Source organism: Mesorhizobium sp. P2_F5 (assembly GCF_056403715.1).
In genome coordinates this window covers 1-194,537 of record NZ_JBFUEY010000008.1, presented here as the reverse complement: position 1 = coordinate 194,537, position 194,537 = coordinate 1, and the positions used below count along the sequence as shown (strand labels likewise).

174 protein-coding genes, 2 tRNA genes, 1 other RNA gene, 4 pseudogenes and 1 riboswitch are annotated in these 194,537 nt (G+C 63.2%); of the genes and pseudogenes, 72 read left to right on the top strand and 109 right to left on the bottom strand.

What is annotated here, in order from left to right; all coding sequences use genetic code 11:
- A partial coding sequence (locus tag AC1DYO_RS14300) for an aminotransferase class I/II-fold pyridoxal phosphate-dependent enzyme (protein WP_477264166.1) occupies positions 1 to 506 on the top strand: 506 nt, incomplete at its 5' end.
- Between the two features lie 49 nt (positions 507 to 555).
- Entirely contained in the window at positions 556 to 1,506 is a 951-nt protein-coding gene (locus AC1DYO_RS14295; RefSeq protein ID WP_477264164.1) for an IS481 family transposase, read from the top strand.
- 246 nt (positions 1,507 to 1,752) lie between these two features.
- On the opposite strand, the gene AC1DYO_RS14290 is transcribed toward AC1DYO_RS14295, so the two are convergent.
- Both AC1DYO_RS14290 and mscL read right to left on the bottom strand, forming a co-directional pair.
- Positions 1,753 to 2,919: a pyridoxal phosphate-dependent aminotransferase gene (locus AC1DYO_RS14290; RefSeq protein WP_477264162.1), complete on the bottom strand. Its 1,167-nt coding sequence runs from the start codon at positions 2,917 to 2,919 to the stop codon at positions 1,753 to 1,755.
- 104 nt (positions 2,920 to 3,023) lie between these two features.
- Positions 3,024 to 3,443 (bottom strand): large conductance mechanosensitive channel protein MscL, encoded by a 420-nt coding sequence (mscL, locus tag AC1DYO_RS14285; protein WP_477264160.1) that lies wholly within the window; start codon positions 3,441 to 3,443, stop codon positions 3,024 to 3,026.
- Between the two features lie 252 nt (positions 3,444 to 3,695).
- On the opposite strand from mscL, the gene AC1DYO_RS14280 reads away from it, so the two are divergent.
- Positions 3,696 to 7,178, top strand: coding sequence for a PAS domain-containing hybrid sensor histidine kinase/response regulator (locus tag AC1DYO_RS14280; RefSeq protein WP_477264158.1), 3,483 nt, complete (start codon positions 3,696 to 3,698; stop codon positions 7,176 to 7,178).
- A gap of 19 nt (positions 7,179 to 7,197) precedes the next feature.
- Here the strand turns inward: AC1DYO_RS14280 and AC1DYO_RS14275 are convergent, their stop codons facing one another.
- Positions 7,198 to 7,830: a TetR/AcrR family transcriptional regulator gene (locus AC1DYO_RS14275; RefSeq protein WP_477264156.1), complete on the bottom strand. Its 633-nt coding sequence runs from the start codon at positions 7,828 to 7,830 to the stop codon at positions 7,198 to 7,200.
- A 95-nt stretch (positions 7,831 to 7,925) separates the two neighbouring features.
- Here AC1DYO_RS14275 and AC1DYO_RS14270 point away from each other — a divergent pair, with 95 nt between their 5' ends.
- Positions 7,926 to 8,576: an O-methyltransferase gene (locus AC1DYO_RS14270; protein WP_477264154.1), complete on the top strand. Its 651-nt coding sequence runs from the start codon at positions 7,926 to 7,928 to the stop codon at positions 8,574 to 8,576.
- Positions 8,577 to 8,632: 56 nt separating this feature from the next.
- On the opposite strand, the gene AC1DYO_RS14265 is transcribed toward AC1DYO_RS14270, so the two are convergent.
- A complete protein-coding gene (locus AC1DYO_RS14265; protein ID WP_477264152.1) occupies positions 8,633 to 9,292 on the bottom strand; it encodes a response regulator in 660 nt (219 codons plus the stop codon).
- Between the two features lie 102 nt (positions 9,293 to 9,394).
- Entirely contained in the window at positions 9,395 to 9,829 is a 435-nt protein-coding gene (locus AC1DYO_RS14260) for a hypothetical protein (RefSeq protein WP_477264150.1), read from the bottom strand.
- A gap of 106 nt (positions 9,830 to 9,935) precedes the next feature.
- On the opposite strand from AC1DYO_RS14260, the gene AC1DYO_RS14255 reads away from it, so the two are divergent.
- Both AC1DYO_RS14255 and AC1DYO_RS14250 read left to right on the top strand, forming a co-directional pair.
- Entirely contained in the window at positions 9,936 to 10,286 is a 351-nt protein-coding gene (locus AC1DYO_RS14255; RefSeq protein ID WP_477264148.1) for a DUF952 domain-containing protein, read from the top strand.
- Positions 10,283 to 11,353: a quinone-dependent dihydroorotate dehydrogenase gene (locus AC1DYO_RS14250; protein WP_477264146.1), complete on the top strand. Its 1,071-nt coding sequence runs from the start codon at positions 10,283 to 10,285 to the stop codon at positions 11,351 to 11,353. The genes AC1DYO_RS14255 and AC1DYO_RS14250 overlap by 4 nt, the downstream gene beginning before the upstream one ends.
- 21 nt (positions 11,354 to 11,374) lie before the next feature.
- On the opposite strand, the gene AC1DYO_RS14245 is transcribed toward AC1DYO_RS14250, so the two are convergent.
- Complete coding sequence (locus AC1DYO_RS14245; RefSeq protein WP_477264144.1) at positions 11,375 to 11,539, bottom strand: hypothetical protein; 165 nt, start codon at positions 11,537 to 11,539, stop codon at positions 11,375 to 11,377.
- 88 nt (positions 11,540 to 11,627) lie between these two features.
- On the bottom strand, positions 11,628 to 12,965 hold the full coding sequence (locus AC1DYO_RS14240; RefSeq protein WP_477264182.1) for an MATE family efflux transporter: 1,338 nt from the start codon (positions 12,963 to 12,965) through the stop codon (positions 11,628 to 11,630).
- 130 nt (positions 12,966 to 13,095) lie between these two features.
- On the opposite strand from AC1DYO_RS14240, the gene AC1DYO_RS14235 reads away from it, so the two are divergent.
- Entirely contained in the window at positions 13,096 to 13,998 is a 903-nt protein-coding gene (locus AC1DYO_RS14235) for a histone deacetylase family protein (RefSeq protein ID WP_477264142.1), read from the top strand.
- A 10-nt stretch (positions 13,999 to 14,008) separates the two neighbouring features.
- Here the strand turns inward: AC1DYO_RS14235 and AC1DYO_RS14230 are convergent, their stop codons facing one another.
- Positions 14,009 to 14,272: a DUF6460 domain-containing protein gene (locus tag AC1DYO_RS14230; protein WP_181056239.1), complete on the bottom strand. Its 264-nt coding sequence runs from the start codon at positions 14,270 to 14,272 to the stop codon at positions 14,009 to 14,011.
- A 185-nt stretch (positions 14,273 to 14,457) separates the two neighbouring features.
- On the bottom strand, positions 14,458 to 15,387 hold the full coding sequence (locus AC1DYO_RS14225; RefSeq protein WP_477264140.1) for a hypothetical protein: 930 nt from the start codon (positions 15,385 to 15,387) through the stop codon (positions 14,458 to 14,460).
- Between the two features lie 363 nt (positions 15,388 to 15,750).
- Here AC1DYO_RS14225 and AC1DYO_RS14220 point away from each other — a divergent pair.
- Positions 15,751 to 15,824: transfer RNA gene (locus AC1DYO_RS14220), tRNA-Gly, on the top strand.
- Positions 15,825 to 15,895: 71 nt separating this feature from the next.
- Here the strand turns inward: AC1DYO_RS14220 and AC1DYO_RS14215 are convergent.
- Both AC1DYO_RS14215 and AC1DYO_RS14210 read right to left on the bottom strand, forming a co-directional pair.
- Positions 15,896 to 16,348 (bottom strand): hypothetical protein, encoded by a 453-nt coding sequence (locus AC1DYO_RS14215; protein WP_477264138.1) that lies wholly within the window; start codon positions 16,346 to 16,348, stop codon positions 15,896 to 15,898.
- A 404-nt stretch (positions 16,349 to 16,752) separates the two neighbouring features.
- Entirely contained in the window at positions 16,753 to 17,742 is a 990-nt protein-coding gene (locus AC1DYO_RS14210; protein ID WP_477264136.1) for a LysR family transcriptional regulator, read from the bottom strand.
- 296 nt (positions 17,743 to 18,038) lie between these two features.
- On the opposite strand from AC1DYO_RS14210, the gene chvE reads away from it, so the two are divergent.
- The 4 genes from chvE (at position 18,039) to araD1 (ending at position 23,255) form a co-directional block, all read left to right on the top strand.
- Entirely contained in the window at positions 18,039 to 19,109 is a 1,071-nt protein-coding gene (chvE, locus tag AC1DYO_RS14205) for a multiple monosaccharide ABC transporter substrate-binding protein (protein ID WP_142868326.1), read from the top strand.
- 122 nt (positions 19,110 to 19,231) lie between these two features.
- Entirely contained in the window at positions 19,232 to 20,764 is a 1,533-nt protein-coding gene (gene mmsA, locus AC1DYO_RS14200; protein ID WP_477264134.1) for a multiple monosaccharide ABC transporter ATP-binding protein, read from the top strand.
- Positions 20,761 to 22,047, top strand: a complete 1,287-nt coding sequence (gene mmsB / locus AC1DYO_RS14195) for a multiple monosaccharide ABC transporter permease (protein ID WP_477264132.1) — start codon at positions 20,761 to 20,763, stop codon at positions 22,045 to 22,047. Before mmsA ends, mmsB begins: the two co-directional genes overlap by 4 nt.
- Positions 22,048 to 22,259: 212 nt before the next feature.
- Entirely contained in the window at positions 22,260 to 23,255 is a 996-nt protein-coding gene (gene araD1 / locus AC1DYO_RS14190) for an AraD1 family protein (RefSeq protein ID WP_477264130.1), read from the top strand.
- A gap of 176 nt (positions 23,256 to 23,431) precedes the next feature.
- Here araD1 and AC1DYO_RS14185 read toward each other — a convergent pair whose 3' ends face one another.
- Both AC1DYO_RS14185 and AC1DYO_RS14180 read right to left on the bottom strand, forming a co-directional pair.
- Entirely contained in the window at positions 23,432 to 24,202 is a 771-nt protein-coding gene (locus AC1DYO_RS14185; protein WP_477264128.1) for an ABC transporter substrate-binding protein, read from the bottom strand.
- A 95-nt stretch (positions 24,203 to 24,297) separates the two neighbouring features.
- Positions 24,298 to 25,392 carry a 2'-deoxycytidine 5'-triphosphate deaminase gene (locus AC1DYO_RS14180; protein ID WP_477264126.1) on the bottom strand — a complete coding sequence of 365 codons (1,095 nt, stop codon included), beginning with the start codon at positions 25,390 to 25,392 and terminating at the stop codon, positions 24,298 to 24,300.
- Positions 25,393 to 25,531: 139 nt separating this feature from the next.
- Positions 25,532 to 25,609: riboswitch (SAM riboswitch) on the top strand.
- A gap of 57 nt (positions 25,610 to 25,666) precedes the next feature.
- Between AC1DYO_RS14180 and AC1DYO_RS14175 the strand changes: the two genes are divergently transcribed.
- The gene (locus tag AC1DYO_RS14175; protein ID WP_477264124.1) at positions 25,667 to 26,857 is read left to right on the top strand and encodes an O-succinylhomoserine sulfhydrylase; all 1,191 of its coding nucleotides are present in this window, start codon (positions 25,667 to 25,669) and stop codon (positions 26,855 to 26,857) included.
- A gap of 21 nt (positions 26,858 to 26,878) precedes the next feature.
- Here the strand turns inward: AC1DYO_RS14175 and AC1DYO_RS14170 are convergent, their stop codons facing one another.
- The 3 genes from AC1DYO_RS14170 to AC1DYO_RS14160 all read right to left on the bottom strand — a co-directional run bounded on the left by AC1DYO_RS14170 (position 26,879) and on the right by AC1DYO_RS14160 (position 28,719).
- A complete protein-coding gene (locus AC1DYO_RS14170; RefSeq protein WP_477264122.1) occupies positions 26,879 to 27,205 on the bottom strand; it encodes a BrnA antitoxin family protein in 327 nt (108 codons plus the stop codon).
- Positions 27,189 to 27,458 (bottom strand): BrnT family toxin, encoded by a 270-nt coding sequence (locus tag AC1DYO_RS14165; RefSeq protein ID WP_477264180.1) that lies wholly within the window; start codon positions 27,456 to 27,458, stop codon positions 27,189 to 27,191. Before AC1DYO_RS14165 ends, AC1DYO_RS14170 begins: the two co-directional genes overlap by 17 nt.
- Before the next feature lie 106 nt (positions 27,459 to 27,564).
- A complete protein-coding gene (locus tag AC1DYO_RS14160) occupies positions 27,565 to 28,719 on the bottom strand; it encodes a ceramide glucosyltransferase (protein ID WP_477264120.1) in 1,155 nt (384 codons plus the stop codon).
- 222 nt (positions 28,720 to 28,941) lie between these two features.
- Between AC1DYO_RS14160 and apaG the strand changes: the two genes are divergently transcribed.
- Complete coding sequence (gene apaG, locus AC1DYO_RS14155) at positions 28,942 to 29,334, top strand: Co2+/Mg2+ efflux protein ApaG (RefSeq protein ID WP_142868334.1); 393 nt, start codon at positions 28,942 to 28,944, stop codon at positions 29,332 to 29,334.
- Positions 29,335 to 29,579: 245 nt separating this feature from the next.
- On the opposite strand, the gene AC1DYO_RS14150 is transcribed toward apaG, so the two are convergent.
- The 3 genes from AC1DYO_RS14150 to AC1DYO_RS14140 form a co-directional block, all read right to left on the bottom strand.
- Positions 29,580 to 30,611, bottom strand: coding sequence for an Hsp33 family molecular chaperone (locus AC1DYO_RS14150; RefSeq protein WP_477264117.1), 1,032 nt, complete (start codon positions 30,609 to 30,611; stop codon positions 29,580 to 29,582).
- A 95-nt stretch (positions 30,612 to 30,706) separates the two neighbouring features.
- Entirely contained in the window at positions 30,707 to 31,618 is a 912-nt protein-coding gene (argF, locus tag AC1DYO_RS14145) for an ornithine carbamoyltransferase (RefSeq protein ID WP_477264115.1), read from the bottom strand.
- Between the two features lie 17 nt (positions 31,619 to 31,635).
- A complete protein-coding gene (locus AC1DYO_RS14140; protein WP_477264113.1) occupies positions 31,636 to 32,835 on the bottom strand; it encodes an acetylornithine transaminase in 1,200 nt (399 codons plus the stop codon).
- 357 nt (positions 32,836 to 33,192) lie between these two features.
- Between AC1DYO_RS14140 and AC1DYO_RS14135 the strand changes: the two genes are divergently transcribed.
- Positions 33,193 to 33,711: a GcrA family cell cycle regulator gene (locus tag AC1DYO_RS14135; protein WP_477264111.1), complete on the top strand. Its 519-nt coding sequence runs from the start codon at positions 33,193 to 33,195 to the stop codon at positions 33,709 to 33,711.
- 160 nt (positions 33,712 to 33,871) lie between these two features.
- On the opposite strand, the gene AC1DYO_RS14130 is transcribed toward AC1DYO_RS14135, so the two are convergent.
- The 3 genes from AC1DYO_RS14130 to AC1DYO_RS14120 all read right to left on the bottom strand — a co-directional run bounded on the left by AC1DYO_RS14130 (position 33,872) and on the right by AC1DYO_RS14120 (position 37,094).
- On the bottom strand, positions 33,872 to 34,879 hold the full coding sequence (locus AC1DYO_RS14130; protein ID WP_181056252.1) for a magnesium and cobalt transport protein CorA: 1,008 nt from the start codon (positions 34,877 to 34,879) through the stop codon (positions 33,872 to 33,874).
- A 94-nt stretch (positions 34,880 to 34,973) separates the two neighbouring features.
- Positions 34,974 to 35,699, bottom strand: a complete 726-nt coding sequence (gene phoU, locus AC1DYO_RS14125) for a phosphate signaling complex protein PhoU (protein ID WP_477264109.1) — start codon at positions 35,697 to 35,699, stop codon at positions 34,974 to 34,976.
- A 129-nt stretch (positions 35,700 to 35,828) separates the two neighbouring features.
- A complete protein-coding gene (locus AC1DYO_RS14120; protein WP_477264107.1) occupies positions 35,829 to 37,094 on the bottom strand; it encodes an ATP-binding protein in 1,266 nt (421 codons plus the stop codon).
- Between the two features lie 205 nt (positions 37,095 to 37,299).
- On the opposite strand from AC1DYO_RS14120, the gene ppk2 reads away from it, so the two are divergent.
- Positions 37,300 to 38,205 (top strand): polyphosphate kinase 2, encoded by a 906-nt coding sequence (ppk2, locus tag AC1DYO_RS14115; RefSeq protein WP_477264105.1) that lies wholly within the window; start codon positions 37,300 to 37,302, stop codon positions 38,203 to 38,205.
- A 74-nt stretch (positions 38,206 to 38,279) separates the two neighbouring features.
- Here the strand turns inward: ppk2 and AC1DYO_RS14110 are convergent, their stop codons facing one another.
- The 3 genes from AC1DYO_RS14110 to AC1DYO_RS14100 form a co-directional block, all read right to left on the bottom strand.
- Complete coding sequence (locus AC1DYO_RS14110) at positions 38,280 to 39,029, bottom strand: enoyl-CoA hydratase-related protein (RefSeq protein ID WP_477264103.1); 750 nt, start codon at positions 39,027 to 39,029, stop codon at positions 38,280 to 38,282.
- A gap of 15 nt (positions 39,030 to 39,044) precedes the next feature.
- Positions 39,045 to 39,683 (bottom strand): acyl-homoserine-lactone synthase, encoded by a 639-nt coding sequence (locus tag AC1DYO_RS14105; RefSeq protein ID WP_477264101.1) that lies wholly within the window; start codon positions 39,681 to 39,683, stop codon positions 39,045 to 39,047.
- A 96-nt stretch (positions 39,684 to 39,779) separates the two neighbouring features.
- The gene (locus AC1DYO_RS14100; RefSeq protein ID WP_477264099.1) at positions 39,780 to 40,511 is read right to left on the bottom strand and encodes a helix-turn-helix transcriptional regulator; all 732 of its coding nucleotides are present in this window, start codon (positions 40,509 to 40,511) and stop codon (positions 39,780 to 39,782) included.
- 291 nt (positions 40,512 to 40,802) lie between these two features.
- On the opposite strand from AC1DYO_RS14100, the gene AC1DYO_RS14095 reads away from it, so the two are divergent.
- On the top strand, positions 40,803 to 41,615 hold the full coding sequence (locus AC1DYO_RS14095; RefSeq protein WP_477264178.1) for a transporter substrate-binding domain-containing protein: 813 nt from the start codon (positions 40,803 to 40,805) through the stop codon (positions 41,613 to 41,615).
- Between the two features lie 36 nt (positions 41,616 to 41,651).
- On the opposite strand, the gene AC1DYO_RS14090 is transcribed toward AC1DYO_RS14095, so the two are convergent.
- Positions 41,652 to 42,065, bottom strand: coding sequence for a tellurite resistance TerB family protein (locus tag AC1DYO_RS14090; RefSeq protein ID WP_477264097.1), 414 nt, complete (start codon positions 42,063 to 42,065; stop codon positions 41,652 to 41,654).
- A 157-nt stretch (positions 42,066 to 42,222) separates the two neighbouring features.
- Between AC1DYO_RS14090 and AC1DYO_RS14085 the strand changes: the two genes are divergently transcribed.
- On the top strand, positions 42,223 to 43,872 hold the full coding sequence (locus AC1DYO_RS14085) for a lysine--tRNA ligase (protein WP_477264095.1): 1,650 nt from the start codon (positions 42,223 to 42,225) through the stop codon (positions 43,870 to 43,872).
- Here AC1DYO_RS14085 and AC1DYO_RS14080 read toward each other — a convergent pair.
- From AC1DYO_RS14080 to AC1DYO_RS14045, 8 genes are all read right to left on the bottom strand, one after another.
- A complete protein-coding gene (locus AC1DYO_RS14080) occupies positions 43,835 to 44,707 on the bottom strand; it encodes a thermonuclease family protein (protein WP_477264093.1) in 873 nt (290 codons plus the stop codon). The genes AC1DYO_RS14085 and AC1DYO_RS14080 overlap by 38 nt on opposite strands.
- 9 nt (positions 44,708 to 44,716) lie before the next feature.
- Positions 44,717 to 45,367, bottom strand: coding sequence for a S24 family peptidase (locus AC1DYO_RS14075; RefSeq protein WP_477264092.1), 651 nt, complete (start codon positions 45,365 to 45,367; stop codon positions 44,717 to 44,719).
- A 125-nt stretch (positions 45,368 to 45,492) separates the two neighbouring features.
- Positions 45,493 to 46,038, bottom strand: a complete 546-nt coding sequence (locus AC1DYO_RS14070) for a thioesterase family protein (RefSeq protein ID WP_477264090.1) — start codon at positions 46,036 to 46,038, stop codon at positions 45,493 to 45,495.
- A gap of 11 nt (positions 46,039 to 46,049) precedes the next feature.
- Positions 46,050 to 48,269: a 3-hydroxyacyl-CoA dehydrogenase NAD-binding domain-containing protein gene (locus tag AC1DYO_RS14065; protein WP_477264088.1), complete on the bottom strand. Its 2,220-nt coding sequence runs from the start codon at positions 48,267 to 48,269 to the stop codon at positions 46,050 to 46,052.
- Between the two features lie 23 nt (positions 48,270 to 48,292).
- Positions 48,293 to 49,501, bottom strand: a complete 1,209-nt coding sequence (locus tag AC1DYO_RS14060; protein ID WP_477264086.1) for an acetyl-CoA C-acetyltransferase — start codon at positions 49,499 to 49,501, stop codon at positions 48,293 to 48,295.
- Positions 49,502 to 49,533: 32 nt separating this feature from the next.
- On the bottom strand, positions 49,534 to 50,706 hold the full coding sequence (locus AC1DYO_RS14055) for an acyl-CoA dehydrogenase family protein (RefSeq protein WP_477264084.1): 1,173 nt from the start codon (positions 50,704 to 50,706) through the stop codon (positions 49,534 to 49,536).
- A gap of 51 nt (positions 50,707 to 50,757) precedes the next feature.
- Positions 50,758 to 52,548: an acyl-CoA dehydrogenase gene (locus tag AC1DYO_RS14050; protein ID WP_477264082.1), complete on the bottom strand. Its 1,791-nt coding sequence runs from the start codon at positions 52,546 to 52,548 to the stop codon at positions 50,758 to 50,760.
- Between the two features lie 283 nt (positions 52,549 to 52,831).
- Positions 52,832 to 53,290, bottom strand: a complete 459-nt coding sequence (locus tag AC1DYO_RS14045; protein ID WP_181056840.1) for a MerR family transcriptional regulator — start codon at positions 53,288 to 53,290, stop codon at positions 52,832 to 52,834.
- 483 nt (positions 53,291 to 53,773) lie between these two features.
- Here AC1DYO_RS14045 and AC1DYO_RS14040 point away from each other — a divergent pair, with 483 nt between their 5' ends.
- The 4 genes from AC1DYO_RS14040 to AC1DYO_RS14025 all read left to right on the top strand — a co-directional run bounded on the left by AC1DYO_RS14040 (position 53,774) and on the right by AC1DYO_RS14025 (position 61,080).
- Positions 53,774 to 57,739 carry a peptidoglycan-binding protein gene (locus AC1DYO_RS14040; RefSeq protein WP_477264080.1) on the top strand — a complete coding sequence of 1,322 codons (3,966 nt, stop codon included), beginning with the start codon at positions 53,774 to 53,776 and terminating at the stop codon, positions 57,737 to 57,739.
- 193 nt (positions 57,740 to 57,932) lie between these two features.
- A complete protein-coding gene (locus AC1DYO_RS14035; RefSeq protein ID WP_023669608.1) occupies positions 57,933 to 58,856 on the top strand; it encodes a sulfite exporter TauE/SafE family protein in 924 nt (307 codons plus the stop codon).
- Positions 58,856 to 59,647 (top strand): TIGR02186 family protein, encoded by a 792-nt coding sequence (locus AC1DYO_RS14030; RefSeq protein ID WP_477264078.1) that lies wholly within the window; start codon positions 58,856 to 58,858, stop codon positions 59,645 to 59,647. Before AC1DYO_RS14035 ends, AC1DYO_RS14030 begins: the two co-directional genes overlap by 1 nt.
- 176 nt (positions 59,648 to 59,823) lie before the next feature.
- Entirely contained in the window at positions 59,824 to 61,080 is a 1,257-nt protein-coding gene (locus AC1DYO_RS14025; RefSeq protein ID WP_477264076.1) for an Hsp70 family protein, read from the top strand.
- Positions 61,081 to 61,084: 4 nt separating this feature from the next.
- Here the strand turns inward: AC1DYO_RS14025 and AC1DYO_RS14020 are convergent, their stop codons facing one another.
- Positions 61,085 to 61,978 carry a LysR substrate-binding domain-containing protein gene (locus tag AC1DYO_RS14020; protein WP_477264074.1) on the bottom strand — a complete coding sequence of 298 codons (894 nt, stop codon included), beginning with the start codon at positions 61,976 to 61,978 and terminating at the stop codon, positions 61,085 to 61,087.
- Between AC1DYO_RS14020 and AC1DYO_RS14015 the strand changes: the two genes are divergently transcribed.
- The 4 genes from AC1DYO_RS14015 to AC1DYO_RS14000 are packed head-to-tail and all read left to right on the top strand — an operon-like array spanning position 61,928 to position 66,853.
- Positions 61,928 to 62,260 (top strand): hypothetical protein, encoded by a 333-nt coding sequence (locus tag AC1DYO_RS14015; RefSeq protein WP_477264185.1) that lies wholly within the window; start codon positions 61,928 to 61,930, stop codon positions 62,258 to 62,260. The genes AC1DYO_RS14020 and AC1DYO_RS14015 overlap by 51 nt on opposite strands.
- A complete protein-coding gene (locus tag AC1DYO_RS14010; protein WP_477264072.1) occupies positions 62,257 to 65,187 on the top strand; it encodes a molybdopterin oxidoreductase family protein in 2,931 nt (976 codons plus the stop codon). The genes AC1DYO_RS14015 and AC1DYO_RS14010 overlap by 4 nt, the downstream gene beginning before the upstream one ends.
- Complete coding sequence (locus tag AC1DYO_RS14005) at positions 65,184 to 65,912, top strand: 4Fe-4S dicluster domain-containing protein (protein ID WP_477264070.1); 729 nt, start codon at positions 65,184 to 65,186, stop codon at positions 65,910 to 65,912. The genes AC1DYO_RS14010 and AC1DYO_RS14005 overlap by 4 nt, the downstream gene beginning before the upstream one ends.
- Positions 65,913 to 65,917: 5 nt before the next feature.
- Positions 65,918 to 66,853 carry a dimethyl sulfoxide reductase anchor subunit family protein gene (locus AC1DYO_RS14000; RefSeq protein WP_477264068.1) on the top strand — a complete coding sequence of 312 codons (936 nt, stop codon included), beginning with the start codon at positions 65,918 to 65,920 and terminating at the stop codon, positions 66,851 to 66,853.
- A gap of 5 nt (positions 66,854 to 66,858) precedes the next feature.
- Here AC1DYO_RS14000 and AC1DYO_RS13995 read toward each other — a convergent pair whose 3' ends face one another.
- Entirely contained in the window at positions 66,859 to 67,737 is an 879-nt protein-coding gene (locus tag AC1DYO_RS13995) for a LysR substrate-binding domain-containing protein (RefSeq protein WP_477264066.1), read from the bottom strand.
- Positions 67,738 to 67,831: 94 nt separating this feature from the next.
- On the opposite strand from AC1DYO_RS13995, the gene AC1DYO_RS13990 reads away from it, so the two are divergent.
- Positions 67,832 to 68,803 carry a quinone oxidoreductase family protein gene (locus tag AC1DYO_RS13990; protein ID WP_477264064.1) on the top strand — a complete coding sequence of 324 codons (972 nt, stop codon included), beginning with the start codon at positions 67,832 to 67,834 and terminating at the stop codon, positions 68,801 to 68,803.
- Positions 68,804 to 68,805: 2 nt separating this feature from the next.
- Here the strand turns inward: AC1DYO_RS13990 and pdeM are convergent, their stop codons facing one another.
- The 5 genes from pdeM to AC1DYO_RS13965 all read right to left on the bottom strand — a co-directional run bounded on the left by pdeM (position 68,806) and on the right by AC1DYO_RS13965 (position 74,942).
- A complete protein-coding gene (gene pdeM / locus AC1DYO_RS13985) occupies positions 68,806 to 69,522 on the bottom strand; it encodes a ligase-associated DNA damage response endonuclease PdeM (RefSeq protein ID WP_477264062.1) in 717 nt (238 codons plus the stop codon).
- The gene (locus AC1DYO_RS13980) at positions 69,519 to 72,044 is read right to left on the bottom strand and encodes a ligase-associated DNA damage response DEXH box helicase (RefSeq protein ID WP_477264060.1); all 2,526 of its coding nucleotides are present in this window, start codon (positions 72,042 to 72,044) and stop codon (positions 69,519 to 69,521) included. Before AC1DYO_RS13980 ends, pdeM begins: the two co-directional genes overlap by 4 nt.
- 227 nt (positions 72,045 to 72,271) lie before the next feature.
- Positions 72,272 to 73,132, bottom strand: coding sequence for a C40 family peptidase (locus tag AC1DYO_RS13975; RefSeq protein WP_477264058.1), 861 nt, complete (start codon positions 73,130 to 73,132; stop codon positions 72,272 to 72,274).
- Positions 73,133 to 73,159: 27 nt separating this feature from the next.
- Entirely contained in the window at positions 73,160 to 73,510 is a 351-nt protein-coding gene (locus AC1DYO_RS13970) for a MarR family winged helix-turn-helix transcriptional regulator (RefSeq protein ID WP_112393125.1), read from the bottom strand.
- A gap of 70 nt (positions 73,511 to 73,580) precedes the next feature.
- A complete protein-coding gene (locus AC1DYO_RS13965; RefSeq protein ID WP_477264055.1) occupies positions 73,581 to 74,942 on the bottom strand; it encodes a leucyl aminopeptidase family protein in 1,362 nt (453 codons plus the stop codon).
- Between the two features lie 242 nt (positions 74,943 to 75,184).
- Here AC1DYO_RS13965 and AC1DYO_RS13960 point away from each other — a divergent pair, with 242 nt between their 5' ends.
- On the top strand, positions 75,185 to 76,006 hold the full coding sequence (locus AC1DYO_RS13960) for a tetratricopeptide repeat protein (RefSeq protein WP_181056841.1): 822 nt from the start codon (positions 75,185 to 75,187) through the stop codon (positions 76,004 to 76,006).
- 108 nt (positions 76,007 to 76,114) lie between these two features.
- Here the strand turns inward: AC1DYO_RS13960 and AC1DYO_RS13955 are convergent, their stop codons facing one another.
- From AC1DYO_RS13955 to AC1DYO_RS13915, 9 genes are all read right to left on the bottom strand, one after another.
- A complete protein-coding gene (locus tag AC1DYO_RS13955) occupies positions 76,115 to 77,131 on the bottom strand; it encodes a type II secretion system F family protein (RefSeq protein WP_477264053.1) in 1,017 nt (338 codons plus the stop codon).
- 40 nt (positions 77,132 to 77,171) lie between these two features.
- Positions 77,172 to 78,185, bottom strand: coding sequence for a type II secretion system F family protein (locus AC1DYO_RS13950; RefSeq protein WP_477264051.1), 1,014 nt, complete (start codon positions 78,183 to 78,185; stop codon positions 77,172 to 77,174).
- 29 nt (positions 78,186 to 78,214) lie between these two features.
- Positions 78,215 to 79,726, bottom strand: a complete 1,512-nt coding sequence (locus AC1DYO_RS13945) for a CpaF family protein (protein ID WP_477264049.1) — start codon at positions 79,724 to 79,726, stop codon at positions 78,215 to 78,217.
- A 29-nt stretch (positions 79,727 to 79,755) separates the two neighbouring features.
- Entirely contained in the window at positions 79,756 to 81,039 is a 1,284-nt protein-coding gene (locus AC1DYO_RS13940) for a CpaE/TadZ family protein (RefSeq protein ID WP_477264175.1), read from the bottom strand.
- A 54-nt stretch (positions 81,040 to 81,093) separates the two neighbouring features.
- Entirely contained in the window at positions 81,094 to 81,831 is a 738-nt protein-coding gene (locus tag AC1DYO_RS13935; RefSeq protein WP_477264047.1) for a CpaD family pilus assembly protein, read from the bottom strand.
- A gap of 13 nt (positions 81,832 to 81,844) precedes the next feature.
- The gene (locus tag AC1DYO_RS13930; RefSeq protein WP_477264045.1) at positions 81,845 to 83,389 is read right to left on the bottom strand and encodes a type II and III secretion system protein family protein; all 1,545 of its coding nucleotides are present in this window, start codon (positions 83,387 to 83,389) and stop codon (positions 81,845 to 81,847) included.
- Positions 83,386 to 84,201 carry a Flp pilus assembly protein CpaB gene (cpaB, locus tag AC1DYO_RS13925; RefSeq protein WP_477264043.1) on the bottom strand — a complete coding sequence of 272 codons (816 nt, stop codon included), beginning with the start codon at positions 84,199 to 84,201 and terminating at the stop codon, positions 83,386 to 83,388. Before cpaB ends, AC1DYO_RS13930 begins: the two co-directional genes overlap by 4 nt.
- Positions 84,202 to 84,407: 206 nt before the next feature.
- On the bottom strand, positions 84,408 to 84,926 hold the full coding sequence (locus tag AC1DYO_RS13920; protein WP_181056287.1) for an A24 family peptidase: 519 nt from the start codon (positions 84,924 to 84,926) through the stop codon (positions 84,408 to 84,410).
- Between the two features lie 191 nt (positions 84,927 to 85,117).
- Positions 85,118 to 85,297 (bottom strand): Flp family type IVb pilin, encoded by a 180-nt coding sequence (locus AC1DYO_RS13915; RefSeq protein ID WP_454576564.1) that lies wholly within the window; start codon positions 85,295 to 85,297, stop codon positions 85,118 to 85,120.
- Between the two features lie 352 nt (positions 85,298 to 85,649).
- On the opposite strand from AC1DYO_RS13915, the gene AC1DYO_RS13910 reads away from it, so the two are divergent.
- From AC1DYO_RS13910 to AC1DYO_RS13900, 3 genes are all read left to right on the top strand, one after another.
- On the top strand, positions 85,650 to 86,072 hold the full coding sequence (locus AC1DYO_RS13910) for a pilus assembly protein N-terminal domain-containing protein (RefSeq protein WP_181056288.1): 423 nt from the start codon (positions 85,650 to 85,652) through the stop codon (positions 86,070 to 86,072).
- Positions 86,073 to 86,227: 155 nt separating this feature from the next.
- Positions 86,228 to 86,818 carry a TadE/TadG family type IV pilus assembly protein gene (locus AC1DYO_RS13905; RefSeq protein WP_477264040.1) on the top strand — a complete coding sequence of 197 codons (591 nt, stop codon included), beginning with the start codon at positions 86,228 to 86,230 and terminating at the stop codon, positions 86,816 to 86,818.
- A 36-nt stretch (positions 86,819 to 86,854) separates the two neighbouring features.
- The gene (locus AC1DYO_RS13900; RefSeq protein WP_477264038.1) at positions 86,855 to 87,475 is read left to right on the top strand and encodes a TadE/TadG family type IV pilus assembly protein; all 621 of its coding nucleotides are present in this window, start codon (positions 86,855 to 86,857) and stop codon (positions 87,473 to 87,475) included.
- A gap of 10 nt (positions 87,476 to 87,485) precedes the next feature.
- Here AC1DYO_RS13900 and AC1DYO_RS13895 read toward each other — a convergent pair whose 3' ends face one another.
- Positions 87,486 to 88,421: a phosphate/phosphite/phosphonate ABC transporter substrate-binding protein gene (locus AC1DYO_RS13895; protein ID WP_477264173.1), complete on the bottom strand. Its 936-nt coding sequence runs from the start codon at positions 88,419 to 88,421 to the stop codon at positions 87,486 to 87,488.
- A 169-nt stretch (positions 88,422 to 88,590) separates the two neighbouring features.
- Between AC1DYO_RS13895 and AC1DYO_RS13890 the strand changes: the two genes are divergently transcribed.
- From AC1DYO_RS13890 to AC1DYO_RS13835, 12 genes are all read left to right on the top strand, one after another.
- Positions 88,591 to 89,832, top strand: a complete 1,242-nt coding sequence (locus tag AC1DYO_RS13890) for a phosphopentomutase (RefSeq protein WP_477264036.1) — start codon at positions 88,591 to 88,593, stop codon at positions 89,830 to 89,832.
- The gene (gene mutM / locus AC1DYO_RS13885) at positions 89,825 to 90,715 is read left to right on the top strand and encodes a bifunctional DNA-formamidopyrimidine glycosylase/DNA-(apurinic or apyrimidinic site) lyase (RefSeq protein ID WP_477264034.1); all 891 of its coding nucleotides are present in this window, start codon (positions 89,825 to 89,827) and stop codon (positions 90,713 to 90,715) included. The genes AC1DYO_RS13890 and mutM overlap by 8 nt, the downstream gene beginning before the upstream one ends.
- Before the next feature lie 42 nt (positions 90,716 to 90,757).
- Positions 90,758 to 91,531, top strand: coding sequence for an enoyl-CoA hydratase (locus AC1DYO_RS13880; RefSeq protein ID WP_477264032.1), 774 nt, complete (start codon positions 90,758 to 90,760; stop codon positions 91,529 to 91,531).
- 217 nt (positions 91,532 to 91,748) lie between these two features.
- A complete protein-coding gene (gene rpsT, locus AC1DYO_RS13875) occupies positions 91,749 to 92,015 on the top strand; it encodes a 30S ribosomal protein S20 (RefSeq protein WP_023681995.1) in 267 nt (88 codons plus the stop codon).
- An 848-nt stretch (positions 92,016 to 92,863) separates the two neighbouring features.
- Positions 92,864 to 94,408: a chromosomal replication initiator protein DnaA gene (dnaA, locus tag AC1DYO_RS13870; RefSeq protein WP_142868389.1), complete on the top strand. Its 1,545-nt coding sequence runs from the start codon at positions 92,864 to 92,866 to the stop codon at positions 94,406 to 94,408.
- A gap of 301 nt (positions 94,409 to 94,709) precedes the next feature.
- Positions 94,710 to 95,828 (top strand): DNA polymerase III subunit beta, encoded by a 1,119-nt coding sequence (dnaN, locus tag AC1DYO_RS13865; RefSeq protein ID WP_023669575.1) that lies wholly within the window; start codon positions 94,710 to 94,712, stop codon positions 95,826 to 95,828.
- A 59-nt stretch (positions 95,829 to 95,887) separates the two neighbouring features.
- Entirely contained in the window at positions 95,888 to 97,033 is a 1,146-nt protein-coding gene (gene recF / locus AC1DYO_RS13860) for a DNA replication/repair protein RecF (protein WP_477264029.1), read from the top strand.
- Between the two features lie 31 nt (positions 97,034 to 97,064).
- A complete protein-coding gene (locus tag AC1DYO_RS13855) occupies positions 97,065 to 97,820 on the top strand; it encodes a molybdopterin-synthase adenylyltransferase MoeB (protein ID WP_477264027.1) in 756 nt (251 codons plus the stop codon).
- Positions 97,821 to 97,824: 4 nt separating this feature from the next.
- On the top strand, positions 97,825 to 98,313 hold the full coding sequence (locus tag AC1DYO_RS13850) for a GNAT family N-acetyltransferase (protein WP_477264025.1): 489 nt from the start codon (positions 97,825 to 97,827) through the stop codon (positions 98,311 to 98,313).
- Positions 98,310 to 99,563: an aconitase X gene (locus AC1DYO_RS13845; protein ID WP_477264023.1), complete on the top strand. Its 1,254-nt coding sequence runs from the start codon at positions 98,310 to 98,312 to the stop codon at positions 99,561 to 99,563. Before AC1DYO_RS13850 ends, AC1DYO_RS13845 begins: the two co-directional genes overlap by 4 nt.
- Positions 99,560 to 100,000 (top strand): aconitase X swivel domain-containing protein, encoded by a 441-nt coding sequence (locus AC1DYO_RS13840; RefSeq protein WP_477264021.1) that lies wholly within the window; start codon positions 99,560 to 99,562, stop codon positions 99,998 to 100,000. Before AC1DYO_RS13845 ends, AC1DYO_RS13840 begins: the two co-directional genes overlap by 4 nt.
- Positions 99,997 to 100,575 carry an N-acetyltransferase family protein gene (locus tag AC1DYO_RS13835; RefSeq protein ID WP_477264019.1) on the top strand — a complete coding sequence of 193 codons (579 nt, stop codon included), beginning with the start codon at positions 99,997 to 99,999 and terminating at the stop codon, positions 100,573 to 100,575. Before AC1DYO_RS13840 ends, AC1DYO_RS13835 begins: the two co-directional genes overlap by 4 nt.
- A gap of 15 nt (positions 100,576 to 100,590) precedes the next feature.
- On the opposite strand, the gene AC1DYO_RS13830 is transcribed toward AC1DYO_RS13835, so the two are convergent.
- A complete protein-coding gene (locus AC1DYO_RS13830) occupies positions 100,591 to 101,592 on the bottom strand; it encodes a 2-hydroxyacid dehydrogenase (RefSeq protein WP_477264017.1) in 1,002 nt (333 codons plus the stop codon).
- A 157-nt stretch (positions 101,593 to 101,749) separates the two neighbouring features.
- On the opposite strand from AC1DYO_RS13830, the gene AC1DYO_RS13825 reads away from it, so the two are divergent.
- Positions 101,750 to 102,307, top strand: coding sequence for an SH3 domain-containing protein (locus tag AC1DYO_RS13825; protein WP_477264015.1), 558 nt, complete (start codon positions 101,750 to 101,752; stop codon positions 102,305 to 102,307).
- A 28-nt stretch (positions 102,308 to 102,335) separates the two neighbouring features.
- On the opposite strand, the gene AC1DYO_RS13820 is transcribed toward AC1DYO_RS13825, so the two are convergent.
- Positions 102,336 to 102,695 (bottom strand): DUF4260 domain-containing protein, encoded by a 360-nt coding sequence (locus AC1DYO_RS13820; RefSeq protein ID WP_477264013.1) that lies wholly within the window; start codon positions 102,693 to 102,695, stop codon positions 102,336 to 102,338.
- Positions 102,696 to 102,706: 11 nt separating this feature from the next.
- Positions 102,707 to 103,138 (bottom strand): iron response transcriptional regulator IrrA, encoded by a 432-nt coding sequence (irrA, locus tag AC1DYO_RS13815; protein WP_477264011.1) that lies wholly within the window; start codon positions 103,136 to 103,138, stop codon positions 102,707 to 102,709.
- Between the two features lie 347 nt (positions 103,139 to 103,485).
- Between irrA and fabA the strand changes: the two genes are divergently transcribed.
- The 4 genes from fabA to AC1DYO_RS13795 all read left to right on the top strand — a co-directional run bounded on the left by fabA (position 103,486) and on the right by AC1DYO_RS13795 (position 108,038).
- Positions 103,486 to 104,001, top strand: a complete 516-nt coding sequence (gene fabA, locus AC1DYO_RS13810) for a 3-hydroxyacyl-[acyl-carrier-protein] dehydratase FabA (RefSeq protein ID WP_023669566.1) — start codon at positions 103,486 to 103,488, stop codon at positions 103,999 to 104,001.
- 126 nt (positions 104,002 to 104,127) lie between these two features.
- Complete coding sequence (gene fabB, locus AC1DYO_RS13805) at positions 104,128 to 105,348, top strand: beta-ketoacyl-ACP synthase I (RefSeq protein ID WP_181056306.1); 1,221 nt, start codon at positions 104,128 to 104,130, stop codon at positions 105,346 to 105,348.
- Positions 105,349 to 105,361: 13 nt separating this feature from the next.
- Positions 105,362 to 106,174, top strand: a complete 813-nt coding sequence (gene fabI, locus AC1DYO_RS13800) for an enoyl-ACP reductase FabI (RefSeq protein WP_181056307.1) — start codon at positions 105,362 to 105,364, stop codon at positions 106,172 to 106,174.
- A gap of 310 nt (positions 106,175 to 106,484) precedes the next feature.
- Positions 106,485 to 108,038, top strand: a complete 1,554-nt coding sequence (locus AC1DYO_RS13795) for a putative bifunctional diguanylate cyclase/phosphodiesterase (protein WP_477264008.1) — start codon at positions 106,485 to 106,487, stop codon at positions 108,036 to 108,038.
- A gap of 13 nt (positions 108,039 to 108,051) precedes the next feature.
- On the opposite strand, the gene AC1DYO_RS13790 is transcribed toward AC1DYO_RS13795, so the two are convergent.
- The 12 genes from AC1DYO_RS13790 to AC1DYO_RS13735 all read right to left on the bottom strand — a co-directional run bounded on the left by AC1DYO_RS13790 (position 108,052) and on the right by AC1DYO_RS13735 (position 121,156).
- A complete protein-coding gene (locus AC1DYO_RS13790; RefSeq protein ID WP_477264006.1) occupies positions 108,052 to 109,065 on the bottom strand; it encodes a class I SAM-dependent methyltransferase in 1,014 nt (337 codons plus the stop codon).
- A gap of 92 nt (positions 109,066 to 109,157) precedes the next feature.
- A complete protein-coding gene (gene pnp / locus AC1DYO_RS13785; protein ID WP_181056310.1) occupies positions 109,158 to 111,305 on the bottom strand; it encodes a polyribonucleotide nucleotidyltransferase in 2,148 nt (715 codons plus the stop codon).
- A 279-nt stretch (positions 111,306 to 111,584) separates the two neighbouring features.
- On the bottom strand, positions 111,585 to 111,959 hold the full coding sequence (gene rpsO / locus AC1DYO_RS13780; RefSeq protein ID WP_280790898.1) for a 30S ribosomal protein S15: 375 nt from the start codon (positions 111,957 to 111,959) through the stop codon (positions 111,585 to 111,587).
- Between the two features lie 180 nt (positions 111,960 to 112,139).
- Entirely contained in the window at positions 112,140 to 113,234 is a 1,095-nt protein-coding gene (gene corA, locus AC1DYO_RS13775) for a magnesium/cobalt transporter CorA (RefSeq protein WP_477264004.1), read from the bottom strand.
- A 44-nt stretch (positions 113,235 to 113,278) separates the two neighbouring features.
- Entirely contained in the window at positions 113,279 to 114,250 is a 972-nt protein-coding gene (gene truB / locus AC1DYO_RS13770) for a tRNA pseudouridine(55) synthase TruB (RefSeq protein WP_477264002.1), read from the bottom strand.
- Positions 114,250 to 114,669 (bottom strand): 30S ribosome-binding factor RbfA, encoded by a 420-nt coding sequence (gene rbfA / locus AC1DYO_RS13765; RefSeq protein ID WP_112623870.1) that lies wholly within the window; start codon positions 114,667 to 114,669, stop codon positions 114,250 to 114,252. Before rbfA ends, truB begins: the two co-directional genes overlap by 1 nt.
- 170 nt (positions 114,670 to 114,839) lie before the next feature.
- Positions 114,840 to 117,404, bottom strand: coding sequence for a translation initiation factor IF-2 (infB, locus tag AC1DYO_RS13760; protein WP_181056313.1), 2,565 nt, complete (start codon positions 117,402 to 117,404; stop codon positions 114,840 to 114,842).
- Positions 117,401 to 118,051 (bottom strand): RNA-binding protein, encoded by a 651-nt coding sequence (locus AC1DYO_RS13755; RefSeq protein WP_477263999.1) that lies wholly within the window; start codon positions 118,049 to 118,051, stop codon positions 117,401 to 117,403. Before AC1DYO_RS13755 ends, infB begins: the two co-directional genes overlap by 4 nt.
- A 38-nt stretch (positions 118,052 to 118,089) precedes the next feature.
- On the bottom strand, positions 118,090 to 119,685 hold the full coding sequence (gene nusA, locus AC1DYO_RS13750) for a transcription termination factor NusA (protein WP_181056315.1): 1,596 nt from the start codon (positions 119,683 to 119,685) through the stop codon (positions 118,090 to 118,092).
- 51 nt (positions 119,686 to 119,736) lie between these two features.
- The gene (gene rimP / locus AC1DYO_RS13745) at positions 119,737 to 120,369 is read right to left on the bottom strand and encodes a ribosome maturation factor RimP (RefSeq protein WP_477263997.1); all 633 of its coding nucleotides are present in this window, start codon (positions 120,367 to 120,369) and stop codon (positions 119,737 to 119,739) included.
- Positions 120,370 to 120,626: 257 nt separating this feature from the next.
- The gene (locus AC1DYO_RS13740; protein ID WP_477263995.1) at positions 120,627 to 120,914 is read right to left on the bottom strand and encodes a type II toxin-antitoxin system RelE/ParE family toxin; all 288 of its coding nucleotides are present in this window, start codon (positions 120,912 to 120,914) and stop codon (positions 120,627 to 120,629) included.
- On the bottom strand, positions 120,911 to 121,156 hold the full coding sequence (locus AC1DYO_RS13735; RefSeq protein ID WP_477263993.1) for a CopG family ribbon-helix-helix protein: 246 nt from the start codon (positions 121,154 to 121,156) through the stop codon (positions 120,911 to 120,913). Before AC1DYO_RS13735 ends, AC1DYO_RS13740 begins: the two co-directional genes overlap by 4 nt.
- Before the next feature lie 209 nt (positions 121,157 to 121,365).
- Here AC1DYO_RS13735 and AC1DYO_RS13730 point away from each other — a divergent pair, with 209 nt between their 5' ends.
- Positions 121,366 to 121,530 carry a hypothetical protein gene (locus tag AC1DYO_RS13730; protein WP_477263991.1) on the top strand — a complete coding sequence of 55 codons (165 nt, stop codon included), beginning with the start codon at positions 121,366 to 121,368 and terminating at the stop codon, positions 121,528 to 121,530.
- Positions 121,531 to 121,575: 45 nt separating this feature from the next.
- Here the strand turns inward: AC1DYO_RS13730 and trmB are convergent, their stop codons facing one another.
- The 18 genes and pseudogenes from trmB to AC1DYO_RS13640 form a co-directional block, all read right to left on the bottom strand.
- The gene (gene trmB, locus AC1DYO_RS13725; protein WP_477263989.1) at positions 121,576 to 122,277 is read right to left on the bottom strand and encodes a tRNA (guanine(46)-N(7))-methyltransferase TrmB; all 702 of its coding nucleotides are present in this window, start codon (positions 122,275 to 122,277) and stop codon (positions 121,576 to 121,578) included.
- Positions 122,278 to 122,300: 23 nt separating this feature from the next.
- Positions 122,301 to 123,563 (bottom strand): annotated as a pseudogene (gene metK, locus AC1DYO_RS13720) (methionine adenosyltransferase); the annotation flags it as partial.
- A 207-nt stretch (positions 123,564 to 123,770) separates the two neighbouring features.
- Positions 123,771 to 124,190, bottom strand: coding sequence for a helix-turn-helix domain-containing protein (locus AC1DYO_RS13715; RefSeq protein WP_181056322.1), 420 nt, complete (start codon positions 124,188 to 124,190; stop codon positions 123,771 to 123,773).
- 137 nt (positions 124,191 to 124,327) lie between these two features.
- Positions 124,328 to 125,920 carry an apolipoprotein N-acyltransferase gene (gene lnt, locus AC1DYO_RS13710; protein ID WP_477263987.1) on the bottom strand — a complete coding sequence of 531 codons (1,593 nt, stop codon included), beginning with the start codon at positions 125,918 to 125,920 and terminating at the stop codon, positions 124,328 to 124,330.
- 86 nt (positions 125,921 to 126,006) lie between these two features.
- Positions 126,007 to 126,477 (bottom strand): annotated as a pseudogene (locus AC1DYO_RS13705) (VOC family protein).
- 11 nt (positions 126,478 to 126,488) lie between these two features.
- Positions 126,489 to 127,565, bottom strand: a complete 1,077-nt coding sequence (locus AC1DYO_RS13700; RefSeq protein WP_477263985.1) for a hemolysin family protein — start codon at positions 127,563 to 127,565, stop codon at positions 126,489 to 126,491.
- Between the two features lie 28 nt (positions 127,566 to 127,593).
- Positions 127,594 to 128,100 carry an rRNA maturation RNase YbeY gene (gene ybeY / locus AC1DYO_RS13695; RefSeq protein ID WP_477263983.1) on the bottom strand — a complete coding sequence of 169 codons (507 nt, stop codon included), beginning with the start codon at positions 128,098 to 128,100 and terminating at the stop codon, positions 127,594 to 127,596.
- A gap of 17 nt (positions 128,101 to 128,117) precedes the next feature.
- On the bottom strand, positions 128,118 to 129,110 hold the full coding sequence (locus AC1DYO_RS13690) for a PhoH family protein (RefSeq protein WP_235984004.1): 993 nt from the start codon (positions 129,108 to 129,110) through the stop codon (positions 128,118 to 128,120).
- Positions 129,111 to 129,246: 136 nt separating this feature from the next.
- Positions 129,247 to 130,656, bottom strand: a complete 1,410-nt coding sequence (gene miaB, locus AC1DYO_RS13685; RefSeq protein WP_477263981.1) for a tRNA (N6-isopentenyl adenosine(37)-C2)-methylthiotransferase MiaB — start codon at positions 130,654 to 130,656, stop codon at positions 129,247 to 129,249.
- A 54-nt stretch (positions 130,657 to 130,710) separates the two neighbouring features.
- A complete protein-coding gene (olsA, locus tag AC1DYO_RS13680; protein WP_477263979.1) occupies positions 130,711 to 131,511 on the bottom strand; it encodes a lyso-ornithine lipid O-acyltransferase in 801 nt (266 codons plus the stop codon).
- Between the two features lie 28 nt (positions 131,512 to 131,539).
- A complete protein-coding gene (gene rimI, locus AC1DYO_RS13675) occupies positions 131,540 to 132,034 on the bottom strand; it encodes a ribosomal protein S18-alanine N-acetyltransferase (RefSeq protein ID WP_181056329.1) in 495 nt (164 codons plus the stop codon).
- Positions 132,034 to 132,711, bottom strand: a complete 678-nt coding sequence (tsaB, locus tag AC1DYO_RS13670; protein WP_477263977.1) for a tRNA (adenosine(37)-N6)-threonylcarbamoyltransferase complex dimerization subunit type 1 TsaB — start codon at positions 132,709 to 132,711, stop codon at positions 132,034 to 132,036. The genes rimI and tsaB overlap by 1 nt, the downstream gene beginning before the upstream one ends.
- 94 nt (positions 132,712 to 132,805) lie before the next feature.
- Entirely contained in the window at positions 132,806 to 133,912 is a 1,107-nt protein-coding gene (locus AC1DYO_RS13665; RefSeq protein ID WP_477263975.1) for a DUF1513 domain-containing protein, read from the bottom strand.
- A gap of 2 nt (positions 133,913 to 133,914) precedes the next feature.
- Positions 133,915 to 134,988: an imelysin family protein gene (locus AC1DYO_RS13660; protein WP_477263973.1), complete on the bottom strand. Its 1,074-nt coding sequence runs from the start codon at positions 134,986 to 134,988 to the stop codon at positions 133,915 to 133,917.
- A complete protein-coding gene (locus AC1DYO_RS13655) occupies positions 134,988 to 136,589 on the bottom strand; it encodes a di-heme oxidoreductase family protein (protein WP_477263971.1) in 1,602 nt (533 codons plus the stop codon). Before AC1DYO_RS13655 ends, AC1DYO_RS13660 begins: the two co-directional genes overlap by 1 nt.
- 12 nt (positions 136,590 to 136,601) lie before the next feature.
- Complete coding sequence (bfr, locus tag AC1DYO_RS13650) at positions 136,602 to 137,087, bottom strand: bacterioferritin (protein WP_142868533.1); 486 nt, start codon at positions 137,085 to 137,087, stop codon at positions 136,602 to 136,604.
- Positions 137,053 to 137,364 carry a (2Fe-2S)-binding protein gene (locus tag AC1DYO_RS13645; RefSeq protein WP_477263969.1) on the bottom strand — a complete coding sequence of 104 codons (312 nt, stop codon included), beginning with the start codon at positions 137,362 to 137,364 and terminating at the stop codon, positions 137,053 to 137,055. Before AC1DYO_RS13645 ends, bfr begins: the two co-directional genes overlap by 35 nt.
- Positions 137,365 to 137,424: 60 nt before the next feature.
- Complete coding sequence (locus AC1DYO_RS13640; protein ID WP_477263967.1) at positions 137,425 to 138,717, bottom strand: imelysin family protein; 1,293 nt, start codon at positions 138,715 to 138,717, stop codon at positions 137,425 to 137,427.
- 513 nt (positions 138,718 to 139,230) lie between these two features.
- On the opposite strand from AC1DYO_RS13640, the gene AC1DYO_RS13635 reads away from it, so the two are divergent.
- A complete protein-coding gene (locus AC1DYO_RS13635; RefSeq protein WP_477263965.1) occupies positions 139,231 to 140,481 on the top strand; it encodes an NAD(P)/FAD-dependent oxidoreductase in 1,251 nt (416 codons plus the stop codon).
- A gap of 114 nt (positions 140,482 to 140,595) precedes the next feature.
- Here AC1DYO_RS13635 and AC1DYO_RS13630 read toward each other — a convergent pair whose 3' ends face one another.
- On the bottom strand, positions 140,596 to 141,873 hold the full coding sequence (locus AC1DYO_RS13630) for a 4-aminobutyrate--2-oxoglutarate transaminase (protein ID WP_477263963.1): 1,278 nt from the start codon (positions 141,871 to 141,873) through the stop codon (positions 140,596 to 140,598).
- Positions 141,874 to 142,087: 214 nt separating this feature from the next.
- On the bottom strand, positions 142,088 to 142,267 hold the full coding sequence (locus AC1DYO_RS13625) for a hypothetical protein (RefSeq protein WP_477264184.1): 180 nt from the start codon (positions 142,265 to 142,267) through the stop codon (positions 142,088 to 142,090).
- Between AC1DYO_RS13625 and AC1DYO_RS13620 the strand changes: the two are divergent.
- The 3 genes and pseudogenes from AC1DYO_RS13620 to AC1DYO_RS13610 all read left to right on the top strand — a co-directional run bounded on the left by AC1DYO_RS13620 (position 142,203) and on the right by AC1DYO_RS13610 (position 147,410).
- Positions 142,203 to 143,247, top strand: a pseudogene (locus AC1DYO_RS13620) (efflux RND transporter periplasmic adaptor subunit). The gene AC1DYO_RS13625 and the pseudogene AC1DYO_RS13620 sit on opposite strands and share 65 nt — an antisense overlap.
- Complete coding sequence (locus tag AC1DYO_RS13615) at positions 143,244 to 144,329, top strand: efflux RND transporter periplasmic adaptor subunit (RefSeq protein WP_477263961.1); 1,086 nt, start codon at positions 143,244 to 143,246, stop codon at positions 144,327 to 144,329. The pseudogene AC1DYO_RS13620 and the gene AC1DYO_RS13615 overlap by 4 nt, the downstream one beginning before the upstream one ends.
- Positions 144,326 to 147,410, top strand: a pseudogene (locus tag AC1DYO_RS13610) (efflux RND transporter permease subunit). Before AC1DYO_RS13615 ends, AC1DYO_RS13610 begins: the two are co-directional and overlap by 4 nt.
- Positions 147,411 to 147,625: 215 nt before the next feature.
- Here AC1DYO_RS13610 and AC1DYO_RS13605 read toward each other — a convergent pair.
- The 12 genes from AC1DYO_RS13605 to ffs form a co-directional block, all read right to left on the bottom strand.
- Positions 147,626 to 147,949 carry a hypothetical protein gene (locus tag AC1DYO_RS13605; protein ID WP_477263959.1) on the bottom strand — a complete coding sequence of 108 codons (324 nt, stop codon included), beginning with the start codon at positions 147,947 to 147,949 and terminating at the stop codon, positions 147,626 to 147,628.
- Between the two features lie 30 nt (positions 147,950 to 147,979).
- Positions 147,980 to 148,729, bottom strand: a complete 750-nt coding sequence (locus tag AC1DYO_RS13600) for an ABC transporter ATP-binding protein (RefSeq protein ID WP_477263957.1) — start codon at positions 148,727 to 148,729, stop codon at positions 147,980 to 147,982.
- A complete protein-coding gene (locus tag AC1DYO_RS13595) occupies positions 148,726 to 149,562 on the bottom strand; it encodes an ABC transporter ATP-binding protein (protein WP_477263955.1) in 837 nt (278 codons plus the stop codon). The genes AC1DYO_RS13600 and AC1DYO_RS13595 overlap by 4 nt, the downstream gene beginning before the upstream one ends.
- Positions 149,559 to 150,485, bottom strand: a complete 927-nt coding sequence (gene nikC / locus AC1DYO_RS13590; RefSeq protein ID WP_477263953.1) for a nickel transporter permease — start codon at positions 150,483 to 150,485, stop codon at positions 149,559 to 149,561. The genes AC1DYO_RS13595 and nikC overlap by 4 nt, the downstream gene beginning before the upstream one ends.
- 196 nt (positions 150,486 to 150,681) lie before the next feature.
- Complete coding sequence (locus tag AC1DYO_RS13585) at positions 150,682 to 151,749, bottom strand: ABC transporter permease (RefSeq protein WP_477263951.1); 1,068 nt, start codon at positions 151,747 to 151,749, stop codon at positions 150,682 to 150,684.
- A gap of 18 nt (positions 151,750 to 151,767) precedes the next feature.
- The gene (locus tag AC1DYO_RS13580; protein WP_477263949.1) at positions 151,768 to 153,405 is read right to left on the bottom strand and encodes an ABC transporter substrate-binding protein; all 1,638 of its coding nucleotides are present in this window, start codon (positions 153,403 to 153,405) and stop codon (positions 151,768 to 151,770) included.
- Positions 153,406 to 153,666: 261 nt separating this feature from the next.
- The gene (locus AC1DYO_RS13575) at positions 153,667 to 154,944 is read right to left on the bottom strand and encodes a lytic murein transglycosylase (protein WP_477263947.1); all 1,278 of its coding nucleotides are present in this window, start codon (positions 154,942 to 154,944) and stop codon (positions 153,667 to 153,669) included.
- Positions 154,945 to 155,119: 175 nt separating this feature from the next.
- Positions 155,120 to 155,725, bottom strand: a complete 606-nt coding sequence (gene recR / locus AC1DYO_RS13570) for a recombination mediator RecR (RefSeq protein WP_477263945.1) — start codon at positions 155,723 to 155,725, stop codon at positions 155,120 to 155,122.
- Positions 155,726 to 155,822: 97 nt separating this feature from the next.
- Positions 155,823 to 156,803 carry a cell wall hydrolase gene (locus AC1DYO_RS13565; RefSeq protein WP_477263943.1) on the bottom strand — a complete coding sequence of 327 codons (981 nt, stop codon included), beginning with the start codon at positions 156,801 to 156,803 and terminating at the stop codon, positions 155,823 to 155,825.
- Between the two features lie 217 nt (positions 156,804 to 157,020).
- Complete coding sequence (locus AC1DYO_RS13560) at positions 157,021 to 157,344, bottom strand: YbaB/EbfC family nucleoid-associated protein (protein ID WP_454588116.1); 324 nt, start codon at positions 157,342 to 157,344, stop codon at positions 157,021 to 157,023.
- A gap of 30 nt (positions 157,345 to 157,374) precedes the next feature.
- On the bottom strand, positions 157,375 to 159,192 hold the full coding sequence (locus AC1DYO_RS13555; protein WP_477263941.1) for a DNA polymerase III subunit gamma/tau: 1,818 nt from the start codon (positions 159,190 to 159,192) through the stop codon (positions 157,375 to 157,377).
- Between the two features lie 105 nt (positions 159,193 to 159,297).
- Positions 159,298 to 159,394: signal recognition particle sRNA small type (gene ffs, locus AC1DYO_RS13550), an RNA gene on the bottom strand.
- Positions 159,395 to 159,552: 158 nt separating this feature from the next.
- Here ffs and AC1DYO_RS13545 point away from each other — a divergent pair.
- The 3 genes from AC1DYO_RS13545 to AC1DYO_RS13535 all read left to right on the top strand — a co-directional run bounded on the left by AC1DYO_RS13545 (position 159,553) and on the right by AC1DYO_RS13535 (position 161,388).
- A complete protein-coding gene (locus tag AC1DYO_RS13545) occupies positions 159,553 to 159,972 on the top strand; it encodes an HIT domain-containing protein (protein ID WP_477263939.1) in 420 nt (139 codons plus the stop codon).
- 146 nt (positions 159,973 to 160,118) lie between these two features.
- Positions 160,119 to 161,060: an NAD(+) diphosphatase gene (gene nudC / locus AC1DYO_RS13540; RefSeq protein WP_477263937.1), complete on the top strand. Its 942-nt coding sequence runs from the start codon at positions 160,119 to 160,121 to the stop codon at positions 161,058 to 161,060.
- Between the two features lie 22 nt (positions 161,061 to 161,082).
- A complete protein-coding gene (locus AC1DYO_RS13535) occupies positions 161,083 to 161,388 on the top strand; it encodes a Dabb family protein (protein WP_477263935.1) in 306 nt (101 codons plus the stop codon).
- Here AC1DYO_RS13535 and AC1DYO_RS13530 read toward each other — a convergent pair.
- Complete coding sequence (locus tag AC1DYO_RS13530) at positions 161,385 to 162,248, bottom strand: prephenate dehydratase (protein ID WP_477263933.1); 864 nt, start codon at positions 162,246 to 162,248, stop codon at positions 161,385 to 161,387. The two genes, AC1DYO_RS13535 and AC1DYO_RS13530, sit on opposite strands and share 4 nt — an antisense overlap.
- Before the next feature lie 25 nt (positions 162,249 to 162,273).
- Positions 162,274 to 162,999 (bottom strand): 3-deoxy-manno-octulosonate cytidylyltransferase, encoded by a 726-nt coding sequence (locus AC1DYO_RS13525; RefSeq protein ID WP_477263931.1) that lies wholly within the window; start codon positions 162,997 to 162,999, stop codon positions 162,274 to 162,276.
- 191 nt (positions 163,000 to 163,190) lie between these two features.
- Between AC1DYO_RS13525 and AC1DYO_RS13520 the strand changes: the two genes are divergently transcribed.
- The 7 genes from AC1DYO_RS13520 (at position 163,191) to AC1DYO_RS13490 (ending at position 172,598) form a co-directional block, all read left to right on the top strand.
- Entirely contained in the window at positions 163,191 to 163,847 is a 657-nt protein-coding gene (locus AC1DYO_RS13520) for a c-type cytochrome (protein ID WP_477263929.1), read from the top strand.
- Positions 163,848 to 163,999: 152 nt separating this feature from the next.
- Complete coding sequence (locus tag AC1DYO_RS13515) at positions 164,000 to 165,877, top strand: extracellular solute-binding protein (RefSeq protein ID WP_477263927.1); 1,878 nt, start codon at positions 164,000 to 164,002, stop codon at positions 165,875 to 165,877.
- The gene (locus AC1DYO_RS13510) at positions 165,877 to 167,745 is read left to right on the top strand and encodes an extracellular solute-binding protein (RefSeq protein WP_477263925.1); all 1,869 of its coding nucleotides are present in this window, start codon (positions 165,877 to 165,879) and stop codon (positions 167,743 to 167,745) included. Before AC1DYO_RS13515 ends, AC1DYO_RS13510 begins: the two co-directional genes overlap by 1 nt.
- 30 nt (positions 167,746 to 167,775) lie before the next feature.
- Positions 167,776 to 168,873 (top strand): microcin C ABC transporter permease YejB, encoded by a 1,098-nt coding sequence (locus tag AC1DYO_RS13505; RefSeq protein ID WP_477263923.1) that lies wholly within the window; start codon positions 167,776 to 167,778, stop codon positions 168,871 to 168,873.
- Positions 168,873 to 170,012, top strand: coding sequence for an ABC transporter permease (locus tag AC1DYO_RS13500; RefSeq protein ID WP_477263921.1), 1,140 nt, complete (start codon positions 168,873 to 168,875; stop codon positions 170,010 to 170,012). Before AC1DYO_RS13505 ends, AC1DYO_RS13500 begins: the two co-directional genes overlap by 1 nt.
- A complete protein-coding gene (locus tag AC1DYO_RS13495; protein ID WP_477263919.1) occupies positions 170,009 to 171,637 on the top strand; it encodes an ABC transporter ATP-binding protein in 1,629 nt (542 codons plus the stop codon). Before AC1DYO_RS13500 ends, AC1DYO_RS13495 begins: the two co-directional genes overlap by 4 nt.
- A 19-nt stretch (positions 171,638 to 171,656) precedes the next feature.
- A complete protein-coding gene (locus tag AC1DYO_RS13490; protein ID WP_477263917.1) occupies positions 171,657 to 172,598 on the top strand; it encodes a 2-hydroxyacid dehydrogenase in 942 nt (313 codons plus the stop codon).
- Between the two features lie 15 nt (positions 172,599 to 172,613).
- Here the strand turns inward: AC1DYO_RS13490 and AC1DYO_RS13485 are convergent, their stop codons facing one another.
- Positions 172,614 to 172,973 (bottom strand): hypothetical protein, encoded by a 360-nt coding sequence (locus AC1DYO_RS13485; RefSeq protein ID WP_477263915.1) that lies wholly within the window; start codon positions 172,971 to 172,973, stop codon positions 172,614 to 172,616.
- 108 nt (positions 172,974 to 173,081) lie between these two features.
- Positions 173,082 to 174,005: a class I SAM-dependent DNA methyltransferase gene (locus tag AC1DYO_RS13480; RefSeq protein ID WP_477263913.1), complete on the bottom strand. Its 924-nt coding sequence runs from the start codon at positions 174,003 to 174,005 to the stop codon at positions 173,082 to 173,084.
- A gap of 105 nt (positions 174,006 to 174,110) precedes the next feature.
- On the opposite strand from AC1DYO_RS13480, the gene AC1DYO_RS13475 reads away from it, so the two are divergent.
- Both AC1DYO_RS13475 and AC1DYO_RS13470 read left to right on the top strand, forming a co-directional pair.
- Positions 174,111 to 175,121: a ligase-associated DNA damage response exonuclease gene (locus AC1DYO_RS13475; RefSeq protein ID WP_477264172.1), complete on the top strand. Its 1,011-nt coding sequence runs from the start codon at positions 174,111 to 174,113 to the stop codon at positions 175,119 to 175,121.
- 1 nt (position 175,122) lies between these two features.
- A complete protein-coding gene (locus tag AC1DYO_RS13470; RefSeq protein ID WP_477263911.1) occupies positions 175,123 to 176,721 on the top strand; it encodes a cisplatin damage response ATP-dependent DNA ligase in 1,599 nt (532 codons plus the stop codon).
- Positions 176,722 to 176,759: 38 nt separating this feature from the next.
- Here AC1DYO_RS13470 and AC1DYO_RS13465 read toward each other — a convergent pair whose 3' ends face one another.
- Positions 176,760 to 177,953 carry a hypothetical protein gene (locus AC1DYO_RS13465; RefSeq protein ID WP_477263909.1) on the bottom strand — a complete coding sequence of 398 codons (1,194 nt, stop codon included), beginning with the start codon at positions 177,951 to 177,953 and terminating at the stop codon, positions 176,760 to 176,762.
- Positions 177,954 to 178,307: 354 nt separating this feature from the next.
- Here AC1DYO_RS13465 and AC1DYO_RS13460 point away from each other — a divergent pair.
- The 5 genes from AC1DYO_RS13460 (at position 178,308) to AC1DYO_RS13440 (ending at position 184,262) form a co-directional block, all read left to right on the top strand.
- Positions 178,308 to 178,383, top strand: a tRNA-Thr gene (locus AC1DYO_RS13460).
- A gap of 749 nt (positions 178,384 to 179,132) precedes the next feature.
- Entirely contained in the window at positions 179,133 to 180,314 is a 1,182-nt protein-coding gene (locus tag AC1DYO_RS13455; RefSeq protein ID WP_477263907.1) for an acyltransferase family protein, read from the top strand.
- On the top strand, positions 180,311 to 181,423 hold the full coding sequence (locus AC1DYO_RS13450) for a glycosyltransferase family 2 protein (protein WP_477263905.1): 1,113 nt from the start codon (positions 180,311 to 180,313) through the stop codon (positions 181,421 to 181,423). The genes AC1DYO_RS13455 and AC1DYO_RS13450 overlap by 4 nt, the downstream gene beginning before the upstream one ends.
- Positions 181,420 to 182,466 (top strand): glycosyltransferase family 2 protein, encoded by a 1,047-nt coding sequence (locus AC1DYO_RS13445; RefSeq protein WP_477263903.1) that lies wholly within the window; start codon positions 181,420 to 181,422, stop codon positions 182,464 to 182,466. Before AC1DYO_RS13450 ends, AC1DYO_RS13445 begins: the two co-directional genes overlap by 4 nt.
- The gene (locus tag AC1DYO_RS13440; RefSeq protein ID WP_477263901.1) at positions 182,466 to 184,262 is read left to right on the top strand and encodes an ABC transporter ATP-binding protein; all 1,797 of its coding nucleotides are present in this window, start codon (positions 182,466 to 182,468) and stop codon (positions 184,260 to 184,262) included. The genes AC1DYO_RS13445 and AC1DYO_RS13440 overlap by 1 nt, the downstream gene beginning before the upstream one ends.
- 123 nt (positions 184,263 to 184,385) lie before the next feature.
- On the opposite strand, the gene AC1DYO_RS13435 is transcribed toward AC1DYO_RS13440, so the two are convergent.
- The 5 genes from AC1DYO_RS13435 to AC1DYO_RS13415 are packed head-to-tail and all read right to left on the bottom strand — an operon-like array spanning position 184,386 to position 189,625.
- Positions 184,386 to 185,216, bottom strand: a complete 831-nt coding sequence (locus tag AC1DYO_RS13435) for a dipeptide ABC transporter ATP-binding protein (RefSeq protein ID WP_454576648.1) — start codon at positions 185,214 to 185,216, stop codon at positions 184,386 to 184,388.
- Entirely contained in the window at positions 185,216 to 186,061 is an 846-nt protein-coding gene (locus tag AC1DYO_RS13430) for an ABC transporter ATP-binding protein (RefSeq protein WP_477263898.1), read from the bottom strand. Before AC1DYO_RS13430 ends, AC1DYO_RS13435 begins: the two co-directional genes overlap by 1 nt.
- Positions 186,061 to 186,945, bottom strand: coding sequence for an ABC transporter permease subunit (locus tag AC1DYO_RS13425; protein ID WP_477264170.1), 885 nt, complete (start codon positions 186,943 to 186,945; stop codon positions 186,061 to 186,063). The genes AC1DYO_RS13430 and AC1DYO_RS13425 overlap by 1 nt, the downstream gene beginning before the upstream one ends.
- Before the next feature lie 26 nt (positions 186,946 to 186,971).
- Positions 186,972 to 187,979, bottom strand: coding sequence for an ABC transporter permease subunit (locus AC1DYO_RS13420; protein ID WP_477263896.1), 1,008 nt, complete (start codon positions 187,977 to 187,979; stop codon positions 186,972 to 186,974).
- A gap of 47 nt (positions 187,980 to 188,026) precedes the next feature.
- Positions 188,027 to 189,625: an ABC transporter substrate-binding protein gene (locus AC1DYO_RS13415; protein ID WP_477263894.1), complete on the bottom strand. Its 1,599-nt coding sequence runs from the start codon at positions 189,623 to 189,625 to the stop codon at positions 188,027 to 188,029.
- Positions 189,626 to 190,104: 479 nt separating this feature from the next.
- On the opposite strand from AC1DYO_RS13415, the gene AC1DYO_RS13410 reads away from it, so the two are divergent.
- Both AC1DYO_RS13410 and AC1DYO_RS13405 read left to right on the top strand, forming a co-directional pair.
- On the top strand, positions 190,105 to 192,111 hold the full coding sequence (locus tag AC1DYO_RS13410; protein ID WP_477263892.1) for a long-chain-fatty-acid--CoA ligase: 2,007 nt from the start codon (positions 190,105 to 190,107) through the stop codon (positions 192,109 to 192,111).
- Positions 192,112 to 192,185: 74 nt separating this feature from the next.
- Positions 192,186 to 192,854, top strand: coding sequence for a class I SAM-dependent methyltransferase (locus tag AC1DYO_RS13405; protein ID WP_477264168.1), 669 nt, complete (start codon positions 192,186 to 192,188; stop codon positions 192,852 to 192,854).
- Positions 192,855 to 192,974: 120 nt separating this feature from the next.
- Here AC1DYO_RS13405 and AC1DYO_RS13400 read toward each other — a convergent pair.
- Positions 192,975 to 194,537, bottom strand: a 1,563-nt coding sequence (locus AC1DYO_RS13400; protein WP_477263891.1) for a TPR end-of-group domain-containing protein, incomplete at its 5' end; no start/stop codon positions are given.

Below are 194,537 nucleotides of genomic sequence, written 5' to 3'. Positions count from 1 at the left end.
GCATCGACATCATCGAGGGCACGCTGGCCAAGGCATTCGGCACGCTGGGCGGCTATATCGCCGGCAACAGCGCCGTCATCGACGCCGTGCGCTCCTATGCGCCGGGCTTCATCTTCACCACGGCGCTGCCGCCGGCGATCGCCGCTGCCGCCACCACCTCGATCCGCCACCTGAAGCGCTCGCAGGCCGAACGCGATGCGCAGCAGCGCCAGGCGTCGCGGACCAAAGAGGTTCTCAGCGCCGCCGGCCTGCCGGTAATGGAGTCGCCGACGCATATCGTGCCGGTGCTGGTCGGTGACCCCGAACTTTGCAAGATGGCCAGCGACCGCCTGCTCGGCGTGCACGGCATCTACATCCAGCCGATCAACTATCCGACCGTGCCGCGCGGCACCGAGCGGCTGCGCATCACGCCGACGCCATTCCATACCGACGCGCTGATCGCAGGACTGCAGGACGCACTGGTCGAGACATGGGATGCGGTCACGGCATGGATCCTAGGTGTTTGATCCCGAGCTTTAATGGTGCGATATTTTCTTCCGAATGGAAGGATGCGCTATGGGACAGGTTCTACACGGCCGCGCCACAACGACAGAGGCAATCCGTCGAGCAATACAAAATAGTCAAGAGAGCCTGAGGACGCTGGCCAAGCGCTACGGGATCAATCAGAAGACAGTTCTCAAGTGGAAGGGTCGGACCTCGACTGCCGATCTTCCGACCGGGCCCAGAGATCCGCGTTCGACGGTGCTGTCGCTCGAAGAGGAAGCAGCCATCGTCGCCTTTCGCAAGCATACGCAACTGCCGCTCGATGATTGCCTCTATGCCCTACAGCCGACGATCCCACACCTGACGCGCTCGTCATTGCATCGTTGCCTTCAACGCCATGGCATTTCGCAGTTACCGCAGACGGGTATCGGCAAGCCGGCCAAGAAGAAGTTCAAGGCCTACCCGATCGGGTATTTCCACATCGATATCGCCGAGGTGCAGACTGCCCAGGGTAAGCTGCGCCTCTTCGTTGCTATCGATCGGACGTCCAAATTTGCCTATGTGCAATTGCACGCAACGGCGGACAAGATGACGATGATCCAGTTCCTTCGGGATCTGATCGCGGCCGTGCCCTACGCCATCCAAACCATTTTGACCGACAACGGTATCCAGTTCGCCAACCGAACCAGCGATCGCCATGCTCCCCGGCATATCTTCGATGAAGTCTGCGCCGACCATGGCATCGAGCACCGGCTCACAAAGATCAACCATCCTTGGACCAATGGCCAGGTCGAGCGGATGAACCGAACCATCAAGGAGGCGACCGTCGCACGTTTCCACTATGAGGATCACGATCAGCTACGCCGACACCTCGTCGACTTCATCACCGCGTACAATTTCGCCCGCCGGCTTAAGAGCCTCAAGGGCCTCACGCCTTATGAGTTCATCTGCAAAACATGGGAAAAACAGCCCGAACGGTTCCGACTCAACCCAACCCATCAAACGCCGGGACTAAACACCTAGGGTCTGCGCCGCGTCGCTTCGCTCCTTGCTTCGCCCTAGGATGACGAAGGCATAGGGTCTGTGCCCAATCACATACCTTGGCGATTGGCTGAAACGATCCTCACTTCGTCATCCTAGGGCGGAGCAGGAGCGAAGCGACGTCGCGGAGACCGTAGGATACATGCCATTACAGCGGCCGAGGAATGCAGCGGTCCAGAATCTGCACACGCGCCGGAGATCCTGTCCAGCGTGTGGCGAACGGTTGCCTCAAACAGTCTTCATCCATTTCGCCAGCCGGTGCGCGGCTTCCTCGAGCTGATCGAGGCGGCGGTGGAAGCACAGCCGCAAAAACGCTTCGCCGCCGGGGCCGAACGCGGTGCCGGGAGCCAGGCCGACATTGGCCTTGTCGACGATGTCGAAGGCGGCCCGGCGTGGATCGGTAATGCCGTCTACGGTGAAGAACAGGTAGAACGCGCCTTGCGGCACGGTGAAGCGCGCCTTGCCGGTGGCGCCGATTATATCGCAGACCAAGTTGCGCGCCTTCCTGGCCCGCTCCACCTGTTCGACGATGAAGCCATCGCCATGGTCGAGGGCGGCGACGGCGCCACGCTGCATGAACTGGGCGACACCCGAGGTCGAATACTGGATCAGGTTTTCGAACACCTGCTGCAGCTCGGGATGGGTCTTGATCCAGCCGACGCGCCAGCCGGTCATCGCCCAGTTCTTGGAAAAGGAGTTGACGAACAGGATGCGGTCTTCCGCGGTCGCTATGTCGAGGAAGGACGGCGCGCGGCCGTGGCCGTAGTGGAACAGCGCATAAATCTCGTCGGCGATGATCCACAGGCCCTTTTCGCGGGCGAGGTTCAGGATCGCCTGCAGCGTTTCCCGGTCGGCGGTCCAGCCGGTTGGGTTGGAGGGCGTGTTGACGAACAGCGCCTTGGTGCGCGGCGTGACCGCGGCAGCGATCTTGTCGACATCGCAGGACCAGCCATTGCCCGACTGATCTAGCGTGACCGCCACAGGAGTAGCGCCAGAAACACCGGCGGCGGCGGCGAAATTCGGCCAGGCCGGCGACAAATAGACGACCTCGTCGCCGCTGCCGGCGACGGCGGCCAGCGCCAGCTGGATGGCATGCATGCCGGATCCGGTGGCGATGAATTCTTCCTCGGCGAAATTCTTGCCGAAATGCCTGGCATAGTAGCGGGAGAGCGCTTGCCGCAGCTCTGGAATGCCCTTCTGCCAGGTGTAGAAGGTCTCGCCATTAGCGAGCCCCTTGGTGGCGGCTTCCGAGATGAAGGCAGGCGTCGGCAGATCGCCTTCACCGGCCCAAAGCGGGATCATGCCCTCGCGTGTGCGGCCGTAATTGACGACAGCGACAATGCCGCTTTCGGGTGCGGCCACGGCTTCGGGGCGCAAGCTATCGATCAGGGTCATGGACAGGTCCGTTTTGGTGTCGAGCGGATGCTCTTAGCAGATACGACAACAGAAAACCCCGGCCGCGAACGACCGGGGTTTTAGTCCAAGAACCTGCCTCGTAGCTATTTCTTGGCGAGGAGATCGCGAATTTGCGTCAACAGCGCAATGTCGGCCGGTGGCGGCGCGGCCGCCGGTGCCGGCTTCTCGGCCTCCAGCCGCTTGCGCAGATTGTTCACGGCCTTGACCATCAGGAAGATGATGAAGGCGAGGATGATGAAATTCAGCGCCACGGTGATGAAATTTCCGTAGGCGAACACCGCGCCTTCCTTGCGCGCATCGGCAAGATTGGTCGAATGGACTGTAGACGACAGGCCGATGAAGTAGTTCGAGAAGTCGACGCCACCAAGCGCCCCGATGAAAGGCATGATGATGTCATTGACAAGAGAATCGACGATCTTGCCGAAGGCAGCGCCGATAATGACGCCGACCGCGAGGTCCATCACATTGCCCTTGGAAATGAATTCCTGGAACTCTTTCAGCATTCGACCCTCCTTGTCATGGCTGGCCGCGCTGCCGCCGTCCTTCGGCGCCGGCCCGCACATACCATAACAAAAACCTGAGGTTGCAACAGAAGCAATCGCTGGAAAACACCGCTTTCTCCTTACCTTAGGTCACAGCTCGACAGGGCGACATGCAGCCGCCATGCGCCGAAAGCCGCGATGGACTCGACCCCAAAGCTGTGATTGCGTCTGGGGCGCGCCGGGCGAATACCGGCCAGGGAGGACTTTCGGGCCGTGCAGGGCTGGTTCATCGTCATCATTGCCATCGCCTATGTGACGCTGCTGTTCGCTATCGCCAGCCTCGGCGACCGGCGTTCGGCGGTATCGGGCCCCGGCCGTGCCCGACCTTTCATCTACGCGCTCAGCCTCGCCATCTATTGCACCTCCTGGACCTTCTTCGGTTCGGTCGGGCTTTCCTCCGAGCGCGGCCTCGAATTTTTGGGCATCTATACCGGCCCGGTGCTGGTGTTCGTGTTCGGCTTTCCGCTGCTCAACCGCATCGTGCGGCTGGCCAAGAGCGAGAAGATCACCTCGATTGCCGATTTCCTTGGCGCCCGCTACGGCAAGAGCTTTGCCGTCTCGGCGATCGCCACGCTGATCGCCACCATCGGCGCGGTGCCCTATATCGCCCTGCAGTTGAAGGCGATTTCCGGTTCGGTCGGCCTGATGGTCGAGCACTATACGGGATCGCCGCCGTCCTTCGATCCGTTCGTCAGCGACATCTCGCTGGTCGTGGCCATGCTGCTCGCGCTGTTTGCGGTGCTGTTCGGCACCCGCCACGCCGATGCCACCGAGCACCAGGACGGGCTGGTGCTGGCGGTGGCGGTCGAAACCGTGGTCAAGCTCGCCGCTTTCCTGGCGATCGGCCTGATGGTCACCTTCCTGATCTTCGGCGGCCCGGGCGACATGATCGCAAAGCTCGCCGAAAACAACCAGGTGCGGCAGGCGATGGGGTATAACACCTCGCTCGCCACCTGGCTGGTGCTGACCTGCTTGAGCGGCTTTGCCATCATCATGCTGCCGCGCCAGTTCTACGTCACCATCGTCGAGAACCGCGGCGAGGCCGAGCTGCGCACCGCGACCTGGGTGTTTCCGCTCTATCTGGTAGCGATCAACCTGTTCGTGCTGCCAATTGCCTTCGCCGGCCTGTCGCTGGTCGGCGCCAGGACCAGCAGCGACCTCTACGTGCTGTCGCTGCCACTGTTCAGCGGCCATGACGTGCTCGCCATGGCGGCCTTCATCGGCGGCCTGTCGGCGGCGACCGCCATGGTGATCGTCGAAAGCGTGGCGCTGTCGATCATGATCTCGAACGATCTCGTCATCCCGCTTTTCGTGCGCCGGTTGCTCAAGACCACGACTTCGGAAAATGAGGACTGGTCGACGCTGATCCTCAATGTGCGGCGCGGCGCGATCTTCATCCTCTTGTTCATCGCCTTCCTCTACTACCGCGAAAGCACCAACGCGGTGCGGCTGTCGTCGATCGGCCTGATGTCGTTCGCGGCCATCGCCCAGTTCGCGCCGGCACTGATCGGCGGCCTGATCTGGCGCGGCGCCAATGGCAGGGGTGCAGCACTTGGCATGGTCGCCGGCATCCTCGTGTGGGGCTATACGCTGCTTTTGCCGTCGCTTTCCGCGCCCGACGCTGCCATCGTCGTGCAGGGCCTGTTCGGCTTCGAGGCGCTGCGGCCGCAGGCTTTGTTCGGCACCATCGCCGAGCCGTTGAACCACGGCGTGCTGTGGAGCCTGTCAGTCAACACGCTGTTTTTTGTCCTCGGCTCACTGTCGCGCGCGTCGGTACCACTGGAGCGCATCCAGGCCTCGATCTTCGTGCCGCGCGAGGCCAGCCCGATGCCCAGCCTGCGCCGCTTCCGCACGGCCATCACCGTCAACGTGCTAAAGGACACCATTTCGCGCTATCTCGGCGTCGAGCGTACCGAGCGTTCCTTCCAGTCCTTCGAAAAGAGCACCGGCGTCTCGCTGCACGGCAATGAACAAGCCAGCATGGATGTCATCCGCTTTTCCGAGCAGCTGCTGGCGAGCGCGGTCGGTTCGTCTTCGGCGCGGCTGATCCTGTCGCTTTTGTTTCGCCGCAACGACCGCGAATCCAAGGACGCCTTCCGCCTGCTCGACGATGCCACCGAGGCGCTGCAGCACAATCGTGACCTGTTGCAGATCGCGCTCGACCAGATGGAACAGGGCATCACCGTTTTCGACCGGGATTTCCGCCTGATCTGCTGGAACAGACAATATCGCGCGCTGTTCGACCTGCCCGACGAGATGGGCCAGGTCGGCGTCTCCCTCGACCTTATCCTGCGTCACCTCGCCGAGCGCGGCGATATTCCGGCCGACCAGCGCGTGGCGATGCTCAACCGGCTGACCAGCTTCGTCAGCCCGTGGCAGATGGAGCTGAAGACCAGCGGCCGCATCCTTGAATTGCGCTCCAACCCGATGCCGGACGGTGGCATCGTCGCCACCTATGCCGACATTTCGGGACGCGTCGAACAGGATCTGGCGCTGAAACGGGCCAATGAATCGCTGGAGCAGCGGGTCAAGACGCGCACCATCGAACTGACGCGTGTCAATGAGGAGCTGGCGCAGGCGCAGATGCTGGCCGAGGAGGCCAATCTCGGCAAGACGCGCTTCCTCGCCGCCGCCGGCCACGACATCCTGCAACCGCTCAACGCCGCCCGGCTCTACTGCTCGTCGCTGATCGAAAAGGCCGGCAAGGGTCCGGCCGGCAAGGCCGCGGTCAACATCGAATCCTCGCTGGAATCGGTCGAGACCATTCTGGGCGCCGTGCTCGACATTTCCCGCCTCGACGCCGGCGCGATGAAACCCGACGACAGCGCCTTCCGGCTGGACGGGCTGCTGCGCCAGATCGGTAACGACTTTCAGCCGCTCGCCGCCGAAAAGAAACTCGAGCTAACGATCATGGCCTCGTCGCTCAGCGTGATGACGGACCGCAATCTGCTGCGCCGGCTGATCCAGAACCTAGTCTCCAACGCTATCAAATACACACGCAATGGCCGCATCCTCGTCGGCGTGCGGCGGCGCGGCGAGCTCGCCGAAATCCAGGTGATCGACACCGGCATCGGCATTGCCGGCGACAAGCTGAACACGGTCTTCAACGAGTTCGCCCGGCTCGACGAAGGCATGCGCGAGGCTGAAGGTCTCGGCCTCGGCCTCTCCATCGTCGACCGCATCGCCCGCGTCCTGCGGCTCGAAATCCGGATCTTTTCCAACCCCGGTAAAGGCACGCGCTTTTCCGTCATCCTGCCGGTTGCGGCGATTGAAGCGCCGCGGCGCGAGGTCGAGCCGAAGGCGCCTTCGCGCACCGCGAACTCGCTGGCCGGCTTGCGTGTCATGTGCATCGACAATGACGCCCGCATCCTCGACGGCATGCGGCTTTTGCTCGAAGGCTGGGGCTGCAGCGTCGGCACGTTTTCCGGCTCAGAGGATTTCGCCAGGGCCGATCGTCCCGACATCGTGCTTGCCGACTATCATCTCGACGGCAGGAGCGGCCTCGATGTGATTGCGCGGCTGCGTGACATCCACGGCCGAGATCTGCCGGCCGTGCTGGTTACCGCCGACCGCTCCACGGAGGTCCGTGCCGCCGCCGCCGCCCTCGACGTGCCGGTGATCAACAAGCCGCTGAAGCCGGCGGTGCTGCGTTCGATGATGGCCAGGGTCAGGCCGCTGGCTTCGGCGGCGGAGTAACGCACTCTGCTATCGCGCTTCAGCGGTGGCCGAGGCTTATGAGGTAGGCACAGAACATGTCGGCCATGGCGTCGGCATAGGCTTCGATCTCCGTGTCGGTGCGCGGGCTGCCTGAAAAATCCTTGCCCACCGAACTTAGCGCAGTCGTGATCAGATCGGCGGCGAGGTCCCGGACCGCATCCGAGGCCTCGGGCAACGCCTCGCGCATGAAAGCCTCGACCGTGCAGTCCGCCATGGCCCTTGCTTCTTGCGTCTCTGGCGCATCCCGGTAGAGGGGCGCAGCGTCGTTCAGCGCCACGCGCAGCCCTGCCTCTTCGCATTCCGAGCGGATGAAGGCGTGGACCAGGATGCGTATCCGTTCGAGCGGCGGCTTTTCGACGTCCTGAAGAATGGCGCACAAAAGGTCGGTCGTCTGCTGCCATTCGTCGCTCTGCAGCCGGAACAGCAGTGCGGCCTTGTTGGGGAAATACTGGTAGAGCGAACCGACGCTGACGCCAGCCCTTTCGGCCACGCGCGTGGTGGTGAAACGCTGCGCGCCTTCGCTCGCCAAAACCTGAACAGCAGCTTCCAAAATCGCCGAAATGAGTTCGACCGCACGCGCCTGCTTGGGCTGTTTTCGCGAGGAAATAGAAGGACTTGGACGTTCGGCCATGGTGCTGTCCGGCAATGCGAATTGGAAACCTGAAGGATTATTCGTATTTTTTGCACGACACAAGAACGCAATGATTTTTCGACTGGAGACTTTTCATGACCACTCTCACCCCGCTGGCACCGCTGCTTGCCCGCCTGTTCAAGGAGGCCGAAGCAGCGAGGAGCCCGGCAGCGGCCGGGCTCTCTCAGGACGAGCGGGCACGCCTGCTCAGCAGCAAGACCGAGTATGTCGACTTCTACGGGCGGCTGAAGGACCTCTGGCTCGCGGTTTCGCCGGAAACCGGCACGCTGCTCTACATGCTGGCGCGCAGCTCAGGCGCCCGTGTCATCATCGAATTCGGCACCTCGTTCGGCATCTCGACGCTCTATCTTGCGGCAGCGCTTAGAGACAATGGCGGCGGCCGCCTGATCACCACCGAGTTCGAGCCGTCCAAGGTGATGCGGGCCAAGGCCAATCTGACAGAGGGCGGCCTTATCGATCTGGTGGAAGTCCGCGAGGGCGATGCGCTGCAGACACTGAGCGATGATCTTCCTGAAACGATCGATCTCTTGCTGCTCAACGGCGCCAAGGCGATCTACCCTGAGATATTGAGCCTGGTCGAAAGCCGGCTCAGGCCCGGCGCGCTGGTGATCGCCGACAACGCCGATTTCAGCCCAGAATATCTGGAGCGCGTGCGCTCCCCGGCATCGGGCTACATGTCGACGCCCTTCGGCGACGACGTCGAACTGTCGGTGCGGCTGAGTTAAAGCCGCCGGCGGATTGGTTGGCGGCAGCCGAACAGAACTGAGCGCGCCCGGGGCGCTCAGTTCACCGGCTGCAGCGGGTCGCTGCCGATCTTGGACAGCTGGATCACCGCCTGGGTGCGGCTGTCGACGCCGAGCTTTTGCAGGATGGCCGAGACATGCGCCTTGATCGTCGCTTCGGAGACGCTGAGCTCGTAGGCGATCTGCTTGTTGAGCAGCCCTTCAGCCAGCATGCCGAGCACACGCGTCTGCTGCGGCGTCAGCGCCTGCAGCCGCTTGATCAGGTCGGATATTTCGGGGTCGCGTTCGACGCCGAGGTCGATGCCGACGGGTGCTGCGATATCGCCGGCCAGCACCGTCTGCACGGCGCGGCGGATCTCCTCCATGCTGGCCGATTTGGAGATGAAGCCGGACGCGCCGAGATCGAGTGCGCGCCTTATCGTCACCGGGTCATCATGCGCCGACACCACCACCAGCGGCACCGCCGGGTGGATGCCGCGCAGCGAGATCAGGCCGGACAGGCCGCTGGCGCCCGGCATCGACAGGTCGAGCAGCACCAGATCGACATCCTCATTGGCCACGACCAGCGCCTTGGCGCTTTCGAAATCGCCGGCCTCGTGAATGGCGGCGACATCGCCGACGCCGGCAAGCGCCTCTTTCAGCGCACCGCGGAAAAGCGGATGGTCGTCGGCGATGACGAAGGTGTAGCCCGACGGCAAATGTTCCTCCCCAAATCCCGTTGTTGGTTAGCGGCTTTTTTCGGGACCGGACGATTATGCGGCGAAGCGTTCTGTTTTCAAGCGGCAATGGCCGGATGCGGCTCAGGTCTTTTGCGAATTGAGCTTGGCGCCGTCGCCATTATCCTTGTCCATCTCCTTGACGATGCCCATGAAGCCGCGCATGAAGCGCTCCATGTAGTTCATCGTCTTGTCGAAATCCTCCTCGCTCGGCAATTTCGATTCGAGGCGGGCGGACAGCGAATTCTCCAGCTTGGTGACGCGTTCGTCCATGGCCTTCATCGAGGCCTGCAAACGATCGACTTCATCCTGGAAGGCGGCGCGTTCGTCGGCCGCCATCTTGCAGACGAGCTGGCCTGAACGCTCCTCGCAGATCGACATGGCGCCGCTCTGGGTGTCCATGCGGACATAGCCATTGGCCGATTTTTCCAGCCGGTAGTGATCGGTCTCCTCCGACCAGGCCGATGCCGCGACCAGCGAGACCAGTGCGGCGGGGATCAGTATGTGCTGCAGACGCATGTTCCATCCTCCACGAGCCAGTATGCGAGAACCTATCACAGCTTTGCGCCGTAAATGCGGAAGAGTTGCCCTTCCCCGCATGAGCCATCCGGATTATAGCGCAACAATGTCTCAGATTATCTACAAGATCGCGCCCGAAGCGCTTTGGCGCGAGGCCGAGAAAAACGGCCGCTTCACCGGCGCTCCGATCGACATCGCCGATGGCTTCATCCATTTCTCCACCGCAGGACAAGCCAGGGAAACGGCGGCAAAGCATTTCGCCGGCCAGACGGATCTGGTGCTGGTGGCTATCGACGGAGCCCGGCTGGGCGAAGCGCTGAAATACGAGGTCTCACGCGGCGGCGCGCTGTTCCCGCATCTCTATGGCGTGCTCGACATGAACGCCGTGCTGTGGGTGCGGCCATTGCCGCTCGGCACTGATGGCGCACATCAATTCCCGGCGCTGGAGGCCGAATGAGCATGCTCGACCGCATCGGCCAGAAGCTGCTGTTCACCTTCGATCCGGAAACGGCGCATGGCCTATCGATCGCCGCGCTGCGATGCGGCCTGCCTGTCGGCGCGCGGACGGTGCGCGATGACAGGCTGAAGGTCAGCCTCTGTGGCATCGCCTTCCCCAATCCGCTGGGCATGGCCGCCGGCTACGACAAGAACGCCGAGGTGCCGGATGCGCTGCTTGGCCTCGGTTTCGGCTTCGCCGAGGTGGGCACGGTGACGCCGCTGCCGCAGGCCGGCAATCCGAAGCCGCGCATTTTCCGGCTGACTGAGGATGATGCGGTGATCAACCGGCTGGGTTTCAACAATGAGGGCCACGAGGCGGCTGAGAAACGGCTTGCCGCGCGCAAGGGGCGCGACGGCATAGTCGGCGTCAACATCGGCGCCAACAAGGACAGCGCCGACCGTGTCGGTGACTATGAATTGGGCGTCTCGCGCTTGGCGAAATACGCCAGCTATCTCACCGTCAATATCTCGTCGCCCAACACGCCCGGCCTGCGCACCATGCAGGCGCGCGAACAGCTCGGTGAGCTTTTGGCGCGCGTCGTCGCCGCGCGTGCGACAGCTTCGGCAAAACCGCCGATCTTCCTCAAGATTGCGCCTGACCTGGTCGAGGCCGAGCTGGAGGACATCGCTGCCGAGGTGACCGAGAAGCAGATCGACGGCGTCATCGTCTCCAACACGACGCTGGCGCGGACCGGATTGCACAGTACGACCGGCGAGACCGGCGGTCTGTCGGGAAAACCGCTGTTCGAGCGCTCTACCATCGTGCTGGCCAAGATGCGCAAGCTGCTTGGTCCCGAGCGCGCCATTATCGGCGTCGGTGGCGTCGATTCTGCCGAGACAGCGCTGGAAAAGATCCGCGCCGGCGCGGATCTCGTTCAGCTCTACACCGGCATGATCTATGCCGGGCCGGCGCTGCCGGGCCGCATTCTGACCGAGATGGTGCGCTTCGTCGAACGAGAACGGCTTAAATCCATTCGCGATCTGCGTGGGAGCAGGCTCGACCTTTGGGCGTCGAAGCAGCTCTGAGTTGCTGTGAAGCGTCTCGGTTCAACCACGATTGGTGGTCCGCTCAAAGATGGCGCCGCCGAGGGCAGGCAACACCCCGAAAAGAAGCAACTGCGGAGTTCCGCCGATGCCGAAAATTGCCGCGAGAATGAACGCCGCGACCAGCCCCAGCGCCGCACCCAAAATATATGGCAAGTAACCTCGCACAAGCTTCTCCCGAACAATTGGTGTGTCCGCAAGACGTAGGGCAATCGGCTGGGAGTGCAAGCGCGTCGACGTTGACCCGGGACTCGCGCTAAAAAGCCGTGCGCAGCCTGAGCCGCAGGATCGCTAGCAGGCTGAAGCCGCGCACCAGCAGGAAGACGTGCAGCGCCGCCCACAGGCCGTGATTGCCGAGGGACGGCGCCAAGGTGAACAATGCGGCGCTGAAGGCCAGGAAAGACACCAGCATCATGTTGCGCATATCGCGCGACCAGGTTGCGCCGATGAAGACGCCGTCCATCTGGAAGGCCAGCACGCCACTGAGCGGCGTCAGCGCCGCCCAAGGCAGGTAGATGTCGGCAACAGCGCGAACGTCCTGCGACGTGGTGATCAAAGAAACCAGGCCGGCGCCGCCGAGCCAGAAGATGAGTGTCGCGGTGCCTGCGAGGCCGAACCCCCAGAACAGGGTCAGGCGCACCGCCCGACGAAACGAGGTTTCGGCGCGCGCGCCAATGGCGCGTCCCGCCAACTGTTCGGCCGCAGTGGCGAAACCGTCGAGGAAATAGCCGGCGATGAGGAAGAAGTTCATCAGCACGGCATTGGCGGCCAGCGTCAGCGTGCCGAACTGCGCGCCCTGGCGGGTAAACAGCGCGAAGGCGGTAAGTAGCGAGAAGGAGCGGATCATGATGTCGCGGTTGAGCGACAGCATGCGCAGGAAGGCGGCCATGTCGAGCAGGCAATGCCGCGGCAGGCGGGGTGCGGCCCGGAACCGCCAGACAATGATGGCGAGCCCCAGCAGCATGGCCAGCAATTCGCCGGTGACGGTCGCCCAGGCGACGCCGGCAACGCCCCAACCGAGCTTCAGGCCGAGCAGGATGCAGAGCACAATGTTGATGCCGTTGAGCACTGCCTGCAGCATCAGCCCAAGCCCGCCCTCGCCGCGCCCCAGGACATAGCCGAGGATGGCGTAGTTGATCAGCGCGAAGGGGGCGGCGAGCATTCTGATGCGGATGTAGACGCCCATCGCCTCGCTGACGCGCGGTTCGCCGCCGATGAATTTCTGGCCGGCGATGGCTATCAGCGGCGCAAGGGCGACAAGCGCGATGCCGGCGGCGACCGCGATCAGCACGGCGCGCCAGAACACCGCCTGCTCCTCGGTTTCGTCGCCGCGCCCGAATGCCTGGGCGACGAGACCGGTGGTGCCGGAGCGCAGGAAATTGAAAGTGTTGAAGACGACGTCGAAGACCAGCGCGCCGGCTGCAAGGCCGCCGAGCAGGGCCGCATCGCCGAACTGCCCGACCACCGCCGTGTCGACGATGCCGAGCAGCGGCGTCGTCAGATAGGCGAGCGTCATCGGCACGGCGATGGCAAGCACCGAACGGTTGGTGACGGCGAAGGGCTTCGCGTCGGCTGGGGTTGCACCCGTGTCCAGGGGATTGCTGCCTTGCTGATTGCGGCTTGATCGAACAGCCGATGTGCCCCATTTTCCGGCCACCGCGCAATCACCCTTGCCGTGACGGCCAACCGAATCTTCGGTCTGGCAAGTTCGCCGGATCCAGCCCATGCCCCTGCAGATCGTTCACCACCCCGACTACGATGCCGGCTTCGCCGTCAATCATCGCTTTCCTATGAGCAAATATCCGCTGCTGATGCAGGCCTTGCACATCAGGGGTCTGATCCACGCCGAGGCGCTGTCGATGCCCGAGCCGACGCCGGCCTCCTGGCTTAAGCTCGCCCATGCGGCTGATTATGTCGATCAGGTCATCACTTGCTTGGTGCCGGAAAAGATCGAGCGAGAGATCGGCTTTCCCGTGGGCCCACGCGTTTCGCTCAGGGCGCAACTCGCCGCCGGCGGCACGGTGCTGGCGGCGAGACTGGCGCTTATCGATGGCATTGCCTGCAACACCGCCGGCGGCAGCCACCATGCGCGACGCGCGCAAGGCGCGGGCTTCTGCACCTTCAACGATGTCGCCGTCGCTTCGCTGGTGCTGCTCGCCGAAGGTGCTGCCCAAAACATCCTGGTGGTCGATCTCGACGTGCATCAGGGTGACGGCACCGCGAACATTCTTAAAGACGAACCACGCGCGTTCACCTTCTCCATGCATGGCGAGCGGAATTATCCCGTGCGCAAGATCGCCTCCGATCTCGACGTCGCGCTGCCGGACGGCACCGGCGATGCCGCCTATCTCGAACGGCTGGGCGTCCTCCTGCCGGAGCTCTCGGCCAAGGCGCGCTGGGACATCGTCTTCTACAATGCCGGCGTCGACGTCCATGTCGAGGACCGGCTTGGCCGGCTGTCGCTCAGCGATGACGGCTTGCGCGCGCGCGACGCTATGGTGATCAGCCATTTCCGCGCGCTGGGCATTCCGGTCTGCGGCGTCATCGGTGGCGGCTATTCGACCGACGTGGCGGCGCTGGCGGCGCGCCACGCCATCCTGTTCGAGGTGGCGGCGACCTTCGCCTGAGGAACGAAAGTTACTTCCGGTAGTTGGCAATCCTCAAGAAGATGAAGACCGGCACGACAATCGCGGCCCCGAGCAGGATATAGCCGAGGAAGCGGTCGATGGCGTGGAAGCCGAGATTCCACAGATCGATGAAGAACTTTTGGACGCCATAGAAGACGTCCATCGGCGTCCAGCCGAACGCATTCATCACCAGGCCGACGAGGAACGACACGACCAGGAGCTTGACGATCACCCTGACGGGCGAGTCGCCGAGAAAGCGCGTCAATGCGGACAAAGGCCTGCCTCCAGTTGGATGCCCGGATTCGGACACAGGCCCAGAGATACGCACTTGGCCGCCCGGCATCAAGCCGGGGCGGCTCCGCAGTCGCCCGAGCACCGTGCAGCGGGGTATCCCTCCGACATATTGCGGACAGGGCTGTGAGGTCAGCCGTTGGGGTTAGACCTTCTCCAAATGCCACCCTAGCTCGCGCCGCCGAAGGGCAAGATGAAATTGGACCTATAGGTGTCCATCGTCGCGCCATTGCGATCTTCGTCGAACAGCGTCCTGCTGCCAAAGCTGGCGCGCAGACCGATCGTGTACTTGTTGGAGGTGTTGAAAGTTTCGGATTCGGCCGAGATTCGCTCGTATTGGTAGCGGCCGAACAGCGACCATGGCGTGCCTTCGAACCTATACGTGGCCTGGGCCGCAAGACTGACCGTATCGAAATCGGCAAAATCGAAGCCGACCCTGTTGAAGGCAACTTCGCCGTCGAACCTCAGGTTCGGCTGCACGAAATAGCGCGCAACACCGCGAACGCCCCACTCCGTCGGATTGTCGAAATCCACATCGGTCTTGCCACAATAGGCCTGGCCATAGAGCGTCAGATTGCCGAAATAGACCTGTGCCTCAGGCCCGACTGTGTAGTCGTTCGCATCCGCAAAGCCGGTTCCGTAGCGCTTGTAGGTCGCGAACAGACCGACCGCGAAACGTTGCGGATCGCGGTAGTAGGCATGAACAGCGCCGCCGAGCCCATCGATAAAGTCGCCATCCTTCCAGATCCGGTCGTAGGTGCCGTCAAGCTGGACATTCCACTTCTCGGCGAACGGAATATTCACGCGCCCCGCACCGCCGCCGGCGTGGACGTCGGTGTCTTCCCCGAAAGTAGAAAGCTGCAGGCCACCGAGATAAATCTCGCCATAACCGGAAATGTGTGGCGCCGCCGGTTCCACGGCGATCGGCAGCACCGCATCAGCGGCGAAAGCGGCAGAGGTTGCGAACAGTGAAGCAGCAAGAGTGGGCAGACGAAGCATGAAGTCCCCTCGGTGGCGGCATCGTCTTCGACGCCTTGGTTTGAACTCTGCGTTGGCGTTGCCAACGACAGGGTCGAGCGCCGGCGCAAACGTCCCCAACGGACCTGTCGAATCGGATCTCGGTTTCCGCTGTAGAGGCGCCGGATGCACCGCGCATCCCCCGCGCGGGGGAAGCGCGGCTGGCTTGTCTGCCAGGGGACACGGTTGTCGGAGGCAGCGTTACATTCCGGCAACAGGCCTTTCGGTCGGCGGCGCGCCGGCCTCGGCCTCAACCTCGCCCGCCAGATTGCCGGCCTGCGTGACGGGACGATCCGGATTCTGAACGGTTCATGGCGCGGGTACGCATGGAACTGCCCGTGCGGCAGTGATGTTCCCGCCGGCGGGGTTTCCAACAGCCGTTTCCGAAGAGCTGTCCAAGGGCGATTGCCCGAAGCAGGCCCATCATGATATCGAGAGGCCGACGCGGGTATGATGTAATGGTAGCTTGTCAGCTTCCCAAGCTGAACGCGAGGGTTCGATTCCCTCTACCCGCTCCAGCAAAAATCGATGATTTAGACGGAGTTGGCCGGCGACCGCCCTGCCGCACGCCTGCGCATTGCGACCCTGTTCATGCCAGCACCTCGGCGCATATGGGAAGGTGCATTGCCACCTCATCGGCTTCCATCCGCATCAGGGTGTGCGACAGGCCGCCGTGCTCGTCGATCCACTGCCGCACCCAATCGGGGTATTGCGAGAGCAGGTAGTTGGCAGCGACCGCGTTCTGACGGGCACCGACGCCGTACGGCAGATGGAAGCCGAAGGATGCACGCGGGGTAACGCAAAGCTGCTCGACGGGCAGGGACAGATAGAGCGTGCAGGCGCTGTCGCACGCCCCGTCAAAGTGCACTGGCTCGTCGGCGGCGCGCAGTTTGGCGACGTGCAACGCGAAGGTTACGATCTGGCCACCGGGATTGCCGCTCACCGTCTCCGCCTTCGCGGGCAGCATCGTCAGGACGGTGAAGAACCCAATCGCCATGGCCACCGTCCATCCAACCCATGCAGGCGGCAGATTGGTGGGCATTGCTGTTAACCTCGCGCTCGTCACATGACATCCACGCTACCATCAAGATGGTTAACAACAGGCTGCCTTTGAATTGTAGCCAGCGCTAATATAGATCGAGAGCGGTCTCTTCAACCGACGCAATCGCGACATTTGAGCACGTGAAGAAAGCTATTTTCGGAGGCAACGGCCCAGGAATTGGCGAAGCTCGCTTCGAGAGGTACCCATCGGCCGCATAGCTGTGAGGGCCGGCGCACCAGTTGCCGGTTTCTCAGAGCCAGACGCGCAACCAGACGCGTCTGCGCCAGCAGCGGACGTGACGCCGGCCGTGGCGCCAATAGCGGTGGCAGACCCTTCTCCAGCCGTGCCTGCGATGATGGTGGTGGCGATGCCGGCGATGGGAGACCTGCTCCACTACGCCGCCATCATCCCACTTCCCGCAAAATGAAATCGTGCAGCATCTTGGCGGCCGGCGACAGCGCGCGGTTCTTCACCGTGATCAGGCTGTAGGGCCTGACCTCGATGTCGAACTCGGTCTGGACGACGTCGATGGCGCCAGCGAGACCGTCGGGGTTCTGGATGAATTTTGCCACCTGGATCGACACCGGGGCGATGGCGTCGGACTGGGCGACCATGACCAAGGTCAGAAGCAGCGAGGAGGTGTTGAGGATGCGGTCCGGCAGCGCGATGTTGCGGTTCAAAAAATTGCTTTCCATCGCCTGGCGCAGCGGCGAGCCGCCGGACTGGAAGACCCAGTCATAGGCGGCCGTATCCTCCAGCCGCACCGCTTTGCCATTGCTCAGCGGATGACCGCGGCGCACGATCAAACAAGCTTTCTCGACGCCGATGACGCGCGATTCGAACAGCCGAGGATTGAGGTCGTCGGGGATGCGGGCGATGATGAAATCATGGCGCGTGGCGATCAGTTCGCGCGCCAGCACATTCGAGGTTTCGACCTGCATGGTGATCTCGATGCGCGGGTAGAGGCGGCGGATTTCGCGGATCGCCGGCACCGCGAGTTCGATCGCCGGCGCGGTGACCGCGCCGAGGAACACCGATCCGCCCTTGCCGGCCTTGAGCTCCGATATTTCGCGGTCGGCTTCGCGCATTTCGAGCAGGATCGAACGCGCGCGCCTTGCCAACGCCTTGCCGTAAGGTGTGAGCGTGATGCCGCGCGGCAGCCTTTCGCAGAGCTTCACTTCGAGCACCGCTTCCATCTCGGAAATCATGCGCGAGGCCGCCGGCTGCGAGATGTTCATCACCTGCGCCGCCGCGCTCACCCGACCGTGATCGTCCAGCGCCGCTATCATGCGCATGTGGCGCAGGCTCAGGCCGCTGCGCAGAAGTGTTTCGCCAGCGCCCGGCAGTTCATCGTAACTGTCTGAAATTCCGCGAGGATTGCCCAACGCCGCCATGATGTCTCCCACTCCAGCTACTGCTCCGACCCAGCTCTGTCATATACCGGTTTCGGTATAGCAACCACCGAAGATCGCATTTGACAGTTATGGCAAAGGGACACACCCTTCGCGCGTCCTCAAGACTTGACGGTCGATGACGAGCAAAATCGTATCGATTGAAATCAGGCGACTGAGGGCCGATTGGGAGGATACCGGAGATCGATATGACGGCGGCGGCGCTTTGGCGCATCCGCCCGACTGCGCGGCCCGCGAAGCCCCGAGGTGTCGCGTCCATCAACCAGGGAGAGTTTTACGTGAAAATCATCAAGACACTGGCCGCCGTCGCGGCCCTTGGCATTGCTGCCATGACCTACTCGGCGCACGCAGCCGACAAGGGTCTTGTCGGCGTGCTGATGCCGACCAAGACCTCGCAGCGCTGGATCAATGACGGCGACGCCGTCAAGTCCCAGCTCGAAGCTCTCGGCTACACCGTCGACCTGCAGTACGCGCAGGACGACATCCCCAACCAGCTCAGCCAGCTGGAAAACGAAATCACCAAGGGCCCGAAGGCGCTGATCATCGCCTCGATCGACGGCACGACCCTGTCGGACGCGCTGCAGAAGGCCGCTGACGCCGGCGTCGTCGTCGTCGCCTATGACCGCCTGATCAAGAAGACCGCCAATGTCGACTACTACACCACCTTCGACAATTTCGGCGTCGGCGTGATCCAGGCGAACTCGCTGGTCAAGGGCCTCAAGGAGCGCTTCCCGAACACCAAGCCGTGGAACGTCGAGCTGTTCGGCGGCTCGCCGGACGACAACAACGCCTTCTTCTTCTACAACGGCGCCATCTCCGTCCTGCAGCCGCTGATCGACGACGGCTCGATCAAGATCAAGTCCGGCCAGACCGGCATGGACAAGGTCGGCACGCTGCGCTGGCTCGCCGCCACCGCCCAGGCGCGCATGGACAACCTGCTGTCGGCCAACTACTCGGACGGCAGCCGCGTCGATGGCGTTCTGTCGCCCTATGACGGCCTGTCGCGCGGCATCACCGCCTCGCTGCGCGCTGTCGGCTACGGCACCGACGCTCAGCCTTGGCCGATCGTGACCGGCCAGGATGCCGAGACCGCCTCGGTCAAGCTGATCATCTCGGGCGAGCAGTACTCGACCGTGTTCAAGGACACCCGCGAACTGGCCAAGGCCACCGTCGAACTCGTCGACAAGGTGCTCTCGGGCGGCAAGCCGGACGGCCTCGATGAAAAGACCTACAACAACGACGTCAAGGTCGTTCCTTCGATCCTCTTGACGCCGCATGATGTCGACAAGTCGAACTACCAGGCGCTGGTCGTCGACTCCGGCTACATCAAGGCCGACGAACTGAAGTAAATTCGGTTGTAAAATCAGGGGTCCTGCGCAACGCAGGGCCCCTTTTCGTTCACCAGCGGGCCCGGTATTGTTACCGACCTCGCCGGCAGTGTTTGCCGACCTCTCAAGGAGCGGTAGTTCCCATGGCCTCGACGATTTTGGAGATGCGCGACATCACCAAGACGTTCCCCGGCGTGAAGGCGCTGTCGAACGTCAACCTCAGTGTCGAGGAAGGCGAAATCCATGCCGTGGTCGGCGAAAACGGCGCCGGCAAATCGACGCTGATGAAGGTTCTGTCCGGCGTCTATCCCGCCGGCACCTATGACGGCCAGATCATTTTCCAGGGCCAGGAATGCCAGTTCAAAGGCATCCATGACAGCGAACACAAGGGCATCGTCATCATCCACCAGGAGCTTGCGCTGGTGCCGATGCTGTCGATCACCGAAAACATTTTTCTCGGTAACGAAAACGCCAAATACGGCGTCATCGACTGGGACGCCAATGAGAAGCGCACCGGCGCCCTGTTGAAGAAGGTGGGCCTCAAGGAGGACCCCAATGCGCTGATCACCAATATCGGCGTCGGCAAGCAGCAATTGGTCGAAATCGCCAAGGCGCTGAGCAAGGACGTCAAGCTGTTGATCCTCGACGAGCCGACGGCGTCGCTGAGCGAAAAGGACAGCCAGGCGCTGCTCGACCTTTTGCTCGAATTCAAGAAGCAAGGCATGACCTCGATCCTGATCTCGCACAAACTCAACGAGATCAACCGGGTCGCCGACAAGGTCACCGTCATCCGCGACGGGCGCACCATCGAGACGCTGGCCAAAAAGGACATCAGCGAGGATCGCATCATCACCTCGATGGTCGGCCGTTCGCTCGACGACCGCTATCCGCCGCGCGAGCCGAAGATCGGCGAAGTCGTGTTCGAGGTGAAGAACTGGTCGGTCTATCACCCGCTCCATGCCGAGCGGCAGGTGATCAAGGGCATCGACATCAATGTGCGCAAGGGCGAGGTGGTGGGCATTGCCGGGCTGATGGGCGCCGGCCGCACCGAATTCGCCATGAGCCTGTTCGGCCGCTCCTACGGCCGCCGCATCACCGGCGAGGTGCTGCTCAAGGGCAAGCCGGTCGATGTCTCCACGGTGAGCAAGGCGGTCCAGCACGGCATCGCCTACGTTACCGAGGATCGCAAGACCTACGGTCTCAACCTCATCGACCATATCAAGCACAACATCACGCTGGCCAATCTCGGCGGCGTCTCGCGCCACAGCGTGATCGACGACATGCGCGAACTCGCGGTTGCCAACGACTACCGCAAGAAGACCAATATCCGCGCGTCCAGCGTCTATCAGATGACCGGCAATCTTTCGGGCGGCAACCAGCAGAAGGTGGTGCTGTCGAAATGGCTGTTCGCCGACCCGGACGTGCTGATCCTCGACGAGCCGACACGCGGCATCGATGTCGGCGCCAAATATGAAATCTATACGATCATTGCCCGTCTTGCCTCGGAAGGTAAGTCGATCGTGGTCATCTCGTCGGAAATGCCGGAATTGTTGGGGATTACCGACCGCATCTACGTCATGAACGAAGGGCGCATCGTCGGCGAAATGCCGGCGTCTGAAGCAAGCCAGGAAAAAATAATGCGCGCCATCGTTCGGGGAGAAGGAAAAGCAGCATGAGCACCGAAATCGCCCCGGCCCCGCAGGGCAACGTCGCCGAAGAACAGCGCCCGCGCATCGCCGTCTCGGCGCTGACGACGAATCTGCGCGAATACGGCCTGATCATCGCGCTGATCGTCATCATGCTGTTCTTCCAGTTCACCACGTCCGGGACGCTGTTCAAGCCGGTCAACCTCAGCAATCTGGTGCAGCAGAACTCGTTCATCATCGTCATGGCGCTGGGCATGCTGCTGGTGATCGTCTCTGGCTACATCGACCTCAGCGTCGGATCGGTCGCCGGTTTCATCGGTGCGCTGGCGGCAAACATGATGGTCATCTGGCAGCTCGGGCCACTCAGCAATCCGCTGGTGGTTTCGATCGTCTGCCTGATCGTCGGCGGCCTGATCGGCGCCGCGCAAGGCTACTGGATCGCCTATCACCGGATACCGAGCTTCATCGTGACGCTGGCGGGCATGCTGATCTTCCGCGGCATCTGCCAGGCGCTGCTGGGCGGCGGATCCTCGGTCGGTCCGCTTCCGGACGACTTCAAAATGCTCAGCTCCGGCTTCATCCCCGACATTATCGGCCCGTTGACGCTCGTCCCGCCGGTAGTGAACGCAGCCGGCAAGACCATACTGGGCAGCGGCGTGACCCTGCACATGACGACGGTCGTGCTCGGCCTGATCGCCGTGCTGGCCTATGCCTATTTCGGGGTCCGCACCCGGCGCAAACGCGAGCGCCATGGCTATGAGGCCGAGCCCTTCCCCCTGTTCATCGTCAAGACGCTGGTCGCCAGCGCGCTGGCGCTGTTCCTGGTTTATGAGTTCGCCAGCTACCGGGGCCTGCCGGTGGTGCTGCTGGTCATGGGCGTGCTGATCACGCTGTTCGTCTTCGTCACCAAGCGCATGACCATCGGCCGCCGCATCTATGCCATGGGCGGCAACCCCAAGGCGGCGCAGCTGTCGGGCATCAACACCGAGCGGCTGACGCTGATGGTGTTCATCAATATGGGCGTGCTGTCGGCGCTCGGCGGCCTGATCATTGCGGCGCGTCTCGGCCAGGCCGTGCCGGCCGCTGGCCTCGGCTCCGAGCTCGACGTCATCGCCGCCGTCTTCATCGGCGGCGCCTCGGCGATGGGCGGCGTCGGCCAAGTCATCGGCGCGGTGGTCGGCGGTTTCATCATGGGCGTGATGAACAACGGCATGTCGATCATGGGCGTCAATGTCGACTGGCAGCAGGTGGTCAAAGGCCTGGTGCTGCTCGGCGCCGTGATCTTCGACGTCTACAACAAGAACAAGGCCTGACAGGCTTTAGGCGAGGCAACGAAGAAGGCATACGGGTCAAGATCGCGATGTTGCCGGCAACCTGCCGGCATCAGCAAGTCCCCTCAGGGGATCAAGCCCGCGAGCGCAATCCGGACGAAGAGTTCAACCCGTGGCGCGGCGAGGTCCGAGCCGCGCAGGTCAAGGTTTGCGAGATGGCAACCGGGCCAAGGCACATGAGAGAGGGTTTCATCATGCTGATCTCCCAGATTCTCGACGACGCCGAGACGATCCGCGTCGTCGCCCGCAATGGCGGCGGCAAGACCAGGGTCATCAACGGCGCCCGCAGCGTCTATTCGCTGGCCATGGAAGCCGCGCGCACCGGCACTGGGCTCGCCGCGCTGATCGAGCGCAAGGGATACGGTGAAGCCGTCGACCTCGACGCCGTCTACAAGAAAGGCCGGCTGGTGTCCCCGATCAACCATCCCGATCCGGCGCATCTGCACCTGACCGGCACCGGGCTGACCCATCTCGGATCGGCGGCAACGCGCGATTCCATGCACAAGAAGCTCAGCGACGGCGGCGAGGAGCAGCTCACCGATTCCATGAAGATGTTCCGTATGGGGCTCGAGGGCGGCAAGCCGGCCAAGGGCCAGACCGGCGTGCAGCCGGAATGGTTCTACAAGGGCAATGGCACCATGGCGGTGGCGCCAGGCGCGGCGCTGATGTCGCCGGCCTTTGCGCAGGACGCCGGCGAGGAGCCGGAGATCGCCGGCATCTATGTCATCGGCGACGACGGCGCGCCGTTCCGGGTCGGCTTTACGCTGTCGAACGAGTTTTCCGACCACGTCACCGAGCGGGTGAACTATCTGTTCCTGGCGCACTCCAAGCTGCGCAACGCCTCGTTCGGACCGGAGATCCTGATCGGCGACCTGCCGGCCGACATCAGGGGCTCATCACGAATCTATCGCGACAGCAATCTGCTTTGGGAAAAGCCGTTCCTGTCGGGCGAAGCGAATATGTCGCACACCATCGCCAATCTCGAGCACCACCATTTCAAATACTCGGCCTTCCGCCAGCCGGGCGACGTGCATGTGCACATGTTCGGCACGGCGACGCTGTCGTTTGCCGATGGGATCAGGACGCAGGCCGGCGATGTCTTCGAGATCGAAGCTGGAGATTTTGGATTGCCGCTGCGCAACCCGCTGGAGATCGAGCAGCCGGTGAAGGTGGCGGTGAAGGCGCTGTGAGAGCATGATCTCCCCCCTTGAGGGGGAGATGTCGCCGAAGGCGACAGAGGGGGTCGTTGCGCGCGGAGCGCCGACGTCTTCCGCGGCACCAGATGGCGCTGACGTTCGACGCGCAGCGACCCCCTCTGGCCTGCCGGCCATCTCCCCCTCAAGGGGGGAGATTGGCAGCTTCAACCTCAATAAATATCAAAATCGAAATACTTCGCCTGGATCTTCTTGTAGGTGCCGTCGGCGACGATGGCGTCGATCGCCGCGTTGAGCTTGTCGCGCAGGGCGGTGTCTTCCAGGCGCACGGCAATGCCGGCTTGCGTCTCGGTGCCCTTGACGTCGCCGACGAGCTTGCAGCAGCCTTCGCTCGCCTTCTTCAGCCAGTCCATCAGCACGAACTTGTCCGAGATCACCGCGTCAAGACGACCGTTCTGCAGGTCGGTGATCGCCTCTTCCTGGGTTGGGTAGAGTTTGGCTTCCGCGCCGGCCTTGCCATAGGCGTTCTGCGCGTAGTCGGCCTGGGTGGTCGAGGCCTGCGCGCCGACCGTCTTGCCGGCAAGGGCGGCCGGTTCGGTGGAGGTGAGATCGCTGTCCTTCGGCGCCACCAGCGCCAGCGGCGTGGTGTAGTATTTGTTGGTGAAGGCGACCTGCTTCTTGCGCTCCTCGGTGATGCTCATCGAGGCGATGATGGCGTCGAACTTTTTCGCCTGCAGCGCCGGAATGATGCCGTCCCAATCCTGGGTGACGATCTCGCACTCGACCTTCATCTGCGCGCACAGAGCATTGGCGATGTCGATGTCGAAGCCTTCGACCTTGCCGTCCGCTGTGATGGTGTTGAAGGGCGGATAGGCGCCCTCGGTGCCGATCTTCAATTTCTCCTGCGCTTGCGCCAGCGAGCCAGCCGCAATCACCAGCATGGCAGCGCCTGCTGCCGATATGATCCATTTCGAAATTTGCATTTTTGTTCCCCTAGGCCGTTGTTTTCCGGCAGCAGGGACAGCCAAGCATGGCGAGCCGGCACAGGCAAGTATTTTGCCCGACGGTGATTGAGGGTTCAGCCGGCGGTGCGGAAATGCTTGGAAAGCTTCAGGCCCTGAGCCTGGTAATTCGAGCCGAGATCGGTGCCGTAGAGCGCCTGCGGCCGTTTCAGCATGTGCTCGTAGACCAGCCGGCCGACGATCTGGCCATGGTCTAGGATGAACGGGACTTCGTGGCTGCGCACTTCGAGCACCGCCCGGCTGCCGGTGCCGCCGGACGCCGAATGGCCAAAGCCCGGATCGAAGAAGCCGGCATAGTGGACGCGAAATTCGCCTACGAGCGGATCGAAGGGCGTCATCTCGGCGGCGTAGAGCGGCGGCACGTGCACGGCCTCACGCGAGACCAGAATGTAGAATTCGTCGGGATCGAGCACCAGTTCACCGGCGCCGCTCTTGTAGAGCGGTTCCCAGAAGTCGACGGCATCCTGGGCGGCGCGCTTGTCGACATCGACCAGGCCGGTGTGATGCTTGCCGCGGTAGCCGACCAGCCCATTGTGATCGCCGTCCAGATCGATCGACAGCGCGATGCCGCCGCCGGAAATGTTGGGCGGCTCGGTCGCCACCAGCATTTCGGAGCGATGCAATTCGCTCAGCTCCGCCTCCGACAGCAAAGCATTGCCGGTGCGGAACCTGATCTGCGACAGCCGCGAGCCGGCGCGCACGACGATCGGGAAGGTGCGCGGGCTGACTTCGAGATAGAGCGGACCGTGATAGCCGGCGGCGATCTTGTCGAACTCATGGCCGCGATCGGTCATCACCCGGGTGAAGATGTCGAGCCGTCCGGTCGAGCTCTTGGGATTGGCCGAAGCCGAAATGTTGTCCGGCAGAGCGAGGCTTTCGAGCAGCGGCACGATGTAGACGCAGCCGGTTTCCAGTACGGCGCCTTCGGTCAGGCTGATCTCGTGCAACTTCAGCCGCTCGAGCTTCTCCGACACCTTGTGGTTGGGGCCTGGCAGGAAGGAGGCGCGGACGCGAAAAGCCTTGTCGCCGAGCCTGAGATCGAGGCTCGCCGGCTGCACCTGATCGGAATCGAGTGCGCGCGGCGACTTCAACGCGCCGGACTGAAACAGCGCGGAAATATCCTGATCGGGAAGAATGCCTGTCTGCCGCAATGGCTGGCTCCGTTCCAAGGCCGGTCTCTTTGTGGCAGGTTCTTGCCGCAAAACCGCTGGACACTTTTGCGGAACCTGCCTGGTACAAACCTCTTAATGAAGCCGGCAATTGACGCAAGCATGGCTGAGGTCTAAAGGGTCGTTATCCCGTGGTGATTTGGCCGGTCGGCTTGCAGCCACGTTAAACAAGTCGCTAAAGGACCGTCGGGCCGCAAGGCCGTATGGACCGGTTGCGACTTTCGCGGCCGGTTTTTTTGTGTCTGGAACAAAAGCGATGAGCACCAAGAAGCGTAACTGGAAGCCTCAAACCGCCCTCGTGCACGGGGGAACCCTGCGTTCGCAATTCGGCGAGACGTCCGAAGCGATGTACCTGACCCAGGGCTATGTCTACGAGACGGCGCAGGCCGCCGAAGCCCGTTTCAAGGGCGAAGAGCCTGGTTTCATCTATTCGCGCTACGCCAACCCGACCGTCGATATGTTCGAAAAGCGCATGTGCGCGCTGGAAGGCGCCGAAGATGCCCGCGCTACGGCATCGGGCATGGCGGCGGTGACGGCAGCCCTTCTGTGCAGCGCCAAGGCCGGCGACCACATCGTGGCGGCACGCGCGCTGTTCGGCTCCTGCCGCTGGGTGGTCGAGACGCTGGCGCCGAAATATGGCATCGAGGCGACGCTGGTCGACGGCACTGACATCGCCAACTGGGAAAAGGCGGTCAAGCCCAACACCAAACTGTTCTTCCTGGAAAGCCCGACCAACCCGACGCTGGAAGTGGTCGACATTGCCGCTGTCGCATCGCTCGCGACCTCGATCGGCGCCAGGCTGATCGTCGACAACGTCTTTGCCACGCCCTTGCAGCAGAAGCCCTTGCTACTCGGCGCCCACATCGTCGTCTACTCCGCGACCAAGCATATTGACGGCCAAGGGCGCTGTCTTGGCGGCATCATCCTGTCGGACAAGAAGTGGATCGACGAGAATCTGCACGACTATTTCCGCCATACCGGTCCGAGCCTGTCGCCGTTCAACGCCTGGACGCTGCTGAAGGGGCTGGAGACGCTGCCGGTGCGTGTGCGCCAGCAGACGGAAAGTGCCGGCAAGATCGCCGACTTCCTGGCGGAACGGCCGGAGATCGTGCGCGTCATCTATCCCGGCCGCGCCGACCATCCGCAGGCCGACATCGTCAAAAAGCAGATGACGGGCGGCTCGACGCTGATCTGCCTCGACGTCAAGGGCGGCAAGCAGGCAGCCTTCGCCTTGCAGAACGCGCTCGACATCGTGCTGATCTCCAACAATCTCGGCGACGCCAAGAGCCTGATCACCCATCCGGCGACGACGACGCACAAGAACCTCAGCGATGAGGCGCGCGCCGAGCTCGGCATCGGGCCGGGAACGCTGAGGCTGTCGGTTGGTCTTGAGGATACGGACGATCTGCTTGAGGATATCGAGCAGGCGCTGAAGGCGGCCAAATAGCGGAAAGAGGCAGACCGGGGATTACAGACCCACGGCCTTGCGCAGCGCTTCGTTCATCCGCGTCTGCCAACCGTCACCGTCGGCCCTGAAGCGGTCGAGAACATCGGCGTCGAGGCGCAATTGTACGGCACGTTTGGGTCGCGCGAGCGGCGGCCGGCCGGCCTTGCGGCGAGAAACCGTATCTGTCGGCAACGCATCAGGATCGGCTTCAGCGGCAGCCGTGATCGCAGCATCTTCTTTGTCGGTCATCGCGGCCAGCGCCTTGCTGGCAAGCGCCAAGGCATCAGCACGTGACTGCTTTGGCGGAGTAGCCTCGCGGTGCACGATGGTCTTAGAGGTTTTCGACATAGTCCTTAATTTCCTGCCTTGTGGCCTTGCGTAGTGAAATAACGCGGATGGCGTGGCGTCGTTCGACATAAACCATCACATAGACGCCAGCCGCGATCAGACCGATCGCAACGAGACGATCCTCGCCAAAGTCCTCACTGTCATCGAGCCTGATAAGAGCATTGGCGAAATCGAAGGACGGAGCGATCGCAAAGTCCACGCCATGCTTGGCCCTGTTTGTCTTTGCCTTGTTTTCATCCCACTCGAACAGCATCGCCAACGGCGCATTCCATAAATTATGTGTACACAAAAATAGAGGGAAATTCAATAATTTTGTATATACGATAATTGAATCGCGAAATCAAGCTGAGCTGCCGGAATCACGCCCCTGACGAGGCCTCTTCCAGTTCCGTCATCGCCTTGGTGCGGATGGTCATGGCGTTGCCGCGCCATTCGACCGCGCCGCCGAGCCAGCCGCGCGTCCAGATGGCCGGAAGCATCACATCGCGCACGATCATGGCAGTGACGATGCGCGGTGACAAATACCAGCCCTTGGCCCAAGCGAGCAGGCATTCCGGCGCATAGGCGAAGGCCAGGACGCACAAAGCCGTGGTGGGCAGGCCGACGCCGGCGCTTGCCGCCGCGACCAGCGCGAGCAGCAGCGGCACCGCCACACCGGTCAGGATTTCGGGCGTGTAGAACAGCGGGAAGGTGACGCGGCGCAGCCGCGCCCAGCGCGTCTGTCGCGACCAGATCTCGGCAAAGGTGCGCTGGCCGAGCGGCTGCTCGAACGGCGAGGCGACGAGATTGACGCGCAGGCCGAGCCCGTTGACCAGCTTGGTCGCGGCAGCATCTTCGGCGATCTCGGCGGCAAGCGCCTCGATGCCGCCATTGGCGTCGAGCATCGGCTTGTTCCACAGCATGCTCTTGCCCTGGGCAAAGCCGAGGCCCAGCGCCTCGCCGGTATATTGCCAGCGCGCTTGCAGCGTGTTGAGGAAGGCGCATTCGACCTCGGCCCAAAAACCATCCGGCCGCGAGCCGATCGGGGTCGAGCAGACAAGCCCGGTGTCCGGCCGCCAGGCCGCCATTAGATGCTGGACATAGTCGACAGGCATCAGCACGTTGGAATCGGCCAGGATGACCCAATTGTGCTGCGCCGCTTGCCAGCCCTTCACACAGTTATTGAGCTTCGGGTTGGCGCTAACCCGGTCATCGCCGATCAGCAGTTGTGCCGGAATCTCGGGATGGCCGGCGATTGCGGCGTTGATGAGCTTGACCACAGGGTCTTCGGCATGGGCGACGCAGAAGATCAGCTCGTAGCGCGGCCAGTCGAGCGAAAAGGCGCGCTGAAGCGTCTCCTGCGTGAACGGCTCCACGCCGCGCGACGGCACGACGATCGAGACCGGCGGCTGGTTGCCGGATGGCGGAGGGATGAGGCACCGCGCTTTCAGTTTCGACGATGCAAGCAGGATGCTGGCGAGATCGGAAAGAAGCAAAGCGGAGGAAGCGAAGGCGGCTATGAGAGCTAGTTCCATCGAGATCTGGTCACTCCGGAAAGGCCGCTCGCGGCCGCTTCGTCAGTCGACAGATGGGGCCTTGAGTCGCCCGGCAAAGTTTGTGCACACCAACATTGTCATGTGTCACTTAAATGACATTGTTTGTCGGCACCTGCGCTTTGAGGCTGGCAGGACATGCCGCTCTGCGCGTATCAACCGCGCAACGCGACAAATATTCCTGCCGCGCAACTGGAGCAGCCCATGTACCGCGCCGTCACGCGCAACATCGAAGTGCAGGTCAGACCGTTCTACCTGGAGGATCGCTCCGATCCCCAGGAGAACCGTTATGTCTGGGGCTACCAGGTGACGATCGACAACCAGTCGGACGAGTTCGTGCAGCTGATGTCGCGCTACTGGCACATCACCGACGGCAGCGGCCGGGTCGAGGAGGTGCGCGGCGCCGGCGTGGTCGGCGACCAGCCGGAGCTCAATCCCGGCGACAGCTATCAATATACTTCAGGCTGCCCACTCTCGACACCGTCCGGCTTCATGGTCGGGCACTACACCATGCGCAACAAAAGGGGCGAGACGTTCGACATCGCTATTCCGGCGTTTTCGCTGGATTTGCCGGGGACGAGGCGGACGGTGAATTAGCGTCTTTCTCCCCGTTCTACGGGGAGTTGAGGAATGGTCCGCGAAGCGGACGAAAAGCCAATTGCTTGGCTTTTCGAGTGACGAACGCACGGCAGGGCAACGAGGGGCGGCGCCGGACTGGTGAGACTATCTTCCGCCCACAACGGCGCCTGAGTGAGATACGCGGCGGCTATTCGCCCACGTCGCGCTGCCCCTCATCCGCCTGCCGGCACCTTCTCCCCGTGAAACGGGGAGAAGGAAGCGTTTCACTGAGCCGCGAATTCGGCCGGGTCGAAGTCGTACTGTGTCGAGCAGAACTCGCAGGCGACGTGGATGCCGCCATCCTGAGTGCTCTCCTTGATCTCTTCGGCGGAGAAGCCTTCGAGGATGCCGCGGATCTTGTCGCGCGAGCAGGAGCACTGGTCGGCGACCGGCACGCCGCCGAAGACGCGCACGCCATGTTCGTGGAACAGCCGGTAGAGCAGCCGCTCGGCGCCGATGGTCGGGTCGATCAGTTCGGTCGGCTCGATGGTGCCGAGCAGCGCCACCAACTCACGCCATGAATTGTCGGCCGGTTCATGCGTCACGTCGCGCGGATCGCCGTCGCCGCCCGAAATGTCGGGCACGCGCATGCGCTCGGGCGACTGCGGCAGGAACTGCGCCAGTATGCCGCCGGCGCGCCACTGTTCGCGCGCACCGCCGGGGCCTGGCGTCAGAAGCTTGGCCACCGAAAGCCTGAGATCGGTCGGGATCTGCTCCGACTGGCGGAAATAGGTGCGCGCGGCGTCTTCCAGCGTCTCGCCGTCAAGCTGGACGATGCCCTGATAGCGCTGAGTGTGCGCGCCCTGGTCGATGGTCAGCGCCAGCACGCCGCTGCCCAGCAGCGTCTGCTGCGAGGTCTCGCCGGCGGCCACCAAAGCTTCCAGCCGGTCGGCATCGAAGCGCGCATAGGCGCGCAATGCCGAGGGCGTGGAAAAATCCGCGACCAGCATGTCGACCGGCCCGTCGGTGCGGGTCTGGAGGATGAACTTGCCCTCGAACTTCAGCGAAGTACCAAGCAGAACCGTCAGCACACAGGCTTCGGCCAGCAGGCGGGCAACCGGCTCGGGATAGTCGTGGCGGCTGAGAATGGCGTCGAGCATCGGCCCGAGCTGCACGGTGCGGCCGCGCACGTCGAGCGGGCCGACCTCGAAGGGCACGACGTGATCGTCGCCGGCATAGCCGAACTCGCCGAGTTTGGGGTGATGTTCAGTCACTTGATACGTTTCCAACATGACAAAGCTCCAGGGCGCGGCCATGCGGCCCGGAGGGGCACATGCGTCCAAACGCGCTTGATTTGCGTGATGCGGCGCAAATAGGCATCGCGCCCCCGCAGATCAAGCGCCCAGACACTTCACGCGCCCAAGCACCAGGCCAAAACCGCCTTCTGGGCGTGGAGCCGGTTCTCGGCTTCGTCGAAGACCACCGAATGCGGGCCGTCGATGACCTCGTCGGTGACTTCCTCACCGCGATGCGCCGGCAGGCAGTGCATGAACAGAGCGTCGGGCTTGGCCCTTGCCATCAGCGCCGCATTGACCTGATAGGGCGAGAAGACATTGTGGCCGCGGGCGCGGTGTTCCTGACCCATCGACACCCAGCAGTCGGTGACGATGCAATCGACCTGATCGACGGCTTCCTCGGGCGAGCGGGTGAAATGCAGCTTGCCGCCATTGGTCTTCGACCAGTCGATGTGCTTCTGCGCCGGCTCGCTGCCTTCCGGCACGGCGACATTGAGGTTGAAGCGGAAGCGCGCCGAGGCTTCGAGCAGCGAATGCAGCACATTGTTGCCGTCGCCGGTCCAGGCGATGGTCTTGCCGGCAACCGGACCACGATGTTCCTCGAAGGTCATGATGTCGGCCATCAGCTGGCAGGGGTGGGTATCGTCGGTCAGCCCGTTGATGACCGGAATGGTGGCGTTCTCGGTCAGCTCGAGCAGCCGCTCATGCGACGTGGTGCGGATCATGATGGCGTCGACATAACGCGACAGCACCTTGGCGGTGTCGGCGATGGTCTCGGAGCGGCCGAGCTGCATTTCGGTGCCGGTCAGCATGATGGTCTCGCCGCCGAGCTGGCGCATGCCGACGTCGAAGGAGACGCGCGTGCGCGTCGACGGCTTATCGAAGATCATGGCCAGCACCTTGCCTTCGAGCGGTTTGGTGCGCTCGCCGGCCTTGAGGCGCGCCTTGCGCACCACCGCGTCGTCCAGCATGAACCGCAGATCGCCTTCGGAAACGGCGGAAAGATCGGTGAAATGGCGAAGTGACATCAGGAATGGTTCCGGGGTTACTTCGCGGCGGCCGCGGTGATGGCGTCGGCCAGGCCCTTGGCGCCAGCGCGGATGCGGTCGAGCGCCTCGCTGATTTCGGCGTCGGTGACGGTGAGCGGCGGCAGCAGCCGAATGACGTTGTCGCCGGCCGGCACCGCCAGCAGATGCTGGTCGCGCAGCGCCATGTTGACCTTGGTGTTGGGCATGGCGCATTTAAGGCCAAGCATCAGGCCTACGCCCCTGATGCCTTCGATGACATCGGGAAATTCGTCGGCGACACTTGCCAGGCCTTGCTTCATCAGCAATGCCTTGCGCTGGACGTCTTCGAGGAAGCCGTCTTCGAGCACCACGTCGAGCACGGCATTGCCGACCGCCATCGCCAGCGGATTGCCGCCGAAGGTGGTGCCGTGCACGCCTGCCGTCATGCCGACGACGGCATCGTCGGTGGCGAGGCACGCGCCCATCGGGAAGCCGCCACCAATGCCCTTGGCGATCGCCATGATGTCGGGCGTCACGCCCGTCCATTCATGCGCGAACAGCCTGCCGGTGCGGCCGATGCCGCACTGGACCTCGTCGAAGATCAACAACAGGCCGTGCTGGTCGCAGAGCTGCCGCAGCCGCTTCAGAGATTGCGTCGGCACCGGGCGGATGCCGCCCTCACCCTGCACCGGTTCGATCAGGATCGCCGCGGTCTCGGGTGTAATGGCCTTCTCGGCGGCATCGATGTCGTCGAAGCCAACCTGGTCGAAACCCTCGACCTTGGGGCCGAAGCCTTCGAGATATTTGTACTGGCCACCGGCGGCGATGGTCGCCAGCGTACGGCCATGGAAGGCGCCTTCAAAGGTGATGACGCGGAAGCGCTCGGGATGGCCCTTGACGAACTGGTAGCGCCGCGCCGTCTTGATCGCGCATTCCAGCGCCTCGGCGCCGGAATTGGTGAAGAACACCTTGTCGGCGAAGGTGGCCTCGGCCAGCCGCTCGCCCAGCCGGGTCTGCCCCGGAATCTCGTAGAGATTGGAGACGTGCCAGAGCTTGGCCGCCTGCTCGGTCAGCGCCGAGACCAGATGCGGATGGCTGTGGCCCAACGAATTGACCGCGATGCCGCCAGCGAAATCGAGATATCGCTCGCCCTTGTCGGTAACCAGCCAGGTGCCTTCACCATGGTCGAAGGCCAGGGGTGCGCGAGCAAAGGTCTCGTAAAGCGCCGAACCGCTCATTATATGCGTCTCCGGTACCGGAAAATCAAAAAAGCCGCCAAAGCGGCGGCCTTTGCGGCTTATCGTGTTTTTCGGCCATGAAGTCAACGAAAACGTCGTGCAAAGGCGCGCGGCAAGCTCCCGACGAGACGCCGGCTCATAAGCGACCGGGCAAGTTGGGGAAAACCGAAAAAACCGATTCGTGTTGCACCTGGGACTCTTGTCACCGAGTCAACACATGAGGTAATTGTAGTCGGGAAATAACTAGATTTCGTGCGGCGGACCTAATCACCTAATATATGTGGTGTCTGCCCCGGCAAAGGTTGCCGGGTCGGGAATGGATTCCGGCTGCCGCACGCTTAGCAGGAGCGCGGTCTCATGAACTGGACTGACGAGCGGGTCGAACTTCTCAGAAAACTGTGGTCGGAGGGCTTGAGCGCAAGCCAGATCGCCGCCCAACTTGGCGGGGTCAGCCGCAACGCCGTCATCGGCAAGGTGCATCGGCTGAAGCTGTCGGGCCGCGGACGCTCTACCGCAACGCCGGCGCGCCAGAAGAAGACGGCGCAGGGATCTTCGATCCAGAAGTCTGTGTCGCGCGCCGCAACCACGCAGCGCCACGTCACCACGTCGATCGGGGCCACCGCGCTGCAGACACAGTTCGACGCCGAGCCGGTGGCGCGCCACTACATCCGCCCGGTCGAAAACGTTGTCGTCCCGATCTCCAGGCATCTGCAGCTCACCGAGCTCACCGAGCGCACCTGCAAATGGCCGAATGGCGATCCGCTGTCGGAAGACTTCAACTTCTGCGGCAACGAGGCCGCCGAAACTGGACCTTACTGCAAGTACCACGCAAGGGTTGCGTTCCAGCCGGCTTCGGAGCGGCGGCGGAGTAGGTGAGCGAATAGCGAATAGCGAATAGCGAATAGCGAATAGCGAATAGCGAATAGCGAATAGCGAATAGCGAATAGCGAATAGCGAATAGAAACGGTTTGGCTTCTGTGACAGGGAGCAAGCCGTTTTTGCTATTCGCTACTCCCTGTTCGCTACTCGCTCTCTTTCAAAGCCATCCGTTCTTGCGAAACCGCCAGTACAGGAACGAGCAGATCAAGGCGATCGCGGTCAGAACCACCGGGTAGCCATATTCCATCTTCAGTTCCGGCATGTCATCGAAATTCATGCCGTAAATGCCGGCGAGCGCCGTCGGCACCGCCAGTATGGCGGCCCATGACGCCAGCTTCTTGGTATTCGCCGTTTCCTGGCTCTGGCCAACCAGCAGACTGGCCTCGAAGGCGAAGGCCAGAACCTCGCGCAGGCTGTCGATCTTTTCCTGCACGGTACGGATATGGTCGGTGACATCGCGAAACAACGGATGCATGGCGCTATGGATCTGCGGCAGGTCGGCGCTGGTCAGCCGGCGGCAGACCTCGACCAGCGGCAGTGCCGCATTGCGCAGACGCAACAGATCGCGGCGCAGCATGTAGAGCCGCTCGATGTCCGGACCGGTCATCGGCTTCAGCAGGACCCTGTCCTCGATCGCCTCGACCTCGTCCTCGATCTGCTCGAGCACCGGCATGTAATTGTCGACGATGAAGTCGAGAATGGCGTAGAGGACGAAGTCCTCGCCCTTGGCCAGCGAATGCGGGCAGCTCTCCCAGTGCTGACGGACGGCGGCATAGGAGGTCGAGGGACCATGCCTGACGCTGACGATATAGCCTGAGCCGACGAACAGGTGGGTTTCGCCGAAGGTAACGCGGCCGTCGATCAGCTGGGCGGTGCGGGCGACGATGAACAGGGCATCGCCATATTGCTCGATCTTGGGCCGCTGGTGCGGATGCTCGGCATCTTCGATCGCCAGTTCGTGCAGATGGAACTGCGCCTTGACGCGCAGCAACAGCTCGCGGTCGGGTTCGAGCAGGCCGATCCAGACGACATGGCCCGATTTCTTCGCCCATTCGCCGGCCTCTTCGATCGGGATGTCGGCTATGCGCTTGCCGGCGGTGTAGACGCTCGACGCGATGATGCCGGACGATGCCGGCGCCGGCTTGAACTCTCGGACATATTCCATCGCAGCCTCCGAACGCAGAACCTTCAATAGGCCTGAGAAGCTTAACGCTACGATAGTTTAGCGCAATATGATTAAGCGTTCGAGAGGGGCGCGATCACTTCACCGGCAGCGCCGCCGGAAGCGCCACCTTGTCGGTCTTGTCGCCTTTGGGACGCTCGGCCGGCATCTGGTCGCCGGTGACGATGTAATAGATGGTCTCGGCGATGTTGGTGGCGTGGTCGCCGATGCGCTCGATGTTCTTGGCGCAGAACAGGAGATGCGTGCAAGGCGTGATGTTGCGCGGATCTTCCATCATATAGGTCAGGAGCTCGCGAAACAGCGATGTATACATGGCGTCGATCTGGTCGTCGCGGTCGCGCACGAAGCCTATCCTGTCGACCGAACGCGATGCGTAGACGTCGAGCACTTCCTTCAGTTGGGTCAGCGCCAGATCGGCCAGCGCCTCGAGGCCGCGAAACAGGCTGGTCGGCTGGCGGCCGTCGATTACGCTCACCACTCGCTTGGCGACATTCTTGCCGAGGTCACCGACTCGTTCGAGGTCGGCGGAAATACGGATCGCGCCGACAATCTCGCGCAGATCCGTCGCCATCGGCTGGCGCTTGGCGATGATCACAATGGCCTTGTCGTCGATTTCGCGCTGGCCCTCGTCGAGGACAATGTCATCGCGGATGACCTTCTGGGCGAGGCCCGGGTCGGCATTGACCAGTGCCTGGATCGCCTGCTCGACCATACGCTCGGCGTGCCCGCCCATCGCAGCGATGCGCTTCGACAGGTATTTCAGCTCTTCGTCATAGGCGCTGACAATGTGTACGGACTGCATGGACGAAATGCCTTCCTGGAATCCTTGGCCTGGAATCTTTGGCCTTTTGAGTCGTTTCCTCGAATCCTGTGCTGATACGCTAGCCGGATGACAGAAAGAAGAAACAGGCAGTTAGCAAATAGTACTGCTTCAGCGCGCCGGCAAATGGACCGTGAACGCCGCGCCCTTGCCAACTTCCGACTTGATCGAAAGTCTGGCGTTGTGACGCGTCAGTATGTGCTTGACGATGGACAGGCCAAGGCCGGTGCCTTTCTGGGTGCGGCTGCTCTCGACATCGACGCGGTAGAAGCGCTCGGTGATGCGCGGAATGTGCTCTTCGGGAATGCCGGGGCCATAGTCCCTGATGGTGACGTCGATGCCCGGTTCGGGACCGGCCTCGCCCCCGGCGATCGACACCGTGACGCGCCCACCCGGCTGGCCGTATTTGCAGGCGTTTTCCAACAGGTTCTCGAACACCTGGAAGAGCTCGTCACGGTCTCCGGGCACGTCGAGTGGCCCTTCGGCATAGTCGCGCTCGATGACTACGCCGTTCTCCCTGGCGAGCGGGCCGAGCGAGTCGATGACGCTGTCGATGGTCTGGCGCAGATCGACCTCGGTTCCCGGTCTCAGATAGGGCTTCATTTCCAGCCGCGACAGCGAAAGGAGATCGTCGATCAGGCGCGCCATGCGGCCGGTCTGGTTCTGCATGATCTGCAGGAACTGTTCGCGCGCCGCCGGATCATTGCGGGCCGGGCCGCGCAACGTCTCGATGAAGCCGGAAATCGAGGCTAGCGGCGTGCGCAGCTCATGGCTGGCATTGGCGATGAAGTCGGCGCGCATGCGGTCGATGCGGCGCGTCTCGCTCTGGTCCTTGAACACCAGCACAAAGAGATCGGTGGCGTGTCCGACCGAGGACGCACTGACCCGGTAGGCGCGTTCGACCGGCAGTTTCTCGGTGTAGTCGACGGCATCCGAGGCGACGCTTCCCGACAGCACGCCGTCCAGCAAGGCCTGCATTTCGGGAGCGCGGAATTTCAGCGACAGCGACAGGCCGGGCGCGATCCCGCCAAAGGCGGCAAAGGCGGCGGCGTTGGCGTGGACGATGGTGGCGGTGCGGTCGAAGATGATCAGCGGATCGGCAACGGCAGCCGCGAGATATTCGCCGGAAAGCCGCTGCAGCCCACTGGCCTCGATCGCGTCAATGCTCTCGGGGGACCGGCCGGCGCCGCCGGTCGGCAGCATCGCGGCAGCAAGCAGCACCGCACAGGCGAGCAGAACGACATAGACGGACATGCCGGCATAGCCATAAACGGCCGCGACCGCGACGATGCCGGCGGCGAGCAGCCAACGGCCGTTCCACAGCCGGGCGGCTACGGCTTGCACTGTCGTTTTCCGCTCTGTGCCAACGTCGGCCATTCGCGCGTCCCGAGCCCTTGCGCCGGCCGGCCGAAACTTCCGCTGGACCGGGTTGCCGCATGACCCCGAAAATCGGAATCGATTTTCGGAAAGGATCATGCGCAAAATCAAAGTGCTACAGCGTCCTTTGCGCGTCCAAACGGGACGCGCGGCGCTGTAGTGCCTCCCCATAGCATGAGTCCGCAAGCTGGAAAGGTGCGTCTCGATGAAAAAAGCCAAGGAAAGTCCCGCCACGGAGCCGGCAAAAGGTCCGCTGAAGATCAGGATCGACGGCAAGGAGCGGGAGTTCGATATCGAGAATCCCGAGCTTCCGGACTGGATCGAGGACAACAAACTGACTGCCGGCGACTACCCCTACGACAAAAAGATGAAGAGCGAGGAATACGACGAGACACTGGAGCGGCTGCAGATCGAGCTGGTCAAGGCGCAGGCCTGGCTGCAGGCGACCGGCAAGCGGGTGATATCGCTGTTCGAGGGACGCGACGCCGCCGGCAAGGGCGGAACCATCTTCGTGCTGCGCCAGTATCTCAACCCTCGAACTGCACGCAATGTGGCGCTGACCAAGCCGACGCCGACGGAAGTCGGGCAGTGGTACTTCCAGCGCTATGTCGACCATTTCCCGACATCGGGCGAATTCGTCACCCTCGACCGCTCCTGGTACAATCGCGGCGGCGTCGAGCCGGTGATGGGCTTCTGTACGCCGGAGCAGCACGAGAAATTCCTCGACGAGACGCCACATTTCGAGCGGATGATCTCCAATGAGGGCATCTATTTCTTCAAATTCTGGCTGAACATCGGCCGCGAAACCCAGCTCGAACGATTTCACGACCGCCGCTGGTCTCCGCTGAAGAACTGGAAGTTCTCGCCGATCGACATTGCAGGCATCACCAAATGGGACGATTACACCAAGGCCCGCGACCAGATGGTCGAGCGCACGCACAAGCAGTTCGCGCCATGGATCATCGTGCGGGCCAACGACAAACGACGCTCGCGGCTGGCCGTCATGCGGCGCATCCTGTTGTCGTTGCCCTATGATGGGCGCGATCTCGACGCCATCGGCAAGGAAGACAAGAAGATCATCGGCGAAGGGCCATCATTCCTGGAGAAGTAGACGCTGAAGGGCACAGAGCCCATCCCTGATGCGGGACGGGCTCAGTTGTCTTCATCGCGACTATGCGGCTGGCGTCATGCGGCCAGGCGGGCGATCCGCTGCAGCCGCTTCAGCGTGGTGTCGTCCTGAAGCGCCTGCTGGAACAGCGTGATCTCCTGATCGATACGGTCGCAGAGCACGCCCGTATCGCCCTTGAGCAGGCCGCGCGTCTGCAAAAGGGCTGCAACCGGCTTCTTGGCCAGTTGCCTTGCCCTGCCGAGCGCTGCCCCCTCGGCACTGCCATCGGCCACGATCTCGGCGACGAGGCCAAGTGCCCTTGCGTCCTCGGCACCGAGTGTGTCGCCCAGGCAAAAGAAGCGGAAGGCGCCGGCATAGCCGAGCTTCTGTGGCGCCAGGATGGAGGTTGCCGCATCCGGCACCAGACCGAAATCGACAAACGGCACCCGGAAGGTGCTGTTGCTCGAGGCGATCACCATGTCGCAGTGGAACAGGATGGTGCAGCCGACACCGACGGCATCGCCGTCGACACAGGCCAGCACTGGTTTGGGAAACGTCGCCAGCGTGCGGAACATGTCGGTGACGGCGGCGATCAGCTGCTGGTGCTTGGTGGAATCGAGGAACTCGGAGAAATCGCCACCGAGGCAAAAGCAGCCGGCGAGGCCACGCAGCACCACGACACGGACATTGTCGTCGACGGCGGCTTCATGGAAGGTCCTGGCCAGGCTTGCATAGGCGCGCCCGTCCAGCACCGGCCGGCCGTCATGCGACGACACGGTGACGACCAGCGTGTGGCCACGCAATTCGGGTTGGGGGTCAAAGCTCATTTGTCGTCTCCGATCTCACGACGCCTGCCGCATGCCGAGCATGTCGGGAGTGCCCCTGGCCAGCACGGGGGCGTGATGGTTGCGGCGCGAACGCACGACATCGAGCGTGTGCGTGTTGAAGGTCAGCAAGGTGGCGACGACCTGCTGGTTGCCATAGGTGCGCTGATATCCGAGTGGCGTTGCCAGGAAATGCAGCTGCAGGGCCCGCAGCACCCACATCGGCTCGAACTCGATGATCACCTGGTTGACGTCGCGCTTCAGTCCCCACTCGACGAAGCCGGCGATCAGCTCGGTACCGACCGTCGACACGCCGCGCTTGCCGTCACGATAGCCGGGCGCCACCGCATAACGGGTCAGCTCCCAGACCCTCGGTCCGGATGGTGGCGTGCCTTCATAGAGATCGACCAGCACCTCGGTCAGCAGATGTGGCCGCGTCGTCGGCAACATGCGCTGGTAGCCGGCGAGTTCGCCGCCGCGAATGACCAGCTGGTGGACCGCCTCGTCATGATCGAACTGGTCGATCTCGAGACCGTCGGGACGCTTCAGATCTGTCCAGCCCATCTCTTCGACGAAGATCTTGTAGCGCAGACGATGGACAGCCTCCCAAAGGTCGGGGCGTTCCATCAATTCCTGTGTTGTAAGGGCAAAAAGCATTGGCCGTCTCCTGGGCTCAGAGGAAGATACGGCCGGACTGTCCAGATAAAAATTGCGTGAAAACGCAGGCAGATAAGCTAGGCCGGCACGGCCGACCTAGCTAATATAGCCACGCCGTATCGCTTCCGCGACGGCTTGCACCCGGTTGACGGCGCCCAGTTTGCTTTTAGCGTTAAGGAGATGTTTTTCGGAGGTGTGCTCCGAGATGCCGAGTATCTGCGAAATCTCCCATTCGGACTTGCCGACGGCTGCCCATTTCAGGCATTCGCGCTCACGCGGGGTCAATTCGATGTGATCGATGGTGTTGGCCGCCATCGTGTGCAGCTGCATGGCGCGGCCGACCGCATAGGTCGACACCAGCGATACCAGTCCGAACTCGGCGCCCGACAATTCGACGGCCTCGCCACCCAGCGAGACCATCACGATCTGGCCTTCGAGCGTCACCAGCGGAAAGGCCAGGCCGTCGCGCAGCTTGAACTCTCTGGCGTCGCCCATCACCTCGCCGCTGCTCCTGTCGACGCGGATGCCACGCGATGCCTCGCGCCATTGGAACGGCGCCTGCAATTCCTTCATGTGGCTGACAACGGGATCATGGTCGACATAGTTGCGCGCCACATAGCGCTCCAGCCATTCCACCGGCCAGTCGCACAAAAGCACGTGGTCCTTTTGCTGGCCACGCGGCGTGCCGGGCTGCGGAACCGTTCCCGCCATCAGCGCCGTCAGGCCAAAATGCGAGGTGACGCCAAGCAATGTTTCACATACCGCGGCCGCCGTGTCGGCATGCTGCAGTTGATCTATATATTCCAGTGTGCGATCGAACTGTCCCATCGCAACATCAACCCCATGTTGCCTACCGCTCTTGAGACCGATGCTACGCGCCTGATCCGCACTTCGCCATCAACCCCGGATTGCAAGCCACATGCTTGTTTTTCTCGCAGCGACCGCTTGCCCACGGACCGAATCTGCGCGGCTATTTGCAACCTCACCAAAGCATAACCCGAAATTGACCCTTTGAAATCAAAAACAATTGTACGCGCGCCGTTTTCGTATCAAAAGCCAACGGCCAAACGGGCGGAGTTTTTCGTGACATCTCGCTGGATTGCCATCGCCCTACTCTCGATGCTGGTTGGAGCGCCGTTTGCCGGCGCAGCGCGGGCGGCGGAACCGCAGGTGCCGGTGCTTTGGGATGCCAAGGAGCGGCTGCCGAAACCGGACCTTTCGGCGCTACCGAGGCTCCGATTCCTCACCACGACCGATTTCCCGCCCTTCAACTTTCTCGACGGCGCTGGCCGGCTGTCCGGCTTCCACATAGACTTGGCGCGGGCGATTTGCGCCGAACTCGACGTCGCCGACAAATGCCAGATCCAGGCGCTGCCCTGGGCCGAGCTCGACGACGCGCTGCAGAAGGGCGAAGGCGAGGCGATCATCGCCGGCATCGCCGCGACGCCGGAAACGCGGGCGAAATACAGTTTTTCGCGCTCCTATCTGCAGTTTCCGGCGCGCTTCATCATGCCGAAGGGCAAGGCCATTGCCGAGCCGGTTCTCGACAAATTGCGCAGCAAACGGGTCGGCGTGCTGGCCGGTTCGGCGCATGAAAAGATGCTGCGCGATTATTTCGGCACGGTGCAGATCGTCCCCTTCAACAGCCCTGAAGACCTCTACAGCGATTTGAAAAGCAGCAAGATCGACGCTGCCTTCGGCGACGGGATGCGCTTTTCCTTCTGGCTGGGCGGCACGGACGCGGCCGGCTGTTGCCGCTTCGCCGGCGGCCCTTATCTGGCGCCGGAATATCTGGGATCCGGCATGACGATTGCCACCCGGGCCGGCGATCCGGCGCTCGCCGCGGCGATGGACTACGCGCTGCAGGAAATCTCGGTGAAGGGCACCTTCGCCGAATTCTATCTTCGCTATTTCCCGGTCAGCTTTTTCTGATTCGGGCCGGTCAGCTTCTTCTGAGGCCTGCTGATATCAGGTGAGCGTGCGCAGGCGGGCCTTCGCGCCGCGCGCGATGGCCGCGACGGTCAGCGTATCGAGATCGAGCTGGCGGCGGATGAGCTGCAGCACCCGAATCTCCTCCATGCGCATTTCGAGATCGACGGCGGCAACCTCGAAGGCGGCGGCATAGGCGGTGTCGTGCAGCCGCTCGGGCAAGGCCTCGGCGACACGCTCGAGAACGCCTTCCAACCCATCCTTTTCATGCAGCATCTTCTGGCAGTCTTGCGCGACGGCAATCAGCCTGTCCTGCTTGAAATCTTCGAACACCGGCCAGCTGCGGACGACGTCGCCGATGCGCGCCAGTTCGACATCGGTCATGTCGCGATCGGAAGCCGACGTGATGACCATCAGGTAGATCAGGGCTTCATGGGTGGACGGCAATGGCATTCAAAACTCCTTGATAGTGAGGCTGGAACGTAGGGACGCCACGAAGGCGCCGCAAGGAAAACCGCCTGATATCGTTGACGCTCCGGCCTGTCGCGCCTAGAGACCCGGTTGAAAAATCTTACCAGCCGCGAAGCCGGCCCATGACTGGAACCTTGACATGACGGGATCAAACACCATCGATCTCAGCCCCGAAATGCTTGCGGCAGCGGCCGAAAGCAAGGCCTGGCCGTTCGAGGAAGCCAAAAAGATCATCGAGCGCTACAAGGGCGCCGACTTTCCCGAGACCGTCCTGTTCGAGACCGGCTACGGCCCGTCCGGCCTGCCGCATATCGGCACGTTCGGCGAGGTGGCGCGCACCTCGATGGTGCGGCATGCCTTCCACGTACTGACCGGAAACAAGGTCAAGACCAAGCTTCTGTGTTTCTCCGACGACATGGACGGCATGCGCAAGATCCCCGACAATGTGCCGGATCGCGCAGCACTCGAGCCCTATCTGCACATGCCGCTATCGTCGGTGCCCAATCCGTTCGGCGGCGACTATGCGAGCTTTGGCGACCACAACAACGCGATGCTGTGCCGCTTCCTCGACACGTTCGGCTTCGACTACGAATTCGCCAGCGCGACGCAGTACTACAAGGCCGGCCGCTTTGACGCGATGCTGCTGCGCGCCGCCGAGCGCTATGACCAGATCATGGCGGTGATGCTGCCGACGCTCGGGCCGGAGCGCCAGGCGACCTACAGCCCGTTCCTGCCGATTTCGCCGAAGAGTGGCCGGGTGCTCTACGTGCCGATGAAGCATGTCGACGCCAAGGCGGGCACCATCACCTTCGACGATGACGGCATCGAGACCACGCTTTCGGTGACCGGTGGCAAGGTCAAGCTGCAGTGGAAGCCGGATTTCGGCATGCGCTGGGCCGCGCTCGGCGTCGATTTCGAGATGTTCGGCAAGGACCACCAGACCAATGCTGTGGTCTACGACCGCATCTGCAACATCCTCGGCGGGCGCGCGCCGGAGCATTTCGTCTACGAGCTGTTCCTCGACGAGAACGGCCAGAAGATCTCGAAGTCGAAGGGCAACGGGCTGACCATCGACGAATGGCTGCGCTATGCGCCGACCGAGAGCCTCGGCCTTTACATGTACCAGCGGCCAAGGCAGGCGAAAAAGCTCTATTTCGACGTCATCCCGCGCGCCGTCGACGAATACTACACCTTCCTCGGCGCCTATCCGCGCCAGGACTGGAAGGAACGGCTGGGCAATCCGGTCTGGCACATGCATGACGGCAAGCCGCCGGCGATCGACCTGCCGGTGCCGTTCTCGCTGCTGCTCAATTTGGTCAGCGCCTCCAACGCGCAAAACAAGGATGTGCTGTGGGGCTTCATCTCGCGCCATGCGTCAGGCGTGACGCCAGCAACGCATCCCGAACTCGACCAGCTGGTTGGCTTCGCGATCCGCTATTTCGACGATTTCGTAAAGCCGACGAAGACGTTCCGGCCGGCCGACGACGTCGAACGCACAGCGCTCGAAGCTCTCAGTAACGCGCTTGGCGGCCTGCCGGCCGGCGCTGACGGCGAAGCGATCCAGAACGCTTCGCTCAACGTCGCGCGCAAGATCGAACGCTATCAGGACCATTCCAAGCAGAGCCCGGACGGCGGCCCCGGCGTTTCCGGCGCTTTCTTCCAGATGATCTACCAGGTGCTGATCGGCCAGGAACGCGGCCCGCGCTTCGGCTCATTCGCGGCGCTTTACGGCATCGCCGAGACGCGCGCCCTCATTGAGCGGGCGCTGGCTGGTCAGCTGGCGGCGTAGCATCCGCCCCAACCGGCGGCGTGTCTGTCGCCGGGGCATCGAGGATCGGTTGCGACGCCGTCGGTGCGGCAACCGGCGTGGGCGCCGGTGGCAGGCCGCCAAGATCGGGCGCGGCGCCGAAGATGCCCTTCTTGGCGGTGCGCGCCTTGTCGCCCGCTTCGACATAGGGACCGCCAGCTGTCGCGCGCGCCCAGCCGTTTTCGACCAGCCACTGGCCGACATCCTGCTTGCCGATGCGGCATTCGGCTGCAATCAGATCGTGGTCGGCCTCCGGCGGCACCTTGCACGCCACGGCCCGGCCGCGCAGGAAAGACCTGAATGCGGTGCGCGCGCGAACGCCGCAAGCCCAGGACTTGCCGTCATCGGTGCAGGTCTCGTCCTCCTTGACGATGTCGATGCCGGAGACCGCCACGGAATAACCATTGGCTTCGATCAGGCCGGCGGCGGATGCGACCGGCTGGAACAGTTTTGTCCCGCCCCAGTCGTCGACCGCTCTCGGCCTGCGCGGCTTGGGCGGTCCGGCCAGCGCCAGGTCGCTCAGCGGTGCGCGCGGTTCGACCCGTTCGAGCTCCTCTGCCGGCAGCGGCGGCGGTGCGATGGCCTCGGGATCGATCGCTCTCGAATGCACCGGAGGCAAAGGCACCGCAGGCTTGGCGGGCTGTATCTCGGGAATGGCCGAGGTCGCCGGCTCCTCGGGCACGGCGTCAGCGCCCGGGTCGATCTGGTCGATGGTGACGGCGGGCTCGTCGTGATGCAGCGCGCGACCGCCAACGACGACAATGGCGACCATCACCGGGATCGCCAGGATGGCCAGGAGGGCTTGAAGCAGACGCACCGGCCGGACCTACTGGCTTGCCCAGACGATGCGCGCCACCCATTCGACATCGCGCATCGCGATGTCACGGTCTGGGTGGTCGGGATTGAGCGAGATCAGCACGATCGATTTCGTCGTCTGGCGGTCGAGCACCTTGGCCATGACCTCGCCGGCATTGGTCTTGACGACGACGCGATCGCCCTTGCGGGTGGCCGCGCCCGGCTCGACGATCAGCACATCGCCATTGCGGTAGAGCGGCAGCATGGAATCGCCCTGCACCTTCAGCGCATAGGAGGTTTCCGTCGCCCGCGCCGGAAGCTCCACGAGATCCCAACCCTGGCCGGAGGGATAGCCGGCATCGTCGAAAAAGCCGCCGGCGCCGGCCTGGGCAAAGCCGAGCAAAGGCACCGCTGAACGCTGCGCGGCTGCCGAGCCTGAAGCAACCTTGGCGCGGCCTTCGACCAGCCCGGTAAATTCATCAAGCGAGGCGCCCGTCGCCTCGATGATCTTGGCCAGCGATTCGGTCGAAGGCCAGCGCGGCCGCCCGTCCGAGGACAGTCGCTTCGACTTGTTGAACGCGGTCGAATCAAGACCGGCACGTCGGGCCAGGCCCGAGGCCGACAGCGAATACCGCTCGGCGAGAGCGTCGATGGCGGCCCAAACGCGATCATGCGAGAGCAATTCGCTCTCCTCAAAAACAGGAAAAAATACCTTTTCCTTCTAGCGCGCGGCCACCCGATTGTCCACCGACGCGCAGGCCGATCGCCTACAAAGCTGTGTGAGGCGAAGTCGACAAGGCGAACTCGTCAGGCAGCCTCCTTGGCCAGGCTGCGCAATCCCTGGTGGGAGGTCATGAAAGTCCGCTCGGCCTCTGTCGGCGGCCGCGGTTGAACGGAACGGCCAAGTGCCGCCACAACCTCGTCGATGTCGACAAAGCGACGGCCGGGACGGTCGTAGACACCGCCCGTCGTCATGATCAACGCGGCCGTCTCGCCATTGTCGAGGACAAACCGGTGCCTGCCGATGACCTGTGTGCCTTCCCAGGTCTCGATCGAGGACACCACCTCAAAGCGACGCCACAGCCTGATCTCGCGCACATAGACCGACTGCAAACCGCCGATCATCGGCGCCCAGCCGTTCTTGCGCGCCAGCGCGATGAGGCCGACGCGCAGAAAAATGTCGATGCGGCCGAGGTCGGCCAGCATCATGTAGCGGGCATTGTTGAGATGGAGGTTGAAGTCGATGTCGGTCGGCAGGCAACGAAAAGCCAGCCGGCTTTCGCTGCCGACCGCGTAGGGGCCACGGCGTCGCGCCGTGGCCATCATGCGCGCGAGGCGCCCCCAGACGTACATGGGGCGCTAGATCAAGCGGCTTTCTTGACCTCGCCCTTCGCATAGGGATCGAAGCGCTGGTAGAAGGTCTCGCCCTTCTCGGCCAGGTCGAGCAACAGCTTGGGCGCCTTGAATTCGGCGCCGTATTTCTTCTGCAGGGCCTTGGCGATCTTGACGAACTCCTTGGCGCCGATGCCGTCGATATAGGACAGCGCGCCACCGGTGAACGGTGCAAAGCCGAAGGCGAGGATCGAGCCGACATCGGCCTCGCGCGGATCGGTGACGATGCCCTCTTCCATCACCCGCGCCGCTTCCAGCGCGATGGTGACCAGCAGGCGCTGCTGCAGCTCCTCATAGTCGACCTTCTCGGCCTTCAGCTGCGGATAGAGGTCCTTGAGGCCGGGCCACAGCTTCTTCTTGGCGGGCTTCGCCGGATAGTCGTAGAAGCCCTTGCCGTTCTTGCGGCCGAAGCGGCCATGGGTGTCGACCAGCGTGTTGATCAGCGCCATCTGCCTGGGGTCGACGGCCTTGTCGCCGAGATCCCTGATGGTCTGCTTCATGATCTTCTGCGCAAGGTCGATCGCCGTCTCGTCGGTCAGCGCCAACGGACCGACCGGCATGCCGGCGGCCTTGGCCGCGTTCTCGATCATCGGCGCCGGAACGCCCTCGATCAGCATCTTGTAGGCTTCCGACATATAGCGCAGCACGCAGCGGTTGACGTAGAAGCCGCGCGTGTCGTTGACCACAATCGGCGTCTTCTTGATGGCGCGCACGAAGTCGATCGCGGTGGCCAGCGCCTTGTCACCAGTCTTCTTGCCCAGGATGATCTCGACCAGCATCATCTTGTCGACCGGCGAGAAGAAATGGATGCCGACGAAATTCTTTGGCCGCGCCGAATTCTTGGCCAGCGCGGTGATCGGGATGGTCGAGGTGTTGGAGGCAAAGATCGCCGACGATTTCAGCACGGCTTCCGCCTGTTCGGTGGCAGCCTTCTTGACGGCCGAATCCTCGAATACCGCCTCGACGACGAGGTCGCAGCCGGCGAGATCGGCATAGTCCGCCGTCGGCGTGATCAGCGACAGCAGCTTGTCCTTCTCCTCGGGCTTGGCGCGGCCCTTCTTGACCTGATCCGAGATCAGGCTGTCGGAATGTGCCTTGCCCTTTTCGGCCGACGCCATGTCGCGGTCGAGCAGCACGACCGGGATACCGGCCTTGGCGGTGACAAAGGCGATGCCGGCGCCCATGAAGCCGGCGCCGAGAATACCGATCTTCTTGAACTTGGTTTCCGGCACGCCGGCCGGGCGGCGGGCGCCCTTGTTGAGCTCCTGCAGCGACACGAACAGCGAGCGGATCATGGCCGCTGCTTCCTTCGACTGCATGATCTCGGTGAAATAGCGCTGTTCGATCCGCAGGCCGGTGTCGAACGGCACCAGCAGGCCCTCATAGACGCATTTCAGGATGGCAGTGGCGGCCGGATAATTGCCGTAGGTCTCGCGGCGCAGGATGGCGATGGCCGGCGGCCACAGATTGAATCCGGCGGGCGAATAGATCTGGCCACCGGGCAGCTTGAAGCCCTTTTCGTCCCATGGCTGCACGGCTTTCAGGCCGTTCTTGATCATTGCCTTGGCGGTTTCGATCAACTTGCTCGGTTCGGCGACCTCGTGGATCAGGCCCATGGCCTTCGCCTTCTGCGGCGACAGGTTCTGGCCCGTGGTCAGCATCTGCAGCGCCTGCTGCTGGTCGGTCAACCGCGGCACGCGCTGGGTGCCGCCGGCGCCGGGGAAGATGCCGACCTTGACTTCCGGCAGGGCCATCTTGACCTTGTCCGTGTCAGCGGCCACGCGACCATGGCAGGCCAGCGACAATTCGAAAGCGCCGCCCATGCAGGTGCCGTTGATCGCCGAAACCCACGGCTTGCCCGAGGTTTCGAGCTTGCGCCACAGGCCGCCCATGCGGCCGGCATTGTCGAAAAGCAGCTTTGCCGCCTTCTGCGGGTCCTTGCCTTTCTCCTTGGCGAAGACCGCCAGCATCTTCTGCAGCATGGTCAGGTCAGCGCCGCCGGAGAAGCTGTCTTTGCCCGAGGTGATCACCGCGCCCTTGATGCCGGCGTCGGCCACCACCTGGTCGATGATCTTGTCGAGCTCGTTCATCACCTCTTCGGTGAAGACGTTCATCGAGCGGTCCGGCATGTTCCAGGTAACCAGCGCAATGCCGTCGGCGTCGGTTTCGACCGTGAAGTTTGTGTAAGTCATGTCTTTCTCCTTCCGGCCGAAAATCAGACGCGTTCGATGATCGTTGCGGTGCCCATGCCGGCGCCGATGCAGAGCGTCACCAGCGCGGTGTTCAGGTCGCGACGCTCGAGCTCGTCGAGCACCGTGCCCAGGATCATCGCGCCGGTGGCACCAAGCGGATGGCCCATGGCAATGGCGCCGCCATTGACGTTGATCTTGTCGTGCGGGATGTCGAAGGCCTGCATGTAGCGCAGCACCACCGAGGCGAAGGCTTCGTTGAGCTCGAACAGGTCGATGTCCGACAGCTTCATCTTGGCGCGCTTCAACAGCTTCTCGGTGACGTCGACCGGACCGGTCAGCATCAGCACCGGCTCGGAGCCGATGTTGGCGAAGGCGCGGATACGCGCGCGTGGCTTGAGGCCCATCGTCTTGCCGGCCTTCCTGGAGCCGAGCAGCACGGCGGCCGCACCATCAACGATGCCGGACGAGTTGCCGGCATGGTGGACGTGGTTGACCTCTTCGACTTCCGGGTGCTTCTGCGCGGCAACCGCGTCGAAGCCGCCCATTTCGCCAGGCATGACGAAGGACGGGTTGAGCGAAGCCAGCGACTGCATGTCGGTCGAGGGCCGCATGTGCTCGTCATGGTCGAGGATGGTCAGGCCGTTCTGGTCCTTGATCGGTATCACCGAGTTCTTGAAACGGCCGTCGGCCCAGGCCTTGCCGGCGCGCTTCTGGCTTTCCACCGCATAGGCGTCGACGTCGTCGCGCGAAAAACCATATTTGGTGGCGATAAGGTCGGCCGAAATGCCTTGCGGCACGAACCAGCCGGGCAGACCGACGGACGGGTCCATGAACCAGGCGCCGCCGGAGGCGCCCATGCCGACGCGCGACATCGATTCGACGCCGCCGGCAATGACGATCTCGTCGGCGCCTTGAGCGATCTTGGCGGCGCCGAAATTGATGGCGTCGAGACCCGAAGCGCAGAAGCGCGAGATCTGCATGCCCGGAGCCTTGTTGTCGTAACCGGCCTCGAAGGCGGCAGCACGCGGAATGACCGAGCCGGCCTCTCCGACCGGATCGACGCAGCCGAAGATGATGTCGTCGACATTGCCGGTGTCGAGCCCGTTGCGGTCGCGCAGCGCCTCGAGCGTCCTTGCGGCAAGCCGCACCGCCGGCACTTCGTGCAGCGAGCCATCTTTCTTGCCCTTGCCGCGCGGCGTGCGCACGGCGTCATAGACATAAGCTTCGGCCATTTTCTTGCTCCTTGGTTTGCCGGTCGTGGCTCTCAGAGAGAGCGGCCAATCAGCAATTTCATGATCTCGTTGGTGCCGCCGTAGATGCGCTGGACGCGGGCGTCGCGGAACATGCGGGCGATCGGATATTCATTCATGTAGCCATAGCCACCATGCAATTGAAGGCATTCGTCGACGACTTTTCCCTGCAGGTCCGAGAGCCAGTATTTCGCCATTGAGGCCGTCACCGGATCGAGGCCGCCATTGACGTGGCGGGTGACGCAATCATTGTAGAAGACGCGGCCGATGGTGGCCTCGGTCTTGAGTTCGGCGAGCTTGAACTGGGTGTTCTGGAACTCGATGATCGCCTTGCCGAAGGCCTTGCGATCCTTGACGTAGTCGATGGTCAGGGCCAGCGCGCGCTCGATCATGGCAATGGCGCCGGTGCCGATCTGCAGCCGTTCCTGCGGCAATTGTTGCATCAGCTGGATGAAGCCTTGTCCTTCCTCATGGCCAAGCAGGTTCGAGGTCGGCACGCGCACGTCGTTGAAGAACAGTTCCGAGGTATCGTTGGCCTTCAAGCCGATCTTGTCGAGGTTGCGGCCGCGCTCGAAGCCATCGACCTCGTCGGTCTCGACGACGATCAGCGAGGTGCCCTTGGCGCCCTTGGCCGGATCGGTCTTGGTGACGACGATGATGAAATTTGCCAGCTGGCCGTTAGTGATGAAGGTCTTGGAACCGTTGATCTTGTACTGGTTGCCGTCCTTCTCGGCCCGCGTCTTGACGCCCTGCAGGTCGGACCCGGCGCCCGGCTCGGTCATGGCGATGGCGCCGATCAGTTCGCCGGTCGCCAGCTTCGGCAGCCACTTCTTCTTCTGCTCTTCGGAGCCGTAATGCAGAATGTAAGGGGCGACGATCGCATTGTGCAGGCCGATGCCGAAACCGTCGACGCCGACATGGCCGATCGCCTCGATGATGGCGCTCTCGTGCGCGAAGGTGCCGCCGGAGCCGCCATATTCCTCCGGCATCGAGGCGCAGAGCAGGCCCGCAGCACCGGCCTTGCGCCAGCTCTCGCGGTCGACCATCTCGTTCTTCTCGAACTCGTCGTAGCGCGGTGCGATCTCTTCCGACATGAAGCGATGCGCCATGTCGTAGAGCATGCCGACCTCGTCCGCCGCCCAGGCGGGCTTCGGCAAAGAGAGCACTTCGGCTGGATTTGTCGCCACGATTTCCTCCGCGTTCCGACAATGTGGGCCGGCTGAGCCGGCCCGACAAACCTAGAACGCTTCCGCAGGCAGCGCCATTAGCGTGTCCGCACCACTGGAAATGCGGGCGAGATGTGCCGACGTCTCGGGCATTATCCGCTCCATGAAGAAGCGCGCCGTCACCACCTTGTTGTCATAGAACGACTGCGAGCCGTTGGCACCGGTCTTGGCCTGAGCCGCCTTGGCCATCTGCGCCCACATGTAGCCCAGCGCCACTAGGCCGAAGAGATGCATGTAGTCGGTCGAGGCGGCACCGGCATTGTCGGGCTTGGCCATGCCGTTCTGCAGCAGCCACATGGTCGCCGCCTGCAGATCGTTGAGGCCCTTCTTCAGCGCCTTGGTGAAGGGCGCCAGCTTCTCGTCGGCACGGTTCTCCTCGCAGAACTCGCCGACATCCCTAAAGAAGGCCTGCACGGCGCGACCGCCATTGAGACCGAGCTTGCGGCCGACGAGGTCGAGCGCCTGGATGCCGTTGGCGCCTTCATAGATCATGGCGATGCGGGCATCGCGCACGAACTGGCTCATGCCGTGCTCTTCGATATAGCCGTGGCCACCGAACACCTGCTGCGCCATGACGGCGTGGTCGAAACCCTTGTCGGTCAGCACGCCCTTGATCACCGGCGTCAGCAGGCCGGTGTAGTCGTCGGCGGCCTGGCGGTCCTTGTCATCAGCGGAGCGGTGGGCGATGTCGGACTTGATCGCCGTCCACAACGCCAGCGCCCGGCCGGCCTCGTTGAAGGCCTTCATGGTCATCAGCGAGCGGCGGATGTCGGGATGGACGATGATCGGATCGGCCTTCTTGTCCGGCGCCTTGGCGCCCGACAGCGAGCGGCCCTGCAGCCGGTCCTTGGCGTAGGACGCCGCGTTCTGGTAGGCGATTTCCGACAGCGACAGCCCCTGCAGGCCGACGCCGAGGCGGGCTTCGTTCATCATCGTGAACATCGCCTTCAGGCCGCCATTTGCCTCGCCGAGCAGCGTGCCTTCGGCCTCGTCATAGTTCATGACGCAGGTCGAGTTGCCGTGGATGCCCATCTTCTCCTCGATCGAGCCGCAGGAGAGCGTGTTCTTCTCGCCCGGACTGCCCGAGGCATCGAGCTTGAGCTTCGGCACAATGAACAGCGAGATGCCCTTCACGCCTGCCGGCGCACCTTCGATGCGGGCCAGCACGAGATGGACGATGTTTTCCGACATGTCGTGCTCACCGGCCGAGATGAAGATCTTCTGGCCGGAAATCTTGTAGGTGCCATTGCCGTTCGGCACCGCCTTGGTGCGCAGCAGGCCGAGATCGGTGCCGCAATGCGGCTCGGTCAGGTTCATGGTTCCGGTCCAGGAACCCTCAACCAGCTTCGGCAGCCACGTCGCCTTCTGCTCGTCGGTGCCGTGGGTGATGAGCGCCGCGATCGCGCCTTGCGTCAGACCGGGATACATCATCAGCGCCATGTTGGCCGAGACCATATATTCGGCAACCGCCGTGTGCACGGCATAGGGCAGGCCCTGGCCGCCGAATTCGACCGGTGCGGCCAGCCCCATCCAGCCGCCTTCGCGATACTGGTCGTAGGCCTCCTTGAAGCCTTTCGGGGTCGTCACCGAGCCGTCCTCATGGCGCACGCAACCTTCCATGTCGCCGACGCGGTTGAGCGGATGCATGACGTTTTCGGCGAGCTTGGCGCCCTCGGCGAGGATCGCTTCGACCACATCGGGCGTCGCGTCGGCAAATCCGGGAAGGTTGGAATAGCGCTGGTAACCCAGCACCTCGTTGAGCACGAACAGCGTGTCCTGGACCGGCGCCCTGTAGATCGGCATGTGTTCCTCCACCATGCGGGTCTTGGCCGCAAGATCGGGCCCGAAAATGAGGTCGGGGCAGCGTGCGGGCCAATGTTGAAAGCGGGATAGCAAAAATTGACGTTTGCGTAAACGTCAATTTTATCGCCGCGACAAAATTTCCTTGTGCCAGCCTATCGGCACGAGGTGGCGGACACCAGCGGTCCATGGCTTGAGCAGGCGAAGATGGGCGGCAAACGAAAAGAGCCGCGCGGGCAGCCCGCGCGGCTCTTTTCAAATTATGGCCGGAACTGGCGGAGCGAGATCAGCTGGCGGCGCTGGCCGGGGCTGAACGCTCGGACAGCATCTGGCGCACGGCCGACATTGAGCCGCTGAGCTCGTTGATGGCGTCGTCGATCAGTGCGCGCTGCTTCTGCAGGCGGGCAAGCTGTTTCTCCGACTTGTCGAGAGCCAGCCGCAGCTGCTTGGTGTTGGATCCCGTGGGATCATAAAGATCCATCATCTGCTTGACGTCGCGCAGCGAAAACCCGACCTTGCGGCCGAGCAGGATCAGCTTCAGCCGCGCCTTGTCACGGCGCGTGTAGAGGCGCGTTGCCCCGTCGCGCTTCGGATTGAGCAGGCCCTTGTCTTCATAGAAACGCAGCGTGCGCAGCGTCACGCCGTATTTCTTGGCCATCTCGCCGATGCGCACGAGTTCCTCGCCGGCTTCGACAGACATATTGTTGGTGTTGGCCGCGGCTTCGCCGGGCGAATAAAGTTTCATGGTCACTGGCTTTCCCCTGTAGTGGCGTCGCGGTCTTCAGACCTTGCAACACCTGAGTGGAAGCGGGGGCATGCTTCCAGTCGTGGGTTTCAACTAATTCATCGCAAAAGGCACGAACAGCGCCCCTCTTACGTTTACGTCAATTCTATATCGATAGCCGCCTCATGACGCAAGGGCGTTCTGGGATTGCGAAACCTTATGCCGCACCCTCGGTTTCCGGTCCGAGATGGCACTCCTTGTAATTCAGCAATGCCGCAACTTCTTAAGCTTGGTTAACGCCTTGTTTACCACGATGGGTGAAATGTGCGCATGTCGGTCACCCGTGTTTATCCTGTAGCGAATTTTTCACGGTTTTCGGAGAGCGGGCCTAGCCCGGGAAGTTCGTCTTCCGCCGCAGCATAGCCGCGCGGCCGCCTTCGTTCCCGACAGGGACCTTGGGGAAAACTGGCAGCAAGCCGGCCATTCTGAAAAACGGACGCACCTATGAACAGCAAGCGGTCCTATCTCGATACACTCAACGCCGGCAGGCCACGCAGGCCGAACACCACGCTTGATGAATTGAACCGCTCGCTGGAAACGCTGGAGCAGCGGCTGGAGCGCAAGCGCGAGGACGCGGGAGAGCGCCTCGATCCGCGCCGGCCACCGGTCGAGCCGCGCTACGCCAGCGCCCAACCCTACGCCCCGCCGCGCTGGTATGAGGACCCGCAGCCCGCGCCGCGTCCGAAAAGCCCGGCGCCAGCCGGCTTCGACCAGAATTATCAGGGACTTGCGCGCGACATCGACCGCGTGCGTGGCCAGGAAGACAGCGTCGCCGTGGTCGGCAAGATCGCCGGCGAATTGCGCGGCCTGCGCGAGGAATTGCGCCATCAGATGACCGCCGGCCTGCAGCGCGAATTCGCCGCGCTGCGCAAGGACATCGAACGGGCGTTCCAGGCGAGCAACCAATCAGGTGGCCAATCAGGTGGCTTGCCCGGCAAGGGCAGCGCCGAACTCGGCCTCGAGTTCGAGCGGCTTTCCGGCGCCATCCAGACGCTGGCTGAGAAGAGCGACGACAGAAGCGTCAACATGCTGCGGCTCGAGCTGGAGCAGGTAAAGACCGCACTCGACACGCTGGCGCGCGAGGAGAGCGTGCTCAAGGTCGACCGCCGCTGGGACGATTTCGACCGCCGCTGGAGCGCGTTCGAGGACCGCGTCGACGCCGACCAGCGCAACCGCGCGGACGGCCCCGGATTCTCGGCCCTGACCGATCGGCTCGAACAGATCAGCAATGCCGTCCACAATCTGCCGGAATCGCTGTCGCTGCGCTCGATGGAGGAAAAGGTCCGCATGCTTGCCGGCGCCGTCGATCACTTCGTCAGCCAGCAGAACAACCGTGGCGGCGACACGCTCGGCCTGATCGACGAACGGCTGGACGAGATTTCGCGCGCCATCGTCGCATCGACCGTCGCCGCGCAGGCCAATTCCTTCGACCCCGAACCTTTCGAGCGCATCGAGAAGCGGATCGCTTCGCTGGCGCAGCAGATCGAGGAAGTCGTGCAGGCTCGTCCGAGCGGCGAGGTTCTCGACCGTCTCAGCATGCTGTCGAACCGGGTCGACGACCTCGCCGGCCGCGCCAATCTGCCGGAACAGGCGATGGAGCGCCTTGGCAAGCAGATCGCGATGATTGCCGACAAGATCGACCGCGCCCCGGCCATGCCCGATGCGGACTATATCTTCCAGGGCCTGGAACAGCGCTTCGATGCGTTGTCGGGCATGATGGAACGCCGGCAGGGCGACGCCATCGAACAGGGCAACATGCTGTTTCGCGACCTCGAACGGCGGCTGGAAGAGGTCGCCGAACGTTTGGACCAGCGTCAGCCGCAAGCCGACAGCGCCGGCATCATGGATGCCATCGACGCCCGCTTCACCGCGCTTGCCAAGCGTATGGAGACGCGTGTTCCCGATCCTGCCAACGAGGCGGCGATCCGCGGCCTGGAAAGCCGGCTCGAAGACATTTCAAGCCGGCTGGAATCGTCGGCCGCGCAGGTCGCCGGCATCGACCCGGCGCTGATCCGCAGCCTGGAGGCGCAAGTCTCCGGCCTGTCGGCGCATCTGTCGAAGCCCGGCACGCCGCTGCCGGAATTCGAGGACATCAGCCCGCGCCTCAACGAAATCGAGAAGTCGCTGGCCGGAACCCGCGAATCCATCATGGGCGCGGCGCGCGAAGCGGCCGAGAGCGCCGTGCGCTCGCTGGCCGATTCCAATGCCAACACCGCGGCGGTCACCGGCCTTGCCCAGGATCTGAAGACGCTGGAAGCGCTGACGCGCCGTTCGGACGAGCGCAATTCACGGACATTCGAGGCCATTCACGACACGCTGCTCAAGATCGTCGATCGCCTGGGCTCGCTGGAAACCAGCGAACCGGTCGATGCGGTGAGCGAACTTCTGGACACGCCGGCCGAGCCGGCGCGGCGGGCCCGCGCTGCCCGCGCCTCCAAGATCGCGGTGCAGGACGCGCCGTCGATGGACATCGACCAACCGCTGCCGCTGACCGGAGATATGGCCGACCTCGACGGCCGCGCCGCCGCCATCATGCGCAACGAGCCCGACATGCGCGCCGAACCAGACATGCGCAGCGAGCCGGTGCGGCGCTCGCCGGCCGAGGCCGCCGCGGCCGCTGCCCAGGCAGCGCTCGGTTCCGGCACGATTGCCGAGAAGGGCGAAGGCGCGGCCAAGAAGTCGCTGTTCGGCGGATTGGCGCGCGCCTTCAGGGGCAAGAAGCAGGTGGACATGCCGCCGCTTGCCGGCTCGGCGCCCAATGTCGACATGCCGAGCGTCGATCTCGACGAGCCGCTCGATCCGAAGCTCGCCAACCGGCCGCTAGAGCCAGGCTCCGGCGCGCCCGACCTCAACGCCATCATGAAGCGTGTGCGCGACGAGCGCGGCCCGCCGGCGCGCCAAAGCACCGGCGATGCCTCGAAATCCGACTTCATCGCCGCCGCCCGGCGCGCTGCCCAGGCGGCGGCCGCCGAGGCTGACGCCCTGAAACGCCAGTCCACCATGAAGGGCCCGGTGAAAGCGCTTCGGATTGGCGACCTGCTCAAGGCGCGGCGCAAGCCAATCCTGATGGGAGCGATCGCGATCATGCTGGCGCTTGCCGGCCTGCAGTTGGGCAAGGCCTTCTTCGCCGACCCGGTCGAGGTCGCCAGCAACGATACACCGCCGATTGTCGCCTCGCAGCCGGTCGAGATCGCCTCGGTCAACGCTGCCAGCCAGCCCAAGGCAGACGCGCAGGCCGCCGTGCAGGACGCGCCGGCCCGCATCGTCAGGCAGGCGGAGCCCTCGCCGGCGGCAGTTGGCAACGACGCGCCGATGAATGCGGCCTCGGTCACCGCTCCCGAAGTGCCGGCCGTCGAACCCGCGCCAGTGCCAGAGCCGGTGGCTTTGGCCGATCCGGCCCCGACGCCAGACGCAACATTGCCGACGAACGCCACGGCGGAACCGGCGGCGGCTGAGGCGCAGCCTGCGGCTGCTGTCATGGCACCCTCGCCGTCGGATACGACCGGCGCCGTTCCGCCCACTGCTGATGCCACGGCAACGCCTGTCGTCGCCAAGATCGATGTACCGGCCGATGCCGGCCCGCAGGCCTTGCGTGACGCGGCCGCCGGCGGCGACGCCAAGGCGCTGTTCGAGCTCGGTTCGCGCTATGCCGAATCGCGCGGTGTGAAAGAAGACATGGCGGCAGCCGCCAAATGGTACGAAAAGTCGGCCGAACTCGGCTTCGCGCCGGCCGAATACCGCATCGGCAATTTCTACGAAAAGGGCATCGGCGTGACGCGCGACATCAAGAAGGCAGAGACCTTCTACCAGCTCGCCGCCGCGCAAGGTAACGCCAGCGCCATGCACAATCTGGCCGTGCTCTTCGCCATGGCCGCGGACGGCGTGACCGACAATGAATCGGCCGCGCACTGGTTCCAGGCGGCGGCCGATGTCGGCGTCAAGGACAGCCAGTTCAATCTCGGCATCCTGGCGGCCAAGGGCGTCGGCATGAAGCAGAGCCTGGAAGAATCCTACAAATGGTTCGCGCTCGTCGCCAAGACCGGCGACAAGGATGCGGCGGCCAAGCGCGACGAGGTCGCCACTGCGCTGCGGCCCGAACAGCTCGAGCGTGCGCGCGCCGCCACCGAACTGTGGAAGCCGAAGCCGCTCGACCCGGCCTCCAACTCGGCCGACATCCCTGAATCCTGGCAGGAAGGCACGCCGCAGACGACCGCCAGCGTCGACATGAAGAAGGCGGTCAAGAACATCCAGCTTATCCTCAACAAGAACGGCTACGATGCCGGTGGCGCCGATGGCGTGATGGGCGGCAAGACCAAGACCGCGATCATGGCTTTCCAGACCGACAACAAGATGCAGGCGACCGGCGAAATCGATGAAAAGCTGGTGAAGGCGCTGCTGGCGCACAAATAACGGCAGATGCGTCGCTAACGCGACGCCCCTGCCACACATTTGCCTGTTAACTGATTGAGATGTTTTTTGTTTCGGCGGAACGGCGGGGTTTGATCCCTCCGTTCTGGCGGCGCAAGAAAAAATTGGCTTTTCGGTGCGACAATGCCCGCGAATGGCTGCAATCGCCGACAGGCAAACTGATCGAGACTGACGGGTGGGCATCTATCTCCCGATCGCGGAAATTTCCGTCAACGTCTTCGTCCTGCTGGCGATGGGCGCGGCGGTGGGTTTCCTGTCGGGTATGTTCGGGGTCGGCGGCGGCTTCCTGATCACGCCGCTCCTGATCTTCTACAACATCCCGCCGGCGATCGCGGTCGCCACCGGCGCCAACCAGGTCATCGCCTCCTCCTTCTCCGGCGCTCTCTCGCACATGAAGCGCGGCACGCTCGACTTCAAGCTCGGCGGGGTGCTTTTGGCCGGCGGCATTGTCGGCTCGACCGGCGGTATTTTCGTCTTTGCCTTCCTGCGCCGGCTCGGCCAGCTCGATCTGTTCATCTCGCTGCTCTACGTCGTGCTGCTCGGCACCGTCGGCGGGCTGATGCTGGTCGAGAGCGTCAATGCGTTGCGCGCCACGCGCAGCGGTGCTGCCCCGGTCTTGAAGAAGTCCGGCCAGCACAACTGGATCCACCGGCTGCCGCTGAAGATGCGCTTCAGGGCCTCGAAACTCTTCGTCAGCGTCATCCCGGTGCTGGGGCTCGGCGCCGGTATCGGCTTCCTGTCGTCGATCATGGGTGTCGGCGGCGGCTTCATCATGGTTCCGGCGCTGATCTACCTGCTGAAAGTGCCGACCAACGTCGTTATCGGCACCTCGCTGTTCCAGATCATCTTCACCTCGGCCTACACCACGCTGGTGCACGCCACCACCAACCAGACGGTCGACGTCATGCTTGCCTTCCTGTTGATGGCGGGTGGCGTCGCCGGCGCGCAATATGGCGCCAAGGCAGGCCAGAAGCTGCGCGGCGAGCAGCTCAGGGCGCTGCTGGCGCTGCTGGTGCTGGCGGTTGCCATCCGGCTTGCCATCGATCTCTTCGTCACGCCGCCAAACCTCTATTCGCTGACCGCGGCAGGCCTGAACTGATGCCGGGGCGGAGGACGTTCGCGGCCGCCGCTTTGCTGTTCGCCCTCGCTCTGCCGGCGGCAGCACAGTCGCCGAACCCGCTGCCGGAAGGCATCCAGATCGGTCTCTCCACCGACGCCGTGTCGATCACCGCCGGTTTTTCCGGCGCCGACCTGACCATTTTCGGTTCGCTGGAAAACCCCGATCCGCTGGTCGCGCGCCAGGGGCGCTATGACGTCATCGTCGTGCTCGAAGGGCCGCCGCGTCCGGTGGTGGTACGCCGCAAGGACCGCGTGCTCGGCGTCTGGGTCAATCTGGAATCCGAGACCTTCGAGAACGTGCCGGTGTCCTATTCGGTCGCCACGACGCGACCGCTGCAGGACATCACCGAGCCGAACAGCTACAAGCAGCTGTCGCTCGGCGCCTCCAACCTTTACATGCAGCCGGCCGACGCCACCGACAGCCCGGCGACGATCGAGGAATTCACCGTGGCGCTGCGCGAGCGCAAGGCGGCGACCGGCCTCTACAGCGAGAATGTCGGCGGCGTGCAGTTCCTGTCGCAGAACCTGTTCCGCGCCACGGTGCGGCTGGCGCCCAATGTCCCGGTCGGCACCCACAAGGCGCGCGCGTTCCTGTTCAAGAGCGGCCTGTTCCTCAAGGAAAGCTCGGCCCAGCTCGAAATCCGCAAATCGGGTTTCGAACAATCGATCTTCCGCGTCGCCCACGATTATTCCTTTCTCTACGGCGTCTTCGCCGTGTCGCTGGCCATGATCACCGGCTGGCTGGGCAGGCTGATCTTCCGCAAGGACTGACGCGCAGGACTCATTTCCCGGGAAAAAGGGTTCCCCTTTCCGCAATCTTGCGATAGACCGCCGCCTCCCAACCCTCGGGTAACACGCACAATCATTCAGCAGAACGGTCAGGCCTCTGGACGGCGCGCGCCTTGCGACGCCTGCCACCGCGACGACCCAATGACAGGGAGGCTGCAATGCACCAGGCATTTGGCGGCATCGATTTCGGCACGTCCAATTCGACGGTGGGTGTGATCCGCAATGGCCAGGCACGACTCGTGGCGCTGGAAGGTGAACAGCCGACATTGCCAAGTGCCGTGTTCTTCAACTTCGAGGACGGCCACACCTATTTCGGCCGCCGCGCGATTGCCGACTACACCGACGCCATCGAAGGCCGGCTGATGCGGTCGCTGAAGAGTGTGCTCGGCAGTTCGCTGGCGCATGAGAAGACGCGCATCAAGGCGCGCCAGATCGGTTTCATCGACATTGTCGGCATGTTTGTCGGCCATCTGAAGAAGCGGCTTGAAGAAGATGCCGGCGCTCCGGTGGAGAGCATCGTGCTCGGTCGCCCGGTGCAGTTTGTCGATGACGATGCGGAAGCCGACGCAAAGGCGCAAGGCGAGCTCGAAAGGGCGGCGCGCGCACAAGGCTTCAAACACATCGCCTTCCAGTTCGAACCGATCGCGGCGGCGCTCGATTACGAACAGGGTGTGGCGCGCGAGGAACTGGCGCTGATCGTCGACATGGGCGGCGGCACGTCCGACTTCTCGATCGTGCGGGTTTCGCCGCAACGCGCCCGCTCAAGCGACCGCAAGGACGACATCCTCGCCAACCGCGGCATCCATATTGGCGGCACCGATTTCGACCGGCTGCTCAGCATCGCCCATGTCATGCCCAAGCTCGGCTATCTGACGCCGACGAAAGACGGCAAGCGCAATCTACCGGCGAGCTATTTCATCGACCTGGCGACGTGGCAGCGCATCAACCTGGTCTACACCGCCAAGGCAATGACGCATCTGAGGCAGATCCGCTTCGAGGCCGTGCGCGCCGATCTGGTCGACCGCTTCATCCACATTGTCGAGCATCGCTATGGCCACGCGCTGGCCGGACTGGTCGAACGGGCCAAGATCGCGCTGACGGAGCAGGCCTCGGCCGATGTGACCGTGGCGCTGCCCGGCGCGCATTTCGCCGCCGAGATCACACGCGTCGGCTTGGAGGAAACGATAGCTGCCGACATCGAGCGGGTGTCGGCGACGGTGCGGCAGACGATCACTGACGCAGGCGTGAGAGCGTCCGACATCACCGCCGTGTTCCTGACCGGCGGTTCGACCGCCATTCCGCTGGCGCGCCGAGAAATCCTGTCACTGGTGACGCAGGCAGCTGTCATCGAGGGCGACATGTTCGGCTCGGTCGGCCTTGGCCTGGCGCTGGATGCGCAGCGCAAGTTCAGCTAATCCCTCAGCCGTGATCTGCGGAGGCGCCGAGATGCGCCTTGAGTGCCATCTGGGCCAGGCTTGCCTGGCGGTCGCGATGGGTGATCATGGCGAAGTCGCGCTTCGGCAGTTCGATTGGCACTGACCGCAAGCTGCCCTCGGCCACGGCCCGTCCGACGACGAGGTCCGAAATGATAGTGGCGCCGGCGCCGGCTTCTACCGCCTGGCGAACCGCCTCATTGCTCGGCAGCACCAAAAATATCTGCAGGTCGGCGAGCGATATCCCCTCGCGGCGCGCCAAGTCCTCCAGCACTTCGCGGGTGCCCGAGCCGCCCTCGCGAATTATCCAGCGCAGCCCCCTTATGTCGGGGCGGCCCGGCGCGATTTCGACGATCTCGGGATGCGAGGCGGCGACAACCAGCATCAACCTGTCGACGTCGACCTTGGTGCGGCGAAGGATATCGGATTCGGTGCGCCCCTCGACCAGGCCGAGATCGGCGGTGCCGTCCAGAACGTTGGCTTCCACCTGCCTGGTGTTGCCGATGGTGACGCTCAGCCGCACCGCCGGGTAGGCCTCGTGGAAAGAAGCCAGCCGGCGCGGCAGCCAGTAGCTGGCAATGGTCAGGCTGGCGGCGATCGAGAGACTGCCGGCGACCGTCTGCGAGACATGTTCCAGCACATTGCGGGCTGCGGCCGCGCGCTCGAGCACGGCCTTGGCCTCGGGCAGGAAGCGGTGGCCGGTTTGTGCCAGTTCGATGTTGCGGCCGACCCGGTTGAAAAGGTGAACGCCGTGCTGCTCTTCGAGAGCCCGGATGGCGGCCGAGGCAGCCGACTGGGAAATGCCCAAAAGCTCCGCCGCCTTGGTCATATGGCCGCGCTCGGCAACGGCGACGAAAATGCGCAGCTGGTCCAGGGTCATGCGGCCATTAAGAACCAATTTCGATCGAATTTACAAGAACAACTGATTAGACAGATCGATAGCTTTATTCTACTTTTTCAGCCGAAGTTAGAAAAAATTCGCCAACAGATCGCAGCCAACAAAATGATCGGGCGGTTCAAATCCCTGCTTGCGCATTGGACCCGTGGCCTCAGGCGGCGGCTGGCCGGCGACCGCTATCACCCTGAAGAGCATTATATGCGCGGCCCCGGACCGAAGACGCGGGCCAAATTCGCGGACCGCAAAAGCACGCCGGGCCTATGAACCACGGAGCGCCGCGCGGGGCCAATTCCGCACCGTCGCAACGGCCGCTTGCCGATACACGCGCGCCGGACGAAGGCGACGGCGTCGACACCTCGCCCAATGTCTCCGACAGCATCGCCAAGACCACCTGCTATATGTGCGCCTGTCGCTGCGGCATCGACGTGCACATCAAGGATGGCAAGGTCCGCTACATCAACGGCAACAAGGACCATCCGGTCAATCGCGGCGTGATCTGCGGCAAGGGCAGCTCCGGCATCATGCAGCACTACAGCCCGGCGCGGCTGAAGAAGCCGCTGCTGCGCAGCGGCCCGCGCGGCTCGGGCGACTTCCGCGAGATCGAGTGGGAGGAAGCGTTTTCGATTGCGACCGAACGGCTGTCGAATATCCGCCGGACCGATCCGAAGAAGCTCGCCTTTTTCACCGGACGCGACCAGTCGCAGTCGCTGACAGGCTGGTGGGCGAGCCAGTTCGGCACGCCGAACTTCGCCGCCCATGGCGGCTTCTGCTCGGTCAACATGGCGGCCGGAGGCCTCTATACGATCGGCGGCTCGTTCTGGGAGTTCGGCGAACCCGACTGGGACAACACGAAGTACTTCATGCTGTTCGGCGTCGCCGAGGACCATGATTCCAACCCGATCAAGATCGGCCTGGGCAAGCTCAAGGCGCGTGGGGCCAAGGTGGTGTCGATCAATCCCTGCCGCACCGGCTACAATGCGATTGCCGACGACTGGATCGGGATCAGGCCGGGCACGGACGGCCTGTTTGTCTTCGCCCTCATCCACGAACTGCTGAAGGCGGGTCGCGTCGATCTCGATTATTTGCTCCGCTACACCAACGCGCATGTTCTGGTTATCCAGGAGCCGAGCGCGGCTGATGACGGGCTTTTCCTGCGCGACGGCGACAACAACCTTCTCGCCTGGGACAGGGTGGCGAAGACCGCTGTCAACGCAGCCGATCCAGAGGCAAAGCCGGCGCTGACCGGCAGCTACACCGTCGCCGGCCGCCGCTGCGTGCCGGTGTTCCAGCTCATCGCCGACCGCTATATGGGCGACAGCTACGCACCCGACGCAGTCGCGGCTCAGTGCGGCGTCCCGGCCGATACGATCCGCAGGATCGCCGCAGAACTCGCGCATGTCGCCTTCGAACAGACGATCGAACTGCCGGTGGCGTGGACCGACTGGGCAGGCAGACGTCACGAGACCATCAAGGGGCGGCCGGTGTCGATGCACGCCATGCGCGGCATCTCGGCCCATTCCAACGGTTTTCACTCCTGCCGCGCCATCCATCTGCTGCAGGTGCTGCTGGGTACCGTCGACGTGCCCGGCGGTTTTCGTTTCAAGCCGCCCTACCCGCGTTCGGCGCCGCCAGAACCGAAGCCGGCCGGCAAGACCGTCAAGCCGATGACGCCGCTGGACGGCATGCCGCTCGGCTTCGTCTGCGGGCCGGACGATCTGCTGGTCGATGAGGCCGGCACGCCTTTGCGTATCGACAAGGCCTATTCCTGGGACGCGCCGCTCGCCGCGCACGGGCTGATGCATACGGTCATCCGCAATGCCTGGGCCGGCGACCCGTACCCGATCGACACGCTGATTATGTACATGTCGAACATGGCGTGGAATTCCTCGATGAACACCGTCGAGACCATTGCGATGCTGACCGACCATGACGAAGCGGGCAACTACAAGATCCCCTTCATCATCTATTCCGACGCCTATTACTCCGAGACGGTGCCGTTCGCCGACCTGGTGCTGCCCGACACCACCTATCTCGAACGGCACGACTGCATCAGCCTGCTCGACCGGCCGATCAGCCATGCCGATGGACCGGGCGACGCCATCCGCCATCCCGTGGTCGAGCCCGACCGCGATGTCAGGCCGTTCCAATCGGTGCTGATCGAGCTCGGCGCCCGGCTCGCCCTGCCCTGCTTCACCAGAGATGACGGGTCCGCGAAATATCGCGACTATGCCGACTACATCGTCAATCACGAGCGCACGCCGGGCATCGGCCCACTCGCCGGCTGGCGCGGCAAGGACGGCACTTCCGTCGGCAAGGGCGAGGTCAATCCGGACCAGCTGCAGCGCTACATCGACAATGGCGGCTTCTGGCACCAGGATTTTGCCGCCGACCAGCGCTATTACAAGATGGCCAACCGCTCCTATCTCGACTTCGCGGAGCAGATGGGGTTCATCCCCAAGGCCGAGCCAATCGTGTTCCAGCTCTATTCGGAACCGATGCAGCGCTTTCGCCTCGCCGCGCGCGGCCATGGTCGCGTCCAGCCGCCCGACAGCGAACGCCACCGCATCGAGACCTATATGGACCCGCTGCCGTTCTGGTTTACGCCGTTCGAAGAGGCCACCGTCGATCTCGAAAAATACCCGCTGCATGCGCTGACGCAGCGGCCGATGCACATGTATCATTCCTGGGGTTCGCAGAATGCGTGGCTGCGGCAGATCACCAGCCAGAACCGCCTGTTCGTGCACCACAAGACCGCGGCAGACCTCGGCCTTGTCGATGACGACTGGGTGTGGATCGAAAGCATCAACGGCCGGGTGAAGGGGCAGATCAAGCTGATCGACGGGGTCAATGCGGATACGGTGTGGACCTGGAACGCCATCGGCAAAAGGCGCGGCAGCTGGGGGCTGAAGGACGATGCGGCCGAGAGCAATCGCGGCTTCCTGCTCAACCACATTATCGGCGACCAGACATCCGCCGATGCGAACGGCAAACGCTATTCGAATTCGGATCCGGTCACCGGACAGGCGGCGTGGTTCGATTTGCGCGTGCGCATCGTCAAATGCGCGGCCGAGGAAGCCGGCTTCACCGAGCCGCAATTCGAGCGTTTCAGCCAACCGCCGCATTTCGAGCCTTCGCCCGACATTCTTCGCTTTGGCGCTGAATTCCGCGTCAACAGGGAAGCCGTGGAATGACCTGCCTTCCCGCCCGTACCGACAAGAAGCTTGGCCTGGTCATCGACCTCGACACCTGCGTCGGCTGCCAGGCCTGCGTCACCGCCTGCAAGGAATGGAACACTGGCGGCCACATGGCGCCGCTGACCGACATCGACCCCTATGGCGGCGATGTCGACGGCGTCTGGTTCAACCGCGTGCACAGCTACGAGCACACGACCGAAGCGGGCGGGCGCACAGTCAACTTCCCGCGCTCCTGCCTGCATTGCGAGACGCCGGCCTGCGTCACCGTCTGCCCGACCGGCGCCTCCTACAAACGGGCATCGGACGGCATCGTGCTGATCGACGAAAGCAAATGCATTGGCTGCAAACTGTGCAGCTGGGCCTGCCCCTATGGCGCGCGCGAGTTCGACACCGATGTCGGCGTGATGAAGAAATGCACGCTGTGCGTCGACCGCATCTACAACGACAATCTGGCCGAGGAAGACCGTGTGCCGGCCTGTGTTGCCGCCTGCCCGACCAGCGCCCGGCATTTCGGCGATCTCGGCGACCCCGCCTCGGCGGTGTCGCAACTGGTGGCCAGCCGTGGCGGCGTCGACCTGATGCCGGAGTTGGGCTACAAGCCGACCAACAAATATCTGCCGCCACGCGCCCAGCGTGCCGCATCGGTGGCGGCGCCAAGGCTCGAGCCGGTCAAGGCCGAAGGCGGCTTCCTCGGCTGGGTCGACCGCATGCTTTCGAACTGACATCCATGCATCCTGCCGCCTCGGTCGTTTTCTTCACCACCGCCACCGGCGCCGGCTACGGCCTGCTGGCGCTGCTTGGCGTGCTTGGCGGACTGGGGTCCATCCCCACCGATTTCTGGCTCGGTCTCATCGGCATGGGGCTGGCGCTCGGCCTGATCGCCGCCGGCCTATTGTCCTCGACTGCCCATCTCGGCCGCCCCGAACGCGCCTGGCGCGCCTTCTCGCAATGGCGCAGTTCCTGGCTGTCGCGCGAGGGCGTGTCGTCGGTCGCGACCTTCATTCCGGCCGGGCTGTTCGGCCTTGGCTGGGTGGTCTTCGGCCGCAGCGGCGGCTGGGTGACTGTTGCCGGGCTGCTCGCGGCCGTCGGCGCGGTCGTCACCGTCTGCACCACAGGGATGATCTATGCCTCGCTGAAGCCGATCGCGCAGTGGCACAGCAACTATACGCTGCCCGGCTATCTCATCTTTTCGGCGATGACCGGCAGCGTGCTGCTCAACGCGCTGCTGCAGGCTTTCGCCATTGGCTCAACCACCATTGCCGTCATCGCCCTGTTGCTAACCCTGCTCGGCTGGGGCTGGAAGCTGGCGACGTGGCGCTACAATGACGCGCTGGAGATCGCGACCACCGCCAACACGGCGACAGGGCTCGCAGGAGGGACGGTGCGCTCGCTGGAATGGCCGCACACCGAGGAGAACTATCTCCTCAAGGAAATGGGCTTTCGCATCGCCCGCAAGCATGGCGCCAAGCTACGCCTGATTGCGCAGGTGCTGGCCTTTGCCCTGCCTGTCCTGCTGCTTGCTGTTCTATTCGCCCTGCCTTGGCCGTTCACGGCGATCCTGTCGGTGCTTGCGGCAATCGCCCAGTTCGCCGGCATGCTGGTCGAACGCTGGCTGTTCTTCGCGGAGGCCAAACACACCGTCACTCTTTATTACGGCCGGTAGCGCGGTCAGGCGGCTCGCACTTCTGGCGCCACGGGCAAATCCTTAAGCAAGATATCGAGCGCGGCATTGACGACCGCAGTCCGGCGGTCGTGCGCGTAGAGACCGTATTGAACGATCAGCGGCTCCGGCAGGCCGGCCGATGTCTTCAGTACCCGCATCGAGCCGGTGCGAATGGACTCGGGCGGAAGCAGTCCGATGCCCAGCCCATTCTCGATTGCCGCCTGCAAGCCGGTGACGCTCTGGCACGACAAAGCGATCCTGTGCTGCCGGCCGGCGGCAACCAGCGCCTCAATCATGCGCCTGCGCCAAGGGCAGGTTGCACCAAAGGCGACGAGATCGAGCGGCCGCTCCGGATCCAGCACATAGTCCTGGGCGCAGACCCACTGCAGTTCGACGTTCCACGTCGTCAAGGCATCAGCTGTTACGACCGATGTCGGGGCGATCATGACATCCAGCGCATCCTCGCTCCAGAGCCGCCCCAGCGCGACGCTGTGCTCAACCACCGCGTCGAGGCTGATGTCGGGATAGGTGCGATGAAGCCGCCCGAGTGCACCAGAGAGCGCGTCGGTGGTGACCTCCTCGGCGAGGCCGATGCGCACGCCGCCACCGATGGCGGCCTGCTGCAGGCGCGCCACCGCTTCATCGCCAAGCGCCAGGATGCGCGTCGCATAGCCCAGAAACAGCTCCCCCTCCGCGGTCGCTACAACACCGCGGCCGGTGCGCTGGAACAGATGCCGTTGGAGCAGACCTTCCAGCCGGCGCATCTGCATGCTCAGTGACGATTGGGTCCTGCCGGTCTGTGCGGCGACCCTGCTCAGGCTGCCTTGCCGGCAGACCGCCACATAGGTGCGAAGAAGGTCGAGGCCGATCTGTTCAGATATCATTTTGTTTGAACTCTGATGTCATCGATATCAGCCTACAACGATATCACGCCGCGCGCTATCTCCCACTCAAGAGAACAGCGCGAGGAAGAAAACCATGAAAGCGATCCGTGTTCACCACCATGGCGGGCCAGACGTGCTTGCCTATGAGGATGTCGACATCGGCCAGCCCGGCCCCGGCGAAGTGCGCGTCCGCAACCGGGCGGTCGGCCTCAACTTCGTCGACGTCTATTTCCGTACCGGCGAATATGCACCGCCCGCTTTGCCGTTCACTCCGGGCAATGAAGGCGCCGGCGAAATCATCGCGGTCGGCGAGGGGGTGAGCGATTTCGCCCCGGGCGACCGTGTCGCCTACGTCGAGACGCTCGGCGCCTATGCGCAGGAGCGCATCGTGCCGGCGCATTTCGTCGTGTATCTGCCCGACGCCATCGATTTCGAGGCGGGTGCGGCGATGATGCTGAAAGGGCTCACGGCGCAATATCTGCTGCGCCGCACCTTTCGCGTCGAGGCGGACCACACCATCCTCGTGCATGCCGCGGCAGGCGGCGTCGGCCTCATCCTGACGCAATGGGCAAAGCATCTTGGCGCCATCGTCATCGGCACGGTCGGCTCGCCGGAGAAGGCCGAGCTCGCACTGGCCAATGGCTGCGACCATGTCATCGACTACAGCAAAGAGGATTTTGCCGCGCGGGTGAAGGAGATCACCAACGGCGACGGCTGCCATGTCGTTTATGACGGCGTCGGCAAGGCCACCTTCCCGGCCTCGCTCGATTGCCTGCGGCCCTTCGGCACCTTCGTCAGCTTCGGTACGGCGTCGGGATCGATCCCGCCATTCGACATCATGCTGCTGATGCAGAAAGGCTCGCTGTTCGCCACCTGGCAGTTGCTGTTCCATCATCTCGCCAAACGCGAGGACGTTGTCGCCATGAGCGAAGAGCTGTTCAGCGTCGTGCTCAGCGGTGCGGTGAAAATCCCGGTGCACACCCGCATGCCGCTCGCAGAGGTGGCCGAGGCGCACCGCCGGCTCGAAGCGCGGCAGACCACCGGCGCTACGGTGCTCCTGCCTTAATCTCAGCCCGGCCGCAGCATGGCGTGGGAAATGGCGAAAATGCGCTCGGCGCCCAGCATGTAGGCCATCAGCGTCTCGCGACGGAACAGGCCGGCATAGGCGCGGTCGAGCACGTTGAGCGAACCGGTATAGGCGCCGAAGGCCGGCATGATCATGCGGCCGCCATCGCCGGCAAAGCAACGCCGCCGCACCGAGCGGCCGCGCTGGACGATGCGGGCGCAAGGGTGGAGATGGCCTGCGACTTCGCCCTCGGTTCTCACTTTCGAAGGTTCGTGCCGGAACAGCAGCGAGCCGATGGCAAGTTCGCGCACCGTTTCGCCCGGCAAGTCGGCCGGCGCCTCAGGGTCATGGTTGCCGGCGACCCAGAACCAGTCACGGCCGGCCATCAGCGCTTCCAGCCGCTCGCGGAAGGATTGATGCATACGCTCGGCGCCGCCGCCATCGTGGAAGGAATCGCCCAGGCTGATGACGATCGAAGGCTGGTAGTCCGAAATCACCGCCTGCAGCCGGAGCAAGGTCGCGCCGGTGTCATAGGGAGGGATCAGCGCGCCACGCCGGGCAAAGGACGAGCCTTTTTCGAGATGCAGGTCGGAGACCGCGAGCAGCCGCAGATCGGGGAAATAGAGCACGCCGCGGGGATCGCAGACCGCGCGCTCGCCGGCGATGCCGACCATGTCGGCCTCGGCGATCAGTGTTGCGCGCGCCAGCGAAAAATTCATCCCTCACCTCGGCCCATGGCCTCTTCGACCAGATCGGCGGCTTCCATGAGCAGGGACTCGTTGGCGCCGCCATTGACCGATTCCCTGCCGATCTCCAGCATCACCGGCAGAGCCAGCGGCGAAATCTGGTCGAGATGCTTATGCATGATTCGACCGCGCACACGCGAGAGCATCTCGGCAAGTCTGCTGACATCGAGCAAGCCGGCCGATGCATCGGTGCGCGTTGCCTGCAGCAGGATATGGTCGGGTTCGTGGCTGCGCAACACGTCGTAGATCAGGTCAGCCGACACGGTCACCTGGCGGCCGCTCTTCTCCTGTCCGGGAAAGCGCTTCTCGATCAGTCCGGCAATGACGGCGCAGGTACGGAAGGTGCGCTTCAGCATCCAGCTGTCGTTGAGCCAGGCTTCGAGATCGTCGCCCAGCATGTCCTCGTCGAACAAAGCGGCCAGCGACGGCTTCTTGGCTTTGAACAGGGCCGCCATATCGTCGAGCGCCCACACCGCCAGCGAATAGTCGGTGGCGACAAAGCCCAGCGGCCTCGCATTGGCCCGCTCCAGCCGTCGTGTCAGCAGCATGCCGAGCGTCTGGTGCGCCAGCCTGCCCTCGAACGGATAGGCGACCATGTAGTGGCGATTGCCGCGTGGAAAGGTCTCGACCAGCAGGTCGCCGCGCTTCGGCAGCACCGATTTTTCCTTCTGCAGCCTGAGCCAATCGGCGACCTGCTCGGGCAATGCCTGCCATTTGTGGGGATCGGCCAGCATGCCGCGCACCTGGTCGGCGAGATAGGTCGACAGCGGAAACTTGCCGCCGGCATAGGACGGCACGATGATGTTGGCGCCGGCGCCGTTGGAGACCACGCACTCGTTCTCGCGAATGCCCTCGAAGCGCAGCACCTTGCCGGCAAACAGGAAGTTGTCGCCGGGCCGCAGCGTCTCGGCGAAATACTCCTCGATCTTGCCGAGCACCGGCCCGCCGCGTCCGGCCATTCCGCGTCCCTGGCGGACATAGCGCACGTTGAGCTCGGGCATTTCGACGATGGTGCCGACATTCAGCCGGTATTGTTGAGCGATGCGGGGGTTGGAGACGCGCCACAGCCCATCCTTGGTCTGGCGAATGCGGGCGTAGCGCTCATAGTTCTTCAGCGCGTAGCCGCCGGTGGCGACGAAGTCGACGACACGGTCGAAGGTCTCGCGCGCCAGTGCGGCATAAGGCGCGGCGCTGCGCACCTCCTCGAACAGTTGGTCAGCGTCGAAAGGCGCGCCGCAGGCGACGCCCAGCACATGCTGCGACAGCACGTCGAGCGCGCCATTGATCAGCGGCGGCGTGTCCTGCGCGCCGAGATAATTGGCGTCCAGCGCCGCCCGGCATTCCAGCACTTCGAAGCGGTTGGCCGGGATCAGGATCGCCTTTGACGGCTCGTCCATGCGGTGGTTGGCGCGGCCGATGCGTTGCGCCAGCCGGCTGGCGCCCTTGGGCGCGCCGACATGGACGACCAGGTCAACGTCGCCCCAGTCGATGCCAAGGTCGAGCGTCGAGGTGGCGACGATGGCACGCAGCGCGTTGTCGGCCATCGCCTTCTCGACGCGACGACGCTGGCCGACATCGAGCGAGCCATGATGCAGCGCGATCGGCAGCGAGTCCTCGTTCGCCCGCCACAGTTCCTGGAACAGCATTTCGGCCTGGCTGCGTGTGTTGACGAACAGCAGCGTCATGCGGTGCTTCTGGATCGCCTCGTAGATCTCGGGAGTGGCATAGCGCGCCGAATGGCCCGACCACGGCACGCGCTCGCGCGAGTCGAGGATGGAGATGTCGGGTTTGGCTCCACCGGAGACGGTGATCAGCCCAGCCATTTCGCCCGGTGGATTCTGCCCGACCAGCCAGCGCCGTAATTCATCGGGCTCAGCCACGGTTGCCGACAGGCCGATCGTCTGCAGTTCGGGCACGTAAGTGCGCAGCCGCGCCAGGCCGAGCGCCAGAAGGTGGCCGCGTTTCGAAATTACCAGCGAGTGCAGCTCGTCGAGCACGACATAGCGCAGATCCTCGAAGAAGCGCCTGGCATCGGGCGCAGCAATCAGCAGCGCCAGTTGCTCGGGCGTCGTCAGCAGGATGTCGGGCGGCGCCAGCTTCTGCCGCTGGCGTTTATGCGAGGGCGTGTCGCCGGTGCGCGTCTCGATGGTGACGGGCAGGCCTATCTCTTCCACCGGCTTGCCGAGATTACGCTCAATGTCGACGGCCAGCGCCTTCAGCGGCGAGATGTAAAGAGTATGAATGCCGCGATGCGCCTGGCCTGGCTTTCGCCTCGGACGGTTGGCCAATTCGGTCAGCGACGGCATGAAGCCGGCCAGCGTCTTGCCGGCGCCGGTCGGCGCGATCAGCAGCACCGATTGCCCGGTCTGAGCTCTCGCTAAAAGCTCGATCTGATGGGCGCGCGGCGACCAGCCTTTCTCGCCGAACCATCTTACGAATGGTTCGGGCAGGGCGACGCTGGCATTGTGTTCGGCAAGGCGCGGCTGCTCGGTCACGCGAAAGGGGTAGCGCGAGCGCGCGCAATCGCCAAGGAAAATCGGAACAAAAGGTGATCGGAGAGACTCTTCCCTTCTCCCCCTGTGGGAGAAGGTGGATCGGCGCGCAGCGCCGAGACGGATGAGGGGTGCTCCAGCGGAATGAGACGTTGGCGTTCCCTGGAACACCCCTCATCCGCCGCCTTCGGCGACACCTTCTCCCACAGGGGGAGAAGGGGAAGCTGGCGTTACGGCCTTCTGAACCCCGTTGGCCCGCCATAAAGATACCCGATGCGATCAACCGCGTCCTTCAGCCCCTCGCGCGACACCAGCATGGTGTGGCCATTGGCGTGGATCATCGTTTCGGCGTCGGTCATGATCGCGACGTGGCCCTTCCAGAACACCAGGTCGCCGCGCTTCAGCCCGGCGAAATCCGGGCCCGGATCGAGCGGCTCGCCGAGGCCTGCCGCCTGCATGTCGGAATCGCGCAGCACATTTTGGCCAGCCATGCGCATGGCCAGCTGCACCAGGCCCGAACAGTCGATGCCGAAGCCAGAGGTGCCGCCCCAGAGATAGGGCGTGCCGAGAAACATCTCAGCCACCGCGACGTAGTCGGCAGCCACGTCACCGAGCGGCTGCAGATGGCCGGCGATCAGCGCTTCGCCGGAGGACAGCAGCGCATAGTGCGTGCCGCGCGTCTCGGCAGCACCCGTCACCGTCACTGTCGAGCCCATCGACAACTGGCCGCTGATCGGGAAGCGCAGATCCGGGCCGGGATAGAGGAAGGTGCGCGGAGCCGCGACAATATGGGTTGGCGCATGCTCGCGTGCGCCCAGCATAGTGCCGCCGACGTAGCCGACATAGCCGTCGCGTTCGGCCTGGACCCATGCCCAGCCCTCGGCTTCCTCGAAGACAAGCACATCGTCGCCGAACAGAACCTGCGTGTTGACGCCAGCGTCGCCGCGCGGCGCCTTGCGGATATCGGCCACGGAGGCAGTGATGCGCGCCGGACGGCCGGTGACAAAGCGATCAGCCGAAACCTCGCCTTTCAGCCTGGCGTCGGCGAGGTCGGAACGGAAGGCGTGAAGGCGGGCATCCCTGGCGGTCAAATCAGCAATCCAGCTATTGGGTAATGGTCAGATGGGCAGTTCGTGGGCCCGGGCAACAATACCATCGCCGAAGCGCTCGACAAAGAGCGCGCCTTCGACCGTGCGCCGGATCAGCACGTTGCGCTTGTCGAGCTCATCGCGATGGCGCGACACCAGCTTCAGCGCGCCCATCGTATCGAGCGCGCGGGTGATGACCGGCTTGGTGACATTGAGGCGGGCTGCCAGGCCGCGCACCGTATGCGGCGGCGGGTCGAGATAGATCGTGAACAGGATCGCCGTCTGGCGCATGGTGAGATCGGGCGCATCATCGCGCACCTGTGACAGCATCACCTGCTGCCACAGTCGCATCGCCTGGCTCGGACGCATCGAAATCGACATCGCCCGAGCATGACGGCAAATTGTTTCGGTTCCGTTTCAGTTTGGAAGCCGTACGCCAGGCCTTACGACCTCAGGCATAACGCCTCGAAATGATCCGCTCCAGCGCACGGATGCCTTGCGCCTCGCCGCCGGCAGGGCCGTAGGGGCGGTCGGACGGGTTCCAGGCGAAGATGTCGAAATGCGCCCAACCCGCTGTTCGTTCGACAAAGCGTTTGAGGAACAGCGCCGCGGTGACCGAGCCGGCAAAACCGTCCGTGGTGACATTGTTGATGTCGGCGATCTTCGACGCCAGCCTGGTGTCGTAGGGCCGCCACAGCGGCATGCGCCACAACGGATCCTCTACGGCCACCGAGGCCGCCGCCAGTTCGGACGCCAGCGCTTCATCGCCGGTGTAGAAAGGCGGCAGGTCTGGCCCGAGCGCGACACGCGCGGCCCCGGTCAGCGTTGCCATGTCGATCAACAGTTCAGGCTCCTCGTCGTCGGCCAGCGCCAGTGCATCCGCCAACACCAGCCGCCCTTCGGCGTCGGTGTTGCCGATCTCGACGGTGATGCCCTTGCGGCTGGTCAGCACATCGCCGGGCCGGAAAGCATTGCCGGCAATCGAATTCTCGACCGCCGGGATCAGGACGCGCAGCCGGACCTTCAGTCCGGCGGCCATGATCATCGAGGCAAGGCCCAACACATTGGCGGCGCCGCCCATGTCCTTCTTCATCAACAGCATGCCCGACGACGGCTTGATGTCGAGGCCACCAGTATCGAAACAGACGCCCTTGCCGACCAGCGTCACCTTCGGTGCGCCTTCCGGTCCCCAAATCATGTCGATCAGGCGCGGCGCGCCGACTGAGGCGCGGCCGACCGCGTGGATCATTGGAAAATTCTGCTTCAGGAGATCATCGCCCCTGATCACCGACACTTCGGCCTTGTGAGTGGCCGCCAGCGTCCGCACGGCCTTCTCCAACTCGTCCGGCCCCATGTCGCTGGTCGGCGTGTTGACTAGATCGCGTGCCAGGAAGACGCCGTCGGCGATGCGGCGGACACGTCCTGGATCCACGCCAGGCGGCAGCGCAAAGCGTAGCGCCTTGCCTGATTTCTTGCCGTAACGGGTGAAGACATAGCCGCCGAGAAGCAAGGCTATGGCCGCGAGCTCCGGCTCGGCATGCGCCGAGGCAAGGTGCCAGTCGCCTTCCGGCAGGGCTCTCGCCAGCGCACCGATGGCCAGCGCGCCCTCGCCTTCGCCGATACCGAACAGGGCGCCGGCGAGCGCGCCGTCTTCGCCGGGCACTGCAAGTGTCCTGCCGGCTTCGCCGGAAAAGCCGTTGGCGGCCGCCCAGGCGATCGTGGAGAGCGAAAGCCCCAAGGCTTGCAGTCCATCCCTCGCGACCAGATGGACCGGCAAGGCAGTGTTTAGTGTCTCGACGAGTTCGACGGGCATTCGATGGTCTCCGGCGCAGGCTTGCAAGTCGTCCCCAGTCACCTGACAGGGACGTCGAATGATTTCAACATCTATGCACAGAGGCCAGCTATGGGAAAATGCCAAGCCAATGGCTTCCGGCGGGCCGTGTACCGATCTCAACGGGCCGCTTTTTAACTATCCGTTAGGGTTAACAGAATATTTCTGGGGGAATGAAGATGGCCACGCAATGGCCGCGCGCAGGAATGGAGAGCCCCGTGCCGATGCCGACCAACCGCAGGATGAACGTCACGGGCAAACGGTTGGTCACCACGGCGTTGCTGATGGCGCTCGCGGCCGGTGTTGCCGGGTGCGGAACCAGCAAGCTCACGACCGGCTCGATCGGGCGCACCAGCGGCAAACCGCTGGAAACCATGTCGGCCAGCGAGTTGCACAGCGCGACCACGCGGCTGGGCGAATCCTATGCAAAGAATCCCAACGACAAGCGGCTGGCGACAAATTTTGCGGCGGCGTTGCAGATGGACGGCGATGCCGACCAGTCGCTTGCCGTGATGCGCAAGCTGGCGATCGCCTACCCCAAGGATCGCGACGTGCTCGCCGCCTATGGCAAGGCGCTCGCCGCCAACGGCCAGTTCGAGTCCGCGCTCGACGCGGTGCGCCGGGCGCAGACGCCGGAATATCCGGACTGGCGGCTGATGTCGGCGGAGGCCGCCATTCTCGACCAGATCGGCCAGAAAGATGAAGCGCGCCAGAACTATCGCAAGGCGCTGGACCTAAAGCCGAACGAACCCTCGATTCTTTCCAATCTCGGCATGTCCTATGTGCTGGAAGGCGATCTGCGCACAGCCGAGACCTATATGCGCTCGGCCGCCCAGCAACCGAACGCCGACAGCCGGGTGCGCCAGAACCTGGCGCTGGTGGTGGGACTTCAGGGCCGTTTCGACGAGGCCGAGAAGATCGCCTCGCAAGAGCTTTCGCCCGAACAGGCGCAAGCCAATGTGGCCTACCTTCGCCAGATGCTTGCCCAGCAGAACGCGTGGAGCCAGCTCAAGGATCAGGACAAGGGTAAGCCGGCGACCAACTGAGCGCCGAATACACCTCCGCGCAGCGCAAAATCCATCCACATCAAAGCTGAAAAACCGAGAGCCGCATTGCATTAGCAACGCGGCTCTTTTGTATGGCTGCAACGAGGCCTACTGGCTTGAGGAATTGTGCTGGTCGCCAAAGATGCCGCGCTGGCTGACTTGCATGCCGGCTGGTCCAAGAATGATGGCGAACAAGACCGGCAGGAAGAACAGGATCATCGGCACGGTGAGCTTCGGCGGCAGGGCGGCGGCCTTCTTCTCGGCGGCATTCATGCGCATGTCACGACTTTCCGAGGCCAGCACACGCAATGCGTGCGCCACGGGAGTGCCGTAGCGCTCGGCCTGGACCAGCGCCTGGGACACCGACTTCACCGATTCCAGGCCGGTACGAGCCGCGAGGTTTTCATAAGCCTGCTTGCGTTCCTGCAGATAAGAGAGTTCGGCATTGGTCAGCACGAACTCCTCCGCCAACGCCACCGACTGCGAGCCGATCTCATCGGCGACCCTGCGCATTGCAGCCTCTACCGACATGCCCGACTCAACGCAGATCAGCATCAGGTCGAGCGCATCCGGCCACGCCCGCTGGATCGACTGCTTGCGCTTGGCGGCACGGTTGTTGACGTAAAGGATCGGCGCGTAGAAGCCGGCATAGGCGACAAGGATGCAGACGAACACTTTCACGAAAGCCGGCCGGTCCGGCAGCCCGCCGAGCACGAACAGATAGATCGCCGCCAGCGCGAAGCCGACAAAGGGCAGGACCAGGCGGAAAAACAGGAAGCGCGTCAGCGGGTTCTGGCCACGAAAGCCCGCCACTTTGAGCTTCTGCAGCGTGCCTTCATCGGCCAGCGCACGCCGCAGGTCCAGCCTGTCGACGATATTGCGCATGCCGATCGACTGTTCCTCGCGCAGGCCCTTGCGGCGGCGATCGGCTTCGTTGGCCAGCCGCGCGCGCTGCTTGGCGCGCAGTTCGTCACGCTCCAGCGCCACCGATTTCATGCGTGCCTTGAGCTGGTTGCCGCCTAGGGCCGGCAGCAGCGTGAAGACGGTCGCGAACACCGCGATGCCGACCAGCAATGCGATCAGGAAGGCAGGATCGGTCAGCGATTTGACGACTTGGTCGGTCATTCGTTTTCAGTCTTTTCGTTCGAGCTTTCCGAAGTCGGGCCTAAACCTCGAAGTTCATCATCTTGCGCATCACCAGAATGCCTATCGACATCCAGACACCGGAACAGCCCAGGATCAGATTGCCGGTGCTGGTGGTGAACAACGGCATGATGTAATTCGGGCTCGACAGGTAGACGAGAAGGGCCACGACAAACGGCAGCGCGCCGATGATGACGGCCGACGCCTTTGCTTCCATGGACAGCGCCTGGACCTTGGCCTTCATCTTCTTGCGATCGCGAAGCACGCGCGAAAGGTTGCCCAGCGCCTCGGAGAGATTGCCGCCGGCCTGCGACTGGATCTGGATGACGATGCCGAAGAAGCTTGCCTCGCTGCACGGCATGGTTTCGGCCATGCGCAAGGTGGCATCGGGAATGGACATGCCAACCTGCTGTGAATCGACTATGCGGCGGAACTCGGTCTTGACCGGCTCCGGCGATTCATTGGCGATCAGGCGAATGGCGTCGTTGAGCGGCAGCCCGGATTTGACGGCACGCACGATGATGTCGAGGGCGTTGGGAAATTCGTTGAGGAACGCCTTGACCCGGCGCGCGCGGCGAAACGAGACGAACCAGCGCGGCAGGCCGAGCGCGCCGGCCAGCAGCGCGCCTGGCAGAACCAGCATCGGCGCCCCGGCGAAATAGGCAAGCGCCGTCAGCGCGATGCCGCAAAAGACGGAGTAGAGATAGAAACGCTCCATCGAGACCTGCATGCCGGCCTGTCGAATCTGTGCCTTCAGCGGTGGCTTCTTGACAACGCGTTCGTTGGTCTTCTGCTTTTCATCGAGCTGTTTCAGCGAATCCTGAACGGATTTGCGCCGCTTGACCGCCTCCGCGACACGGTCGCGTGAAGCCTTGACGACCGAACGATCGGTCTCGGCGGCCTTGATCGTCTCGAGCCGCTTGCCGGCCTGCTTCTCGTTGCTCATCTGGGTGAACAAGAATGCATAGGCGACCGCGCCGGCGCTGAAGCCGGCGAGCACGATGAACGCCAGTACGGTGGTGTCAATTCCGAACATCAACCTCGGTCCCCACGCCTCCAGATGCGTCAGTCAGCGCGTTTCTCCATCGATTCCAGCGCATTGGCGAGGCGCTGTTCCTCGCCATAGTAGCGGGCGCGATCCCAGAAATGCGGACGGCCGATGCCGGTCGACACATGCTCGCCAAGCAGCCTTCCGTTCGAGTCCTCGCCCTTGATGTTGTAGAGCACGATATCCTGCGTGATGATAACGTCGCCTTCCATGCCGATCACCTCGGTGATGTGGGTGATGCGGCGCGACCCGTCACGAAGGCGTGCTGCCTGGATGATGACATCGATGGAGCCGACGACGATTTCGCGTACGGTCTTCTGCGGCAGTGAATAGCCGCCCATGGCGATCATCGATTCGATACGGTTCAGGCATTCGCGCGGGCTGTTGGAGTGGATCGTTCCCATCGAACCGTCATGGCCGGTGTTCATCGCCTGCAGCAGGTCGAAAACCTCCGGTCCGCGCACTTCGCCGACGATGATGCGTTCAGGCCGCATGCGCAGGCAGTTCTTGACCAGGTCGCGCATGGTCACCTCGCCTTCGCCCTCGAGATTAGGCGGGCGGGTTTCGAGACGCACCACATGCGGCTGCTGCAGTTGCAGCTCGGCCGAGTCCTCGCATGTGATGACGCGTTCCTCGCGGTCGATATAGTTGGTCAGGCAGTTGAGCAGCGTCGTCTTGCCGGAGCCGGTACCGCCGGAGATGACGATGTTGCAGCGGACGCGGCCGATGATCTTGAGGATCTCGGCGCCGTGCGGCGAGATGGCGCCGAACTTGACCAGCTGATCGAGCGTCAGCTTGTCCTTCTTGAACTTGCGGATGGTGAGCGCGGTGCCGTCGATGGACAGCGGCGGGGCGATGACGTTGACGCGGGAGCCGTCGGGCAGGCGGGCGTCGCAGATCGGGCTCGATTCGTCGACGCGGCGGCCAACCTGGCTGACGATGCGCTGGCAGATATTGAGCAGCTGCTGATTGTCGCGGAAGCGGATGCCGGTCTGTTCGACCTTGCCGTTGACTTCGATGTAGACGTTCTTGGAGCCGTTGACCATGATGTCGGCGATATCGTCGCGGGCGAGCAACGGCTCCAGCGGGCCGTAGCCAAGCACATCGTTGCAGATGTCTTCGAGCAGCTCTTCCTGCTCGGCAATCGACATTGCGAAATTTTTGATGGCGATGATGTCGTTGACGATATCGCGGATTTCTTCGCGCGCGCTCTCGGGATCGAGCTTGGCGAGCTGCGACAGGTCGATGGTGTCGATGAGCGCGGAGAAGACCTGGCTCTTGGTGTCGTAGTAGGTCTCGCTGCGTTCGCGCTGGACCTTTCTTGCCGGCTCCGGCGCCATTGGCGGCGCCTCAACAGCGCGGCGAGCGGGCGGCATTGCCGGCGCAGCAGACGGCGGCGCTGCGGCTGGCCGAGCAAGAACGGCCGTGTCCGCAGGCTTTGCAGCCGCCGGCGCCGCGGGCGGCGGTGCTGGCTGACGGAATTCCGGGGTGGACCGGCTGCCGTCGTCGGAGCCTCTTTTACCAAACATGATCGACTACCAATTCCGCTTGAGAAGCGTCATTTCTTGTTACGCGAGAGCTTGCCGAGCAGGCCGCCAAGGCCTGCCTTCTTCTTGGCCTTGATTTCGCTGCGACCGGTCAGCACATGCGCGATTTCATTGATCATCCCGACGACCGCGCTCTTGGCATCCATCTCGCCCAGCATGCGGCCGTTGTTGGCGGCGTTTCCAAACAGCAACGGGTCGAAGGCGATAACCGACATCGGCGTGATGCCGAGCGGCTCGGCGAAGTCGGAAGCGGAGATCTCGGGTCGTTTCGGCACGCCGGCCTGGTTGATGATGAGCTTCGGCGGCGGATCGTTCGGGCGAAGCCTGCTCAGCATATCGACCAGGTTCTTGGTGTTGCGCAGATTGGCCAGTTCCGGTGTGGCCGTAATGACGATCTCGTCGGCCTTGATCAACGTGTTCTTGGTCCAGCCGGTCCAGACATGGGGGACGTCGAGCACCAGCAGCGGCACGCTGCGCTGCGCGGTGTCGATGAGTTGCGTGAAGGCTTCGGGATCAAAGTCATAGACCCGTTCGAGAGTGGAGGGCGCGGCAAGCAACGACAGATGCTCGGCACACTGGGCAAGCAGCCGGTCGAGATAGACCTCGTCGACGCGTTCGGGCGAAAACACGGCCTCGGCGATGCCTTGCGCCGGGTCCTGATCGAAATTTATGTTGGCCGTCCCGAAAGCCAGGTCGAGATCGGCGACGACCACTTCCGACTTGAACAGCGATGACATCGCCCACGCCACATTGTGGGCAATGGTCGAGGAGCCGACGCCGCCCTTGGCGCCGATGAAGGCGAGCGAACGGCCGATCGGCTCGGCTTCCGGATCGACGAAGATCGACGACACCACGGAGACGACATCGGCCATCGACACCGGCGCGATGACATATTCGGAAATACCGAAGCGGATGAGTTCGCGGTAAAGCCCGACATCGTTATAGTGGCCGATCACCACGACTTTCGAGGAGGGATCGCAATACTCGGAAAGCTGGGCAAGCTGCTCCAGCAATTGCTTGGGTTCGCTGCGCGATTCCAGCAGGATCAGGTTCGGCGTCGGCGCCGACTGGTAGAATTCGATCGCCGTGGCGATGCCGCCCATATGCACTTTCAGATGCGCCTTCGCCATACGGCGATCCTCACCGGCCCGCTCGACCGGATGCGCGACACCTTCGGTCTCGCAAAATGCCTGTATCGAAATACGCGGGACCGGCCGCAGCGCCTGCATGGCGGCAATATCCGATTGCGAGCTATCGCCGCCGTCTACGGGCGTGTCGTAGGCAAGATTGGTCATCGTCATGCTCTTTCCGTGACTTCTCTTTTCAGTCTCTACGAGGGGCTGGCGCTCCTAGTACGTCACTTCCGAATTGCCGAGGAACTCGTCCGAAATGCCTCTGCCGCGATAGACGTCGATCACCGCGCCGCGGTTTTCGGCGTCGATATCGGTCGACTTTCTTGGCCCGAGCAGATCGGCCGGATTGGCGAGCTGTGCGGCGAGATTGTTCTGAGACGAGCAGCCGTAATCGGCGTAGTGCTTGTTTTCCGAGGACTCCAGAATATCTGCGGGCCAGCGCCCGCATTTGTCGGTCTGGGCCCTCACTGAAATATAGGAGACGCGGATAGGCGCCGAGGCTTCCGGGGAAATCGACTGATAGGAGGTCACGACGATCCGGTTTCGCTTGATGCCGCTGGCAATCGCCAGCCTGGCGAAATCGCGCGCCGCGGCAGTCGCTGCCACCTCGTTGGCCGAGCCGATCGGGGTTGCGATCGTCAGCGCCGGGGCGGCGCTCTTGTCGTAGCCGTCGAGGAAGCCCAGAAGCGTGTCGCGCTGCGAGCCGGTCATGCCGCGATCACCGGCGCCGACCGGAAGGTCGATCTTCTGGTTCTTCTCGGCAATCACGATCGGATGCGTGGTGCGATAGTCATCAGGGATTGCCCCAACCGTGATGCTGTCGCGCTTGGCGCAACCGGCGAGCGAGGCCGCGATCGCGATCGCCAGGATCGGTATTGCCGATCGGCGGATCCGGGCACCACCGGACCGCGCTGTTACGGCGACCGCCATTGCCTTCGATGCTGACTGAGACATGTCCGCTCTCCGCTTACTTGTAGATGAAGCCGACAACGCCGTGGTAGCGGCCGTTGGGCTTGTCGGTCTGCATGGTGCCGTAGACGCGGTTGACGCGGCCAAGGAACATGGCCGGGCCATCGCCGGCGGCGTTGAAATTGTCGTCAGGCTTGGCCAGGTCGTTGCGCGCCACCGGCCGCGCCAGATAGGGGGTGATGATGATCACCAGCTCGCTTTCGTTGCGGACGAAATCGCGGCTGCGGAACAGCGTGCCGAGCACCGGGATCTTGGCCAGGCCCGGCAATCCCGATACGGCCTGGCGAACGTCGTCTCGAACCAGGCCGGCGATCATCATCGAGCCGCCTGACGGCAATTCGACGGTGGTGTCGGCAAGCCGCTTGCGGATTGACAGGAGCGTTGTGCCGGGCAAGTTGGCGGCGCCTTCCAGGGTGGTAGCACCTTCCATGGTCGGCTCAGACACGGATGTCCTGACCTTGAGGCTGATCCGGCCCGCCGACAGCACAACGGGCTGGAACTCGAGGCCGATGCCGTATTCGAGTTTTTCGTTGGTGTAGGTTACCTGGCCGGTCTGGTTGTCGGTCGAAACGTTGTTCGTACGTGCGGTGATAAGATTGAATTCGCCGCCGGCCCTGAACGTTGCCTTCTCGCCCGAAACCGCCGTGAGGGTCGGTTCGGCAAGCGTCTTCATGACGCCGCTTTGCTCCATGGCGTTGATGTAGGCTTGAAGGCCATTGCCTTTCCCGTCACCCAGCAGATTCAGCGCCGAATTCTGCGAAAGCGGTTTGCCCAGCCCGTAGTTGGGCGAACTCAGCGCACCGTAGGAAATGCCGTCGATGGTGCCGTTGCCGACCATATTGACGCCGAGCTGCTTCATCACCGAGCGGCTGACTTCGGCCACGGTCACCTTCAGCGTCACCTGGTCGTCGCCGATGATCTGCAGCAGGTTGACGATCTTCGAGACCCGGCGCTCGGCATCCGGATTGTTGATGTCGACGCCGCCATTGGCATTGCCACCGGCCGCGGTCTGCGAATACTGGCCGGTCGTCGCCTCACCGCCGGACACGAAGATGGTTGCCAGATCGACGGCGCGTTTGGCATCTAGCGGCGTATCCACGGTGCCGGTCAGGACGACGTTGTCGTTCAGCAACTCGACCTTGATGTCGGCCGTCGGCAGAAAGCGCTTGAGATAGTCGTCCAACCCGGCGACGTCGCGTTCGACGGCCAGATCGAGGCTGACGATCTGCTCGCCATTGGGACCGAAGACGAAGATGTTGGTTTCGCCCACTGCCTTGCCAAACAGATAGATGCGCCTTGCCGTGCGCGTCACCGCATCGGCGACCGCGGGGTTGGCGACAAGGATGTCGTAGGCGTCGCTTGGCAGGTCGATGACCACCGATTTGTTGAGGCCGAGCTTGACGCGTTGCGTGGCCGTTGAAGCCGTGACACCGGCGCTCTTGCCGGCGGCCTTGGCCTCGAGGAGGCCGCTTGCATGGGCGCCGAGGAAAAGCAGGCCGATTGCCGCAGCCATGGTGACCGGCAGTTTAGCGATTAACCTCATTTCCTTGCCCCTACTTCGGAAACTTCGCCCGATTTGATCAACCGCACCGTTCCGCGCCGCCCATTGCCGGAAACGAGGTAGTCGGCTTCATCGGTGCCTTTTTCCTTGTTGTCGATGATCGAGCGCAGCGCCAGCGTCAGGCGGTCGGCCATCTGCTGGGCGACAGTGATGATCTCGGCCTGCTGCGGCGTAAGCTCCAGCGTCGCCGTCTGTCCGACCCTGGTCTTCTTGCCTTCCTCGTCCTCCTGGATGGTCTGGTCGATCGCCAGGACGCGGATGTTCTTGAGGATGGTTTCTGTGGTGAATCCGCTGCCGGCGTTGCCGGTGTCGGATCTGCGGGTCATGATGACGTCGACAAAATCGTTGGGCAGGATAAAGCCGCCTGCCGACGTATCGGCCGAGATCGCGGTGGCGACGGCCCGCTTGCCGGTGGGCAGGATCGACGACATGAAGCTCTGCCCCTCGCCGATCAGCTTGGAGCGCCGCAGCGGCTCACCGGTGTACATCGCGACGCGGGCGACCGAGCCTTTCAGCTTATCCAGCGCGTCGGGTTCGACGGCACGGGTGATGAAATTCGCGTTGATCCCTTCGGCCGGCCAGGACTCCCAGCTGATGTTGTTCTCAAGCGGACTGCCCATGGCGACGTCGCCGGAAAGCACGAGCACATCCTGCAAGGCGATTGCAGGCGCCTGAGGCGCGTCGACAACGACCTGCTGGGGCGGCGAGACCGCCACCATGTTCTTCGCAACGTAACCTGCACCACCCGCCGCAGCCACCGCCACGCCCAGAATGATCAGTCGGGATGCTGGCATCTGTCCGAACCCTCGCCTTTAGGCAATACACCTAGCCAAGGCCGGACTTTGCAGCGGCAATCGTCAAAACAAGGTTAATGTAATGCTTACGATCGTGATTAATTTAAGGTTTACATAAATTAGACGCATCCAACGCTGCGACAAACAAAAAGGCGGCCAAGCCGCCTCTTTTCACCGATCCCGGAGCGGCAAAGAGGCTCGCTGTATCAGGCCGCCAGCCTTGCTAGTGCCCATACCATCAAAGGTGAATCCGGATAGGTCAGCAGCCCGCCAATGCCGAGTGCAATGCCGTAGGGAACGCCGGTCGTGTCGTCGGCGAAATGGCGCAGGAACGGATTGTGGCTGGTGTAAGTCGCCAGCGGCGATTTCCGATAGACAAGGATGGCGAGCGTCAGCAGGCCACCGATGAACGTCGAGATCACCAGATACTCGACGAGGTGAGGGTTGAACCCCATCCAGACGGCGGTGCCGGCGAGCAGCTTGGCGTCGCCGCCCCCCATGCCGCCAAGCGCAAACAGACCGAACGTCACGGCCAGCACCAGGGCGCCGGCAGCGAAATGCCAGCCATAGGTTGCCCAGTCCATGCCCGTCAGCGGCGCAACCAGGGCAAACACCGCCAGCAGCAACACCGGTACGCGGTTGGCGATCGTCATCGACAGCATGTCGGAGATCGCGGCAAAGAGCATGCAGAAGGGAAAGACGACAAAGATCAGGGCTTCAAGCATCGGCGCGGCGCCTTGGTCAAATTGTATCGGACTTCAGCCTAGACAGGTTCGATTAACGATTGATGAGGCAGCGATCTCAAATTTACTGGTTTCGCCTGCGAATTGCGGATTCAGATCCTGCGCATCGCACAAATGAAACAAGGGCCGCAAAGAGCGGCCCTTGTTCCCAAACAATCGTTGATCCGTAAGTATTACGGAGCGTTGCCGGTCGAGACGGCAGTGGCGATGTCATTGAACTTGACGCCCAGGGCGTTGCCGAGCGAACCAGCACCGACCATGATGGCAAGCGCGATGAGAGCGGCGATCAGACCGTATTCGATAGCGGTCGCGCCGGACTCGTCCTTCACGAAACGTGCGATGAGATTAGACATTCGAGAGCTCCTACTCCACGTGTTACAGCACTTCCGTCAACTTCTGTGGTGGTTGATCGGATGCTGCCAATCTAGGGAGAAGCTCTTTCAATCGGCTTAATAAACAGCCTTACCGATTCCTTTCGCGCTTCGAACAGCGTGCGTGGTTAACCGTAAACTAAACGCCTGACAGCGGCTCGCCGGCCCGTCAAAAGGCCGCGAAAGCTAGGGCTTCGCGGCTATCGGCAGGACGCTCTTTATATTAGCTAGCTGCAAAATACGTGGGGATATCCCAGCCCCGGTCATCGGCTTAACCGTTGGTTCACCAATCTCGTTCATGTTCCGTTGAACAAGTTTGCCGTGGAGCGCCTCGATGACCGCCATGAAATCGTCATTCCTGCTTGCCGCGCTCCTCGCCGTCCCGGCTTTTGTGCTGCCGGCCAAGGCCGGAGCCGGCATCGAAGTCACGATGAACCAGGCCAAGATCGTCAAATTGACACGCCCAGCCGACACCATCGTCATCGGCAATCCGGCGATTGCCGATGCCTCCGTCCAGGATGCATCGACCATCGTGCTGACGGGCAAGGGGTTCGGCGTCACCAATCTGGTTGTGCTCGATCAGGATGGTAGCCCAATCGTCGACGAGCAGGTAACCGTGGTGCGCCAGGACGCATCGTCGGTGCGTATCTACAGGCGCGCTTCGGTACAGACCATGTCCTGCACGCCCTATTGCGAGAGCTCGTTCAAAAGCGAGTCGGAGAAGACCTCCGAAGCCGAAATGAGCGCCGGCCAGTAAGCGCCTGGGGTGCTCGCTGTTTCCCCGAAATGTCGCTTCGGTTAGCGGCGGGTTAATGCCTTCCCGCCGAATTTAGCGGTCATCCAAACCGGGCCTCAATGGGTTCTCGCTAAATGTGGCTGCTGGCACCGCATCAGGATCGGCAGGGACGGAACATGGGCGAGGATTCAACACCCGAAATCGGCAAGGCAAGTGCAGGACCGGCGAAGCTCGGCCGCCGCTTCCTTGGCGATCGTCGCGGCAGCACGGCGATAGAATTCGCCATGCTGGCGATCCCGTTTGCGCTTCTCGTCTTCGCCATCCTCGAGAGCTGCATTTCATTTGCCGGACAGGAGGTGATGGCCAACATCACCGACGACGTCGCACGCCAGGTGCGCACCGGCCAATTGAAGCCGACCGACCTGACCGGGACCAAGCTCAGGGACATCATTTGCACCCGGCTGGAGATCATGGTCGCCAAGACCTGCCCGGGCTTGCTGGTGGATCTGCGCGAATATCCGACCTTTGCCGATGCCGCCACGGCTGGCTTCAAGATCGTCGATGGCGAGATCGTGCTGACGCAAGGCACGAATTCGATGAGCTTCGCCGTGACGCCGGGCCTGGCGGAAACGAAGAACATGCTGAGGGTCTTCTACAAATGGCCGGTCATGACCGATTTCATGGCCAAGTCGATGGCCAATCTGAAAGACGGCAACACGCTGCATTTCGCATCCGTGACCTGGCAGAACGAACCGTTCGACGACTGAGAACTCAGCGTTATTTTGGCTTAAAGGGAAACAGGCATGTATCGTGCGGGGGCACATCAGGGATTTTCGGGTATCTGGGCAAGAGCGATGCGGTTCTGCTCGGATCGCCGCGGCATCGCGGCCATCGAGTTCGCCTTCATCGTGCCTGTGCTCCTGATCATGTATTTCGTAACCATGGAGGCCTCGCAGGCCATCGAGACCAGCAAGAAGGTCAGCCGCATCGGCTCCATGGTTGCGGATCTGATCACACAGCAGCAGACAGTCGTGGCCGCCGACATCGATGCGATCATGAAGATCGGCACCTCGACCCTGCAGCCCTACAACCGCTCAACGCCGACGATCATCGTCACGGCGATACAGGTCACGACCGAGACGCCGCCGAACGTAAAGGTCGTGTGGTCGCGCAAGCTGGTCGAGGGCTCATATATCGTCGACGCCGCCAAGGACACCATCACGACAGTCCCCGCAACGCTCAGGATCGCTGACACTTTCCTCATCCGCGTCGAAAGCCAGCTCGCCTACAAGCCCATCGTCACCTGGTCTGCCGACAGCGAAAAGCGGCTTGGTCTGACCTCGGCCTTCGACAAGATAACGATGGGCGAGACCTATTACCTCAGGCCGCGCCGAAGCACGACGATCCCCTGCAGCAACTGCTGAAGCGCCGGACTTATTGACGGCTGCTGTCCGACAGCAGGCGCACGATGGCTGTTGCCATCGCATAGTCGCCAGAGGCGGCTGATATGAAGCCGCCGGAATGTTTCGATTCCACGAAATCGTAGACTTCCGGCGACTGCGATCTGAGATTGGTGAGGAAGACGGTCAGCCGGCGTTTGGCTTCGGGGTCGAGATCGCTGCGGACGGCGTGGGGACCATATCTCAGCACAGCGGAGGTCCAGATGGTCTGGAGCGCGGCTTTCGGAATTCCTGCCGCCTCCAGCCGCTCCGCCGTGCCGTCCGGATCGGCCGGCTGATCACCAGCAATCTCCGTCCGGTTTTCCACCGCGGCCCGCTCCCAGCCGAACACGGCATCGGCCTGGCCATCGACAAGCATCGCTTCGGCAGCGGCAGCCGAGCCGGCATGAGTGAGGAATGGCGCATCCTGGCTGATCTTGATGCCATCGGCCGCCAACCCGGCGAGCGGCAGGAGAGAACCGCCGACATTGTCGGAAGGCGCCATGGCGATGCGGTGCGTTTGCATGGCTGCGAGATCGGGAAGCTTGCCGTCGCGCGTCAAAAGCACGGAGCGGATGCCGTTGGCACCGTCGGCATCGACCGGCGCCACCAGAGCTTCGACGCAGCCGCAGCGCTCCGAGGCGGTGGCGTAGGCGGTTGCCGAATAGACCGCATACTGAATCCGGGCATTGGCCTGTGCCTCGATCAGCGCTGCATAGTCATGCGCGACGACGAATTCCACCTTCATGCCGAGTGCCTTGCCGTAGGCGTCTGTCAACAGGGCCAGACCCGGAACCGTGTTGCCGGCGCCCGGCTCGGCGACGATGCCGATCCGAAACGTCCCGATCTGGTCGCGCCAGTCGGCGTGCGCGGTGTGCGGCAAGGCCAGCAACGCCGCGGTGGTCGCCAATGCCCTCCAACCCGGCCCCATGGCGAGATTCGCCCGTCTCATCGTTTTATGCCCCGTACCGTTCATCGAAGCGCGTCGCATCTCGCAAGGATGCGTACTGCGCGCCAGGCCGTCGCTGCCTGGTTTCCGATTTGCCAATGCCGCGACGGGACCTTATGTCTGGTCACCCAGACTGGCAATGACGGCACCGATGGCGCGCGCTTTCCTCTTCGTTCTCGACTCCTTCGGCATTGGCGGCGCGGCCGATGCCGAACGCTATGGCGATGCCGGCTCGAACACATTCGGACATATCGCCCAGGCCTGCGGGGAAGGCCGCGCCGATCGCGAAGGCCTGCGCAAGGGACCGCTTCTGGTGCCCAACATGGTTTCACTCGGTCTAGGCCGCGCCGCGCACACTGCGACCGGGTTTCGGTTCGACAGTAGTGCCGGCGCTGTTTCGGCCTCCGCCTTCCACGGCGCGGCGCAGGAGATTTCGAGCGGCAAGGATACGCCGTCGGGTCACTGGGAAATCGCCGGCCTGCCGGTGCGCTTCGACTGGGGCTATTTCCCCGATACGGTGCCCGCCTTCCCTGCCGAACTGACCGAAGCGATGATCCGCGAGGGCAAGGTGCCGGGCATTCTCGGCAACTGCCATGCGCCGGGCACGGAGATCATCGAGCGCTTCGGCGAGGAGCATATCCGTACCGGCAAGCCGATCTGCTACACCTCGGTCGATTCCGTCCTGCAGATAGCAGCGCACGAGGTCCATTTCGGCCTGGAGCGGCTCTACCAGTTCTGCAAGACGGTGCGCCGGCTGGTCGACCCGCTTAAAATCGGACGGGTGATCGCACGGCCCTTCCTTGGCGAAACATCAGCCACCTTCGAGCGCACCTACAACCGCCATGACTACGCCGTGCCGCCGCCCGAACCGACGCTGCTCGACCGGCTGACAGCGCGCGGCAGCCGGGTGATAGCGGTCGGCAAGATCGGCGACATCTTCGCTCATCGCGGTATCTCGGAAGTGCGCAAGGCGCCCGGCAACATGGCGATGTTCGACAAGGCGCTGGGCGCGATGGACGATGCCGGCGACGGCGACCTGGTGTTCGCCAATTTCGTCGACTTCGACACCGAGTTCGGTCATCGCCGCGACGTCGCCGGCTATGCGGCGGCGCTCGAAGCCTTCGACCGGCGGCTGCCTGAGGCGCTGGCGAAACTGAAGCCGGGCGACCTGCTCATCCTCACCGCCGACCATGGCAACGATCCGACATGGCGCGGCACCGACCACACGCGCGAACGCATTCCGGTGATCGGCACCGCACCGGGCCTCACCGGCGGCGACATCGGGCTGAGGGCCACCTTCGCCGACATCGGTGAAACCGTGGCCGAACACCTCGCGCTGGCGCAAGGCCGACACGGTACTTCCTTTCATGCGACGATAGGCGGCCATGCCTGAGCTGCCCGAGGTCGAGACGGTCCGGCGTGGCCTGCAGCCGGTTCTGGAAGGCGCGCGCATCGTGCGCGTCGAGGCACGCCGGCCCGATCTCAGATTTCCGTTTCCGGCGAAATTCGCGCAGCGGCTGACCGGCAAGACCATCACCGCGCTTGGCCGCCGCGCCAAATATCTGACCATGCATCTGGACGGCGGCCCGGTGCTGATCTGCCATCTCGGCATGTCGGGCTCGTTCCGCATCGAAACCGTCGATGACAGCGAGACGCCGGGCGCATTCCATCACGAGCGCTCGAAGGATGCCAAGCACGACCATGTCGTGTTTCATGTCGTGTCGCCAGCCGGCGTCCAGTCTTGCGTGGTCTTCAACGACCCGCGTCGCTTCGGCTTCATGCTGTTTGCCGAAGGGCTGGCCGACGCGCATCCGATGCTGGCGGGACTGGGCGTCGAGCCGACCGGCAATGCCCTGGACGGCTCCCTGCTCGCCTCGCTGCTGAAGGGCCGTAGATCGCCGTTGAAGGCGGCGCTGCTCGACCAGAAGCTGATTGCCGGACTCGGCAATATCTATGTGTCGGAAGCGCTGTGGCGCGCCGGCCTGTCGCCGTTGCGCGAGGCAGGCACCATCGCCGGGACCGGCAAGAAGGCCAAGGAGCAGAGCGAACGTCTGGCGGAAGCGATCCGTTCGGTCATCGCCGATGCGATCGCCGCCGGCGGGTCGTCGCTGCGCGACTATGTGCACACAGACGGGTCGCTGGGCTATTTCCAGCATTCCTTCGCGGTCTACGATCGCGAGGGCGAGCCCTGCCCGACGCCCGGCTGCCGCGGCCACATCGAGCGCGTCGTGCAAAGCGGCCGCTCGACCTTCTATTGCCGGACCTGTCAGCGGTGAGCTAGACCGGTCTCTTCATTGCCGGAACGAGGAGGCCAGCCCATGAGCTATGAAACCATCATCGTGGAGACCCGCGGCAAGGTCGGCCTGATCACGCTGAACCGGCCCAAGGCGCTCAACGCGCTGAATGCCCAGGTGCTGGCGGACATGCTGGCGGCGGCAAAGGGGTTCGATGCCGATCCGGGCATCGGCGCCATGGTCATCACCGGTTCCGAGAAGGCCTTTGCGGCGGGCGCCGACATCAAGGAAATGCAGGCCATCGCCTACGCCGACGCCTATGTGCAGGATCTTTTCGTCGGCTGGGAGGAATTCACACGCGCGCGCAAGCCGATGATCGCGGCTGTCGCCGGCTATGCGCTGGGCGGCGGCTGCGAGCTGGCGATGATGTGCGATTTCATCATTGCCGCCGACACGGCAAAATTCGGCCAGCCCGAAATCACGCTCGGCGTCATTCCCGGCATGGGCGGATCGCAACGGCTGACCCGCTTTGTCGGCAAGTCGAAGGCGATGGACATGTGCCTGACCGGACGGATGATGGATGCCGCCGAGGCCGAGCGGAGCGGCCTGGCGTCGCGCGTCGTGCCGGCCGCCGAGCTGGTCGAGGAGGCGCTGAAGGCCGCGGCCCGGATATCAGAATTTTCGCTGCCCTCGGTGATGATGGCCAAGGAGGCCATCAACCGCGCCTACGAGACGACGCTGGCCGAGGGACTGCGCTTCGAACGCCGGCTGTTCCACTCGTTGTTTGCGCTCGACGACCAGAAGGAAGGCATGGCGGCCTTTGCCGAGAAGCGGAAGCCGAATTTCACCAACCGCTAGCGTCAACGCGTTAGAGCATGATGCCCTCCGAAAAACCGCTTCACACTTTTCGGCATCATGCTCCGGCGGCAGCGGCCAAAAAGAAGCCAAAGCGGCGTTGACGCGCCGGGAAAGCTGAACTATAAGCCGCTCCAACCGAGGCGGCCGTTGGCTGCCCGTTTGTTTTTTGCGCCCTGCGGCATCCCGCATGCGCTCACCAGATCAGAAGAGAGGCACCATGGCCAATACCTCCTCGGCCAAAAAGGCAACGCGCAAGATCGCCCGCCGCGCAGCGATCAACAAGAACCGCCGCTCGCGCGTGCGTACCTATGTCCGCCAGGTCGAAGAGGCACTGGCTGCCGGCGACAAGGCAGCCGCGCTGGAAGCCTTCAAGACCGCAGAGCCGGAATTGATGCGCGCCGCGACCAAGGGCGTGATCCACAAGAATACGGCATCGCGCAAGGTGTCGCGTCTGGCTCACCGCCTCAAGGTGCTGTCGGCCTGATCGACCGTTCCTGAACTGTCGTTCTTTCAAACCCGGCCGATCGCGCCGGGTTTTTTCGTTTGCCGGCAACCACTTAAAAAGAACGCCCGCAAAGCGCGCCCGGCCCGCATTCCAGAGTTCGGAATGCTTTGCCGGCACATACACTCCCGCTGATATTCCAATCCACCGAAATGGCCCATGCCAATAAATTTGGCTGTCACAAATTACTGATATTTTTCAATGACTTGTGGCCGGTGATCCACAGCTTGTTCACATCGCCTGTGGGCGACAGGCGACAAGTTGGTGTCAAGCGAATTATTTCAGAAAATTTCAAACCGCACAGCCATTTTCATATTCGCGGCAAAAGGGTTTGAATCACAATGGCTTTGTCAAAATCTGCGGTTCCAGGACAGGCCCCGAAGCCTTCATCAGTAACCAGATTCCTTAAAAATCCGTTAGAGGTGGCCTTGCCCTATCCACAGCGATTTCGGTAATGTCTGTCCATCGAAAGGGACGGGCCATTAGCCCATAACCCAGCCTGAATCGGCCAGCTCACAATGGCAGAATTCATGACGTGGATCAATTCCGCGAACGGGTATGGTTTGTCTTTTCCGTGCGGTAGGGGACTGGCGTAATTGTACATGGCAGGTTGATGGCGCACCGGCGTTTTCGCCGGGTGGTGTTGCTTTGCCCGAACATGTCAGACGGACTGGCTTTAAGCAGCCGGGGCCGATCCCTTGCTGACGAGGCAACGTCATCCGCCGGCGGCGGCGGTGGTGTTGTAGCGAAGATACGGTCGCTGGAAACATGGGTGCAGGAGGCGCACTCCCGGCGGAAAAAAGGTACAAAAGAGCAAGGGACGCACAATCATGCAGAGCGGCATCGAGCGGGAGCTAACGGGCGACCTGCCATTTCCTGGAACATTGGTCGGAGCGCACGACATGGCGGCTTCCAGCGACGCGGAACAGAAGTTCGACCGGGTCAAGGCCCAGTTGAAGGCGCGTCTGGGAACCGAGGTCTATTCGAGCTGGTTCGGGCGGATGAAGGTGGCGGAGGCTTCCCGGGGCATTGTACGCATCTCTGTGCCCACGGCCTTCCTGCGCTCGTGGATCAATGGTCACTATCTCGATCTCATCGCCGATCTGTGGAAGCACGAGGATCCAGAGGTCCTGAAGATTGAGATCGTCGTGCGCACCGCGACCCGTCCGGCCCGTAATGGCGTCGAGCCCGAAGCCGTGCCTGCGCGCAAGATGACCAAGCAGACGCAGACCGCACTGGCGGCCGGCACGGCGGGTCCAGGCCGGGTGGAGCGGGCGCCCGCCCCTCGCCCCGGCACGCCGATCGAGGCCGAGTTCCGGCACAATGTGCTGGGGTCGCCGCTCGACCCGCGCTACACGTTCGGCTCCTTCATCGAAGGCCCATCGAACCGGGTGGCCTTCGCCGCCGCCAAGGCCGTGGCGGAATCGCAGTCGAGCGCGGTGCGCTTCAATCCGCTGTTCCTCCATGCCACCGTCGGGCTCGGCAAGACTCACCTTTTGCAGGCGATCGCGGCCGAGTCGCTCAAACAGAACCCGAAATCGCGTGTCGTCTACCTGACGGCCGAATATTTCATGTGGCGCTTCGCCACCGCGATCCGCGACAACAATGCGCTGACGCTGAAGGAACAGCTGCGCGACATCGACCTGTTGATCATCGACGACATGCAGTTCCTGCAGGGCAAGTCGATCCAGCATGAATTCTGCCATCTCATCAACATGCTGCTCGACAGCGCCAAGCAAGTGGTGGTTGCCGCCGACAGGCCGCCGTCGGAATTGGAATCGCTGGAGCCACGCGTGCGTTCGCGCCTCAATGGCGGTGTCGCGCTCGAAATGTCGGCGCCGGATTTCGCCATGCGCATCGGCATGCTCAAACTGCGGCTGGCCACGGCCAAGGTCGACGATGCCTCGCTCAATATTTCGGAGGAGATCCTCAACCATGTCGCCCGCACGGTAACCGGCAGTGGGCGTGAACTGGAAGGCGCGTTCAACCAGCTGCTGTTTCGTCAGTCGTTCGAGCCGGCGATCACCATCGACCGCATCGATGAGATCCTCGGCCATATCTATCGCTCGGGCGAGCCGAAGCGGGTGCGCATCGAGGACATCCAGCGCATCGTGGCGCGCCACTACAATGTGTCGAAGACAGAGCTTCTGTCCAACCGGCGCACGCGCACCATCGTCAAGCCCAGGCAGGTCGCCATGTACCTGTCGAAGGTGATGACGCCACGTTCGCTGCCGGAGATCGGCAGGCGTTTCGGCGGTCGCGATCACACTACGGTGCTGCATGCCGTGCGCAAGATCGAGGACCTTTCCGGCGTCGACAATACGCTGGCGCAAGAGCTGGAACTGTTGCGCAGGCTGATCAACGACCAGGCCTGAGCGGCGAGGCAAACAGAGCGCGCCGAGTTTAGAGTATTCGGTCGGCGCGCTTTAAATTTCTTGTTTTGATGCATGTCGTTGTCCCAAAACCGCCGCGCACTTTTGGGCGACATGCACCGGTTGACGACCATTGCCTGCTTTATCCCCAGAAAGCCCGCGTAACCGGCGTGAACCGGTGGCGCGGGCTTGCGTTTAACGGCTTTTTCCTGTCAGTTTGCATAGATTCTGAGCCTGTTCAGACCTTTCGCGGGGCGCCGCCCACTGGTGACCCGTTCATTCATTCAAGCGAGCCTGTTTCGTCATGCGTGTTATCCTGGAACGGTCAAATCTCCTGAAGTCGCTCAACCACGTTCATCGCGTGGTCGAACGGCGCAACACCATACCGATCCTGTCGAATGTGCTACTCAGCGCCGAGGGCGCCAGCCTTGAAATGAAAGCCACCGACCTGGACCTCGAAGTGACCGAAGCGACACCCGCAAAGGTCGAGCGCGGCGGGGCGACGACGGTTCCGGCGCACCTGCTCTACGACATCGTGCGCAAACTGGCCGACGGCGCCGAGGTGATGCTGAAGACCGACGAGGACGGCAATGCCATGACGGTGACGTCGGGCCGCTCGAGCTTTCGCCTGCAATGCCTGCCGCAGTCCGATTTCCCCGAGCTTTCGGCCGGGTCGTTCTCGCATATCTTCCGGCTCGATTCCGTCGCCTTGAGAGGCCTGATCGAGAAGACCCAGTTCGCCATCTCCACCGAAGAGACGCGCTATTATCTGAACGGCATCTACCTGCACACGCATGAGACCGGCGGCAAGCTGAAGCTGCGCTCGGTCGCGACCGACGGCCATCGCCTGGCGCGCGCCGAAATCGACGCCCCGGCGGGTTCCGAAGGCATGCCGGGCATCATCATTCCGCGCAAGACGGTCAGCGAATTGCAGAAACTGGTCGACGATCCCGATGTCGCTGTCACCACCGAATTGTCCGACACCAAGATCCGCTTCACCATCGGCAGCGTGGTTTTGACCTCGAAGCTGATCGACGGCACTTTCCCGGACTATCAGCGCGTCATCCCGACCGGCAACGACAAGAAACTGATCATCGACCGCCAGAGTTTCGCTGCCGCCGTCGACCGCGTCTCGACCATCTCCTCCGAGCGTGGCCGCGCGGTGAAGCTTTCGATCACCGAAGGCCAGGTGACGCTTGCGGTGAACAATCCGGATTCGGGCAGCGCCACCGAGGAACTGGCCGCCGACTATTCGTCCGACCCGATCGAGATCGGCTTCAACGCCAAATATCTGCTCGACGTCGCCGCGCAGCTGACCGGCACGGAAGCGAAGTTCATGCTGGCCGATGCTGGCTCGCCGACGCTGATCCACGACATGGCCGACGAGACCGCGCTCTACGTGCTGATGCCGATGCGGGTGTAGCCGCGCAGCGGCAAACCTTCGGCGTGACGATTGCGGCGACTTCTACAGGCGGATAGCGGTTGCCCGAGCAAAGCCATATAAGTAAGCTAACACTTACGAATTTCCGCAACTATGCGTCCCTGACGATCGACCTTTCTCCGGGCGCCGTGGTGTTTTCCGGCGACAATGGTGCGGGCAAGACCAATCTCCTGGAAGCTATCTCCCTGCTGACGCCGGGCCGCGGCCTGCGCCGCGCGCCTTATGCCGACGTGGCCCGAGAAGGCGGCGATGGCGGCTTTGCGCTGCACGCCCGGCTCGACGGGCCCGATGGCCAGGTCGAGATCGGCACCGGCATCACCGGTGGCGAAGCCGCCGGCGAAGGCGGCCGCAAGGTGCGGATCAATGGTGCACCGGCGCGGTCGGCCGACGCCATGCTGGAGTGGCTGCGCGTCGTCTGGCTGACGCCGGCCATGGACGGCCTGTTTCCGGGACCCGCCGCCGACCGGCGGCGCTTTCTCGACCGGCTGGTGCTGGCGATCGATCCCGGCCACGGCCAGCGCGCCCTCGATTATGAGAAGGCGATGCGCGGACGTAACCGGTTGCTTACGGAAGGCTCGCGCGACGGCGCCTGGTTCGAGGCTATCGAGACGCAGATGGCCGAGACCGGCGTGGCGATCGCAGCGGCGCGCGCCGAACTGGTGCGCCTGCTTGCCGCCATGATCGACAGGCTGCCCAGCAGCGGGCCGTTTCCGCAGGCCGACATCCGTCTTTCCGGCGACCTGGAAGAACAAGTCGCCAATGCGCCAGCGGTGGACGTCGAGGAGCGCTATCGCGCCGCCCTTGCCGATGGTCGCGAGCGCGACCGCGCCGCCGGACGCACGCTGGATGGTCCGCACCGTTCGGATCTTCTCGTGCGCCACCGTCCCAAGGCAATGCCGGCCGAACTCTGCTCGACCGGCGAACAGAAGGCGCTGCTGGTCGGCATCGTGCTGTCGCATGCCAGGCTGACCGGCGAGATGTCGGGGATGACGCCGATCCTGCTGCTCGACGAGATCGCCGCGCATCTCGACGCCGGCCGACGCGCCGCGCTGTTTTCGATCCTGGAAGAGCTGAATTGCCAGGCCTTCATGACCGGAACCGACGCGGCGCTGTTTTCCAGCCTTAGAGGACGCGCGCAGTTCCTCACCGTCGACCACGGCACGGTTGGGCCAACCGAAGAGACCTGACAAGGTTTTTTACCCGCTATATGGTCCGGCAATGACCCCTGCCACCTTCACCGACGAAGAGCTTGAGCGCTATGCGCGCCACATCGTGCTGCCCGAGATCGGCGGCGCCGGCCAGCAGAGGCTGAAGCGGGCCCGGGTGCTGGTCATCGGCGCCGGCGGGCTCGGCGCGCCGGTGCTGGAATATCTAGCCGCCGCCGGCGTCGGCACGCTCGGCATCGTCGACGACGACACCGTCTCGCTCTCCAATCTGCAGCGGCAAGTAATCCATGCCACCGACACGATCGGCACGGCGAAGACCGGGAGCGCCAAGGCGACGATCGCCCGGATCAATCCCCATGTCGCGGTGGAACTGCACGATTTCAGGCTGACGGCCGACAATGCCGCTGCGCTCATCGCGCGCTACGACATCGTTGTAGACGGCTCCGACAATTTCGAGACGCGCTATGTCGTGGCCGATGCCTGCGCGGCGGAAAAGCGGCCGCTTGTGCATGCTGCCGTCGGCCGCTTCGACGGCTCGGTGACGGTGTTGATACCGTTCGAGACCGGCGCCGACGGCAAGCCAAACCCTGGTTATCGCGACCTCTTTCCGGAAGCGCCGCCGGAGGGGCTGGTGCCGTCCTGCGCCGTTGCCGGCGTCGTCGGCGCGCTGACCGGCGTCGTCGGCACGCTGCAAGCGATGGAAGCGATCAAGCTGATCACCGGCATCGGCGAACCGCTGGTCGGCCGGCTGCTGCTCTACGATGCGCTGTCGGCGCGCTTCGATACGATCCGTTACAAGAGAAGCTGAGCGCATGGATCAGCCCGCCGGCGTTTTCATAACGCAACTTGCCCCCGGCTTTGAACGTTGGGACGAACTGCTCAATCTGATCAAGCGCGCCTTTGCGCCGATGGACGGCGTCATCGACCCGCCCTCCTCGGCGCATCTGCTGAACGTCGAAAACCTCCGGGACAAGGCCGGCCGGGAGATAGCGTTGCTGGCGCTGCAGGACGGTCGGATTGAAGGCTGCGTCTTCGCGTTGGAGCGAACAGATGATTTCTATGTCGGCAAGCTCGCTGTTGCACCCGAGCTTCAGGGACAAGGCATCGGCCGACAGTTGATGCAGGCTGTCGAGGATTTTGCCCGCCGCCGCAACAGACCCGCCATCGAACTGCAGACGCGGATCGAACTCTCGGCAAATCACGCGACCTTTGCCCGTCTCGGCTTTCGCGAAACCGAACGCACCGCACATGAGGGCTATGACCGGCCGACCTCGATCACCATGCGCAAGGTGCTGGCGTGAGCCTCGCTCTCAGTCCGCAGGAGAAGGCAGTCGCCGCCGGCCAGGATGGGGTGGCGATGGCGATGCGCATCGTTGCCGAAAGCGCCAGGTTGCTCGGCGCACCGCGGCTGATCCCGATCGCCTCGGCGCATATAGACGGCGCGCTTTATCACGGCGATTCCGGCACGTTGTTTGCCGAAAGGCTGGTCGAGGGCGGCGCGCGCGTTGCGGTACGCTCGACGCTGAATGTCGGCGCGCTCGACCTGATGGGCTGTTCGCGCGTGCGTCTCGAAGAGCCGGCGCGCGGCATGGCGCGGCGGATGATGGAAGCCTACCGCAAACTGGGCTGCGAGCAGAGCTGGACCTGTGCGCCCTATCAGGCCGGCCACAGGCCAGCCCAGGGCAGCGATGTCGCATGGGGCGAATCGAACGCGGTGGTGTTCTGCAATTCGGTGCTGGGCGCGCGCACCAACCGCTATGGCGACTTCCTCGACATCGCCTGCGCCATATCGGGCCGCGCGCCGGATTACGGCCTGCACCGCACGGAGAACCGGCAGGCGCGGCTGGTGTTCGATGTCTCCGGCCTGTCCGCCTCCTTCCTCGGCTCGGAGACCGCCTGGCCGGTGCTGGGCAGCCTCTATGGCCGCGAGGTGGGCAATGCCGTCGGCGTCGTTACCGGAATATCCAGCCATCCCGGCGAAGACGCGCTGAAAGCTTTTGGCGCTGCGGCGGCATCATCGGGCGCGGTCGGCCTGTTCCACATTGCCGGCGTGACGCCTGAGGCGCCCGACGCCGAGACCATCCTGGCCGGCGGCAGGCCAGAAACGGTGATCCGCGTCACGCCGGAGATGGTCGCCAAAGCCCGCGCGGGCCTGTCCACCGCAGCTACGCAAACCGCCATCGATGCGGTGGCGATCGGCAGTCCGCACCTGTCTTCGGCCGAATTCGAAGCGCTGGAGCAGTTGATCAGCGGGCGGCGACTCCGTGTACCGATCTACGCCTGCACCGGCCGCCATGTGCTCACGACGCTCGAACAGAGCGGCCGCCGCAAGACGCTCGAGGCAAGCGGCGTCGTCATCGTCGCCGACACTTGCGTGGTGGTGACGCCGATCCTGCCGGAGCTTGCCGGCGGTGTGCTGATGACCAATTCGGGAAAATTCGCGCAATACGCGCCAGGCAATACCGGCTACGCCGTGCTTTATGGCTCGCTGGCCGACTGCGTCGAAAGCGCCGTCATCGGTAAGCCACGCTTTACGGATATCGCCGCATGAGCGCCGCCGCGGAAATCCTGGTGCCGGGCAGCAGCGGTGAAGGCGCAGCCCTGGTGCTGACCGCGCCGATCAGCTTCTGGGGCGGCGTCGATCCGAAGAACGGCCGCATCGCCGATGTCCGCCACCCGCAGCATGGCGAGAGCATTGCCGGCCGTGTACTGTTCCTGCCAGGCACGATCGGCTCGTCCTCCGCGTCGGCCGTGCTGCTGGAGCTTGTCCACAATGGCCATGCGCCGGCGGCCCTCGTGCTGCACGAGCCGGACGCGATCCTGCTGCTGGGGCTGATCGTGGCCCGGGAAATGGGCTGGCAGACGCCACTGGCTTTGCGGCTCGGATGCGACCAGTTTGAACGTTTCCGAGGCAAAAGGCTGAATGTTGGATTAGAAGGGTCGATCGACATCGATACTCAAAACACCACTTCGAGCCCAACTCTGTGAGCAACCGGATCCGCCCCGCTGGCGCCAACGACGCACTCCACGTCGCAGCGATCGTTGACATTGCCGGGCACGGCATCGACCTCGAAAGCTGGATCAAGAACAGCGGCGACGATCACGCGGTTCTGAATGCGGCACGACGCGCGGCCTCCGAAGACCCGAATTCACCCTATCATTTCTCCAAGGCCTACCTCATCGAGGTGGAGGGCGTGATCGCCGGTGGATTGGTCGGGGAACTGATTTCACAAAACGAGGACTACGCTGCCGAGATTTCGCCTGCTCTGGCGCCACTCGTGACACTGGAAACGCGACTGATCGGATACTGGTCTATTCTCGGCGTCGCGGTCTATGGGGAGTTTCGCGGCAAGGGGCTTGCGGCAAAGCTGATCCATTATGCTGATGAGGTGGCCCGGAATATTGGGGCGAAAGGGCTGTGTCTTGTCGTCGAAGACACCAACCTTCCGGCAATTTCCGTCTACCAGAGACTGGGCTTCTCCATTGCCGGCCGTCTGCCCTGGATCGCCTATGGTGGCAGGAGCGGACCGGGCGAATGGGTTATGATGAAGCGCGACTTCTAGTCTAACTCAGACGGTTCAAGTCCGCAGCGGCAGTACGCGATCCGGCGGACGGTGGCCGTCGAAGAAGGCACGGATGTTGATGATCACCTTCTCGCCCATGTCGATGCGGCCCTCCAGCGTCGCCGAGCCCATATGCGGCAACAGCACCACCTTGTTCTTGGCGGCGAGCTTCAAAAGCTTGCTGTTCAGCGCCGGCTCGTGCTCGTAGACGTCGAGGCCGGCGCCAGCGATCTTGCCGTCCTGGATCAGCTTGACCAGAGACTCCTCGTCGATGATGTCGCCGCGCGCGGTGTTTACGATGTAAGCTGTGGGCTGCATCAGCGCCAGCCGCCGCGCTGACAGCAAATGAAAGGTGGCCGGTGTCGACGGGCAATTGACCGAGATGATGTCCATGCGGGCAAGCATCTGGTCGAGGCTTTCCCAATAGGTTGCCTCCAGCCCTTCCTCGACTTCCGGCAGCACGCGATGGCGGTTGTGATAGTGGATCGACAGGCCGAAGGCCTTGGCGCGTCTCGCAACCGCGGTGCCGATTCGGCCCATGCCGACGATGCCGAGGCGCTTGCCCCAGATGCGCCGTCCGAGCATCCAGGTCGGCGACCAGCCGGCCCATTTCTTGTCACTGGTCAGCACGTTTGCGCCTTCCGCCAGACGACGCGGCACTGCCAGCATCAGCGCCATGGTCATGTCGGCGGTGTCTTCAGTCAGTACGTTCGGCGTGTTGGTGACGGTGATGCCTTTCTTGGCTGCCGCCTCCACGTCGATCTTGTCGACACCATTGCCGAAATTGGCGATCAGCTTGAGATTGTCGCCGGCCTGGGCGATCAACGCGGCGTCGATCTGGTCGGTGATGGTCGGCACCAGCACGTCGGCTTCCTTGACCGCCGCGACCAGCTCCGGCTGCGTCATCGGCCGATCCTCGACATTCAGCCTAGCATCGAAGAGTTCGCGCATGCGGGTCTCGACCAGATCGGGGAGTTTGCGCGTGATGACGACGAGAGGCCGTTTTTTGCCTGCCATTGTTTCCTCGAACCCGATCTCGTTGAGACCTCTTTAACCAAGACAGGCGAAACTGAATACCGGTCGCGGTGCCTGCCACTCCTGTAACAAGCGGTGCCGCCGAAGACAAAGAAAAAGGGGCGCCCAGGCCAACAGGCACGCGCTGAAAGGAATGAAAGTGTCTGGTTTCGCGTCGCTTCGCCTGATCCTCAGCGCAGCGCTTCTCGGCGCTCTCCTGCATTCCCCGCAAGCCGCGGCGCAAGGTGCTGCCGCACCTGTACAGACGGTGACGCTCGGTCCAAGCGGCCTGCCGCTGCCGCGCTTCGTCAGCCTGAAATCGGCCCGCGTCAACTCGCGCGTCGGCCCCGGCGCCAACTATTCAGTCGACTGGATGTACACCAAGGCCGGCCTGCCTATGGAAATCATCCAGGAATTCGACACCTGGCGGCGCGTGCGCGACGCCGATGGCTCGGAGGGCTGGATCAACCAATCGCTGCTGTCGGGCCGCCGCACCGCGATCGTCGCGCCCTGGCAGCGCAGCAAAGGTGGCCGAATCAATCTGCTCGACGATGCGGACAAGGACGCCAGCGTCATCGCCATCATCGAGCCGGGCGTGACGGGCACGATCAAAACCTGCGATGGCCAGTGGTGCGAGATGACCTTCGACGGCCACACCGGCTGGATCGCCCAGTCGCAGGTCTGGGGCGCCTATCCCGGCGAGCGCGTCAAGAACTGATCCTGAGGCCGACCTCTGGGATCATGGCCTAACGGCCGATACGGCCGAGATGGGTATCCTGAAAACCGCTCGACAGCTTGAGGCCATAGCCGAGAGCGCGGTCGATGGCGATGTGGATAATCCAGATCAGCGCGATAGCGGTCGCCATCGACTTGCCAAGCACATATCCACCGAGCGCCAGCAGCAGCGGGACGATCAATATGTGCAACGCGTTATAAGCGACGGCGCCGACGCGCGGCCCGGCGAGATAACCCAGCATCGACAGGTCAGGCGCCAGGATGAGCAGGGCAAACAGCCACCAGGATGCACCCGACAGCGCGTAAAGGACGATAGCCACTACGGCGACAGCGGCCCATTCGAGCCGGACCGCCAGATCCACAGGTTTCATCGAATTGCTATTCACACGCCGCGCTTCGGGCGCAGCCGAACCACGATGTCGACATTGGCGATCTCCATGCCTGCGGGTGGCTCCGGCAGGTTGGAGACGGTCACCGGACCGCTTTCTATGTCGAAGATCCGGTTTTCGCCTTCGATGTAGAAATGATGGTGATCGGAGGTGTTGGTGTCGAAATAGGTCTTCGACCCCTCGACCGCCAGGATGCGCAGCAGGCCGGCCTGGGTGAACTGGTGAAGCGCGTTGTAGACGGTGGCGAGCGAGACCGGCACGCCGGCGGCGACCGCCTCCTCATGCAGTTCCTCGGCCGAAAGGTGGCGGTCGCCCTTGGCAAACAGCAGATCGGCCAGCGCAATGCGCTGGCGTGTCGGCCTCAGGCCGGCTTCGCGAACCCGCTTGTCCACAGCGACATTTTCCTTCCGGCAGCCCAGATCCATCTATCCGTCCAAGCCCACAGTTCTGCCTCAAGACACGCCCAGAGTGGCGAAAAAACGTCATCGGCCGAAACTGGATACCTCGCGACATATATTCTGTTGGCCGAATACGATCAATAGAGCGACGTGCGTCCAGTTGGACGCACTAAGTGCGCTCTATCACTTTTTTGGCGTCGCATCGTGCTTTCCGGAAATCGAAATCGATTTCCGGGCCGATGCGAGAGCGCGCATTGACCCGGGCAGACGGGCGGGTTAAGCGCAAACGCCGGTTTCCGGCCCGAAAGGGATTGTGTTAGGAAACCAACGACAAGGGCGCCCCACCGCCCGGGATGATTATGGGGAAGAGACATATGGCGGGTTCGAAATCCAGCTACGGTTATGAGGAATTGCTTGCCTGCGCCCGCGGCGAGCTGTTCGGGCCGGGCAATGCCCAGTTGCCCTACCCGCCGATGCTGATGTTCGACCGCATCACCGAAATCAGCGAGACCGGCGGCGCCCACGACAAGGGCTTCATCCGCGCCGAATTCGACATCAAGCCGGACCTGTGGTTCTTCGCCTGCCATTTCATCGGCAATCCGATCATGCCGGGGTGCCTCGGCCTCGACGCCATGTGGCAGTTGACGGGGTTCTATCTCGGCTGGCTCGGCGAACCAGGCAAGGGCATGGCGCTGTCGACCGGCGAAGTGAAGTTCAAGGGCATGGTGACGCCATCGGTCAAGAAGGTGGAATACGGCATCGATTTCAAGCGCGTCATGCGCGGGCGCCTGGTGCTCGGCATCGCCGATGGCTGGCTTAAGGCCGACGGCGAACCCATATACGCTGCGACAGACCTCAAGGTGGGGCTGTCCAAGCAATCGGCCGCCTGACCGGCGCCACTGCAGCAGGGCGTTTCTCCTGAGACGCGCAATGACGCTGCAGCACTTTGATTTTGCGTATGATCGCCGGCGAAAACCGACTACGGTTTCGGGATCATCCGCTGGAAGGAGTTGCGAATGAGAAGGGTCGTCGTCACAGGCCTCGGCATCGTATCGTCGATCGGCAACAATGCCAACGAGGTGCAATCCTCGCTCTACGATGCCAAATCCGGCATCAGCTTCTCCAATTCCTTCGCCGAACACGGCTTCCGCTGCCAGGTCTGGGGCGCGCCGACGCTTGATCCGTCGGCCATGATCGACCGCCGCGCCATGCGCTTCCTGAGCCAGGGCGCTGCCTGGAACCATGTCGCAATGGACCAGGCGATCGCCGACGCAGGGCTTGGCGAAAGCGACATCACCAATGAGCGCACCGGCATCGTCATGGGCTCGGGCGGTCCCTCGACCCGCACCATCGTCGAGGCGGCCGAGATCACGCTCAAGAACAACAGCCCCAAGCGCATCGGCCCGTTCGCGGTGCCGAAAGCGATGTCGTCGACCGCGTCTGCGACGCTCGCTACATGGTTCAAGATCCACGGCGTCAACTATTCGATCTCGTCGGCCTGCTCGACCTCGGCGCATTGCATCGGCAATGCCTACGAACTGATCCAGTGGGGCAAGCAGGACGTGATGTTTGCCGGCGGCCATGAAGACCTCGACTGGACGATGTCGGACCTGTTCGACGCCATGGGCGCCATGTCGTCGAAGTATAACGACAAGGCGTCGACAGCGTCTCGCGCCTATGACGCCAATCGCGATGGCTTCGTCATCGCCGGCGGCGCGGGCGTCCTCATTCTGGAGGAACTCGAACACGCCAAGGCACGCGGCGCCAAGATCTATGCCGAGATCGTCGGCTATGGCGCGACGTCGGATGGCTACGACATGGTGGCGCCTTCGGGCGAAGGCGCGGTGCGCTGCATGCGCCAGGCGCTGGCGACGGTGTCCACGCCCGTCGACTACATCAACACCCACGGCACCTCGACGCCGGTCGGCGATTCCAAGGAGATGGGCGCCATCCGCGAGGTGTTCGGCGACAAGATGCCGTTCATCACCTCGACCAAGTCGCTGACCGGCCATTCGCTGGGCGCGGCCGGCGTGCAGGAATCGATCTACTCGATCCTGATGATGCAAGGCGGCTTCATCGGCGAAAGCGCCCATATCGAAAACCTCGATCCCGAATTCGAGGGCATGCCGATCGTGCGCAAGCGCATCGACGACGCCAGGATCGACACGGTTTTGTCCAATTCGTTCGGTTTCGGTGGCACCAACGCAACGCTGATTTTCCAGCGCTATTCCGCATAAGGATTTGCCGGGCATGGACGGACTGATGAAGGGCAAGCGCGGGCTTGTCATGGGCGTCGCCAACGATCATTCGATCGCCTGGGGCATCGCCAAGAAATTGTCCGAGCATGGCGCGGACCTCGCCTTCACCTATCAGGGCGATGCCTTCGGGCGCCGCGTCAAGCCGCTCGCCGAGAAGCTCGGGGCGTCGCTGGTCGTGCCATGCGACGTCGAGGACAGCGCGTCGGTCGCGGCCACCTTCGAGACACTCGGCAAGGAATGGGGTGGGCTCGACTTCGTCGTCCACGCCATCGGCTTTTCCGACAAGAACGAGCTCAAGGGGCTCTACGCCGACACCAGCCGCGACAACTTCGTCCGCACCATGGTGATCTCCTGCTATTCCTTCACCGAGATCGCCCGCCACGCCGCCCCGCTGATGAGCGACGGCGGCGCGATGATCACGCTGACCTATGCCGGCTCTGTCCGCGTCATGCCAAACTACAACGTCATGGGCGTCGCCAAGGCCGGGCTGGAAGCCAGCGTGCGCTATCTTGCCAATGATTACGGCCCGCGCGGCATCAGGGTGAACGGCATCTCCGCGGGGCCGGTGCGCACGCTGGCCGGCGCGGGGATTTCGGATGCGCGGCACATGTATTCCTACCAGCAGCGCAACTCGCCGCTGCGCCGCACCGTGACCATCGACGAGGTCGGCGGCTCGGCGCTCTATCTTTTGTCGGACCTCTCGTCAGGCGTCACCGGCGAGATCCATTATGTCGATTCCGGCTATCACATCGTGTCCATGCCAACACTGGATGAGTTGAAGCAGACCGACAGCGGACGCGATTAGATCCCGTTCCATCCCAATGAAATCGGGATTGGGCTTTATCTCTTTTGGTTAAGCATGATCTCTGGACAAACGGTTCCCGTTTTTCCGAGAAAACCCGAGACCGCTTTTCGGGATTATGCTCTAGTTCTTCCAGTAAAATTAGATGCATTGGCGGAAACTCATTTTAAGGAGATATCCGCTATAAGTCCTATGGCTAGGGCACTGCGCGTTCTTGCTGGGCGCAAAAGATGCTTTAGGATCTATGAATTTGCGTGTGATCTTTCCGGAAAGTCGAGTTGGTTTTTTGGAATCATGCAACTGGGACTGAGCAATGCCTGCTGTCAGCAACCCGAAGCGAACGCCTGTGTTCCGGCTGCTCACCGTCGCCGCCTCGGGGCTTGGCAGTTTCATTCTCGGGCTGTGGGGTCTCCAGTTCGGTTTCGGTGACGGCTTTGCCGGCATGCAGGCGGGAACCATGGTCGGCATCGCGTCGGCCTTGTGCGCGCTGGCCGCCGCCGGTGCGGCCCTGTCCTTCTTCGCCGGCGTTGATGAATCGGTGGACTACGTCTTCAACGAAACCCATTTCGACAAGCTGACCGGGCTTTTGGCGCGGCCGGCCATGGTTGGCAAGGTTGCCGACGCGGCGTCGGCGACGATCAAGACCGGCGAGCCGGTGTTCCTCATCGATATCGACATCGACCGCTTCAAGCAGATCAACGACGCCATCGGCTACAGCCATGGCGACGAACTGATCCGCGCCTTTACCAAGCGGCTGAGGGCCTGCATGCCCGAGGGCACGGTGATGGGGCGCATCGGCGCCGGCGAATTCGCCATCCTCGTCTCGGAGCATGAGATCCAGGGATCGATGGAAGCCACTGTCGAAACCCTGATCGAGGAGATGCTGAAGCCCTATCAGCTCGAATCCCACCTGCAATCGGTCGGCCTGTCGGTGGGCATCGTGGCGATGCCGAAGGACGGCGTCGATCCGGTCCTCGTCCTGCGCCGCTCCAACCTGGCGCTGCAGAATGCCCGCGCCGGCGGGGTGGGCAACTGGTCGGTCTTTCATTCCGACATGGGCCAGGTCGCCGACTACCGCCACTGGATCGAATCCGAATTGCACATCGCCTTTGACCGTGGCGATTTCGACCTCCACTATCAGCCGCAGCTCGACCTGCCGAGCGGCCGCATCGTCGGCTACGAGGCGCTGATCCGCTGGAAGCATCCCGAACGCGGCATGATCCCGCCAATGGAGTTCATTCCGATCGCCGAAGAGACCGGCATGATCCACCCGATCGGCAATTGGGTGCTGCATAAGGCCTGCAGCGACGCCCGCCATTTGCCCGAGGACTGCTTCGTGGCCGTCAACATTTCGCCGGTCCAGTTCATGACCAAGGATTTCGTCGGCATCGTGCGTGACACGATGGCCAGTACTGGCATCAAGCCGTCACGACTGGAGCTCGAACTGACCGAGACGGCGATGATGCAGGACCGCGACCGCGCCGCCATCATCCTGCAGCAGCTTGCCGACATGGGCATTTCGGTGGCCGTCGACGATTTCGGCACCGGCTATTCTAATCTGAGCTATCTGATCGACTTCGCCTTCGGCAAGCTGAAGATCGACCGCTCCTTCGTCAGCCGCATGGACACCGATTCCAATTCGGGTGCCGTCGTCTCCACCATCGTCGGCCTGTCACGGGCGCTTGGTGTCGGCATTATCGCCGAAGGCGTCGAGACCGAGAACCAGGCGACGCTTTTGAGGGCCGCCGGCTGCGAGATGGTGCAAGGCTATCTGTTCGGCAGGCCGGCGCCGCTCAAGATCAAGCCCGGCGAGATCAGAGCGACCATTCCCGTCCACGAGCCGGCGCGCATCGTCAGCATGCATTGAGGCGGCCTCGCGTCTAGCGGCGTGAGGAAAAGACCTTGAACATGCTGTCGCGGGCGATCTCGGCATGGCTGGAGAAGACAGCCTTCAGAACCGGCTCATAAGGCAGCTGGCGGTTTGCCACCATGAACAGCCGCCCGCCCGGCTTCAGCGCCTTGCCCGCCGCCTGGATCATGCCGGCGCCAATTTCCGGCTCGGCCGCCCGGCTGCGATGGAAGGGCGGGTTCATGACGATAGCGTCGTAGCGGCGCTCGACCGGCTCGCTCAGCAGATCGATCCAGAAGAAGCCGGGCTCGAAAGCCGTCTGGCCGATATTGCTTTTGGCGGCCTCAAGCGCGTCGAAATCCGCTTCGTAGAGGTCGAGCCCCGTCAGACCAGGTGAGCGGGCTGCGACCTCGGCCGCAACATAACCCCAGCCGGCGCAGAAATCGGCGATGTTGCCGCGCAAATCTTTGGGCAGGTTATCGACCAGAAGTTTTGAGCCGGCATCGACGCGGTCGAAGGAAAACATGCCGGGCGCGGTGCGGAAACGGCCTTCGATCAGCGCGGCAGGATTGGCGGTCCGGAGTTTTTCCGCAGCGGCCAGATCGACAGGACGGCGAAGCCAGAAGGCAATGCCGTGATGTTTCGGCAGATGCCCTTCGAGCGGGACAAGCTCGTCGATGCGCTTGCGCAAGCTGTCGATGCCGTCCTCCTTTCCACCGGCGACGACGATCAGCCCCCCAGGTGCGACGCGTTCGATCGCCTCGGCTATGCGCATCTCGTTCTGGCCGCGATGGCGGCCAACAAGGACGAGGGCTGCATCGAATGCATCGCCGTCAGGACGCGGCGTCACCTTGTGGCCGGCACGCTCCAGTATGCGGAAATGCGGCCGGAAACCTTGCACCGGATGGAGCGCTGCCTCGAAACCTTCAGGCAAGCGGAAGCCGGGTTCCGCACCCAGGAACAGCACACGCTCGCCCTTTTGCGGCGCAGCGAGCGCCTCGGCCTCGAAGGGGTGGAACAGTGTCTTCAGCGGCTCAACGGCCATTCTTCGATCTCATGCCCTGAAACAAAAACGGGTCTCAAACGAAAGCGGGCGCGACATGTGCCGCGCCCGTTTCAATTTCGCTGTCAGACCGCTCAGGCGGCGTTTTCTTCGCCTTCGGCCTTCTTGTCGCGGGCGATTTCCTTGCCGGTGGCCTGGTCGACGACCTTCATCGACAGGCGGACCTTGCCGCGCTCGTCGAAGCCCATCAGCTTGACCCAGACCTTGTCGCCTTCCTTGACGACGTCCGAGGTCTTGGCGACCCGGTCGTTGGCAAGCTGCGAGATGTGGACGAGGCCGTCACGCGGACCGAAGAAGTTGACGAAAGCGCCGAAGTCGGCGGTCTTGACGACCGTGCCTTCGTAGATCTCACCGACTTCCGGCTCGGCGACGATGGTGTGGATCCACTTCTTGGCCGCCTCGATTTCCTTGGCGTTCGACGAAGCGATCTTGACCGTGCCGTCGTCCTCGATGTTGATCTTGGCGCCGGTCTTCTCGACGATCTCGCGGATAACCTTGCCGCCCGAGCCGATAACGTCGCGGATCTTGTCGGTCGGGATGTGCATGACCTCGATGCGCGGTGCGAACTCGCCGAGTTCGGGGCGGGCGCCGGTCAGAGCATGCGCCATTTCGCCGAGGATATGCTGGCGGCCATCCTTGGCCTGGTCCAGCGCGATCTTCATGATCTCCTCGGTGATGCCTTCGATCTTGATGTCCATCTGCAGCGAGGTGATGCCGTTGGCGGTGCCGGCGACCTTGAAGTCCATGTCGCCGAGGTGATCTTCGTCACCCAGGATGTCGGACAGAACCGCGAAGCGCTCGCCTTCCTTGATCAGGCCCATGGCGATACCGGCGACGGGCTTAGCCAGCGGAACGCCGGCATCCATCAGCGCCAGCGAGGTGCCGCAGACGGTGGCCATCGACGACGAGCCGTTGGACTCGGTGATCTCCGAGACGACGCGCAGCGTGTAGGGGAACTGGTCCGCGCTCGGCAGCATCGGGCGGATGGCGCGCCAGGCGAGCTTGCCGTGGCCGATTTCGCGGCGGCCCGGCGAACCCATGCGGCCGGTCTCACCGACGGAGTAGGGAGGGAAGTTGTAGTGAAGGAGGAACTTCTCCTTGTACATGCCGGTCAGCGAATCGACATACTGCTCGTCCTCGCCGGTGCCGAGCGTGGCAACCACCAGCGCCTGGGTCTCGCCGCGGGTGAATAGCGCCGAACCGTGGGTGCGCGGCAGGACGCCGACTTCCGAGACGATCTTGCGAACCGTCTTCAGGTCGCGGCCATCGATGCGCGAGCCGGTGTCGAGGATGTTCCAGCGCACGACCTTGGCCTGGAGTTCCTTGAACACCGAACCGATCTGCTCGGAGGTGTACTTGGCGTCCTCGCCTTCGGCCGGGGCAAATGCTGCCTTGACCTTCGCCTTCACGGCGTCGACGGCGGCGTAGCGCTTCTGCTTGTCGACATTCTTGTAGGCATTGCTGAGCTCGTCGCCGACGATCTTCAGCATTTCGGCTTCAAGCGCGGAATAATCCGGCGCAGTGAAATCGCGCGGCTCCTTGGCGGCAACTTCGGCCAACTTGATGATGGCGTCGATGACCGGCTGGAAGCCCTTGTGGCCGAACATGACGGCGCCGAGCATCAGCTCTTCGCCAAGTTCCTTGGCTTCGGACTCAACCATCAGAACGGCGTCGGCGGTGCCGGCGACAACGAGGTCGAGCTTGGATTCCTGCATCTCGTCGACATGCGGGTTGAGCACATATTCGCCGTTGATGTAACCGACGCGAGCGCCGCCGACCGGGCCCATGAAGGGAACACCGGAGAGCGTCAGAGCGGCCGAGGTGGCAACGATCGACAGGATGTCCGGATCGTTTTCGAGGTCATGCTGGACGACGGTGACGACGATCTGGGTGTCGTTCTTGTAGCCGTCGGCGAAGAGCGGGCGGATCGGGCGGTCGATCAGGCGGGAAACCAGCGTTTCCTTTTCGCTCGGACGGCCTTCGCGCTTGAAATAGCCGCCCGGGATCTTGCCGGCGGCGTAGGTCTTTTCCTGGTAGTTGACGGTCAGCGGGAAGAAATCGAGACCTGGCTTCGGCTCCTTCATCGAAACGACGGTGGCGAGAACCTTGGTTTCGCCGTAGGTCGCGAGCACCGCGCCGTCAGCCTGACGGGCGATCTTGCCGGTTTCCAGGATGAGCGGACGGCCGCCCCATTCGATTTCCACTTTGTGGTAGTTGAACATGTCTTGTCCTTAATAAGCGGAAAGGGCCGCGCCGTTTCACGGTGCGCGGATGCCCTTTCCCTGGCTTCCTTTCTCGGGCAGCCACGGGCAAGACAACGGGAAGCTCGGGTAATTTCGGCGCTGGATAAGCGCACGAGCGTCCTGCAATCCTGCCCCATGACCGTCCATGGGCGGTTTCGAGTGGCCCTCTGCACGCTCGAAACCGGGTCTGGCCAATCGATGCGACTGGCAGAATGCGCGACCGGCGGACTCTCCTTCGAAAGCCCGCCGGTCAATTCGTCAACGGCGCAGACCGAGCTTCTCGATCAACGTCTGATAGCGCGCGTCATCCTTGCGCTTGAGATAATCAAGCAGGCTGCGGCGCTGGGAGACGAGAGCGAGCAGACCACGGCGGGAATGGTTATCCTTCTTGTGGTCCTTGAAGTGGTCGGTCAGGTTCTTGATGCGCTCGGAAAGGATGGCCACCTGGACTTCCGGAGACCCGGTATCGCCCTTGGCGGTTGCGAATTCACCCATCAATTCCTGTTTGCGCTCGGCAGTAATCGACATCGTGTTTTTCCTTATCTGTTTGAGGAAACGGGTCGCCCTCAGCCGGGATGTCGTCCAGCAGGGGCCGGTGCAAGCAAAGCGACATGGCGCGATGCTGCGGCGCATATAGGGCAATTCCCCGGAAAACACCAGCCCAATTCATAAAGCCGGCTTGTCGCAGGTTTTTGCTCGGAAAACCAAGATTTCCCTGATGCCAGAAGGCTCAAGCGCGTGGGGGTACGCGCTCGAGGTCTTTGTTCCGCATGTCGTTGACCCAGAACCGCTGACACTTCTGGGCGACATGCATTAGAGCCACTTCTTCCTTTTGAAAAAGACGATCAGACCGACAGCAACGGCCAGCATGAACAGCAGCGAAGCCGGATAGCCATAGTAGGCCTTCAGTTCCGGCATGTTCCATGGCGAGCTTTCGGGGGCGAAATTCATGCCCCAGATACCAACCAGGAAGGTGAGCGGCATGAAGATCACCGAGACGATGGTCAAATAAGAGATGACGTCGTTGGTGCGCGCCTGGCTCAGCGACAGGTGCATCTCGATCAGGCCGGTCAGCATGTCGCGCTGGTTCTCGACGAGCTCGATCAGCCGCAGCGCGTGGTCGAGCGTGTCGTTGAAGAAGATTTTCGTCTCGGGCTTCACATAAGGCACGTCGTTACGGATCAGCGTCGCCAGCGCATCGCGCATCGGCCACAGAACGCCCTTCAGCACATTGGCGTCGCGCCGCAATTCGTGCAGCTGGCGCATCTGATGCTTGTGCGGCGTGTTGAGCATCTCGTCCTCGATGCCGTCGACCTCCTCGCTCGCGGCCTCAATCGGCGGAAAATAGCTGTCGACGATGGCGTCGATGAGCGCATAGGCGAGATAGTCGGCGCCGCGTGACCGCAAGCGGTTGGGCAGCGCCGCCGCGATGCGTTTGCGCACGGGATCGAACGGATCGCCTTCGCGTTCCTGGAAGGTGACGACGAAATTCTTGCCGAAGAACACCGCGATCTGCTCGTAGCGATGCACCTTGACGTCGTCGATCATGCGCATGACGACGAAAGCGTGGTCCTCGAAGAAGTCGACCTTCGGTCGCTGGCCGGTGTTGACCACGTCTTCCAGAGCCAGCGGATGCAAATTGAAAATCCGGCCGATCTCCTCGATCAGCTGGATGTTGGCCAGGCCCGTGCAGTCCAGCCAGACGACCGGCCAGTTATCGCAATGAGTGTTGAGATCATCGATGCTGGCCTTGTCGATGGTCTTGAATTTTTCAGGCGAGATCAGCGTCAGCCTGAGCTCGGAGCGGCGCGCGGCCGGATCGGCGATCAGCGTGCCGGGGGAAGCGCCGACCGGCGGCCGCCGCGTTTTCACCGGCGCCCGCTTCTTCACCGTATCAGCCTTTGCCATGTGCCCCTCGGGTGTAACGTCCGATTGAGATTAGACGACAGGAATCAGCCGGCAAAGACTCGCTTCGGCTTGAACATGCCTTGCTCGATGGCGCCGATGGCGACCAGCTTGCCGCGGGCGGTGGCGCAGGCTTCCTCGGCTTCCACGGGCGCGTCGCGGCCGCGGATGATGACGGGATTGCCAAGCCGGATTTTCGTCGCCGCATCGTCGCTGATGGCGATCTGCGGCAGGCAGTCGAGCGCGGCGGCCGTGTCGACAAGCAGCGCATCGATGGCGCCGAAGTCGATCGGCGCATCGACAACATCGGCGTCGCCATCGCCGTCAGCTTCGCTTTGTTCGCCGAAACGGGCTGCTTCCAGTTCGGCGACGGTGACGAAATCTTCCTGGGTGAACGGCTCGACCTCAACCCGGCGCAATTCGGCGATGTGGCCGAAGCAGCCGAGGTCACGGCCCATGTCGCGGGCGAGCGAGCGCACATAGGTGCCCTTGCCGCATTCGACCTCGAACAGGGTGCGATCGCCATTATGCTCGACGATGTCCAAGCGGCCGATCTCGATCTCCCGCGCGGGGATGTCGACCGTCGCGCCATCGCGGGCAAGGTCGTAGGCGCGCTCGCCAGCGATCTTGATGGCCGAGAATTGCGGCGGCGTCTGCATGATGACGCCGGTGTAGTTCGGCAGCAGCGCCCTGACATCGGCCTCCGCCGGACGTTGGTCGGAATTCTGCGTCACCGGGCCTTCGAGGTCGTCGGTCGAGCGCTCCTCGCCCCAGGCGACGGTAAAACGGTAGATCTTGGCGCCGTCCTGCACATAAGGCACGGTCTTGGTGGCCTCTCCGAGTGCGATCGGCAGCATGCCGGAGGCCAGGGGGTCGAGCGTGCCGGCATGGCCGGCCTTTTCGGCCTGGAACAGCCATTTGATCTTGGAGACGGCTTCGGTCGAACCCATGCCGACAGGCTTGTCCAATACCACCCAGCCGGAAATCGGCCGGCCCTTCTTCTTGCCGCGGCGCCCCACTATTTCTCGTCCTTGTCGTTGTCTTCGCCATCGGCACCCAAGTCTCGCGCGACTTCGGGCGATTTCAGCAAATCGTTGATCCTGGCGAAATTGTCGAACGAAGTGTCGAGCTTGAAGCGGAACTCCGGCATGAACTTCATCTGCCGCAGCGCCCCGGAGACGCGGCCGCGGACGAATTTCGCATGCTTGTTCAACGCATCGATCACCGCGCCGGTATCCTTGGCGCCGAGCGGAGACACGAAAGCGGTGGCAACCCTCAGGTCAGGCGACATGCGCACTTCGGAGACCGACACTACGGTATTCTCGATCAGCGGATCGATGATCTCACCGCGCTGCAAGGTTTCTGACAGTGCGTGACGCACCTGTTCGGCGACGCGCAGCATGCGCTGGGATGGGCTGGAGACGGTTGGACGGGGCATTTTTCTCAATCCTGAAAGCGTGAGGCGCGGGATGGGACCGTGCCGCACGTCTCATACTTGTTCTATGCATGTCGTTTATCCCAAAACCGCTACGCACTTTTGGGCGACAGGCATTAAATTTGGGCGGCGGTCTTTCGACCACCGCCCGGTCGTATCGACAGTATACGAACTCAGAGCGTCCTGGTCACCATCTCGACGCGGAAGCACTCGATGATGTCGCCGACGCGCATATCCTCGTAGTTCTGGAAGGCCATGCCGCATTCCTGGCCGCCTGGGACTTCCGCAACCTCGTCCTTGAAGCGCTTGAGCGTCTTCAGCGTGCCTTCGTGGATGACGACGTTGTCGCGGATCAAGCGCACGCCCGCACCACGCTCGACCTTGCCTTCGGTGACACGGCAGCCGGCGATCTTGCCGACCTTGGTGATGTCGAAGATCTCGAGGATCTCGGCATTGCCGATGAAGGTCTCGCGGCGTTCCGGCGAAAGCAGGCCCGAGAGCGCCGCCTTCACGTCATCGACGAGGTTGTAGATGATCGAGTAGTAGCGGATTTCGATACCGGCAGCGACTGCGGCGGCACGTGCCTGCGCATTGGCGCGGACATTGAAGCCGATGATGGCGGCGCCCGAAGTCTCGGCCAGCGACACGTCGCTTTCGGTGATGGCGCCGGCGCCGGCATGGACGATGCGCGCACGCACCTCGTCGGTGCCGAGCTTGTCGAGCGCTGCGTTGATCGCCTCGATCGAACCCTGCACGTCGCCCTTGATGACCAGCGGGAATTCCTTCAACCCGCTCGTCTGCAACTGCGACATCATCTGTTCGAGCGAGCCGCGCTGGCCGGCATGCTTGGCCACCGCCTTCTCGCGCGCCAGGCGCTGACGGTATTCGGTGATCTCGCGGGCGCGGGCCTCGTTGTTGACGACGGCGAAGCGGTCACCCGCCTGAGGCGTGCCTTGCAGACCAAGCACCTCGACCGGCATTGCCGGCGGGGCTTCCTTGACCTGCTCGCCACGGTCGTTGACCAGCGCGCGCACCCGGCCCCATTCGTTGCCGGCGACGAGAATATCGCCCGGCATCAGCGTGCCGGTCTGCACCAGCACGGTGGCGACCGGGCCACGGCCCTTGTCGAGCTGGGCTTCGATGACGACGCCCTCGGCGGTACGGTCCGGATTGGCCTTGAGGTCGAGGATTTCGGCCTGCAGCAGGATCGCTTCCAAGAGCTTGTCGAGATTGGTGCCCTTGGTCGCCGACACTTCGACGTCCAGCACTTCACCGCCCATCGATTCGACGAACACCTCATGGCGAAGCAGTTCCGAGCGCACTTTCTGCGGATCGGCGTCGTGCTTGTCGATCTTGTTGATCGCCACGATGATCGGAACGCCGGCCGCCTTGGCATGGCTGATCGATTCGATGGTCTGCGGCATGACGCTGTCGTCGGCCGCCACCACCAGGATGGCGATGTCGGTGGCCTGGGCGCCGCGGGCGCGCATTGCCGTGAAGGCGGCGTGGCCGGGCGTGTCGATGAAGGTGATCTTCTGACCGTTCTTCTCGACCTGGTAGGCGCCGATATGCTGGGTGATGCCGCCGGCCTCGCCGGAGACGACATTGGCATTGCGGATGGCGTCGAGCAGCGAGGTCTTGCCGTGGTCGACATGGCCCATGATGGTCACGACCGGCGGCCGCGACACCAGGTCCTCGGCGTTATCGGCGATGTTGAACAGGCCTTCCTCGATGTCGGACTCGGCGACGCGGCGGACCGTGTGGCCGAATTCGGTGGCGACCAGCTCGGCCGTGTCGGCGTCGATGATGTCGCCCGGCTTCAGGATCTGGCCCTGCTTCATGAAGTACTTGACCACATCGACGGCGCGCTCGGACATGCGCTGCGCCAGTTCCTGGATGGTGATGGTCTCGGGCAGGATCACTTCGCGCATAACCTTCTCGCGCGGCTCATTGTGCATCGCGCGCTTGAATTTTTCCTGGCGGCGACGCATCGACGACAGCGAGCGGGCGCGCGCATCCTCGTCGGAAAGCGCCGTATTGAGGGTCAGCTTGCCGCGACGACGGTCTTCCTCGGCCTTGGTCGGTTTGGCCGGACGCGCCACTTCGGGCGTGACCGGACGGCGAACCGGGGCGCCGGCGCCGGGGCGCTTCGGCTTGGCCTCCTCCTCGTCGTCGACCGTCGCCAGTTCGGCGGCCAGCGGCGCGCGACGGCGCGCCTCTTCTTCGGCACGGCGGCGGGACTCGGCCTCGGTCTGCAGACGAGCTTCTTCCTCGGCCTGACGGCGCGCGGAGTCCTCGCGCTCGCGCTTGCGGCGTTCCTCATCCTCGGCGCGGCGCTTGGCGTCTTCGGCGGCGCGCTGGCGATCCTCGACTTCGCGCACCTTGGAGCCTTCGAGCGCCCTGCGCCGGGCTTCCATCTCGCCACGCGACAATTCGTTCAGCACCATGCCGCTGCGTTCGACCGGCGGCGGCGGAGGCGGCGCCTTGGGCGCTTCCTGCACGACGGGGGCTGCCACAACCGCGGGCTTGGGCGTCAAAACGGGTGCAGCCACCGGCTCCGGCTTGTCGCCGGGCATGGAGAATTTGCGCTTCTTGATCTCGACCTGGACCTGCTTGGTGCGGCCATGCGAGAAATTCTGGCGCACGACGCTCTGCTCGGTACCGGGGCGCTTCAGCGTCAAGGTCTTCTTCGGTGTAACACTCAACGTCTTGTCGTCGCCCGATTTCGTATCGCTCATTCCATATCCTCTGCAGCATCATCTTCGTCAGCAACGGCCGCAAGCATTGCCAGATCGTCGGGGGTTCCGCCCCGATATCGGTCGAGCGCAACCATGCGCTTCTCAACCGCCTTGCCCGCGTCTCCCGCGAGAACGGCAGCATGTATCACATTTGTGCCCCCCAATGCCAAGCTCAACTCGGCCTCGGAGAAAAGTTTGTAGGCAAGGACTGAAGGCCCGCCGAGGTGGACAGTTGCCCGCCGCGCCTGGCTGATCTTTCGCACGCCATCGTCGGACGCTTCGGTCGCGTGGAGCACGAAAAGCGCCAGTCCACTGCGCACCGCGCTCTCGACCTTGGTGGCGCCGAGAGCGATCGCGCCGGCCTTGCGGGCAAAGCCGAGCATGCCCAAAGCGGATCGTGAAAGCAGTCCGTCGACCATGCCGCCAAGATCGGGCGGCACGGTCACTTGCGCCTTGAAGGCGCGGGCGAACAGGTTCTTCGCCGCCGCCTTCTCAATATGTAGGCGGTCGGCGCTCACCCAACAACCACGGCCGGGCAGGTTTCTCTTGATGTCAGGAACGACGGCCGAATCCGGGCCGACGACGAAACGGATCAGCTCATCCGGCTCGGCTTGCTTGCGGGTGACGATGCAGGTGCGATCGTTCATCTCGTCCTGGGGCGGGTTGTGTGCGATGCGGTTTCACCTCACGCACCAACGGCTTCGTCAGCCGGGACTTGTTCGGCTGCAAGCTCGTCTTCGGTGATCCAGCCGGCCTTGAGGCGGGCGGCCAGAACCATCTGCTCGGCGTCAGTGCGCGACACGCCGTGATTGGCCAGCACACCCGGATAGACCTTGGTCTCGCCGTCCTTGCGTTCCTTCCAGCCGGTGAGGTCGTCGGCGGCATAGCCGGCGAAGTCCTCGATCGTCTTCACGCCGTCCTCGCCGAGCGTCACCATCATGGCGGTGGTGACGCCGGGGATTTCGCGCAGCTCGTCGGTGACGCCAAGCGCCTTGCGCTTGTCGTCATGCTCGGCTTCGATCTTCTCCAGATATTCGCGGGCGCGGGTCTGGATTTCCGAAGCGGTGTCTTCGTCGAAGCCGTCGATCGAGGCAATCTCGCCCGAATCGACATAGGCGACTTCCTCGACGCTGGTGAAGCCTTCGGAGGCCAGCACCTGGCCGACCATCTCGTCGACATCGAGCGCTTCCATGAACAGCGACGAACGTTCGACGAATTCCTTCTGGCGGCGCTCGGACTCCTCGGCCTCGGTCAGGATGTCGATGTCCCAGCCGGTGAGCTGGGAGGCAAGACGCACGTTCTGGCCGCGGCGGCCGATGGCCAGCGACAGCTGGTCGTCGGGAACCACCACCTCGATGCGCTCGGCATCCTCGTCGAGCACGACCTTGGCGACTTCCGCCGGCTGCAGTGCGTTGACGATGAAGGAGGCGGCCGAAGGCGACCACGGAATGATGTCGATCTTTTCGCCCTGCAATTCGCCGACGACGGCCTGAACGCGGCTGCCGCGCATACCGACGCAGGCACCGACCGGATCGATGGACGAGTCACGCGAAATGACGGCAATCTTGGCGCGCGAGCCCGGATCGCGGGCGACCGACTTGATCTCGATGATGCCGTCATAGATTTCCGGCACTTCCATGGTGAAGAGCTTGGCCATGAACTGCGGATGGGTGCGCGACAGGAAGATCTGCGGGCCGCGCTGTTCGCGGCGCACGTCGTAGACATAGGCGCGGACGCGGTCGCCATATTTGTAGTTTTCGCGCGGGATCAGCTCGTCGCGGCGGATAATCGCCTCGCCTCGGCCGAGATCGACGATGACGTTGCCATACTCGACGCGCTTGACGGTGCCGTTGACGATCTCGCCGATGCGGTCCTTGTATTCGTCATACTGACGGTCACGCTCGGCCTCGCGCACCTTCTGCACGATGACCTGCTTGGCCGACTGGGCGGCGATGCGGCCGAAATCCATCGGCGGCAGCTGTTCGGCGATGAAGTCGCCGAGCTGGGCGTCGGGATTGCGCTCGCGCGCCGAGGAAATGGCGATCTGGGTGGCGTAGTCGTCGACCTTCTCGACCACTTCCATCAGCCGCTGCAGTTTCATCTCGCCGGTGGTGGCGTTGATGTCGGCGCGGATGTTGGTTTCCTGGCCGTAGCGCGAGCGCGCGGCCTTCTGGATCGCATCGGCCATGGCGGCGATGACGATCGACTTGTCGATCGACTTTTCACGCGCGACCGCGTCGGCGATCTGCAGCAGTTCAAGTCTGTTGGCGCTTACAACCATGTCTTTATCTCCCGAACTGGGTGCCGGAGCTTTGGCCCGGCAGCTCAATCGTTATTCCTGTTCGTGTTCTTCCGTGGCGTCTTCGGAAACATCGTCTTCCGGTTCGCCGCGGCGTTTCTTGGCTTCCTTGCGTTCCCGATTGTCCTTCGACAGCGCGTCGCGGATGAGGTCGTCGGTGAGGATCAGCCGCACATCGGCGATCGCGTCATAGGGAATGCGGACCGTCGGCTCTTCGCCATAGGCGGCCTTGTCGCGCTCGAGCAGAACATCGTCTTCACCAGCTTCGGCGATCTTGCCCTTGAAGCGCTTGCGGTCGGCGACCGGCACCGAGGTCTCCATCTTCACCAGATGGCCGGTCCAGGTAACGAAATCCGACTTGCGCACCAGCGGCCGGTCGATTCCGGGCGACGACACTTCGAGATGATAGGCCTTTTCGATCGGATCATCGACGTCGAGCGCCGGCGACACGGCGCGGCTGACCTCTTCGCAGTCCTCGACGGTCATGGTGCCGTCCTCGCGTTCGGCCATGATCTGCAACGTCAGCCCGTTCTGGCCCGACAGATGCACCCGCACGAGGCGGAAGCCGATGCCGCGCAACACCGGCTGAACGATCAGCGCGATGCGCGCATCGATGCCGCTTTCGCGGATGATGCGGTCGTCGGCTTCGCTTGCCGTTGCAGTCATGCGGTTCCTTGTCGTTCTACAGATCAGGATGACGTTCGATCGTCATTCTGATCTATCTTGCTGGAGCATGATCTTTTCCGAAAACCGGTTCCCACTTTTCGGGATCATGCTCAGATGGCTGACCGGCAGGTAATAAAAAAGAGCGGGACCGGGTGGGCCCACTCTTCGTCATACCGACCAAGAATTTGACGCTGATATAGACGATCCCGGCCGGTGTTTCAAGTCTCGATGCCAGCGCCGATCGTGACGGCCGCTGCTTATAGCTGCCGCGGCCACTTCTGGGACGCATGCATGACTGTGATGATCTCGATCTCGCGGCCGACCACCCGATACGGAATGAGGTACGCGATATCGGTCAGCACAAGCTCTCGCGTGCCTCTTATTCGCCCGATGCGTCCCATTGCCGGTTGTTGGGCAAGGTTGTCCGCCGCAGAAACGATGCGGGCAACGACCCGTGCGGCGGCGTTGGGGTTATCCTTTTCTATAAAGGCGCCAATCTGATCGAGCCGTCGCAGTGCGCGGATCGTCCAGCGGACCCGGCTCATCGGCCGAGAGACGGCTTGACGTATTTCGCCACCACATCGGCCAACTCTTTTTCGCTTGCAAATTCACCGCGGTCGGCCTCGCCCAACCCAGCCTCGATCTCTGCAAGTTGCCATTCTTCCCTGGCAACGTAGTCTTCGATTGCCTGAGCCGCGACGTAGGAGCGGGAGCGGTCAACTTTACCGGCCAAGTGGTCAAGCTTGGCTGCGGTCTCGTCGGAGAGTCGTACCGTAAAAGCAGCCATCGAATGCCTCCATTCTGGTCCGGTTGAAACCAATCTGGTTCATGTCGAATGTGATAGAACCAACCCGGTTCGTCAATGGACAAATTGCATTGCGTGGAGCGCATGCCGCCTATGCGGCAACGGCCCTGTGATCTCGGACATCGCATCCCTACGTATGTTGCACCGCACAAACAGAGATAGCGCGCGGTGGCGCGCGAAAGGTCAAGACAATGAGCAACCGTACCGTGTTTTCCGCCATAGGCGACGCCTTTGCCCTGTTCGGCAGCGCCGTTGCCGCCTCGCGAGCCGTCGAAGCCGGCCGCAAGCCCCGCGCCAACGATTTGCGCCGGCTCGGCATGGATCCAGCCATCTTCAACAGGATCGGCCGTTTCTAAAGCCGGACAAACTGACGATGCGGGACCTCTTGGTACCGTGTCCGGTCATTTTCTGATGAAGGTGAGATAGGCCGGCCGCCGGCCCTCGCGAATGGCTTTTGCCTCGTACCGTGTGCCCGGCCAGCCTTCATAGGGCCGATGCCAATCGGCCGCATCTTGCGCCTGCCATAGGAGCGCGCCATGCGCCCGGCAGTGCAACAAGGTCCAGTTCACATAGGTGTCGATGTCGGAAGCGAAGCGGAATTTTCCGCCCGGCTTTAGCACCCGCGCGAAGCGATCGAGGTTGAGCGGGCTGACAAAGCGCCGCTTCCAGTGCTTTTTCTTCGGCCAGGGATCGGGATAGAGCAGGTCGATGCCGTCGAGCGAGGCCTGCGGCAACCAATCAAGCAGGCGCGTGGCGTCGTCATTGTGAACGCGAAGATTGGCGAGCGGCTTTTCCCGCACCGCCATCATCAGCTTGGCCATGCCGTTGACGAACGGTTCTACGCCGATGAAGCCGGCCGCCGGGGCCTCCGTGGCCCGATGCAGCAGATGCTCACCGCCGCCGAAGCCGATTTCCAGCCGAACCGTTGAAACATCCGCGCTGAACAGGGTGTGCAATTCTGCCGGCGCCTCATTGGAGAGGTCGAGGCCATAGGCCCCAAGACCGCTTTCCAGCGCCGCCGCCTGCTGTGGGCGAATGGTCTTGCCGTGCCGGCGGCCGAAAAACCCTTCGGTCGCGCGGCTCGGCCTACCTTTTGGATCCATCGCTGGGTCGCGCGCCGCCCCCMGGCGGCGACCGCGTCCTTGAGCGCCTTGGCCAGATCGGTCTTCTCCCAGGAGAAGGACCCGTCGCGACCAGCCTTGCGGCCGAAATGGCCGTAGGACGAGGTCTTGGCGTAGATCGGCTTGTTGAGGTCGAGATGACGGCGAATGCCGGACGGCGACAGGTCCATCACGGTGCGCAGCGCCTCCTCGAGCTTGGCCTCGTCGACCTTGCCGGTGCCGTGCAGGTCGACATAGACCGACAGCGGCTGGGCGACGCCGATGGCGTAGGACAGTTGGATGGTGCAGCGGTCGGCGAGTTTCGCCGCCACGACGTTCTTGGCGAGGTAGCGCGCCGCATAGGCGGCTGAGCGGTCGACCTTGGTGGTGTCCTTGCCGGAGAAAGCGCCACCGCCATGCGGGGCAGCACCACCATATGTGTCGACGATGATCTTGCGGCCGGTCAGGCCGGCGTCGCCGTCCGGGCCGCCGATGACGAACTTGCCGGTCGGGTTGATGTACCACATGCAGTCGTCGGCGATCTTGAGGTCGCCGAGCGCCTCGCGGATGTAAGGTTCAACGACCTTGCGGACCTTCTTGGAATCCCAGCTCGCGTCGAGATGCTGGGTCGACAGCACGATCTGCGTTGCCTCGGCGGCCTTGCCGTCGATGTAGCGGACAGTGACCTGGCTCTTGGCGTCCGGGCCGAGCTTGCCGGCCTCGCCGTTGTTTTCGTGACGGGCGGCGGCCAGCAGTTCGAGGATCTTGTGGCTGTAATAGATCGGCGCCGGCATCAGGTCCGGCGTCTCGCGACAGGCATAGCCGAACATGATGCCCTGGTCGCCGGCACCTTCCTCGCCCTGACGGTCGGCGGCGTTGTCGACGCCCTGGCCGATGTCGGGCGACTGGCCGTGCAGGAGAACCTCGATCTTTGCCGTCTTCCAGTGGAAGCCGGCCTGCTCGTAGCCGATCTCACGGATCGCCTTGCGGGCGACCGACTTGAACTTGGCCGGATTGACGACCGGATGACCGGCGGCATCCATCAGGATCTTGCCGGCCTTGTCTTTCTTCAGCAACGTCTCGGGAACCCGGACCTCGCCGGCAATGATAACGCGGTTGGTGGTTGCGAGCGTCTCGCAGGCGACGCGGACTTTCCATGGGTCCATGCCGGTCTTCTTGGCCTCGCGATAGACCAGATCGACGATCTCGTCGGAGATACGGTCACAAACCTTGTCGGGATGGCCCTCGGCAACGGATTCCGAGGTGAAGAAGTAGTTCTGCCGCGTCACGGGTGTCCCCTCTTGAAAAAAACGATCGGCAGGGCTGCCGATTTTGGCGCGCCACGTGTTAACGGTGCCGGGCGCCGCTCGTCAAGCGGTGCCGCGGTTCTGGCATGAATGTCGCAGCAATATATCTTGTACCACCGGCGGCTTTGGCGCCGCCGGCGGTCGAGCCTCTGGGGCTACTCGGGCCAATGGGTCAATCGACCCAGCGGATCACTCCGCACCTTCGGCAGAAAGGGATTTCACCAGATCGATGATTCGGCGGCGCACCTTTACGTCCGCGATCTTGACGAAGGCGCGGTTGAGCTGAAGTCCTTCCGGACTGCCGCAGAATTCGACGGCGAAAGCCATCGAAGCGTCCTCGGCAAATCCTCTGTTACCCACCGGCTCCTGCCCTGGCGCATCCTCGAAAAAGAAGGCGACAGGCACGCTGAGTATCGAGGCTATCGCTTGCAGACGGCTGGCGCCGACGCGGTTCGTTCCCTTTTCATATTTTTGGATCTGCTGAAACGTAATACCGAGATTTTCACCCAGCTTTTCCTGGCTCATTCCAAGCATATTGCGCCGAAGCCGGACGCGACTTCCAACATGGATGTCGATCGGATTCGGTTTCTTCTTGTTTTCTTCTGTCATTTTTTCCTCGCCGAATTTTTCCGGCCTTTTCTATTTTTCTCGCCCAAACGAAGCCGGAGCCACCTGCCCCAACAGAAACACCAACCGACTTCGAGAAAATTAGGCGATAACAGTATGAGTTTCTAATGTGTCGACTGTCAATTCACCCGTAGCCGTTGCCTTACGTTCAAGCCGAGGGCGATCGCGGCAAACAGGAACATGATCAGCATTCCGTTAATGCGCCGTTGAGTGGCGGAGATGAAGGCCTGGCCGGAGATCGGCACATGTACGTCGATGGCGCCGCGCGCATCGACCGCGAGCGCGTCGACGATGCGTCCGCGCGTATCGACAACAGCCGAAATGCCGTTGTTGGCTGCGCGCAACAGGGGCAATCCATTTTCCACCGCACGGACCTGTGCCTGCCTGAAATGTTGGTACGGCCCGGGCGTGTCGCCGAACCAAGCGTCGTTTGTGACATTCACAATAAGCTCGGATGACGTAGCGTCAACTGCAACCAGATCGGGAAAGATCACCTCGTAGCAAATAAACGGCAAGGCGCTGATACCGCCGGGCAAGGCAATCGGGTGGCGTTCATTGCCGGCGGCGAAGTTCATCGGCCCGGCGACCAGCTGTTCGATGCCGAAGCGGCTGAGCAGGCCGGAAAACGGCAGATACTCGCCGAAGGGCACCAGATGGACCTTGTCGACGGCGTCGGCAATCTCGCCCTTGTCGTCGATCGCCACCACGGAATTGTAGTAGCGGCTGCCGGCATCGGCCCCCGATCCGCCCTCCTCGCGCACGACACCGGCGATCAGCATCTGCCCAGGCTGCAGCATGTCGCCGAGCGCCGTCAACGCGTCCGGGCGCTCGGTGAACAGGAACGGCACTGAGGTCTCCGGCCACAGGATCAGCTGCGGTTTGTTATGACCGGGATCCGGCGCTGCGGCCGACAGGCCCATCATGGTGGCAAAGATGCGGTCGCGCACCGAAGCGTCCCACTTCTCGCTGAGATCGACATCCGGCTGCACGATGCGGACATCGAGATTTAGCGTTGCCGGCTTGTCAGGGGTCGCCAGCCTGAAATAGCCGAAGCCGGCATGGGCGGTGACGAGCACGGCAAGCAATACCAGCCCGAAGCGCAGATGCCGGCGAGCGGCGAGCAGAGCCGGCATGGCGAAGACAAAGACCGCCAGCGCGTTCATGCCGATCATGCCGGTCACCGATACGCTCTGCATCAACAGCGGCACGGGCATTGCCGCATAGCCGACGGCATTCCAGGGAAAGCCGGTGAACAGGAAGCCGCGCAGCCATTCCGTCAGGCCAAAAGCAAAGGCAAGGGCGGCGATGCGGCCAATGTCGTTGGTCCACAACAGCCGGGCGACGACCGTGGCGAAGCCGTAGAAAAACGCCAGCGCCAAAGGAATGCCGACGACCGCGAACGGCAAGGCCCAGGCGAAACTGTCGGCTTCGACCAGAAGCGCCTCGCCGATCCACCACAGGCCGGCGAGGAAATAGCCGAAGCCGAACCACCAGCCGATGGCGAAAGCCGGCCGCAGGCGCCTGAGCCAGCTGTCGGAGGCCTCGCCGGTGGCGCCGTCGAGCAGCCAGACCAGCAGCGGAAACGAGACGAAACAGACGGCGAAGAAATCGTAAGGCGCCTGGGCGAGAACCGCCAGCGCGCCGGCAAGAAACGCCACCAGCGCGCGCCGCCAGCCCCAAAGCAGAATTATCCGGCCGGCCAGGCGCTCCATGCAGACTTCCCAAGTCGTGCGAATCAGGAGCCAAGATTTATCAGGCCGCGGGCCGTGCTCCAAACATCGATAAGCGCAATCTGATGTTACTGGTGCCAGCCCTCGATGCTGAGGCCGCTCAGCTGCTCGGCCTCCTCGCGCGGAACGGCGCGCAAGGTCTGGGTGAAGGTCCAAACGTGACCTTCGGGATCGCGGGCGCGATATTGCCGCTCACCGTAAAACTGGTCGGCGGGTTCCTCGACAATCTCCGCTCCGGCCGCCCTCGCCTGTTCGCAATGCGCGGCCAGGCCCTCCTTCAGGCGCACACAGACCGACTGGGTGTTCTTGCCGCCGACGGTTGCCGGGCTGGCGACGTGATCGGCCCATTAGGAATCGACGATGATGTAGCCGTCGCCGAAACGCATTTCGGCATGGACCAGCCGTCCGTCGGCGTCGCGGACCACCATGCTCGGCTCAAACCCGAAGGCTGCTTCAAGCCAGATCAATGCCGCCCTTGGATCCCGATAGAAAACCCCGGAACCGAAAGTGGCGTGCTTGAACGGGTCGTCGACCGTCATGCGGCGCGAAATCAGGCCTGCTCGGTGCGCGCGGTTGCGCGGCGGCGGCGCTCGCCCTTCTGGTTCTGGACGATGCGCACCCGCTTGACGCGGCGCGGATCGGCGTCGAGCACGTGGAACTCGAAGCCGGGTATGGCCTGCACCACTTCGCCACGCGCCGGCACGCGGCCCAGCGTGTTGAAGATCATGCCGCCAATAGTATCGACATATTCGCCATGCTCGCCGGCGGTAAAATCCTCACCGATCATCTTGGCGACCTCGTCGATCTCGGCCTTGCCGTCGACGACGAAGACGCCCTCGCCGGTCTGGGTGATCAGCGGTTCGTCCTCGTCATGCTCGTCCTCGATGTCGCCGACGACCATTTCGACGATGTCTTCCAGCGAAGCGAGCCCATCGGTGCCGCCATATTCGTCGATGACCAGCGCCATCTGGGTGCGCGTCGTCTGCATGCGGCCCATCAGATCGGAGGCAAGCATGGAGGGTGGCACGAACAGTACTGGGCGGATCAGATTGAGGTCGCCGATGGTGCGTCGGAGATCGACCTGGGCGAGATCGAGAAGCGTCGTTGCCGGAGTCTTTCTCGAAGTCCTGCCCTTCTTGACGCGAGCGACTTTGGTGATGTGGGCCAGCACGTCGCGGATGTGGACCATGCCGCGCGGGTCGTCGAGCGTCTCGGAATAGACCGGCATGCGCGAATGGCCGGACTGCTCGAACAGGCCGAGCAGATCGCCCAACGTCGTGGTGATCTCGACCGCCTCGATGTCGGCGCGCGGCACCATGACATCCTCGACGCGCACTTCGCGCAGGCGCAGGATATTGTTGAGCATGGCGCGTTCGCCGGGCGAAAATGACTCGGCATCGCTTGTCGTTTCGGCAAGCGCGCCGGCGATCTCTTCGCGCAGGCTGGTGCCGTTGCGCTGCCTGAACAGGCCCAAAACGCGGTCGAACAAGGACGGACCGGCAGGCGATGGCTCGCTGGCGACGCTGCCGGAGATGGTACTCGGACTCGATCCCTCTTCCGTCGTATCGGAAGGCTTGGTCGCACTGCCAGCCTCGGGGCGGGCGGCAGTTTCTGGTTTGTCGTTCATCGTCGTCCGGTCAATTGGTCTTTTGTCATTACGTGTAGGGATCGGGAATGGCAAGCCTTGCAAGCGCTGCGCGCTCGATGGCTTCCATCTCCTCGGCCTCCGCATCGGTCTCGTGATCGTAGCCCAGCAAATGCAGCAGGCCGTGGATGACGAGATGGGTGATATGGTTCTCGACAGGCTTCTCTTCCAGGGCCGCTTCGCGCGTCACCGTCTCAGACGCGAGCACGATATCGCCGAGCATTGGCGGCAATTTGCCACCCTTGGGGAACGGAAAAGCCGGGAAAGACAAGACGTTGGTCGCCTTGTCCTTGCCGCGCCAGCCGGCATTTAGGGTGCGAATATGGGCATCATCGGAAAAGACGATGCTGAGCTCGGAATGGCCGGCAGCACCAGTTTCGGCAAAGGCAGCCGATACGGCGCGGTCGACCAGCAGCGTCAGCGCCGTCTCGTCGGGCCAATCGCCGGCCTCCACCGACAGGTCGATCTCGACGGGGATCGAACTTTCCCCGCCGCCAGCTTTCATATCTTCAGGCATGAGCCCGCATCGTCACATCAGTTCTCGGCGCCCAGGCCGCGCGCCAGCTTGGCGTCGCGGTCATAGGCCCGGACGATTTCCGCCACCAGCGGGTGGCGCACGACGTCAACATCGTTGAAGCGCACGGTCACCGCGCCGGCCACGCCGTCAAGGACACGCAAGGCTTCGACCAGGCCCGATTTGGTGCTTGGCGGCAGATCGATCTGCGTCGGATCGCCGGTGACGATCATGCGCGAATTCTCGCCGAGGCGGGTCAAAAACATCTTCATCTGCATCGGCGTGGTGTTCTGCGCCTCGTCGAGGATGACGGCAGCGTGCGCCAGCGTTCGTCCGCGCATGAAGGCGAGCGGTGCGATTTCGATGACTTCAGCAGCGATAGCACGCTCGACCTTGTCGGCCGGCATCATGTCGTAGAGGGCATCGTAGAGCGGCCGCAGATACGGATCGACCTTCTCCTTCATGTCGCCGGGCAGGAAGCCGAGCCGCTCGCCGGCCTCGACCGCCGGGCGCGACAGGATGATGCGTTCGACCATGCCGCGTTCGAGCAGCATCGCCGCATGCGCCACCGCCAGATAGGTCTTACCGGTGCCGGCCGGGCCGATGCCGAACACCAGTTCCGAGCGCTCCAGTGCCCGCATATAGGCGTCCTGGTTGAGCGAACGGGCATAGATGGTCTTCTTGCGGGTGGATATCTGCGCGGCCGAGACCTTGCCCTTGCGCTCCAGCGTCGGCAGCGTCAGCTGGTCGTCGGCGGCAATCGCCATACGCACGGCGCCGTCGACGTCGGACTGGCCGATATCGGTGCCCTTCTGGAGAATGCCATAGAGATTGTCGAGTGCGCGGCGCGCCTGCTCGGCCGCCGAGGCCGAGCCCTTGATGGTCAGTTGGTTGCCGCGCGAGCGGATGTCGACGCCGAGCTTCTGCTCGAGCCGGGCCAGGTTCTCGTCGAATTGGCCGTACAGGGCGCTGGCAAGCTTGTTGTTGTCGAAAGTCAGAACGATGTGCGCCATGTCAGAGGCCCCGGATGTCTGGTTCTGGGGCAGAGTCTTCACTTCAGCAGCGCTCAACCGTCTCTCCTCATCTGCCGAGGTCTGTTGCTATGCATGTCGTCGCCCCAAAACCGGGACCACTTTTGAGCGACATGCATCAGGCCAACTCGGCGAACAGGCTATTGTAGCCCGTCTTCGTGATTCGCACCCGGATAATGTCACCGATTTCGCCGGCCTTTTCATCAACAATAACCGGCTGCAGCCAGGGCGAGCGGCCAACCTTCTGGCCGGCCTGGCGGCCGGGCTTCTCGATCAGCGTATCGATGGTGCTGCCGACCAGGCTCGAGCCGAAATCCTGCTGCTGTTTGAGCAGCAGCGCCTGCAGACGCTGCAGGCGCTCATCCTTGACCGCTTCCGGCACATGATCGGGCATATCGGCGCCCGGCGTGCCGGGACGCGGTGAATATTTGAACGAAAAGGCCGAGGCGTAGTTGATCTGGCGCACCAGATCCATCGTCGCCTCGAAATCCTCTTCGGTTTCGCCGGGGAAGCCGACGATGAAGTCGCCGGACAGCGCGATGTCGCCGCGGGTAGCGCGGATGCGCTCGAGCAGCGCCAGATAATCCCTGGCCGTGTGCCTGCGGTTCATCGCCTTGAGGATGCGGTCGGACCCTGACTGCACTGGCAGATGCAGATAAGGCATCAAAGCCGGCAGGTCGCGATGGGCAGCGATCAACTCGTCGTCCATGTCGCGCGGGTGGCTGGTGGTGTAACGCAGTCGCGCCAGGCCGGGGATTTCGGCCAGACGGAACAGCAGGCGGCCAAGGCCCCATTCCGTGCCGTCCTCGCCCTTGCCGTGCCAGGCGTTGACGTTCTGGCCAAGCAGCGTCACCTCGCGCACGCCGGCATCGGCCAGCCGCTCGGCTTCAGCGACGATCTGCGCCACCGGCCGAGACACTTCCGATCCCCTGGTATAGGGCACGACACAGAAGGTGCAGAACTTGTCGCAGCCTTCCTGCACGGTGAGGAAGGCAGTGACGCCGCGCTTGATCACCTCGGCGCGCTTCGGCTGCGGCAGGTGTTCGAACTTGTCCTCGATGGCGTATTCGGTCTCGACGATCTTCTCGCCGCCGCGCACCCGCGCCAGTACATCCGGCAACCGGTGATAGGTCTGCGGGCCGATGACAAGGTCGACAGCCGGCGAACGGCGGATGATTTCAGCACCTTCGGCCTGCGCGACGCAGCCGGCGACGCCGATCAGCATTTCGCGCCCGGCTGCCGCGCGTTCGGCTTTCATGTCGCGGATGCGGCCAAGCTCGGAATAGACCTTTTCCGCCGCCTTCTCCCTGATATGGCAGGTATTGAGCAGAACCAGATCGGCCTCGGCGATGGCGTCGGTCACGGTATAGCCGTCGGCGGCCAGCGCATCGGTCATGCGCTGGGAGTCATAGACATTCATCTGGCAGCCATAGGTCTTGACGAAGACCTTTTTGGCCGGGGCGGACGCCACATCAGCGCTTTGCGCAGCACTGTCGGCGTCGTTCCGCTCTATCGTGTTCAAATCCATCCGGCGGCTTCTAACGCCTTTCCGTGACAAAAAACAGACGATTCTGGCCGCGGCCTAGCGGCTCGGGCGAGGGTCGGCGAGCGCGGCCTGCATCATCGCGCGCACCTGACTTTCCATCAGCTTCGACGTTTCCTTGCGGTTGGAGCCCTTGGAGAAGGCGATTGGCTCGCCGAAATGCACTTCGACGTCGAGCGCGCCCTCGGCCAGCAGCACCTTGAGATGCGGCATCAGGTCCTGATCGCCGATCCACGCAGCAAGCGGCCGGTGCCGGCGGCCGAGCGGCACGCCATGCACCCGTGTGTAGGCGATCGCCAGCGGCTGGATGAAGACCTGCTCGGCCGCGCCTTCCGCAATCGCCATCGAGGCGGCACCGAACAAAGTGCTCTTGAACGGCAGGATTGTGTTGCCATCGCCGGTCGAGCCCTCGGCAAACAGCACCATCGCGTCGCCCTTGGCCATGCGGCTGGCGATCTCGCTGGCCTGGTCGCCTGCGGTGCGCTTGCGCTCGCGCTCGATAAAGACCGTGCGCTGCAGTTTCGAAAGCCAGCCGATCAGCGGCCAGCCCTCCATGTCTGCCCTGGCGATGAACGTCACGTCGGCAAAAGAGCCGAGCACCATAATGTCGGTCCAGGAGATGTGATTCGAGGCGACCAGCAGCGGGCGCCGGCTGGACAGCGCGCCTTTGACATGAATGCGCAGTCCGAGCGTCCGCACGATGAGCCTGTGCCAGACCTTCAGAATGACCGTCTCGCGCCAGATGCCGGTCTTCATCGACAGGAGCTGCAACGGCACAAAGACCAGGGAGCCGACGACAACGAGGCTCAGCGCCAGGAAAATCCTGATTTTTCCGATCATGCGGCTTGGCCCTGCCTCAAAACTTTGGCTAGCGAAGATCGCGGCGCATGACAAGCGCGCCGGTCGGGCCATGTTCGGTCGAGCGGTAATAATTGGCGCGGTGGCCGACCTGGCGGAAGCCGAGCCGCCGGTAGAGGGCGATCGCAGCGACATTGGTCTCGTCGACCTCGAGGAAAAGCGCCTCGGCGCGCTGCGCATGCAATTCGCGCAGCACCGCGTCCATTAACTGCCAGCCGAGCCCCTGGCGGCGATGCGAGCGCGCCACCGCCACGGTCAGGATCTCGCCTTCGCCCGCAGCAAGCCTAGCCAGCACGAAGCCGACCGGCGGCTTGGCGCCCTGGCCGATCTCACGCGCGGCATAGCCGAACACCGTGTCCTGCTCGAGCAGCGAGGCGAATTCGCCATCGGTCCACGGCCGGACGAAATCCTCGCGATGCAGCGCCGACACCGCCGGGCTGTCGGCGATGGTCAGCGGTTCGAGCGCATAGTCCCTGCGGCGCGGCTGGAGGAAAGGAATGCGCATTACTTTTCCCGCCGTGAAAGAATGAAACCCGCCTGCGGTTTGGCGTCAGCGCCGCGCAGATAAAGCGGTTTCGGCTTCTCCCCCTCGCCCTTGGCAGAGGCCAAACGGGCATAGATCGCAATGTCGGCAGTGGCCGATGTCGGGCCGATATCGAGGTGGCGTCCAGTCGCGGTCGCAATTTGCATGGCGGCAGTGCCGGCTAGCACCGGAAGATTGTCCGCCGCCATTCCCGCGGCTTGCGCAAGTGTGGTCACCGCCGGACCATAGCGCAAAATCGCTTCCGCATCGTAAAGCGCGGCATGGATCTCCTCGCGGCCGGCCTCGAGCGCGGACAGGACCGGGCGGCTGGGGAATGCCGCCCTCGCCTCGGCGGCCAGCGCTTCCAGCGTTGTCACGCCAATGGCGGGGATCTTCAGTGCCAGCGCCAGGCCGCGCGCCGCCGATACGCCGACGCGCAGGCCGGTAAAGGAGCCTGGGCCCACGGAGACCGCGACGGCGCCAAGGCCGGCATAGTCGGCTCCGCCCGCCTTCAGCGCCTCGTCGATGACGGCCATCAGGTGTTCGGCATGGCCCTTGCCGAGGTCGCGCACGGAGCGGCCAAGTTCCTTGCCAGCCACTGCATCGTAGACGCAGGCGGCGCAGAGATTGGCGGCACAGTCTATGGCGAGCAGTTTCATGGGCGACCGGTTCGAAAAACAGTCTCCCTCTGCCCGCCATGGCGCGCCGCCGCAAGAGCCAGCGCGTAAATTGTTAAGCGGCTTCGCTTCGGGCCTATGCCTTCTGCGCGATGCGCAACATGTGGTTGTCCCAGACATAGTCGGGCTCGGAGCGCGTCGCGCCGCTGCCTTCGATGATCTCGCCCGCACCCGTGGTTGCCATGAAGCCCGGGCCGTCGGGCGCCAGGCCGCAGACCTCGACCAGCGCCTTGGTGGCGACGATCTTGCCGCTGGCGGCATCGATCACGGCCAGCGAATTGCCTTCCGGCGAAGACACCGCGATGGTTCCGGCGACCGGATTGGCGGCGACCGAGCCGATATAGTTCCGAAAGCCGGAAAGCACATCTTGCGGCATGTCGACCAGCTGCAATTCCTTGCCGCGCGCGGCACGGCCGACCAGCAACGGATGGTCGGTGCCCGGCCCGCGATACTGGCAACCGAACCATATTGTGCCTGACGCATCGGCATCCATGTGGCGGATCGACAGCTGGTGCAGGGACGCCGGCAGCTCGTGCTTTTCGATGAGGTCGCCGGTCACGCGGTCGACCAGCACATAGGACGGCTTCATCGTCGCGATGTTGAGTTCGGCGCGGCCATAGTCGGGATGGGTCTCGATGCCGCCATTGGCGATGGCGATCGTCCTGCCATCGCCAAGCAAAAGGAGTTCGTGCGGCCCCGTGCCATAGGTCGGAAACTCGCCGATGCGGCTGAATTTGGCCCTGGCATCGTAGACGCCGACGACGCCTGCTGCATTGTCGAAATCATTTTCGGTGGCGTAAAGCAGCGCGCCATCGGCCGAGAAAACACCATGGCCAAAGAAATGACGGCCGGTGATGCTGGCGATGGTCAGTGGAGCTTCGCGGCCAGTGTGGTCGAAGACCACAGCGAAAGTGCCGGGCTGCCTGGCGAAGACCACCGAGCGCTTCGATACCGGATCGAAGGTGACGTCGTGGCCACGGTCAGGCAGGTCGATTGCATGCAGTATTTTGCCGGCTTCCGACAGCACTGCCGCGCCAAAACTACCGTCGCGTTTGACGAAGGCTGTGGCAAAGACCGCATCCGCGGCAAGCGTGTCCGCCCAGGCCCGAGGCGCCATAGCCGCGACGAAGCCGGCGCCGGCAGCCCTCAGAAAGTCGCGGCGGTCGATCAGCGGCGTCCTCATGATCAGTCTCCGTCGAGCGAGGAGAAGCCGGCGGTAAGGCCGAATTCGGCGGTCAGCCGGGTGCCGATCAGGCCCGACAGGCTGGATGTGATCAGCGCGAAATGGTCGAGCTTTTCGCGCTCAACCGGATCGGCGAGCGCCTTGTCGATCGGGCCTTGGACCGACCTGGCGGTGGCGACGCCATTGGTGAGCTGAATATGGATCGATTCCGCCATCCAGCGCGCATCCTCGGGCAGCGCGTCGCCGAGCTTTGACACCTCAAACAGCATATCGATGCCGGAGAGATTTCCAGCCAGCGACAGGCCAGTGTTTTGCGAGCGCCAGTAGATTGCCTGCCTCGGCTTGTCGGCATCCGGCTTGGCGCCGAGAAAGCCTTTGAGGCGCACGTCGCGGACCATCTCCAGCTCGTTGATGAAGACGCCGACCAGTTCGGTCACCGCTTCGGTGCCGTCGCGGTAGAGCGCGTTGTCGGGTCCGGGATTGGCCCACATAGCCGCGAAGCCGTCCGGCTTTTTCCAGGCCGCGTCGACATCAGCGGCCATCGTCTCGATATTCTTGGCGACCGCCGCGCCATAGGCGCAGCGGTACGGATCGTCCTTGCCGGTGAGCGTCTCGGCGCCGTCGCCGTAAAGCACGAACTCCAGCGCTCCTAACCCCTGCATGGCGACGCTCTTGCCCGCCAGTTGCGCCGGATCGGTGGCGGTCGGGTCCTTGCCGGCGAGCGCGGCCTGCACCTGCTTCAGGCCGATGCTCTTGCGGTCCGGCCAGTAGAGCATGCGCTCCAGCCGGTTGTTCTCCTTGATCGGCCCGAAGCCGATGATTTCGGCTGACGACCAGGCTGCGACCGTAGCCGAGAATTCCGTATGCGCGGCATCGAGGTTGTCCTGCGATGGCGCCTGGCAGAGCATGTCCATGGCCTTGGCCAGGGTGTCGGCATGGTCATGCAGGCTGGCATAGGCGGGGCGGACAAAGCCGTCGATCGCTCTTTGAATGACGTCGGAGGCTTTCACCGAGGCCGATGCCGACGAGGACATGGCCAGCGCGAGAGCGAGAGCAGGCAGAAAACGCTTCAACATCAGAGTGACTCCAGGAATTTGATGAGAGCATCGCGTTCGGCCGTATTGGCGGCGGCAAAGCGGTCGCGCGCCTTTCGCCCCTCGCCGCCATGCCACAGGATGGCTTCGGTAAGCGTGCGCGCACGCCCGTCATGCAGAAAGAAATTGTTGCCGTTGACCGTCTTGGTCAGGCCGATGCCCCATAGCGGCGGCGTGCGCCATTCGTTGCCTGTCGCTTCGCCCACGGCCTGGCCGTCGGCAAGGCCGGCCCCCATGTCGTGCAGCAGAAAGTCGGAATAGGGCCAGATCAGCTGGAAGGCCTGCGCTTTGTTGGGCGTGCCGCGCATGGTGACGAATTTCGGCGTGTGGCAGGAGATGCAGCCCATTTCGTAGAACAGTTTTTTACCGGCAAGTACATCTGGCGCCCCGACATCGCGCCGCGCCGGCACGGCAAGGTTCTGCGAATAGAACGTAACGAGGTCCATCACCGGTGGCGGCGCTTCGACCGGGCCAAGCCGCTTCTGGACGCCATTGGGCATGGCCAAGCAGGCCTTTTCGGCTGCGGTGCAATCGCCCCAATGGTTGGGTTCTTCCGGCGTCGAAATACCGATATCGCCGTCAAAGGCATCCGCCGCCTGCTGGCGGATCGAGGCGGTCTGTGCCTTCCAACCGAAGCGGCCGAGTGTCAGTTCGCCGCTCGTTCCGTCGCGCACGATGTTGGGTTTGCCGGGAATCCCGTCGCCATCGCGATCATCGGGATCGGCATGGGCAAGGATATCGGCCGGCGCGATCTGTTCGATCAGGCCAAGCCCGATCATCGGCGGCGTCAGGCGCGGCGACAATGTGGTGCGCGGGTCGAGCGGCCCGTAGCCAAGGCCGTCGACCGAATAGCTTGGCCTGCGCAGCGAAACAGTGCTGCCGTCGCCAAGCGTGACCTTTTCCTCGCTGTAGTCGACATGCATGCGGCCTTCGCCCTTGAGGCCGGGGACCGCCAGTTCCTGCAATTGCGTGCCATAGACCGGATCGGGGAAGTTCAGCACCTTGTGCCCGGCGATCTCCGCCTTTTCCTCAGCAGTACTCGCATCGCGCGCCAGCCGCAGGAACATCGACGTGGTGCGGCTGTCTGCTGTCGGCGGCCGGCCGCGGCCATCCTTCAGATGGCAATTCTGGCAGGCGCGCTCGTTGAACAGCGGCCCGAGGCCATCCGAAGCCTGGGTCGAGGACGGCGACGACACCCAGTTCTTGCGAAACAGCGCATTGCCGAGCTTGAAGCTGCCCTCTTCCTCGAAGGTGACGTTTTCAGCGGGTTGCGAGAAGGCGTCGCGGTTGACATCCTTTCTCGACGTGCCGGCGCCGCCCTGCATCGTTTCGAAGGATTCGGGCTTGGAGAAATCGGCAGTCGGCCTGGTAACGGCAAGGACGCGCGCCTGATCCTTCGGCGTCAAGTCGGTGCGGCTCGTGGCGAGGCCGACCGGTTCCGGCGAGCCGGCCATGGAAGGGGCAGAAATTATCGCGAGGATTACGAGCGCAAACCCACGAAACGCCTGGCATCGCGGGTTTTTGAGGGGCAGCGGGCCGGCGGCCCGCCGCAAGCGGCGCGGAAAATCTAGGGGGCGCCGCATTCCTGCATGGTCCTATTCCGCCTCGTCCGCCGATGCGGCGTTGAGCTGGCCGTATTTTTCCTCGCCGATCGAAGCCAGCAGGTCGAGCTGCGTCTCGAGGAAGTCGATGTGACCTTCCTCGTCGGCCAGCAATTCCTCGAACAGCTTCATCGTCACGTAATCGCCTGCTTCTTCACAGATCTCGCGCGAACGCTTGTAAGCGGTGCGCGCGTCATATTCGCCGGCAAGATCGGATTCGAGCACTTCCTTGACGTTCTGGCCAATGCGCAGAGGCGCTACGGACTGCAGATTCGGGTGGCCTTCGAGGAAGATGATACGGGCCACCAGCCGGTCGGCATGGTGCATCTCCTCGATCGATTCTGCGCGTTCCTTCTTTGCCAGCTTGGCGTATCCCCAGTCCTCGAGCAGACGGAAATGCACCCAGTACTGATTGACGGCGCCGAGCTCCAGAAAAAGAGCCTCGTTAAGCCGCTCGATGATCTGCTTTTCGCCTTTCATGGGTTCTGCTCCCGTATTGGACGCGCAGGCCTCTGACGCGATCCAGATGTGAAACGATGTCCACGCCGTTCGCCTCCGAGCTGGCGTGGTAATTTTCGGTGACCCGGATGATCGTTTCGACCACATTTGGGAAGCAGCCGCAACAGCGACCGCGCTTTTGCATCGTGTGATAGACCTTCGCCGGCACGATGAGCTGCCAGGGATCCTGATCCAGCAGATCGACGATCGTCTGCTCAATCTCCCTTTCAGTGATGATGTTGCAATGGCAGATCAGCATGGATTGGCTCTGGCTGACGGCGCCTCCTCCGCGCCGTTTGGCTGGTGGTTGGTTGGGGTGCTACTTGAACACCTTGTCCGGTGCGTCGAGGCTGTCGGAACCCTCGAAGGCAATGTTGCTGAGCTTCAGCGCGCCGACGGCGCGTTCGACCGACTTGGTCTGGTCGACCAGCGCATCGATTGCCGCCTGTACGGTGGCGTTGCCTTCAGTGTTGCCCTCGGCGATCTGCTGATCATAGGCCTCGCCGGCCAAGGCTCGCGCCTTGATCGCCTCCATCTTGGCGACGGTGACATCGAGCTTGTCGGACAGCTCCTTGTCGATCGCCGGATCGGCTGCCTTGACCATATCGTGCACCGACGGGCCCGAAACGACGGTGCCGTCGAGGCGGGTGTAGGTGGCGAGATAGGCGGCGCGGATGCCGATGGCGTCATAGAGATGCGAGTTGTAGGTGTTGTCGGAGAAGCAGTCGTGCTCTTCCTCCGGATCGTGCAGCAACAGGCCGAGCTTCATGCGCTCGCCGGCCAGTTCGCCGTAGGACAGCGAGCCCATGCCGGTGAAGATCACCGAGATGGCGGTGTTCGGCTGACCGTCGACGAGGCTCTTGCGGGCAGCGCCGTCTTCCGTCCAATTGCCGACCATCTCCTGCAGGTCGGAGACAAGCAGGTCGCTGGCCGACTTCAGATATTCTGCACGGCGGTCGCAATTGCCGCCGGTGCAGTTCTTCAGGTCATAGTCGGTGTAGGGACGCTCGCCGGCGCCAGGGCCGGTGCCATGCAGATCCTGGCCCCAGAGCAGAAATTCGATGGCGTGATAGCCGGTCGCGACATTGGCTTCGATGCCGCCGGCTTCCTGCAGCGTGCCGGAGAGGAATTCCGGCGACAGCTTCGAAGCGTCGACCTTCTTGCCGTTGATTTCGATTTCCTTGTTGGCGATGACATTGGCGGTGTAGAGCGCGTTGGCATCGGACTCGGCGCCATAGCTCTTGGCGACATAGTCGATCAGGCCTTCGTCCAGCGGCCAGGAGTTCACCTTGCCTTCCCAGTCGTCGACTATCTTGTTGCCGAAGCGATAGACCTCGGTCTGCTGGTAGGGCACGCGCGACGCCTTCCAGGCATCGCGGGCGGCGTTGAGCGTGTCTGCCGATGGATTGGCGAGCAGCGCGTCGACAGCCTTGTCGAGCGCCTGAGCGGTGGTCAATGAATCCTCATATTTGGCCAGCGCGATGTCGGAATAGGTCTTGATGACCGCTTTGGCATCGGTCTCCGCCGCCTTGGCCGGCAATATGAAAACCGCCGCCGTCAACATAGCCGTGGCACCGATCGCAGCCAGCCTGCCGCCATATCGTGCTGTCATCATCATTCTCCAGTTCAAAGGGAATTCGGTAAAAGGCGCGCGCGCCAAGCGGTGCCAGGACATAGGCATGCCGTAGGACACAACAGATGCCGCGCCGCTGCGCGGCTCACGGAAGAAAGACACCAAATGCCTCCAATCGAACGGGTTCAAGGCCCAAACATCAAAGGAATGCGCTGACGCGCGAGCCTCCATAAAACGATGGCGGCGCCGGAAGTCAACTGGCGTACAGCAGAAAATTCAATTGAAACAACAGTTTAGAATTATTCTAAACTAGGACTATCAACTTTAAATCGTACCGTGCGGGGACCGTCGCGAGACGGGGCGATTGACAGACCACCATTCCGGGTGCGACCCGGACCGGGGCTCTTGCGACGGCGGCAGACAATCGCCATCTCGCGGAACGGCTCAAAATCAAAGCATGGTGCCTGGACAAGCGGAGTCCGTTTGTCCGAGAAAACCGCTTCGCACTTTTCGGCACCATGCTCTAGATTTGAAACAGGAATTCGGGTTGCGATGAAGAACGGTGTCGTCATTGTCGGTGCGGGTCATGCGGGCGTGCAAGCGGCCGCCAGCCTGCGCGAGGAAGGCTATGACGGGCCGGTTGTGCTGATCGGCGACGAAAACGAGCTGCCCTACCACAAGCCGCCTTTGTCGAAGACCTTCATCAAGGATGCCGAGGCCAAGCCGCAGCCCTTGCGCGGCGAGGCCTTTTATACCGGCAGCGCCATCGACTTCAGGCCGGGCATCCTAATCGACAGTATCGATACGGCAGGCCGCAGGCTGGACATAGCGGGCGGCGGCGCGCTTGCCTTCGACCGGCTGATCCTCGCCACGGGGTCGCGACCGCGGCTTCTGCCGCTTCCGGGCGCTGATCTCCCAGGCGTGCTGTCGCTGCGCTCGATCGCCGATGCGCGGCTGATCCGCGAGCTCAGCGCGCAGAGCGACGATGTCGTCATCCTCGGCGGCGGCTTCATCGGACTGGAGATCGCGGCGACACTGCGAGCGGCGGGCCGCAACGTCACCGTGGTCGAGGCCGTCGACCGATTGCTCGGCCGCGCCGTGGCGCCGGTGGTGGCGAGCCATGTCCGCCAGCGGCTGGAAACGCTGGGCGTGCGCATCCTGACCGGCACCACCATTGCAAGGCTGGAAGGCGAAAACGGCCATGTCTCGGCTACTATCACCTCCACCGGCGAAAGGCTGCCGGCACGCATGGTCATCGTCGGCATCGGGGCGGTGCCGAATATCGAACTGGCGCAAGCTGCCGGCCTGACCGTCGCCAACGGCATCCGTGTCGACCAGCAGATGCGCACGTCAGCGCCGGACGTCCTCGCCATCGGTGACGCCGCCTCCTACCGCCATTGGTCGACCGGCAGCGACGTGCGGCTGGAATCGGTGCAGAATGCCACCGACCAGGCACGGCTTGCCGCGCGTACCGTCACCGGCCATGCCGACGCCTTTGCGGCGGTTCCCTGGTTCTGGTCGGACATCGGCGACATGAAGCTGCAGATGGTCGGCCTGACGTCGGGCGGCGACAGCCATGTCGTGCTGGGCGACCTCGGCGACAACAAGTTCTCGATCTACCACTATGCTGGAAGCCGGCTGCTCGGCATCGAATCGGTCAACCGGCCGGGCGACCACATGCTCGGCCGCAAGATGCTCGGCGCCGGGTTTTCGCCGACGCCGCAGACGGTTGCTGAGGGACCTGACGGTTTGAAGGCGGCATTGGCCGCGTTCCAGCAGGAACCGGCAAGGGCTGCGGGCTAGCGCGCTTACCCTCCCCCTTGTGGGGAGGGTCGCTGCGAAGCAGCGGGGTGGGGTCGGCGCCAAGCCCCCCACCCGGACCTGCGGTCCGACCTCCCCACAAGGGGGAGGTAGAAGTCAGGCGGCGCAGACTTCGCGGATCGAGCTTTCCAGAATGTCGAGCGCCTCGTTCATGACGTTGTCCTGGATGGTGATCGGCGCGAGGAAACGGATGACGTTGCCATAGACGCCGCAGGTGAGCAGGATCAGCCCCTTGTCGAGCGCCTTCAGCCGAATCGCATTGGCGATCTCGGCCGACGGCAGGCCTTTCTTGACGTCGTTGAACTCGACCGCGTTCATGAAGCCGAGGCCCCTTATGTCGACGATCTCGGGCACGTCGTCACGGATCGACTGCAGGCGCTGCTTCAGCCGGGCGCCCAGCGTGTTGGCGCGGTCGCAGAGCTTCTCGTCTTCGATGACGTCGAGCACGGCGTGGGCTGCGGCGACACCGATCGGGCTGCCGCCATAGGTGCCGCCGAGGCCGCCGGGGCCGGGCGCATCCATGATTTCTGCGCGGCCGGTGACCGCCGACAGCGGGAAGCCGCCGGCCAGGCTTTTCGCCATGGTGGTGATGTCGGCCGCGACCTCATGATGGTCCATGGCGAACATCTTGCCGGTGCGGGCAAAACCGGTCTGCACCTCGTCGGCGATCAGCAGCATGCCGTGCTGGTCGCAGAGTTTGCGCAGCGCGGTCAGGAACTCACGCGGCGCGTCGTAGAAACCGCCCTCGCCCTGGACCGGCTCGATGATGATGGCAGCGACACGGGCCGGATCGACATCGGCCTTGAACAGTCTGTCGAGCGCAGCCAGCGAATCCGCGACGGAGACGCCATGCAGCGGCACCGGGAACGGCGCATGGTAGACGTCGCCCGGCATGGCGCCGAAGCCGACCTTGTAGGGCACGACCTTGCCGGTCAGTGCCATGCCCATGAAGGTGCGGCCGTGGAAGCCGCCGGCAAAGGCGATGACGGCCTGACGGCCGGTGGCGTTGCGGGCGATCTTGATGGCGTTCTCGACCGCCTCGGCGCCGGTGGTGACGAAAATCGTCTTCTTCTCGAACTTGCCGGGCAGCATGGCGTTCAGCCGTTCGGCCAGCCTGACATAGCTCTCATAGGGCACGACTTGGTGGCAGGTATGGGTGAAGCGGTCGAGCTGCGCCTTGACCGCCTCGATCACCTTGGGGTGGCGATGGCCGGTGTTGACGACGGCGATGCCGGAGGAGAAATCGATGTAGCGGCGGCCTTCGACGTCCCAGATCTCCGAATTTTCGGCCCGGTCAGCATAGATCTGCGTCGTCATGCCGACGCCGCGTGAAATCGACTGGTTCTTGCGTTCGGAAATGGCTGCGTTCTTCATTTCGTCCCTCATCGGGCCGACGCCCGTTCTCGTTTGATGAATGCCAAGGCCTCTTCTGACCTTATTTCACGTTTTCCTCAAGTCGGCACCGTCGCCAGGCGATTGGGCCTGTCACCTATGCGGGCGCTTCGACAGCCAGCCGATACACGTACGAGACAGGTTTCCTTTTCCTTGGGATCGATTATCCTCCTGACGTCTGTGACAGCTCGCCCCGTCATGAGCGCCCCGGATCGGTGAGGGACCCCATGAGCAGGAACGCGACATCGTCCGCCCCGCAGCCCCCGGCCTCCGGCCTTTTTTCGTTTTCTCCCATCATCATCGTCTGCGCGATGGCGCCGCTCGTTCTGGCTGGGTGCCAGAAGCAGGAGGCGGCTGCCAAAAAACTGCCGATCATGGTGCGCACCGAGACGGTGGCGATGGCCGACTACGCGCCGAGGACGTCACTGACTGGCGTGATCGCGGCGCGCACACTGAACAATCTGTCGTTTCGTGTCGGCGGCCGCGTCGCCGAGCGGCTTGTCGATGTCGGTCAGCATGTCGACAAGGATGCCGTGCTCGCCCGCATCGATCCGCAGGAACAGGAATCCGATCTGCGCTCGGCGCAGGCCGATCTCGATGCCGCACAAGCGCAATTGACCCAGGCCGCCGCCGCCTTCGAACGGCAAAAGACGCTGCTTGCCCAGGGTTTCACCACCAGGCGTGACTATGACGCGGCCGACCAGGCGCGGAAGGTGGCGCAAGGCAGTGTCGATCAGGCACAAAGCGCTTTCCAACGCCAGGGAGAACCTGTCCTTCACCGAGCTGAAGGCCGGTGCGGCCGGCGTCATCACCGCCCGCCAGGTCGAAGCCGGGCAAGTGGTGCAGGCGGCACAGACCGTCTTCACCGTCGCTGAGGATGGCGATCGCGACGCCGTCTTCAACGTCCAGGAAACGCTGGTCGCCAAGACGGCGCCATCGCCGTCAGTAACGATCACGCTGTTGACCGACCCGCAGGTGAAGGCCGTGGGCAAGGTGCGTGAAGTCTCGCCGGCGGTCGATCCGGCTTCGGGGTCGGTCCGGGTCAAGGTCGGCATTGCCGACACGCCGGCCGGCATGCCGCTCGGCGCCACCGTCATCGGCTCGGTCAACGCCATACCGGCGAAAGCGGTCATCCTGCCCTGGCAGGCGCTGACTTCGATCGAGGGCAAGCCGGCCGTCTGGGTGGTCGATCCCTCGACCAAGGCGGTGGCAACGGCCCTGGTCAATGTGCTAGCCTTCGACTCCGGCGTGGTCGTCGTCGACAAGGGGCTGGAGGCCGGCCAAAGCGTCGTCACCGCCGGTGGCCAGTTGCTCAGCCCCGGACAGACTGTCGATATCTCGGGAGCCGGACAATGAGACGTCCGCGCATCCTGCTTCTCGTGCCTGCCTTGTTCGCCCTGACGACGCTCGCCGCCTGCTCCAAGTCGGAGGAAAAACCGCCCGAGATCATCCGGCCGGTGCTGTCGATGGTGATCGAGCCGCAGACGACGCAGACCTTCGGCTTTGCCGGCTCCATCGAGCCGCAGGTCAGCGCCGATCTCGCCTTCCGCCTGCTCGGCCGCGTCGTCTCGCGCGACGTCAAGGTCGGCGATATTGTCAGCAAAGGCACGACGATCGCCACGCTCGATCCGACGGCGCTGGAACTTGCGGTCCAGGCGGAGAAGGCGGAACTTTCCAACGCCGAGGCGCAATTCACCAACGCCGCCGCCAGCGAAGACCGCCAGCGCCAACTGCTGGCCGCTGCCAACACCTCGCAGGCCGTCTTCGATGCCGCGCAGCAGGCACGGCAAGCGGCCGAGGCCGGCGTCGAACGGGCCAAGGCAGCGCTTGCCAAATCGCAGGAGCAGCTGGGTTACGCCCGACTGTTTTCGGACTTCGACGGCGTCGTCACGGCAACCGGCGCCGAAGTCGGCCAGACGGTCTCGGCCGGTCAGACCATCGTCACCGTGGCGCGTTCGGATTTGCGCGAAGCCGTTGTCGACATTCCCGACCAATTGACCAGCGACCTCACCGTCGGCACGTCGTTCGACGTCATCCTGCAATCGTTGCCGTCCATCCAGACAAAGGCGACTTTGCGCGAGATCGCGCCGCAGGCCGACGCCTCGACCCGCAGCCGCCGCGTCCGGCTGACGCTCACCGATCCGCCGCAAGCCTTCCGGCTCGGCTCGACAGTGACGGCGACACGGGTGGCAAAAGTGGCGCCGACGATTGAGCTACCGTTGTCGGCGCTGTTGCAGAAGAATGGCGGCGACAAGGTCTGGATCGTCGACGAGCAGACTTCCAGCGTCTCGACGCGCGACATCAAGATCGCTTCGAAGAATGGCGCCAGCTTCATCGTTGCCGAAGGGCTGGAAGCGGGGATGCGCGTCGTCACCGCCGGCGTCCACAGCCTGGTGGAGGGCCAGAAGGTCAAGATCCCGCAAGGAGGGGCCACATGAAGGGGTTCAACCTCTCCGACTGGGCGCTCAGCCACCGCTCGCTGGTCTGGTACTTCATGCTGGTCTTCGTCGTCGCCGGCATCTTTTCCTACCTCAATCTCGGCCGCGAGGAAGATCCGAACTTCACCATCAAGACCATGATCGTCCAGGCCAATTGGCCGGGCGCCTCGGTCAACGAGACCGTACGGCAGGTCACCGATCGCATCGAGAAGAAGCTCCAGGAACTGGACAGCCTCGACTTCACCCGCTCGGTCACCACGGCGGGCAAAACCGTCATCTTCGTCAACCTGAAAGACACCACCAAAGCGCGCGATGTCGTGTCGAATTGGACCCAGGTGCGCAACATGGTCAACGACATCGCGCCGCAATTTCCGCAAGGCGTGCAGGGGCCTTTCTTCAACGATCGCTTCGGCGACGTCTACGGCAATATCTACGCCTTCACCTCGGACGGGCTGACGCCGCGCCAGCTGCGCGATTATGTCGAGGATGTCAGGACCGCGATCCTGGCTGTGCCGAATGCCGGCAAGGTTGATCTGGTCGGCGCGCAAGACGAAGCCATCTATCTCGAATTCTCGACCCGCCAGATCGCCGCGCTCGGTCTCAACCAGCAGGCGATCGTGGCCAGCCTGCAGGCGCAGAACGCTATCACCCCGTCGGGCGTCGTCGAATCCGGGCCCGAGCGCGTCAGTGTGCGCGTCGGCGGCCAGTTTACGTCCGAGGAGAGCCTGCGCGGCATCAATCTGCGCGTCCCGCTTCTTCCGGCTGAGCGATGTGGCAACGATCCGGCGCGGCTATGCCGACCCGCCAACGGCGCTGTTCCGCTTCAACGGCCAGGACGCGATCGGTCTAGCGATCGGCATGAAGCCCAACGCCAATCTGCTCGAATTCGGCGCGGCACTTGAGAAGAAAATGGACGAGGTGCTGGCCGACCTGCCGGTCGGGGTCGGCGTGCACCCGGTTGCCGACCAGCCGGTGATCGTGGAGGAAGCAGTGTCGGGCTTCACCCGGGCGCTGGCCGAGGCGGTGGCCATCGTGCTCGCCGTGTCCTTCATCAGCCTCGGCATGCGCGCCGGCTTCGTCGTGGCGCTGTCGATCCCGCTGGTGCTGGCCATCACCTTCACGGTCATGGCCTATCTCGGCATCTCGCTGCAGCGCATTTCGCTGGGCGCGCTGATCATCGCACTCGGGCTGCTGGTCGACGACGCCATGATTGCGGTCGAGATGATGGTGGCGCGGCTGGAGGTGGGCGACAATCTGCGCAAGGCAGCGACCTACGTCTACACCTCGACGGCCTTCCCGATGCTGACTGGTACGTTGGTGACGGTCGCCGGCTTCATCCCGATCGGTCTCAACAACAGCGCCGCTGGCGAATACACGTTTACGCTGTTCGTCGTCATCGCGGTCTCGCTCCTGGTATCATGGATCGTGGCAGTGCTGTTTGCACCGCTGCTCGGCGTCACCATCCTGCCGGCGACGATGAAGCAAAAGCACGAGCAACCGGGACGCTTCACCAGCCTGTTCCGGCGCATTCTTGTGGGCTCCGTGCGCCATCACTGGCTGACCATCTTCGTCACGGTCTTGTTGTTTGCCGTCTCGATAGCCGGCTTCGGCCTCGTCCAGCAGCAGTTCTTTCCGCCATCTGACCGGCCGGAACTGATCGTCGACTGGAACCTGCCGCAGAACTCATCGGTGACCGAGACGCGCGACCAGATCGAGCGCTTTGAAGGGCGAGCATTGGCCGGCAATCCCGACATCGATCATTTCAGCTCTTATATCGGCCAGGGCGCGGTGCGCTTCCTGCTCGCCTTCGACGTACAGCCGGCCAATCCCTATTTCGGCCAGACCGTCATCGTCACCAAGAGCATCGAGGCACGCAACCGGCTGAAGCCGCAACTGGAGAAGCTGCTGCGCGAGGAGTTCGTCGGCACCGATGCCTTCGTCAAGCCGCTCGAACTCGGGCCACCGGTCGGGCGCCCGGTGCAGTACCGCGTCGGCGGACCCGACATCCAAAAGGTGCGCGACCTTGCGCAGCAATTTGCCGGCCTGATTGCGGTCAATACCAAGCTGGCGGCGCCGACCTTCGACTGGAATGAGCCGCAACGCGTGCTGAGGGTCGATGTGCTGCAGGACAAGGCGCGGCAGCTCGGCATCACCTCCTCCGACATCGCCAGCGCGCTGAACAGCACGGTCGGCGGCGCCACCATCACCCAGGTCCGCGACGCCACCTATCTGATCAACGTCATCGCCCGCTCGCGCGAGGCCGAACGCGGCTCGATCGACACGCTGCAGAACATGCAGCTGCCGACCGGCAACGGCGAGGCAATCCCGCTCGCCGCGGTGGCGAACTTCCGCTACGACCTCGAACAGCCGACGGTGTGGCGGCGCAACCGCATTCCGACGATCACCGTCCGCGCCGGCCTGGTCGGCGACGTGCTGCCGGCAACAGTCGTCAATGAATTGAAGCCGTCGGTCGACGCCTTCATCGCCAAGCTGCCGCCCGGCTATTCGGTCGCAACCGCCGGCTCGGTCGAGGAAAGCGCCAAAAGCCAGGGACCGATCGCCGCGGTGGTGCCGCTGATGCTGTTTGTCATGGCGACCATCCTGATGATCCAGCTGCAAAGCTTCCAGCGCCTGTTTCTGGTCGTGGCGGTGGCGCCGCTCGGCCTGATCGGCGTGGTCGCGGCCTTGGTGCCTAGCGGCGCGCCGCTTGGCTTCGTCGCCATTCTCGGCGTCTTGGCACTGATCGGCATCCTGATCCGCAACTCGGTCATCCTGATCGTGCAGATCGAGGACCTGGTGCGGGAAGGCAAGGACCGTTGGGCGGCTGTGATCGAAGCGACCGAGCACCGCATGCGGCCGATCGCGCTGACGGCGGCAGCCGCCAGCCTGGCACTGATCCCGATCGCGCGCGAAGTGTTCTGGGGGCCGATGGCCTACGCCATGATGGGCGGCATCATCGCCGGCACGGCGATCACGCTGCTGTTCCTGCCGGCGCTTTATGTGACGTGGTTCCGGATCAAGGAGCCGAGGGAAGAGCAGGACAATGCTGTGGTAGGCAGCGCTGCTGTTGCGGAGACGTAAGGCAAGGTCGCGTTCCTTCGCGCCCCCCTCTGTCCTGCCGGACATCTCCCCCACGAGGGGGGAGATCAGCGGTTTTGACGCCGCGCCATTCTGCAACACCGGTGATTTGCGAAAACCGCGATGACAGCTAATCTCCCCACCCGTGGGGGAGATGTCCGGCAGGACAGAGGGGGGCGCGAAGGAGCGCGGCCTCCCGCGCCACGCCGCACCTGAGCCTATTGCGTGTCGTCGTTGTCATTAAAGCCGACAGGACGCGACTTGGCCCGCTGCCAGGGCGACGATTTTGAGCTTCGCCAGGCATGCCAGCCTTCCGGCAAGTCGGCTAACTCCAGGATACTCTCATCTCGCCGAACCACATTCTGGAGGCTGATGAGCATGATGTCGTCGTCTTCGGCTGGACCGGGCTCGCTGTTGTGAAATTGCCAGCTGCCGTCTTCATCGTCATGCGACACATATGCGATCCAGTCATCCCGTTTGACGATGCTCCTGTCTACGAAAACCGCGACATTGGGCGGATCTGAAAACTTCCACTCACCCATGACGTTTCCCCAAAAACAGTCCAAACGAATTCAAGCCGTCCGCACAAACCCCTCACTCGCCCTTAAAAGATTGCGCGTGTAATCCTTCTCCACGCGGTGTCCGATCAGCTGGCCCGCCGTCAGATTTTCCACCGCCTCGCCGTTCTGCATCACCATCAGCCGCTCGCACATATGGGTGATGATGGCGAGGTCGTGGCTGACCATCAGGAAGGTCAGCTTGCGCCGCCGGCGGACCTCTTCGAGCAGGTTGAGCACTTCGGCCTGCACCGAGGCATCGAGCGCAGAGGTCGGCTCGTCGAGCAGCAGGATCGACGGTTCGAGGATGAGCGCGCGGGCGATCGCAACGCGCTGGCGTTGGCCGCCTGACAATTGGTGCGCGTAGCGGAAGCGGAAGCCGTTGCCGAGACCGACCTCGTCCAGCGCGCGCTGGATACGCTGTTCGCCGTCGGCGAAACCGTGGATGGCGAGCGGCTCCTGCAGCAGGCGGTCGACGGTCTGGCGCGGGTGCAACGAGCCGTACGGATCCTGGAAGACCATCTGCACTTCGCGATAGAAAGCCTTGTCGCGGCGCGCTCCCAGCGTCTTGCCGTTGACAGTGATAGTCCCGGACTTGGCCGGCACGAGGCCGGCAATCGCCTTGAGCAGCGTCGACTTGCCGGAGCCGCTCTCTCCGACCAGGCCGAAGGATTCGCCGGACTTCGCTTCAAGGCTGACACCTTTCAGCGCGCGGAAGCGGTCGAACACCACTTCCAGCCCCTCAATGGAAATGGCTGGCGTCATGCCGCCCACTCCGGCTTGCGGTCGAGTACCGGCAGCGGGTGGCGTTCATAGCCGATCCTCGGCATGCAGTTGAGCAGGCCGCGCGTGTAGGGGTGCTGGGCGTCGCGGAGTTCCGACGCCTTGAGCTGCTCGACCACCTTGCCGGCATACATGACGATGACGCGGTCGCAGAAGGAGGCGACCAGGCGCAGATCATGCGAGATGAAGATCAGCCCCATGCCGCGCTCGCTCACCAGCCGGTCGAGAATGCCGAGCACGTCGAGCTGAACGGTGACGTCGAGCGCCGAGGTCGGCTCATCGGCGATCATCAATTCCGGTCCGGCGATCAGCATCATGGCAATCATGGCGCGCTGGCCCATGCCGCCGGAGACCTCGTGCGGATGCAGGTCGAAGACACGCGAGGGATCGCGGATCTGCACGGCTTCGAGCATCGCCAGCGCCCGCTCGCGCGCCTCGGCCTTGGAGACTTTCTCATGCGTGCGCAGCGTCTCGACGATCTGGCGGCCGATGCTCATCACCGGATCGAGCGAATATTTCGGATCCTGCAGGATCATGGCGATGCGCTTTCCGCGCAGCGCCCGGCGTTGACGGGCCGGCATAGCCAGAAGATCGATGCCGTCTAGGGTGAGCGTCTTCGCCGACACAAGGGCCTGCGGCGGGGTCAGCCCCATGATGGCGCGGCCGGTCTGCGACTTGCCGGAACCGCTCTCGCCAACGATGCCGAGCCGCTCGCGGCCGAGCGAGAAGGTGACGCCGCGCACCGCCTGGATCAGGCCCGTCCGGGTGGGGAAATCGACACGCAGATCGTCGACGTCGAGAAGGGTGCCGCTCATTGGTCACCACTCCGGGGGTCGAGCGCGTCGCGCAGGCCGTCGCCAAGCAGATTGAAGCCGAGGCTGACGATCAGGATGGCGAAGCCCGGCGCGCCGGCCACCCACCACTGGTCGAGCACGAAGCGTCGGCCGGACGCGATCATGGTGCCCCATTCCGGCAGCGGCGGCTGCGCGCCGAGGCCGAGGAAGCCGAGGCCGGCGGCGGTGAGGATGATGCCGGCCATGTCGAGCGTCACCCGGATGATCAGCGACGAGATGCAGAGCGGCATGATATGGCGCAGCACGATGCGGAACGGCGAGGCACCCATCAACTGCACCGCCTTGATGTAATCCGAGTTGCGCACCGTCATCGTCTCGGCGCGGGCAATTCGGGCGTAAGGCGGCCAGGAGGTGATGGCGATGGCGAGCACCGCGTTCTCGATGCCTGGGCCAAGCGCTGCGACAAAGGCCAGCGCCAGGATCAGCTTGGGGAAAGCGAGGAAGATGTCGGTGATGCGCATCAGGATGGCGTCGGTCCAGCCGCCGGCATAGCCGGCGACGGTGCCGACCAAAAGGCCGATGGGTGCTGCGATGATGGCGACAAGGATGACGACATAGAGCGTCCATCGCGAGCCAAAGAGAATGCGCGAATAGATGTCGCGGCCGAGATCGTCGGTGCCGAACCAGTGCGCGCTGCTCGGCGCCAGCAGGCGCGCATTTTTCAGGTCGCCGATGGTCGGCGAATAGGGCGCCAGCACATCGGCGAAGGCGGCGACCACCAGCAGCGCGATGATGATGAGCAGGCCAAGAAATGCCAGCCGGTTGGCGGAAAAGCGCCGCCACGCGACATAGGCGCGGCCGAGCCTTGCCTGCATGCGCGAGGCCGGCCGATCGCTGAGCAGCCAATCGCGGCGGGAGAGAGGGCGGGCGTCGGAGGCGGTCATGACGATGCCTCTTGAAGCCGTCGACCCCCACTCCGGTCAGCTTCGCAGACCACCTCTCCCCCGTTCGACGGGGGAGAGGAAAGGCGCCAAGCGTGCGACCGGATTTTCCTCTCCCCCGGGCAGGGGGAGAGGTGGCCCGAAGGGCCGGAGTGGGGGTGATTGGCCGCAGCCGAGCCCGAAAGTGGGATACCTCTGCTCATCCAGTCTTCGTCCTTGGATCGAGCACGCGGTAGAGCAGGTCGGACAGAAGATTGATGCCGATAAACACCGAGCCGATGACGATGGTGCCGCCGAGCACGGCGTTCATGTCGGCATTCTGCAGCGAATTGGTGATGTAAAGGCCGATGCCGGGCCAGGAGAACACGGTCTCGGTTAGCACCGAACCTTCGAGCAGCCCGGCATAGGACAGCGCTATGACCGTGACCATCGGCACCGCCGCGTTGCGCAGCGCATGGCCCCAGATGATGCGCGTTTCCGACAGGCCCTTGGCGCGCGCGGCGACGATGTACTCCTGCGACAGCTCGTTCAGCATGAAGGAGCGCGTCATCCGGCTGATGTAAGCCAGCGAGAAATAGCCGAGCAATCCTGCCGGCAGGATGATGTGGCGATAAGCGTCGTAGAAGACGTCCCACTGCCCCTGCAACGCGGCGTCGACAAGGTAGAAACCTGTGATCGGTGTGAAGGTGTATTCGTAGACGATGTCGAGACGGCCGGGAAACGCCACCCATTGCAGCTTGGCGTAGAACAGCACGAGCCCCAGAAGCCCGATCCAGAAGATCGGCACGGAATAGCCGATCAGGCCGACAATGCGCACGATCTGGTCGATGAGACTGCCGCGTTTTACCGCTGCCAGCACGCCAAGTGGCACGCCGATCATGGAACCGATCAATGTTCCCAGCGTCGCCAGTTCGATGGTTGCCGGAAAAGCTCGACGGATATCGGTCATGACGGGATTGGTGGTCAGCACCGAGGTGCCGAAATCGCCGTTCAGCGCAGCTTTCACATAGAGGTAGAACTGTTCGATCAACGGCAGATCGAGACCCATCTCGCGGCGCGTGCGCTCGACTACATTGAGAGGCGCCCTGTCACCCAGCACCGCCAACACCGGGTCGATCGGGATGACCCGGCCGATGAAGAAGGTCACCGCGAGCAGACCGAGATAGGTCGTTATCGCGATGACCAGGAAACGGCCGATGAATAATGCGGCAGCAACGGCGCGGGCGCCGCCGCGCCCCGCCGCCACTTCGTTTTCAACCGCGCTCATGCGGCGCGTCCGCCGGCACTATTCCTTGGAAACCGAGCCGACGAAGTTGGTGTCGAAGCTCGGGCCGAGCACGAGGCCCTTGAGGTTCTTGCGCAGGCCAACCACTTCCAGTTGCTGGTGAATGATGACGAAGGGGCTGGTGTCGAGGACCTTCTTCTCGAGATCCTTGTACATATCGGCGCGCTTGCCGGCATCCTTCTCCAGGAGCGCTGCTTCCGTCTCCTTGGTCAGGTCCGGAATATCCCACGAGTTGCGCCAGGCAAGCGTATGGGATTTGCCGGCATCCGAATTGTCCGGGTTCGAGGCGAAGGTCTGGGCATTGGAGTTGGGATCGAAATAATCCTGGCCCCATTGGCCGATATAGATGTCGTGGTTGCGGGCGCGGTACTTGGTCAGCGTCTGCTTGCCGTCGCCGGGGATGATCTCCAGCTTGATGCCGGCTTGTCCCAGCGTCTGCTGGATCGATTCCGCCATGCCCGTGATGGGCTGACCGGTGCGCACGTCCATGGTTACGCTGAAGCCGTCGGCGAGGCCGGCCTTGCCCAGCAATTCCTTGGCCTTGGCGACGTCGAGCTTGAAGGGGTTCTCGTCCAGCTCGCCGAGCACGCCATCGGGCAGGAAGCTCTGGTGAATCTCGCCGATGCCCTTGAGGATGGTGGAGCCCAAGGCGTCATAGTCGACCAGATATTTGAACGCCTGCCGAACTTCGGGCTTGGCCAGATTCGGGTTCTTCTGGTTGAGGCTGATGTAAAAAACCGTGCCCTTCGGCGCGCTGGTGGTCGTGAGATCGGCGTTCTTGGCGATGGCGTCGAGGTCGTTCGGCTCGAGATTGCGGGCAACGTCGATGTCGCCGGCCTCGAGCGCCAGGCGCTGGCCCGAGCTTTCCTTCATGTTGCGATAGATGACGCGGGCAAGCTTGGCTTTCTCGCCAAAGTAATTGTCGTTGCGCTCCATAACGACGACCTCGTTGGCCCGCCATTCACGCAGCTTGTAGACGCCGGAGCCGGCATAGCCGGTCTTCAGGAAGGCGTTGCCGAAATCATTGTCGTATTTGTAGTCGGCGCTGGGCGTCACCGCAGCGACATGTTCCTTGACCAGCTTGGCGTCGACCACGGAAGCAACCGTTGCCGACAGGCAGTTCAAGACGAAGCTCGGCGCATAGGCCTTGTCGACGGTGAACTGGAAGGTGGTGTCGTCGACAGCCTTGGCCTTGTCGGTGACGTTGTCACCGCTGATGCCGAACTGGCCGATGATGAAGGCCGGGCTCTTGTCCAGCTTGACGGCACGCTCAAACGAATAAGCGACGTCGGCCGCCGTGATCGGATTGCCGGAGGCGAATTTCAGGCCGGGCTTGAGCTTGAACGTATAGACTAGGCCGTCGTCGGAGACGGTCCAGCTCTCGGCGAGGTCGCCCTTGACCTTGGAGGTGTCGCTGAGATCGAGGCGCACGAGAAGATCATAGGTGTTGCCGGTGACCTCGGCGGTCGACAATTCGAATGCCTCGCCCGGATCCATGGAGATGATGTCGTCGATGGCAAAACCTTCGACCAGCGTGTCGGCGGGTGTCACGGCAAAGGCAGGCGCCACAAGCAGCGCGGACAGCGCGGCTCCTGCGAGCAATGCGCGCGAGCGTAGAGCAAACTTTTCCATCATCATGGTGATTGTTCCCTGTTTTGTTGATTGTTGACCCCGAGTTCCCGGCCCAGGGCTGCAGTGTTCTTTTTCGCGGCCGTAGGACGGCCGTTCGACCCCTTAACGTGTTGGTTTTTGTCCAGTTGGTCAACACCCTATCCGCCGGCCTTCCAACCGGCAACGGACATTTATGAGCCGGCACATTGGAGCGGAATGAGCGACGGCCGTCGAAGCATGGCCGGCCAATTGCAGCCGCCGACGGGGAAGAATCTGCTCTTGTCGATGCTACTTGATCGCGGCGACCAGATCGTCGTCGGGAAAGCAGGTGGCAGCGCGGCCGTTTTTGGCCTGCCAGCTGCCGATCGAGCGGCGGGTCTTGAAGCCGGGCAGGCCGTCGGCGCTGCCGACATCGTAGCCCTTGGCTTCCAGTGCCCGCTGCAGAGCGGCGATGTCGGAACGGTGCAGGCCGCCGACCGGACCCCATTTGCCGGCGAAGTCGGCATCGCCATGGGCAATGCGGTCGGCGCCATGGCCGATGAACAGGGCATAGAGGTCGCTGGTGTTGTATTCCTTCAGCACGTAGAAATTGGGCGTCGCGATGAAGGCCGGACCGCCGCGCCCGGCCGGCATCAAGAGAAAACCTTCGGCCTTCAGTTCGCTGGCCGGAAACGTTTTGCCGCCGACACGGCTGATACCCATCGCCACCCAGGCTGAGATCTTCTTGCCCTGGTCAGGACCTTCGAGCGAGCAGGAGACGCTCTCCGGCACCGTCACCTCGAAACCCCAGCCACGTCCCTTCACCCAGCCATAGTGGACGAGATAGTTGGCAATCGAGGCCAAAACATCCGGGGTCGAATTCCAGATATCGGGGTGGCCATCGCCGTCGAAATCSACMGCATGCTTCAGGAACGACGTTGGCATGAATTGCGGCTGGCCGAGCGCGCCGGCCCAGGACGATTTCATGGCGCCGACCGGCGCCAGTCCGCGCTCGACGATCTCAAGCGCGGCCAGCATCTCGGTGCGGAAGAAGTCTTTTTTGGTCGACATGAACGCCTTGGTGCCGAGCACCTCGAAGGCATCGTAGGGCATCTTCGCAGCGCCGAAGCCGGTCTCGCGACCCCAGATCGCCAGCAGCACCTCGCCCGGCACGCCGTAGCGTTTCTCGATGGCCGCCAGCGTCCTGGCGTTGGCCGCTTCGCGCGTTCGCCCGCCTGATGTGACGGCGCGCACCGTCTTTTCGGCGAAATAGGCGCCGGGCGAGCCGAACTCGGCCTGATGCTGCTTTTGCGGGGTTTTGGGCTTTTCGCCGGGTAGGACGAGGTCGGGCAATTTGAGGTTCGGCTTCACGCCGTCGAAGGCGGCGTCGAAGGTGGATTTGGAGATGCCTTTGGTCTGGGCTTCGGGCCAGAGATCGGTCTGCAACCAGGCGCGGAACTGGTCGTCGATTTTTGCGGCGGAGGCGGGGGCTGCAAAAAGCAGGGCGACAAGGGATGCGAGAAGGGTAACGAGCGCCAATCTGAAAGATCCGTGTTCTGTCGCGCCCCCCTCTGTCCTGCCGGACATCTCCCCCACAAGGGGGGAGATTGGCCGTGTTGGCGCCGCGCCTTTTCCTGCAACGTGGGAAATTGGTGAAAGCCGACGTGACATCTGATCTCCCCCCTCGTGGGGGAGATGTCCGGCAGGACAGAGGGGGGCGCGAAGGAATGCAGTCATCTCTGGAGCATCCCCGCCAATTGCGTCAAAACACCGTCCGCGAGCGCAGCGCGGCGGCCAGCGTTCCCTCGTCGAGATAGTCGAGCTCGCCGCCGACCGGCACGCCATGCGCGAGCCTGGTCACCTTGATCTCGAAACCGGAAAGCTGGTCGGTCAGGTAATGCGCCGTCGTCTGGCCCTCTACCGTGGCGTTGACGGCGAGGATTACCTCCTTCACCTCGCCGCCGGCGACGCGGTCGACCAGCGAGCGGATGTTGAGTTGTTCAGGACCTATGCCGTCGAGCGGCGACAGCGTGCCGCCGAGCACGTGGTAGCGCACGTTCATCGCCGCAGCCCGTTCCAGCGCCCAGAGATCCGACACATCTTCGACGACGATCAGCGTCGCGGCATCGCGGCGCGGATCGATGCAGATCATGCAGGGGTCGGAGGTATCGACATTGCCGCAGGTCGTGCAGATGCGCACCTTGTCGGCGGCGTCGCCCATGGCGGCGGCGAGCGGTGACAAAAGCTGCTCCTTCTTCTTGATGAGGTGCAGTGCCGCGCGCCGCGCCGAACGCGGCCCTAGCCCCGGCACCTTGGCCAGGAGCTGGATCAGGCGTTCGATCTCGGGACCGGCGATTCGCTTCGACATCGCACTGATCTAGGATTTTTCCGCGCGCTTTGAAACATGTCGCATACGCACAGAGCCCGCCATGCTGGCATGGCGGGCTCTGAAAATGCTGTAGGTCTTAGTAGGCCGAAGCCGGCCGGGTCTGGTCCGCGATCATCGCGCCGATCGCGTCGGTGTTCTCAGGCGTCGACTGGAAGCCCATCGACGCTTCCTGTGTCCCGTTCGGCACCGACGTGATGTAGCGGGCGTTGAGGACGCCGCCAAAGCGCGAGGCATCGGGCTCGGCCATCGGTTCCTGCATCGCCACCTCCGTCTGCTTGACCGCGACGCGGCCGCCCTTCGCAGGTGCCACGGCAGCGGTCACATAGGTTTGCTCGGCTGGGGTCTGCTCGGCCGGGGCGCGGCTTGCCTTGGCCGCGCGAACTGCCGCGGCCTGCTTGGCAGGATCGGGACGGACAATCGTCTTCACCACCGGCTCGGCGTAAGCCACCTGTACCGGCGCTTCAGGCACCGGCGCGCGCGGCGTTGCCGAAGCGACCATGGTCGTGGGTTCATCCGGCAGCGGCTGCCAGTTGCGGCCGCGCTTCTCATAGAAGGCATTACCGCCGGCAACCATGGTGTAGTGCATGTTCTTGTAGGGGAAGCGCAGGCCGGCGGTGTGGAAGTACATCGTGTTCTTCAGCTTGGCCTTGCGCTCACCCTTGAGCACGGCGTCTGCGGCTTCCTCGACGTCGGGCATGGCTTTCGAATTCATCGGCCGCGTCATCACGCCGGGCGCGAACTGGCCCGGTTCGCCCACCACCTCGCAGATGGTGCTGCCATGATTGCCGGAGCGCAGACGGTTCATCACCACCGTGCCGACGGCGATCATGCCGTCGCGGCTCGAGCGGTTGGATTCGAAGAACATTGCCCGCTCCAGGCACTCCCTGTCCTTCGGCGTGTGGCTAAAGGGCCGGCTCAGGAAACTCGGCGTGATGGCGTCGGTCAGGCTGGCGACCGACATGCCGTGGGAAGAAGTGGTCTGGCTGCAACCCGCCAGAAACAGGGGGGAAGAGATGATGCCGAGCAACAGCGGCGTCTTCCATCGCGTCGCGATCAACAAAAGTGCCTCATTTTCAAGATGCCACCCGTCCCGAGATGTGGCAAGAATGAGACTCTTAAAGGCAAAAAGATGGCTAAAGGATTAGCATTCGTGCAGCATAGGTAAAACTTTATAAATGCGAAGATATGTCCCCGTGAGCAAAGCCGGGGAAAGTGTTAACAATAGCCCTGGCAGCCGATTTCCGTTCATAATCAATTAACTGGTGGGAGCCGGCTCAGAACGGCAATTTCATTCCAGGCGGGATCGGCAAGCCTGCCGTCAGCGCCTTGGTCTTCTCTTGCATAATCTGCTCGACCTTATTTTTGGCGTCATTGTGAGCGGCCAGAAGCAGGTCTTCGAGGATCTCGACGTCGTCCTCCTTGAACAGCGACGGATCGATCTTCAGCGACTTCATTTCGAACTTCCCGGTCAGCGTGACGTTGACCAGGCCGCCGCCGGCCTGCCCGCTTGCTTCAAGCGTGGCGATCTCGTCCTGCATGGCCTGGAACTTGGCCTGCATTTCCTTCGCCTTGCCCATCAGGCCGAGAAGATCTTTCATGGTCGGGTCCTTTGCGGATTCGTGCTGTGGTCAGGTTTCGTCGTCGTCGGCCGATGGCTCGACCGGCACTTCGGCCTTGTCGGTGTCGACTTYCGGCGCGTCGGGAATGCGCACGTCGATGATCTTGGCGCCGGGAAAGCGCGCCAGGATGGCGGCCACCGCCGGATCGCTTCTGGCATCGGAGAAAGCGGTCTCGCGCTTGGTCGATTCCATCTCGGCCAGCGTCTGGCCGCCTTCTTCCTTCGACAGCGACACCAGCCAGTTGCGGCCGGTCCAGGCGCGCAGCTTGGCGGTCAGTTCGTTGAGCAGCATTTTCGGCGCATCGTCGGTCAGGCTGACGTCGATGCGGCCGGGCTCAATGCGCACCAGGCGCACGCAGCGCTTGACCTGCACCTTGAAGGCCATGTCGCGCTGCTGGTCGGCAAGCGCGACGATATCGGCCAACGATTTAACCGGCACTGGCGGCGTCTCGACCACCGGCTCGGGTGCCGCAACGAAGCTCGCCGGCAGCGGTTCGGGCTCGACCAGCCGCATCGTCTGCGCACCGCTGCCGCCGGAATTCGGCATGCGCGACTGCGCCACGGCACTTCCGCCGCCATTGCCTGGGGTTGCCGGGCCGGGGCTGGCCGGCGCTCCATTCGGACGCTGCGTGCCGCTCGAGGCACCGCTCTCCAGTGATTTCAGCGCCTCATCCAGCGTCGGCAGGTCGGCGGCATGCGCCAGCCGGATCAGCACCATTTCGCTGGCGCTGACCGGTCGGTTGGAAGACTGCACCTCGGGAATGCCTTTCAACAGCATCTGCCAGGTCCGCGACAGCACCTTGACCGACAGCGTGCTGGCGAATTCGGCGCCGCGCCGGCGTTCGTCCTCGGACAGCGAGGCGTCGTCGGCTGCCGTCGGCACGAAGCGCAACCGGGTGACAAGGTGGTTGAATTCGGCAAGATCGGTTAGCACCGCGGCCGGATCGGCGCCGGTATCGTACTGGTTGCGGAATTCGGCCAAAGCCGCCGCTACATCGCCCTTCATCACATGTTCGAACAGGTCGACGATGCGAGCGCGATCGGCGAGCCCCAGCATGGCGCGCACCGCTTCGGCGCTGACGGCGCCGCCGCCATGGGCGATGGCCTGGTCGAGAATGGAGAGCGAATCGCGGGCCGACCCTTCGGCGGCGCGCGCAATCATCGCCAGCGCGTCGTCGTCGACCGAAATGCCTTCCTTGCCGGCAATGGACGACAGATGCGCAACCAGCGCGCCGGCATCGATGCGCCTGAGGTCGAAGCGCTGGCAGCGCGACAGGACGGTGATCGGCACCTTGCGGATTTCGGTGGTGGCGAAGATGAATTTGACGTGCGGCGGCGGCTCTTCCAGCGTCTTCAGCAGGCCGTTGAAGGCTTGGGTGGAGAGCATATGCACTTCGTCGATGATGTAGACCTTGTAGCGCGCCGACACCGGGGCGTAGCGCACGCGCTCGATGATGTCCCTGATGTCGTCGATGCCGGTATGCGATGCCGCGTCCATCTCGATGACGTCGACGTGGCGGCCTTCCATGATCGCCTGGCAATGCTCGCCCAAAATGGCAAGGTCGACCGATGGCTGGTCGACCGTCGGCGTCTTGTAGTTGAGCGCCCGCGCCAGGATGCGCGCCGTGGTCGTCTTGCCGACGCCGCGCACGCCGGTCAGCATCCAGGCCTGGGCGATGCGGCCGGTGGAGAAAGCGTTGGTCAGCGTGCGGACCATCGGCTCCTGGCCGATCAGTTCGGAGAAATTCGACGGACGGTATTTGCGCGCCAGCACACGATAGGCGGCGGCCTTTTCCTTTTCCGTTCCCGAATTTCCGGCTTCGCTCATTCGCCCGTAAAGCTCCAAAAGGCCGCGTCCGAGGCTGGCCGATTCCTGCTAATAGTCTCGCCCGCGCTGCAATGCGTCGTCAATGTCGCGAGAGGGGCCGATGAGGTGGGAGGCTGGAACAATGACCCGTTCCGGGCTCGTTAGGGCTGCTTCCTTCCGGACCTGACCCGGTTGGCGAGTGGATCGTCCACCACCAACCTCCCGCGTTCCATATCGGCAATTCAGCGATGAAATGCAAGGGTGCATGAGAATCGGACGCCCATAGGCTCCGCCGCTCAATGAATCGCTTGCAGCCCCCGTGCAGCCGCTCTAGCGTTCATGAGTTTGGGAGATAATGCGAGAAACGCAAGGGAAACGCCAATGCTGCCGGGCCTCAAGGCCGGATTCACGCTCGACTCCAGGTTGGAGGCGGACAGCGAGCAGCTGATGTGGCTCGGCCTGTGCGAACTCAGGGTGATGAACGACCGCCGCTGGCCATGGCTGGTGCTGGTGCCGCAGCGGCCCGGCATCGAGGAAATCCACGACCTGACGCCGCTCGACCAGGCGATGCTGACCTTCGAGACCAATATGGTGGCGCAGGCGCTGAAAAGAGCCACCGGCTGCACCAAGATCAATACCGGCGCGCTCGGCAACATCGTGCGGCAACTGCATGTCCACGTCATTGCCCGCTCGGAAGCCGATCCGGGCTGGCCGGGCCCGGTATGGGGGCACGGCATGCGCGAGCCCTATCAGCGTTCCGACATCCGCCGGTTTGCGCAACAGATAAAGGCGGCGCTATAAACCGCCAGTGTTCATCCCAGAGCCGGATGATTTCAGGTCTGTTCGACCTGAAATCTGAATCCGCCTCTAATCAAAGAAAGAGAGCATGATGTCGTCCGAAAACCGCTTCACACTTTTCGGCATCATGCTCTAGCGTTTGAGCTTCCATGACCTTTCGCCTATTTGACGCGCCCTTGCGCGAGCCGAGCCAGCTCGTCGGTTTCGCCGGCAACACGATCGACCGGCAATCCGAGAACCGCGCCGACGATTCCGTCGAAAAGGCGCTGGCTGATCCTTCCACCAGGCTTTTGCCGATGCATGGTGGCCGCCTGCATCTGAAGTTGAACGACGGCCGCTTCGACCCCTGGTTCGACCTGGCTGAAAGCCAGAAGCTGCAGCCATCGCTTGCACAGGGTGTGCTGCTTGGGTTTTCCGAAAGAGGCCCGGTGCTGGCGGTGCCGGTTGGCATCGAGCCGGAGCAGTTGCCGGATACCATCAAGGCCATCGACTATCGCTCGGTCTATATGCAGGGGCTGATCGACGAGGCGGCGGCGGGCGCGCTGGCGCAAGGGGCTGCGCTGCTCGCATGGCACGCCAGCCATCGCTTCTGCAGCAAATGCGGCCACGAATCGCAAATGCGGGCCGGCGGCTATAAGCGGCACTGTCCGAACTGCGGCACCGAGCATTTTCCGCGCACGGATCCAGTTGCGATCATGCTGACGGTGACACGCGAAAAATGCCTGCTTGGCCGCGGCCGGCATTTCGGGCCGGGCATGTATTCAGCGCTTGCCGGCTTCATCGAGCCGGGCGAGACCATCGAGGCGGCGGTGCGCCGCGAGACGCTGGAGGAAGCCGGCATCCGGCTCGGCCGCGTCGTCTACCATGCCAGCCAGCCCTGGCCGTTCCCCTATTCGCTGATGATCGGTTGCTTCGGCGAACCGCTCAACGAAGACATTCAGGCCGATCTCAACGAGCTGGAAGACTGCCGCTGGTTTTTCCGCGACGAGGTGCGCTCTATGCTGGAGAGGACGCACCAGGACAATCTGGTGACACCCCCGAAAGGCGCGATCGCGCATCATTTGATCCGCGCCTGGGTCGACAGCGAATAAGTAGGGATAACGGGAGCAAAAAATGATCCGTCACACCGTGGTTTTCACCCTGAAGCACCCGCAATACTCGCTGGAGGAAAAACGATTCCTCTCCGACGCCAAGCGAATCCTCAGCGCGATCAAGGGCGTCACCCATTTCGAGCCGCTGCGGCAGGTCAGCCCCAAGAACGACTATCACTTCGGCTTCTCGATGGAGTTCGCCGATCAGGCCGCCTACACCAGGTACAACGAGCACCCCGACCACGTCGCCTTCGTGCGCGACCGCTGGGTCCCGGAAGTCGAAACCTTCATGGAAATCGACTACGTGCCGCTGACACTTTTAGTTTAGTCGGCGACCTTCCACTGCTCGCGGGACTCGCTCGCGGGATAGACGCCGAGTATCCGCACTTCGCGCGAGAAGAAGCGCAGTTCGTCAAGCGCCAGCTTGACCAGCGGATCATCGGGATGGCCCTCGATGTCGGCGTAAAACAGCGTCGCCGTGAAAGCGCCGAGCTGGTAGCTCTCCAGCTTGGTCATGTTGATGCCGTTGGTGGCGAAACCGCCCATCGCCTTGTAGAGCGCGGCCGGCACGTTGCGGACACGAAACATGAAGGTCGTCATCATCTTGGTGTCAGTCGAGGGCCGTTCGGCCAATCGCTTGTCCTTGGTCAGGACGACGAAGCGGGTGACGTTCGAGTCAGTGTCCTCGACATTCCTCTCGATGATGTCGAGCCCATAGAGTTCGGCGGCGAGAGCCGGCGCGAGCGAGGCCATGGTGCGATCCTTGAGCTCCGACACCAGCTTGGCAGAGCCCGCCGTGTCGCCGGCAATCACCGGTTTCCAGCCATTCTTGCGGATGTATTTGCGGCACTGCCCCAGCGCATGGATATGGCTGTGCACGGTCTTGATCTCTTCGCGCTTGACGCCCGGCAACACCATCAGCTGGAAGTGGATCGGCAGGAAATACTCACCGACGATGTGCAGCTTCGATTCCGGCAGCAGATGGTGGATGTCGGCGACCCGCCCGGCGATGGTGTTTTCGATCGGGATCATGGCGAGGTCGGCCTTGTTGGTCTCGACCGCGTTGAACGCATCCTCGAAGGTCGGGCACGGCAACGGCTCCATCGAAGGGAACATGTTGCGGCTGGCGGTGTCGGAATTGGCGCCGGGCTCGCCCTGGAAGGATATTCTGTTGGTCTTTTCAGGCATGCCGATATCTCAGGTTGAAAGGGTCTCAGGAAAGGATTTGCCTGGCGCGTTCGAGGTCTTCCGGCGTATCGACGCCAAGCGGCAGCGACTGCACGATCTCGGCGTCGATGCGCATACCGGCCTCCAGCGCCCGCAGCTGCTCCAGCCGCTCGCGCCGCTCCAGCGGCGACGGTTTTAGTGCGACGAAGCGTTCGAGCGCCGCGCGCCGATAGGCGTAAAGGCCGACATGGTGATAGAGCGGCCCCTCGCCCCAGGGCGCGGTGGCGCGAGTGAAATAGAGCGCCTTGAGCCGCGTCGCCGACAGCGGCGAGCCGACAATCTTGACGACATTGGGATTGGTCTTTTCCTCGTCACGGACGATCTCGACGCCGAGCGTGGCGATGTCGACCGCGGCGTCCTCGAACGGCCGCAGCGCTGCCCCGATGATCTCCGGATCGATGGTCGGCAGATCGCCCTGTACATTGACGATGGTTTCGACCTTGTGGCCAGGGTCGAGCGCGCTCAGCGCCTCGAAAATGCGGTCGGAGCCGGATTCGTGATCGATGCGCGTTATCACGGCTTCGAAACCGTGCGACCGCACCGCTTCGGCCACGCTTTGCGTGTCGGTTGCCACCACCACCCGGCCAAGCCCGGCCTCGGCGGCGCGGCGGGCGACATGCACGATCATCGGCGCGCCGGCTATGTCGGCCAGCGGCTTGCCCGGCAGGCGCGTCGAGGCCATGCGGGCCGGGATCAGGATGAGCGTGGACATTGGGGCTGCTGGCGTTTGAAAAGACGATGGGAAAAGTGGCAAAAGGTCTCACTGGAAGCGCCCTTATAGGTGTTGCAACGCTGGAGCAAAAGACCTAGTTTCCGCCCGATTTGACCGGCTCGACGGGGCGGGTCAGGATACCGACGGACGGAGTGGACGATCGGTCCGCCGGAAAAGGGAGCAAGGGGCGCATGGATTCCAACGAAGTCAACAAGCTGCTCGCCGGATTGCTCGGAACCTGTTTCGTCGTTTTCTCGGTCGGTCTTGTGTCTGACGCGCTGTTCGCCTCGCCCGCGCCCGAAAAGCCAGGCTTCGCCATCGAGGCGACCGAGCCAGCCGAAGGCGGCGGCGCCGGCCCTGCCGTTGAAGCCAAGCCGATTGCCGACCTGCTGGCCACCGCCAATGTCGAGCAGGGTGCCGCCGTGTTCAAGAAGTGCCAAGCCTGCCATTCCGGCGAAAAGGGTGGCCCGAACAAGGTCGGCCCGGACCTTTGGGACCTGATCGATCGCCCGGTGGCCGCGCATGAGGGCTTTGCTTATTCAGCCGGCATGAAGGATTTTTCCAAGGGCGGCACCGAGAAGTGGACGTACGACAACATCAACCACTTCATCACCTCGCCGAAGAAATTCGTGAAGGGCACGGCGATGGGCTTTGCCGGCCTGCCGAAGGACGAGGACCGCGCCAACGTCATTGCCTATCTGCGCACGCTGTCGGACAGCCCGAAGCCGCTGCCGGCCCCAGGTGCCGCTGCTGACGCGTCAGCGCCGGCCAAGCCCGCCGAGGGCGCTGCTCCGGCAAAGCCGGCTGAAGGTGCGGCGCCTGCCGCCCCGGCAGCGCCTGCCAAATAACCAAATTGTCATCTCGATGACCTCAGAAAAGCCGGGTTCAGCCCGGCTTTTTTGTTAGGAAAACTGCATATGCGGCGACAAAGCCGTCGCATGGCGGTTTTCACCGGCGTCAAATCATCTAGGATTGCCGGGCATCGCGAAGAGGAGAACGCATGACGGTTGGCCGAACGCTTCTGAGGTCCATGCTGGCAGCAGTCGTTGTGGCTGCCGGGTTGCAAGCGGCCGCTGCGGACGAATGGCACACCACCTCTTCACTGATCGGTCCCTCCAAATATGGCGAGAACTTCCAGCGCTACGATTATGTGAACCCGGACGCGCCGAAGGGTGGCACCTACAATTCGGTGGTTTCCGGCACATTCGACAGCTTCAATCCCTACATCGTGCAGGGCTCGCCGGCGGCCGGCCTGCAGCCATTTGGCGGCGGCCTGCTCTACGACACGCTGATGGATCAGGCGACTGACGAAGGCAGCGTCAGCCACCCGCTCATCGCCGATGCCTACAAGTACCCGACCGACTATTCCTCGGCCACCTACCGGCTCGACCCACGCGCGAAATGGCATGACGGGCAGCCGATAACCACCGACGACGTGATTTGGTCGTTCCAGGTGCTGAAGGCCAACAGCCCGATGTACAGCCGCTATTTCGAAAACGTCACCGACGCGGTCGCCATCTCGGACCGCGAGGTCGAGTTTCATTTCGACCAGAAGGGCAATCGCGAACTGCCGAAAATTCTCGGCGACCTTGTCGTGTTGCCCAAGCATTGGTGGGAAGGCACCGACGCCACGGGCAAAAAGCGTGACATCACCAAGGGGACGCTGGAGCCGCCACTAGGCTCGGCTGCCTACAAGATCGCCAGCTTCAAAGCGGGGTCGGAAATCGTCTGGCAGCGCGTGCCCGACTATTGGGGCACCAAGCTAGCGGTGAAGATCGGCCGCGAGAATTTCGACGCCCAGCATTTCACCTACATTCTTGACGACAACGCCTCCTGGGAGGCGTTCAAGAAGGGAGGGCTCGACGACATCAAGCCGGAAAACAGCTCGAAGCGCTGGGCGACGTTTTATGATTTCGCGGCGATCAAGGCCGGCGACGTGATCAAGCAGGAGTTCAAGACCACCTCGCCCGAGCCGATGCAGGCCTTCATGCTCAACCAGAGGCATAAGCTGTTTGCCGATCGGCTGGTCAGGGCCGCGCTCACCTACCCCTTCGATTTCGAATCGATGAACCGCACGCTGTTCTTCGGCTTCAACACCCGCACCCACAGCTATTTCCAGGGCACGGAACTGGCCTCAAGCGGCCTGCCGCAAGGCAAGGAACTGGAAATCCTGGAGAAGTACCGCGATAGGCTGCCACCGGAGCTGTTCACGCAGGAATTCAAGCTGCCGGTCTACGATTCGCCACAGGCCGAGCGCAAATATCTGAAGCAGGCGGTCGACCTGTTCGCCCAGGCCGGCTGGGTGATCAAGGGCGGCAAGATGGTCAACGCCAAGACCGGCGAGCCATTCAAGTTTGAAATCCTCGGCTCGGGTGAAACCGACCAGGTCATTTCCAGCCCCTGGATCGCCAATCTGCGCAAGATCGGCGTCGATGCGACATTGCGCATCGTCGACCCGAGCCAGTACACCAACCGCGTCAGAAATTTCGATTACGACGTCATCACAGGACAGCTTCAGCAGTCGGAATCGCCCGGCAACGAGCAGCGCGACTTCTGGAGCTCCAAGGCCGCCGACACACCGGCATCGCGCAACTATTCCGGCATCAAGAACCCGGTCGTCGATGCCCTTGTCGACCGCATCATTTTTGCCACCGACCGCGACGACCTCGTCGCCGCGACCCATGCGCTCGATCGCGTGTTGCTGTGGAATTACTATGTCGTGCCGCAATACCACCGCGCCGTGGTGTGGCTGGCCTACTGGAACAAGTTCGGCATCCCGGAAAAGCAGCCCGGCTACCGTGGCGCCGACATCGATTCCTGGTGGATCGATGCGGACAAGGAAAAGGCGCTAGCCGCCAAGTACAAGGGCAGCAATTGATGGCGGTGCTCCCTCGCCGCGATTTCCTGGCGCTCGGCGCTGCAGCGACCGCCGCTGCGCTGTTGCCCGGCAAGGCTTTCGCCGCCAGCCCGACCGGCGAGAAACTGCATGGACTGTCGGCTTTCGGCGACCTCAAATACAAGCCGGACTTCACCCACTTCGACTATGTCAATGTCGATGCGCCGCAAGGCGGCATCTTCAATTTCCTGCCGCGCACCTGGGGCTCCAACCAGACGCCGCTGACCTTCAACACGCTGAATTCGTTCGTTCCCAAAGGCGATTCGCCGCAACGCATGGAAATGTGCTTCGACTCACTGATGGTGAGAGCGTTCGACGAGCCTGACGCCGTCTACGGGCTGATCGCCGACGGCGTGACGATTTCCGACGATCGCAACGGTTTCACCTTCTCGCTGCGCCCGCAGGCCCGTTTCCATGACGGCACGCCGCTGACGGCTGAGGACGCCGCCTTTACCTTCAAGCTGCTCAAGGACAAGGGACACCCGGACTATTCGCTGCCGTTGACGCATCTGGATGACGCGATCGCCGTGGACGCCCACACGGTGCAGCTCAGGTTCTCCGGCAAGCAGACAAGCCGCACCATCCTCAACGTCGTCGCGTTCCCGATCCTGTCAAAGGCTTTCTACACAGCCAACCCGTTCGATTCCTCGCAGATGAACCCGCCGCTGGGGTCAGCCGCCTACAAGGTCGGCCGCTGGTCGGCAGGGGCCTGGATCGAATATGAGCGTGTGGCTGACTATTGGGGCAACGACCTGCCGGTCAATCGTGGCCAAAACAATTTCGCTCGCATCCGCGTCGAGTTCTACCAGGATCGCAACGCTTCCTTCGAGGCGTTCAAGAAGGGAGAGATCCTCTACAAGGAGGAAGCCGTCTCTCGGATTTGGGCGACGGGTTACGACTTCCCCGCTTTCATTGCCGGCAAGGTGGTGAAACACGAATTCCCGGCCGAAACGATGCCCTCCATGCAAGCCACCGCCGTCAACCAGCGGCGCGAGCAATTCCGCGACCCGCGCGTGCGGCAGGCGCTCGGTCTCTGCTTCGACTTCGAATGGACGCGGCGCAATTTCTTTTACGGTTCCTATGAGCGCTCGCAATCCTGCTTCGAGCAATCCGATTTTCGCGCCGAAGGCGTGCCATCGCCCGGGGAATTGGCTCTTCTCGAACCGCTGCGCGATCAGATTCCCGCCGAGGCTTTTGGTGAAGCCGTGACCCAAGCGGTGTCGAATGGCTCCGGCCGCGACCGGCAGTTGCTTGGCAAAGCGGCCAAGCTCCTGGCTGACGCCGGCTGGAAACGCTCCGGCAATTTTGTTGTGAACGACAAGGGCGGTCGGCTGTCGGCGGAGATCCTTGTCGACGACGAAGTCTTCGAACAGGTTTATTCGCCTTGGGTCGAAAACATGAAGGCGGTCGGCATCGATGCCTCGATCCGGCTGGTGGATGCGGCGCAGTATCAGCTGCGGCAGAATTTGTTCGATTACGATCTTATCTCGGTTGCGGCCCGGTTTCCGGCGACACCGACCCGTGACGACCTCGAAACCTTTTTCCACTCGCGAACAGCTACCCTGTCCGGCACACGCAACCTGCCGGGAACATCGAGCCCGGCCATCGACGCCCTGGTCGATGCCGCGGGCGCCGCCGAGGATCGCGAAAGCCTGACAATTGCCATGCGCGCGCTCGACCGGGTCTTGCGTGCACGACGCGATTGGATTCCAAGTTGGTTCCTGGCGAATCACCGAAGCGCCTATTGGGACATGTTCGGTTTTCCCGAGCGGAAACCCGATTTCGACTTTCCGGTCGAAGCGCTGTGGTGGGTCGACAAGGGCAAGGCGGTAAAAATTGGCAAAGCCTGACATGACCGTTCGCGCAGGATTGGCGGCCTGATGGGCGCCTATATACTGCGCCGCATCCTGCTGATGATCCCGACCCTGTTCGGCATCATGGCGGTCGCTTTCGTCGTCACTCAATTCGCACCGGGCGGACCGGTCGAGCAGGTCATCGCCAGCCTGACCAACCAGGGCGGCAGCGACCGCCTCGGCAGCGGCGGCGGCGATGCGGGAGGTGGCGGCAATTTCGATGTGGCCGGCGACGTCGGCTCGAAATACCGCGGCGCGCAGGGGCTCGATCCCGAGTTCATCAAGAAGCTGGAAAAGCAGTTCGGCTTCGACAAGCCGCCGCTCGAACGCTTCGGCATGATGCTGTGGAACTATTCCCGCTTCGATTTCGGCGACAGCTATTTCCGTGACATCTCGGTGCTCGACCTGATCCTGGAGAAAATGCCGGTATCGATCTCGCTCGGATTGTGGATCACGCTTTTGTCCTATCTGATCTCGATCCCGCTCGGCATCCGCAAGGCGGTCAAGGACGGCTCCGCCTTCGACGTCTGGACCAGCGGCGTGATCATCGTCGGCTATGCCATACCGGCCTTCCTGTTCGGCATATTGCTGATGGTGCTTTTCGCGGGTGGCTCGTTCTGGGACTGGTTCCCACTGCGCGGCATTGTTTCCGACAATTGGGACCAGCTTTCGTGGCCGGACAAGATCGTCGACTATTTCTGGCACATGACCTTGCCGCTGACGGCGCTGGTGCTGTCGGCCTTTGCCACGACGACGCTGCTGACCAAGAACTCCTTCCTGGAAGAGATCCGCAAACAGTATGTGGTGACGGCCCGCGCCAAGGGCCTGTCGGAGCGGCGGGTGCTTTACGGACATGTGTTCCGCAACGCCATGCTGATCGTCATTGCCGGCTTTCCCGCCGCCTTCATCTCGGCCTTCTTCACCGGCTCGCTTTTGATCGAGAACATCTTTTCCCTCGATGGTCTCGGGCTGCTCGGCTTCAGGTCCGTGTTGGCGCGTGATTATCCGGTCGTGTTCGCCAACCTCTATATATTTTCGCTGCTTGGCCTGTTCGTGACGCTGCTGTCCGACCTGATCTACACATGGGTCGATCCGCGCATCGATTTCGAGCGGAGAGACGTCTGATGACGCAGGCCGCAGCCGAGACGACACCGACAAGGATCGCGCGGCCCTGGCTGTCGCCGCTCAACAAGCGGCGTTGGCAGAACTTCAAGGCCAACCGGCGCGGCTACTGGTCGTTGTGGATATTCCTCGCTCTGTTCGTGCTGTCGCTGTTTGCCGAATTGATCGCCAACGACAGGCCGATCGTCGCCTACTACAAGGGCGAGATCCTGTTCCCGGTGGCGGTCGCCTACCCCGAAGAAAAATTCGGCGGTTTCTACGCCGTCACCGACTATCGCGACCCGGTCATCCGCGACGAGATCAACGCCAATGGCTGGATGATCTGGCCGCCGATCCGCTATTCCTACCGCACCGTCAACAATGCGATCCCCGACGCCGCTCCGGCAAAACCGTCATGGGAATACGACGCGCAGAAGCGATGCAGCCAGTATCCGCAGGGCGCTGCCGATCCTGACTGCATTGTCGGCAACTGGAACTGGCTGGGTACCGACGACCAGGCGCGCGACGTGCTGGCGCGCATCATCTACGGGTTCAGGATTTCCGTGCTGTTCGGACTGATCCTGACCGCGGGCTCGTCGGTGATCGGCGTCGCTGCCGGCGCCCTGCAAGGCTATTTCGGCGGCTGGACCGACCTCCTGTTTCAGCGCTTCATCGAAATCTGGTCGGCGATACCGCTGCTCTATCTCTTGCTCATCGTTGCCGCCATCCTGCCGCCGGGCTTCTTCATCCTGCTTGGACTGATGCTGCTGTTCTCCTGGACGTCGCTGGTCAGCGTGGTGCGCGCCGAATTCCTGCGCGCGCGCAACTTCGAATATGTCAATGCGGCCCGCGCGCTTGGCGTGTCCAACCGCACCATCATGCTGCGCCATCTTCTGCCCAACGCCATGGTGGCGACGCTGACCTTCATGCCTTTCCTGGTCAGCGCCTCAATCTCAACGCTGACCTCGCTCGATTATCTCGGCTTCGGCTTGCCGCCCGGCACCGCTTCGCTTGGCGAGCTGCTCAAACAGGCGCAAAGCAATCTCAACGCTCCCTGGCTTGGCATATCCGGCTTTGTCGTCATCTCGCTGATGCTGTCGCTGCTGGTGTTCATTGGCGAGGCGACGCGCGACGCCTTCGACCCGCGCAAGGCGTTCCGATGAGCGAACCCCCGCTCTCCGTCCGCGATCTCAGCGTCGCCTTCACGCAAGGCGGCAACGAGTCGATTGCGGTCGACCACATTTCCTTCGATCTCGCCAAGGGCGAGACGGTGGCGCTGGTCGGCGAATCCGGCTCGGGCAAATCGGTCTCGGCGCTGTCGGTGCTGAAGCTCTTGCCCTATCCGACAGCCAGCCACCCTTCAGGCAAAATCCTGTTCCAGGGCGCCGACCTGCTGGCGATGAACGAAAAGCAGTTGCGCAGCGTGCGCGGCAACAAGATCACCATGATCTTCCAGGAGCCGATGACCTCGCTCAATCCGCTGCACACGATCGAGCAGCAGATCGTCGAGATCCTGGCGCTGCACCAGGGCATGGGCGACCGCCAGGCCAAGGCGCGCACACTGGCGCTGCTCAACGAGGTCGGCATACGCGAGCCGGAGAAGCGGCTCGACGCCTTTCCGCACCAGCTGTCCGGCGGCCAGCGCCAGCGCGTCATGATCGCCATGGCGCTGGCCAACGAACCGGAACTGCTGATCGCCGACGAACCGACGACGGCGCTCGACGTCACTGTGCAGGCGCAGATCCTCGAACTGCTGGCGGGGCTGAAGAGCCGCAAGGGCATGTCGATGCTGTTCATCACCCATGATCTCGGCATCGTCCGCAAGATCGCCGACCGCGTCTGCGTGATGACCAAGGGCAAGATCGTCGAGACCGGGCCGACCAAGGAGATCTTCGCCAACCCGCAGCACGCCTATACCAAGCACCTTCTGGCCGCCGAGCCGAAAGGCAAGCCGCCGGCCGCAAACGCCACCGCCAAACCTGTGATGACGGGCAAGGACATCAAAGTCTGGTTTCCCATCAAGAAGGGTTTCTTCCGCACCACCGTCGACAATGTGAAGGCGGTCGACGGCATCGACGTCACCGTGCGCGCCGGCCAGACACTCGGCGTCGTCGGCGAGTCCGGTTCGGGCAAGACGACGCTCGGCCTGGCGCTGGCGCGGATGATCTCGTCGACCGGCACCATTCAGTTCAACGGCAGCGACATCAACCAGCTGACCTTCAACGCCATGCGGCCGCTGCGGCGCGAGTTGCAGATCGTCTTCCAGGATCCGTTCGGCTCACTCAGCCCGCGCATGTCGGTGTCCGAGATCATCGAGGAAGGTCTGAAGATCCACGAGCCGAAGCTGTCGCCCGACCAGCGCGACGACAAGGTGGTCGCTGTGCTGAAAGAGGTCGGGCTCGATCCCGCGACCAGGAACCGCTACCCGCATGAATTCTCTGGCGGCCAGCGCCAACGCGTCGCCATTGCGCGCGCCATGGTGCTCAATCCGCGCTTCGTCATGCTGGACGAGCCGACCTCGGCGCTCGACATGAGCGTGCAGGCGCAAGTGGTCGATCTGCTGCGCAACCTGCAGGCCAAGCACGACCTTGCCTATCTGTTCATCAGCCATGATCTGAAAGTCATTCGCGCCCTTGCCAACGACGTCATCGTCATGCGCAATGGCAAGATCGTCGAAGCCGGCCCGTCCGAGCAGATTTTCGAGCAGCCGCAGACCGATTATACCAAGGCGCTGATCTCGGCCGCGTTCAGGATCGAGACGGCGCCGGTCGGTATCGTCAGCGAATAACAGGGAATACAATCCGCAAATGGAAAAAGGCAAAATCCTGCTTGCCGTCACCGGCTTTCATCCGCAGCGCTGGCGCGAGCTGCTCTCGGCCGAGCGCGAGGTGGTGCTGGAGCCGGATGGCGCCAGCGATCCTTCGATCACCTATGCGGTGGTGTGGAAGCAGAAGCCGAACCTCCTGAAGTCGCTGCCCAATCTGCGCGCCATCTTCTCGATCGGCGCCGGTGTCGACCACATCTTCGCCGATCCCGGCCTGCCCGATGTGCCGATCGTCAAGGTGGTCGCTGACAACCTTACCCAGTACATGACCGAATATGTCGTCTGGCGAGTGCTCGACCATCACCGCCAGGGCATGCTCTACCGCGCGCAGCAACCGAAGAAGACCTGGTACGAACCGCCACAGCGACCGGCCGGCGACATCTCGGTCGGCATTATGGGGCTCGGCAATCTCGGCCGCGCGGCGGCGTCGGTGCTGTTGTCGCTTGGCTTTGCGGTCAATGGCTGGTCGCGTAGCGACAAGGCCATGAAAGGTGTTTCGACCTATGCCGGAGAGGCCGGGCTGATCCCCTTCCTCAACGCCACCGACATATTGGTGGTGCTGTTGCCGCTGACGCCGGACACGCACGGCATCATCAACCACGGCGTGCTGAAGGAATTGCGCAAGCGTAACGGCCTCGGCGGCTCGGTGCTGATCAATGCCGGACGCGGCCGGCTGCAGAAGGACGCCGACATTTTGCGCGCGCTGGATGACGGCACGCTGAAGGAGGCAAGCCTCGATGTGTTCGAGGTCGAGCCGCTGCCCAAGACCAGCCCGCTCTGGGGCCATCCCAAAGTGTTCGTAACGCCGCATGCGGCGGCAACCTCGGACCCTGTCCACCTGGCACCGGGCATGCTTCGGCAGATGGATGCCTTCGAGCGCGGCGAAAAGCTCGACAATCTGGTGGACCGCAAGGCGGGGTACTAAGGACCCCGCTGGGCTCTAGCTCGGCAGAGCGAACTTCTTCTGCTTGTTGGGCTTGCCGCAGTCGCGACGTTCTATCGAGCGGTTCATGGCGTCGATCTTGCCGCTTGCCAGGTCGGTGTCGCGTTTATTCTTGGAGCGCACGTCCGGCGTGAATGGGCCGAAGCCCATCGCCGGATTGGAGAAGCTCGGCTTGGCGTCCGTCGACAGATGATATTGCTGCGCCAGCCCATTGCGCTGCGCCAGCAACTGGTCACAAGGCACGCTGTCATACTGCAGTGACGATTGCACGTCCTGGTCCTGCCGTTCTGACATCGAACTGCCCATGCAGCCGGTCATTGCCAGGCAAGATGCCAAGACCATCATGTTCCAGCGCATCTGTTCCTCCTCAATGCCAAACCGAGCGGATCTTTTCTCGGCAGATATCCTATCTGATGCCGCGCCAGCCGCAAAAATCCCAGTCACATTTTCGAACAGGACGAGACATCAGCCGGACGACAGCGTCGCCAGCACGGCCAGCCCATCGACCGGCTGGCGGCGATCCCAGCGGATGACGGTCGGCTGCATGGATAGGACCGACAGGTCGTTGGCGGTAAGCACCTGTTCGACATAGGCTTGAGAATGGACGTAGCGGCGCGATGGCCGCAGCGCGAAGCCGGCCTCGCCGGCCGCCTCGCCCGGCGTCTCGACGGAAAACGCAAACAGGCCATTGCCCGCCAGAATTCCGGCGACGGTCTTCACCACGCCTTCGAGCGCGCCGACATAGATGAAGACGTCGGCGGCCACCACCAGATCGGCCTTCGGGCCGGCATAGGCAAAATGCTGCAGATCGGCCTTGGCGAGCAGGTCGTAGACGCCCTTGGCGCGGGCCTTTTTCAGCATGGCGGCGGAGATGTCGTAACCCTCCAGCCGATCGGCGACCGGCCTCAGTCTTTCGCCCATCAGGCCGGTGCCGCAGCCGAGGTCGAGAGCCAGCGAAAAGCGGCCCGGCCTTGCCGTTCGAATGACGCGATCGAGAAACTCAGGCAGCCGGTAGCCGAGCTTGTCAACCAGCTCACCCTCGAAGGTTTCGGCATAATGGTCGAACAGCGTTTCGACGAAGGCGCTTGGCGGCGCCGCGGCAGAAGGCGCCTTGCCGATCAGTTGCAACTTCAGCGCAGCACCCAGGCGATCCGTGGGATCTAGCTTCAGCGCCATTGCCCAGGCCTGCGCCGCCAGGCCGAGCCGTTCCGTTGTCTCCTGCATCTCGCCGAGGCGGAACCAGCCTGCCGCCCATTGCGGCGCCAGCTCCAGCGCACCGAGCAGGAGTTCCGCAGCTGCAGCAGGGTCGCCCGAGCCGTACAGCATCTCGGCATAGTCGGCACGGCGGTCGGTGGTCAGGTCGCCGGACGAGGTTTTCAGCGGTTGCATGGCGAAAGGTCCGCCGGCAGATGCGGCCGGTGACTGGCTGTAGGACGAGTCAGCAGTCTCTTGCAACAGGCTTCCCGCGCCGCAATTAGCCACTATCTTGACAGGATGCGCGCCAGCGACCTGCTCCATTCCCGGCCGGAGGGCCTTTATTGCCCGCCCGGCGATTTCTTCATCGACCCGGTGCGCCCGGTCAACCGGGCGCTGATCACGCATGGCCATTCCGATCATGCCCGCTCTGGCCACCGCTCGGTGCTGGCGACACAGCAGACGCTCGACATAATGGGGCTGCGCTATGGCGAGGACTTTGCCGGGACAACGCAGCCCGCGACGCTCGGCGAGGCGATGGCGCTGAACGACGTCACGGTCACCTTCCACCCGGCCGGCCATGTGCTGGGCTCGGCGCAGATCGCCGTCGAGCACAAGGGCAAACGCATCGTCGCCTCCGGCGACTACAAGCGCCAGAAGGACGCGACTTGCGCACCATTCGAGTCGGTCCAATGCGACGTGTTCATCACCGAAGCGACCTTCGGCCTGCCGGTGTTTCGCCATCCGCCCGACACGGAAGAGATCGCCCGCCTCCTCAAATCGGCGGCGCAGTTTCCCGAGCGGTCGCACCTGGTCGGCGCCTATGCGCTGGGCAAGGCGCAGCGGGTGATGCGGCTGCTGCGCGATGCCGGCTATGACAGGCCGATCTATATCCACGGTGCGCTGGCCAAACTCAGCGAATATTACCAGAGCCAGGGCATCGACCTCGGCACGCTGGAGCCAGCAACCGTGGACAGTGGCGGCAAGCAGGATTTCTCCGGCGCCATCGTCGTCGGCCCGCCCTCGGCGTTTGCCGACCGCTGGGCGCGGCGCTTTCCCGACCCGATCTCGTGCTTTGCGTCGGGCTGGATGCGCATCCGCCAGCGCGCCAAGCAAGGCGGCGTCGAACTGCCCCTGATCATCTCCGATCACGCCGACTGGGACGAACTGACCGCCACTATCAAGGAAACCGGCGCCGGTGAAATCTGGGTGACGCATGGGCGCGAGGAAGCGCTGGTGCGCTGGTGCGAACTCGAAGGCATAGCCGCGCGGCCACTGCATCTGGTCGGCTATGAGGACGAGGGCGATTGAGTTGAACCGCTTCGCCGAACTCCTCGACCGCCTGGTGCTGACGCCGTCGCGCAACGGCAAGCTGACGCTGCTGGTCGACTACTTTCGCAGTGTCGAGGATCCCGATCGCGGCCTGGCGCTGGCGTCGATCACCGGCGACCTCAACATTGCGGCGGTCAAGCCGGCGATGCTGCGTACGCTGGTCACCGAGCGCATGGACCCGGTGCTGTTCGGCTATTCCTACGACTATGTCGGCGATCTCGCCGAAACCGTCTCGCTGGTCTGGCCGCAGACGCCGGGACATATCCCCAACCGGCAGCCGACGCTTGGCGATGTCGTGGCGAAGTTGCAGACGGCAAGCCGCTCCGACGGGCCGAAGGTGCTGGCCGGCCTGCTCGACAGCGCCGGCATCTCGGCGCGCTTTGCCATCATCAAGCTGGTCACCGGCGGCTTGCGCATCGGCGTTTCGGCGCGACTGGCCAAACAGGCGCTGGCCGATTTCGGCAAGGTGGACGTCGCCGAGATCGAGGAACTGTGGCACGGGCTGACGCCACCTTACATCTCGCTGTTCGCCTGGCTGGAGGGCAAAGCCGGAAAGCCCGAGCGGACGGCGCTTGCCCTGTTCAGCCCGGTGATGCTGTCGAACCCGGTCGGCGACGGCGACCTGGAGAAGCTTGATCCGGCCGACTATGCGGCGGAATGGAAATGGGACGGCATCCGCGTCCAGGCGGTGTGCGAAGGCGGCGCCCGCCGGCTCTATTCGCGCACCGGCGATGATGTATCCGGCGCCTTTCCCGATCTCGCCCAGGCGATGAATTTTTCCGCCGCGCTCGACGGCGAGTTGCTGGTCGGCGAGCCCGCGGCGACCGGTACGTTTTCGGACTTGCAGCAGCGGCTGAACCGCAAGAGCGTGACGCCGAAGATACAGCAGCAGTACCCGGCCTTCATGCGCTGCTACGATGTACTGCAGATCGGCGGCGAGGATTTGCGCGCATTGCCCTTTCGCGAGCGACGAATTCGTCTCGAGGCCTTCATCAGAACGCTCGACCCCAGCCGCTTCGATCTCTCGCCACTGGTCGATTTCGCCGATTGGCCGGCGCTGGAGGAACTGCGCCGGGCGCCGCCGCATCCGATTATCGAAGGCGTGATGCTGAAACGCTGGGATTCACCCTATCTCGCGGGACGGCCGAAAGGCCCGTGGTTCAAATGGAAGCGCGATCCGCACACGGTCGATGCGGTGCTGATGTATGCGCAGCGCGGCCATGGCAAGCGCTCCAGCTTCTACTCCGACTACACGTTCGGCGTCTGGTCTGGGCCGGAAGGCGCGGAGGAACTGGTGCCGGTCGGCAAGGCCTATTTCGGCTTCACCGACGAGGAGCTGAAGCAGATCGACAAATATGTCAGGGACAATACGGTCGAGCGTTTCGGCCCGGTGCGCTCGGTGCGCGCCGACCGCAAGCAGGGCCTAGTGCTCGAGGTGGCGTTCGAAGGTCTCAACCGCTCGACCCGGCACAAATCCGGCGTCGCGATGCGATTTCCCCGTATTTCACGGCTGCGCTGGGACAAGCCGACGGCCGAAGCCGACCGCATCGAAACGCTACAGGAACTTCTCGATCGCTAGGCGTAATTCAGAACCGACAGTGCCAACCCAGGCCGGGCTCACGGTTCGATCAAGACGCGGATCTCGTAGATGTCGACCGCCTTGCCCTGCTTGTCGAAGTCGGAGTTGATGGCGATGCTGCCGGCCGCACCTGGGGGCTTGTCGGGGAACTTCACGTCGAACAAATATTCGTTGCGCTGCTGTCCAACGGCATAGCGCTTGCGGCCGCAGTCGCCGAGGTCGCCGAAGTTGCAGTCGACGGAAATCTGCGTGTCCTTGCCGTCCTCGGCGCGGGCGACGATGTCGAACACGGCATGCTTGCCGGCGAGCTTCTCGAGCACACCCTGCCCGACATCGAAGCTGATGGCCGAGCCGGAAGCGCCGGAGCGAATGCGCAGGAAGGAACCTGTATCGTCTTGCACGACATCGGCCTTGGCGTCGGAGGGCGTCGCCACATGCGTCGGATCGGTGGGCGCAAACACGTTGATCCAGTCACGCGTCTGTTCGGCCGCACCTGGCTGTAGCGGCGCGCCGGGCTGCTGCGGCGCGTTTGTATCGGCGGGCGGCGTGAAATCGTCATCGTCGACCGTCGGCGGCGCCTCGGGCGGGGCGGTGTCGAGTTGCGCCGGCGTCTTGAAGACACCGGTCTGAACGGCGAAATACAGGCCGATGCCGGCGGCGGCGAGCAACGTCACGCCGAAGAAGATCGCCGTCAGCGGCAGGCGGCGGCCCCTTATCCGCCGTTCGTCGCGGTCAGGCGCCACTTCCGTCGCGGCCTCGGCCGGCGCGGAATCGGCTATATCGATAGCCGGGGCGCCGGGAAGCGTGGCGTCGGGCATGATGTCGGGAACGACCGGCAGCACGCGCGAGCGCGGCGCGTCGGATGCATCGGGCTGAACCGGACCATCAACGACGATCGCCGGCGACGAGCCGGCCGCGACGCTTGTCGGGGCATCGACCGCAGGCGCTTCAGCGCCGCCTGGTGCCTGCACGGTATCTTGCGTCTGCGCAGCGTCTTGCGTCTGCGCGGCGACATCGGGGACTGCCGGCAGGAATTCGGATTCGATCTCGGTGATCTTTTCCTGCACCGCCTTGCGGCGCTTGATGGCGGCTTCCACCGTCACGCCGGGATTGGCCTGGAGAACGCGGTCAAGCGCCGCGAAGGCCGATCGATAGACCCTCTCGCGAAACGCCCGGTCCTCGGCATTGCCTTTCTCGAAGGCGTTGCGGATCGCTTTTTCGATCGCGTCCAAGCGAATTTCCCCTGTCCGTTCGCTCACATTGCCATGATCGTTAGCCGCAGGCGACCAATCAATCAACGGGCGAGCGGGCGCATTCTGCCTTGCCGATCCGGCTAAAGCCCATTTCGGTACTTTTTGACAATGAAATCAACCTGTTTCACCGATGTCCCGGGCAATTTGCGCGCAATCGGCCGAGACACCCTTGCGCGACCCAACAACGAAACCGCATCGCGGAGTCATTCCGCGCCAACGCGAAATGCCGGGACGAATTGCCGGATACCGGCTTGAAATCGCGGTTGCCCATCTTGAATTAGCGGCCGGTTGAGTCTATCACCCAGCCGATCTTGGAAGCCCTGCGCTTCCCGGGCCGCTTTAGCTCAGTTGGTAGAGCACATCATTCGTAATGATGGGGTCAGGTGTTCGAGTCACCTAAGCGGCACCAGTTCCCCATCCACGCAAGCGCGCGACGGCCGGTGCAAGGCCAAATACAGGTCACCCCCTACGCAAACGCCGGCGCCTCCCGCCCGCCGCGTCGACATGCGCCATATGGCCGCCGCCACAGGTGCGGATGTCTCCGGTTGTCGGTTCCAGTATCGGCATTGACCGCGCCATCGGGAAGGCTTGCGTCGCCAGACGCTTGACTATCGGCTATGCTGCATTGCGCAAAATCGATAGCTTCGATTTTGTCGATTATTCTGTAATATAAACCTCAGCCATGAAATACAACACGTATCATCTTAAGATTTTTTGTTAATTTACTGATGATATCAGACACTCCAGATTCGAAGTATGTAGTTAAACAAGGTCTTTCCGACGCGGCACAACTTATACGATAGCATGGCGCGCGAGACAAAACCGTCGGCCACTCAGCGCCTTTGCAAATCATATCCATTTTTCACGCTCACTCACATAAATATTACAGTTCGGTAGATATTTTGTGTTGCACTGCACCATTGCCCGGCTACACCATTTGCCCGGGGGATTCAGTACCGGGACGTGCGCCGTGGAGGATTCCGCCAAGTTGACCAGCTTGAATTTTTCGCTGGCCACTACCGATTTCGAGGCTGCCTCGCGCACAAGGCGCGGGTTTGATGTTGTCGACGCACTCTCAACGCTGGCAGGCCTCGACCTGAGGCCCGGAATGGCGGGCCGCCCGCTTCATCGGAGACATCACACCGGCGGAAGTGGCTGATGGCGGTCGCGCGCGACAATCAGCTGGACGCGCTGCGCGCCATCGCTGTCACGATGGTGCTCTATTCTCATTTCCTGGCACCCAACGGGTCCTCCTTTTGGGGCCACATCGGCGTACGGCTGTTCTTCGTGCTGAGCGGCTTCCTGATCACCCGACTGCTGCTCGAAGCCCGCTCCGCGGCCGAATTCGAAGCCGGCCCTGCGTTGAGATCCTTCTACATCAGGCGCGCGCTGCGCATATTCCCGCCCTATTTCGCCGTGCTCGGGTTCGTCTGGCTGACCGATCTGGAGCAGTCCAGCGGATCGCTCGTCTGGCATGCGCTTTACCTGTCGAATTTCTGGTACGCGCTGCGCAACGAATGGACGCCCTGGCTACTCTGCCATTTCTGGAGCCTGAGCATCGAGGAGCAGTTCTACATCGCCTGGCCGCTGGTCGTGCTTCTTGCACCGCGCCGGCGCGTGGAAGCGATCACTATCGGCGTCATCCTGTTGTCGCTGGCCTATCGCTTCTACTGGCCGATCACCGCCACCCCGGCGCTGGCGCGCGACCTGCTGCCACCGGCATCTATGGATGCGCTGGCGTTGGGTGCTCTGCTTGCCTGCCGGCGGACCAGAGGCGCCGGCCTGCCGCAGTGGATGCGGCTAGGCTGGCCAGTCCTTGCGGCCATCTTCCTGGCGATTGAGTGGCTTGTCCCGGCCCCGGCCGATCCCATGCTGGAATGGGCCCGCTGGGCGCTGCTGCAGATCCTGCCCCTGGTGCCGCTGGTGGCCGTTGTCGCCGCCTGTTCAGCTGGCCTTGGCGGCACCCTCGGCAGGGTTTTCGAACTGCCGCCGCTGCTGTCACTGGGCCGCATCAGCTACGGCGTCTATCTCTACCATCCGATCCTTCTGTCGCTCGCCGTCAAATCACAGCCCTGGATTCCGCTCAATGTCTCGGAGCAGGGGCCAGGGCGGTTCCTGGTCGCGAGCGCCGCCACGGTCGCCGTCGCTTCGATCTCGTGGACGGTTTTCGAAAAGCCGGTCAACAGCCTCAAGCGCCGCTTCCCCTATGTCGCACGCCGCCGCTCCCAGGCACGCGCCGGCGATGCCGGCTGGCTCGGCAGGGCGGCGGACGCCTATCCCAGTGGATCCCCCGATGGTCGCGCCGCGCTCGATCTCCAGCGAACGGATGCGCAGAGATGACCGCCGCGCCGCTCGTCTCCGTCCTGCTGCCGGTCTACAATGCCGAGCCTTATCTCGCCGCTGCGCTGGGGAGCATTCTGCGGCAAGACTACGATCGCCTGGAGGTCATCGCTATCGATGACGGGTCGACCGACAATTCGCTCGAGATCCTCGAACGATACCGCCGGGCCGACAATCGCGTTTCTGTCATCTCACGTGAAAACCGCGGCCTCGTCGCCACCCTCAATGAAGGGCTCCGACTGGCCCAGGGCGAGTTGGTTGCGCGAATGGATGCGGACGATGTCGCCTATCCCTGGCGCCTCTCGCGCCAGGTGGCACTGTTCCGGCGGCAGCCCGAGCTCGGCTTCTGCGGCGCCTGCGTCGATACCTTGCTTCACGGCCGTATCGCCAAGGGCAGGCTCGACCCAGTGTTCCGGCTCGGCCGGCTCGACATATTGTCGATGTTCTTTACGATTTTCATGCATCCGACGGTGGTCTACAACAGGAAGGTCATAGGGAACGACGATCTCTATTACGATCCAAAATACAGGCACGCCGAGGATTTCGATCTCTTCAGGCGGCTTGCTGGCCGTTTCCCGGCGACCATGTCGCCCGATAACCTGCTCGTCTATCGCATCCATGCAGGAAGCGTGACCATGCGGCATGCCAAGGAAATGCGCAGGACGCATTTGCGGATCGTGGCCGAAAATCTCGAGCGTGAGGGGCTCGCGGAAAACTCTGCGGATCTGCGCGACATCGGCGAGGCCGTCTCGTTCGACACAGTTGCGCGCGCAGCCGATTTCATCCGTGCGCTGGAAGAGCGGATTTCCACCCTGCCGGCCAGCACACGGCCAAGCTTCGAGGCCGGCGCGCTGAACCTGTTCTATTTCCTCTACCAGCTCGTCAGCGACGAAAGAGAGCCGCCGCTGACGCACGAATTGCTCACGCGGACAGCGAGGTGGAACTTCATCCGGCGCCGCGAAAAATACGCGCTGCGTCCCGGCGTCTGGGCGCCCTGGCTCAGCCTGGCCTCGATAGCGGCCGGAAAGCGGGCGGACGCGGTGGCGTACTTCTTCAAAACCACGCCGGCCGAAGCGGTGCTGGCGCGTTATCAGCGGGGACTGGTATGACCGACAGGCCCCACTCGCTCCTGCGCGATCACTCGTTTGCGAGTGCGCCTGTCCCGACATCTCCCCGATCGGAGCGGCCGTCGCTCGAGGTCAGCTTCATCGTCTGCACGCGCGACCGCGCCGCTGTGCTGGAGGCCTGCATAGCCTCGATCCAGGCTGCATGCCGGGCGCACGCCGCCTTCGCGGCTGAGTTGGTGGTGGTCGACAATGGTTCACGGGACGGCACGTCAAAGCGGCTGGCCGGTATCGCCGAAACATCCGACATCCCGGTCACAGCCGTCTCAGAGACTCGCCCCGGACTAGCCGCTGCCCGCAATGCCGGATTGGCGCGAGCGCGAGGCCGCGTGCTGGTCTTCATCGACGATGACTGCAAGCTCGATCGCGACTATCTCCGCGACCTCGAGCGGCACTACCGGAGCGGCGAGAAGTGGCTGATCCGCGGCGGCCGCGTCGAGCTCGGCGATGCCCGGGACCTGCCCTTCACCATCAAGCGCTGCGAGGCGCGCGAACGGCTGACCCCGGCGGTCCACCCGGGCGGCTTCGTGCTCGGCTGCAACATGACCATGCACCGCGACGTCGCAGCCCGCATCGGGTCGTTCGACGAACGCTTCGGCACTGGCGGCCCGCTACGCTCGGCTGAGGATACGGATTATCTCGTGCGGGCGATGCTGCTCGGCATGCCGGTCGAGTATGTGCCCGACATGACGGTGCTGCATCATCACGGCCGGCGAGACCGCAAATCGATCGACAGGCTGCACCGCGACTATAGCCTCGGTAATGGTGCGCTGTGCCTGAAACATGTCCGCCACGCGCCTTGGCTGCTTCGCCATGTCTATTGGTCCGCGCGGGCCGCGTTCAAGGAACTGGCGGGCCGTCCTCGCTTCGATCGCGACCTCGATCTGTCGCACTGGCCTATTGTCGTCATGAATCTGGCAGGTGCCGCCAGATTTGCGCTGCTCGTCATGATGGGATGGCCAAAACGGCTGCCGCCGCGCCCGGACCGGCAAGCCAGCGAAGCCAATGCGGAGGCCAGAGCGCGATAATGTCACTGATTCCGTCAGCCCTGCCAATGCTGGGCCGCGCGCTTGGTGGCAGGCTGTTGCGGCTCGTTCCCGTCGTGGTCGGGCTCGGGCTTGCGAGCGCCGCGCTGGAAGGCCTCGGCATCGGCCTCATCATTCCGCTGCTCGGCATCATTATGGGGCATGGCGAAACATCGGGCATGGCCGGTTTCTCCGCCCTCCTCCAGCAGGTTGGAGCGAGCCTCGGCGAGCGCGAGCGGCTGATCGCGATTTCGGCCGCGATCCTCGGTTCGATCGTGCTGAAGAATGTCTTTGCCTTCGCCAACACGCTGCTGACCAGCTTCATCTACGGCAAGGCAGGTTATTCGATCCGCAGCGCACTGTCGGAGCAGTTGCTCAGGGTCGGCTACCCCTTTTTCCTGCAGCAAAGCCCCGGACGGCTGCTCAACATCATCTCCAACGAATCCTGGCGAGCGTCCGACGCTATCCAGGCCCTGCTCGGCGCGATCGTCAGTGCCTCGGCCGCCGTCATCCTGCTCGCCTTCCTCCTGCTCCTGTCCTGGCAGATGACGCTGCTGGTGACGCTGGGGCTGGCGCTTGTCCAGCTGGCGCACGGGGTTTTGTCGTCCAATCTGAAGGCGCCGAGCCGCAGCGTCGTCTCGCGCAACAGCGCACTCGCGTCGCAGATGCTGCATCTGGTGCATGCCGGGCGCCTGATCCGCATCTTCGGGCAGGAGAACCACGAAAAGGCGGTTTTCGCCAAAGCGTCCGACGGGGTGCGGCGGGCGGCTTTCGTGCTTTCAATCCGCCAGGGCGTCTTGCCGCCACTGACCGAAGTGTTGCACGCGATGCTGTTCCTGGCGGTGGTGATCGGAGCCTGGCTGGCGAATGTAAGCTTCCCGCTGACCGTCGCCTTCCTCATCCTGCTCTACCGACTGCAGCCTCATATGCGCGCCTTGCAGATGTCGTGGAGTCAGCTGCAAGGCATGAGCGGCTCGCTGGAGGAGGTGCAATGGCTGCTCGATCCTTCCGACAAGCCCGAGGCGCCGCAGGGCAGCCTGCCGTTCGACGGCTTGCGCCAAGGGATCAGCTTCGATGATGTGAGCTTCGCCTATTCCGGTGCCCTGTCCGGCCCCGACGCGCGCGAGGCGGTGTTGCATCAGGCGGTGTTCGACATCCGCAGCGGCCGCTCGACGGCGCTGATCGGCCGCTCGGGCGCCGGCAAGACGACGATCGTCAATCTCCTGTGCCGCTTCGTCAAACCCGACAGCGGCAGGATCCTCGTCGATGGGGCATCGCTCGGGGAAATCGACCCAAGCCAGTGGCTGCGGAACATTGCCCTGGCCAGCCAGGAGCTGGAATTGGTCGACGGCACCATTTTTGAAAACATTGTCTACGGCGACGACGCGGCGTCGGCCAGCGACGCCATGCGCGCCGCAAGGCTGGCCGAGGCACATGAATTCATCGAGCTCCTGCCGCGGGGTTACGCGACACTGGTCGGATACCGGGGCGTCAACCTGTCAGCCGGACAAAGGCAAAGGATCGCCCTGGCGCGGGCGCTGGTGCGCGATCCCGATATCCTCATCCTCGACGAAGCCACCAGTGCAGTGGATGGGTTGTCGGAAGCCGCTATTGTCGAGACGCTGAAGTCGCGGGCCGGCCGCCGCACCACCATTGTCATCAGCCATCACCACAGCACCATCTCGTTCTGCGACGACGTGGTGATCTTGAGCCGCGGTCGGGTGAAGAAACAGGCCGCCTTCGCAACGCTGGCAAAGCTCAGCATGGACGAGCTCTACCAGCACGGAGCGGGTGAATGATGGGGCGTACCCGAATCTGCGACACGGCTTGCGCCCGGCAGCTCGCGGATTGCGATCAATCCTGCCGGCAAACCACCGCCGCGACGCATTTCCGATTTTGCAAAAGCAATTGCCAGTGAGAGGTCAGGCGGCCTTTTTCTTGGCCAACCTGGCCTTGATCGAGGCGACGTCGGCGCGCGGCGTCGCGGCGAACAGCGTCCTCGTATAGCTGTGCTTGGGGTCGGCAAAAACCTCCTCGCGCGAGCCGTATTCCACCGCTTCGCCGAAATACATCACCATCACATCGTCGGCGATGTAGCGCACGACAGACAGATCGTGGCTGATGAAGACATAGGTCAGCTGGAATTCGTCCTGCAGGTCGGCGAGCAGGTTGAGCACCTGCGCCTGCACCGACAGATCGAGCGCGGAGACCGGCTCGTCGAGAACCAGCAGGCTCGGGTTGAGCATCAGCGCGCGGGCGATGGCGATGCGCTGGCGCTGGCCGCCCGAGAACATATGCGGGTAGCGATTGTAGTGCTCGGTGCCGAGACCGACCTTCTTCAGCATCTTCATGGCGAGGTCGCGCCGCTCTTCGGCCGGCTTGTCGGTGTTGATGAGCAGCGGTTCGCCCAGCACATCGCCGATCTTCTGGCGTGGATTGAGCGAGCCGTAGGGGTTCTGGAAGACGATCTGCACCTTGCGGCGCATTTCCTTGGTCAGGCCGTTCCTGGCGATGTCGACCTTGTTGCCGTCGATGAACAGCTCGCCCGACGTCGCCGGATCGATCAGCGTGATGATGCGCGCCAGCGTGGACTTGCCGCAGCCGCTTTCACCAACGATGGCCAGCGTCTTGCCCTTGTCGACGCTGAACGAAACGCCCTTGACCGCATGCACGGTTCGCGCGCCGCGAAACAGGCCGCCGCCGACATGATAGTCGCGCTTAATGTTCTTGCCTTCGACGACCTTGATGCTCATCAGGCGACTCCAGCGGCCGGTTCGAACAGCATGTCGGAGACGGTCGGCAGGCGGTCGCCGACGGCGTTTTCCGGCAGCGCCGACAACAGCGCGCGGGTGTAATTGCTCTTCGGCGATTCAAACAGCGACAGCACGTCGGCCTCTTCCATCTTGCGGCCCTTGTACTGGACGATGACACGGTCGGCGGTCTCGGCCACGACGCCCATATTGTGGGTGATCATGATCAGGCCCATGCCGTATTTGACCTGCAGCGAAACCAGCAGGTCGAGGATCTGTTTCTGGATGGTGACATCGAGCGCCGTGGTCGGCTCGTCGGCGATCAGGAGCTTCGGATTGCAGGCGATGGCGATGGCGATCATGACGCGCTGGCACTGGCCGCCCGACATCTGGTGCGGGAACGAGTTCAGCCGTTCCGCCGGCTCGGCAATGCCGACCTGTGTAAGCAACTCGATGGCGCGCTCGCGGCGCTGGGCTTTGTCCATGCCCATATGAAAGCGCAGCACTTCCTCGATCTGGAAGCCGACCGTGAAGCACGGATTGAGGCTGGCCATCGGCTCCTGGAAGATCATCGACATGTCCTTGCCGACAATCTTGCGCCGGTCGGCCGGGCTCATCTTCAGAAGGTCACGGCCATTGAAGCTCATCTCATCGGCAGTGACCGTCGCCGTCCACGGCAACAGGCCCATCACAGCCAGCATCGACACAGACTTGCCGGAGCCGGATTCGCCGACGATGGCCAGCACTTCACGTTCGTTCACATGGAGCGAGACGCCGTCGACCGCGCGGAACGGGCCGGATGCGGTCTGGAACTCGACGACGAGATTGCGGATGTCGAGCAGGGCCATCACGACCTCCTCAGCTTCGGATCGAGCGCATCGCGCAGGCCGTCGCCAACCAGGTTGATGGCAAGCACGGTGATCAGGATGGCGAGGCCGGGGAAAGTCACCACCCACCAGGCACGCAGGATGAACTCCCGCGCCGAGGCGAGCATGGTTCCCCATTCCGGTGTCGGCGGCTGCGCGCCGAGACCGAGGAAGCCGAGGGCGGCCGCCTCGAGGATGGCGTTGGAGAAAGACAGCGTGCCCTGGACGATCAGCGGCGCCAGGCAGTTGGGCAGGATGGTGCGCAGCATCAGCCGGATATGCCCAGCGCCCGCAACCTTGGCGGCGACCACATATTCGCGACCCTTTTCGGCCATGACAGCGGCGCGCACCAGACGCGCAAAGTGGGGCTGCAGGACGAGCGCGATGGCGAGCATGGCATTGAACAGGCCGGGGCCGAGGATGGTGACCAGAACCAGCGCCAGCAGCAGCGACGGGAAGGCCAGGATCAAATCCATGACGCGCATGATCGCGACGTCGACCCAGCCGCGGAAATAGCCGGCCAGCAGGCCAAGCGTGATGCCGCCGGTAAGCGCCAGCGTGACGACGACGGCGCCGATCAGCAGCGAGAAGCGCGCGCCATAGAGCAGGCGCGAGAGCATGTCGCGGCCGACCGCGTCGGTGCCGAGCAGATACTCGGCGCTGCCGCCTGCCTGCCAGGCCGGCGGCCGCAGGAAAGCGGTCTTGTCCTGGATGTCGGGCGCATAAGGCGCCAGCAGCGGCGCAAAGAGTGCGGCCAGCACCAGCAGGATGAAAACGAACAGGCCGATGACGGCGCCGCGGTTGACCGAGAAATAGTGCCATAAGGTCCTGAAGCCGGTCAGGCGGTCAGGGTTGCCGGCGGCCATCGGGGCGATTTCGGTCGACTGGCTCATCACGCCGCCCTGATGCGCGGGTTGATGACGGCATAAAGCACGTCGACGATCAGGTTCACGGCCATGACGATAAGGGCGATCAAGAGCAAGCCTGACTGCACGACGACATAGTCGCGCTTGAAGATGGAATCGACCATCCACTTGCCGATACCCGGCCAGGCGAAGATGGTTTCGGTGAGGATGGCGCCGGCGAGCAGCGCGCCGACCTGCAGGCCGATAGTGGTGACCACCGGGATCAGCGCATTGCGCAGCGCGTGCACGCCGATGACGCGGGTCGAGGAAAGACCCTTGGCGCGGGCGGTCCGGACATAGTCCTCGCCCAGCACTTCGAGCATGGCCGAGCGCGTCTGGCGCGCGATGACCGCCAGCGGGATGGTGCCGAGCACGACCGCCGGCAGCACCAGATGGCTCAATGCCGAGCGAAAAGCATCCCATTTGCCGTAGAGCAAGGTGTCGATGGTCATAAAGCCGGTGATCGGCTTGAAGAAGAACTGCAGGCCGATACGGCCGGAAACCGGGGTCCAGCCGAGATAGCCGGAGAAAAAGATGATCAGCAGCAGACCCCACCAGAAGATCGGCATGGAATAGCCGACAAGGGCGGTGCCCATCAGTCCCTGGTCAAACCACGAGCCGCGTTTGACTGCTGCAACGATGCCGGCCGGGATGCCCAGCACCATGGCGAAGATCAAGGCGAAGACAGAGAGCTCGACGGTTGCCGGGAAGAGCGTCATGAAATCTTCGATGACCGGGCGCTTGGACGAGATCGACACTCCGAAATTACCGGTCGCGGCATCGCGGACATAATGCGCATATTGCTGCCAGATCGGCAGATTGTAGCCGAACTGTTCCTTCAGTTCTTCGTAGCGCGCGGGCGACACGCCATGCTCGCCGGCCATGGCAAGAATGGGATCACCGGGCAGCAGCCTGACGAAAGCGAAGGCACAGATGGTGATGCCGATCAGCGTCGGGAGCACCAAGACGATTTTGTTGAGGAGATATCGGAGCATCTTGAAAAGGGGGCGGCGCCTGATTGCGCGCCGCCCGCCTAACAGTTCTATTCGGCCTTGTCGACGCCGTCGAAGCGATGAATGCCGAGCGGGTCCATCATGAAGCCGCTGACATTCTTGCGCACGACTGCGTAGACTTGGCTGTGTGCCAGGAGGAAGGCCGGGGCCTGCTTCTGGAAGACAACCTGCGCCTCTTCATAGAGCTTGGTGCGTTCGGCCTGGTCGCTGGTCTTCTTGGCCTTCTGGATCAGGTCCTCGAAGTCCTTGTCGCACCAACTGGAGTAGTTCGACACGCCGATGGCCGAGCAGGCGAACAGCGTGGCGAAGAAGTTGTCCGGATCGCCATTGTCACCGGTCCAGCCGATCTGGAAGGCGCCGGGGCGTTCCTTCTTCTTGCCTTCCTCGCGGTACTTCGTCCACTCGTAGTTGACGATCTCCGCCTTGACGCCGACCTTGGCCCAGTCGGCCTGGATCAGCTCGGCTGCGCGCGCGAAGTTCGGGTTGTAGGGACGCACGCGATCGGAGGCCCAGAGCTGGATCTCCTTCAGCCCGGCATCGGCCAGCACCTTCTTGGCCGCTTCCGGATCATAGGCGTCGGACTTCACGTCCTTGTCCCACGACCACATGGTCGGCGGGATCAGGTTTACCGCCGGCGTAGCGCCGGCGTCCTGGAAGAGCGACTTGATGAGCGATTCCCGATCGATCGCCTGGTTGAGCGCATGGCGCACTTCAGGCTTGTCGAGCGGCGGGATGGTGGTGTTGTAGCTCATATAGCCGATGTTCAGGCCGGCCTGATCCATCAGGGTCACGTCGTTGTTGGCCTTGATCATGCCGATGTCGGCAGGATTCGGATAGGGCGCGATGTCGCATTCGCCGGCAAGCACCTTCTGGATGCGGGCGGTGGCGTCCGGCGTAATGGCGAAGACGAGATCGTCGATCTTTTCCTTGCCCTTGAAGTAATCCGGGTTGGCCGCATAGCGGATCACCGAATCCAGCTGGTAGTCGACGAACTGGAACGGACCGGTGCCGATCGGCTTGGTCGAGAAGTCGGCCATCTTGCCGTCTTTTTCCAGCTGGTCGGCGTATTCCTTCGACACGATCGAGGCGAAGTCCATGCCGAGATTGGCCAGCATCGGAGCGTTCGGCTCGGTCAGCGTCAGCTTCACGGTGAGGTCATCGACCTTTTCCCACTTGGCGACGTATTTCGGCATGTCCATGCCGGTGTAGTAGTCCCAGGTCAGGTTCGGCAGGTACTTTTCGCCGTTCCAGGGGTTTTCCTTGTTGAACTGGCGGTCGAAGGAAAAGACGACGTCGTCTGCATTGAAGTCACGCGTCGGCTTGAAGAAATCCGTGGTCTGGAACTTCACGCCCGGATGCAGGTGGAAAGTATAGACCAGGCCGTCGTCCGAAATCTCCCATTTGTCGGCGAGGCCGGGCACAACTTCGGTGCCGCCATGCTTGAACTCGACCAGGCGCGAATAAACGGTACGCGACGAGGCATCGAAGTCGTTGCCGCCCGTCGTGGTACCCGGGTCGAAGTTGGCCGGCGAGGCCTCCGAGCAGTAGACCAGCGTCTTGGCATTGGCCACGCCGCCGAGGACGCTTGCAGCCAGCAACGCGGCTGCAAAAGTCAGTTTCTTTTTCATTGAGCACTCCCTGATGTTCATCCAAGCCCCTCTATCAGGCTCGCGAAGCGCGCATATAAGCACCGTTTTTCCGGCTTTGGAACTCCCTGTTTGCCTACCCCACCGTAAGCAGAAAATATTTCTCGGCTTTTGCTCGATTTCAGAAAGAAATAGCAAAATCTGCTAATCACGGGATTGTTAACGACCGCATTTTTTCATTGATCACCTATATCGCAGGAACAATGATCCACGGGCCTGGGGTTCCTCATGCCCATCGCGACAGACTGGTGCCGGAGGCGACAGCGCGGGCCAGATTTTGGCGGCAAATCTTTGCCATCTTGCCGTTGGGGCAAGACTTGCACGGCCGCCGATAGTCGCAATAGATAGATGACACGCCGGATTTCCCGGGAATCCGCGACATCGCTGCAGCGGAGGACGCCTCACTATATAGAGGCGGTGCAGCATGGAGCATGACAACAGAACGACTGAGGGAGGCATAGGTGGCAAAAGCAACAAAGACAACGGCCCCGGCGAAAGCAAAAGCAGGGTCTGCTTCAAAGCCGGCCGCCGCTGCCGCCAAACCGAAAGCGCCTTCGGTCAAAACCGCTCCCGCCGCCAAGCCAAAGGCAGCCATCGCGCCGGCGAAGGCAAGCGCCAAGCCGGCAGCAAAACCTGCGACCAAGCCCGCGGCCGCAGCCGCAGCCGCAGCCGCAGCCGCGAAGACAGCACCTGTTGCAAAGCCCGCCGCCAGCGCTGCAGCGAAAACGGCGGCGGCAAAGCCGGCGCAAGGCCCGGCCAAAAAACTGCCCAAGACGCTGACGGCGCTTGCCGCAGGCCTGCCGGAAAAGCCGTGGCTCAAAAGCTATTCGAAAGTCGTGCCGGCCGAGATCGGCACCCTGCCCTACAGTTCGATTGGTGACTTCCTGGTCGGTGCCTGCAAGCAGTTTGCCGGCCAGCCGGCTTTCGTGTGCATGGGCAAGTCGATCTCCTACGCCGAACTTGAGCGGCAATCGGCTGCCTTCGGCGCCTATCTGCAGTCGAAGGGTCTGCAGAAGGGCGCACGCGTGGCGCTGATGATGCCGAACGTGCTGCAATATCCGGTGGCGATGATGGCCGTGCTTCGCGCCGGCTATGTCGTGGTGAACATCAATCCGCTGTACACGCCGCGCGAGCTCGAACACCAGCTCAAGGATTCCGGCGCACAGGCGATCGTCATTCTCGAGAACTTCGCCAGCACCCTGGACGCGGTGATCGCCAGGACGGCGGTCAAGCATGTGGTGGTCGCGGCGATGGGTGACATGCTCGGCGGCCTCAAGGGCACGATCGTCAACCTCGTCGTGCGCCGGGTGAAGAAGATGGTGCCGGCATGGTCGCTGCCCGGCCATGTCAAGTTCAATGCGGCCGTGAAGGCCGGCGCCGGCATCGCCTTCAAGCCGGCCAAGATGGAAGCCGACGATGTCGCCTTCCTGCAATATACAGGCGGCACCACGGGGATTTCCAAAGGTGCTGTTCTGCTGCACTCCAATGTGCTGTCCAATGTCGCGCAAAACACGCTGTGGCTGCAGGACGCCTATGCGATCAAGCCGAAACCGGCGCATCTCAACTTCATTTGCGCGCTGCCGCTCTACCACATCTTCGCGCTGACGGTGAACGCGCTGATGGGCATGCAGCAGGGCGCCCAGAACGTGCTCGTCCCCAACCCGCGCGACATTCCCGGCTTTGTCAAGGAGCTGCAGAAATACCCGATGCACATTTTCCCGGGTCTCAACACGCTGTTCAACGCACTGCTCAACAATGAGGATTTCCGCAAGCTCGACTTCAAACCGCTGATCATGACGCTGGGCGGCGGCATGGCGGTGCAGAAGGGGGTTGCCGAGCGCTGGAAGGCGTTGACCGGCAACTCGATCACCGAGGGCTACGGGCTGTCGGAGACCTCGCCGGTGGCCACCGCCAACAGGTTCAGCGACAGCAATTTCACCGGCACGATCGGCCTGCCGCTGCCTTCGACCGAGATCGTCATCCGCGACGATGACGGCAACAATCTGCCGCTGGGCGAGGTCGGCGAGATTTGCATCCGCGGGCCGCAAGTGATGGCCGGCTACTGGAACCGGCCGGACGAGACCGCCAAGGTGATGACCAAGGACGGGTTCTTCAAATCCGGCGACATGGGCTTCATGGACGAGCGCGGCTACACCAAGATCGTCGACCGCAAGAAGGACATGATCCTGGTCTCCGGCTTCAACGTCTATCCGAACGAGCTCGAGGAAGTCGTCGCGCAGCATCCGGGTGTGCTCGAAGTGGCGGCAATCGGCGTGCCGGACGAGCATTCGGGCGAAGTGCCAAAGCTGTTCGTGGTCAAGAAGGATCCAGCGCTGACCGTCGAGGCACTGACCGCCTATTGCCGCGAAAACCTGACCGGTTACAAGCGGCCGAAATACATCGAGTTCCGGACCGAACTGCCAAAGACGCCGGTGGGCAAGATTTTGCGCCGGGCGCTGCGGGAATAAATTTGAACGACGAGCGCAGTCGCGATGCAGACGACAATCCGCGTTCCGACGCGGCGACGTTTATCAAGGCGAACATGCGCCTTGCGCCTGTTCCAGCACTTCCCGAAGTCCTGCTCTACGCAGCCCATCCGGCAAGCGGCCTGAGGCGGCTTGTCGAGCCGCACCAAAGCGGCGACGCGGACGAAGATGCCGCTGAGCCAGTCGACGACGCGCCTGAGCCGCAGCCGCCCTACTGGGCCTATGTCTGGGCCGGCGGCGCGGTGCTTGCGCGGTATATACTCGACCATCCGCAAAGCGTGGCCGGCCGCCGCGTGCTCGACCTTGGCGCCGGCTCCGGCCTCGTCGGCATCGCCGCCGCGAAGGCCGGCGCCAGCGCGGTGATCGCCGCCGAGATCGACCGCAACGGCGTTGCCGCCATCGGCCTCAACGCTGCGGCCAACGGTGTCGAGATCACCATTGTCGGCAAGGATATCACCATGGGTCCACCACCGGCAGTCGACCTCGCGCTTGCAGGCGACGTATTCTACGGCCGTGAGGTTGCTTTGCGGGTTATCCCATTCCTCGACCGCTGCCTGGCAGCCGGCATCGAGGTGCTGGTCGGCGATCCCCGCCGCAACGACCTGCCGCTGTCAAGGCTGCGGTTGCTCGCCGAGTATCAGGTGCCGGATTTCGGCGACGCGAAGGGTGCTGCGACCAAGCCGAGCGGTGTGTTTTCCTTTGAGCCGGAAGAGCGCTGGCGCTGAATGAGCGGGTTCGACCGATTCCGGTCAGAGCGCCGACACGTGCCGGCTTCGTCGAGGCCATAAGCCTGGAATAGCCGACCGTCGGCTGCAAGGCTCGCGGCATCACAAACAGGACAATCGCTACTCGATCAGTTTCAGCAGATCCTTGTAGCGCGGATGGCTGCGGATGGGATCGAAATCCGAATCGTTCTTGAACCATGATTTCATGTGGTCCCCTACCAGCCGCAAATAAGGCTCCAGCAGGTCGATGGCACGGTCGGCCTCGCCGAGCAGCGAATAGACGCAGGCGGTATTGTATAAGGCGTTGCTGTCGTCCGGATCGATCGCCAGAGCGCGATCGGCCCATTCCTTGGCCCGGTCGTGCTGGCCGAGAGCGATGAGCGCGATGGCGCCCAGTTGCGCGGGATCGGAATTCTCCGGGTGCAGCTTCAGCGCCCGCTCCGCCCGCTCGAGTCCCACCTCGGCAAGCCTGGCCTCCTCGTCGCGACGTCCAAGGGAATGCAGAGCGTTCATGACCAGCAGCGGCGACCGGTAGTCGTCGGGATTGATCTCGGCGCAACGATTATAAAGCTCGACGGCCTTTTCAAAATCTCCTTCCGCAAACGAGTGGCGGGCGTAGAAATAGTGGCCTTCGTAGGAATTTGCATCGAGCGCGATCGCGCGTTCGAATTCAGCGACTGCCTCCGCGTGACGGCCATTGGTCGACAGGGCGAGGCCATGCGAGGCGTGCACTTCGGCGAGATTGGGATCAAGCGCCAGCGCCTTGGCGCAAGTCGCAAAAAGCGACTCCAGCGATATTTCGGCACCGTGCCAGGCGTGCAGAACCGAATCGCAATCGGCGATGCCGGCATAGGCGCGCGCATAGTTGGGATCGAGATCCGTCGCTCGAGAGAACAACCGTCGCGCAAGTTGCAGTGAGCCCTTGGTGCGCGTGTGGAAGAATTCGCGTCCTCTCAGGTAGTTGGTATAGGCCTCGACGTTTTCTGTTGGCACCTGTGCGATGGCCTCGCTTTCCTCCGGCAGCAGCTTGACCTTGAGCTGGTCTACGATGGTGTGGGTAATCTCGTCCTGGATCGCAAAAATATCGGTGAGGTCGCGGTCATAGCGATCAGCCCAAAGATGGCCGCCGGTCGCGCCATCGATGAGCTGGCCGGTGATGCGCACGCGCTGGCCTGCCTTGCGGACGCTGCCTTCGAGAAGAAACTTCACGCCAAGCTCTTGTGCCGCCTGCTGCAGCTTCACCGACTTGCCCTTGTAGGTGAACACTGTGTTGCGGCCGACCACAAACAGGCCGGAGATTTTCGAGAGATCGGTGATGATGTCCTCGGTGATGCCGTCGGAGAAGTATTCCTGCTCCGGGTCGCCGCTCATGTTGTTGAACGGCAGCACAGCGATCGACGGCTTTTCCTTGGCAGCAGGCTCAGCCTTGACCTGCACTATCGTTGCAGCAGGCAGCGAAGGTCGCGCGCCGGCGAAGAGGTCGACGTTGTAGACTCGAACCGGCCGGTCGATGTTCTTCAGCGTCTGCTCGCCAGTGTCCTCGAAGGAGAGATCGAGCCGGTTGCCGACATTGTCGCGGACCGAGCCGGACACCGCGACGCCGCCGGGCTTGGCGATGCTTTCGATGCGCGCCGCGATGTTGACGCCGTCGCCATAGATGTCGTTGTCCTCGAAGATGATGTC

Coding starts and splice junctions, on each gene's coding strand:
- AC1DYO_RS14275 (WP_477264156.1), bottom strand. CDS start 7,830: ATGGCCGAACGTCCAAGTCCTTCTATTTCCTCGCGAAAACAGCCCAAG.
- nudC (WP_477263937.1), top strand. CDS start 160,119: ATGACCTTTCGCCTATTTGACGCGCCCTTGCGCGAGCCGAGCCAGCTC.
- AC1DYO_RS13700 (WP_477263985.1), bottom strand. CDS start 127,565: ATGAACGACAAACCAGAAACTGCCGCCCGCCCCGAGGCTGGCAGTGCG.
- AC1DYO_RS13995 (WP_477264066.1), bottom strand. CDS start 67,737: ATGATATCTGAACAGATCGGCCTCGACCTTCTTCGCACCTATGTGGCG.
- AC1DYO_RS13645 (WP_477263969.1), bottom strand. CDS start 137,364: ATGCTGATCTGCCATTGCAACATCATCACTGAAAGGGAGATTGAGCAG.
- rpsT (WP_023681995.1), top strand. CDS start 91,749: ATGGCCAATACCTCCTCGGCCAAAAAGGCAACGCGCAAGATCGCCCGC.
- AC1DYO_RS13945 (WP_477264049.1), bottom strand. CDS start 79,726: ATGTTTGGTAAAAGAGGCTCCGACGACGGCAGCCGGTCCACCCCGGAA.
- AC1DYO_RS14045 (WP_181056840.1), bottom strand. CDS start 53,290: ATGAAACTTTATTCGCCCGGCGAAGCCGCGGCCAACACCAACAATATG.
- AC1DYO_RS14235 (WP_477264142.1), top strand. CDS start 13,096: ATGCCCCTGCAGATCGTTCACCACCCCGACTACGATGCCGGCTTCGCC.
- AC1DYO_RS13970 (WP_112393125.1), bottom strand. CDS start 73,510: ATGTCGATTTCGATGCGTCCGAGCCAGGCGATGCGACTGTGGCAGCAG.
- AC1DYO_RS13475 (WP_477264172.1), top strand. CDS start 174,111: ATGCGCGCCAGCGACCTGCTCCATTCCCGGCCGGAGGGCCTTTATTGC.
- rbfA (WP_112623870.1), bottom strand. CDS start 114,669: ATGCCCCGTCCAACCGTCTCCAGCCCATCCCAGCGCATGCTGCGCGTC.
- AC1DYO_RS13455 (WP_477263907.1), top strand. CDS start 179,133: ATGGCGGTCGCGCGCGACAATCAGCTGGACGCGCTGCGCGCCATCGCT.
- infB (WP_181056313.1), bottom strand. CDS start 117,404: ATGAGCGATACGAAATCGGGCGACGACAAGACGTTGAGTGTTACACCG.
- AC1DYO_RS13490 (WP_477263917.1), top strand. CDS start 171,657: ATGGAAAAAGGCAAAATCCTGCTTGCCGTCACCGGCTTTCATCCGCAG.
- AC1DYO_RS13615 (WP_477263961.1), top strand. CDS start 143,244: ATGAGACGTCCGCGCATCCTGCTTCTCGTGCCTGCCTTGTTCGCCCTG.
- AC1DYO_RS14160 (WP_477264120.1), bottom strand. CDS start 28,719: ATGGAACTAGCTCTCATAGCCGCCTTCGCTTCCTCCGCTTTGCTTCTT.
- AC1DYO_RS14210 (WP_477264136.1), bottom strand. CDS start 17,742: ATGGCGGCGTTGGGCAATCCTCGCGGAATTTCAGACAGTTACGATGAA.
- AC1DYO_RS13790 (WP_477264006.1), bottom strand. CDS start 109,065: ATGGCCGTTGAGCCGCTGAAGACACTGTTCCACCCCTTCGAGGCCGAG.
- AC1DYO_RS13915 (WP_454576564.1), bottom strand. CDS start 85,297: ATGTCTAATCTCATCGCACGTTTCGTGAAGGACGAGTCCGGCGCGACC.
- mmsA (WP_477264134.1), top strand. CDS start 19,232: ATGGCCTCGACGATTTTGGAGATGCGCGACATCACCAAGACGTTCCCC.
- AC1DYO_RS13855 (WP_477264027.1), top strand. CDS start 97,065: ATGACCCCTGCCACCTTCACCGACGAAGAGCTTGAGCGCTATGCGCGC.
- pdeM (WP_477264062.1), bottom strand. CDS start 69,522: ATGAATTTTTCGCTGGCGCGCGCAACACTGATCGCCGAGGCCGACATG.
- AC1DYO_RS13955 (WP_477264053.1), bottom strand. CDS start 77,131: ATGACCGACCAAGTCGTCAAATCGCTGACCGATCCTGCCTTCCTGATC.
- AC1DYO_RS13500 (WP_477263921.1), top strand. CDS start 168,873: ATGACGCAGGCCGCAGCCGAGACGACACCGACAAGGATCGCGCGGCCC.
- recR (WP_477263945.1), bottom strand. CDS start 155,725: ATGTCGAAGCGAATCGCCGGTCCCGAGATCGAACGCCTGATCCAGCTC.
- AC1DYO_RS13895 (WP_477264173.1), bottom strand. CDS start 88,421: ATGGGGCCGGGTTGGAGGGCATTGGCGACCACCGCGGCGTTGCTGGCC.
- AC1DYO_RS14000 (WP_477264068.1), top strand. CDS start 65,918: ATGCATCCTGCCGCCTCGGTCGTTTTCTTCACCACCGCCACCGGCGCC.
- AC1DYO_RS13415 (WP_477263894.1), bottom strand. CDS start 189,625: ATGAAAAAGAAACTGACTTTTGCAGCCGCGTTGCTGGCTGCAAGCGTC.
- AC1DYO_RS13820 (WP_477264013.1), bottom strand. CDS start 102,695: ATGAAACCTGTGGATCTGGCGGTCCGGCTCGAATGGGCCGCTGTCGCC.
- AC1DYO_RS13535 (WP_477263935.1), top strand. CDS start 161,083: ATGATCCGTCACACCGTGGTTTTCACCCTGAAGCACCCGCAATACTCG.
- AC1DYO_RS13715 (WP_181056322.1), bottom strand. CDS start 124,190: ATGACAGAAGAAAACAAGAAGAAACCGAATCCGATCGACATCCATGTT.
- AC1DYO_RS13900 (WP_477264038.1), top strand. CDS start 86,855: ATGTATCGTGCGGGGGCACATCAGGGATTTTCGGGTATCTGGGCAAGA.
- AC1DYO_RS13510 (WP_477263925.1), top strand. CDS start 165,877: ATGGCGGTGCTCCCTCGCCGCGATTTCCTGGCGCTCGGCGCTGCAGCG.
- AC1DYO_RS14040 (WP_477264080.1), top strand. CDS start 53,774: ATGAACAGCAAGCGGTCCTATCTCGATACACTCAACGCCGGCAGGCCA.
- AC1DYO_RS14270 (WP_477264154.1), top strand. CDS start 7,926: ATGACCACTCTCACCCCGCTGGCACCGCTGCTTGCCCGCCTGTTCAAG.
- AC1DYO_RS13960 (WP_181056841.1), top strand. CDS start 75,185: ATGCCGACCAACCGCAGGATGAACGTCACGGGCAAACGGTTGGTCACC.
- AC1DYO_RS14295 (WP_477264164.1), top strand. CDS start 556: ATGGGACAGGTTCTACACGGCCGCGCCACAACGACAGAGGCAATCCGT.
- AC1DYO_RS14050 (WP_477264082.1), bottom strand. CDS start 52,548: ATGCCGATCTACAGGGCGCCGGTCCAGGACACGCTGTTCGTGCTCAAC.
- AC1DYO_RS13600 (WP_477263957.1), bottom strand. CDS start 148,729: ATGACGCCAGCCATTTCCATTGAGGGGCTGGAAGTGGTGTTCGACCGC.
- AC1DYO_RS13440 (WP_477263901.1), top strand. CDS start 182,466: ATGTCACTGATTCCGTCAGCCCTGCCAATGCTGGGCCGCGCGCTTGGT.
- dnaN (WP_023669575.1), top strand. CDS start 94,710: ATGCGTGTTATCCTGGAACGGTCAAATCTCCTGAAGTCGCTCAACCAC.
- AC1DYO_RS14015 (WP_477264185.1), top strand. CDS start 61,928: ATGGCCGCGCTCGGCAACGGCGACGAAAATGCGCAGCTGGTCCAGGGT.
- AC1DYO_RS13740 (WP_477263995.1), bottom strand. CDS start 120,914: ATGAGCCGGGTCCGCTGGACGATCCGCGCACTGCGACGGCTCGATCAG.
- AC1DYO_RS13935 (WP_477264047.1), bottom strand. CDS start 81,831: ATGTCTCAGTCAGCATCGAAGGCAATGGCGGTCGCCGTAACAGCGCGG.
- rpsO (WP_280790898.1), bottom strand. CDS start 111,959: ATGCGCCGCAGCATCGCGCCATGTCGCTTTGCTTGCACCGGCCCCTGC.
- AC1DYO_RS14140 (WP_477264113.1), bottom strand. CDS start 32,835: ATGAGCGGTTCGGCGCTTTACGAGACCTTTGCTCGCGCACCCCTGGCC.
- AC1DYO_RS13545 (WP_477263939.1), top strand. CDS start 159,553: ATGCTGCCGGGCCTCAAGGCCGGATTCACGCTCGACTCCAGGTTGGAG.
- AC1DYO_RS13990 (WP_477264064.1), top strand. CDS start 67,832: ATGAAAGCGATCCGTGTTCACCACCATGGCGGGCCAGACGTGCTTGCC.
- rimP (WP_477263997.1), bottom strand. CDS start 120,369: ATGACTGCAACGGCAAGCGAAGCCGACGACCGCATCATCCGCGAAAGC.
- corA (WP_477264004.1), bottom strand. CDS start 113,234: ATGGCAAAGGCTGATACGGTGAAGAAGCGGGCGCCGGTGAAAACGCGG.
- pnp (WP_181056310.1), bottom strand. CDS start 111,305: ATGTTCAACTACCACAAAGTGGAAATCGAATGGGGCGGCCGTCCGCTC.
- argF (WP_477264115.1), bottom strand. CDS start 31,618: ATGTCACTTCGCCATTTCACCGATCTTTCCGCCGTTTCCGAAGGCGAT.
- AC1DYO_RS13515 (WP_477263927.1), top strand. CDS start 164,000: ATGACGGTTGGCCGAACGCTTCTGAGGTCCATGCTGGCAGCAGTCGTT.
- AC1DYO_RS13520 (WP_477263929.1), top strand. CDS start 163,191: ATGGATTCCAACGAAGTCAACAAGCTGCTCGCCGGATTGCTCGGAACC.
- AC1DYO_RS13965 (WP_477264055.1), bottom strand. CDS start 74,942: ATGCCCGTCGAACTCGTCGAGACACTAAACACTGCCTTGCCGGTCCAT.
- AC1DYO_RS14025 (WP_477264076.1), top strand. CDS start 59,824: ATGCACCAGGCATTTGGCGGCATCGATTTCGGCACGTCCAATTCGACG.
- AC1DYO_RS14150 (WP_477264117.1), bottom strand. CDS start 30,611: ATGGCCGCGCCCTGGAGCTTTGTCATGTTGGAAACGTATCAAGTGACT.
- AC1DYO_RS13635 (WP_477263965.1), top strand. CDS start 139,231: ATGAAGAACGGTGTCGTCATTGTCGGTGCGGGTCATGCGGGCGTGCAA.
- AC1DYO_RS13665 (WP_477263975.1), bottom strand. CDS start 133,912: ATGAGGACGCCGCTGATCGACCGCCGCGACTTTCTGAGGGCTGCCGGC.
- miaB (WP_477263981.1), bottom strand. CDS start 130,656: ATGGATTTGAACACGATAGAGCGGAACGACGCCGACAGTGCTGCGCAA.
- AC1DYO_RS14165 (WP_477264180.1), bottom strand. CDS start 27,458: ATGCTGTTCGAGTGGGATGAAAACAAGGCAAAGACAAACAGGGCCAAG.
- AC1DYO_RS14020 (WP_477264074.1), bottom strand. CDS start 61,978: ATGACCCTGGACCAGCTGCGCATTTTCGTCGCCGTTGCCGAGCGCGGC.
- AC1DYO_RS13940 (WP_477264175.1), bottom strand. CDS start 81,039: ATGACCAATCTTGCCTACGACACGCCCGTAGACGGCGGCGATAGCTCG.
- AC1DYO_RS14090 (WP_477264097.1), bottom strand. CDS start 42,065: ATGCCATTGCCGTCCACCCATGAAGCCCTGATCTACCTGATGGTCATC.
- AC1DYO_RS14290 (WP_477264162.1), bottom strand. CDS start 2,919: ATGACCCTGATCGATAGCTTGCGCCCCGAAGCCGTGGCCGCACCCGAA.
- AC1DYO_RS13405 (WP_477264168.1), top strand. CDS start 192,186: ATGCGCCTTGCGCCTGTTCCAGCACTTCCCGAAGTCCTGCTCTACGCA.
- AC1DYO_RS13435 (WP_454576648.1), bottom strand. CDS start 185,216: ATGAGCATCAAGGTCGTCGAAGGCAAGAACATTAAGCGCGACTATCAT.
- irrA (WP_477264011.1), bottom strand. CDS start 103,138: ATGGATCTGGGCTGCCGGAAGGAAAATGTCGCTGTGGACAAGCGGGTT.
- fabB (WP_181056306.1), top strand. CDS start 104,128: ATGAGAAGGGTCGTCGTCACAGGCCTCGGCATCGTATCGTCGATCGGC.
- trmB (WP_477263989.1), bottom strand. CDS start 122,277: ATGGATCCAAAAGGTAGGCCGAGCCGCGCGACCGAAGGGTTTTTCGGC.
- cpaB (WP_477264043.1), bottom strand. CDS start 84,201: ATGCCAGCATCCCGACTGATCATTCTGGGCGTGGCGGTGGCTGCGGCG.
- AC1DYO_RS13530 (WP_477263933.1), bottom strand. CDS start 162,248: ATGCCTGAAAAGACCAACAGAATATCCTTCCAGGGCGAGCCCGGCGCC.
- dnaA (WP_142868389.1), top strand. CDS start 92,864: ATGCAGAGCGGCATCGAGCGGGAGCTAACGGGCGACCTGCCATTTCCT.
- AC1DYO_RS14260 (WP_477264150.1), bottom strand. CDS start 9,829: ATGCGTCTGCAGCACATACTGATCCCCGCCGCACTGGTCTCGCTGGTC.
- AC1DYO_RS13450 (WP_477263905.1), top strand. CDS start 180,311: ATGACCGCCGCGCCGCTCGTCTCCGTCCTGCTGCCGGTCTACAATGCC.
- AC1DYO_RS13625 (WP_477264184.1), bottom strand. CDS start 142,267: ATGATCGGCAGTTTTTTGGCAGCCGCCTCCTGCTTCTGGCACCCAGCC.
- mmsB (WP_477264132.1), top strand. CDS start 20,761: ATGAGCACCGAAATCGCCCCGGCCCCGCAGGGCAACGTCGCCGAAGAA.
- mscL (WP_477264160.1), bottom strand. CDS start 3,443: ATGCTGAAAGAGTTCCAGGAATTCATTTCCAAGGGCAATGTGATGGAC.
- AC1DYO_RS13850 (WP_477264025.1), top strand. CDS start 97,825: ATGGATCAGCCCGCCGGCGTTTTCATAACGCAACTTGCCCCCGGCTTT.
- AC1DYO_RS14120 (WP_477264107.1), bottom strand. CDS start 37,094: ATGGCCGACGTTGGCACAGAGCGGAAAACGACAGTGCAAGCCGTAGCC.
- AC1DYO_RS13595 (WP_477263955.1), bottom strand. CDS start 149,562: ATGAGCGGCACCCTTCTCGACGTCGACGATCTGCGTGTCGATTTCCCC.
- AC1DYO_RS13480 (WP_477263913.1), bottom strand. CDS start 174,005: ATGCAACCGCTGAAAACCTCGTCCGGCGACCTGACCACCGACCGCCGT.
- lnt (WP_477263987.1), bottom strand. CDS start 125,920: ATGGAGCGCCTGGCCGGCCGGATAATTCTGCTTTGGGGCTGGCGGCGC.
- fabI (WP_181056307.1), top strand. CDS start 105,362: ATGGACGGACTGATGAAGGGCAAGCGCGGGCTTGTCATGGGCGTCGCC.
- AC1DYO_RS13525 (WP_477263931.1), bottom strand. CDS start 162,999: ATGTCCACGCTCATCCTGATCCCGGCCCGCATGGCCTCGACGCGCCTG.
- olsA (WP_477263979.1), bottom strand. CDS start 131,511: ATGATCGGAAAAATCAGGATTTTCCTGGCGCTGAGCCTCGTTGTCGTC.
- AC1DYO_RS14215 (WP_477264138.1), bottom strand. CDS start 16,348: ATGCCCACCAATCTGCCGCCTGCATGGGTTGGATGGACGGTGGCCATG.
- AC1DYO_RS13690 (WP_235984004.1), bottom strand. CDS start 129,110: ATGGCGCACATCGTTCTGACTTTCGACAACAACAAGCTTGCCAGCGCC.
- AC1DYO_RS13840 (WP_477264021.1), top strand. CDS start 99,560: ATGAGCGCCGCCGCGGAAATCCTGGTGCCGGGCAGCAGCGGTGAAGGC.
- AC1DYO_RS14100 (WP_477264099.1), bottom strand. CDS start 40,511: ATGGGACAGTTCGATCGCACACTGGAATATATAGATCAACTGCAGCAT.
- ppk2 (WP_477264105.1), top strand. CDS start 37,300: ATGAAAAAAGCCAAGGAAAGTCCCGCCACGGAGCCGGCAAAAGGTCCG.
- nikC (WP_477263953.1), bottom strand. CDS start 150,485: ATGACCGCCTCCGACGCCCGCCCTCTCTCCCGCCGCGATTGGCTGCTC.
- AC1DYO_RS14010 (WP_477264072.1), top strand. CDS start 62,257: ATGAACCACGGAGCGCCGCGCGGGGCCAATTCCGCACCGTCGCAACGG.
- AC1DYO_RS14060 (WP_477264086.1), bottom strand. CDS start 49,501: ATGGCCGAAGCTTATGTCTATGACGCCGTGCGCACGCCGCGCGGCAAG.
- AC1DYO_RS14005 (WP_477264070.1), top strand. CDS start 65,184: ATGACCTGCCTTCCCGCCCGTACCGACAAGAAGCTTGGCCTGGTCATC.
- tsaB (WP_477263977.1), bottom strand. CDS start 132,711: ATGAAACTGCTCGCCATAGACTGTGCCGCCAATCTCTGCGCCGCCTGC.
- AC1DYO_RS14135 (WP_477264111.1), top strand. CDS start 33,193: ATGAACTGGACTGACGAGCGGGTCGAACTTCTCAGAAAACTGTGGTCG.
- araD1 (WP_477264130.1), top strand. CDS start 22,260: ATGCTGATCTCCCAGATTCTCGACGACGCCGAGACGATCCGCGTCGTC.
- rimI (WP_181056329.1), bottom strand. CDS start 132,034: ATGCGCATTCCTTTCCTCCAGCCGCGCCGCAGGGACTATGCGCTCGAA.
- nusA (WP_181056315.1), bottom strand. CDS start 119,685: ATGGTTGTAAGCGCCAACAGACTTGAACTGCTGCAGATCGCCGACGCG.
- AC1DYO_RS14170 (WP_477264122.1), bottom strand. CDS start 27,205: ATGTCGAAAACCTCTAAGACCATCGTGCACCGCGAGGCTACTCCGCCA.
- AC1DYO_RS14175 (WP_477264124.1), top strand. CDS start 25,667: ATGAGCACCAAGAAGCGTAACTGGAAGCCTCAAACCGCCCTCGTGCAC.
- bfr (WP_142868533.1), bottom strand. CDS start 137,087: ATGAAAGGCGAAAAGCAGATCATCGAGCGGCTTAACGAGGCTCTTTTT.
- AC1DYO_RS13905 (WP_477264040.1), top strand. CDS start 86,228: ATGGGCGAGGATTCAACACCCGAAATCGGCAAGGCAAGTGCAGGACCG.
- AC1DYO_RS14110 (WP_477264103.1), bottom strand. CDS start 39,029: ATGAGCTTTGACCCCCAACCCGAATTGCGTGGCCACACGCTGGTCGTC.
- AC1DYO_RS13605 (WP_477263959.1), bottom strand. CDS start 147,949: ATGGGTGAGTGGAAGTTTTCAGATCCGCCCAATGTCGCGGTTTTCGTA.
- AC1DYO_RS14070 (WP_477264090.1), bottom strand. CDS start 46,038: ATGTACGTCTGGGGGCGCCTCGCGCGCATGATGGCCACGGCGCGACGC.
- AC1DYO_RS13660 (WP_477263973.1), bottom strand. CDS start 134,988: ATGTTGAAGCGTTTTCTGCCTGCTCTCGCTCTCGCGCTGGCCATGTCC.
- AC1DYO_RS13560 (WP_454588116.1), bottom strand. CDS start 157,344: ATGAAAGATCTTCTCGGCCTGATGGGCAAGGCGAAGGAAATGCAGGCC.
- ybeY (WP_477263983.1), bottom strand. CDS start 128,100: ATGCCTGAAGATATGAAAGCTGGCGGCGGGGAAAGTTCGATCCCCGTC.
- AC1DYO_RS14105 (WP_477264101.1), bottom strand. CDS start 39,683: ATGCTTTTTGCCCTTACAACACAGGAATTGATGGAACGCCCCGACCTT.
- AC1DYO_RS13930 (WP_477264045.1), bottom strand. CDS start 83,389: ATGAGGTTAATCGCTAAACTGCCGGTCACCATGGCTGCGGCAATCGGC.
- AC1DYO_RS13655 (WP_477263971.1), bottom strand. CDS start 136,589: ATGCGGCGCCCCCTAGATTTTCCGCGCCGCTTGCGGCGGGCCGCCGGC.
- AC1DYO_RS13795 (WP_477264008.1), top strand. CDS start 106,485: ATGCCTGCTGTCAGCAACCCGAAGCGAACGCCTGTGTTCCGGCTGCTC.
- AC1DYO_RS14130 (WP_181056252.1), bottom strand. CDS start 34,879: ATGGAATATGTCCGAGAGTTCAAGCCGGCGCCGGCATCGTCCGGCATC.
- AC1DYO_RS14250 (WP_477264146.1), top strand. CDS start 10,283: ATGAGCATGCTCGACCGCATCGGCCAGAAGCTGCTGTTCACCTTCGAT.
- AC1DYO_RS13830 (WP_477264017.1), bottom strand. CDS start 101,592: ATGGCAGGCAAAAAACGGCCTCTCGTCGTCATCACGCGCAAACTCCCC.
- phoU (WP_477264109.1), bottom strand. CDS start 35,699: ATGCAGTCCGTACACATTGTCAGCGCCTATGACGAAGAGCTGAAATAC.
- AC1DYO_RS13755 (WP_477263999.1), bottom strand. CDS start 118,051: ATGAACGATCGCACCTGCATCGTCACCCGCAAGCAAGCCGAGCCGGAT.
- AC1DYO_RS13445 (WP_477263903.1), top strand. CDS start 181,420: ATGACCGACAGGCCCCACTCGCTCCTGCGCGATCACTCGTTTGCGAGT.
- AC1DYO_RS13430 (WP_477263898.1), bottom strand. CDS start 186,061: ATGGCCCTGCTCGACATCCGCAATCTCGTCGTCGAGTTCCAGACCGCA.
- AC1DYO_RS14030 (WP_477264078.1), top strand. CDS start 58,856: ATGCCGGGGCGGAGGACGTTCGCGGCCGCCGCTTTGCTGTTCGCCCTC.
- AC1DYO_RS13910 (WP_181056288.1), top strand. CDS start 85,650: ATGACCGCCATGAAATCGTCATTCCTGCTTGCCGCGCTCCTCGCCGTC.
- AC1DYO_RS14255 (WP_477264148.1), top strand. CDS start 9,936: ATGTCTCAGATTATCTACAAGATCGCGCCCGAAGCGCTTTGGCGCGAG.
- AC1DYO_RS13640 (WP_477263967.1), bottom strand. CDS start 138,717: ATGACAGCACGATATGGCGGCAGGCTGGCTGCGATCGGTGCCACGGCT.
- AC1DYO_RS13950 (WP_477264051.1), bottom strand. CDS start 78,185: ATGTTCGGAATTGACACCACCGTACTGGCGTTCATCGTGCTCGCCGGC.
- AC1DYO_RS14095 (WP_477264178.1), top strand. CDS start 40,803: ATGCTGGTTGGAGCGCCGTTTGCCGGCGCAGCGCGGGCGGCGGAACCG.
- AC1DYO_RS13880 (WP_477264032.1), top strand. CDS start 90,758: ATGAGCTATGAAACCATCATCGTGGAGACCCGCGGCAAGGTCGGCCTG.
- AC1DYO_RS13735 (WP_477263993.1), bottom strand. CDS start 121,156: ATGGCTGCTTTTACGGTACGACTCTCCGACGAGACCGCAGCCAAGCTT.
- AC1DYO_RS13730 (WP_477263991.1), top strand. CDS start 121,366: ATGAGCAACCGTACCGTGTTTTCCGCCATAGGCGACGCCTTTGCCCTG.
- apaG (WP_142868334.1), top strand. CDS start 28,942: ATGTACCGCGCCGTCACGCGCAACATCGAAGTGCAGGTCAGACCGTTC.
- AC1DYO_RS13505 (WP_477263923.1), top strand. CDS start 167,776: ATGGGCGCCTATATACTGCGCCGCATCCTGCTGATGATCCCGACCCTG.
- AC1DYO_RS13495 (WP_477263919.1), top strand. CDS start 170,009: ATGAGCGAACCCCCGCTCTCCGTCCGCGATCTCAGCGTCGCCTTCACG.
- AC1DYO_RS13485 (WP_477263915.1), bottom strand. CDS start 172,973: ATGCGCTGGAACATGATGGTCTTGGCATCTTGCCTGGCAATGACCGGC.
- AC1DYO_RS13920 (WP_181056287.1), bottom strand. CDS start 84,926: ATGCTTGAAGCCCTGATCTTTGTCGTCTTTCCCTTCTGCATGCTCTTT.
- AC1DYO_RS13890 (WP_477264036.1), top strand. CDS start 88,591: ATGGCGCGCGCTTTCCTCTTCGTTCTCGACTCCTTCGGCATTGGCGGC.
- mutM (WP_477264034.1), top strand. CDS start 89,825: ATGCCTGAGCTGCCCGAGGTCGAGACGGTCCGGCGTGGCCTGCAGCCG.
- AC1DYO_RS13425 (WP_477264170.1), bottom strand. CDS start 186,945: ATGGCCGCCGGCAACCCTGACCGCCTGACCGGCTTCAGGACCTTATGG.
- AC1DYO_RS13585 (WP_477263951.1), bottom strand. CDS start 151,749: ATGAGCGCGGTTGAAAACGAAGTGGCGGCGGGGCGCGGCGGCGCCCGC.
- AC1DYO_RS14065 (WP_477264088.1), bottom strand. CDS start 48,269: ATGACTTACACAAACTTCACGGTCGAAACCGACGCCGACGGCATTGCG.
- AC1DYO_RS13630 (WP_477263963.1), bottom strand. CDS start 141,873: ATGAAGAACGCAGCCATTTCCGAACGCAAGAACCAGTCGATTTCACGC.
- AC1DYO_RS14085 (WP_477264095.1), top strand. CDS start 42,223: ATGACGGGATCAAACACCATCGATCTCAGCCCCGAAATGCTTGCGGCA.
- fabA (WP_023669566.1), top strand. CDS start 103,486: ATGGCGGGTTCGAAATCCAGCTACGGTTATGAGGAATTGCTTGCCTGC.
- AC1DYO_RS14185 (WP_477264128.1), bottom strand. CDS start 24,202: ATGCAAATTTCGAAATGGATCATATCGGCAGCAGGCGCTGCCATGCTG.
- AC1DYO_RS13580 (WP_477263949.1), bottom strand. CDS start 153,405: ATGATGATGGAAAAGTTTGCTCTACGCTCGCGCGCATTGCTCGCAGGA.
- AC1DYO_RS13420 (WP_477263896.1), bottom strand. CDS start 187,979: ATGCTCCGATATCTCCTCAACAAAATCGTCTTGGTGCTCCCGACGCTG.